The following is a 215,210-nucleotide window of genomic DNA, read 5'->3' on the forward strand; positions in this document are numbered from 1 at the left end:
CATGACCGGCCAGTCCTCGGGCCGGGGAACGTGGGTGAGCCCGAAGACGTGCCAGACGACGAGCGAGCGGCCGTCGAGGTCGCGGTCGGCGGCGGCGAAGGCGGGCAGCCCGGCGCCGCCCGGGTGCTGGTTGACCAGGAAACCGGCCGGGTAACGCTCGTCCGGGTCGTACGCGGTGACCCACAGGTGCCTGGTCGCGAAGGCGGCCCGCGCCGCGATGGAGGAGCCGGGATCGGCCAGCAGCACCGGCTTGCCCTCCGGCTGGAGCGCGTAGGCGACGGGCCTGCCCAGCGCGTTGAGCGAGGCGGGGTTGGTGATGTGCCAGGTGCGCGCGGCTGACGGGTCCGCGTCGCGCTGGGCCTGGCTCTCCCTCGTCAGCGGGGTGCGCCGGAAGGTGAAGGCGTTGCCGCGCGGATTGCCGGCCCCCATCGGGACCCGGACCGCCTCGACCTCCTCCACCCGGTTGGCCGGCCCGTCCACCGCCATGTCCAGGCGGGCGCAGAACAGGTGCTGGTGGTAGGGCGCGGCCAGGCCGGGCGCGACCTCCGTCGCGTACGCGGAGCCGCCCCGCGGGTAGGCGGAGGTGAACAGCACGCCGGTCGCCTTGACCTCGAACCCGATGGTGCCGTCGAGGTAGAGGTACCAGGAGAAGCCGTAGTCGTAGTTGCCGACCGTGGTGAAGAACGACAGCACCAGGCGGCGCTGGCGGCGGACCTCCGCCGAGCCCGTCCACAGGTCCGTGTGCTTCCACAGGATGCCGTGGTCCTCCTCGTGCAGGCAGATCGCGTTCGGCAGGGTGCGCGCGGCGCCGCGCTCGTCGGCTATGACGGCGTCGAGGTAGGTGATCTCGCCGACGCAGTCGCAGCCCCGCTCCAGGGCGTTGGCGTACTGGCCGAACAGGTACTCGCCGGCGTCGAAGTAGTTCTGCCAGGAGCGGGTGGGGGACGGGTCGGCGTAGGGCACGACCATCTCGGCGATCGAGGCCCGGTGCACGATCGGGCGCTCGCGGACGGCGTCCCGGTCGTGGAAGGCGATCTGGTGCAGGACGAGCCCCTCGCGGACGTCGAAGCCGATCCGCAGCGACCAGTTCTCCCAGCGCAGCAGGCTCCCTTCGAGGGTGAAGCTGGGCCCCTCGGGCTGGGTGATCTCGATGGGCCGCTGCGTGGTGCGCGGGGGACCCGTGACGGCGGGGTCGTCGAAGTTGCCCGAGACCGAAGGGATCGGGACGGGGCCGGAGTCGATCACCTGGTCCACGGTGCGGTTCAGCACGTCCACGTACGCGACGAGGCCGTCCACGGGGTGCGCCCAGGCGTGGTCCTTCTCGTGCTCCTGCACGAAGGCGAGCCCGCGCAGGATGCGGCGGCCCGACTCGCCGGGGTACTCGTCGGCGTACACGCCGGCGGACAGCGGCGCCACCCTGACCTTGGCGACGTCCAGCCCGCGGCTCTTGAGCGCGGCGATCCACCGCTCGTCGGTCGCCAGCACCTCCTCGACGATCCCGAACTCCGCGTCCAGCACGGGCGGCTGGCCGTCGACCGCGGGGTCCAGCGTGCGGTCGACGTCGATCGTCCCCCTGGTGAGCGAGACGATCACGTCACGGGGCGCCGCCCCGGCGAGGTCGAGCAGCAGGACCCGGACCCTGCGGTCGAGCGGGGTCCCCGGCGAGTAGGTGAGCAGCGCGTCCTTGGGCGGCTCCTCCAGCCCGGTGTACGCGAAGCGGGTGGTGTCCTTGAGCAGCCCGGCGGTGGCCAGCACGGTCCGGGCGGCGGCGATCTCGCCGGGCGTCAGCGGGTCGAGCGGGTGCGGCGTGGCGGTCATGGCTTCTCCCTCTGCGGAGGAACGTCGCCGTCAGCGAACACCACGGCGACGGTGATTTCCAGGGCGGCCACCAGTCGCGGGAGATTCCGCAACCGGTTGTCTTCACGGCTGCTCCCGCGTGGCCGTTCTCTCCTGCGTGGCCGGGTTCTCCCGCGCGGCCGGGTTCTCCTGCGCGGCCGTTCTTTCCTGCGTGGCCGGTTGCTCCCGCGGGGTCGGTTCGTCCTGCGGGGCCAGGGCGGTGACGATGCGGGACAGCAGCGCCGCCCACTCCTCGTCGCCGACCCCGTGCAGATCCGGGGTGACCAGCGCGCTGCCCATCCCGAGCAGCAGGCAGAAGTGCGCCACCGCGTCCGGCGACAGCCCGGCGTCCAGCTCGGCGTCGCCCTGCGCCACCCGTACGAGGCCGGCGATCCAGGCGGCCCGCTCGCTGACGTAGTCGCGCATCGGCCCGGCCACGTCCTCGTCCCTGCGCGCGGCGACCAGCGCCTCCACGACGAGATAACCGAGGGGGTCGCGCCGGCGGGTCAGCGTGCGCCCGATGGCGAGCAGCAGCTCCGTGACCGACCGGTCGGGGTCGGCGACGAACAGGCTCGCGAGCTGGTGCCGCCCGTGCACGCGCAGGGCGGCCACGAGCAGCTCCGCCTTCGAGCCGAAGTGCGCGTACAGGGCGCCGTTGCTCACCCCCGCGGCGGCGGCGATGTCCGCCACGCGCGTGCCGTCGTACCCGCGCTCGGCGAAGACCTCGGCGGCGGCGCGCAGCAGCCGCTCGCGCGTCTCCGCGGCGGTGACTCCCGCGATGCGTCCCATGACCGAATTTAAAATTTCGTTCAATTGTCCCGTCAAGCGCGGCTTGGGAGACCCCTCCAGGCGAAGGCATGTCCCCCTCTGATCTAGTCTGAACCCGGCGAGGGGAGTACTTCGCAAGCGCCGGCCCGGTCATTACGGACGTCCCGCACGTCCCCGGACGGCCACCCGCTGGGTGAAGGAGACCTCGAACGGTTGGAACTGTTCGAGGGAGGTATTCCCATGTCCGCGGGGACATTTTCGCATGCCGTCGAGCTGCGCACCATCGCTTCACCGGCTCTCTGGGCCGTCACGGTCGCGGTCCTGTTGCTGCTGCTGGTGGTGGACCTGCTGATCACCCGGCGACCGCGCGAGGAGAGCATGCGCGCGTCCGCCGGCTGGTCGGTCTTCTACCTGCTGCTGCCCGTGCTCTTCGGCTGCTACCTGTGGGCCGGGCACGGAGGTGGCGTGGCGGTGGAGTTCTTCACCGGGTTCGTGGTGGAGAAGTCGCTGTCGGTGGACAACCTGTTCGTGTTCATGCTGCTGCTCGCGGCCTTCGCGGTGCCGTCCGCGCTGGCCCGGCAGGTGCTGCTGTACGGCATCGTCGGGGCGCTCGTCCTGCGCGTCGTCTTCATCTGGCTCGGGGCCGCCGCGCTGCAGAGCGGCACGTGGGCGTTCCTGCTGTTCGGCGGGATTCTTATCGTGACCGCAGGCAAGATCATCAAGGATGTGCTGCGCGGCGGCGAGCAGCAGGTGGACATCTCCTCCATGCGCACGGTACGGCTCGTGCGCCGCTTCGTCCCCGTCACCGACGACTACCGCGGCTCGCGGCTGGCCGTCCGTGAAGGCGGCCGGCTCGCGCTCACCCCGCTGGCGCTGGCCGCCGTCGCGATCCTGGCCACGGACGTCGTCTTCGCCGTGGACTCCGTACCGGCCGTGTACGGGGTGACGGACGACCCGTTCCTCGTCTTCGCCACCAACGCCTTCGCGCTGCTGGGGCTGCGGGCGCTGTACTTCGTCCTCCAGGGCGTGCTGACCAAGCTCCGCCACCTCAACCACGGGCTCAGCGTCATCCTCGCCTTCATCGGGGTGAAGCTCGTCCTGCACTGGGCGCACGGCATCTGGGCGTGGGTGCCCGAGATCCCGACGCCGGCCTCGCTCGGGGTCATCGTGTCGGTCCTGGTCGTCGTCACGGTGACCAGCCTGCTCGCCAACCGCCGCGACCGCCTGCGTGCCGCCCCCGCGCAGCCCGAGCCGGTCGGGGAACCGGCGGGCGAGCGCTGACGCGACGCCAGCCACGCCCGCGGGGCCCTTCCCGAGGCCCTGCGGGCGTTCCGGCCGCCACGATGGGCCCGCCCTTCCGGACAGCTTCCCAAGTCACGGCTACGCACCCCGTCAGCGGGGAAACGTCAGTGGGGGAGATTAACCTGAGCGGTGTCGTCCCGAGGTGGGGCGGCGCCGGGCTCGGGCCCGGCTCCTTGAGGTGAGATGTCCCAGCGTGCGACCGGAGGGGGAGCGATCGTGGGGTCCTTCGAGGGCGGTGGGCTGCCCCCGGATGACATCGTCGTCAGTGCCCTGCGCGCCGGCGACGAGGCGATGTTCGCGGCGCTGCTCGACACCTGGTCCAGAGGCATGCTCCGGGTCGCCAGGTCGTACGTGTCCACCGACCACTCCGCGGAGGAGGTCGTGCAGGACACCTGGCTGGCGGTGATCGACGGGATCGACGCCTTCGAGGCGCGTTCCTCGGTCAAGACGTGGGTCTTCCGCATCCTGGTCAACACCGCGAAGAAGCGCGGCGTGCGGGAGAGCCGCACGCTGCCGTGGAGCGCGTTCGAGCAGGACGGCGGCCCGTTCCGGGGCTCGGCCCAGGGCGGCCCGGCCGAGTTCGCCGCACCCTGGCCGACGCCCGAGGGCGAGGCGCTGGCGGCGGAGGTGCGCGTGCTGATCGCCGAGGCCCTCGGCCGGCTGCCGCCCCGGCAGCGGGTCGTGATCTCCCTGCGCGACGTGGAGGGATGCACCTCCGACGAGGTCTGCGAGATCCTGGAGATCTCCGCGGCCAACCAGCGGGTCCTGCTGCATCGCGCCCGCACCGCGGTACGCGGCTGGCTGGCGGACTACTACGAGTCGGTCAAACAGCCCGAATGACATCGCGCGGCCCCACCAGGCCCGCGCAACGGCGACAATAAGTGAAACGGTTCATCCCAGAGACGAGGGCGGTCAACGTCGTGAAGCGGTTCACCTGCGACGAGCTGGCGGAACTTCTCACCGCCTACCTCGAGGACGCCCTCGACCAGCCGTCCCGCGACGGCATGCAGGCGCACCTGTCCTGCTGCGAGGGGTGCGGGCGCTACTTCGAGCAGTTCCGCGCCACCATCAACGTGCTCGGCGACCAGCCGCAGGAGAAGTTGCCGGCGCCCGTCCGCGATCGGCTCATGTCCGCCTTCCGCGAGCGCCACCGCCATCACTCGTAACACCCCTGCCCGGGCAGGCGTCCTCGCCCGTGACGCCCCGTCCCGCGAAGCTCCGCCGCAGCGCGGCCAGCACCGGCGGTGAGATGACCCCGTCGCGCAGGCAGCCCAGGGCCGCGATCGTCGCCAGCAGCTGCGCCAGCCACGCCGAGCACCCCGGGCACGCCTCCAGATGGTCCGCGACCGTCCGCTGCCGCCCCGGCGGGAGCGCCGCGTCCAGGTACTCCGTGACCAGGGCGAGCACCTCGGTGCAGCCCAGTGAACCCTCCTCCATGCCACACAGTGCCCGGCGCGCCCCATCCGTTACGCGGAAATTCGTGTGTAACGATCCCGCGCCTCCCGGCTCTGTAGTCCCGTGCGCGCCAGCACGACCTGCGGCGCCGGCGAAGGGGAGACGATGATCGGGGTAACGGCCGAGAGCACGCCGCTGCGCGATGCCACGGAGGTGGCGGAGCACGCGCGCCGGTGCTTCCGTCCCGCCGGCGACCGGGTGGGCGTGGAGCTGGAGTTCCTCGTCTTCGACCGCGCGGACCCCGGCGGGCACGTCCCGCTGGAGCGGACCCGGCGGGCCCTGCCCGCGGAGCTGCCGGGCGGCAGCCGGGTGACGTTCGAGCCGGGCGGCCAGGTCGAGCTGTCCGGGCCCGCGGGCTCGCTGCCCGACACGGTGTCCCGCCTGGCCGCCGACGTGGCCGTCGTGCGTGACGGGCTGCGCGCCGCCGGCCTGGCGCTGGGCGGCGTGGGGCTCGACCCGGTGCGTCCCCCGTGCCGCCAGCTCGGCCTGCCCCGCTACGAGGCGATGGCCGAGTTCCTGGGGGCGCCGTACGGGCCGCTGATGATGTGCTCCACCGCGTCGATCCAGGTCAACCTGGACTTCGGGCGCCGGCCGGCCGTCCGGTGGGAGCGCGCGCACGCGCTCGGGCCCGTGCTGCTCGCCGCCTTCGCCAACTCCCCGCTGAGCGGGGGCAGGCCGTACGGGTGGATGTCGGGACGCCAGGACGTCTGGAACCACCTCGACCCCACCAGGACCAGGCCGGTCCCGGTCACGGGCGACCCCGTCGCCGACTGGGCCGCGTACCTGCTGGACGCCCGGCTGATGCTGGTGCGGGAGGACGCCGAGCGCTACCGGCCGGTACGCGACGGCTCGACGTTCCGCGACTGGCTGGAGGGCGGCGGCGGGAGACGACCCACGCCGGACGACCTCGCCTACCACGCCACCACCGTCTTCCCGCCGGTCCGGCCCCGGGGGTGGCTGGAGATCCGCTACCTGGACGCGCAACATCCGGCGAGCTGGCCGGTGTGCGTGGCCGTGACCCACGCCCTCATCACCGACGACCGCGCCGCCGACGTCGCGATGGCCGCCGTCGCGTCCCGGCAGACGGCCCCGTACCAGGAGGAATGGGACAGGGCCGCGCGGTGCGGGCTGGCGGACCCGCGGCTCAGGGACGCCGCCGAGGCGTGCTTCCGCGCCGCGCTGGAGGCGCTGCCGCGGCTCGGCGCGGACGCCGCCCTGGTCGGAGCGGTGGCCGCGTTCGCCGACCGGCACGTCAGCACCGGCCGCTCGCCGGCGAGCGACCTGATGGACCCGGCGGCGCGGCACCCGTCCCCGGCGTGGCTGGACCACCACGACCCCGGCACCCCGCCCGACGATCCCAGGCACGACCACGGACACGAAGGACGCGCATGAACGACATCAAGGAACGCATCGCCAGGGAGCTCATCGCGGTGCGCGACCGTTCGCTCACCTACACGGCCGCCGAGGACGACCTCCTGGTACGCCAGCACTCCCCCCTCATGTCCCCCCTCGTCTGGGACCTGGCCCACGTCGGCAACTACGAGGAGCTCTGGGTGCTGCGCGCCGCCGCCGGCATCACCCCGCTCCGCCCCGAGATCGACGACATCTACGACGCCTTCAAGACCCCGCGCAAGGACCGCCCCAGCCTGCCGTTCCTGCGCCCCGTCGAGGCGCGCGGCTACATCGAGGGCGTACGCGGCCGCGTGCTCGACGTCCTCGACTCGATCGACCTGGAGGGCCCGTCGCCGCTGCACCGCGACGGGTTCGTGTTCGGCCTGGTGATCCAGCACGAGCACCAGCACGACGAGACCATGCTCGCCACCCTGCAGCTCTCCGGCCGGCCGGGCCTGGTCCGCGACGGCGACCTGCCGCCGGGCCGTGCCGGCGGCCCCGAGGAGGTGCACGTCCCGGCCGGGCCGTTCCTCATGGGCACCGACACGCTGCCGTGGGCCTACGACAACGAGCGCCCGGCCACCTGGGTGGACCTGCCCGGCTACTGGATCGACCGGCTGCCGGTCGGCAACCGCGCGTACCTGGCGTTCATCGAGGACGGCGGCTACGACGACCCGCGCTGGTGGACCCCCGAGGGCTGGCAGTGGCGGCAGCGCCGCGGCATCACCGCCCCGCTGTTCTGGACCAGGGACGGCGGCGCCTGGCACCGCACCCGCTTCGGCCGCGTCGAGCCCGTCCCCATGGACGAGCCCGTCCAGCACGTGAGCTGGTACGAGGCCGACGCCTACGCGCGCTGGGCCGGCAAGCGGCTGCCCACCGAGGCCGAGTGGGAGAAGGCGTGCGGCTGGGACCCCGAGGCGCATCGGTCCAGGCGCTACCCGTGGGGCGAGGCCGACCCCGGCCCCTCCCTGGCGAACCTCGGCCACCGCGCCTCCCACCCCGCCCCCCTCGGCGCGTACCCGGCGGGGGCCAGCGCCTACGGGGCCGAGCAGATGGTGGGGGACGTGTGGGAGTGGACCGGCTCCTGGTTCCACGGGTACCCGGGGTTCCGCAGCTTCCCGTACAAGGAGTACAGCGAGGTGTTCTTCGGCGAGGAGTACCGCGTGCTGCGCGGCGGCTCCTGGGCTGCCGACCCGGCGGCGGTACGCACCACGTTCAGGAACTGGGACTACCCGATCCGCAGGCAGATCTTCACCGGCTTCCGCTGCGCCCGGTCGGAGCTGGTGTGAGATGTGCAGGCACGCCGCCTGGCTGGGCGCCGAGCGCCCGCTCACCTCGCTCATCGACGAGCCCGAGTACGGGCTGCTCAAGCAGTCGTACGCGCCCCGCCGCCAGCGGCACGGGCTGATCAACGCCGACGGGTACGGCATGGGCTGGTACGCCCCCGGCCGTCCCGAGCCGGTGCGTTACCGCCGTTCCGTGCCCATCTGGACCGACGCCAACCTGGCGGGCCTGTCCGCGGTGGCCCGCTCGACGTGCCTGCTGGCCGCCGTGCGCTCGGCCACCGTCGGCATGCCGGTCGAGGAGAGCGCCACCGCGCCGTTCACCGACCGTACCTGGCTGCTCAGCCACAACGGCCGCGTCGCCCGCGACGCGGTCAAGGACCTCTGCGACGGCGCCGAGAGCACCTGCGACGCCGCCTGGGTCGCCGGTGCCGTCTTCCAGCGCGGGCGCGCCGGCGCCGGCCTGGGCGAGGCGCTGGCCGAGGTCGTCCAACGGGCCGGGGAGAAGGACCCCGCCGCCCGCCTGAACCTGCTCGCCACCGACGGCACGACCATCGCCGCGACCGTCTGGGGCGACACCCTGTTCCACCACCGACTCCACGACGGCGTGCTGGTGGCCAGCGAACCGCTCGACGACCTGGCCGGCTGGCAGGCCGTGCCCGAGCGGAGCCTGCTGACCGTCACCCGCGACGACGTGACCGTCCAGCCGTTGTGAACCCGTCTCCAGGAGGCCTCGTGCCCGTCACCCAGTCCACCGTGCACGTCATCAGCCATCTTGACCGCGACTACCTGCGCCAGGCCCTCGAACACGACGTCACCACCGGCCTGACGTCCAGCCCCAAGTGGCTGCCGCCCAAGTGGTTCTACGACGCCGCCGGCAGCGAGTTGTTCTCCCGTATCACCCGGTTGCCCGAGTACTACCCGACCCGGCGCGAGCTGGCCATCCTGCGCGCGCGGGCCGCCGACGTGGCGGCCGTCTCCCGCGCGGACACGCTGGTCGAGCTGGGCTCGGGCACCAGCGAGAAGACCGTGCTGCTGCTGGACGCCCTGGCGGCGGCGGGCACGCTGCGCGGCTACACGCCGGTGGACGTGGACGCCGTCACCCTGGAGTCCGCGGCGCACCGGCTGGCCGGGCGCTACCCGGGGCTGGCCGTACGGGCCGTGTGCGCCGACTTCGAACGCCACCTGGCGCTGCTGCCCCGCAACGGGCGGCGGATGGTGGCCTTCCTCGGCGGCACCATCGGCAACCTCGAACCGGCCGCCCGCGCGGTGTTCCTCAAGGAGCTGCGGGCCACGCTGCGGGCCGGGGACACGTTCCTGCTCGGGGCCGACCTGGTCAAGGACAGGGGACGGCTGGTGGCCGCCTACGACGATGCCGCGGGGGTGACGGCCGAGTTCAACAGGAACGTGCTGCGCGTGATCAACAGGGAGCTGGACGCGGACTTCGAGCCCGAGGCGTTCGAGCACGTGGCCCTGTACGACGAGCGGCACGACTGGATCGAGATGCGGCTGCGGGCCTCGCGGGAGATGCGGGTGCGGGTCGGCGGGCTCGGGCTGGCGGTGCCGTTCGGGGCGGGGGAGGAGATGCGTACCGAGATCAGCGCCAAGTTCCGGCCGGAGGGGTTGCGGGCGGAGCTCGCGGCGGCGGGCTTCGAGGTACGCCGCCACTACACCGACCCGTCGGAGGACTTCGCCCTGGTCCTGGCCGAGGCGTGACCACCCCCGCGCCCCCCGGCTCCGCGCCCGGTACCGGCCCCGGCTCCGCGGTCGGCGTCGGTGCCGGGCCCGAGGCCGGGTGCGGGTTCGGGGCGGAGGCCGTGTCCAGGAGGTGGCGGGCGGCGCGGGGTGTGGTGCCTCCCGGGCATCTCGACGCGGCCGGGTGCAACGTGCCGAGCGATCGGGTGCTCGACGCGATGACGGCGCACCTGCGGCTGGAACGCGAACGTGGCGGCTACGGCGCCGTCCCCGACCTCACCGCCGCCCGTTCGGCCCTGACCGCCCTCGTCGGCCCCCGACCGGACGACGGCGCCTCAGGAGACGCGCCGGTGCGGCCGGGAGGCGCGGCGGCGGGCCCGGGGCGCGTGCCGGTAGGGCCAGGAGGTGTGGCGGCGGGGCCGGCGGGCGTGGCGGCGGGGGCGGGGCACGTGGCGTTCCTGGAGAGCGGGACGGCGGCGATGGCGGCGCTGCTGGGTGGATGGCGGCTCGGCCCGGGCAGCCGCGTCGGCTGCGCGCGCACCGAGTACGGCAGCACGCTGATGCTGCTGCGCCGCCTGGCCGCCCGGCGCGGCTGGCGGCTCGTCGAGCTGCCGGTGGACGGCGACGCCCGCATCGACCCCGACGGCGTACGGGCCCGGCTGGCGTCGGGGCTGGACCTCGTGGTCGTCTCGCACCTCGGCTCCCATCACGGCGTCGTGCAACCGGCGCCGGAGATCGGGGCCCTGTGCCGGGCGGCGGGGGTGCCGTTCGTACTGGACGTCTGCCAGTCGCTGGGGCACGTGGAGGTACGAGGAGCGGGGGCCACCGCCTACGTGGGCACCTCCCGCAAGTGGCTGGCCGGCCCCCGCGGCGTCGGCTTCCTGATCGTGCCCGGCCTGACCCCGGCCATGGACGCTCCGGCCCCCACCCTCAGCGGCCACCTCTGGAGTGACCTCCCGCCGGAGCCCGGCGGCGTGTGGGACGAGCCGTGGCCGGAGGGCGGCGGCCGGGCTCGGGGAGGGGAGGCGTCGCAGTGGGCCGGCGTGGTGCCGGTTGAGGGGGCGGCGCGTTACGAGAGCTCGGAGGGTCCCATCGCCGCCAGGGTGGGGCTCGGCGTCGCGGCCCAGGAGCACCACGTGCTCGGCCCGGCCGCCGTCCACGCCCACCTGGCCGACCTGGGCCGCACGGCACGCGGCCTGCTCGACGGGGCGGGCGGCTGGCGGGTGGCCGAGCCGCTCGACGAGCCCTCGGCCCTCGTCACGCTCACCCCGCCGCCCGGCGACACGGCCGAGCGCGCCGCCGCCCGCGCCGCCGAGGCGTCCCTGCTGGTGGGCGTCGTCCCTACGGCTCGCGCCCCGCTGCACCTGCGCGAGCCCGTCCTCCGCGTCTCCCCGCCACCCGGCACCCCGCTCGACACCCTGCAAGCCCTGGCCCGCATCCTCGCCACCACCTGACCGGCCCAGGACCGCCCGGCCCGTCCAGAGCCGCCCGTCCCGCGCTGCCCGGTTCAACGGCCGGCGGGCAGCCCCAGGGAGGTGATGAGGTCGCGGATCTCCTCCCGGTACAACTTCTCCGGATGCCGGGTCTGCGTACGCAGATGCCCGTGCACCTCCAGGGCGACGAGCCCGTGCATGCGCCCCCACACCCGCAGCGCCAGCGCGACGGCGGCGGGCGGCAGCCCCGGATGTGACGCGCGGACCTCGTCGGCGAGGCCGGGCCCGAAGTCCGACCAGTCGTGCCCGCCCTCGGGCTGCCGGCCGGCGGCGTGCGGCCAGGCCGCGGCCACGAGCGTGACGAGCCCGGCGCAGGCGCGGCGCTCCGCTTCCGGGGCGGGCCCGCCGGGCGGTGGCCGGTAGTCCGGGACCGGCTCGCCGTAGACCAGCCGGAACCCTTCGGGGTTGGCGGTGGCCCAGCCGCGGAACGTCTCCGCCCACGCCAGCAGCCGCCCGGCGGCGTCCTCGGCGGGCAGGGCGCCGCAGGCCTCGTCGATCTCGTCGATGAGCCCGGTGTAGACGTCGTCGATGAGGGCGGTGAGCAGGTCGTCGCGGGTGGCGTAGTAGCCGTAGAGCGCCCCGGCCGTCATCCCCATCCGGCGCGCGATGGCCCGCAGGGTGACCGCGCCCGGCCCGCCCTCGGCCAGCAGCGCCATGGCGGTCTCCTTGATCTCCCGGACCGTCTGGGCCCGGAGCCGCTCCCGCCTGCTCCCGTCGATCACGTTGACACCCTACCGCGTTCAGTGTCTAAGCTGTGCTCACTAACTACACGGCGTTCAGTGACTGAACGCCGTACACGGAGGAGTGCGGGTTCATGCGTATCGGAGTGTTCGGAGCCACGGGCGTCATCGGGTCGCGGGTCGTCGCGGAGGCGGTGCGACGCGGGCAGCACGTCACCGCGTTCACCAGGGACGCCTCCCGCCTGCCCGCCGACGCGGGGGAGGTCGCCTGGCGCGTCGCCGACGTCCAGGACGTGCCCGGTGTGACGGCCGCCGTCGCGGGGCTGGACGTGATCGTGAACGCGCTCAACGCCGGCCGCGACATCGCTGAGACGATCGCCAACGCCCACGTGCTGCCCGCCGCCGCCCGGTCGCTGCTCCAGGCGCTGGAGTCGCACCCCGCCGCCCGATTGATCGTCGTCGGAGGAGCGGGAAGCCTCGAGGTACGCCCAGGGCTGCAGGTGGTGGACACCGAGGGCTTCGCCGAAGGACTGCCGGAGCATCTCGGCGTCCCGGAGGAGTACGTCAAGGTCGTGCTCGCCCACCGCGAGGCGCTGGCGCTCTACCGCCTGTCCAACCGCAACTGGACCTACCTCAGCCCCTCGGCGGCCCGCGTCGAGCCCGGCCGGCGTACCGGCAGGTTCCGCGTGGGCGGCGACCAGTTGCTGGTACGCGAGGACGGCACCAGCGACATCTCCGCCGAGGACCTGGCCGTCGCCGTCCTCGACGAGGCCGAGCTGCCCCGCCACGTCCAGCGGCGCTTCACCGTCGGCTACTGATCGAGGAGGTTGGCCGCGGCGCCGGCGTGGGGATCATCACTGCGAGATGGAGGCGATCATGCAGAGATTACGCACGCTGGGCGCCGCGATCGGCGCCGTCGTGGCCGTGGCGGTCACCGCCTCGCCCGCCGCGGCCGCGCAGCCGCCCACCCACACCTGGCACAAGCAGACCCTGTGGAGGCAGTACACCAGCACCGACCCGGCCACCGGAGCGACGGTCACCACCTGCTACCGGCTCCCGGCCGTCGTCAGGACCGCCAGGAACGTGCTGCTCGCCTTCGCGGAGCGGCGCAACAGGAACAACTGCGCCGACCACGGCGCGTTCGACGTCGTCATGCGCCGCTCCACCGACAACGGCGTGACCTGGGAGGCGAGCAGGACCGTCCTGGCGAGCACCGCGGGGGCGGCACTTCAGGGGAACGCGACCGTGGTGGCCGACTCCGCCGGCCCGGTGTTCCTGTTCACGACCTCCGAGCCGACCCCGACCCAGACCACGCCCCGCACCCCGAAGGTCCAGGTCAGCACCGACGACGGGCGTACGTGGTCGGCGCCCGACGACCTGTCCGACGAGATCAAGGCCCCGGCGGGGGCGGGCGACTGGTTCGCCACCGGCCCGGGGCACGGGATCCAGCTCACGCGCGGCGAGCACGCGGGCCGGCTCGTCGTGCCCGTCTACTTCGCCGTGGGGAGCCGGCAGAGCGTACGGCTGGTCTACAGCGACGACCACGGCGGCTCCTGGAAGATCGGCGCGACCGCCACGTACGACAAGGCGGTGCTCAAGCTGGGCGAGCAGACGCTGGTCGAGCGGACCGACGGCAGCATCCTCGTGATCGCGCGCAACGGCGCCGTCCCCGACGACCAGACCTCCGTGCACGGCCTGGCCCGCGGCGTCAGCAGGGACGGCGGGCTGACCTTCGACGGCGGCTTCCGCGCCGACAGCGCCATCACCGCGCCGCCCACCCACCCCGCCCTGCTCCGCCAGCGCTGGGACGGCGGCCCGTACACGCGCATCCTGCTGTCGGCGCCCGCCACCCCCAAGACGAACAACAACGCGGTGGGCATGAACGTGCGCTCCTCCTTCGACGAGGGCGCGACCTGGCGCAACTACAACGGCACGACCGACAACGCCGGCGTGCGGATCGACGCGGACCACGCCGGGTACTCGGACATGGCGCTACTCGGCAACGGCGCGATCGGCGTGCTGTACGAGGCGGGCGCGGCCCGCTTCCGTGATGAGATCCGGTGGAACTGGTTCTGGGAGAGCGCCATCGGCCTGCGCTGAGCGGTTCGCCGCCGGGCCCGGTGCGTGGTTCGCCATCGGGCCCGACGTGCGCTTCGCCCCCGTTCACCCCGCGCCCGCCGATCACCAACGGTCATCTCCGGTCATCTCCGGTCGCCCCAGGTCGCCCCACGTCACCTCAGATCGCCTTCAGGCGCCCCGGGTCGATGCGCGAGGTCGTGCCGATCGGTGAGCCGGCGCGGCTCAGCCGGGGGCGAAGAGCCGTTCGACGGCCGCCGACACCCGGCGCGCGAACGGTGACGCGCTGGCCGGCCCGTGGAAAGGCTGCGTGGCGCCGTCCGTGACGGCCTCGACGGTGGCGAGGTCCGCGCCGGGATGGCAGACCACGTCCGCGGGCGGCAGGTCGGCGAGCAGGAACTCGCCGTGGTCGGCGCGGGCGGCGGACGGGTGGGCGGCGCGGCGGACCCAGCGCGGGTGGTCGTCGCGGTCCAGCCGGTAGACGCCGGGCCCCTGGCCGGCCGCGACCCGTACGGAGGACTCGCCGCGCAGCCGGACCCGTATGGAGAACGGGCCGCCGCGCTGGGTCGCGCGCAGCAGGCTGACGTGGTTGAACTCCTGCGGGTCCGCCAGCCAGCTCACCCGCCCGCCCAGCATCACCACGAGGTGGGCCAGCACGAACGGGGGCACGCCGACGGCCTGCTGGTTGGCCGCCGACACCTCGGTGCTCTCGTCGCAGCGCCACCTGATCGCCGACAGGTAGACCCGCTCGCTCGGCGTGATCAGGCCACGCAGGCCGAACAGCCCGGCGACGCCGTACCTGCGCCATCCCCAGACCGCGATGCGCTCCGCGCACTCGACGAGCAGCGCGGCGGCCGGCACCGGCCACGGGCGCGACCAGTCGTGGCCGGCGCTGCACAGCGGGCCCACGCCCAGCTCGGGGACGCCGGTCGTCTCGTGCGAGGGCCGGTCCACGTACACGCTGACCCCGCCCGCGCCGTCCGGGACGCTGAGCACGGTGACGGCGCACGGCCAGCCCTCCACGTACGCGGCCACCCGGTACGGGCCCAGCAGCCGCGCCGCCCTGGCCATGTCGTCGTCGCCCGAGACGATCACGGTGCCACGCCCGCCGGAGACGCCGCCCGCCTGCACCACGACCCGCTCGGCGCCGACCGCGCGCCGCAGCTCCGCCAGGCTCGGCAGCCGCTCGGCCGGTACGCAGCGGATCCGCGCCACGGCCGGCACCCCCGCCGCGCGCAGCAGGTCGTCGAACAGGTGCCTGGCCTCGATCGTGGCACGCACGCCCGCGTCGATCGCCGCGACCGTGCCGCCAGGGCCCGCCAGCTCCTGGAGCTGGGCGCCCGCATGGCAGGTGGCGATGACGGGCGGGCGGTCCAGCTTGACCAGGTGCCGGGCGGCGTCGTGGCGCACGCGCCGCAGCCAGCCGCGCCGCTCGGGCACCGAACGGCTGCCCGTGTGCTCCTCCGCGGCGACGACCATGCCGGGCAGCGCCGGGTCCCACGCCGAGTAGCAGCCGATGCCCAGCGCGGGGCGCAGCGCCTCGATGGGCATCGGCCCGGTGTAACCGGTGCGCAGGGCGGTGCTGTACCGGTCGACGACGACCAGGGGTCTGCCCGCCAGCGCGCCCAGCAGTTCGGCGTGAGCCGCCTCGGCCGCCGCCCCGTCCATCCCTGCCATCCCGCCTCCTTCTCGTCCGCCGGTCACGTCACGGTCCGCTCTCTTGACGGTGCGCTGCGTACGGCGCATCGTCGAGGGCACCGCGATGTGAAGCGATGTGAAGATGAGATGCCGCCACGGCGCACCCGCCCCGTCGTGAACCGGGCCCTGGCCGCGTTGATCGAGCAGGCCGGCTGGACGCACGCGGCCACCGCGCAGCACGTGAACGCCGTCGCGGCGGAGAGCGGCGAGCGCCTGCACTACGACCGTTCGGCGGTGGGGCACTGGCTGACCGGCACCGTGCCCAGGCCCGAGGCGGTGCACGCGGCCGTGGAGGCGTTCCGCCGCCGGCTCGGCCGGCCGGACCTCTCGCCGCGGCACCTCGGCTGGCCGGACCCCGCCGTCGCCCCGCCCGCCGAGGACCCCTGGGGCGGCGACCCGGTCGCCCGGCTGGCCACGCTGGGCGAGGACGACCTGCTCAACCGCCGTACCGTGCTGACCGCGGGCACGTTCACCCTGGCCGCGCTGTCCGGCCTGGCCATCAGGCGAGGGACCCCGAACGCGCCAGGCCGCGCCTCCCGCGCGGGCGCCGGCGACGTGGCCCGCCTGCGCGCCGCCACGGCGGCCTTCGCCGACCTCGACGACCAGTACGGCGGCGGCCACGCCCGCGCCGCCGTCGCCGCCTACCTGTCGCGCGAGGTGACACCGCTGCTGCGCCGGGCGAGCGGGCGCACCCGCCCCGACCTGTTCACCGCGGCGGCCGAGCTGAGCTACCTGGCCGCGTACATGGCCATGGACGCGGGCGCGAACGTCCTGGCCCAGCGCTACTACATCAGCACCGTACGGCTCGCGGACGAGGCCGGCGACCTGGTGCTGCGCGCGACGGCCTTACGCAGCATGGCCGTGCAGGCGGCCGAGCTGGGCCACGACGGCGAGGCGCTCGCGCTGGCCGACGCCGCCGCCTCGGCCCTCGGCGGGCACGGCCCCCGGCGCATGCTGGCCTGGATCACCGGCATGCGCGCGGAGGCGCACGCGGCGGCCGGCACCCGCTGGGACGCGCTGAACCTCCTGCACCGCACCGAGTCCCAGCTCGAACGCGCCGACTCCCCGCCGGAGACCGAGTGGCTGGGCAACTACCGGCGCGAGTCCCTGGAGCACCAGATCGGCCTGACCCTCACCCAGCTCGGCGACCACGCCACCGCCGCCCGCCACTTCATGGCGTCCATGGAGGCGCGGCGGCCGGTCGAGCTGCGCACGCGGGTGCTGATCGGGCTGCGGGCGGCGCACGCCTGCCTGCGCGCCGGCGACCCGGAGCAGGCCGCGGTCACCGTCCTCGGTCTCAGCGACGACGTGCGGCTGATCGCGTCGGCCCGGGTGCACGACGAGCTGCGCCGCCTGCGGGCGGGCTGGCAGCCGTACCGCGCCAGCCCGCTCGTCGCCGAGGCGGACGGCGCCGTGTCGGGCCGGGACCACACCTGACCCGGCGCAGCCGGCTGGGACGGGGCGACCCCGAGCGCCCGGTTCAGGCCGCCCGGATCGGCCCGCCCGGATCGGCCCGGGCGGCTCGGAGCAGGTCGGCTCAGAGCAGGTCGGCGAAGCGGTCGACCTGTTCGGGGTCGCGGCCGAAGCAGTAGAGCATGACCTCGTCCGCCCCGAGATCGCCGAGTTGGGCGACGGCGTCCCGGATCGCGCCGGGGGTGGTGAGCATCCCCGAGACCATGTAGTCCGCGACGCCGGACGAGGCGTAGTAGGCGCCCATCGCCGCCCGGGCCTCGTCGATCACGGGCTCGGGCCCGATGGCGGCGCCGACCTGGGCGACGATCCGTGGCGAGCCGTCGCGCCCGTGTGCCTTCCAGGCGGTCCGCACGGTGTCGAACAGCCCGCCGGCCCAGGAGGGCGGGGCGGCGGCCAGGAAGCCGTCGCCCCAGCGGGCCACCCGTTCCAGCGCGCGGGGCTTGAAGCCGCCGATCAGCACCTCGGGGCCGCCCGGCCGGGCGGGTGCGGGCCCGACGGGGCCGGCGCCGGCCCCGTACGGCTCGCCGGACCACAGCCGCCGCATCGTGGCGAGCTGTTCGTCCATGCGGCGGCCACGGGTACGCAGGTCGGTGCCGGCGGCCACGTGGTCGTCCGCCCGGCCGCCGACGCCGACGCCCAGGACGAACCGGCCGCCGCTGAGCCGGTCGAGGGTCGCGGCCTGCTTGGCGAGCAGCGCGGTCTCCCGCAGCGGGGGCAGGAGGACTTCGGTCTGGAGCCGGATCCTGGTGGTGGCGCCGGCGAGGACGGCGAGGGTGACCAGCGGCTCGGGGTTGTCGTAGACGAGACGGTCGAGCAGGCCCAGGGTGGTGAAGGGGCCCGCTTCGGCCCTGCTGGCCCAGTCGAGCAGCGACTCGGGGTCGGTGACGGGCAGGCCGAGGCCGACGTGCATGGAATTCCTCCGAACGAAGAGACGGCAAAGGACCGTGCCGCCCCTTCGGCACCCCGTGGCGCGGGGTGTGCGCTTCCGCTCTGCGGCGTACTTCTGGAAAGCGCTGATTCGAGTGGTGATCACCCTACAGCAGCAGCGAAGGGCCCCGCACCGGTGCGGGGCCCTTCAGGCGGCCATTCGGCTCTCAGCCGGGCACTGCGCCCGTCAGGTGAGCACTGCGGCCCTTCAAGCGGTCACCGCGGCAGGATCGTCCGGGCGGCGACCAGCTCGCCGCCCTGGAACCCCTCCACCCGGATGACGTGCGCGGACCCGGCGCCCGGCGCCGGCACGGTCGTGACCTGCTGCGTCACGTCCACCGACGCCGTGGGCCTGCCGTCGAGGTAGATGTCGGCCCGGTCCACGAGCGCGGTCGTGAGCGTCACCTGCGCGGCGGAGACCTGCACGTCGAGCCGCCGCACCGGCTGCCCGGAGAGGATCTCGCCGGCCTTGGCGAGCAGGTCCTCGTTGCCCTGCAGCACGTCCTTGCGGGTCATCCGGTGGCGGAAGTCCGGCACCACCCCGAGGTCCTCGACGGGCGTGCCTGCCAGGTCGTGCACGCGCAGCGTGCGCCGGATCGACACCCGCATGCCCGCCCCGCCGGGCAGCGGCTGGTACGGGCTGCCCGAGGCGGGGGAGGGCAGTTCGAGCAGGAGCTTGAGCAGATCGTGCGTCCACACGTTGGCGCCGCCCGCGCCCGTGTTGTCGTCCGTGCCGAGGATCTTGCCGATCTGGTGGTCCTGGAAGCCGCCGGCGAAGATGTCGGTCGCCGAGTAGCAGAGCGCGTTGGTGATCAGCACGACGGGGCCGAAGTACTGCTGGCCGATCGCGTTCGCCCCGTCGGCCGGGGTGATGGAGAACGCGCCCGAGTAGACGGCGCCCGTCTCCAGCGCCTGCTCCATGGACGGGCACCAGGGGCCGAGGTCGATCTGGCCGGTCGGGTTCTCCTGGTGCTGGCGGCAGATCCGCAGGTTCAGGTTCGTCGTGATGAACTGCGTCGGCTCCGGCACGATCGGGCGTGGCGTGAGCGTCTGCAGCAGGAACTCGCTGGCGAAGATGTGCCCGCCGCCGTTGTCGCGGACGTCCAGGATCAGCCCGTTCTGCGGCAGCAGCCCGATGAGCCGGACGAACTCGCGGACGAACGCGTCGGGATCGTTGACGCTGAAGCTGAACACGCGGATGTGGCCGAAGGTGCCCGACGGCGTGACGACGCTCCTGGCGCGGAAGAAGCCGGGCATGGAGGTGGGGATGTCCGCGCCGGCCTCGGCGGGCTCGGCCGTCAGCTCGGCGCCCCCCAGGCTCTCCTGCGGGGTGACGGCCTCGGGCACGTACAGCAGCTTGAGCGCCCGGGAGATCTCGTCCGCGCCGAGGTCGAGGCCCTGGGCCGTGGCGGCGACGGACAGCTCGTCGGCGTTCACGAACGGCGGCAGGTTGTCGCTGACGCGCCAGGTCTCGCTCAGCTCGCGGCGGATCCCGTCCTGGCCGACGTAGGTGAGCACCACCCAGGACTCGTCCGGCGGCACGTGCACGCGCAGCGGCCTGATCGTCATCGACTGCAGGCCGCGCGCGTGCCGGGCCGCCGGGTTGCTGCCCGCGAACCTGCTCGCGTTGATGTCCACCGCCCGGTCGATCGGGATGCCGTTCCAGTGCGTCACCTCGACGCCGGGGCCGAAGCCGGGGGCGGAGAAGTCCTGCAGCGTCCGGGTGACCACGTAGTGGCGCCGCTCGCCGTCGTAGTGCTCCTCGATGAGGTACGGGAGGAAGGCGATCTTGCCGGAGAACGGCTGCGGCAGCAGGTAGTTGGTGTGCAGGTCGCGTACCGAGTGGAAGATCTCGGACAGGTCGGCGTGGAAGCGCCATTCCGGGTCCATGGTCTGCGGGGTCTGCCTGCTCAGGCGCACGGCGAGCAGCCGCAGCCGCTGTACCGGGTTCACGGCGTGCATCGCGGCCTTCAGCGGCAGATGCACGTAGTTCTGCTCGATGAGCACCAGCGCCTGCTGGACCAGGAGTCTCCTGTCGTCGAGTGTGAGTTTGTCCGCCGTGCGCAGGAAGTCATCGAGCTCCTGCTTCGCGACCCCGCTCGTGGGCTCGGTCATCTTCGTCCACCCGTTCCGGTCGTCCGCGCGGAAATCCTTCCCGCGCTCGAATACCGGCACGCTTTCACCGGGGGCGCGAGTGCCGCCACGGGAGGCGTCCTAGGGGTTTCCCTAGCGTGCGCGGATTTTGCCTGCCGAAGCGGCACCACCACCGCGCCGCGGGCGCAGGTGCCGAAGTCGCGCGGACGCGGTGCCGTCGATCAGCAGGCCGCCGGTGATCTGGACATCGTACGAGGCGCTCAAGCGTCTCTCCTCCGCCACGCAGGGGCTTCTCGGCTGTCGCGGCGGGTGTGGAACGTGCTATTCAAAGATCGTAATCGTGGCTCTTGGGTGGATTGGGGTGGGGATGGAAGTCGGGTTCAACGAGTTGTACGCGGCCTGCCAGCCGATCGTCTACGGGGACATGGCGCGGGGACGGCAGGCGCTGACGGCGCTGCTGCCGGAGGCGTGGCGGCGGGGGCCGCGCTGGGGGCTCGCGATGATCCACGCGATGCTCGCCGACCTCCACGGCCGGGCCGGGGACGTGCCGGGCGGGATCGAGCACTTCCGGGCCGCGGTCGACCTGGGCTGGAACGACTGCCTGTCCATCTGGTCCGATCCCGGCTTCGCCGGGCTGGCCCGCAGCCCGCACTTCGCCGGCATCTACGGTCGCGTGTGGATCTCACCCGCCGATCTGGAGGAACTGCGGTGGCTGCGCGCCGAGGCCACCGCGATCTCGCAGCAGCTCAGCTGGATCGCGGCCGAGAACATCGGCCGGGTCGACCACGGCTCCACCGACGTCTTCTACGCCCCCCTGCCCACCCGCGCCCCCGACGGCGCGGGCGTGCTCGCCGCCCGCATGTCCCTGGCCATCATGCAGCGCATCGGCCTCGACCTCGTCGCCTCCTCGGACATCACCCGCATCAGCGGCCAGATAGCCGTGGACGCCATCGGCGAGTCCGCCTACTCGCAAGGGGACATCTGGCGCTCGGCGGACCTCGCGGGATCCCGGGCCGCCGCCCGCCACGCCTCCGCCCAGGCCCGCGCCTTCCGCCCCACCCCTGGGCTGTCCACCGTGCCGGTCCCCGCCTCCACCCTCCCGCGTACCGGCTGGTGAACCACGGACCACACGGCGCGATCCCGCCTGCCCGCCCGTCGAGCCGGGTACCTGGTCCGATTGTTTTACGAGTAAAACACCCGGTAAGCTTTATGGGTGAGTGCCATCCCCTTCCACCAGTTCAGGCCCCGTGTCCGCATGCCCGTCCGAGCCGCGCTGCGCCTCGCCCCGCTCGGCGACATCTGGCACAAACCCGCCCTCAGCGGGGTGGCCGCACTCGCCGTGGTGCTGCTCGCGCTGCTCCTGGCGGGGCGGCTGGACCTGACCCTGTACGCCTCCGCCGGGGCCATGTGCGCCCTGTACGGGCACGGCCTGCCGTACGCGGCCCGGGCCAGGGCGCTGGGATGGGTCGTGCTGGGGATGCTGGCCGGCACCGCCGCCGCCCTCGTCACGGCGGCGCTCACCGACTCGGTCGCCATCCGCGTGGCGGTGGCCGCCCTGCTGGCGGGGTTGCACAAGGCGGCCTGCGACGCGACCAGGATCGGCCCGCCCGGCAACGTCGTGCTCACCTTCATCGCGGCCAGCGCCGCCTTCGTCCCCGAGCAGCGCCTCGCCGACGTCCCCGCGCACGTGGGGCTGGGGGTGCTCGGCGGGCTCGTGGCCTGGGCGGTGGGGATGGCGCCGGGCCTCCTCCGCCCTGACGGCCCGGAACGCATCGCGGTCGCCCGCGCCCTGGAGGCGACGGCCCGGCTCCTGCACGCCCGCGACGAGGACGCGTGCAGCGCGCGGGATGGCGACGCTCGGCAGGCGCGCCATGCTGCGGCGACGGCCGTCAACGCCGCGTGGCAGACGCTGCTGCGCGCCGGCGATCGGCGCGAAGGGCTGCGACGGCTGCTGGTGCGGGCCGAGTCGGTCGCCGCCGCCCGCATCGGCGACCGAGAGCCCAGCGACCGAGTAGCCGGCGACCGCCAGGCCGGCGACCGCCAGGCCGGCGACCGCGAGGCCTGTGATCGCGAGGCCTGTGACCGCGAGCCCATCGACCGCGAGCCCGGCGGCGGGGTGGACGCCGACACGCTGCTGGGGTGGGCGCGCGAGCTGCGCAAGGGCCGCCCAGTCCCCGAGCCGCCGCTCTGCGACGCGCGAACGCAGGCCGCCGAGCAGGCGGAACTGACCGGCATCGCAGCCGAGCGCGTCGAACGGACAGGACGACCCGCAAGCTCCCCGCCGGCTCTCCTGGCCCGCTGGTGGCGGGTCGTCGTGATGGTGGCCGGCGGGGCGGCGCTTGCGGGGTGGGTGTCGATGGCGCTCGGCGTGGGCAGGCCGTACTGGGCCGTCGTGACGGCGGCGGCCGTGTTCGCCGCGAACACCACCATGTCGTGGAGCCGCGCGCTCCAGCGCGTGGTGGGCAACCTGCTCGGCGTCGCCCTGTTCACCCTGATCGTCCCCGTGACCAGGTGGGGCGCGGTGGCGCTCGTCGTGGCCGTGCTGGTCCTGCAGTTCGTCACCGAGGCGGCGATCACCCGCAACTACTGGCTGGGCAGCGTGTTCGTCGCCCCCATGGCCATGCTGATGACCGAGTTCGCGGGGGCGGAGCCGGTGCCCGCGCTCGTGGCCGATCGCTGGCTGGACACCTGCCTCGGGGCCGCCGCCGGGCTGCTGGCCTGCGTTCTGCTGCCCGACCGGCGGGCCGCCGCCCGCGTACGGGATGGGCTGGAACGGCTGGAGCGGCTGGTCGAGGAGCCGCTCACCGGGGGCCGCGCAGCTCGCGACCGGTTGCGTGCCGCTCTGGTGGAGCTGCGCGAGGCGGCCGACATCGCGGCGGGCGAGTGGTGGAGCGCGGCGCTGCCGCAGGAACGGATCGCCGCCGCCGAGCGAGCCGGCCACCACCGGCTGGCCGAGCTGTCGGCGTGACCTCGGCCGTGGTCGGCGCAGGCGCCGCCGGCGCGTACGATCGTGAGCCATCGGACACCCCCGGCACAGGAAGGATCGGGCACGTGGAGGACGCCGTGGCGGTCGCGCTGCGCCAGTGGCGAAAGGTCCTCCCCGACGCCGATCTCGACACGATCGCCGTCATCGGCCGGCTCAACCGGTGCACCGCCCTCCTCCACCAGGCCACCGACGCCCCGCTCGGCCGCGCCGGGGTGAACAGGGCGGAGTTCGACCTGCTGTGCGCGCTGCTCAGGGTAGGCGGCGAGCTGACGCCGGGCCGGCTGGCCCGCGAGACGTTCGCCTCGGGGGCGGCCGTCACCAAGCGGGTGCGGCGGCTGGAGGAGATCGGCCTGGTCGCCCGTCGCGTGGACGACCGCGACCGCCGCGTGGCCCACCTGTCGCTCACCGAGCGGGGCAGGGAGTTCATCATGCGGTTGATGCCCGAGCAGCTCGAGTACGAGACCGCGCTGCTGTCGGGCCTGCCCGCCGAGAAGGAGCGGGAGCTCGCCGGCCTGCTGGCGGAGCTGCTGCTGATGCTGGAGGGCCGCCTGGGCGGCACGCTCGGGTAGCCGCCCGGCTGGCGACCGGAGGAGCGCGCCGCGCGTGAGGCGGGCGGCAGATCTGCGGGGGGTTAGCCAGGAGCGGCGCGACGCCGGAGCATGGGCACATGACGAACGACGATCCCGCCCTCATGTCCGCGCTCACCACGGAGCATTTCGTCCTGCAGACCGCCATCAGCACCGCCACCAGCGAGGAGTCGGCCCGGGCCACGCTGTACGTGATGGCGCTGTCCAGCTCGCTGGTGGCGCTGGGCTTCGCCGCCCCGCCCTCGCCGGCGTTCGTGCCGCTGGCGGCGACCCTCCTGCCCGCGCTGGCCATCCTCGGCCTGTTCACCAGCGTCCGCCTGGTCGACACGGGCCTGCAGAACATCCTGTGCCGCAGCGCGATCGCCCGCATCCGCCATTACTACCGCCACTTATCCCCGCAGGCCTCCGCCTACATCATCGCGTGGGCCGGGCCGGACGAGAACGACGCCGTCGCCGCCGCCACCGCCACCATGGGCATCGGGCGGCGGCGCGACTGGCTCGTCGGCTTCTTCACCATCGCGATGATGATCAGCACGATCAACAGCATCGTGATCGGCGCGGGCATCACGCTCCTGGCCGTCCTGGCGCTCCCGCTCGGCGCGGCGATCGTCCTCGGCCTGCTCGCCGCCGCCGCCCATCTCACTCTCTTCTCCCTCTACCAGCGCCACCGCTACCGCACCCGCCCGCGACTGCCCGAGATCTCCCCCTGACGGGAGCCCCCGCGTACCGGGCGGCATGCGGCCGAACCTCGCCGGCGGCGACGTGCTGCCGTCGAGCTGCCGTCCTGCTGCCGTCCTGCTGCCGAAATGCTCAGAAGGCGTAGTTGCGCAGCACGGCGAGGGCTTCGGCGCCGTGCGGGCCGGTGGCCTTGAGCGCCGAGTCGGCGGCGGCCAGCCGGCGCGCGCCCACGCGGCAGAAGTCGCCCGCCGGCCCGGTGATCACGGACGGCGCGTCGTGGTCGCCGAAGTGCCACAGCTCGCCGCCCGGCGCGGTGAGCTCGCAGTGCACGGGCCCGCCTGCCAGGCCCTCGACGTCGAACGCGTACGGCAGGGTGCGATGCCCCAGCCAGGCGATGTGCCGCAGCCGCGCCGTGTCGGGGTAGGGGATGCCGAGCGGGGCGGTGATGTCGAGGGCGTGCGCCCAGTGCTCGGCCAGGCGGGTGGTGGCCAGGGTGGCCGGCGACAGGCTGGCGGCGACCCAGGTCAGCCGGTTGCCCCTGGGGTGGGCGCGCAGCGCGGCGGGCATGAACGCGGTGGCCGCGCGCCAGCGGGCCAGGAGGTCGGCGGGGGCGATGTCGCGCTCGGCGGCCACGGCGCTGTCCGCCATGGCGTCCACCTCGCCGCGGGTGCGCGGGCCCGCCAGCTCGCCGCGGATCGAGGCGGCGGCGAGCTCCTCGGTCTGGGCGAGGTGGAGGACCACGTCGGAGACGGTCCAGCCGGCGGCGGCCGACGGGTGCGACCACTGCGCGGGCGTGAGGGCAGCCAGGACGGTGTCGAGTTGCTCGTACTCGGCCTGGAGGTCATCGAAGATGTCCGTCATGCCCCACCACCCTACAGAACAAAGTTCGGGTTGGCTTGGCCTCAGGTGACAAGCGGCAGCTCGCCGAACGGGTGCGAGGCCCAGATGCGCCGGGAGGCCTCCTCCGGATAGGGCACCACGGCCGGCTCGACGTCGAACAGCCTGGTCAGGCGCCCTTCCGGCGTGTACGGCTGCCAGCCGGGCCCCTCGCCCGCCGCGAAGCCGGTCCACGCGCGCCGGAACGCGGCCGACACGGCGGCGGCCTCCGGCGGGGCGCTCTCGCCGAGGAAGAACGTGCCCATCCCGCTGCCCAGGTTCCCGAACACCAGTGGCACGTCCAGCCCGTGACACGCCCCGCCCAGCGCGGGGCTGTCCCAGGTCAGCTCGTACGCGTGCACCCGCCCGCCCCCGCCGGCCTGCGCGTCGGCCAGCCGCAGGGACGGCATGCGGAACAGCCAGTCGGACTGGACCAGCTCGTCCAGCAGTTCGGGCCCCGCCGAGGGGAAGGCGTCGCGGTAGGCCTGCTCCCGCCCCGGCGCGAACACTCCCAGGAGCTCCCGCCCTTCCATCCGCCCCGTCCGCGCGAACAGCCGGTACTCGTCCCGCGTGTGCCCCACGATCAGCTCCACCTCGCGGCCCGCCCCGTCCGCCAGCGCGCTCCAGGGGTCGCGAGGCAGCACGTCACCGTCCACGACCGGCGAGAACGGCGTGACGGTGTGCGCGACGGCGCCCCAGCGATCCTCGTGCAGGCGCATCCTGGCCGTCACCGCCTCGGCCGCCGCGACGAGCCGGCCGGGCTCCGCGGCGGCCAGCGCGCCGGCGTCGGGCGGCAGGCCCAGCTCCGCGGCCAGGACGGCGGCGATGTCCGAGGCCAGCGGCGCGGAGAAGTACGTGCCGGGGACGCTCTGCGCGATCGCCCGCCCGAACAGCCCGGCGGCGCGCGGCATGGCCATGAGCGCGGCGATGCACCCGGCCCCCGCCGACTCCCCGAACACCGTCACCCGGCCGGGATCGCCCCCGAACGCGGCCACGTTGTCCTGCACCCACTCCAGCGCCGCCACCTGGTCGAGCAGCCCCCGGTTGGCCGGCGCCCCCTCGACGTGGGCGAAACCCTCCATGCCGACCCGGTAGTTGAGGGTGACGACGACCGCGTTCCCCTCCCGGGCCAGCACCGCGCCGTCGTAGACCGACTCGCCGGACTCGCCGCCCCGGTACGCGCCCCCGTAGATCCACACCATCACCGGCAGCCGCGCCGCCGCGCCGAGGGACGGCGACCAGACGTTGACCGTCAGCCAGCTGTCGCCGCTGCGCCCCGCCACGGCCGAGGCGAGCGTGGACTGCTGGGGCGGCGGCGGGCCGAACGCCACGCAGTCACGTACGCCGTCCCACGCCCCGGCGGGCCCGGGCGCGCCGAACCGCGGCGGCTCGGCGAACGGGATGCCGCGGAAGACGGCCACGCCGCCCTCGGTGCGGCCCCGCACGCGGCCCGTCGCGATCCGGACCTCGGGCTCTGTGGTCGTCCCCATGCTCAGCCGCCTTTCTCGGAACACCACTCCAAGATTACGGGGCCGTTCATCGACGAGTTTTGACCGCTCGCCGTAAAGATCTTCCGCATGCCAAATACTGCATACCGTATGTGTGGTAGCCACTGATGCGTGTCACTCAGTACGAGGTTCGCGAGTCCCACAGGTTTCCTGAGTCGTTCCCGTACCGTGGCGGCGCCCACCTGGAGCCGTTGGCTCGTGCCGCCCGCGGCGCTCTCCGTGCACCTGGCCATCGGGCAGGCGTACGCGTGGAGCGTGTTCAAACCCTCGCTCGAATCCGCACTCGGGCTCTCCGGCACCCAGAGCGCGCTGCCGTTCCAGCTCGGCATCGTCATGCTGGGCCTGTCGGCCGCCTTCGGCGGCACGCTCGTCGAGCGCAACGGGCCCCGGTGGGCCATGTTCGTCTCGATGACCTGCTTCTCCTCCGGCTTCCTGCTGTCGGCGCTGGGAGTGTTCACCCGGCAGTACTGGCTGGTCGTGCTCGGCTACGGCTTCGTGGGCGGGATCGGCCTCGGCATCGGGTACATCTCGCCGGTCTCCACGCTGATCAAGTGGTTCCCCGACCGGCCCGGCATGGCGACCGGCATCGCGATCATGGGGTTCGGCGGGGGAGCGCTCATCGCCTCGCCGTGGTCGGCGCAGATGCTGGCCTCCTTCGGCCCGACCACGACCGGGATCGCCACGACGTTCCTCGTGCACGGCGTCGTCTACGCGGTGTTCATGTCGATGGGCGTGCTGCTCGTACGGGTGCCGCCGGACGGCTGGGCCCCGAAGGGCTGGAGCCCGCCCGCGGCCCGGGCCCGCCCGCTGATCACCACGGCCGACGTCTCGGCGCGCAACGCCATCCGGACCCCGCAGTTCTACTGCCTGTGGGTCGTGCTGTGCTGCAACGTCACCGCCGGCATCGGCATCCTGGAGAAGGCCGCACCGATGATCACGGACTTCTTCACCGGCACCCCGGCCGCCGTCGCGGCTGGGGCGGCGGCCGGGTTCGTCGCGCTGCTGTCGCTGGCCAACATGGCGGGCCGCTTCGTCTGGTCCTCCACCTCCGACCTGATCGGGCGCAAGAACATGTACCGCGTCTACCTGGGAGTCGGCGCGCTGCTGTATCTCGCCATCGCCCTGGCGGGTGACGCGTCCAAGCCGCTGTTCATCGTGTGCGCGCTGGGCATCCTGTCCTTCTACGGCGGCGGCTTCGCGACCGTGCCCGCCTACCTCAAGGACCTCTTCGGCACCTACCAGGTCGGCGCCATCCACGGCCGCCTGCTCACGGCCTGGTCCACCGCGGGCGTGCTCGGCCCGCTGATCGTCAACGCCATCGCCGACGCGCAGAAGGCCGGCGGGCGCTCGGGCGCCGACCTCTACACGACCTCGCTGTTCATCATGATCGGGCTGCTCGCGGTGGGCTTCCTCGCCAACGAGCTGATCCGGCCCGTGCACGAGAGACACCACGAACGCCCCGTGCGGGCGATGGAGGAGGGGCAGGCCGCATGAGCTCCGAGGAACGGCGCACCGGGCTGATGACGCTGGCGTGGGTCTGGGTGGGGCTGCCCTTCGCGTACGGGGTGTACGAGCTGTTCCTGAAGCTCACCCAGCTCTTCTCCGGCTGAACCGGAGGGAGAACCGAGCGGCGGCAGGGGTCTGCCCGCAGCGCCGGTGGCCTCGGGCTTACCACCCCGGCTCGCGGCTCACTCCAGCCGCCGCTCCACCGTCTCGGCGATCAGGGCGAGCGCGGCGGCGCTGCCCGGCAGCACGTTCACCAGGGTGAAGAAGACGTGCATCTGCCCCTCGAACCGCCTCAGCCCGACCGGCACGCCCGCCTGCCGCAACCGCCGCGCGTACTCCTCCCCCTCGTCGCGCAGCACGTCGTGCTCGGCCGTCAGGACGAGCGCGGGCGGCAGGCCGGACAGGTCGGCGGCGCGCAGGGGAGAGGCGTCGGGGTTGGCGCGTTGCGCGCGGTCGGGCACGTAGTGGTCCCAGAACCAGGCGACGGCGTCGCGGGTGAGCATGAGCTGGTTCTCGGGGTCGAGGTAGGAGTCCCTGTCGAGGTCGCAGTCGGTGACCGGGTACACGAGCACCTGCAGCGCGATGGCCGGGCCGTTCTCGTCCCTGGCGCGCTGGGCGACCACGGCGGACAGGTTGCCGCCCGCGCTGTCGCCCGCCACGACGATCGGCAGGCCGGGCATGCGGGCGGCGACCCAGCGCAGCGTCGCGTAGGCGTCGCGGGCGGCGGTCGGGTAGCGGTGCTCGGGGGCGAGCCGGTAGGCGGGCAGGACGACGGTGCAGCCGGTGCGCGCGGCCAGCTCCCTGCCCAGCGTGTCGAACTCGTCGAGCGTGCCGAGCACCCAGCCGCCCCCGTGGAAGTAGATCAGGACGCCGCGCGGGGTGCCGGTGGGGACCAGGACGCGGGCGGGGAACGAGGCGCCGTCCTCGGCAGGGATGGTGGCCTCTTCGACGCGGGCCACGTCGGGGCCCTTGCCGTACAGCTCGCCCAGGAAGGTGCCGAGGGCTCGCGCCTCCGCCACGCTCATCTCGTGCAGCGGCTTGCCGCCCGTGTCGGCGAGCTGCTTGAGGAAATCGGTGGTCGCGTGGTCAAGTGCCATGGGACGTCACCTCGTGCGGGGGATCGTGGGACACCCCGAACGTAGGATCCGCTGCCGGAGTTGTCGAGGCCGGCGGGTGTGAAGCGGGTGAGCAGGGGCAACGCAACCAGGGTGAAGATGGTTACGGTGTCGTCCTGGAGGGAGCTGGACGACTCGGTCGGCGAGGCGGGCCGGGGCGGCGGGGGCGGGCACGCGCATTCGACGCTGGTCTTCCGCGGCCTGGCGCGCAGCGAGTACACGCACATGTCGGGGCTGGCCCGGCTGCGCGGCGACTACGCGGCCGTCGAGTCCCACCTCATCCGGAATTTCAGGAAGTATGCGCACCGGCAGGCCCCGGGGCCGACGCTCTGGGACTGGCTGGCCCTGGGCCAGCACCACGGCCTGCCCACGCGCCTGCTCGACTGGACGTTCTCCCCGCTCGTCGCGCTGCATTTCGCCACCGCCTCCTGGCCGGAGGACGACGCCGTGCTGCTCGCGGTCGACTGCGCGGGCGCGCACGAGCTGCTGCCGGAGCCGCTGAGCGAGCTGCTGGCGGCCGAGGGCGCGCTGCTGTTCACCACCGAGATGCTCGCCAAGGTCGCGGCCGACCTGCCGTGCTTCGACGAGCTGGGCGGCGAGCGGCCGTTCGTGGCCTTCTTCGAGCCGCCCTCGCTGGACGAGCGGGTGATCAACCAGTCCTCGGTGCTGTCGGTGCTCTCGGACCCCACGTTCCAGCTGGAGCAGTGGCTGGAGGAGCATCCGGAACTGGCCCGCGCGTGGCTGATCCCGCCCGAGGTCAAGGCCGAGATCAGGCAACGGCTGGACCAGGCGAACATCACCGAGCGCGTCCTCCTGCCCGGCCTGGACGGGCTGGCCGACTGGCTGCGGCGCTACTACTCGCCCGGCTCGATCGAGTACGGCGGCGCCGGCGCGTCGATGTCGGGCCAGGAGGAGCGCCACCGCCAGGACGGCCGCATGGCCGGGTGACGTCCGGCCGTCAGGACCGGCTCGTGGCAGGCCCCAGCCGGCGGACGGCGAGCAGTCCGCCGATCACCGGGATCCAGGCCAGCCACCGGGCCCCGGTCGAGGCGCTGCCGGGGACGAGCACGGTGCAGGCGATGACGGCGAGGTAGGCCCCGCCGTGCAGCGGCCCGACGAGCGACGCGACGCCCTCGACGTGCACGGTGAACAGGTTGACCAGCAGGACCGTCAGCGACAGCGTCTCGACGGCGACCGCGATGCGCAGCGCGCGCATGGGGCCCTCACGCCCCTTCCGCGGCGCCAGGGCGGACGATCATCAGCACGACGACGACCGTCCACAGCACGTTGTAGATCCCGGCGGACATGGACAGGGAACGCAGGCGGTCGCGGGTGCCGGGGGTGGCCAGGGCGTCGCGCTGGCGCGGGTAGATGTGCACGGCCAGCAGGAAACCCGCCGCCGCGGTGAGGATCATGGCCAGGGTGATCCAGATCTCGCCGGTACGGCCCTGCACGAACGCCAGGACGATGCCGGCCGCGGGCACGATCAGCCCGGCGATGCTGTAGCCGCGGGTGATGCGGTGCAGCGCCGCGGCCACGGCCCGGCTGCGCTCCTGGGACCCGTCCTCGCCGGTGACCGGCACGTACCGGGGGAAGAGGCTGGTCGCGATGGCCGAGCCGCCCACGAACAGGATGCCGGCCACCACGTGGACGGACAGCAGCAGAGGCTCCACGAAGTACTCCCTCCAAACCTTCAGGTGGGCTGAAGCCTAACACGCAACCTTCAGGGTCCCTGAAGGAGGGAAGGCGTGGCGGGACCCAGGGAGCAGCGGTCGTTGCCCCTCCGGCCGGAGAGGTCGACGCTCTAGCGGGAGAACCCGCCGAACGCGGCGCGGATCGTGTCACCCACCTGCCGCTGGATCGGGTCGGCCGCCTCCCCGAACAGGCGCTCGTCCACCGCGGCCACCGCCGCGCGCGCCCGCTCCATCAGCCGCGCGCCCTCGGGAGTGATCTCGATGGCCGACGCCGAGCCCGCGCGGGCGGTGTTGTCGCGCACCAGCCCGGCCCCGGCCAGCGCCTTCACCGCCGCGTGCACGCTCTGCACGGTGATGCCCGACATCCGCGCCAGCTCGCTGAACGACGTCCCCGGCATGGCCGCGATGTGCCCGAGCAGCCCGAGCCGGCTCACGGTGAGGTCGAGCGGCGCGAGGGCGGCGTTGAGCTCGGTCTCGACCTTGCGCGCCAGCGTGAGCACCACGATGGAGGCGCTGGTCGTCGGGGGAGCGGGGCGGTCGTTCTCGGAGCTCACCCCCCAAGTCTCCACTAGGGTCTGGCGTCATGGCGAACGACGACGGCGTGCCGGAGAAGGTGGCGTGGGTGCTGGTACGCGACCACCGGGTGCTGATGACGCGCAGCCACGGCCGTGAGGTGTTCTACTTCCCCGGCGGGATGCGCGAGCCGGGGGAGTCCGACAGCCAGACCCTCGTCAGGGAGATCGACGAGGAGCTGCTGACGGCGATCGACGCGGACTCGATGGTGCATTTCGGCACGTTCGAGGTCCCGGCCGGGCATCCGGAGCACGGGCCGTTCCGGATGATCTGCTACACCGCCGACCACAGCGGGTCGCTGACGCCGTCCATGGAGATCGCGGAGAAGGCGTGGCTCGGGTACGCCGACCGGCACCGGGTGTCGTACGTCGACTCGCTCGTCCTCCAGGCGCTCCACGAGGAAGGGCTGCTGCGCTGAAACGGGCACTTCACCCGTACCAGACTGATCGCTAGGCTGGCCGCACCTCGGTGCAGGGAGACGACGCGTGAGTGCTGTTGAGCCGGACGTGCCCGGTGTTGACCCCACGATTCCCAGCGTGGCCCGCATGTACGACTACTACCTGGGCGGGAAGGACAACTTCCCCTCGGACCGGGCCGCCGCCGAGAAGATCATCGGGATCGTCCCCGAGGTGCGCGAGACGGCCCGCGACAACCGGGCCTTCATCGGCAAGGCCGTACGGCTGATGGCCGAGCAGGGCGTGTGCCAGTTCCTCGACATCGGCGCCGGCCTGCCCACCCAGGACAACGTCCACCAGATCGCGCAGCGGGTCGTCCCGGACGCCCGGGTCGTCTACGTCGACAACGACCCGATCGTCCTGACGCACGCCCGCGCCCTGCTGGCGGAGAACCCGTACACCCTCGCGGTCTGGGGCGACGTCACCGACCCCGCCGCGATCCTGCGCGACCCCGAGGTGAGCGCGCACCTCGACTTCGGCAGGCCCGTCGGGCTGCTGATGTCGGCGGTGCTCCACTTCGTGCAGGGCGACCAGCAGACGAGCGACATCGTCAAGACGCTGCGCGCGCCGCTCGTGCCGGGCAGCCACCTGCTGATCTCCCACTTCTACTCGCCGGACGCCGACGACCCCAAGGTCAAGGCGGGCCAGCAGGTCTACAAGGCGACCAAGCCGGGCACGCTGATCGCCCGCCCGCTGCGGCAGATCGCCGGCTACTTCGACGGGCTGAGCCTGCTGGAGCCGGGCCTCGTCCCGGTCAAGTCGTGGCGGCCGGACTCCGAGCTGGACCGGCAGGCCGCCGTCGATCTCGCCGTGCCCGGGCTCGTCGGAGCGGTGGGCCGGCTGGCCTAGGGACCTCCCTAGGCCGTGCTCTGAGGACAGGGCACGGCCGGCTGCATAGTGTCGGCACCACGTTGCCCTGGTTCCTGGCGACGTACATGCCCGCGTCGCCGAAGCCGACGACGTCGGCCTCCCTGTCGCCCGTCAGGTCGGCGGGCAACGGCAACTTCGACGCGCCGCAGCTCGCGATCGCCAACTTCGGGTACGAGGCGGGCGGCTGGCGCGTGCACAAGCACCCGCGCCTCGTCGTCGGACCCCGCTGACCGGACGGCGCTTCGTGACGGGGCCGCGGGGCCCCGTCGCGACCTGCCTCACGACCCTGCCGGCGTGCGGCAGAACCGCTTGTCCAGGCCGGTCACATGCAGGAGCCGCGTGAGCCGCGGCTGCACCCCGCTCAGCCGGATCGAGCCGCCGGCGGCCTCGACGGTGTTGGCGGCCCAGATCAGGGTATTGAGCCCCGAGGAGTCGCAGAAGGCGACCTCTTGCAGATCGACGACCACGGAAGGCGGCCTGAGGCAGGACATCGCCTCGGTCAGTCCGTTGCGGAACTCCTCCTTAGAGGCCAGATCCAGGTCACCGACAGGACGCAGGACAGCCGCGTCGTCACTCTGGGTGACGACCCAGGAGAAGCCGGTGCGGTCAGCGCTTCTCATTCCACCCCTCCGCTTTGCAACGGTTCGCACATTTATCATTGCACAGTGCAATGGAACTCGGAAGTGACACTCAAGCGCCCTGGCCGAGGCCGTCACCAAGCTGAAGACCGAGCCGGCCGCGAGCTCCCGGCCTGCGGCACCGTCCCGCCGACGGGCTGAGCTGGGCCGACCGCTGCGCGGCGGCGTCGCCGGCGACCTCGACGAGGCCGCCAGGAGCCCGACGACTCCCCGCCCTGACACCCGGTCGCAGGAATCAACGCGCCCTGATGGGGTAGCCGGGCGCGGATGCGCAACAAGGGAGAGCAGCGTGGCCGGCCCGGGGCCAGCGGCCTGGGGCCGCGGCTGACCCTGGCCGGCCTCGCGGCGTGGCTCATCCTGATCCCGTTCAGCCTCCTGCTCGTCGTGGCGAAGATGCCGCTCAACGACCTGGACGCGGAAGTCGCCGCCGAGCTGCACGCGTACGCTCTCGACAACCCCGGCGTGACCGGGGTGCTCATCGTGTGGACGGACGCGTTCGGCCCGTGGCCGTGGCGGATCGCCGTCATCGCCTGCGCCGGCTGGCTGCTCTACAAGGGTGCGGCCAGAGCGGCTGTCTGGGCCGTCACCACTGTGACCGTGGGAGGCCTGCTCGGGCTGGCGATCAAGGTGATCGTCGCCAGGGCCAGGCCCCACCTGCCGGACCCGGTCGCTCTGGCCCCCGGCGACAGCTTCCCGTCCGGCCACACGGTCAACGCGACGCTCGGCGCCGGCGTGATCGTCCTGCTCCTGCTGCCCGTGCTGCCCCGCTGGGGGCGGCGCGTGGCCTGGGCCGTGGCCGCGTTCCTGGCGCTGTCGGTCGGTTACACCAGGATCGCGCTCGGCGTGCACTGGGTGAGCGACGTGGTCGCGGGGCTGGTGCTGGGGGCGGCGGTGATCGCCGCGACGGCGGCGGCGTTCGAGACGTGGCGGCGGGACCAGGGCCGCAGGCCCGCCTCGCCGGTGGCCGAGGGAGTGGAGCCCGAGTCGGTGCGGGCGCTTCGCGAGTGAAGGAGTGCTGCGTGAGCAGAACCGAGAAGCTGAGATATTACGCGCTGACGCTCTTATCGCCGATGTTGCTGATGGCGGTGGCGACGTACGGCGCGGGCCAGGCGGTCCTGGCCTGGCCCAGCGGCGAGGCGGCGCTGAGCCGCGAGCTGGCCGCGGGCCGCGACCCGGCCTGGAACGCCGCGACCGACCTCGGCAGCAGCCTGTCCGACACCCCCTACATCGTGGCGCTGACCGCGGTGGCCGCGATCGTCTTCAGGCTCTGGTTGCGGCGCTGGCGCGAGTCGGTCTTCCTCGTGGCGGCCGTGTGGAGCCAGTCGCTGATCTTCCTGGCCACCACCGAGGTCGTCGGACGGCACCGCCCGCCCGTACAACACCTGGACCCGGCGCCGCCCACCTCCAGCTTCCCGTCCGGGCACGTCAGCGCCGCCGTCGCGTTCTACTGCGGGGTCGCGGTCGTCCTGGCCGCACGCGTCCGCGGCACGGTGGCGCGGGCGGCGATCTGGACGCCCGCCGTCATCGCGCCCCTGGCCGTGGGCTTCTCCCGGCTCTATCGCGGCATGCACTTCCTCACCGACGTCGTCTGGGGCCTGCTCCTCGGCGCCGGCTGCGTCGTGATGGCCGCCTGGGCGATCCTGCGCCGCCCTCCGGCCCGCCGCTCGTCCTCTCCTAAGCCAGCAGTACGGGCAGGGCTTGGACATCGCTCCCCGTGAACGACGGCCGCGGCCGCAGCTCGCCCGGCTCCACCGCCGGCCGCATCCCCGGGAACCGGCCGAACAGTGCGGGCAGCGCCACCGCGGCCTCGAGCCGGGCCAGCGGGGCGCCGAGGCAGAAGTGCATGCCGTACCCGAAGGCGAGGTGCTGGCGGTCGTGCCGGTCGATGTCGAACCTGGCGGGGTCGGGGTTGACCAGCGGGTCGCGGCCGTGGGCGCCGAACGCGATCAGGATGAGATCGCCCTTGGCGATCGTGACGCCGTCGCCGAGGTCGATGTCCGCGGTGGCGAAACGCAGCGGCAGGTGCATGACCGGCGAGTCGCGGCGCAACGACTCCTCGATCACGTCCGCCCAGCGCGCCGGGGTGTCGAGGACCGTGGCGAGCTGGCCGGGATGGGTCAGCATGGCGATGATCGCGTGGTCGATGAGCGACACCGCGGTCTCGCTGCCCGCCCCGATCATCAGGAGCAGGGTGCTGACCACCTCGTCCAGGCGGAGCCGGTCGCCGTCGGCCTCCTGTGCGGTCAGCAGCAGCGTCGTCATGTCGTCGCCCGGCTTGGCGCGCTTGGTCTCGATGAGCCGGTGCATCGCCGCGTACATGCCCTGCTGGACCGCCGTGGCCTGCTCGGGGGTGAGCGTGTTGTCCAGGACGGAGTCGATGGCCGCCAGCATGGCCGGGCGCTGGTCGCCGGGGACGCCGAACAGGTCGCAGATGACCCCGCTGGGGATGGGGTAGGCGTAGCGGGCGCGCAGGTCCACCGGCTCGCCCGGCGGGGCGGCGGCGAGCTCGTCCAGCAGCGTCGTGGCGATCCGCTCGACGGCCGGGCGCATCGCCTCGACGCGGCGGGCCGTGAACGCCTTGCCGACCAGGCTCTTCAGCCGCTTGTGGTCGTCGCCGTCGGCGGTCAGCATGCTGACGACGTCCACCCAGGCTGTCAGCCAGGCGATCGCGAACGGGCGGTAGCCCGGCCACGACCTGCGGGCGTCCTTGGAGACGCCGGGGTGGGTCAGCAGGTGCCTGACCACGTCGCCGCGGGTGACCGACCAGGCGACGAGCCCGGCGGGCAGCCGTACGGGGACGGCGGGGCCGGCGGCGCGCAGCCGGTCGACCTGGTCGTAGAGGTGGATCCCCGAGGTGTCGAGGATCGTCGGCGCGTCGGTCACGGGGACCTCCTGCGGGCGCGGTGGGGGAGTTCCGGCGGTAGGGGTCTACCCCGCGCGGGCACGCGCTACAGCAGGTTCTCGATGAGGATCGGCGGGTGACTGCAGCAGGTTCTCGATGGCGATCGGCAGATGGCTACAGCAGGTTCTCGATGAGGATCGGGAGGCGGCGCGGCCGGCGGCCCGTGGCGTGGAAGACGGCGTTGGCGATGGCCGGGGCGACGCCCACCAGGGCCACCTCACCGAGGCTCTTCACGCCCATCGGGTTGAGCGTGAAGTCGGGCTCGTCGATGAAGTCCACCTCGATCGCGCCCACGTCGGCGTTGACCGGGATCACGTAGTCGGCCAGGTCGGCGTTGACGAAGCCGCCGTAGCGGGGATCGACCTCGCTGTGCTCGCTCAGCGCCGCGCCGATGCCCCACACCACCGCGCCGCGCACCTGGGCGTCCGCGGTGACCGGGCTGGCCACGCGGCCGCAGTCGGCCACGCTGACCACCCGCGAGACACGTACGCGCGGCGCGGCCGGCTCCACCCGCACCTCGACGAAGTGCGCGATGAAGCTGAACGCCACATGATCGGGATAATCGGGGCCCGCGGGGGCGACCAGTCCCGCGCGCATGCGGTCGATCGCCTCGGGCGGCTGGCCGGGCCCCTGGGTGACGGCCTCGGCCACCACCTCCTCCGCGCCGGTCGCCCGGACGGCGGCGGCCACGTCCACGGGGCCCTCCGGCGGCACGCCCAGGCGTTCGCGCAGCTCGCGCAGGGCGGCGTGGACCGCCAGCAGCGAGCTGTTGGTCCCCCACGCACCCGCCGTCAGGTGGTGGGGCACGGCCCGGGTGTCGCCGCAGACGGCGCGCACCGACTCCGTGCCGATCCCGAGGTCACCGGCGACGGCACGGACGAGGGCGGTCGTGATCCCCTGGCCCATCTCGTGCCCGCCCACCTCGGCCAGCACCCCGCCGTCCGCGCCGGCCCGCAGGCGGGCGAGCACGGGCACCGTCATCGCCGGGTACGCCCCGGCCGCCACCCCCCAGCCCACCAGCGTGCCGTCCGGCCCGCGCATCGACCCGGGATCCGGCGAGCGGCCCGCCCAGCCGAACAGCTCCGCGCCCCGCCGCAGGCACGCCGCCAGGTGCCGGGAGGAGAACGGCTTGCCCGTGACCGGGTCCGCGCCGGCGTCGTTGGCCAGGCGCAGCTCGACCGGGTCCCGCCCGGCGGCGTGGGCGAGCTCGTCCACCGCCGACTCCAGCGCGAACGCGGCCGGATGCTCGAACGGCGCTCGCATGTAGCCCGGGGTCTGGGCGTCGGTCCTGACGTGGCGCTGGCGGCCGCGGAACTTCCTGATGTCGTACAGGCGAGAGGTGATCTCCGTGTACGTGGCGGGCAGCAGGTCATGACGGGAGGCCTGCTGGTCCACCTCGTGGATGGCGGCCAGCAGCCGGCCCGAGCGGTCGGCGCCCAGGCGGACGCGGTGCCGGCTCACCGGGCGGAAACTGGCCGCGTGGAACGTGTGGGCGCGCGGCAGCACCAGCTTGACCGGGCGGCCGAGCCGGCGGGCGGCCACCGCCAGCGGCGCGATGTGCGGCTGCAGCGAGTTCTTCTGGCCGAACCCGCCCCCCACGTACGGGGCGATGACCTCGACGTTCTCCGGGTCGATGCCGAGCTGGCGGGCCAGGCCGCCGCGCAGCGCGCCGACGCTCTGGGATCCCTCGTGGATGACGAGCGTGTCCCCGCGCCACTCGGCCACGCCGCCGATCAGCTCCATCGGCACCTGGTGCTGCGGGCCCGCCTCGTAGACCTCGTCCACGCGCAGGGGGCTGCGCTCGTACGCGCCGTCGGCGTCGCCCACGACCACGTCCGAGAGGAACGGCAGCGGCAGGGCCTCCTGCTGGAGCACGGTCTCGGTGCCGTCCGCGTCCAGCTCCACCGCGAACGGCTCCTCCTCGTACGCGGCCCGCACCAGCCCGGCGGCCTCGGTGGCGGCGACCAGCGTGTCGGCCACGACCAGCGCGATCGGCTGTCCCCGGTAGGCGACGTGGTCGTCCAGCAGCGGCTGCAGGCTCTGGAAGGCGTAGCCGTCGGCCATGATGTAGCCGGCCGGGGAGATGTCCAGGTCGTCCAGGTGCGACAGGATGAGCAGGACGCCGGGGACGGCGGCGGCCTCGGCGGTGTCGAGGCCGGTGATGCGGCCCTTGCCGACGGTCGAGACGACCGGCATGGCGTAGGCGACGCCGGGCGGCGCGTGATCGGCGCCGTAGCGGGCCGCTCCGGTGACCTTCTCCCGCGCTCCGACGCGCGGCGTCCCCGCGTTCGTCATCGCGCGGCCCGCTCTCGGGCGTGTGGCGTGGCCGGCTCCGGCCACCGCGCGGTGCGCTCTCCGGCGTGTGGTGTCCCTCGGTTCGTCATCGCATGGCCCGCTCTCCCGCGATCCGCAGCGCCTCGGCGACGGTGCGGATGCCCAGCTCGATCCGGAACGCGTTGTGCCTGCCCGGACGCGCGCCGTCGAACGCCGACTCCCCGGCCCGCCGCGCGCTGCGCCTGTCCAGCACCGCCCCCACCAGCTCCCGCTCGGCGGAGTGGCAGCGCCAGGGCCGGGTGGCGACGCCGCCCACCGCGACGCGGCACTCCTCCACCGTCCCGCTCTCGCCCAGCGTGACGGCCACGGCCGCCGAGGCCAGCGCGAACGCGTACGACTGCCGATCCCTGACCTTGTGATACGTCGATCCGCGGCCGGCGGCGGTGACCGGCACGCGGATGCGGGTGATGATCTCGTCCCAGGCCAGCGTGTGCTCCTGGTCCGGCCTGTCACCGGGCTCGACGTGCAGGCCGGCCAGGGGCAGCGTACGCGGGCCGCGCGGCCCCGTCACGTCCAGGGCGGCGTCGAACGCGATCAGCGCGACCGCCCAGTCGCCCGGGTAGGTGGCGATGCACGCGTCGCTGCCACCGAGCAGGGCGTGCCCGCGATCCAGGCCGCCGATCGCCGCGCACCCGCTGCCCGGCTGCCGCTTGTTGCACGGGAACGCGAGGCCGCCGCGGAAGTAGCCGCAGCGGGTGCGCTGCAGCAGGTTCCCGCCCACGGTGGCCATGTTGCGCAACTGCTGGGACGCCGCCTTGGCCAGGGACTCGGCCAGCGCCGGGTAGTCGCGCCGCAGCACCGGGTCCGCCGCCACGTCGGCCATCAGCGCGCCCGCGCCGAACGACAGCTCGCTCGATCCCGCCGTGTCGATGCCGGCCAGCTCGGGCAGCGCGCGGATGTCCACGACGGCGGGCGGGGTCTCGACGTCCAGCTTCATCAGGTCGTAGAGCGTGGTGCCGCCGGCCAGCAGCTTGGTGCCGGGGCCGGACTCCGACAGGGCGTGGACGGCCTCGTCGAGCGTGGCCGGGGCCGCGTAGGCGAACGGACGCACCCCTCAGCCCTCCCGCCGCCCGGCCGCTGCGCGGATCGCCGCCAGGATGCCCGTGTACGCCCCGCACCGGCACAGGTTCCCGCTCATGTGCTCGCGGATCTCGTCGTCGTCACCGGCGTTGCCCTCGGCGATGCAGCCCAGCCCGGACATCACCTGCCCGGGCGTGCAGTAGCCGCACTGCAGCGCGTCGTGATCCACGAACGCCTGCTGCAGCGGATGCAGGCGCCCATCGGGGCCCGCCACGCCCTCGATGGTCCGTACCGACCGGTGGTTCGCCTGCACGGCGGGGAACAGGCAGGACACGACCCGGCGCCCGTCCACGTGGACCGTGCACGCGCCGCACTGCCCGTGGTCGCAGCCCTTCTTCGACCCGGTCAGGCCCAGCCGCTCGCGCAGGACGTCGAGCAGCGACTCCCGCGGGTCGAGGTCGAGGCGCACGTCCTGACCGTTGACCGTGAGTGTGGTCGCTACTTCCGAGGTCATACGCGCCACGCTAATGCCGGACGTCGCTTTTATCCCCACATGTCGGGATAAGGGCCGGTCAAGAATGGCCCCCTCCCGCCGGTGGTCAGGGCAGGACCGAGCCCGTGAGACGGCCGGTGCGGCGGTAGACGGCGCACATGATGTCGCGGTCCCCGTCCGCCCACGTCTCCGCCGTGGGCATGATCGGGTAGAAGGGCAGGTCCGCGCGGTCCCGCCCCCACAGCCCGGAGTGGCGCTCACCGCAGCTCTTCCAGGCGAACGCCGACAGCGCCGCCCGGTCGTACGGGCCGTCGGGGGCGTGGGTGAAGCCGTACGACTGGTTGTCGGCCCCGCCGTCGCACGGGGTGTAGAGCACGACCCGCTCGCCCGCCCCTGGCGAGTACGTCGGATCGCTGAAGCACTCACCGCCCTCGATCAGCAGGATCCCGGTCGTCTCCGCCGTGATGAACGCATCCGTCTTGGTCACCGGCTGCGCGGGCGGCACCACGAACAGCGTGCCGAGCGCGGCCACGGCGGGCAGCAGCCCCCAGCGGCGGGTCGCCGCCATCCCGTTCACCTCCCGCTCACGCACACGATCATCCGCGGCCGATCGTAGGCGGCGTCCGGAGAACGGCGGGCCAACGCCCGATGACGGCCACATTTCCGATCCCGAATTCATCTCGCGGACAGTCTCGGGACAGGTGAGCGTCAGCGATGCCTGGGTGAATGCGCTGGCGCCCGTCCCGCGCTCGCGGATGGGCGGACACCGCTTCTCGATGGAGTGAACAAGAAGTGAATCAGCCCACGAAGCCGCGGGCCTTCGGCTCCCGGCAGACGAAGCTCGCCGCGGTCGGCACCGGCGTGCTGCTGGTCGGCGCGTTAGCGTTCGGCCCGGCGGCCGCCGGCGCGGCGGCGCCGCCCGTCTATCCGGCTGCCGAGGTGCACAAGCCCACCCCGATCCCCGACCGCGTCATCCTCATCCCCACCACCACGCCGGCCACCAGCCAGCGCGTGTCGTGGCGAGCCGAGGCCACCGCCGACACCGCGCAGGCCCAGATCCTGGAGGCGCCGCGCGCACTCGGCCAGGTGCAGCCCGCCGCCGGCGCCGTGGCCACCGTGCGGGCGCTGGCCAGCACTCCGGTCAACACCACGCTCGGGTACGCCTCCACGTACCACACCGCCGAGTTCACCGGCCTGAAGCCGGACACCCGCTACACCTACCGCGTCGGCGACGGCACGAACTGGAGCGCGTGGACCGATTTCACCACCGCCGCCGAGGGCTTCGAGCCGTTCTCGTTCATCTACTACGGTGACGCGCAGAACTACCTCGACTCGGCCGTGCCGCGCGTGTTCCGCCAGGCGTTCGCCGACCGGCCGCAGGCCAGGGCGATCGTCAACGCCGGCGACCTCATCGACTCCGCCAACAGCGAGGAGCAGTGGGGCCAGTGGTTCAGGGCCGGCGGCTTCATCGACGGCCAGGTCAACAACATCTCGATCCCGGGCAACCACGAGTACAGCGGCGGCCTGTCGACCTTCTGGCGGCCCCAGTTCCCGTATCCGGACAACGGCCCCGGTAACGCCGAGCTCAAGCAGACGGCCTACACGCTCGACTACCAGGGCGTGCGGTTCATCGGCCTGGACACCAACCACCAGAGCAACGCCACCCTCATGGCCGCCCAGACGGCGTGGCTGGAGAACCTGCTCAAGAACAACCCGAACAAGTGGACCGTGGTGACCTTCCACCACCCCGTCTACTCGACCACGGGCACCCGCAACAACCCGAACGTCCGCGCCCAGTGGGCGCCGCTCTTCGAGAAGTACGGCGTGGACCTGGTGCTTCAGGGCCACGACCACTCGTACGGGCGCGGCAACCCGGTCTCGGCCCGCAAGTCGGCGACGGTGCACAACGGCGTCGCGTACGTCGTGTCGGTCTCGGGCGGCAAGATGTACGCGCTCAACGGCGGCGAGAACTGGACGGGCAACGGCGCCGAGGTACGCAGTACCAGCCAGAACACGCAGCTCTACCAGCTCGTCGACGTCACCCGGGACACCGTCACGTTCGAGGCCCGCTACGCCAACGGCGAGCACCACGACGGGTTCGTGATCCGCAAGGACGACAAGGGCGAGCGCACCGTCAACGACCTGCGCACCCCCGAGAACACGGTCGGCGAGCAGGTCACCGTCGACAAGACCTCGGTCCGGCGGCTGGAGACCCTGAAGGTCTCGGCCTACGGGTACGACCCGGGGGAGAAGGTCGCCATCTGGTGGCGCGAGAAGGACGACGACGTGGCGCGCCGCGGCCGCAACGGCACGCTGATCGGCTACGAGAAGGCCGATGAGCTGGGACGGGTCGAGGAGACCGTCCGGGTGCCCGCGCTGGTGAAGAGGGACGGGGTCTACGAGGTCTACCTGGACAGCCAGAACCAGAAGATCACCAGCCCCGCCATCACCGTGACCAAGTGATCCACCCTGGGCGGGGCCGCGGCCCGCGCGTGTGACGGGACGGTGTCCCGGTCATGTGCCGCCGTGTCGTCGGGCCATGCCCGGTCATGCGGCCCCACCCAGGCCTTTCTCGTTCCCACAGGAGCTTTTCCTTGACCCTTCCGCTCATCGCACGCCGCCTGTGCGTGCTGCTCATCACCGCCGCCGCGGTCCTGGTGCCCGCGCACGCGGCCGCGGCGCACCCGTTCGGGCCGCCGTCCACGGCCCGCGTCGGCGCCGACGGCAACCGGGTGAGCCTCGCCTGGTTGCCCGCCGAGGACGATTGGGTGGCGCTCGGCCGCTCCGTCGGTGCGCTCGAGGACCCGGCCGCGGGCGCCGACACCTCACTGACCGGGGAGCAGAAGCTGGCCCGCTCCGCCGCCGTCCGCGACTACCTGCTGGCCCACGTCGGCGTCACCCAGGCAGGCCGGCCCTGCGCGGCCGAGCTCGCCCCGCTGGAACGGCTGCTCGCCGAGGGTGCCCGGTTCAGCTTCGAGTGCCCGGAACGGGTCGTGGACGTGGACGTCCGGGTCGGCGCGCTGACCGACCTGCACGAGGCGTACCGCACGATGCTCACCGCCGAGACGCCGGCCGAGCCCGCCAAGGCGCTGCTCACGGCGGAGGCCGACACCCGCAGGCTGCGCTTCGACCCGTCGGCGACCGGCGGGGTGCCGCTCGTGGTGCCCGCCGTCGCGCTGGTGGCCGTGCTCGGCGTGCTGGTCGCCCTCCTCGTCCGCAGGCGGCGGCGCTCGGACGTGCGCGCATGAGCGGCATGACCGGACCGGAGAACTACCTGATCGGGTTGTTCGACGGGGCGGGCGCGTTCTGGCTGGCCCTCGTCGTCGCGCTCGGCGTGGGCGCGCTGCACGCCGTCGCACCCGGTCACGGCAAGAGCGTGACGGCCGCGTATCTGATCGGCACGCATGGGCGATACCGCGACGCGCTGCGGCTGGGCGTGGTCGTGGCGCTGATGCACACGGTCTCGGTGCTCGCACTCGCGCTGGCCTGGGTCGGGCTGAGCAGCGCGGCCGCCGTCGGCACCGAGGCCGTCACCGCCTGGCTGCAGGTGGTGGCGGGAGTGGTCGTGATCGGCGTCGGCGCCCACCTGACGTACCGCCATCTCCGCCACGGCACAGCGCCCGGCCACGGGCACGGGCACGGCCATGGGCACGGGCACGGCCATGGGCACGGTCATGGCCACGGGCATGGGGAGTTGGACGACCCGTGGTCGGCGCGCGGGCTCACCGCGCTCGCGCTGTCCGGCGGCCTGGTCCCCTCGCCGTCGGCGTTCATCGTGCTGGTCAGCGGCCTGCTCACGGGACGGTCGCTCGACGCGGTGGTGCTGGTGCTGGCGTTCGGCGTCGGGATGGCCGTCACGCTGACCGCCGTCGGGATCGTGACCGTGCGAGGAGCGGCGATGCTCAGCAGCCGTACGCCCCGCGTGCGCCTGCTGAGGACGGTGGCGGCATGGACGCCGGCGCTGGCGGGCGTCGCCGTGGCGATCGGCGGCTGCCTCTACCTGGCCACCGCCGTCACGTCCCTGGCGTCGTGACCGTGATCACCACGTTCCCCGTCTTCTGACCCGTCTCGACGTAACGATAGGCGTCGACGATCTCGTCCAGCGAGTAATGCCGGTCGATGACGGGCCGGAATTCGCCGGACTCGATCAGCTCCTTGAGATGCCGCGCTATTCCGGCGTCATTCTTGGGGTACGGGAACCTGACCCGCCTGCCGCCGAACAGGGGAGTGACGATCGTCAGGGCCAGGTTCTGCCATAACGGCCCCACGTCGGAGGCGATGAAAATGCCGCGCGGCTTCAACAGCCGCCGGCACCGTCCGAACGTGCTCTTGCCCACCGCGTCGATGACGACGTCATATCTCTGCTCGTCCGCGGTGAAATCCGTGGCCGTGTAGTCGACGACCTTGTCCGCCCCCAACCGGCTGACCAGGTCGAGATGTTTCGTGCCGCAGACCGCGGTGACCTTCGCGCCGATGTTCCTCAGCAGTTGCACCGCCGCCGAGCCGATGGCCCCGGTGGCGCCGTACACGAGCACGTCCTGCCCGGCGCCGGCCTTCGCCGAGCTGATCAGCGACAGCGCGTAGTGCGCGCCTTCCATGCCGGGAGCCGCCTCCTCGTACGACAGGCCCTGGGGGAGCGGCGCCAGCATGCCACCCTGCGGGATCACCATGTATTCCGCGTGCGCCCCGTACCGGGCGTCGTTGTAACCGAACACTTTGTCGCCTGGTTCGAACGCGGTGACGCCGCCGCCCACCTGCTCGACGTCCCCCGCGAATTCCGTGCCGAGAACGGGGACGCGCGGCCTGACGAGCCCCGTGAAGAATCGCCAGAGAAAAGGCTTGGCGGCCCGCATCGCGCAGTCCGTGCGGTTGACGGTCGTCGCCCGTATCCGGACGAGCACGTCACCGTCCTTGGCGACCGGTTTTTCGACGTCTGAAACGCTCACCACTTCCGGCGGGCCATATCTGGCGCGCACTGCGGCCTTCATGCTCGGATTCTAACCACGGATCAGCCGTCGATCGCGGCGTGCACGTGAGCGAGATCGGCCTCCATGCGCGCCGCCGTCTCCCTGAGCGCGGGCAGGACATCGCGCAGGAGCGTGGCGTTGGAGGCGCGCCCGGCGTGCGTGGCCACGTTCACCGCCGCCACCGTACGCCCCCGCCGGTCGCGGACCGGCACCGCGATGGACCGCACGCCCTCCTCCAGCTCCTGGTCGACCAGGGCGTACCCGTCCGCGGCGGCCTGGCGCACCAGGGCCCGCAGCTCGGCCGCCGAGGTGACGGTCCTGGGCGACAGGGGCCTCGGCACGATCGTGGCCAGCCGTTCGTCGGGCAGCTCGGCCAGCAGTACCCGGCCCATGGAGGTCGCGTACGCGGGAAACCTGGTGCCCACGGTGATGTTGATGCTCATCAGGCTGACCGTCTGCACCCTGGCCACGTACACCACGTCGTCGCCCGACAGCACCGCCACGGACGCCGACTCCCGTACGCGCGCCACCAGGTCGGCCAGGTGCGGCTGGACGACCTCCCCGAACGTCAGCCCGGACAGGCGGGCGTACCCGAGCTCCAGCACCCGGGGCAGCAGCACGAACCGGGCCCCGTCCGTGCTCGCGTAGCCGAGCCGCTCCAGCGTCTGTACGGCCCGCCGCACCGTCGCCCTGGGCAGGCCCGTGACCTTGGCGCAGTCGGCGAGGGTCAGGCCGCCCCGCGCCGTGCCCAGCGCGACCAGGACGGCCAGCCCGCGCGCCAGCGACTGCAGGAATCCCATCCCCAGCTCCTGCTTGGCGCTGCGCGACCGATCGACCCCAGCGACACCCGCCACCGCCGGCCCCGCCACCGCCACCGCCGCCCCCGCCACCGCCGGCCCCGGCCCCGGCCCGCCAACGGTGCTCGCCTCTCCAGCGGCGTTCGCTTCCTCCGTGGTGGACGGTTCGCCGGCGGCCAGCGTCGCTTCCATCTCGCCCGCCGTCTTGCGCAACGCGCCCATGCAGTGATCACGCAGCTCTGCCACGGTATGCCTGCTGGTGTGGCTGACCACGCTGACCGCGCAGACGGCCCGCCCTTCCCGGTCCCGCACGGGCATCGCCACCGCGATCAATCCAGGCTCGATGAGCTGATCGTCCTCCGCCCACGGTGCCGACGGGTCGAGCAGGGCCAGGCCGGCCGCGCACCGGTCCACGGGCAGCAGGTCGCCGACCCGGAAGGTGACCGACATGGTGCGCCGCCGGGTGCACTGCACGATGAACCGCACCCCGTCCCCATCGCGCACGGCCAAAGACACGGACTCGTCCAGCTCGTCCGCCAGCCGCCCCGCCAGCGGCGCGAGCGTGTCGCGCAGCCCGCCGCCCGCCAGGTACGCCTCGCCCAGCTCCATCAGGCGCGGCGCCGGCAGCACGTCGCGGCCCTCGGCCCGTACGTAGCCGAGGTGCGCGAGCGTCCCGAGCACCCGGTCCACGGTGGACCTGGCCAGGCCGGTCGCGCGCACCAGGTCCGTCGCCCGGACGGGCCACCGGGGGTTGGTGGCCAGCGCGCGCAGCACGGCGAGCCCGCGTTCCAGGGTTCCGGCCGCTTCCATCGGCTCCTCCTCCAGGCGGTGAGGCGACGGGCGGGCGCCCATGGCCTTCAAGGGGGACCTTTGACAGCCCCGCCCCCGATCCACATACTGAAAAACACATAATAGTGAACTAAAGTTCGCAGAGCGAACACGTACGAACGGAGCGTCGTGCGCAAGGACAAGGTGGTCGCCACGCCCGAAGAGGCGCTGGCCGGCGTGCGCGACGGCGCGTCGTTCGCCGTCGGCGGCTTCGGCCTCAGCGGCATCCCCAACGTGCTGATCAAGGCCCTCTACGACACCGGCGCGACCGGCCTCGGCGTCGTGTCCAACAACTGCGGCGTCGACGGCGGCGGCCTGGGCATCCTGCTGGCCGCCGGGCGCATCGCCCACGTCACCGCCTCCTACATCGGCGACAACAAGGAGTTCGCCCGCCAGTACCTGGCCGGCGAGCTGGAGGTCGAGCTGACGCCGCAGGGCAGCCTGGCCGAGCGGCTGCGCGCGGGCGGCAGCGGCATCCCCGCGTTCTACACCCCCGCCGGTGTCGGCACGCCCATCGCCGACGGCGGCCTGCCGCTGCGCCACCACCCCGACGGCTCGATCGCGGTCGCCTCGCCGCCGAAGGAGGTGCGGGAGTTCGACGGCCGCCCGTACGTGCTCGAACGCGGCATCCGTACGGACTTCGCGCTGGTCCGCGCGGCCAAGGGCGACCGCCACGGCAACCTGGTCTTCAACAAGGCCTCCAGGAACTTCAACCCGCTGGCCGCCATGGCCGGGCGCGTCACGATCGCGGAGGTCGAGGAGCTGGCCGAGCTGGACCCCGACGAGGTCCACCTGCCCGGCGTCTTCGTCCAGCGCGTGCTCGTCCTGACCCCCGAGCAGGCCGCCGACAAGGGGATAGAGAAGAGGACGATCACCGAATGAGCTGGACCCGTGACGAGATGGTCGCGCGGGCGGCGGCCGAGCTGCGCGACGGCGACTACGTCAACCTGGGCATCGGCCTGCCCACCCGCATCCCCTCCTTCCTGCCGCGGGGCGTGGACGTGGTCCTGCACTCGGAGAACGGCGTCCTCGGCGTCGGCCCGTACCCGAAGGCCGAGGACGTCGACCCCGACCTGATCAACGCCGGCAAGGAGACGGTCACCGTCCTGCCGGGCGCCTCGTTCTTCGACTCCTCGCTGTCGTTCGGCATGATCCGCGGCGGTCACATCGACGTGGCGGTGCTCGGCGCGATGCAGGTCTCGGCCCGCGGCGACCTGGCCAACTGGATGGTGCCCGGCAAGCTGGTCAAGGGCATGGGCGGCGCCATGGACCTGGTGCACGGCGCCCGCAAGGTCATCGTGATCATGGATCACAACGCCAAGGACGGCTCCCCGAAGCTCGTCGAGGTGTGCTCGCTGCCGCTGACCGGCAAGGAGTGCGTGCACCGGATCATCACCGACCTCGGCGTCTTCGACGTCACCGAGCAGGGGTTCGCGCTGGTCGAGCGCGCACCGGAAGTGAGCCTGGACGTGGTGCGCGAGCGCACCGGCGCGGAGGTGATCGCGGCATGAAGGACGTCTACATCGTCGATGCCGTACGCACCCCGTTCGGCCGCTACGGCGGAGCCCTGTCCAGGATCCGCCCCGACGACCTGGCCGCGCACGTCGTCAGGGCGCTGGCCGAGCGCAACGGCCTGGAGGCCGCCGACGAGGTCGTGCTCGGCAACGCCAACGGCGCGGGCGAGGAGAACCGCAACGTCGCCCGCATGGCCGCGATCCTCGCCGGCCTGCCCGTCACCACGCCGGGCGTCACGGTCAACCGCCTGTGCGGCTCCGGCATGGAGGCCGTCATCCACGCCTACCGCGCGATCGCCGTCGGCGACGCCTCCACCGTGATCGCGGGCGGCGTCGAGTCGATGACCCGCGCCCCCTGGGTGCTGCCCAAGCCGGAGAAGGCGTTCCCGGCGGGCGGGCAGGAGCTGGTCTCCACCACGCTCGGCTGGCGGCTGGTCAACCCGGACATGCCCGCCGAGCACACCGTCGCGCTCGGCGAAGGGGCGGAGCTGATCGCCGACAAGCACCGGATCGCGCGCGCGGAGCAGGACGCGTTCGCGCTGGCCAGCCACCAGAAGGCGGCGAAGGCGTCGTTCGAGCGCGAGATCGTGCCGATCGCCGGTGTGAGCCGGGACGAGGGCATCCGCCACGACACCTCCCTGGAGGCGCTGGCCAAGCTCAAGCCCGCCTTCCGCAAGGACGGCGGCACCGTCACCGCCGGCAACTCCTCCCCGCTGAACGACGGAGCCGCGGCCCTGCTGCTGACCGACGAGGCGGGCCTGCGCGGGCGCGAGCCCCTGGCCAGGATCGTGGCGAGCGGCGTCAGCGCGCTGGAGCCCCGCTACTTCGGGCTCGGCCCGGTCGAGGCGGCGGGCAAGGCCCTGGCCAAGGCGGGCAAGCGGTTCGAGGACCTCGACACCGCCGAGCTGAACGAGGCGTTCGCCGCCCAGGTGCTGGGCTGCCTGGCCGAGCTGCCCGGCCTCGACCCCGCGATCGTCAACCCCGACGGCGGCGCGATCGCCATCGGCCACCCGCTCGGAGCCTCGGGCGCCCGCGTCACCGGCGCGGTGGCCCACCGGCTGGCCGCCGCCGGCTCCGGCACCGGTCTCGCCTGTCTCTGCATCGGCGTCGGCCAAGGGCTGGCCGTCGTACTCGAAAGGTAGCGTGATGTCCGAACCCCTCAAGCAGGCCGACATCGATCAGGAGATCGCGGCCCGCGCCGGCGAGCAGGGCGATCATCCCGCCCGCGACTACGCCCCCTACCGCAGCACCCTGCTCCGCCACCCCAAGCAGCCGCTGGTCGCGATCAAGGATCCGGAGGCGGCGGAGCTGGCGGGGCCGGTGTTCGGCGCCAGCGACGTGACGCCGTTCGACAACGACCTCACCAAGCAGCACCTGGGGGAGCCGCTGGGCGAGCGGATCACGGTGCGCGGGCGCGTGCTCGACCGCCAGGGCCGCCCCGTGCGCGGGCAGCTCGTCGAGGTCTGGCAGGCCAACTCCTCCGGACGCTACCTGCACCAGCGTGACGACCACCCCGCGCCGCTCGACCCCAACTTCTCCGGCGTGGGCCGCTGCCTGACCGACGACGACGGCAACTACCTCTTCACCACGATCAAGCCCGGCCCGTACCCGTGGCGCAACCACCTCAACGCCTGGCGCCCGGCGCACATCCACTTCTCGCTCTTCGGTACGGCCTTCACGCAGAGGCTGGTCACCCAGATGTACTTCCCGGGCGACCCGCTGTTCCCGTACGACCCGATCATGCAGTCGGTCACGGACGAGCGCGCCAGGCAGCGGCTGGTCGCCGACTACGTGCACGACCTGTCCGAGCCGGAGTTCTCGATCGGCTACCGGTGGGACATCGTGCTCGACGGGCCCACCGCGACCTGGATGGAGGAAGGCCGTTGAACCCCACCCCTTCGCAGACCGTCGGCCCGTTCTACGGGTACGCGTTGCCGTTCCCCGGGGGCGGCGACCTGGCGTCCGGCGGGATCGCCGTCCACGGGTACGTCTACGACGGCGCCGGTGACCCCGTGCCGGACGCGCTGCTGGAGTTCTGGCAGGCCGACGAGCACGGCTCCCTGGCCGGGGCGCCCGGCACGATGCGCCGCGACCCCACGAACGGGGCGGTCCTCGGGCGCGACGGCGTGCGCTTCACCGGCTTCGGGCGCGTGGCCACCGACCTGGACGGGCACTGGGCGTTGCGCACGGTCGTGCCGGGGAACGGGTACATCAGCGTGTGCGTCTTCGCCCGGGGCCTGCTGCACCACCTGTACACGCGCATCTACCTCGGGCAGGACGCCTTCCTCGACTCGCTCCCGCCGGAGCGGCGGCAGACGCTGGTGGCGGCCGAGGAGCGCGACGGGGTTCACCGGTTCGACATCCATCTGCAGGGCGAGAAGGAGACGGTCTTCCTTGACTTCGGCTGATCCCGAGCCGCAGTCCGACAGCACGACTGCCGCGAGCGGCACGACGAACGCCGGCGGCACAGCGGCCGTGGGCGGCGCACCGGCCGCGCGCGACACGGCGGGCGGCACGGCGGACGACGGCGGCGCGCCGGGCGTGGGTGGCGTGCCGGCCGAGGGCGTGGGCGCGGGGGTTGGTGGCGGCGCGCCGGCCGCGGGTGTGGCGCCCGCCGGTGGGCCGCCGTCCCCGGAGGCCGATCTGGGGTTGTTGTCCCCGATGCGGGGCGCCGCCGAGGCCACCGGTGACGTCGCCGTGCTGCAGGCCATGCTGGACGCCGAGGCTGCCCTGACCCGCGCCCAGGCGGCCCTCGGCCTGGTCCCGGCCGAGGCGGCGGAGGCGGTGTCGGCCGCCGCCCGCGCGGACGCGTTCAGCCTGCCGGACCTCGTGGCGCGGGCCCGCTCCGGCGGGAACCCGGTCATCCCGCTGGTACGGGACCTGCGCGAGGCGGCCGGACCCCACGGCGAGCACGTCCACCGGGGCGCGACCAGCCAGGACATCGTCGACACCGCCCTCATGCTCGTCGCCCGGCGCACGCTGGGCCCGGTCCTCGCCGACCTCGGCCGGGTGATCGGCGGGCTCACCGTGCTGGCGGCGACGCACCGTGACACCCCGATGGCCGCCAGGACGCTCACGCAGCAGGCCGTGCCCACGACGTTCGGGCTCAAGGCGGCGGGCTGGCGTGAGCTGGCCGCCGCCGCCCGCACCCGCCTCGCCGCCGCCCGCGACGCGCTCCCGGCCCAGCTCGGCGGCGCGGCCGGAACCTTGGCCGCCTTCCAACCGGCCCCAGCTCGCGGCGCAGAGGAGGCAGCCCCTGCCGGCGACGCGTCGGGGCGAACCCCGGCCGGCGGCGGAACGGGGCAGGCACCTGCCGGTGTGGTGGGGGAGGTCCCTGGCGGCGGCGCGGTCGAGGAGGCGGTTGCGGTGGCGCTGCGCCTGCCCGGGCGGTTCGCCGCCGAGCTGGGGCTGGCCGAGCCGGTGCTGCCCTGGCACGTCCTGCGCACGCCCGTCGCCGACCTGGCCGGGGCGCTGGCGTTCACCGCCGGGGCGCTGGGCAAGGTGGCGGCCGACGTGCTGGTGCTGTCGCGTACCGAGATCGGGGAGTTGTCCGAGGGCGTCGGCGGCGGGTCGTCGTCGATGCCGCACAAGCACAACCCGGTCCGGGCCACGATGATCGCCGCCGCCGCCCGCCAGGTGCCGCCGCTCGCAGCCATCCTGTACGGCTCGCTCGCCGCGGAGGACGAGCGCCCGTCCGGCGCCTGGCACGCCGAATGGCAGCCGTTGCGCGAGGCCCTGCGCCTGGTGGCGGGCGCCGCCCGCGACGCCGCCGAGCTGATCACGGACCTGCGCGTGCACCCGGACCGCATGCGCGCCAACCTGTCCGTCCCCGGCGACGCCGGCCCCGCCCCGGCCCTCGTGGACCGCGCCCTCGACCGCCGCCAGGACACCGACCGGGCCCTCGACCGCCGCCAGGACGCGGACCGTCCCCTCGATCACCACCAGGACGCGGACCGCGCCCTCGGCCATCACCAAGACAAGGCACCGCACTGATGCTGCTGCACTACCGGCTGGACGGCCCCGAGCAGGGGCAGCCGCTCATCCTCGCCCCCTCACTCGGCACCTCCACCCGCCTGTGGGACCCCCAGATCCCCGCCCTGGCCCGCACGTTCAGGGTGCTCAGGTTCGACCTGCCCGGCCACGGCCACTCGCCCACGCTCCGGGCGAGCACCCTGGACGACCTGGCCGCCCTGGTCCTGGACGTGGCGAACGCCGAGGGCATGGACACCTTCCACTACGCGGGCGTCTCGATCGGCGGAGCCATCGGCGCCACGCTGGCGGCCCGCCACCCCGGACGGCTGCGTTCCCTGGCCATGATCTGCTCCAGCGCCAGGTTCGGCGACCCGGAGGCGTGGCACGAGAGGGCGAAGCTGGTCCGCGAGCAGGGCACCGCGCCGCTGCTGGAGGCCACCGCCCGCCGCTGGTTCGCGCAGACCCCCGACCAGGCGCTGCTGGACGACCTGGCCGCCACCGACCCGGCCGGGTACGCCGCCTGCTGCGACGCCCTGGCGGCCTACGACCTGCGCGCCGGCCTCGCGAACATCACCGTCCCCACCCTGGTCGTGGCCGGACGTGAGGACCCGGCGACACCTCCGGCCCACGCCAGGGAGCTGGCCGACGGCATCCCGGGCGCCACGCTCGTCGAGCTGCCCGGCGCCGCGCACCTGGCCCCCGCCGACCAGCCGGAGCGCGTCACCCAGGCCCTGCTGGCCCACCTGCCGGCCCTGCCCGGCATGCAGGTGCGGCGCGAGGTGCTCGGCGACGCCCACGTGGACCGCGCCGTGGCCCGTACCACGCCCTTCACCAGGGACTTCCAGGACCTCATCACGCGCTACGCCTGGGGCGAGATCTGGACCCGTCCCGGCCTCGACCGCCGCACCCGCAGCTGCATCACGCTCACCGCGCTCGTCGCCCGCGGGCACCTCGACGAGCTGGCCATGCACGTACGCGCCGCGCTCCGCAACGGGCTCACCCCGGACGAGATCGGCGAGGTCCTGCTGCAGAGCGCCGTCTACTGCGGGGTCCCCGCGGCCAACGCCGCGTTCGCCGTGGCCCAGCGCGTCCTCACCGAGGAGAACCACTCGTGACCATCACCCGCGGCGCGGACCTGTAGCACTCGGAGGCGTCCGGGGCGCTGTGCGCGGGGCGGTCCGGCGGGCGCTGGAGGCGTTCACCAACATCCGCTGGATCACGCTCGCCACCCAGCAGGCGCACCATCCCTTCTGAGCGCCGTCGCCGTACAGCTGGCGGGCCAGCCTATGATGAGCCAATGACCTCGCCCCCCGCCACCACCGAACGCCAGCGGGACGCCGACCGTACCAAAGCGGAGATCCTCGAGGTCGCCCAGCGCGAGTTCGCCCGCTACGGCTACGCGGGGGCGCGCGTGGACGAGATCGCGGCCCGCATGCGCACGACCAAGCGCATGATCTACTACTACTTCGGCAGCAAGGAGCGGCTCTACATCGCCGTGCTGGAGAAGGCGTACGCCGAGGTGCGCGAGGTCGAGCGGACGGTCGACGTCGAGCACCTCGCGCCGGTCGAGGCCATCCGCACGCTGGCCGAGCTGACCTTCGACCACCACGACGCGCACCGCGAGTTCATCCAGCTCGTCGCGATCGAGAACATCCACCAGGCCGAGCACATCCGCAAGTCCGAGGTCCTGGGCAATCTCGGCACGCCGGTGCTCGACCTGATCTCCCGCATCCTCGACGCGGGGCAGGAGTCGGGCGACTTCGTCACCGAGGCCGACGCCATCGACGTGCACATGATGATCAGCGCGTTCTGCTTCTTCCGGGTGGCGAACCAGCACACGTTCGGGGCGTTGTTCGGGCGCGACATGACCGCGGCCGAGCACCGGGACCGGCAGCGGCGGATGGTCGGGGAGATGATCGTCGGATACCTGTGCGGCAGGGGCGCGCCCCGCCCCTAGCCTGCCCTTCCGATCAGGCGCTTGCCCAGCCGCTGGCCCGGCAGCTCGATCAGGCGGTAGGTCAGGGCGCTGAGCGGGATCAGGGCGAGGAAGAACAGCGGCAGGTCCGGCAGCACGTGCAGCAGGATCGGGTGCAGCAGGTAGACGGAGAAGCTGATCAGCCCGAGCCACGGCAGCCAGCGCGGGAACGACCGGCCGCGCAGCGCGTACGCCAGCCCGAACGCCGCGAACGCCAGCACGATCGCCGGCGCCCAGGCGGCATCGTCCTTGGCCGGGATCCCGCAGCCCAGCACGACCGCCAGCGTGACCCACGCGGCCCGCCACGAGATCGTCCCCTGCTCGGCCCGGTACACCGCCGTCCCGGCGAACATCGTGGCCAGGATGATCATCCCCTGCCAGGTGCCGCCCCGGCTGCCCAGCACCACCAGCGCCAGGCCGAGCAGCCCGCCCGCGATCGCCGCCACCGTGCGCGCCCTCTCGGACGCCAGCACGCTCACCGCGATCGCCGCGACCACCGCCAGCCCGAGCAGCGCGGCGACCAGGTCGGCCCGGCCGCCGATCGTCGCCTTGGGCAGCAGCAGGCCCAGCGGCACGGCCGCCGGCGCCAGGCTGAGCGCGATGCCCGCCGACCTGTGCGCCTGCCGCACCGCGAACAGGGCCACGCTCATCAGGTAGAACGCCATCTCGTACGAGAGCGTCCAGGTCACGTTGATCAGCGCGGGGAGGTTGAGCAGCTCCTGGAGCATCGTCACGTTCCCGAGCGCGACCACCGGCCACGGGCGCTCGCCGAGCCCCGGCGGTAAGGGCAGCACGCCTGCCGCGGCGAGGAGCAGCGCCAGGCAGCAGGCGGTCATGAGCAGCGGGAGGAGGCGGAAGGCGCGGCCGGCCCAGAAGGCGCGCAGGTCGCCGCGCCGTTCCAGGGAGGCGGGGATGATGTAGCCGCTGACCAGGAAGAACACGAACACGCCCCACGAGCCGAGATCGATGCGGCGATCGACCTCGGCCCAGACGCCCGGGATGAACGTCCAGCCGGCGTGGTGCATGGTGACGGCCAGCGCTGCCGGTCCCCGCAGGGCGTCCAGCCAGGCCAGCCGGGCGGGGGCCGGGAACATCTGCCGCAGTCTAGGCCATAAGGGACAAAAGCCAATTCGGCCCGGCCCAACCCGAACGGCACCCGCTCACCTGCCCGCCTCGACGCCTGCCCACCCGCCCGCCCGGCCCGCTCGCCTGCCCGCCCCGCCGCCTGCCTGCCCTGACGCCTGCCTGCCCACCCGCCCGGCCGGCGCGCGTCCGTTGGAGGGGTGAGGTGGGTCAGGTGCCGGCGCAGGACGGGCGGAGGCGGGTGAAGGCCGCGTCGACGAGTCGCATGTGGTCGCCGTCCGAGCCCGTCCGGAGCCACTCGCGGGAGGCGCAGTCGACGGCGGCGCCCGCGGCGGCGGTCAGGAGATCGACGGTGAAGGGGTCCAGGCCGGTGCGGGCCGCCAGGGACTCGGCGATGCGCGAGCGTACCTCCTCGCGCTTGTGCTGGAAGCGGGCCCGCAGCGAGGGCGTGCGCTCGATCAGCCGCAGCGTGGCCCGGCTCTCGGCGTCGATGCGCGCGACCCACTCCCGCAGCACCGCGTGCAGCGAGTCCCAGGGGCGCTCGTCCGCCGGCCGGGCGGCGAGCTGCTCGGCGATGTCGTCGCCCATCACCTGGACGCCGCCGAACACGGCGTCCTCCTTCGCCGGGAAGTAACGGAAGAAGCTGCGCTTGGACACCCCGGCGGCGCGGGCGATGTCGTCGACCGTGACCTCGTCGAAGCCCCGCTCCGTGAACAGCTCCAGCGCCACCGCGGCGAGCTCGGCCTGTACGGCCCGCCGCGCCCGCTCTCTCAACCCAGCCATGCGTCCGAGTGTATCGCTAGGCATATAGTGTCGTTCATGGCATCGAATGACATGAATGGCAGAGTGGCGCTCATCACCGGCAGCACGGGCGGGATCGGCATGGAGACCGCCCGCGGCCTGGCCAGGCGCGGAGCCTCGGTGATCCTCGTCGGGCTCGACCCGGCGCGGGGCCTGCGGGCCGCGCGGGACGTCAGGAGCAGCGCCGGGCACGACCGGGTCCACGCCGTCTCCGCCGACGTCACGCGGCTCGACGGCCTGCGCCGCCTGGCCTCGGCGGTCGGCGAGCGCCACGACCGGCTCGACGTGCTGGTCAACAACGTCGGCGTGAACCTGCCCGCCCGCGAGCTGACCGCCGACGGCGTGGAGAAGATGTTCGCCGCGCACGTGCTGGCCCCGTTCACGCTCACCCACCTCCTCCTGCCGCTGCTGCGACGCGCCCCCGCCGCCCGCGTGGTCAACCTCACCGGCGGCATCCCCGGCGGCCCCATCGACCGCGGCGACCTCCAGGGCGAACGCCGCTACATCGGGTGGACGTTCAGCCACTACAACCACACCAAGACCATGACGATGGCGATGACCCACCGCCTGGCCGAGCGGCTGCGCGGCTCCGGCGTGACGGCGAACGTGGTCTACCCGGGGCACGGCTACACGCCGATGAACCGGTCCACACCGATCAGGGCGTTCCCGATCGTCTACCGGCCGATCGCGCCGGTGGTGCTGAAGGTCGTCGCGCCGCTGTTCCTGGCCGATCTCACCAGGTCCGCCCGGTCCAGCGTGTACGCGGCCACGAGCGCCGAGCTGGAAGGCGTGAGCGGCGCGTACGTCGACGACAAGTGCCGCAGGAAGCCGCTGCCCGCCTCGGCGCTCGACCCCGGCAACCAGGAGGCGGTCTGGGAGCTGTGCGTCAGGCTGAGCGCGCCCGTGCTGCAGGCGGCGGGAGAGTCGTCCTCGGCCTGACGCGCCGGCAGGACCTCCGCCAGGAGGGCCGGCGCCGCGCGGTACCCGCCGGCCGCCCGCCCGTAGCCCGGCGCATCACCAATCCGGTATCGGTTCAGAGCCTCTTTAATCTATCTTTACCGTGACCATGCGTCACGAAGGAGATGTTCTGTGAAGAGGCTTCTCGAAGGAACCGCCATGCGCACGGGTGTCGTGGCCGCGGTCGCGCTGGCGGGCGGGCTGCTGACCTCGTGCCCGGCCGGCGCCACCACCGTGACCGGTGGCAGCGTCGCCACGACGGTGACGCTCACGGCCGACTCGGCCGCGCTGGCCCGCCCGCGCAACGGCACGATCCTCTACGACCGCATCAGCGGCGGCCAGGGGAGGCTGAAGATCAAGAACGGCCTCTCGCAGGACGGCGTCGTCGCCCTGGTCAGGGGCAAGACCAAGGCGATCAGCATCTACGTGCGCGCCAAGTCCACGGCCACCATCAACGACGTCAGGGACGGCACGTACCGGATCTACTTCACCACCGGCACCCGCTTCAGCAAGTCGAAGGGCAGGTTCACGCGGAACGCCGTCTACCAGTGCTTCAACGAGAAGCTGACGTACCGGACCACCGCCACCCGGATCCCCGGCTGGTCGCTGACCCTCAACCCGGTCAGGGGCGGCAACGCCAGGACGACCTCGGTCAACCCGAAGGACTTCCCGGCCTGATCCGCTGAGGCGCCCCGGCCGGGCGGCTCCGCGCGGTCGCGGTCCTGCATCACCGTCGGCGACGGCGTCCGCGACGCCGTCGCCGCCGCGGGGCACCAGCCGGCGTTCATCGCCACGCCGCCCAGCGCGCGGCTCAGGCCCGGCGGGATGTCGCGGCGGAGGCTGCGGGGCGGGCCGGTCGTGCGGCCTGATGGCCGGTCCGGCTTGACGGACGATCTTAGATGCACCAGATTGTTCGCGTCTTTCCGGACCGTTCCCAAGGAAACCAATGAAGCGAACCATCGTCGGTGTCGCCGTGGTCGCGGGCATGGCGCAGCTCACCGCCGTGCCGGCGCAGGCCGCCTCCGCCTCCGACCCGGTCAAGGCGCTCCAGGCCGAGTTAGCGCCCGGCAGAGCCGTCAACCTGCGGGCGACCGCCAAGATCACCTACCCGGGCGGCCGGGTCGTCACCTCCACCGTGGACGGCACGGTCGGGCTCGGCTCGCGCGGCCCGGTGGCCTCCGACCTGGGCCAGACCGTCCAGTACAGCGACAAGCTGCTGCGCGAGATGAAAAGGACCAGCCCCAAGGAGACCGAGGGCCTGCAGGCGGGCCCCGTCCGGCTGATCTCCTCGGGCAGCGTGAGCTACGTCTCCGGCCCGGTGGTCGAGCAGGCGCTGATGATCGCGGACGCGAGCCACGTGCGCTACGGCGGCGTCAAGCAGCCGCCGAGCAACCTGCTCGTCGAGGTCCTCGACCCGGCCACGCTCAAGGCCCTCGTGGCCGCCCGTACCTCCTGGAAGGACGGGATACTGAAGGGCGCCATCAAGCCCGCCAAGCTCGCCGCCGCCTCCGCCCCGTTCGCCTCGCGGTACGGCACGCGGTTCAAGAGCGGCAAGATCTCCTACGCGCTGTACTTCGGTGAGAAGGGCCTGGTGCGGCGGGTCGCGGTCAAGGCGACCCTGCCCGTGTCCAAGACCACGGTCCAGGTCGAGTCGGACACCCGCTTCACCGACTGGGGCCGCGAGGTCACCGTGAACCTGCCGCTGCGGGGCGACGTGATCGACCGCGCGGAGGTCAAGGACCAGGTGCCCGCCGGCGTTCCCGGGATCTGGAACTAGCCGCCCAGCACGGCATCCCGCGCCGGCCTGATTAATCGGTGGCAGGCCGGCGCGACGCCCTCCTACACTGGGCCCCATGTCTACGCCCCGGACCTCTTAGCCAGGACACCAGCTTCCACGCCACCCTTGTGTCCTTGAGCTGTTCCGGAGCGTATTTCCATGCTTACCTTCCGTGGTGTCGAGCTGCGTGCCGGCGCCCGTCTCCTGATGTCCGGCGTCACCGCCCACGTCGCCCCCGGCGACCGCGTCGGCCTGGTCGGCCGTAACGGCGCCGGCAAGACCACCCTCATGAAGGCCCTCGCCGGCGGGCTCCAGCCCGCCGCCGGCGACATCGTGCGCAGCGGCCCCGTCGGCTACCTGCCGCAGGACCCGTCCGCCGCCGACCCCGGCCTCTCCGTCCTCGACCGCGTCCTGTCCGCCCGCGGCCTGGACCGGGCGCTGCGCGACCTGCGGGCCGCGGAGACGGCGCTCGCCGAGTCGGGTGACGAGCGGTCGATGAACCGCTACGCCAGGGCCGAGGCCGAGTTCCAGGCCCGCGGCGGGTACGCGGCCGAGGCGGAGGCCGCCCGCGTCGCCGCCGGGCTCGGCCTGCCCGACCGGGCGCTCGACCAGCCGCTCGGCACCCTGTCCGGCGGGCAGCGGCGGCGCGTCGAGCTGGCCAGGGTGCTGTTCGCCGAGCCGGGCGTCATGCTGCTCGACGAGCCGACCAACCACCTGGACGGCGACTCCGTCGCCTGGCTGCGCTCGTTCCTGCTCGGGTACTCCGGCGGCCTCGTCGTGATCAGCCATGACACCGAGCTGCTCGCGGACGTGGTCAACCGCGTCTGGCACGTGGCGGACGGCACGCTGGAGGTGCACAACACCGGCTGGCGCACCTACCTGGCCGACCGCGAGTCCGACGACCGGCGCAGGGCCCGGCTGCGCGCCGCCGCAGAGCGCAAGGCCGCCGCGCTGCACGCCCAGGCCGACCGCATGCGCTCCAGGTCCGCCACCGCCGTCCGCGCCCGGGACATGGCCCGGCGGGCCGACCGCATGCTCGCCGAGACCCGCCCGGTCCGCCGCGCGGGCAAGGTGGCGCGCATCCGGCTGCCCGAGCCGGCGCCCAGCGGGCGCACGCCGCTCGGCGCGATCAGCCTGACCAAGTCGTACGGCAGCCTGCCCGTGCTGACCGGCGTGGACCTGGCCATCGACCGGGGCAGCAGGCTCGTGGTGCTCGGGCTCAACGGCGCGGGCAAGACCACGCTGCTGCGGCTGCTGGCCGGGCACGAGCGGCCCGACTCGGGGCGTGTCGTGGCCGGGCACGGGCTGCGGCTCGGCTACTTCGCCCAGGAGCACGACACCCTCGACCCGGCCACCACCGTCGGCGGCCACCTGGCCTCAGCCGCCCCGCAGCTCACCGACGGCGAGGCCAGGGCGGTGCTCGGGTCGTTCCTGTTCGGCGGGGACGACGTGGACAAACCGGTTGCCGTGCTGTCGGGTGGGGAGAAGACCAGGCTGGCGCTGGCCGGGCTGGTCAGCTCCCGGGCCAACGTGCTGCTGCTCGACGAGCCGACCAACAACCTCGACCCCGCCTCCAAGGCGGAGGTGCTGGCGGCCGTGGAGGCGTACCAGGGGGCGATGGTCATGGTCACGCACGATCAGGAGGCCGTGGAGGCGCTGCGGCCCGAGCGGGTGCTGCTGCTGCCCGACGGGGCCGAGGACCTGTGGCACGACGGCTACGCCGACCTGGTCACCCTCGCCTGAGCGGGCTCGCCGGCGGCGCCTACTTCACGGCGCCGCCGGTGATGCCGGAGATGATCCTGCGCTGCGCGACGGCGAAGACGACCAGCAGCGGCAGGCTCATCAGGATGATGTAGGCGAAGATCAGGTGCCAGTTGTTGAGGTACAGCCCGGCGTTGGCCACCTGGAACAGGTTCAGCGGCAACGTGTCCAGCCGCCCGCCGACCACGAAGAACGCGTAGAAGACGTCGTTCCAGACGTACAGGCAGATGAGGATGGTCGCGGTGGCCAGCACCGGCCGCAGCAGCGGCAGGATCACCGAGAAGAACACCCGCACGGGCCCGGCGCCGTCCATGCGGGCCGCCTCCTCCAGCGACAGCGGCACCGTACGCACGAAGCCCGTCACGAAGAAGATCACCGTGGACAGGTAGATGCCGACGTAGACCCCGATCATGCCGGCGGGGCTGCCCGCCAGGCCGAGCTGCCGCAGCAGGAGCACGATGGTGACCACGGCGGGCGGCAGCACGATCCCGCTGATGGCCAGCGCGTACAGCACCGCGTTCAGCCGCGACGCGCGGCGGGCCAGGATCCACGACGCCATCGAGCCGAACGTGAGCACCAGCACCACCGACGGCGCGACCACCAGCAGGCTGCCCAGGAACGCCATGGGCACCTCGCCCTGCTGCCACACCTGCGCCAGGTTCTCCCACAACCGCCAGTCGGCGGGCGGCGACAGGTTCGGCGACAGGGCCTCGCCCTGCGACTTGGCGGCCGTGACGACGACCAGCCACAACGGCACCCCCATGACGGGGACGACCAGCGCGACCACCGCGAACGGGCGCAGCCGGGCGGCCAGACCCCGCGCCACCGGGGACGGGGCACGGCGGCGGGCGATGGAACCGAAGGCGGGGACCGTCACAGGATCTCCTCCCTTCTGCGCAGCACGCGGATGACGGGGAAGGCCAGCAGCGCGACCATGAGGAACAACACCAGGCTCATGGCCGTGGCCTGGGCGAACAGGCCCTGGCCGAAGGTGCGGTAGATGAAGATGTTCAGGATCTCGGTGCTGCGGGCGGGGCCGCCGCCGGTCAGCGCCTGCACGATGTCGAAGCCGTTCATCGAGCCGAGCAGCGCCGTGGCCACGTTGAAGGTGACGGCCGGGGCCAGCAGCGGGAACCGGATCGCCCAGAACGCCTGCCACGGCGTGGCGCCGTCGATGCGGGCGGCCTCGGTCACGTCCTCGGGGACCGTCTTGAGCCCCGCCAGGTAGATGAGCATCGACAGGCCCATCCACTTCCAGGCGTGGATGACCGCGGCCAGCACCAGCGTCCACGTCGTGCTGCCCAGCCAGGCGACGTCCACCTGCTGCCCGGTCAGTGCCGAGAGCAGGTCGTTGAGGCTGCCGTCCGGCTTGAGCAGGGCCTGGAAGACGTAGCCGACGGCCAGCGCCGACATCAGCACCGGGACGAGGAAGGCCAGGCGGGCGGCGCGGTTGAGCCAGGTGTCCTTCTCCAGCAGCACGGCCAGGCCGAAGCCGAACAGGTTCTGGAACAGCGCCACCAGCGCGGCGTAGATCACCGTGATGCGCAGCGCGCTGAAGAGCGTGCCGTCCGACAGCAGGTTGGCGAAGTTGTCGAAGCCCGCGGGACGGATCTCGCTCTTGAAGCTGGACCAGTCGGTGAAGGCGTAGACGAAGTTGAACACGGTCGGCAGGAAGAAGAAGACGAACAGGATCGCGAACGCCGGCAGGAGGAACCACATGGGGTGCGTCCGGCCGCGCGCGACGGTGCTTGCCGGCTTGGCCGCCGGCGCCCGCCGGGCGGCTCTGCCGGGGCGGGCGAGCGTCTGCTGCACGGGTGACTCCTCGGCGTCAGAAGCCGGTGGCGCCGGCGGCCTTGGCGAGCTGGGCGAACTGCTTCTGCGTGGCTGCCGCCACCTGCTCGGGGGTCAGGCTGCCGGTGATCATGTCGGCCAGGTTCAGGTACAGGTCGGGGTTGGCCACGGCCAGCGCCTGCATCGACCCGACCGACCCGCCGAGAGAGGCGTGCACGTCCTTCAGCGCCTGCGGCACGCCGTCCGGGGCCGGCACGTCCGTACGCAGCGACACGGTCTTGCGGTCGGCCACGAAACCGGCGTAACCCGGTCCCATCCAGTACGCCAGGAGCTGCCGCGCGGCCTGCTCCCGCTTGGCGTCGCCGGTGCGGAAGGCCACCAGCGCGTTCGACTGGTCGGGGATGAACGTGCCCACGTTCCCCGACGGCGAGATCGGGAAGAAGCCGATCTTCTCGTCCAGCTCGGCGGTGTCCGCCTTGGCCTGGAGCTGGCCGAAGAACGAGTTCACCTGCATCACCATGGCCGCCTTGCCGGACAGCAGCGCCTCGCCCTGGTCCTCGAACCTCGCGGTCTTGATGTCGGCGTTGAACAGCCCCTCGTCGATCAGCGCCCGGTACTTCTTGATCGCGTCCAGGATCGTCCTGTCCTCGAACGTCTCCTTGCCCGTGTTGACCCGCTCCCACAGGCCGTCCTTGGCGGCGTCGGCGAGCTGGACCTGCACCCACCACTGGGTGGCCCACTTGTCGCCGGCCATCTCGAAGAACGGGGTGACCCCCTTGCCCTTGAGCGCGCGCGCCACCTCGACCAGCTCGTCGAAGTTCTTCGGCGGCTGCTTGACGTGCTGCTTGTTGTAGTAGACGCCCTGGACCGCCGGGCTCGTGACGAGCGCGGCGTAGCGGGTGCCGTCCAGCAGGCCCGTGATGTCGCGCAGCTCGGGGGAGAGCGTGGACAGCCAGGGGGCGCCGTCGAGCGGCTGGAGGTTGGCGCGGGCGTTGAGCGCGGTGAGCATGGACGCCGTCGGCTGCCAGAACGCCAGGTCGGGCTTGTCCCCGGTCGCCACCTTGGTCTGCACGCCCTGCTCGTACGGGTCGGGGATGGTGACGACCTCCACCTTGGCCCCGGTCGCCTGGGTGAAGGCGTCGGTCACGGCCTTGGGCACGGTGTTGCTGTTCTGGGCGGCCCAGATGGTGAGCGTCACCCCGTCCAGGCGGGCGGTCGGCGAGGGCCAGGCGGCCGGCGAGCCGCCGGTGGCGGGGGCCGCGGCGGGACCCGCCGAGGGGTCGCTGCAGGCCGTGACGGCCAGGACGAGGGCCGACGCGGCGGCGACACGCTGTGCGAGCTTCACGGTTCGGCTTCCTTCGGTTCGGAGGGGGTGTTCGGAGGGGCGTGGGGGAGGGGGCGTTCAGAGAGGGCGTTCAGAGAAGGCGTTCAGAGAAGGCGTTCAGAGAGGGCGTTGAGAAGGGGCGTTGAGAAGGGGCGTTCAGAGGGGGCGGAGGTGCAGGATGCGGGCGGTGGGCGCGGGGACGGTGGCGGTGACGGTGAGCTCGGCGGCCCGCGGGTCCCAGGAGCAGGCCCAGCCGTCCGCCGCCGGGTAGGCGATCTCGGCGGTGAGATGGCGTCCGGCCAGGTGGGGCAGGTGCAGCACGGTGGCCGCCGGGGCTCCGGGACGGCGCCAGATGCCCAGGTGGGTCACGTCCTCGGTGCGCAGGCCGAGGGCGAGCCAGGGGTCGTCCCAGCCGGGCAGGCCGAGCGGCCAGCACGGGGTGGCGCGCAGCAGGTCGGCGCGCAGGCTCTGGTGCAGCCGCACGCCCCGCTCGACCGACTCGAACTGCTCCGGCGTCATCCGGTGCAGGTTGCCCGACAGGTAGAGGCGGCCGAGGATGCCGGTGACCATGGTGAAGGCGATCTCCTCGCCGGTCATGTCAGGCTGGGGGTAGGCCCAGTTGGCGGCCTGCTCGGGCAGCATCGACAGCGGCGCGGCGACCGCGATCGGCGGGTAGCGCAGGAAGTCCTGCTGGTCGCTGGTGGACTGCAACTGCAGGCGCGAGAGCATCGCGTAGTCCATGCGCATCGCGCCCGAGCCGCAGTTCTCCAGCACCAGGTGGGGATGGCGGTCCAGCACGCCCTCCAGCCAGGCCAGGTGGGCCCGGTTGTGGGCGAGCAGTCCCGCGCCGACGCTGGTGGCGTCCCTGTCGGTGCCGGCGCCCGGGTCGATGTTGTAGTCGAGCTTGAAGTAGCCGACACCCAGCTCCTCGACCAGGCGGTCCACCACCTGGTCCAGGTGCGCGACCGCGGCGGGGTGGCGCAGGTCGAGGTGGTGGCGGCCGTGCTCGGCCAGCCGCACGCCGCCGCGCTGCAGGAACGCCTCCGCGGGCAGCTTGCCGGCCATCGGGCTGCGCACGCCGATCACCTCGGGCTCCAGCCACAGGCCGGGTGTCATGCCGTGGCCGGCGATGCGGGCCAGGACCTCCTCCAGGCCGCGGGGGAAGCGGGTCTGGGAGGGCTGCCACTCGCCGACGCTGTCCCACCAGTCGCCGCCGTCGTCGTACCAGCCGGCGTCCACGCAGAACACCTGCGCGCCCGCCGCGGCGGCGGCGTCGATCAGGGGAAGGAGCTTGTCCGTCGTGGGGTCGCCCATCAGCGTGTTCATGTAGTCGTTGAACACGACGGGGAGCGCGGCCCGGTCGGGGTGCGGGCGCACCAGCGCGCGGCGATAGGCCGTCAGCGCCGCCGCCGCTCCCTCCACCCCGTCGCCGGAGGCGGCGATCGCGACCGGCACGGTGGTGAACGACTCGCCCGGGGCGAGCAGCTCGCTCCACTGGTGGTCGAGGTCGGTCGGGCCGGACAGGGCGACGTACGCGCCGTCCAGCCGCTCGCCCGTCTCCCAGCGCCACGGGCCGTTGTGCTCGATCTGCCACAGCCACGTACGGCCGGTGCCGCGGTCGGTCAGGCCGCCCATGGGCACGTGCCGGCCGCTCGACCAGGTGCCCTGGCTGGTCAGGGCGAACGTGCCCTTGCCGTGCTGGCCGTGCTCGGGCAGGCCGAGGCCGGGGACGTGCTCGGTGAGCGGGCGCCTGGTCCAGCGGTTCTCGCCGAGCCACTCGCTGTCGGCGTACAGGACGTCGAGGCCGTTCATCCCGCTCGCGGGGAAGACCGCGGCGAACGAGGTGACCGCCAGCAGGGGCACCGGGCCCTGGCCGGTGTTGGTCACCCGGACCCGCGCCTGCACCGCGGGCACGCCGTCGGGTGAACGCATGATCAGCTCGGCGGCCAGGCCCGAGACCTCGTCCCGCATCCGGATCCGCAGCTCGTGCCAGCCGCCGTCGCTCGACTGCTCGGCGCCCGCGTACCGCAGCCGGCAGCCCACCGACGTCTCCGAGAGCCGCTGGGACGCCCTGGCCCGGCCCTCGCCGGGCACCAGCACCTCCACCAGCGGCTGGGACGCGCGGGCCGCCGTGGCGGGTGGCGCTCCGGCCGACAGCTCGCGCAGCGCGACCGGGCGATCCGGGTGGATCTCCACGACGGCGGTGAGGCCGGTGTGCCCCCAGCGCACGGTCTCGACGACGTCAGCAGGCATCAATGAACTCGCTTTCCCGAGGCATGTGACCGGTCACATGCTTGAGCCTCAGTGTGAGCGGTCACATGCCGGCGGGGGAACCCTCTTTGCTGGATCGTTACACGCGCGTTTCAGGAGATCGCGTGCCTGCCGCGCCCCTGCTGAGCGAGGGCCGGCCCCGGGCGGAACACCGCCTGCCGCGCAGCCGGATCAGCGGCGCTGGGGCGGCGGGGCGGTGGACTCGCGCAGCACGAGCGCCGGCGGGGTGAGCGCGGGCTCCGGCTGCGGGCCGCCGGTCAGCTCGGCCACCGCCGCGTGGAAGCAGGCCCGGCCCAGGCCCGCGAAGTCCATGCGCACGGTGGTCAGCGCCGGCGTCCAGTACGCCGACCCCGGGATGTCGTCGAAGCCCACGATGCTGACGTCACCCGGCACGTCCTTGCCCGCGTCGTACAGAGCCCTGCGCACCCCCTGGGCGATGTCGTCGTTGCCGCACAGGATCGCGGTGACGTCCGGCGAGGCGGCCAGCCGCTGCCCGGCCGCGTACGCCGAGCGGATGTCCCACCCGCACCCGATCAGCTCGGGGATCCCGGCCCCCGCCGCCCGCAACGCGTCCCGCCACCCGGCCAGCCGCCCGCCGGGCACGGCGCCCTCCCCCTCGGACGGGATGGCGACGTGGTGGACGGTGCGATGGCCGAGGTCCAGCAGGTGCTGGGTGGCGTCGGCGGCGGCGCGGCGCTCGTCGAGCGCGATGGCGACGCGCCCCCGGTCGGGCGCGGCCGGCTCGGCGGCGGCCACGGCCGGGACGTGCTCGGGCAGCGCCTCCAGGACCGCGACGCCGAGCGGGTCGAACGCGATCACCACCACCCCGCCCGCGCTGGCGTCGGCGACGTGGTCGACGGTCTGCTTCACCTCGGCGGGCTCGGCCGACTCCACGACCCTGATGCCCATGGCCATGCCCTCGGCCCTGGCGGCCTCCTCCAGGCCCTGCAGCGTGGCCGCGTAGCCGTACAGGATGGTGTTGGAGGTGACCACGGTGATGCCGCGGGCGCGGCCCAGGCTCAGGGCGCGCGCCGTCCGGCTGGGGCGGAAGCCGAGGCTCTCGATCGCCGCCAGCACCGCCGTGCGGGTCTCCGGCCGCACGCGCGGCGACTCGTTCAGCACGCGCGAGACGGTCTGGTACGACACTCCCGCGGCGGCGGCGACATCCCGGATGCTGGGGGCGGCTGCGCCGCGAGCGGCGGTGCGGGGCGCGCGTCGAGGAGTCGGAGTCACGATCACATCGTAGGGCGGGCGGCGGGCCGCGCCGGTCCTCACCGGCCGGCTACGCCCGTCGGCGAGCTGCGGGCCGGCGCCGCGTACGTGCTCGCTAGCGGGCCGCCCGGGCGCGCAGCTCCGGTTTGCGGATCTTGCCGGAGCCGGTGCGCGGCAGATCGTCCACCACGTCGAAGTAGCGGGGGATCTTGTACTTGGCCAGCCGGTCGAGCAGGAAGCCGCGCAGCCCGTCGGCGGTGACGCGCGCGCCGGGCCGGGGGATGACGAAGGCGTGCCCGACCTCGCCCCAGGTGCCGTCCGGCACGCCGACCACGGCCGCCTCCGCCACGCCGGGATGCTCGGCCAGCACACCCTCGACCTCGGCCGGGTACACGTTCTCGCCGCCGGAGATGAACATGTCCTTGGCCCGGTCCACGATGTGGAGGTGGCCGTCGTCGTCCCGGGTGGCGATGTCGCCGGAGCGGAACCAGCCGCCGTCGGCGAACGCGGCCCGGGTGGCGGAGGGGTTGTTCCAGTAGCCGGGGGTGACGTTCGGACCCTGGACGAGGACCTCGCCCGGCTCGCCGGGAGCGGTGTCGGTGAGGTCGGGGCGGACCACGCGCACGTTGGCGAAGAAGACCGGCACGCCCGCCGAGCCGGCCTTGCGGGCGCTCTGGCTCGGCTCCAGGAACGTGGCGCCCGGAGCGGTCTCGGTGAGGCCGTACCCCTGGCAGAACACCAGCCCGCGCTCCTGGTACGTGCGGATCAGCGCCGGCGGCACGGGCGCGCCCCCGGCCATCAGCGTGCGCACCGAGGACAGGTCGGCGCCGGCCCAGCGCGGCGAGCGGGCGAGCGCCGCGAACATCGTGGTGACGCCGAACATCCAGGTGACGCGGTGCTCGGCGATGAGGTCGTAGCAGCGGTCCACGTCCCACGACGGCATGATCACCGAGCGGCCGCCCTTGAGGAACGTCGGCAGCAGCGTCTGGTTCAGCGCGGCCACGTGGAAGAGCGGGGCGCTGACCAGCGTCACCTCGTCGCTGCGCAGGTCCACGCCGACGAGCATGTTGTAGCAGTTCCAGACCAGGTTGCCGTGGGTGAGGACGGCGCCCTTGGGCCGCCCGGTGGTGCCGGAGGTGTAGAGGATCAGGGCCGGGTCGTCGAGGGTCACCGGCACGTCGATCGAGGCGTCCGGATCGCCCTGCGCGAGCCAGTCCTCGTACGCGTGCTCGCCCGGCCCGGGATCGGCGAGCGCCACCACGGTGGCGGGGGTGTCCCGGAGCGCGCGGACGGCGGCGGCGCACTCGGGGGCGTGGAAGAGGGCGGTCGCGCCCGAGTCCGCCAGCATGTACGCGATCTCGGGCGCGGCCAGGCGGAAGTTGAGCGGGACGAACACGGCGCCGAGCACGTGCGCGGCGAACAGGGTCTCGGCGAAGGCGACGTGGTTGGGGCCCAGGTAGGCGACCCGGTCCCCGGCTGCCACCCCGGCCCGCCGCAGCCGGGCGGCGAGCCGCGTCGTGCGCTCGTGGAAGCCGGCGAAGGTGACACGGCGCTCGCCGAGGACGAACGCCGTGCGGTCCGGGGTCATCAGGGCGCGGCGGGCGGGCCAGCCGCCCAGTCCGGCGTTGCGCATGGGGGTTGCTCCTAGCGGGAGACGCCGCTGTGGTCGGCGGCGGACACCAGGTCGGTACGGCTCGTCTCCCGCAGCGCCGCCGTGCACACCACGGTCAGCAGGCAGAACCCGGCGATGACGGCGGAGATCAGCCCGGTGCCGCCGCCCCCGGTCGTGGCCTGGATCTGGGCGAACAGCAGCGGGGCCAGCCCTGCGCCGAGGCCGGCGATCTGGTAGCCGAGCGAGGCGCCGGTGTAGCGGCTGCGGGTGGCGAACAACTCGGCGTACAGCGCGGCGAGCGGCCCGTACATCATGGGATGGATGATCGACTGCCCGAGCACGAGCGCGAGCGTGAGCAGCCCGACGCTGCCGGAGTCGGCCAGCGGGAAGATCGCGAACGCGAACGCGGCGGCGGCCACCGCGCCGGCCAGCACGATCGGGCGGCGGCCCACCCGGTCCGACAGCGCGGACCAGCCGATGATGCCGAGGACCGCGAGCCCCGACGTCAGGGTGAGCCCGCTGAGCACCTGCTGCCTGGCGAACCCGGCCTGCACCCCGTACGAGACGAGGAACGTGGTCAGCGTGCCCTGCAGCACGAACGGCGACAGCCCGACCCCGATGCCGAGCAGCAACGCCCTGGGGTGGTGGCGCAGCACGTCCAGCAGCGGCGCCGAGCGCCGCGCCGGGCCCGACGACGCGGCCGAGGCGAAGACGGGCGTCTCCGCCACCCTGGCCCGCACGAACAGGCCGATCGCCAGCAGCACGATGCTCAGCAGGAACGGGATGCGCCAGCCCCAGCTCAGGAACGCCTGCTCGTCCATCATCGCGGCGCTGCCGTTGAGCGCCGCCGTGGACAGCAGCATGCCGAACGGCGCTCCGGCGTTGGTGAAGCTGGCCCACAGGCCGCGGCGGCCGGTCGCGTGCTCGGCCGACATGAGCACCGCGCCGCCCCACTCGCCGCCGACCGCGACGCCCTGCGCCACGCGCAGCAGCACGAGCGCGACGGGAGCGAGGGTGCCGATCTGCTCGTACGTCGGCAGCACGCCGATGAGGGTGCTGGCCACGCCCATGAGCGTCATGGTCAGCACCAGCATGCGCTTGCGGCCGAGCCGGTCGCCGAAGTGGCCGAAGATGACGCCGCCGAGCGGCCGCGCCAGGTAGCCGGTCGCGAACGTGCCGAGGCTGGCGACCGTGGCGGCCAGCGGGCTCAGGTCGGAGAAGAAGACCTTGCCGAACACCAGGGCGGAGGCGGTGGCGTAGAGGAGGAAGTCGTAGTACTCGATGACGCTGCCGAGGAAGCTGGAGGCCACGGCGCGGCGTAGCTGGGTGGGGTCGGACATGCGTGATCCCGTTCGTGGGGGGCGTGGCGGGAAGTCAGGCGTAGTGGCGGTAGATGGCGCGGGCGACGCAGGCGGGCTTGGGCTCGCCGTCGATCTCGATGGTGAAGTCCACGTGCATCTGGACGCCGTCGCCGGGCACGTCCTCGACCTCGGCGACCCGGCCGGCCAGGCGGATCCTGGCGCCGACCTTGACCGGGGCGGGGAAACGCACCTTGTCCAGGCCGTAGTTGATGCTCATCTTGACGCCCCTGATCTCCAGCAGCTCGGTGAAGAGCGGGATGACCAGGGCGAGCGTGAGGTAGCCGTGCGCGATCGTGCCGCCGAACGGGCCGGCCTTCGCCCTCTCCTGGTCGGTGTGGATCCACTGGTGGTCGTCGGTGGCGTCGGCGAAGGTGTTCACCCGGTCCTGGCCGATCTCCAGCCAGCCGGTGTGGCCGAGGTCCTTGCCGGCCAGGGCCTTGATCTCTGCCAGGCCGTCGGCGGTGGTGGTCATCCCTGGGTCTCCTTCGATGCGAGGCCGAGCAGGCGGGCGGCGTTGTCCTTGAGGATCTTGGGTCGGACCTCGGGCTTGATGTCGAGGGCGGCGAAGTCCCTGAGCCAGCGGTCCGGGGTGATGACGGGGTAGTCGGAGCCGAACAGCACCTTGTCCTTGAGCAGGGTGTTGGCGTAGCGGACGAGCTGGGGCGGGAAGTACTTGGGCGACCAGCCGGACAGGTCGATGTGCACGCCCGGTTTGTGGGTGGCGACGGCCAGGGCCTCGTCCTGCCAGGGGAACGACGGATGGGCCAGGATGATCTTCAGGTGGGGGAAGTCCACGGCCACGTCGTCGACCAGCATCGGGTTGGAGTGCCTGAGCCGCACCCCGGCCCCGCCGGGCACGCCCGCGCCGATGCCGGTCTGGCCGGTGTGGAACAGCGCGATCGCGCCCAGCTCCTCGATGACCTCGTACAGCGGGTAGGCGAGCCGGTCGTTCGGGTCGAAGCCCTGGATGCTGGGGTGGAACTTGAACCCGCGCACCCCGTGCTGCTCGACGAGCCGGCGGGCCTCGCGGGCGCCCGCCCGGCCCTTGTGCGGGTCGACGCTGGCGAACGGGATCAGCACGTCGGCGTGCGCGGCGCAGCTCTCGGCGATCTCCTCGTTGGAGATGCGCGGGTGACCGGTGGCGTGCTCGGCGTCCACGGTGAACACCACCGCCGCCATCCGCCGTTCCCGGTAGTAGGCGGCCATCTGGTCGATCGTCGGCCGCTCGTGCGAGCCGAAGTACTCCGCGGAGGCGCCGAACAGCTCGGGGCTGAGCGAGGTGTGGCCGTCCCTGGAGATCTCGGCGTGGGTGTGCACGTCGATGGCGGTGAGCTCGTCGAGGTTCATGGGGCCGGCACCTTGGGCGCGGGGATGCCGTACGTCTCGGGCTCGAAGTCGCCCCAGGCGGCCGCGATCGCGTCGGCGCTCCAGCCGCCGTCGGCGTAGGCCACCGCCTTCTCGGCCGGGTGCGACCAGAGGGCGAGCCTGTCGCCGCCGATCCCGATCGCCTGCCCGGTCACCTCCCCGGACGCGTCGGAGGCGAGGTAGACGATCAGCCCGGCCACGTCCTGGACCGTGCCCATGCCCTCGTCCCTGCGCAGCCAGGCGGGCAGCGGCGCGCCGGTGCGCTCGGCCTCCTCCAGGTGGGGGGCGAAGGCGGGGATGGTCTTGGTCATCTCGGTGGCGGCCACCGGCACCACCGCGTTGACCGTGATGTTCGCCCTGGCCAGCTCCATCGCCCAGGTGCGGGCCATGGCGACGATGCCGGCCTTGGCCGCGGCGTAGTTCGTCTGGCCGAAGTTGCCGCGCTGCCCGGCGGGGGAGGAGATGAGGATCAGCCGCCCGCCCTCGCCCTGCTCGCGCATCCTGGTGGCCGCCGCCCTGGCGCAGCTGAACGTGCCGCGCAGGTGGACGTCGATGACGGTGTCGAAGTCGTCGTCGGACATCTTCCACAACACCCGGTCGCGCAGCACGCCGGCGTTGGTCACCAGCACGTCCAGCCGGCCGAACTCCGCCACCGCCGTGGCCACCAGGCTCTCGGCCACCTCCGTGCCGCCGACCGCTCCGGGCGCGGCCACCGCCCGGCCGCCCGCCTCCCGGATCGCCGCGGCCGCCTCGCCGGCGGTTCCCGCGTCCACGTCGTTGACCACCACGGCCGCACCGGCTGCGGCCAGCGCCTCGGCGTACGCGAGGCCGAGCCCCCGGCCGGCGCCCGTGACCACAGCCACTTTCCCTGACAAATCCATACACGTCACCTCGTGTCTGCAAACGTGGGGCAAACTTGCGACCTGCGTCAAAGTTTTGCCCAATATCTCGAATCCGTCTACCCTCGGCTTGTGACTTTTCGCGAGGGAGACGACCTGCCTCACGCCCCGTCCACGCGCCCCCAGTCGCTGATGTTCAGCTTCCTCGGCGTCTACGTGCTGGGCCGCGACGTCGCGGTCTACTCCGGCAGCGTCATCGACGTGTTCGCCCGCCTCGGCGTGACGGAGGAGGCGGTGCGCTCGACGCTCACCCGCATGGTCAAGCGGGGGCTGCTGGCGCGGCACCGTTCGGGGCGCAAGACGTACTTCGGGCTCACCGCGCACGCCACGGCCGTCCTGGAGGACGGGCGGCGCCGCATGTGGGAGACCGGCGCGGTCAACCGCGGCTGGGACGGGGCCTGGACCCTGGTCGGCTTCTCGCTGCCCGACGACCGCCGCGCCACCCGCCACGACCTGCGCTCCCAGCTCATCTGGGCGGGGTTCGGGCTGCTGCAGAGCGGCATGTGGATCGCTCCCGGCGTCAAGGACGTCCGCGCCATCGTGGCCGGCCTCGGCCTGCGCGACCACGTCACCGTGCTGACCGCCAGCGCCGCCGAGCCGACGGAGTCGGCCGACCTCGTGCGCAAGGCGTTCGACACCGGGCAGATCGCCGCCCGCTACCACGCCTTCCTCGACCGCTGGGACACCCCCGACCCCCAGCCCGCGCTGCCCGACGACCTGGCGCGCCAGCTTCTGCTGCACACCGACTGGCTGCAACTCGTCCGCCAGGACCCGCACCTGCCCGCCGAGCACCTGCCGCCCGACTGGCCCGCCATCCGGGCCGAGCAGGTCACCCGCAGCCTCGCCCGCGCCTACGAGCAGCCCGCCCGCGAGCTGGCCGCCAAGGTCCTGGACGAGCTGCCACTGCGGGCCTGATCGCGTGCCGGAGGGCGTGAGCAGCGCGAACGTGGGCAGGGTGCGTCATGACCGCGCTTTCGAGCGATCCGCGACCTCTCAGGACGCCGACATGACACCACCAACCGGCCCGCACCCGCCGGACGGGCCCGCGCCGTACGGGGCCTCGGGTCCGCGCCCCACGTACGGGCCTTCCGGCCCGCGCTCATCGGACGCGCGTTCCTCGGCCGGTCCGCCGGGACCGCGCTCGCCGGACGGCGCCGCGCGCCCGCCCGACGGGCTGCCCGGCGACGGCGGCCCGTCCGCGGAGTCGGCCGCGGAGGTCGAGATCGGACGGGTCAAGGAACCCGCCCGGCTGCTGCGCGTGAGCACCATGGCGCGGTCGCTGCTCGACGAGGCCCGCGGGCTGACCCTGGACGAGCACGCCCGCGACACGTTGCAGCACATCCACACGCGGGTCGTCGAGGAGATCGGGGACTCCGTGGCGCCCGAGCTGCGCGACGAGCTGCGGCGGTTGCTGCCCGCCTCCTCCGAGACGCTCACCCAGTCCGAGATCCGGATCGCGCAGAGCCAGCTCGTCGGGTGGCTGGAAGGCGTCTTCCAAGGCATCAGGGTCGGGCTCACCCTCCAGCAGGCCGCCCGCCCCGACCTCCCCCGCCCGCCCGGCCCCGCACCCGGCCCGGGCGCCGGTCCCTACCTCTGACCGGCCTGATCCGGGCGGTCAGGGGGCGGTCAGGCGCAGGCGGAGCGGTGGGTGGCCTCGATGAGGGGCCTGACCCGGTCGTCACCGCCCTCGATGAGCTCGGTCATGCGGTTGGGCACGTAGGCGAAGCCGAGCTCGTGATCCGGGTCGGCGTAGGCGAAGACGCCCGTGACGCCCGGGTGGCCGAAGGCCGTGGGGGAGCAGTCGCCCGGCCACATCGGCCCGCCGGGGAGCAGGAAGCCCCGCCCGTACGAGGTGTGGCAGCGCAGCACCAGATCCATGCCGCACGCCTCGACGGTGCGGGCCCGGTCGGCGGTCTCCGGGCGTAGCAGGCGGATGCCGTCGACCTCGCCGACGAGGGCGGCGTACATGCGGGCGAGCCCCGAGGCGTTGCCCGCACCGCCGCAGGACGGGATCTCGGCCTGGGGCACGCCGGCGGCGGCCAGGGGGTTGCCCGCCAGCGAGATGCTGCCGAACGTCGAGCGGTGGAACAGGGACGCGGGGTCGCAGATGGCCCGGTTCAGCCCCGCGAGTTCGGGGTTGGCACGCCCCTGGAGGAGCTGCTCCCCGGTGGGCGGCACGAGGCCGGCCAGCCGCCGTCCCCACGCGCCGGACAGGCCGACGTGCAGGTCGAGGTCCAGCGGGCCGGCGATCTCCTGGGCGAAGAAGCGCTGCACCGACAGCCCCGTGACCCGCCGGATGACCTCGCCGACCAGCCATCCCATGGTCAGGCAGTGATACCCGTGCGCCCGGCCCGGCTGCCACGCGGGTACGGCTGCCGCCAGGGCCTCGCCCACCGCCGTGCCCCCTTCGAGGTCCACCATGGTCAGCGGCGGATCGACGGTCACCACCCCCGACCGGTGCCCCAGCACCCACCGCAGCGGGATGTCCGCCTTGCCCCCCGCCGCGAACTCCGGCCAGTACTCCGCGATCGGCGTGTCGAGGTCGAGCAGGCCGCGATCGACCAGCAGCATCGCGGCCGTGGCGACCAGCCCCTTGGTGGCCGAGGCCAGGAGCGTGATCGTGTCCTGCCGCCAGGCCTCGTCCCGGCCCGCCTGCCCGCCCCACAGGTCGACGACGGCCCGCCCGCGCTGGTAGACGGCCACCGAGGCGCCCAGCTCCCGCCCCTCGGCGAAGTTGCGCGCGAACGCCTCCCGCACCGCGCGGAACCTGGGCTCGCACATGCCGTGGATCTCGCTCAATGCCCCCTCCTCACGACCCTCGCCGGCTGCTCCGGGCGCCGGGGGTCGCCGAGGGGTTGGTGGCACGGGGCCGCCGATGTGTGCGCCTCCCGACTACCCGGCTGACCAGGCACGAAACAGGAGGCCGAGCCTTCGCCCGGCTACGCGGCAGGGCGGCAGGGCAGGCCCTCGCCGCCCGCCCGGCTACGCGGCAGGGCGCCAGGGCAGGACCTCGCCGGCGTTCCGGCCGCCCGGCACCGAGACGCCGGCGCCGGAGCTGCGGACCCTCACCGAGCGCGGCCTGCGCGTGGCCCTGCCCGCCGGCGATCCGCTCGCCCGCGGCGACTGCATCGACGTCGCCGGCCTGCACGGGCAGCGCTGGATCGCCGGCCCGGGCAGCGCGGCGGCCGGGGGAGCGGGCGCCAGCACCGGGCCGGGCGTGCGCGTCCTCCCGGTACGCGGCGGGCCCCAGGAGCAGCGACGCCTCCTAGCGGCCAGGACGCCGGACCGGCCGCAGGAGCAGCGACGCCTCCTGCCGGCCAGGACGCCGGGCCCGACGACCGAGGCCGCCGCCCGCCCGGCACCGGCGCTGCGCGAGGCCGCGCCGGCACCGGGACAGCAGGTCACGCCGGATTGAGCGTCGGCGCCGGTCACACCCCCTTGACCGCGTACGTGACGAGCGTGGTGAGCACTTCCTTCACCGACACGCGCCGCCGCACGTCGCACAGCACGATCGGGATGTGGTTGCCCAGCCCGAGCGCCCGCCGCACCTTCTCCGGCTCGTACCGGCGGGCGCCGTCGAAGCAGTTCACCCCCACCACGAACGGGATCCCGCGCTGCTCGAAGTAGTCCACCGCTGGGAAACAGTCCTGCAGGCGCCGCGTGTCGGCGAGCACGACGGCCCCGAGCGCGCCCAGGGCCAGCTCGTCCCACATGAACCAGAACCGGTCCTGCCCGGGCGTGCCGAACAGGTACAGCCACAACCCGTCGCGGATGGTGATGCGGCCGAAGTCCAGCGCCACGGTCGTGGTGGTCTTGGACTCCACGCCCGAGGTGTCGTCCACCCCGATGCCCCGATCGCTCAGCAGCTCCTCGGTGTGCAGCGGCCGGATCTCGCTGATCGTGCCGACCATGGTCGTCTTGCCGACCCCGAAGCCGCCCGCGATGAGAATCTTGATGGCCAGGGCCGAGGGAGCCCTGGTCGTACCAGGGTCAGAGACTGCGTAGCCCATCCAGCACTTCCCTGTAGATACGTTCGTCGATCGTCTGCGCGACGGGGCGCGGGCGCTCGATGCTGACCAGGCCGTCCCGCCGCAGATCGCCGAGGATCACGCGGGTGATGTTGATCGGCAGCCTGAGGTGGGCCGCGACGTCCGCCACGGGGGTGGGCCTGCGGCACAGCGAGAGCACGGCGCGATGCTCGGGGATCAGGTCCCCGGGCTGGGGGGAGTCGCCGACCGTGATGACGATGGCCATCAGGTCGAACGACTCACCCTGCGGACGCGCCCGGCCGCCGGTCAGCCCGTACAGCCGGATCAGCGGGCCGGGATCCTCCCCTGTCACGGTCTCGCGCCGTTCCAGGCGGGTGCCGGTGCCGCTCCCCTCGGATGCGCGGACAGGTGCTCGCCGACCCGCTTGACCATCAGCGCCATCTCGTACGTGACCATGCCCAGCTCGGCGTCGGCCGTGGCCAGCACGGCGAGCCGCGCCCCCTGCCCCGCGGCGGTGACGAAGAGGAAGCCCTCCTCCATCTCGATGATCGTCTGCCGTACGCCGCCCAGTCCGAAGTGCCGGCCCGCTCCCATGGCGAGGCTGTGGCTGCCGGCGGAGATGGCGGACAGGTGCTCGGCGTCCTCCCTGGTCAAGCCGCGGGAGCTGCCCATGGACAGCCCGTCGGCGGACAGCACGATGGCATGCCGGATGCCGGGCACGCGCTGGATGAGGTCGTCGAGCAGCCAGCTCAGTTCGCTTCTGGGGTCAGGCATCGGGTTGGTCGTCCTTTCGATTCCACATGCCGGGCTCCTGCTCCGCGTGCTGGCGACCTTCCTGCCAGCCGCGTTGCATGGACGACATGAGCTTTGCGAGCTCTTCGGGCGAGCGCCCGCCTGGCCCGCGCCGCTCCGGCCGCGCGTCGACGCGCAGCTGGGGAGCGAGGCTGGCCTGCGGGATCCGCATCGGCAGCCCGTCGAGGTCCTCGTCCGCCTCCTGGGGCGGCACGGTGACGCTCCAGCCCGCGGGCGGGCCGGAGGTCGTGGCGGGGCCGGGCACGGCCCCACCGGCGAGATCGTTCCCGAACCCGATCAGCTGCTCGAGGTCCGGGTGACCGCTCAGCGGCGATCCGGACACCGGCGCCGGGCCGCCTTCCTGCGGCAGCGCCCGCGGGGGCTCGGGCGCGGGATCGGTCCTGTTCTGCATGGGGCCGGGCTCGAACCAGGTGCCGCGTACGGGCCGGGTCGCGCGGCCGTTGACGGCATCGTGGCCGGCGGTCCGGCCAGGGGCGTTCCCGGAGGTGTGAGCGGCGGTGGCCGGCCCCGCGGTGAGGGCCAGCGGCTCGGCCTCGGCGAGCAGCCCGGCGGGCAGCAGCACGATCGCGGTGGTCCCGTCGTACGGCGACCGCCGCAGCACGATCTTGATCCCGTGCCGCGCCGCGAGCCGCGCCACCACGAACAGCCCGAGCCGGTCGCTGTCGGCCAGGTCGAACTCGGGCACGTCGGACAGCCGGTCGTTGAGGTCGCGCAGGGTGGCGTCGTTCAGGCCAAGACCGCGGTCCTCGACCTCCAGCGCCATCCCGTTGGCTGCCGTCACGCCGCGTACCTGCACGGTCGTGTTGGGCGGGGAGAACACGGTGGCGTTCTCCACCAGCTCGGCGACCAGGTGGATCACGTCGGTGACCGCGGCGCCGACCAGCAGCGGGGCGTCGGGCATCGGCGCGACCGTCACGCGGGTGTAGTCCTCGACCTCCAGCACCGCCGCCCGTACCACGTCGAACAGCGGCACGGGGTCGCGCCAGCGGCGCGCGGGGGAGGAACCGGACAGGATGATCAGGTTCTCGGCGTGCCGGCGCATGCGGGTGGTCAGGTGGTCGAGCTTGAACAGGTCCTCCAGGACCTCGGGCTCGTCCACGCGCCGCTCCATGGTGTCCAGCAGCGCGAGCTGGCGGTGCAGCAGCGCCTGGTTGCGCCGGGCCAGGTTGAGGAAGACCTGGCCGACGCCCTTGCGCAGGGCCGCCTGGCCGACGGCGGCCTCGACCGCGGTGCGGCGTACCGCGGAGAAGGCGTGCACCACGCGGTCGACCTCGGCGGTCTCGGCCGGGTCGAGGCCGGGCGCCTCGGTGGCCGGGTCCACGTCGTCGCCGCGGCGCAGCCGCTCGACCAGCCGGGGCAGCCGCTGCTCGGCCAGCTCCACCGCCGAGCCCTGCAGCCGCCGCAGCTCGACGACCAGCGACCGGCCGAACCGGTACGACAGCCACACCGAAAGGATCACCATGGCCAGGCCGAGCAGCAGCACGACGCCGATCCGCCAGTACGCCGCGGTTTTCTGCGCCTCGCCCGACGCCGCCGCGCGGATCAGCTCGGCCTGCGTGTCACGGTTGATCTGGGCCAGCACGGCCTCGGCGTCGCCGCGCCACTCGCCGGCCGACACCGGGGGCGGCCCGCCGGTGTCGTACGAGAACAGCTCGTCCTCGACCGACACCACCCGCTTGTAGGGGGCGCTGCCCACGAGCTGGTCGTAGGCCGCGCGCAGCTCCGGCGAAGCGTCACGCTCGGCGTTGGCCAGGGCCAGCCGCCGGGCGGTCATGGCGGCGACGAACGCCGCGCGGTCGGTCGGGGTCATGTTGCGGCGCACCAGCGTGGTGGTGAGCACGGCGTGCTCCCGCCACAGGTACTCCGCCGAGGTGCTGTAGGCCGTCATGCCGCGCACCGACTGGTAGGCCGAGGCGTCGCTCATCGCGTCGCGGTCGGTGAACTGCTGGTTGGCGACGGCGATCAGGTTGTTGTACGCCTCGATGATCGTCAGCGTGGGCGCCAGCACGCCGCCGTCGGCGGAGGCGCGCAGCGACTGCAGCCCGTCGAGGGCCTGCACCATCGCCTGCACCTGGGCCGGGGTCTCGCCGACCGCGTCGGCGTCGAGGGTCGCGATGACCTCCCGCAGCCGCTTGACCTGGTTGTCGGTGACCTTCCGCTGCTCGGTCAGCGGCTTGTACGCCGCGGTGCTGCCCGGCGCCTCCGCCGAGAGCTGCCGCTCCTTCTGCAACTCCACGATGAGCTGGAGCACCGGCGCGCCGATGGACTCCCACCGGCTCTGGATCTGCGAGACCGTCGCGATCTCGGCCACGCTCGAGTAGGCGATGAACCCCCAGAGGGCCACCATGGAGACCAGCGGAAGCAGGAGGATCCTGAGCAGCTTGCTGCGAAGAGGCGGGGGCGAGCTCATCCGTCAATGTCCAATTCCGCGCGTGGGGGCGTGCGCCGGGCAGTCGTGACCTTGCTACCGCCCCCGAGGTTGCCCGCCACGACTGGGTGCGCCTGTGGTCCGTCCACTATGCCGATGGGGCAGATGGACTTCAAGGTACGGATGCGAAGAAACCTCCCGAAAGTAATGTTGACTCTTTGTCAGCACACGGTTCGTGACCGTGATCGCGGGGAGTTCACGGTGGGTAGTCAGACAAAGGCACTCATCCCGGTCACCGCGCGGCCGACGATGAGCGTGTTGATCTCCCGGGTGCCCTCGTAGGAGTAGATCGCCTCGGCGTCGGCGACGAACCGGGCGATGTCGTAGTCGAGGATGATCCCGTTCCCGGCGAGCAGCTCGCGGGCCCAGCCGACGACCTCCCGCATCCGGCTCGTGCAGTACGCCTTGGCCAGCGCCGAGTGCTCGTCGCGGAAGACGTCGTCGTCCTGCAACTGCGCCAGGCGCACCACCATGCCCAGGCAGGCGGTGGCGTTCCCGAGCATCCTGACCAGCAGGTCCTGCACGAGCTGGAACGTGGCGATGGGCCGGCCGAACTGCTCGCGCTCCTTGGCGTAGCGCAGCGCGATCTCGTACGCGGCGAGCATGATGCCGACCGCCTGCCAGGCCACCCCGCTGCGGGTCCTGCGCAGGATCCTGGCCGTGTCGCGGAACGAGCCCGCGTTCCGCAGCCGGTTCTCCTCGGGGACGCGGCAGCCGGACAGCGTGATGTCGGCGTTCTGCACCGTGCGCAGCGCCATCTTGTTCTCGATCTTCGTCGCGGTGAAGCCAGGCGTGCCCTGCTCCACCACGAACCCCTTGACGTGCCCGTCCTCCACGTCCCTGGCCCAGACGACGATCAGGTCGGCGAACGTGCCGTTGCCGATCCAGCGCTTGGCCCCGTCGAGCACCCACTCCCCGCCCTCGCGCCTGGCCGTGGTCCGCATCCCGCCCGAGACGTCGGAACCGCCGGCCGGCTCGGTGAGCGCGAACGCCCCGATCTGCTCCATCCTGCTCATCCCCGGCAACCACCGCTCCCGCTGCTCCGCCGACCCGCAGGCGGCGATGCTGCCCATGGCCAGGCCGGTGTGCACGCCGAAGAACGTGGCCATCGACGGGTCGGCGCGGGCCATCTCCAGCGCCAGGAAGCCGCTGAGCAGGCCGCTCGGCTTGGGCCCGGGGCACTCGGGGTAGGCCAGGCCGGCGATGCCCAGCTCGGCGTACTCCTTCACCAGGTCAACGGGGAACTCCGCGCGCGCCCAGCACTCGTTCGCGATGGGCACGACCTTCTCCGCGAGGAACTCGCGCACGCGCAGCAACGTCGCGCGCTCCTCGCCGGCGAGCAGGCTCTCGAACGCGTACAGGTCCCCGGTCAGCAGCTCGGACATGGCGGGACAGCTACCCGTGGCGGATGCGATGACACGAAGCGCGGTACGGACCGCACCGGTCACGGCAGACTTTCGCCTCACACGTCGCCTCCGAGAAGGGCAGTGAAACGCCGATGCTCGACGCGTTCGACAGATGCCGCCTCCACGACGACTTCCAGCCGGTGACCGAGCTGGGCGCCTACCCCTACTACCGCCCGGTCGAGGAGCGGCTGGCCACCGGCGAGGTGGTCGTCGGCGGGCGCGTGCTGGTGGCGGCCGGCTCCAACGACTACCTCGGCCTGTCGGCGGACCCGCGGCTGAAGGAGGCGGCCTGCCGGGCCATCCGGGCGCTGGGCACCGGCACCTCAGGATCGCGCCTGGTCAACGGGTCGCTCGCGCTGCACGAAAGGCTCGAAGGCCGGCTCGCCGCGTTCCTCGGCCAGGAGGCGGCCATGGTGACGCCTACGGGCTTCCTCGCCAACCTCGCGCTCAGCGCCCTGGTGGGGCCGCGCGACACCGTGCTGGCCGACCAGCTCATCCACGCCTCCCTCATCGACGCGGTCCGCCTCTCGCGCGCCCGCCTGCGCCGGTACCGCCACAACGACCTCGGCCACCTGGAGCGGCTGCTGGCCGGGTGCGACCCCGCCGGGGCCGGGCTGATCATCACCGAGGGCATGTTCTCCACCACCGGCACGCTCTGCGACCTGCCGGGCACCGCCGCCCTGGCCCGCCGCCACGGCGCCCGCCTGGTCCTGGACGGCGCCCACGACATCGGCCTGCTCGGGCCGGGCGGCCGCGGGGCCGCCGAGCACCACGGGCTGTTGCCGGCGGTGGACCTGCACACGATGGCCTTCTCCAAGTGCTTCGGCACGACCGGCGGCGCCGTGGCCGGACCCGAGCAGATCATGGTCTACCTGCGGCATCACGCCCGGTCGATGGTGTTCTCCGCGGCGCTGTCGCCGTCGAGCACCGCGGCGGCGCTGGCCGCGCTGGACATCGTCGAGACCGAGCCGGAGCGCCGTCACCGGGCGCTGGCCGCCGCCGCCCGGCTCCGGGCCGACCTGGCGGGGCTGGGGTTCGGCACGGGCGCCTCGCAGACCACGATCATCCCCGTGCACGTGGGGGACGTCGTGCTGTGCTGCCGGCTGTGGCGGGAGCTGTTCGAGGAGGGGGTCTTCGCCACCGCGATGGTGCCGCCCAGCGTGCCGGACGGGCAGGCGCTGATCCGCGTCAGCACCACGGCCCTGCACACCGACGCGCAGCTCGACCGCATCGCCTCCGCCTTCGCCGCCGCGGGCCGCCGGCTCGGGCTGATCCCTCGGACCAGAAGGAGCTGATCCCTCAGACCAGGACGAACAGGGTCACGGCCACGAGGATCACCAGGAGGGCCAGCATCGCGACGATGACGAGCCACTTGGGGTCGAGCCAGTTCGGCCTCGGCGCGTGGGCCTGGGCGTCCGGGTCGAGGAGGCCGCGCAGGACCGGGTTGATCCGGCCCTCCGGCAGGCGCCGCTCCAGGACGGGGATCAGGCGTGGCAGGCGCGAGCGCACCTCGGCCGGTTGCCGCCTGGCCGCCCAGGCGCGCATCTCCTGCAGGATGGTGGTGACCTCCTTGGCGGAGGCCGCCTGGAGCAGGTCGGTGCAGAGCATCTCGAACGCGTCCTGCTCCGCATACTGCTGCACGACCGCCGGACCGCCCGGCACACCCCCGGCCTGCGCGTCCGGTCCGGGGCGCGGCTCGGCGGTGTGCGCGTCCGGTCCGGGGCGCGGCTCGGCGGTGTGCGCGTCCTGTGCGGGGCGCGGCTCGGCGGTGTGCGCGTCCTGTGCGGGGCGCGGCTCGGGGGCGTGCGCCTCGCGCGCCATCCCGGCGTCGGCGTGCCGCTGGCCCGCCGTCCGCGGACGCTGCGACTCCGCGGTCTGTCCCGCTGCTTGCGAGGACGGATCGTGTGCGAGCGGCGCCTGCGCGAGCGGTGCCTGCTGATGCGGCGCCTGTGCGGGCGGTGCCTGCTGGTGCGGCGCCTGTGCGGGCGGTGCTTGCGGGGGTGGTGCCTGTGCGGGGGGTGCCTGCGGGTGCGGTGCCTGCGGGGGCGGCGCGGCCTGGTACGGCGGCTCGCCCTGGGTCGAGGCCCGCGCGGCGGGCTGGGAGCGCGCGGGAGGCTGCGGCGACCAGACCAGCTCGTCCCCGCTCTCCTCCACCGCCGCGGGCCGGGCCACGAGCGCGGTCGAGTCGCCCGTGACGGACGCGAGCCGTCGCAGCCGCTCCTCCAGCGGCGTCTTGTCGCTGATCCGCAGCCGCTTGACCAGCCCCACGAGCTGATCCCGCGCGTACGCGTCCACCAGCATCGAGGCGATCTCGGCGCACCTGTCCCCCTGATCGGGAGAGCGCGGGTCCACCCGCGTCCGGTACGAGCTCTGCGACGACGGCCCCGGCCACTGCCGCAGGAAGATGATCTCGGCCCCCTGCTTGAGATCATCGCTCTCGTAGGTGGAGAACGTCTCCGGATAGTGCCCCAGCGCCAGGTCCAGGATGTCCACCAGCCCCCAGAGCTGCACGATCGGGTTCCCGCCCGAGGCGACCGACAGCGGCGCCCCCGGCCTCCGCAGGCACTCGGAGACGACCGGCGCGAGCGCCGCCGCCACCGCCCGCGACTCCCGGTCCAGCGCGGCCCGCGCGCCGTCGTACGAGCTGATCAGCTTGCCCAGGTCGAGCGGCTCGTTGCCGTCGGGCAGCCGGGCGGCCCAGCCGGCGGCCAGGGCGAGCGTCTGCCGCACGTTCGGCATGGCCATCGGCTGGGAGGCGGAGCCGCCCAGGTACGCCTGGACCCGGATGGTGCGCCGGCTGTCGGCGCCGCCGGTCCGCATCCTGGCGAGCACCACCACCCGCCCCTCCACCAGCAACCGGCAGAGGCTGACCCCCGGCTCGGGCCCCGGATCCAGCCAGGGCCCGAGCTGGTGGTACCAGCCGCCGGTCCGCTCCAGCGAGGTACGCACGGGACCGAGACCGGTGCGCTGCTCGTCCCATTCGAACTGGATCCAGTCGACGCTGGCGTAACGTCCCATCAGAGCCCCACCTCCGGGTAGCCGCGCAGGACGCCGGTCATGGCGAAGAGCGAGATCAGGGGTTCGAGGACGCGCCGGGGCCGGACGCCCCGCCGGTAGCGCCCCTCGGTGGCGGCGGCGCCGGTCGCCGAGACGAAGTGCAGGGTGCACTTGCGGCACTTGTCGTACGGGCTCAGCCACGCCTGCGCCCCGCGCCGGTGCAGGTAGGCGTAGACGTCGCGGCTCTCCCGCAGGACCGCCGCCGGGTCCAGCCCGTCAGGCTCGGCGTACAGCCACGTGTCGATCGGCGCCTGGAAGCGCACCGCGTCGCTCTTGGTGACCGCGATGGCGGCCGGGATGTCCAGCCGCCCGCCGGTCTTGGGCAGCCGGTCCAGCACGGCACGGAACGACTCGTCGCCCATCCTGGCCGACCTGGTGGCGGCGTCGATCACGAACAGCAGCCCGCCGATGGCCGGCACGAACCTGGTGGCCTCATGGGTGGCGCTGCGCAGCAGCTCGCCGGCGATGTCGAAGAAGGCCACCGCGGTGGTGTGCCGGCCGTCGTTGACGAGCAGCGCGTCCACGGGCTCGGCGGTGGCCCGGTGCGTGGTGCGGTTCAGCGCGGCCCGCTCGACCAGCAGCGGACGCACGTACGAGTTGACGTACTCGGCGTGCCGCTCGATGTCCACCGCGTCGGTGGTCAGCCCGTACGGCCGCAGCCCGCCCTGCTCGATGGCGCCGATCATGGCGGCCAGCAGGTGCGTCTTGCCCGTCTCCGGCCCGCCGACCAGGCCGATCACCAGGGGGCGGCCGTGCCGCACGTAGGTGTAGGGCAGGTGGTGCTCGAGGCCGGGGTCCGACACCGGGGCGGGACAGCGGACGTGTGCGGCCCGCAGGAGGTCCTCGCGGCGCGGCCCGGTCACGTGCCCCAGGGACAGCGGCTGGTACTGGCCGGCGGGGGTGCGCTCGAAGAGCTCGTCCTCGCTCCAGGCGAACTCGTGCAGGCAGATGGGGCAGAGGATCACCGGGTCACCACCCAGAGGACGATCAGCAGGGCGAGCAGGACGGCCAGCGGCAGCCACCGGGCCCACCAGGGCAGCTGCCTGCCCTCCTCCTCTTCGGGAACGGGCTGGATCCGGGTGACGTGCTCCTCGGCGGCCACCGGGTCGCGCCTGGCCTCGCGGGCCCGGTCGAAGGCGGCACGGCCCTCCTCCAGCCCCAGGTCCTGCTCGACGGCGACGCTCTGCATCGGGTCGGGCATGCGCAGCCGGGCCAGCACCTCCTGCGCCGACGGGGGCGAGCCGGAGAAGACGTCCTTGAGCGGTTGCAGGGCGGGGGTGGCCGACAGGTCGGGCAGGTCGGCGATCTCGCGGCCGGTGACCGTACGGCAGATCACCATGCCCGCGCTCCAGAGGTCGTCGGCCGTGGCGGCCAGGCCCTCGCCGGCGCGCTGGGCGGGGGAGGCGTAGGGCGCCTCGCCGATCCGCAGCCGTCGGGTGCCGATCAGCGTGGCGTGGCTGAGGTCGGTGAGCTGCACGGTGGCGCCGTCCCAGCGCACGGTGGCGGGCTCGATGCACCGGTGCACGATGTCGCAGGCCGACAGGATGCGCACGGCGCGGAAGAGGCTCGCCTGCAGGGTGCGCTGCTCGCTGATCAGCAGCGCGCCGAAGTAGCGGCTGACGGGCTCGCCCCGGTAGTCGTAGAGCAGCACGAACGGCTCCTCCTCGTCGAGGCTGTAGCCGATCAGCCGGGGCAGCTCGGGCGGGTAGGCGCGGCGCAGCCGGGAGAGCAGCCTGGCGCCCATGCGGGCCTCGTTCTCCAGCAGGTCGTAGAGGTACTCGCGGTCGCGGCCCTCCGCGCGCGGCACCCGCCGCTGCACGAGCTTGGTGCCCGAGGCGAGGTGGGTGACCCGGCGCTCGAACGGGTTCTGCCACGGCTCCGCCTCCACCTCCCAGCTCACCGGGTCGCCTTCCGGGGAGTCGAAGTCCAGCGGCTCAGGCTCCATCACCACTCCAGTTCTCCTCCACCGTCCCCGGACGCAGCGGCACCAGGCGAAGGGTGCCGGCGTACTGGCCCGACCGGGTCCACACGACTCCGGGCGGGTTGCCCTGGCCCCGTACGGCCCTGGGCGCGAACCGCACCGCGTACGCCTGCCGCAGCAGCAGCGACAGGTCACGATCACCGCAGAGCTGCAACATCTGCCCGCCGGGCGGGGCCTGCAGGGCCCGTACGACCTGCTGCGACTGCCGCCACACCGCGTCCACCAGCTCCTGGCGGCCCGCGTCGGCGGTGCCGAAGTCGGGTTTCTCCTGCACGCCCCGGTGCGCCAGGTGGTAGCGGTACTGCCGGAGCGTCTCGTCGACCCGCCGATCGAGGCCCGTCCGGACGTCGCGGAAGTCGCCGTGCTCCAGCGCCGGCCAGCCGGGCTCCAGCCAGCCCGTCACCGCGTCGAGCAGGTCGCCGGTGATGACCTCGCGGAGCTGGCCGCCGCGGTCGCGCAGGCGGACGGTGACCTCCTCGTCCAGGGCCTCGCCGGCGGTGGCCTGCCCGGCCTCGGCCATGCTCCAGTCGGACAGCGTCGCCGACACCTGCGCGCAGATCTCGGCCAGCACCGCCGCGATCGTGCGGGCCGCGTCGGAGGTGTGCATGCGGGCCTCGCCGAGCGTCCACTCGCTGGCGGCGACCCGTTCGAGCAGCGAGCGCAGCTCGTCGAGCGCGGTCCTGGCCGGGCCGAGCGCGAGCTGCTCGCGCCACCAGTCGCGCGAGTGCCGCCAGAGCACGAAGCGGTTCACCAGCCCCCGGGGGAACTCGGCGGGCGCGTGCAGGACGTTGAGCAGCTCGTCGGGGCACCTGCGCCGGCAGCCGGGGACGAAGGCGGCGCTGCCGATGGGCGCGCTCTGGTCGGCCAGCGCGCGCAGCCGCGAGACCAGCCGCATCAGGCTCCTGCGCTCGGCCAGGGCCGACTCCACGTCGGCGCGCAGCTCGGCGACGATCTCGGCGTGCCCCATGCCGGCCGGGGTGGCGAACTTGACGCCGTTGGCGGCCAGCACGTCGGGAGCGTCCTCGTCGCCGTGGTCGACCTCGGCGAACAGCCGCTCCACCGCGTCGCGGAACTCGGCCAGCGCCCGCCCGGCGGCGATCACCTCGTCCACGATCGCCGCCCTGGCCGGGGCGATGCTGAAGTAGCCGAGGTCGTCCAGGGCCCGGGTGGCGCGGTCGAGCCGGTCGCGGGCCTGCCGGTGGAGCCGGTCCATCCGGCCGTCGGGGACGAGCGCGTCGAGGAGGTCGGCGGGCAGGTCCGCGGTGCCGCTGAGCACCGGCAGGGCGGTGGCCAGCGGCGAGCCGAAGACGCCGGTGTCCTGCTGCACCGGCCCGGCGAACCGGTCCGCCACGTCGGTGAAGGCCTGCGCGAGCACCTCGGGGTCGATGCGGCCCGCCACGATGCGCCAGCCGGGCGAGGCGGTGCCGTACGGGATCTCGCCCAGCTCGCCGACCACCTGGTCGAACACCTCGGGCTGGGACAGCAGGTCGATCAGGATGGCCTCCGAGCTGACCTCCGGCCCGTGCGCCGCCTCGCCGGTGTCGGCGTTCCAGAGGATGCCGCAGGGGTCGCCCACCCACAGCACCCTGCGGCTCTCGCCGCTCAGCGCGGGAGGCAGGCGCGGCTCCGGCCCCAGCGCCACCACCAGCACCGACCTGACCAGGCGCGAGCTGAACACCTCCTGCAGCGCCTGCTGCCCGGCGGCCAGCCGCTCGGTGTCGGTCACCACCAGGACCCGGGAGCCGAGCCTGGCCACCTCCTCCTTGCGGAGGTCGAGCACCACGACCATGCTCACTCCCCGGCGAGCGCGTCCAGGTCGCGCAGGTTGTAGGCGACGGCCTCGGCGACCCGTTCGAACGGCAGGTCCAGCGCGGCGGGCAGGGTGTTCGCCCAGAACGCGACGAGCTGGTCGGCCCGGTTGCGGGCGCCGGACGGCAGCTTCGGCATCATGATCTCCAGCAGGCCGAGCTGGTCGGCGGCCATGCCGATGACCTGCTGGTAGAGCGGGTGGGGGACGCTGAGCGTGCCCGCCAGGCCCTTCGGCAGGGCGTTCATGAGCTGCTCGCTCACCAGCCCGCGGAACTCCTCGTCGCCGCCGATCACCCACTGCTCGTAGGCCCGCAGGATGCTCGGCCACGAGGACGCCTTGCCGTAGCCGGTCAGCGGCAGCGTCATCGAGCCGCCCTCGACGTCGATCCTGATCCGCGACGGCGAGTGCGGCTCGCCCTCGACCACGCTGACCTGCCCGTTCCAGAGCAGGCAGAGCAGCCGGTGCAGGATGCGGACCCGGTGCTCCTCGGTGGTGGCCAGGTAGCCGAAGTCGTAGCCGAGCCGCTGGCGCCACTTCAGGTGGTCCTGCGGCCGCTCGTGCTGCAGGGCGTCGGCCCAGCTGTGCAGCACCTCGCGCAGCTCGCGCACCTGGGTGACGCTCATCGAGGTACGGACCTGCACGACCGTCACCGAGTCGGCGTCGATGTTGCGGAAGTCGGGCACGCCGGGCAAATCGATCCGCTCCTTCAGGAAGCGTTCGAGCTCGGTGTCCTTGGCCGGAGCCGGGTAGGAGACGAGCACCTTCAGGTCGCCGGTGCCGTCGGGGGTGAAGCCGCCCGGCACCAGGTCGGCCAGCTTGAGCTGGAACTGCCGCACGTGCGGGTCGTCGCCGCCGCCCTTCGCGGCCTGGGCGAGGATGTCGGCCAGGGAGGGCAGCAGCGGCTGCTCGCCCAGCATGGCGGCCTCGTCGCGGTCCTTGAAGAGCTTCTTGACCTCCAGCTTGAGCCGCTCCCGCACCCAGGCCAGCGCGTCGGCCGGCTTGCCCGTGCGCCAGGCCATGTCGTAGGCGTGCCGCCAGCCCTCCGGCCCGATCAGCGCGTTGACCACGCCGGCCTCGCCGTCGGTGGGCCGCAGGAGCTGCCGGGCCACGAAGACGTCCACGAAGCGGCGCACGACCGCGTCGTAGAAGGACTCGGCGCCCGCGGGCGGCAGCAGGTGGTAGACGCCGACGCGGTTCTCGTACAGCTCGCCGGCGCGGCGCGCGAACCGCTCGGGGTCGGCGTCGGCGTGCTCGGCGAACACCTCGGTGAAGTCGCGGACCTCGCGGATGAGCTGCTTGCGCAGCGGCTCCCAGCGCGGCATCTGGTCGGCCCACGCCCGGTGCCACAGCGCCTGGCTGCGCCACAGGTACCAGGCGTCCTGGTCGTGCAGCGACGCCTGCACCTCGGGGTCGCTCCACTGCACCTTGCGCAGCAGCCGGTCACGCATCGGCCGCGGCTGCGGCGGCGCCTCCGTCATGTTCTCGTACGGCTTGCGCGGCTGCGCCCTGCGCTGGTCGAGCAGCCCGGCGAAGCCCAGCTTGTCGGCCTCGTGCACGTCGCCGGGCAGGCCCGTGACCACCCGCCGCAGCCGGAACGGATCGACGTGGCCGAGCCCCTCGATGGCGCCGCGCCGCACGTCCATGTCCTTGGCCATGGCCGGCACGGCGCGGCTGAGCTGCCGCTCCAGCGAGGCCAGGTTGTCCTCCATCGCGCGCATCCGGTTGGCCAGCGACTTCTGGATCTCCGCCGCGCCGGTAGCGGTGCGGGCCTCGGGCAGCGGCAGCGGCTCGCGGGTGTTGAGCGGCTCCAGGTTGGTGGTGGTGAACAGGCGCCGGATCTCCTCCACGTTGCTCTCGGCCGCGCCCGGTGGCACGGCTTCGAGCTGCGTCACCGCGCGGGCCAGCAGCCGCGAGCTGACCAGGTCGGCCAGCTCCTCCACCGGCACGGTCATCGAGGAGACGAACGCCGTGGACACGCCCCTGTTGCCGATGCCGGAGGCGGCCGGGACCTCGCGCTCCACGGCCCGGTTGATGAAGTCGTCGGCGAAGGTGGACTCGCCGCGGTCCTCCATGCCGCCGGCGGCCTCGCCCGCGGTGCTCGGCCGGGTGCCGGCCAGGGACACGATCAGCGAGGCGATCGAGCGGTGCAGGTCGTCGCGCGCGACGCCGGGCGGCATGGTGAACAGGAACGCCGTCTGCACCGTGCCGGTGGCCAGGCGCACCTCACCCTTGGCCGGGTAGCGCACGCCGAGCTCGCCGACGATGCCCTGCTCGTCCACCTGCGTGCCCGCGTGCGGCGCGTTCTGGTCGTCGACCAGCCGGAACAGGTCGAGCAGGCTCGCCCCGGCGTTCAGCCGCGCCCTGCGCCCGCCGCCCTTGCCCTCGACGAACGCCGACGGCATGACGACCAGCGGGTGGATCCGCGCCCTGATGTGGTTGCGGGCGAAGGCGTCGCCGATCAGGTGCAGGTAGTCGTAGAAGATGCCGCTGCCGGTGCCGCCCGCCACCGAGAAGGCCACGAACACGTCGCAGGTGCGCCGCAGCCGGCCGCCCAGCGCGGCCAGCTCGCTGCCGGAGTTGCTGATCGCGCCGATGGCGTCCTCGATGCCCTGCACGACCGGCCCCGTGCCGTGGCGCATGCGCTCGAACAGGGCCGCCCTGGCCACGGTCGGGAGCTGCCCGGCGCCCCGCATCAGCGGCGCGACCAGCGGCTCCTGCTCGCGTGGCGGCAGCCAGTCCTTGACGTGGTCGCCCAGCGTGGCCCGCAGGCTGCGGGCCACCTCCGGGTAGGAGTCGAACTTGGGCACCACGTCGTGGACCAGGTGCGCGGTACGGCCCGCCGCGGGCAGCTCCCGCTCGGTCGGCACCACCCGGCGGCGGGTGCGGTTCAGCTCGTCCTCGTTGAGGTCCACGTAGACGAACTGCAGGCAGGAGGGCAGCTCGTAGGGCTGGTAGTTCTGCCAGCTGAAGTTCCTGATCAAATCCATGCCGTCAGGACCGCACAGCTCGTCACGCAGCCAGCGCTCCAGCTCCACCCCGACCCGGCAGCCGGTGCCGCCGAGCCCCACGAACATCATCGGATCGAAGATCCTCATGCATCCCTCACAACAGGTCGTCGCCTGGCATCGGTCGGTGGGTCCTGCTCTGGTACGGCTCGGCGGAGCCGTAGGCGGGCTGCTCGGCGCCGCCGCCCCTGGCCCGGCCGTCGTCCACGCCGAGGAACATGCCGTTCGGCAGGGCGATCGGCGGGCCGGGGAGAAGCGGGTCCAGCTCCCGCCCCGACGGGTCGCGGACCAGCACGGTACGGCCCTGGCCCCGGCGTACGGAGTAGCCGGTCCCGTACGTACGGACCAGCCGCCCGTCGCTGACCTCGAACGTGAACTCGGGGCCCTCGCCCAGCGGCGCCTGGAGCCGGCTGATGTACGGCTCGCCCGGCCGGTCGAACAGGTGCAGCGTCAGCTCGCTCGGATCGGCCGCCCGCCGCCGCGCCCGCCGCCTGGCCAGCAGGAACGGCAGCGCCACCGCGAGGATCGCGAGGAGGATCAGCAGCGCCTGCAGCGCCCGCTGCCACAGCGGCGTCGGCGGTTGCACGTTCACGTCCACGAACTCCTCGGCCACGACCTGCCCGGCCGGGTCCAGCACCTGGAGCACGCCGCTCACCGCGCCCTCGCCGGCGTCGGCGCTGACGCGCAGCTCGAAGCCCTGCTCGGAGCTGCCCGTGGGCGCCTGGAGCCGCTGGGCGGACAGGCTCACGGTGCCGGGGACGTCCACGAGCCGCAGGCCGAGCTGGACGGGCTCGGCCTCGTTGGTGACGCGGACGGTGCCGGCGAGCGTGCCGCCCGGCTCGACGGTGGCCGAGCCGAGCTCCACCTGGGCGCGCAGCCGGTCGGCCGGCCCGGCGATGCGGGTCGCGTACGGCCGCTCGTCGCCGGCCACGCCGGGCCCGCTCACCTTGCCGACGAACGACAGCGCGCCGGTGGCCGTGGCCGGGATGACGATCTGGCCGGAGTACTCGCCGTCGCCCTGGGCCCGGTCGGCCCCCTCACCCGTGTCGCCCAGCTCGACCGGGGCCTCCTGGAAGCCCTCGCCGGACATCCGCGCGCTGAAGCGCAGGCCCTCCAGCGCCGCCGCGTCGGTGATCGTGCCCGTCCTGGTCTGCAGGCGCAGCCGCACGTTCACCTGCTCGCCGGGGCGCGGCCGGGGGTTGCTCAGCGAGATCGAGGCCCGCAGCGCGCCCTGCCAGACGACGGTGGCGCTGACCTCCTGGCGGCTGACGCCGGGCGGCGACTTGAGCTGGATGCGCCACTGGCCGGGCAGCGGGTTGCGGATGCGCAGCGACTCCACCGGGCCGGCCTCGCCGGCGGCCTGGAAGGTGGACTCCTTCAGCTCGCCCTGCTTGGGCACCTGTGTGCCCTCGGGGTCGAAGTAGGTGACCTGGATGCGCTTGTCGCGCTTGACCACCACGATCGAGCCGTCGGTGGCGATGATCGGGATGTTGACGTTCAGATCGATGGTGGCGCCCGCGTCGAGCGAGTCGGTCACGGACTTCTCGATGCCGGCGCACCTGGCGTAGGCGAACGCCTCCAGCAGCGAGCGCTCCACGTCGGCCGAGGTGGCGACGACGCGGGCCCTCGGGGTGGCGGTCTGCTGCTCGCCGCAGGGCTGGACCCAGCCGCCGGCCGCGAAGGCGTCGAGCGCGGACTTGTCGGCGGCGCCGAAGCCGAGCGGCCAGATCTGCACCTGCCCCTGCTTGGCGTCGTCGAGGCTGCGGGTGATCTGCGCCTGGGCGTTGGCGTTGCGGGCCTGGGCGTCGGCGCCGTACTGGGGGCTGTTGCGCACGTCGAGCACGCCGTCGGTCAGCAGGAACACGATCTTCGCGCGCTGCTGGTCGTCGGGCCGGCCCATGATGTCCAGCGCCTGTTCGAGGGCGGCGGCGTGGTCGGTGTCGTTGCCCTCCTGCGCGGTGCGCAGGCGCAGCTTCTCCACGCACCGGCTCAGCGACTCGCGGTCCTGCGCGGTCTGCACTCCCGTGAGCGGGCAGACGATGTCGACCGCGGACTGGCCGGGACCGTTGGAGCTGCCGAAGCCCACCACGGCCACCTGTGACTGCTCCGACAGTTCGCTGAGCGCGATGAGCTGGGCGGCGGCCCGCTCGCGCGTGACGTCCTGGTCCTTGAGGCTGCCTGACTCGTCGACCAGGATGACGACGCGGACGGGCTTGACGTCGGAAGGTGGAGCGGCTTGCGTAGCCGTCGGGAAGAGCGCCACGGCAGCGGTCACGGTCAGCGCGAAAAGAAACCTGAGGGATGAAGTGACGGGCACATTTCCTCACAGTTGCCGTTTTTCTTATCCGCAGAACGGAGAGAGGCTCCGATAAGTTTCAGCCCCGGTTCTGGTCACGACGTCTGTCGGATTGTGCATGTCCGTAATCGCCGGTGTCTACCCCGCATACAGGGATTCTATGGGAAAGGTCACGAGCGTGGGGCTGGTGAGTCAAGAGTTCAGTAAATACGGTTTTATGCGCATTTATCGGTTTTGAACGGCCTCCGCCCCAGTTTGGGAGGGTGGGGCGGAGGGAATCCGAATCGCGCTAGAAATCGGTGGCGGACAGGCGGCCATAGACGATCATGAGCACCGCCACCAGCGACGTCCACCCCGTCTGGTGTGCCGCGCCCAGCCCCGCGCCGTTGTCGCCGTGGAAGTACTCGTGGAACTGGATCAGGTCCCGCCAGTGCGGGTCCTCCTGGAAGACGCGCTGCCCGCCGTACACCGGCCGCCGCCCGTCCTGGCCGCGCAGGAACGTGCGGACGAGCCGGTCCGAGATCTCCTTGCTCACCTCGAACAGCGTCATCCGGTGGCCCGAGCCCGTCGGGCACTCCACGGTGAAGTCGTCGCCGTAGAAGGCGTACAGGTGCAGCAGCGCCCGGATGAGCAGCACGTTGATCGGGAACCACACCGGCCCCCGCCAGTTGGAGTTGCCGCCGAACACGCGGCTGTCGGACTCGGCCGGCAGGTACGCCACCTTGTACTCGCGGCCCTGCACGTGGAACGTGTACGGGTGCTCGGCGTGGTGCCGCGACAACGACCGGATCCCATACGGGCCGAGGAACTCGTCCTCGTCGAGCATGCGCGCCAGCAGCCGCCGCAGCTTGCGCTCGTCCAGCAGCGACAACAGCCGGCGGCCCGCCACGCCGGGCCGGTCGGCCGCCGACATGCCCTCGGCCAGGTCGGGATGGCGGCTCGCGAACTCCCTGACCCGGTTGAACAGCCGCGCCTCCGACTCGCCGGCGCGCGGGGTGAAGACGGTGGTGGCGCACAGCGGCAGCAGGCCGACCAGGGAGCGCACCCGCAGCCGGGTGGCCTCGCCGTCCGGCAGTCGCAGCACGTCGTAGAAGAACCCGTCAGCCTCGTCCCACATCTCCTCCTTCAGGTCGCCGATCCGGTCGGTCGAGGCGGAGATGCGCAGGAAGGCCTGGGCGAAGCGCACGGCCAGATCCTCGTACGCGGGCGCCCGGTCCGACAGCTCCGCGGCCATCTGCACCATCGTCTGCGTGTAGAACGCCATCCACGCCGTGCCGTCGGCCTGGTCGAGCGTGCCGCCGGTCGGCAGCGTGGCGCTGCGGTCGAAGACGCCGATGTTGTCCAGGCCGAGGAAGCCGCCCTGGAACACGTTGCGCCCGTCGGGGTCCTTGCGGTTGACCCACCAGGTGAAGTTCACCAGCAGCTTCTGGAAGACCCGCTCGAGGAAGTCCAGGTCGCTGTGGCCGTCGAGCCGCCTGTCCAGGCTGTTGACGAAGCGCGCCGCCCACGCCTGCACCGGCGGGTTGACGTCGCCGAACGCCCACTCGTACGCCGGCACCTGGCCGTTGGCGTGCAGGTACCGCTCGCCCAGCAGCACCTCGATCTGATGCTTGGCCAGGTCGAGGTCCACCACGGACAGCGCGACCGCGTGGAAGGCCAGGTCCCAGGCGGCGAACCAGGGGTACTCCCACTTGTCCGGCATGAGCAGCACGTCGTCGGCGGTCATGTCGAACCAGCCGTGGTTGCGCTGCCCGGTGCGGGTCCACGGGTCGGCGCCGTGCTCGGCCAGCCAGGTCTCGACGTCGAAGGAGTAGTACTGCTTGCTCCACAGCAGGCCCGACAGCGCCTGGCGGAGCACCAGCGACTCGTCCCGGCCCAGGTCCGGCGGGGCCAGCGCGGCGTAGAAGGCGTCCGCCTCGGCCCTGCGCCGCCGCAGCACCTCGTCGAAGCCGGGCCCGAGCGGGTCGGGGCCCACCTCGCCCGCGGCCAGCCGGACGCGTACGGTCACCTCGCCGCCGGCCGGCACGGTCAGCGTGTGGTGCACGGCGGCCTTGGTGCCCGCCCGCTCCGGGTTCACCGCCCCGCTCTCCCCGCGCACGACGTGGCGGCCGATGCCGTCCTTGACGTACGGGGAGGCGTTCCTGCCGCCGGACAGGCGCTCGTGGTTCGTCTCGTTCTCGGTGAACAGCAGCGGCGCGTCCGCCGCGCAGTACAGCCGGTACGTCCCCAGCCCGGGATGGTCGGCCCGGATCACCCCCGGCTCCGCGGCCCGCAGCGCGGGCTTGGCCGTGCCGGCCCCCCACGACCAGGTGTTGCGGAACCACAGCGTCGGCAGCACGTGCAGAGTGGCCGCCTCGGGGCCCCGGTTGGCCACGGTGACGAGCATCAGCAGGTCGTCGGGGGCGGCCTTGGCGTACTCGGCGAACACGTCGAAGTACCGGCCGTCCTCGAAGACGCCCGTGTCGAGCAGCTCGTACTCGAAGGCGCGCGCGTCCCTGGCCGCGTTCGTGGTGACCAGGTCGTGGTAGGGGAAGGGGGCCTGCGGGTACTTGTACAGGTACCGCATGTAGGAGTGGGTGGGCGTGCTGTCGAGGTAGAAGTAGTACTCCTTGACGTCCTCGCCGTGGTTGCCCTCGCCGTTCGTGAGCCCGAACGGCCGCTCCTTCAGGATCGGGTCCTTGCCGTTCCACAGCGCCATCGACAGGCACAGCCGCTGCTTGTCGTCGCTGACGCCGCCGAGCCCGTCCTCGCCCCATCGGTAGGCGCGGGAGCGGGCGTGGTCGTGCGGGAAGTGGTTCCACGCGTCGCCGGTCGCGCTGTAGTCCTCGCGGACCGTGCCCCACTGCCGTTCGCTCAGGTACGGCCCCCACCGCCGCCACGGGGCGTCAGGGGCGGCCGACTGCGCCAGTCGTTCTCGTTCGGCATCCATGGGCGCAGCATCCTCCGATGCCCGCCCGCTGCCTCCTGCCCCGGAAGTGAGGTTTGCCAGCCGCGAGCCGGCCGGGCCGCCTCGTTCCGCCACTTCGCGACCTGGGCGGGCTGCCGCTCGGCCTCCCCGGCCGCCTCCGCAGCTCCTTCACCCAGGAGCGGGCCGCGTGGTGACGGGGGCCTGCCAGAGCCCGGCCAGCGCGTCGACGAGGCCGGCGGCGGTGGCCTCCCAGCCCGTGCCGGCGTCGATGAGGCCGGCGGCGGTGGCCTCCCAGCCCGTGCCCGCCGCCGGCCCGCCTTCGTGCAGCGCCCGCTCGCGCTCGGCCAGCGTGTGCACCACGAGCAGGCGGCTCATGTCGCCGCGCTCCGCACGCACCGCCTCCGGCAGGCCGGGCAGCAGCCGGAACATGCCTTCCAGGGCGCGCCCCATCGACGGCGTCGCCACGGACTCGTCCACGACGATCTGGCGCAGGGCGGGCACGGTGTCGAACTGGGCCAGGCAGCGGGCCCGCCAGCTCGGCACGCCCAGCGCGTCGAGCTGGCCGGTGGCGGGCCGGACCAGGCAGGAGATCCACGCGCGCAGGTCGCCCGGCTCGGCGATCTCCGCCAGCATGCCCAGGCGGCGCTCCTCCGTCACGGCGGTGTGGCGGCGCACGATCGCCCGCACCAGGTCGGCCTTGGTGCCGAAGTGGTAACCGACGGCGAAGTTGTTCGCCTGCCCGGCCGCCTGGCCGATCTGCCGGTTGGAGACCTCGCCCACGCCGCGCTCGGCGAACAGCCGCTCGGCGGCGTCGAGGATCGCCTCGCGGGTGTCGTGGGCCCGCCCGGCCTTGCCGGCGGCCCTACCGGGAACCCTTCCGGAGGCGCTGTCGGAGACGCTTCCAGAGGCGCTGCCGGGGACCCTTCCGGAGGCGCTTCCGGACGCTCGCCGCGTGGCCCTGCCGGACCCCGCGCGCACGGTTTCGGTGGAGGACATGCTCACCACCGTACGGCGACCCGCTCCGGCCCGCCTGCGATCAGGGCCTCGCGGCGCCGTGAAGGCCGTGAGCGCGGGAGGCCGGCCGCGCTCACGGCCCGAGGGGCGGTCAGATGGAGATGCGGCCCGCACCGGCGCCCGCCGTCACGATCGACTTGACGCTGGAGGCGCTGTCGAGCGAGTACGAGTACGGGATCGACCGGACGCTGCCGCCGCTCTGGCCGCTGCCGGAGTTGACGAAGTGGTTGTTACGGGCCACCAGGCTGCCGGCGGGCGAGCTGCCCTCACCCAGGTGGAACGGGTCGTCGGTGTTCTCGAAGTAGTTGCCTTCGACGAGCACGCCGGCCTCCTGGGTGGAGGCGACGCCGTAGCTGCCGACGTTGCCGTAGTAGTTGTTGAAGACGTGCACCGGGTTGCCGAAGCGGACGCGCGGGTGACGCTGGTTGGTGCCGTCGAACCAGTTGTGGTGGTAGGTCACCCGCAGGCGGCCCCGGTCCTCGGCGCCGTTGCTGTCGCTGTGGCCCAGCAGCATGGTCTTGTCGTGGTCGAAGAACCGGTTCCAGGACACCGTGATGTAGTCGCTGGAGCGCTTGATGTCCAGGGCGCCGTCGCCGCCGTTGCTGAAGGAGTTGTGGTCGATGTAGACGCGGGTCGAGTACTGGACGTTGATGCCGTCGTCGCCCCAGTTCCTGAAGTTGAGGTTGCGGATGATGACGTTCGAGGCCTGCGACACGTTGAAGCCGCACCCGGAGATGGTCGCGCCCGAGTTGCCGATGACGGTCTTGTTGGAGGTCACGCGGAGCATGCCGGAGCAGGAGATCGTGCCGGAGACCCTGATCACGGCGGCGGAGCCGGACGACAGGGCGCTCGTCAGCGCCGAGGCGGAGGAGACGGTCGTGGCCGGCACGCTGCCGCCGCCGGTGGTGCCGCCGCCCTGCGTGGCCCAGCCGACCAGCGGGGTGTCGGCCGCGGCCGGAGCCGAGGTCGCCGCCGTCAGCCCGGCGGCCGCGGCGGCCAGGCTGGTGAGGAGGGTGAGGACACGTCGTGATGTGCGCATGAGTGCTCCTACCTACTGCGGTTGTCTGTAGGTGCTGTCTGTTGCCTGTCGTCCACATATGTGAACGCCAAGCACGGGAGTGAATGACAGTGAATCTAGGAAAGCGCTTTCCGGTCGTCAATGAAGCGCCGGAGATCCTTTGGGCGTGGTCGGCGTCGTGGCCGGTCAGGGCATAACAACCCGGATTGACCATGGTGAAACTTTCATGTCCGGCCTGACTGCCGCATCTGACGAAGATCCACCAGGCCGGTCCGACGGACACGACCGTTCACGCGGCGATCAGGAGCGGCCCGCCGGCTCGGCTCGCGCCGCTCTCACCCGCCCGGCCTTCAGGCCGGCCGTCAGCGCGGCCTGCGGGTGCGGTGCACGCTGGCGATGGCCGCCACGTCCGGGTGCGGTGACAGGGGCGGCACCGCCTTCGCCAGCTCGGCCAGCTCGTGCTTGGCGCGGGAGGCGATGCCCGGGCCGAGCGCGTACCGGGTGGGTGAGGCGGCCCGGCGGGCGCCCGCCACCAGCGCGAGCGCGCCCCTGCTGGTGACGCCCGTGTCGCGGAGGATCAGGTGCGCGAGGCGGTGGGGGGCGGAGGACAGGATGTCCGCGATGGCCGCCGTGGCGGGCTCGTCGAGCCGGTTGCCGGTCGCGCCGAGCGCTCCCGCCGCGCGTACCCGGCCGAGGTCGAGCAGGGTGACACCGGCCGCCGCGGCGGCGGCGACCAGCTCCACCAGGGGCTCCGGGCCGATGCCGTTGCTGGCCAGCGACAGGTGGGTGAGCCCAGGCGGCGCCGCGCGCAGCGCCCGCGCGAGGAGGCGGGCCCCCGCGTCGCCCAGGCCGGCCGCCGAGACGTACAGCTCGTCCACCGCTCCGGTACGGACGATGCGCGCCACCTGCACCGCGCCGAGGGGGTTGCCGCCGAGGTACAGCCGGCCGATGCGGTCACCGCGCGCCGCCACCGACTCCACCCCCTCCGCCAGGGCCGCCGTCGCCGCCGCGTCGAGGCCGGTCTGCACCAGGTCGAGCGTGGCCAGACCGCTGCCCCGCGCCATCAGCCGCCCGGCCACCCGGCCGCCCTCCCCGCCGAGCGGGTTGCGCTTGAGCCACAGGCCGCGTACGACTCCGGGGGAGGCGATGAGCTGGTCGGCGATCCGGCAGGCGCCCGCCGCGCCGATACCGTTGCAGCCCAGGTACACGGTCTCCACCCCGGCGCCGATCGCGCCCTCCGTGGCGTCGGCCGCGCCCGCGTCGCCGAGGCCGTCCGTGCCGAGCAGCAGGTGCCTGACGGGGCCGTGCGGGCGCAGGGCGGACACGACCGCCCGCACGCCGTCCGGGCCCAGCGCCTGCTTGCACAGGTCGAGCCGGCCGTCGGGCATGGCCGTGCCCGCGGGGAAGTCGGTGCGCTCCCCGACCTGGCGGCCGGTGCGCAGCCACTCCAGCAGGGGCGCCAGGTCGTCCATGGGGCGAGGGGCGACAGGGCCGATGCCCGCCCACTCGGTCACCACGGCACCTCCCGGTAGTCCTTGAGCAGTACGCCGTGCACGGGATCGCCCGCCTCCCCTCGTACGATCGGGTCGTACACGCGGGCGGCGCCGTCCACCACGTCGAGGGGCGTGCGCCAGCCCGTGCCCGCGCGCCGCTCGCGGTCCGGCAGCGGTTTCTCGTCGGTGATCCAGCCCGTGTCCACGCTGCACATGTAGACGTGCCGCGCCGCCAGCTCGCCGGCGCTGGTCCTGGTGAGCATGTTGAGCGCCGCCTTGGCCATGTTGGTGTGCGGGTGGCCGCCGGTCTTGTTCGCGGTGGCGAACTGGCCCTCCACGGCGGAGACGTTCACGACGTAGCGGCGGGGGTGCGGGGAGGCGAGCATCAGCGGGAGGAGGCGGTCGGCCAGCAGGAACGGGGCGACCGCGTTGACGAGCTGCGCCTCCAGCAGGTCCACCGGCTCCACCCCGCCCAGCCGGGCCGACCACGAGTTGGTGGCGGAGGGGTCGGGAAGCAGCCCGGCCACGTCCGGGAGCAGCCCGGCCGTGTCCGGCAGGAGTCCGGTCGTGTCGGGGAGCAGCCCGGCCGTGTCGGGCAGGAGTCCGGTTGCGTCGGGGAGCGGCCCGGCCGTGTCCGGGAGCGGTCCGGCAGGTGCGGGGGTCCGGTGGGATCCTGCGTGCGTCTGCATGCGTGCGTGCCCTCGCGGGGCCTCGTGGCCGTCCGCGCCGGGGGCGGCGCGCAGTGCCGGGCGGGGCACGCCGGTGCCGGGCGGCGTGAACCCCGGCGCCGTCCAGACCGGCAGGTCGGTGTCGTGGGGCGTCGCCTCGGCGGCGGCCAGCGCGGCGTAGGAGAAGGCGGGCCGGCGCAGGGTCTGGGCGGCGTTGTTGACGAGGATGTCGATCGGCGCCCCCTCCGCGAGCAGCCGGTCGGTGAGCGCCACCACCTGCCGCGGATCCCGGAGGTCCAGCGCGGCCACGCTGAGCCGCCCCCACCACCGCCCGGCGTCCGGCGCGGCCGCGAACCGCCGCGCGGCGTCAGCCGGGAAGCGGGTGGTCACCATGACCTCGGCGCCGTCCCGCAGCGACATCAGCGCCAGCTCATGCCCGATCTTGACCCGCCCGCCGGTCAGCAGCATCCTGCGCCCCGCCAGGTCCGCGCGGGCCGTGCGCCGGGCGAGGTTGTCCACCGCGCAGTCCGGGCAGAGCCGGTGGTAGAAGTGGTGCACCCGGCTGTAGAGCCGCTTGCACACGTAGCAGTGACGAGGCCGTCGCAGGCTGCCCGGCAGGAAGGCGGCGGCAGGCGCGGGCGTCGGCGTCGGGGCGTCCATCTGGCGCTCGGCGGCCCCCATGGCGGTCGCCGCCAGCAACTCGCCGTCCAGGCGCGTGGCCTCCGCGCGGGCGGCGGCGCGGCGCTCGTGCCGCCCGTCCCTGATCAGCCCGGTGGCCGCATGCTCGATCCTGCGCCGGTCGGGATGGTCGGCCGGTAACCGCTTGGCCAGCCCGAGGAGACGCAGGCACGCCTCCACCTGCTCCGCCTCCATCGCCGCTCCTCACCCCGCCCCGGCAGTGGACCCGACCGGACTCGAACCGGCATCCTCCAGCAATTGAGTTGCGGCGCATCACCACTGTGCTACGGGCCCGTCCGCGCACAGCCAGTGACCTTGCCGCCCGCGTCCAGCAGCATACGGGACGGAAACGGGCAAGATCGCGACATTTTCGGCTACGGCCGGATGGCGACGGACGGCACCAGCCGCCGGTTGCGCACCAGCCAGATGGCGCGCTCCAGGTCGGGCGTCTGGTAGCGGTCGTCGCCGAGCGGCGCGACGTACCGCCTGAGCTCCGCCAGCAGGCTCCCCGTGGCGGCGCCCAGCGGCAGGCCCGCCATCTTCCCGGCGATGAGGTCGATGCCCTGGGCCGCCATCAGGTACTGCACGGCCAGGACGATCTCCAGCCGGTCGAGGTTCTCGTGCAGGTGGCGGGCCGAGGCCATGGCCATCGTGTTGTGATCCTCCTGCCCGTCCTTGACCGGGCGCGACAGGGTGCCCGCCGGGGTGGCCCTGGCCTGCATCTCGGGGATCAGCGCGGCGGCCACCGTCTGCACCTGCACCAGGCCGGAGTTCAGGCCCACCGGCGGGCCGGCCAGGTTCGCCGGCAGGCCGTAGCTCCACCTGGGGGACAGCAGCCGGCCCGACAGCTCCTGCGACAGCACGCCGACGTCGGCGATCTCCGCGTTCAGGGTGTCGGCGAGGTGTCCCATGACGGAGCCGTCCCAGTTGCCGCCCATCACGAACTCGTACCCCCGGCCCCGGTCACGCCTGAAGACCAGCGGGTTGGAGGTGGAGGAGTTGGCCTCCCGCGTCAGGGCGCGGCGGGCGTCGGCGAGCGCCTGCCGCAGCCCGGCCAGGATGTGCGGCGCCGCCCGTACCGACACCGCGTCCTGGACCCGCGGCTCGGGGCTGAGGCGACGGCGGCCCTCGTCCGTCATCCAGCGCGAGCCCGCCACCATCGCGCGCAGCCGCGCGGCGACCGCGTTCTGCTCGGGGATGTGCCGTTCGGCGTGGGTACGGGCGTCCAGCGAGCTCCGCTCGGCCCTGGTCGCCTCCATGAACAGGGCGAACGCCCCCTCCGCCTGGTCGGCCAGCGCGGTGGCGCGGTGCACGGCGTGCGCCAGCGTGGCGGCCAGCACGGTGCTGCCGCTGACGATCGGCAGCGCCTCCCCGGCCTGGAGGGTGAAGTCCCTGGCCAGCCCGGCCCGGGGCAGGAGCTCGGAGGCGGGGCCCTCCTGGCCGCGGAATCGCACCGGCGCGTCCTCGCCGATCGCCGCCAGGCCGGCCGCGGCCTGGGGCTGCAGGTCTCCGGTGCCCAGCGAGCCGATCTGCGGCATCCGCGGCACGACGCCCGCGTTCACCAGGTCCAGCAGCCGCTGGGGCACCTCGGGGCGGACGCCGGAGCGGCCCCTGGCGAGCTGGTTCGCCTTGAGGATCAGGGCCAGCCTGGCCACGTCGTCGGGCAGCGGGTCGCCGACGCCCGCGGCGTGGGAGCGCAGGATGTTGCGCTGGAACCGCACCTGCTGATCGAGCGAGAGCGGCCGGTCCTTGAGCGGCCCGAGCGCCTGGTTCCAGCCGTACACCCGCTGGTCGTCCAGGGCGGCCATCGCGCCCGCGCGGGCCCTGGCCATGGTGGCGCGGGCGGACGGCGCGAGCGTGGCGGAGACGGGACGGCCGTCGAGGATCGCGAACGCGTCCCTGAGCGAGAACGAGTCGCCGTCCAGCACCAGGCTCAGCGGGCGCGGCGCGGGCGGAGGAGCAGGTTCCGCGACCGCCTGTCCCGGCACGCACAGGGCGGTGACCAGGCCGAGGCCGGTGGCGATGCGTCGGGTCACGGAACCTCCCTCGGTGAAGATCGATGCCGTTTCGTTCTAGCCAGGAGGCGGCGTGCGCGGATGGCGACCCGGCCTCGGCGGGAAGAGTGCTGACCCGATCTCGACCCTTTCCATGACAACTTCCTGGGAAAGCTCCCGTCGAGGTAGGACGGTGGGCGAAGGGCCCGATACGGTCGTCTGCCATGGAGATCTGGATCAACCCCGCGTGCTCGAAGTGCCACTCCGCGCTGTCCGTCCTGGACGCCGAGTCCGCGAAGTACAAGGTGCGCCACTATCTGGAGGATCCGCCGAGCGAGCCCGAGCTGCGCGAGGTGCTGGCCAGGCTCGGCCTGGAGCCGTGGGACATCACGCGGACCGGGGAGGCGCGGGCGGCCGAGCTGGGGCTGGACGGGTGGCCGCGGGACGCGTTCGCGCGTGACCGGTGGATCAGGGCCCTGGCGCAGAACCCGATCCTGATCCAGCGCCCGATCATCACGGCCGACGACGGGTCGGCGGTCATCGGCCGGTCCGAGGACGCGGTGCGGTCCGTTCTGTGAGTGCCCCGGAGCCGGCCGGGCAGGAGGAAGGCCGCGTCCCCGCGGGCGATACGGGAACGCGGCCTTCCTGGTCGGGGGTCACGCGCCGGTGACGGCCTCCTCCTTGGCCGGCGGCGCCGGCAGGTCCAGGCTGTCGCGGAGCCTGGCGGGCTTGAGGAAGGCGGCGGCGACGAGGCCGACGGCGGCGATGGCCGTCGAGACGAGGAAGATGTGGCCGGTGGCGTCGCCGTACGCGGACCTGACGATCTCCTTGATCGGGCCGGGCAGCGCGGCGATGTTCAGGCTGCCACCGGCCGCGGCGGCGTCACCGCCGGTCGGGATCCCGGCCTTGGCCAGCCCCTCCGAGATGCTGGTCGCGACGCGGTTGGCCAGCACCGCGCCGAGCACCGACACGCCGACGGTGCCGCCGAGCGAGCGGAAGAACGTGACCGCGCCGCTGGCGGCGCCGATCTCGCTGAGCGGGACGGTGTTCTGGATGACCAGGACGAGGTTCTGCATGGACATGCCGACGCCGATGCCGACGGCGAGCATGTAGACGGAGATCAGCACCAGCGAGGTCTCGTGGTCGATGGTGGCCAGGCCGCCGAAGCCCGCCAGCAGGACGACCAGGCCGACGAGGATGTACGGCTTCGTCCGCCCGGTGTTGGAGACCATCCGCCCGCTGATCGTGGACGACAGCAGCACGCCCGCCATCATGGGGATGGTCAGCAGGCCCGCTTCGGTGGGGCTGAACCCGCGGCCGATCTGGAAGTACTGGCCGAGGAAGACGGAGCCGCCGAACATGGCCATGCCGACCGCGAGGCTGGCCAGGATGGCCAGCGCGGGGGTGCGCCGCCGGATGACGTGCAGCGGCACGACCGGCTCCCTGACGACCGACTCGACCCACGTGGCCAGGGCGAGCAGCACCACGCCGCCGCCGGCCAGCGCCGCGGTCTGCCAGGACAGCCAGTCGAAGTCGTTGCCGACGAAGGTGACCCAGATGAGCAGGATGCTGACGCCGGCGGCGATGAGGGTGGCGCCCCAGTAGTCGATGCTCACGTTCGCCCGCCGCACGGTCGGCAGGTGCAGGGTCTTGGCCAGCAGCGCGAAGGCGGCGATGGTGAACGGCACGGCGATGAAGAAGCACCAGCGCCAGCCGAGCCAGGAGGTGTCGGCGATGAGGCCGCCGAGCAGCGGGCCGCCGACCGTCGCCACGGCCATGACGGCGCCGAGGTAGCCGTTGTAGCGGCCGCGCTCCTTGGGCGAGATCATGGCGGCGATGATCACCTGCGCGAGGATCTGCAGCGCGCCCATGCCCAGGCCCTGCACCGCGCGGAAGGCGATGAGCTGGCCGGTGTTCTGCGCGAACCCGCAGGCCAGCGAGCTGACCATGAAGATCACGATGGAGATCTGGAGCAGCAGCTTCTTGTTGAACAGGTCGGCGAGCTTGCCCCAGATGGGGGTGGAGGCGGTCGAGGCCAGCAGGGATGCCGTGACGACCCAGGTGTACTGCGACTGGTTGCCGTCCAGCGCGCCGATGATCTGGGGCAGCGCCACCGAGACGATGGTGCCGCTGATCATGGCGACGAACAGGACCAGCAGCAGGCCGCTGAGGGCTTCGAGGATTTGGCGGTGGGTCATCGGCTCCGCCGCGGACGGCGCTGCCGGCTGTGCACTCACGCGCAATCTCCATTTCTAGAAAGAAGGGATCAACCCGGACACCTTACATGCACGGGGGGCAACTTTGCGCACTGGGCATTTATTCCCGTTGGGTAAGCTGTGGGTCATCATGGGCAGCACAGCAGGTTTGCGGGAGCGCAAGAAGGCCGAGACCCGGCAGGCGGTGCACGAGGCCGCGCTGCGGCTCACCATCGAGCACGGCCTCGACAACGTCACCGTCGAAGCCATCGCCGACGCCGCCAACATCTCGCGGCGCACGTTCTCCAACTACTTCGACGGCAAGGAGGACGCGCTGCTGTACGGCGAGGAAGCGCGCCTGGACAGCCTGGTGCTGCGCGTACGCGAGCAACCGGCCGAGCGGACCGCCTGGCAGGCGCTGCGCGCAGCGCTGCAGGGCCTCTACGCCGAGACCGGCGGGCCCGACCGCGAGTGGCACCTGCGCGCCCGCCTGGCCACGCGGCACCCGTCGCTGCTGGCCAGGCAGCTCGCGGGGCGGGTACGGCTGGAGCACGAGCTGAGCCAGGCGGTGGCCGGGCGCGGGCGGCCGGGGGACGTCGGTCCAGAGGTGATCACGGTCGCGTTCCTGGCCGCGATGCGGATCGCCACGCAGTGGTGGTGCGCCGATTCGGAGACGCGGTCGCTGTACGAGCTGACGGTGCTGGCGCTGGACGAGATCGCCCGGCCCTTCTCCTGAAGACCGGGGGCGCTGCGCGCGCCTGAACGCCAAGGGCGATCAGGCGCGCGCCCGCCACAGCAGGTAGACGAAGTACGGCGTGCCGATCAGCGCCGTCACCAGCCCCGCCGGCACCTGCGCCGGCGCGATCACGGTCCGCCCCAGCGTGTCGGCGAGGCTGACCAGCAGCGCCCCGAGCAGCGCCGCGACCGGCAGCACCCGGGTGTGGTGGGCGCCGACCAGGGCGCGGGCGGCGTGCGGGGCGACCAGGCCGACGAAGGCGACGACCCCGACCGCCGAGACCGCCGTGGAGGTGAGCAGCACGGCCCCGGCGAGCGCGCCCAGCCGTACCGGCTCCAGGGGGACGCCCAGGATGCGCGGCGTGTCCTCGTCCAGGGCCAGCAGGTCGAGGTCGCGGCGCAGCCAGACCAGCAGCGGGGTGACGATCGCGAGGGCGAGCACGACGGGGATGAGCTGCTCGGGGACCCGTCCGTACGTGGAGCCGGACAGCCAGGTGAGGGCCTTGGCGGTGTTCCACGGGTCGGACAGCACGATGATCAGCACGGTGATGGCGGTGCAGGCGTTCTGCATGGCGACGCCGATGAGGACCAGCCGGTCGGAGCTCAGCCCGCCGCGCCACGCCAGCCCGTACACCACGGCGAACGCGATCAGCGCGCCCGCGCCCGCCGCGGCGGACATCGACCAGATGCCGGCCATCGGCGCCAGCGTGAGCAGCGAGATCGCGCCGACGCCCGCGCCGGTGGTGACGCCGAGCATGCCGGGCTCGGCCAGCGGGTTGCGGCACACGGCCTGCACGGCCGCGCCGGCCACGGCCAGCGCCGCGCCGGCCAGCAGCGCGGCGGCCACCCGGGGCCAGCGCTGGTCGAGCACGAACGTCAGGGCCCGCCCGCTGCGGCCCTGCAGCCAGTTGGCCACGTCGCCGGTGAGCAGCCACCGGTCACCGCCCAGCATGCCGAGCACGGCCGCGCCCACCACCAGGACGGCGCAGAGGGCGACCACGGTGAGGAAGGCGGTGCGCGAGCGGGCCCCGCCCGTGCGCACGGCGGGCGGCTTGCGGGTCGGGCCGGCGTCGCGGTAGCGGCGGGCCAGCCAGATCATCACCGCCGCGCCGATCACGGTGGTCACCACGCCGGGCGGCACCTCCACCCCGGCCTGCGCGCCCAGCACGGCACGCAGCACGATGTCGGAGCCCAGCATGATCAGCACGCCCGCCACCCCGGACAGGGGCAGCAGCATGCGGTGCCGGTGCAGCCCGGGGATGGACTTGGGCAGCAGCCGTACGACGACCGGCGCGCACAGCCCGACGAACCCGATGGGCCCCGCGATCGTCACCGCCGCTGCCGACAGCAGCACGGCCAGCAGGGTCAGCCACAGGCGCAGCCGCCGCACGTTCACGCCGAGGACCGTGGCGGTGTCGTCGCCCAGGCCGAGGATGTCCAGCCGGGGCCCGGCCAGCACCGCGCCGGCCAGCGCGAGCGCGACGAGCGGGCCGAGCTGGGTGACGGCGTCCAGGTCGCTCTGCACGAGCGAGCCGCTGCCCCAGGCGAACAGCCCGGTGGTCTCCTGCTCGAACAGGATCATGACGAGGTTCGTCAGCGAGCTGAGCGCCAGCGACGTGGCCGTACCGGCGAGGATCAGCCGGGTGGTGCCGGTGCGCCCGCCCGCCGACAGCGCCAGCACCAGCGCGGCGGCGGCCAGGCCGCCGATCAGCGCGAGCCCGCCCGACATGGACACGGGCAGTGCCAGCCCGAACGCGGCCGCGGTGGCGACCGCCAGGTACGCGCCCGAGCTGACGGCCAGCGTGTCCGGCGAGGCCATCGCGTTGCGGGCGACGGACTGCAGCAGCGCGCCCGCCACGCCCAGCGCGACGCCCACGCAGACGCCGGCCAGCAGCCGGGGCAGCCGCGAGGCCAGCAGCACGCGCGCGGCCTCGTCGGCGTTGCCGGAGCCGCCGAACGGCAGCGCCAGCAGGTCGAGCGCGCCGATCGACGAGGTGCCCTGGGTGACGTGCACGGCCGCCACCAGGACGGTGGCGGCCAGCGCGAGGAGGAAGACCCCGGCGGTGCCCAGCCGCCGCAGCGGCGTGGTGGGCGGCGCCGGGGTCAGGACGTCCGTGCTCAACCGGTGTACGCCTTCACCAGAGCGTCGGCGAACTGCCGGCAGGACAGGGGCCCGCCGAAGGTCCAGATGCCGTCCTGCAGCTTGGTGACCTGCTGCTTCTCGACGAACGGCAGCGACTTCCAGATGGCGTTGTCCTTGAGCCCGTCGGCGAAGACGTCGTCGCCGTCGGAGGCGTTGTAGAAGAAGCGGATCTCCGGGTCCTTGAGCACGTTCAGGCCCTCGACGTCGGTGGTGCCCAGGCCCCACTGGTCGTCGACCTTGCCCGTCCAGGCGTTCTTGAGGCCGAGCTGGGTGGCCACCTCGGAGACCAGCGAGCCCTTGCCGAACAGGCGGACGGAGATCGTGCTGCCCTGCTTCCACCCGTCGGCCATGACGAACGGCTTGCCGGCGCCGCCCGCGGCGGCGATCTTCGCCTTGCCGTCGGCCAGCGCCGCGTCGAAGTCGGACATCAGCTTGGTGGCGGCCTCGGTCTTGCCGACGGCCTTGGCGATCATGTCGAGGTCGTCGCGCATGCGCTTGAGGTTGTCGGTGGCGTCGCTGCCCTTGGCCACGATCACCGGCACGAACTTCTCGAGCTGCGCGGCCAGCTCCTCGTCGTCGGACTCCATGACGACCAGGTCGGGCGACAGGGCGCTGATGGAGTCGATGCTCGGCTCCTGCCGCATGCCGACGTCCTTGACCGAGGAGTCGAGCTTGACGGCGGTGTCCCAGGTGGCGTACCCCTTCACGTCGGCCGCGCCCACCGGCATGACACCCAGGCCGGCCAGCATCTCGGTCTCGGCCCACTCCAGGCTCACGACCCTGGTGGCCGGGCGGTCGAGCTTGACCTCCTTGCCGCGGGCGTCGGTCACGGTGATGGGTCCGGCGCTGGCCGAGGCCGTGGTGCCGGCCGCGGGGGACTGCTCGGTCACGGGGGCCTCGGTCGTGCCGCAGGCGGCGAGGGCGATGATGGCGGCGATGGCGGTCAGGGGGGCCGTCAGGGCACTGCGCATGGTTGTTCCTGTCATGTGGTTGCTGGGACGGTTCTGCTGTGGCGGCCGATGGGCCGGGTGGTCACGGTGCCCGTCCTCGGGTCGTGGCTGACCTCGATGCGGATGCCGTACGTTTCGGTGAGCAGGTCCTCGGTGAGGACCTCGGCGGGCGGGCCGTCCGCCCGGATGCGCCCCTTGTGCAGCAGCACGACGTGGTCGGCGATCTCGGCGGCCTGGTTGAGGTCGTGCAGGACCACGCCGATCGCCACCCCGTGCTCGTCGGCCAGGTCGCGGACGAGGTCCAGCAGCTCCACCTGGTAGCGCAGGTCGAGGAACGTGGTGGGCTCGTCCAGCAGCAGGACGCCGGTGTCCTGGGCCAGGCAGGTGGCCAGCCAGACGCGCTGCAGCTCGCCGCCGGACAGCTCGTCCACCGGCCGCTCGGCCATCCCCGTCACGCCGGTGAGCCGCATCGCCCGCTCGACGTGGGTGGTGCCGTCGGGATCCGCGGCCCGCCAGCGCCGCCGGTAGGGGTGGCGGCCGTAGCCGACGACGTCGCGCACGCACACGCCGCCCGGGGTGGGGCGGCTCTGCGCGAGCAGCGTCACCCGGCAGGCGAAGTCGCGCGCGGACAGGGCGAGGGCGTCGGCGCCGTCGCCGAGCGTCACGACGCCGCTGTCGGGGCGGTGCAGCCTGGACAGCGCGCGCAGCAGCGTCGACTTGCCGCTGCCGTTGGGGCCCACCAGAGCGGTCACGTGGCCCGGCCGCAGGGTGATGCGACCGTCCTCGACCACGGGGGTGCCGTGGTAGCTGAGGCAAAGCTCCGCGCCGCGGAGAGAGATCTCCTCGGTCATGGGCCTAAGGTTAGGCTAACCTTGCTATAGACGCCATGCCGGGGTGCTTTACCGGCTGTGATCAGGTCTTGTACAGCAGCGACAGCGGCTCCGGCGAGGCCCTGCCGGCCAGCTGGGTCGCGGTCCGCCCGACGTAGCGGGACAACGACCGCGCCAGGTGCGGCTGGTCGAAGTAGCCGAGCCGGTGGACCACGTCGGGCGCCGGCACGCCCTCCTGGATCAGCACCGCCGCCTGCCGCGCGCGGCCGATCTGGCGGACCGCGCCCTGGGTGAGCCCGGTCGCCGCCACGAAGCGCCGCTGAACCGTACGCGCCGACACGCCCGCCGGCCTGCCGCCGAGCACTGCGGCCACGACCGGGTCGAGGACCAGGATCTCCTCGCGCACGAGCCGCCGCACGAACCACTCGGCGTCGTCGTAGCCGGGCAACCGCCAGGTGGAGCCCTTGAGCTGGAACGACCTGCGCGTCGTGCCCGGGATCGGCACGTTGCCGTCGACCAGCCGCTCCATCGGGAAGTGCGGCATCGAGGCGCCGGTGGCGAAGCTGATGCCGAAGAACGTGGCGTACTCGGGGACCGGCGCCGGGCTCGCCCTCGTCTCCGGCCCCTGCACGGCCGCGCTGACCTGCCCGCCGTGCTCCCAGAAGACCAGGTCCCAGGTCGCCGACGCGATCGACGTCATGCGGCCGACGTCGTCGCTGCGGCTGCGCCACACCCGCTCGACGTACGGCGAGTCGGACGGCCGGCTCTCGACCTCCAAGCCCATCGGAATCCCTCACCGGAAGCCGGGATCACTGCTGCACGTCCACAGCATCGCATGGTTGACGGGCCGTGCGGTCCCCGCATACCGTGCCGGGGCGCCGGCCGGCGGCGACGGACACGGAGGAGCCCAGGCATGCCCGCACCGGTCCGGGCCCGCGTGGCCGTCTCCCTGCTCTACGTGATCATGAGCATGCCCATCGGCGGCTGGGCCGCCAGGGTCCCCGAGATCCGCCGGCAGGTGGGCGCGGACGACGCCCTCTGGGGCCTGGCGAACACCGTGCCGAGCATCGGCAACCTCGCCGGCCTCTGCGCGATCGTGCTGCTGGCGGGCCGGGTCTCCAACCGGCTGCTCGGTGTCGCCGGGGCCGCGCTCGTCCTGCTCACCGTGCCCCCGCTCGCCGCCTCGGGCAGCTTCGCCGCGGTGGTGCTCGGCCTGACGACGTGGGCGCTGGTCTCCCTCGTCATGGCCGTCCCCATGGGCGCGCTGGCGCTGGAGGTCCAGCGCCGCTACGGCAGGCCCCTCATGGGCGGCTTCGACGCCTGCTTCGGCGCGGGCACGCTGGCCGGCGGGCTGACCGGCACCCTGGCGGCGGCGCTGGACGTGCGGCCGTGGGCGCAGTTCGCGCTGACGAGCGCGCTGCTCGGGCTCTGCCTGGCGGCGACGGCCCGGTGGCTGCCGCACGAGGCGGGCGGGGGAGCGGGGAGGCCGCGCGGGCGCTTCACCCGCAGGGTGCTCCCGCTGACCGCCATGGCGTTCCTGTCCGGGTACGTCTCGGAGGCGGCGGTCCTCTGGAACGCCGTCTACGTCTCCGACACCATGGGCGCCGGCCCGGTCGCCGGCGGCGTCGCCTACACCGTCGCCACCACGGCCGGAACGGTGACGCTGCTGGCCGTGGACCGGGTCACCGCCCGCCTGGGCATCGTCCGCATGGTGCGGGCGTGCACCCTGTTCGCGGCCGGCGGGTTCGGCCTCTGCCTGCTGCTCGGCACCCCGATGGCGGCGGTGGCCGGGTTCGTCCTGCTCGCGGTCGGCATGGCAGGCGTCAACCCCGCCCTCTACACGCTGGCGGGCCACCAGGAGGGGCTGTCGCCGAGCGAGGGCGTGTCGATGGTCGAGCTGGGCCAGCTGCCGGGAGCGTCGATCGCCGCACCGGCCCTGATCGGCGCGCTGAGCGGGCCGGCCGGCCTCCGCCTCGCCCTGACGTCCATCGTCGTCGCGGTGCTGCTGCTCGGCGTGCTGGCCGGCCGGCTGCGCCCGGCCGGAGACCGGGTGTGGTGAGCACCTTGACACGGGCATGTGTATCGATAAAGTTGCCTCGCATTTATCGATACACATCCCGTGCGAGAAATGGTTCTCTCCCCATGAGCGACAACGTCGTGCCCGCTGTCATCAACCTCGACGTGACCGGCCCGGTGATCAGCCGGCACCTGTACGGCCACTTCGCCGAGCACCTGGGCCGGTGCATCTACGGCGGCTTCTACGTGGGCGAGGACAGCGACCTGCCGAACGAGGGCGGCATCCGCCTCGACGTGGTGGAGGCGCTGCGCGCGCTGGACATCCCGAACCTGCGCTGGCCGGGCGGCTGCTTCGCCGACGAGTACCACTGGATGGACGGCATCGGGCCCAAGCAGGAGCGCCCGGCGATGGTCAACACCCACTGGGGCAACGTCGAAGAGAACAACCACTTCGGCACCCACGAGTTCATGGCGCTGTGCGAGCTGCTCGGCGCGGAGCCGTACATCAGCGGCAACGTCGGCTCCGGCACGGTCAAGGAGATGAGCGACTGGGTCGAGTACCTCACCCGCGAGGGCGACTCCCCGATGGTCAGGCTGCGCAAGGCCAACGGCCGCGAGGAGCCGTGGAAGATCCGCTTCTGGGGGCTCGGCAACGAGGCGTGGGGCTGCGGCGGCCACATGAGCGCCCAGCAGTACGCCGCCGAGGCCCGCCGGTTCGGCACCTACTGCCGCGACCACGGCGGCAACAAGCTCTACCGCATCGCCGCCGGCGCCAACTCCGCCGACTACGCCTGGACCGAGACGCTGATGAAGCAGCTCGGCGAGCTGGGCTGCGCCTACCGGCCCGCGCCCTTCATGCAGGCGCTGTCGTTCCACTACTACACGATCCCCGGCACCTGGCAGGACAAGGGCGACGCCACGGCGTTCGACACCGACGACTACTACCGCACGATGGTCCAGGCCGCCCGCGTGGACGAGCTGATCACCGGCCACTCCAACGTCATGGACTGCTACGACCCCGGCAGGAACGTGGGCCTGGTGCTGGACGAGTGGGGCACCTGGTGGAACGTCGAGCCGGGCACCAACCCGGGCTTCCTCTACCAGCAGAACACGCTCAGGGACGCCCTGGTCGCCAGCCTGCACTTCGACATCTTCCACCGCCACGCCGACCGCCTGATCATGGCCAACATCGCCCAGACGGTGAACGTGCTCCAGGCCATGATCCTCACCGACCCCGACACCAAGGCCCTCGTGCTCACCCCCACCTACCACGTGTTCGAGATGAACAAGGGCCACCAGGACGCCGCCTCGCTGCGCGTCGACCTCAAGGCCGCGCTCCCGGCGCGCGAGGTCGGCGGGACGAGCCTGGCGACCGTCTCCGTGTCGGCCAGCCGCAAGGACGGCCGGGTGCTGATCTCGCTGTCCAACCTGGACGCGGCGGACGCGGCCGACGTCGAGCTGGACCTGCGCGGCGGCACGGTGGCCGAGTTCGGCGCCCGCATCCTGACCGCAGGCAGCCTCCAGGCCCACAACACCCCTGACGCGCCGGACACCATCGCCCCGCGCGCCCACGAGCAGGTCACGGCCACGGCGACCGGCCTGCGCGTGCACCTGCCCGCCCACTCCTTCGTCACGGTCGAGGGCCGGCTGGGCTGACCGGGCGCGCAGGTGGGGCGCGATAAGCTCGACGAGGAGGGCGGGGAGAGCGGAGCGTGGGGCACGGCATGGTGACCATGGGAGACGTCGCCCGGCTGGCCGGGGTGTCGAAGATGACCGTCTCCAACGTGGTCAACAACCGTGCCGGGGTCAGCGACCCGGTCCGCAGGCGCGTGCTGGAGGCCATCCGGCAGTCGGGTTACCGCGTCAACGTCTCCGCCCGCACGCTCAAGTCCGGGCGCACCGGCGTGATCGGCCTCGCCGTGCCCGACATCGAGGCCGCCTACTTCGGCCATCTCGCCTCCCACGTGATCGGCGAGGCCCGGCGGCGCGGCTTCCACGTCGCGGTCGAGGAGTCGGGCGCCGACGCCGGCGGTGAGGCCGACGCCATCGCCCGCTCCCGCACCCTGCAGTTCGACGGGCTGATCCTCAGCGCCGTCGAGCTCGACCGGCTGGAGGAGCCCGCCGACGCCCACTATCCCGTCGTCATGCTGGGCGAGCAGGACTTCGGCGGCCGCTTCGACCACGTCGCCATGCCCAACGAGGAGGGCACCCACGCCGCCACCGCGCACCTGGCCGACCAGGGCTGCCGCCGGATCGCCATCGTCACCGGCGGTAGCCTCGAAGGCGTGAACGTGGTGACGCGCCGCTACCGGGGCTACCGTGCCGCGCTCGCCGAGCGCGGCCTCGACGTGGACCCGCCGCTGCTGTTCGCCCTCGACGACATGAGCATGGAGGCGGGCCGCGCCGCGGCGCACCGCCTGGTCGACTCCGGCCGCGAGGTGGACGGCGTGGTGGCGGTGACCGACACCGTCTGCCTGGGCATCCTGCGCGGCCTGGCCGACCGCGGCCTGCGCGTCCCCGGCGACGTGCGGGTCGCCGGCTTCGACGACATCCCGGCGGCGGCGTACGCGGTGCCGTCGCTGACCACGGTGGCGCCCGACCACCGGTGGATGGCCGCCAAGGCCGTCGAGCTGGTGACCCAGCGCATCGCCGCGCCGCTGCGCCCGACCGGCCAGTACGTCGCCCCGTTCGAGCTCGTCATCAGGGAATCGAGCCGCTGAGCAACCGGGAGGTAACGGTGGATCTCGGAGAGCTGGGCGCGTTCCTCAAGTCGCGCAGGGACCGGCTCGCCCCGCAGGCCGTCGGCCTGCCGCCGGGCACCCGGCGGCGGGTGCCCGGCCTGCGCAGGGACGAGGTGGCGGAGCTGGCGAGCATGTCCGCCGACTACTACACCGAGCTGGAGCAGGGCCGCGGCCAGTGCCCGTCGGAGCCGGTGCTGCACGCGCTGGCCCGCGCCCTGCGCCTCGATCCGGACGAGACCGCGCACCTGTTCCACCTGGCCGGCCATCCGGCGCCGCTCGGCGCCGAGCCCGTGCGCATGCAGGAGGCGCTGCGCCAGCTCATGGACCGGCTCCAGGACACCCCCGCCATGGTGATCACCGACCTGCACGAGGTGGTGGTGCAGAACCATGCCGCGCAGGTGCTCGTCGGGCCGCAGGCGGGGCTGACCGGCGTCCGGGCCGGCTTCCTGTTCCACTGGTTCACCGTCCCGGCAACCCGCGACCTCTACCCGCCCGACGACCACGACTACCACTCCCGGCTGCTCGTCAGCGATCTGCGGGCCGCCGTCGCCCGCCGCGGCCCCGCCGACGCGGCCTCCCGCGCTCTGGTCGACCACCTGCTGGGCGCGAGCGCCGAGTTCGCCGGGCTGTGGCAGGCGCGCGAGGTCAAGGTGCGCCACGAGGAGTACAAGCGGGTCGTCAACCCGGCGCTCGGCACCCTCAAGGTCACCTGCAACAGCATCGTCACCGCCGACGCCGCCCAGCGGCTGCTCTGGTTCGTCCCCGACGACGCCGGCGCCGTGCCGAAGCTGCACACGCTCGACCCCGCCGAGGTCTGGCGCGACACCCCCGGCCCGGCGTTCGGGCTGTTCAGAAGCTGGGGTTGAGCACCCCAGGCTGTTCAGGAGCAGGTGGGGCAGTCTGGTGACAGCGGTACGGGGGCGTCACCCGGGCCGCGGGAGGAACCGTCATGCGAGCAGCACTCGCCACCGGGGTCGAGACCCCGCTGTCCCTGATCGAACGCGAGATCCCGGAGCCGGGCCCCGGCGAGGTCCTGGTCAAGGTCACCGCCTGCGGCCTGTGCTTCACGGACCTCAACCTGCTGCGCGGGCACTACCCCTTCGCCCGCTTCCCCGTCGTCCCCGGCCACGAGATCACCGGCACGGTCGCCGCGCTCGGCAGCGGCGTCACCGGCCTGTCCGTGGGTGACGCGGTCGGCGCCCAGTTCCTGTACGACTCGTGCGGCCACTGCGACTACTGCGTGTCCGGCGACCAGATCCTCTGCCCGGCCAAGCGCGTCACCGGCATCGTCGCCGACGGCGGCTACGCCGAGTACACCCTGCTCAAGGGCGGGTACGTGACCCCGCTCCCGGCCGGGCTCGACCCGGTGGCCGCGGCGCCGCTCATGTGCGCGGGCCTGACCGCGTTCAACGGCCTGCGGCGGGCAGGTGCCGGGCCCGGCTCCCGGGTGGCGGTCATCGGCAGCGGCGGCATCGGCGCGCTGGCCATCAGGTACGCCGCCGCGATGGGCGCCAGGGTCGCCGTGATCGGCCGCTCGGCCACCGGCGAGGCGACCGCCAAGGAGCTCGGCGCGGAGCTGTACGTGGCCACCCGCGACACCGACCCCGCCGCCGCGCTCAAGGCCTGGGACGGCGGCGCGAACGTCATCCTGAACGCCGCCCCCTCCAACGAGGCGGCCTCCGCCGTCCTGACCGGGCTCGCCCCCGACGGCACGCTCGTGCTCTGCGGCTACGACAACACGCCGCTCACCCTCGCCGCCCAGCCGATGGTGCTCAACCGGCTGCACGTCATGGCCTCGCCGTCGGGCTCGCCGCACGACCTGCGCGACGCGCTGGCCTTCTCCGCGCAGCACGGCATCCTGCCCCAGGTCACGCCGATCGCCCTCGACGAGGCTCCGGCCGCGCTGGAGGCCATGGGCGGCGGCTCCGCGGGCGGCCGTCGCGTCATCACGTTCTGACGAGGAGATCTCCCATGAGCAAGACCATCCTGATCACGGGCGCCGGTTCCGGCTTCGGCGCGCTGTCGGCCCGCGCGCTGGCACGCGCCGGCCACACCGTGTACGCGGCCATGCGCGCCACCGCCGGCCGCAACGCCGCCCGCGTCGCCGAGGCCGCGCGGTACTCCGGCGAGCACGGCGTGGACCTGCGCACCGTCGAGCTGGACGTGCTCTCGCAGGAGTCCGTGGCCGCGGCGGTCGGGACCGTGCTGGCCGAGGCGGGCGCCATCGACGTGGTCGTGCACAACGCGGGCCACATGGTGCTCGGCCCCGCCGAGGCGTTCACCCCCGAGGAACTGGCCGCCGTCTACGACACGAACGTGCTGGGCAGCCAGCGGCTCAACCGGGCGGTCCTGCCGCACCTGCGCGAGCGGGGCCAGGGCCTGCTGCTGTGGATCGGCTCCAGCTCCACCAGGGGCGGCACCCCGCCGTACCTCGCGCCGTACTTCGCCGCCAAGGCGGCGGCCGACGCGCTCGCGGTGTCGTACGCGGCCGAGGTGGCCCGCTTCGGCATCGAGACCACGCTCGTCATCCCCGGCGCGTTCACCTCGGGCACCGACCACTTCGCCAACGCCGGCCACCCGGCCGACCAGCGCGTCGTCCCGGCCTACGACGAGCGGTACGGCGGGCTGATGGAGCAGGTGGGGGAGCGGCTGGCCGCGTTGCAGCCGCCCGGCGCCGACGTGTCCCTGGTCGCCGACGCCGTCGTCCAGGTCGTGGACGCCCCGCACGGCAAGCGGCCGTTCCGGGTGCACGTCGATCCGATCGACGACGGGTCGGCGGAGGTGAGCGAGGTCGCCGACCGCGTACGGGCGCGCTTCCTGGCCCGCATCGGCCTGGAGGACCTGCTCACGCCGAGCCCCGCCGCGTAACGTACGGGGGTATGACCCACACTCACGATGAGGACCCGGCGTGTGAGGTGGCCCACAGCGACGCTCCCGCCGCGGAGGGCGGGCGGACGCTGGTCGCCGTCTTCGCTTCCCCGGTGGCAGGCTGCCTGCTGAGGTTCGGGGCCGAGCTGGGCTATCGCCCGGTCCTGTACGAGCCCGACCCCGAGCGGCACCTGGCCGGATTCGCGCCGGCGCAGCGGCTCGCCGACCATCTCGACGGCACGGCGGACGTGGTGCTCACCGACCACCACCGCGACGAGATCGGCCCGATCCTGCGTGACGTGCTCAAGTTCCCCGTCCGCTGGGTCGGGATCATGGGCAGCGCCCGCCACAGCGCGCCGCACGTACGGGCGCTGGCCGAGCTCGGGGTGCCGCCGGAGGAGGTCGCCCGGGTACACCGGCCGATCGGGCTCAACATCGGCTCGCGCACCCCGCCCGAGATCGCCGTCGCCACCCTGGCCGGCCTGATCGCCGACCGCAACGGCCGCCCGGGCGGCTTCGCGTTCTGACGCGTCCCGGCTCGGGCCGGGGAGTGGCGGGGTGCGCCGCACGAGGTTCCGCGGCGCACCCCGCACCGCCTCAGCTCTGGACGAGCGAGAGCCGCCGCACGCCGGTCAGGGTCGGCGTCGGGATGAACTGCACCGGGTCATCAGGATCCGTACGGAGCCCATCGAACCGGTCGAGCAGGATGTTCAGCGCGACCCGCCCCTCCAGCCGGGCCAGGGGAGCGCCCAGGCAGAAGTGGATGCCGCGCCCGAAGGCGAGATGCGGGTTGGGATCGCGATGCGGGTCGAAGGCGTCGGGGTCGGGGAACTGCCGGGGGTCCCGGTTGGCCGCACCCAGCCAGCACATGACCATCTGATCGGCCGGGATGGTCACGCCGCCGAGCTCGACCTCGCGGGTGGTGGCGCGGCCGAGCGCCGCGAACGGCGTGAACAGCCGCAGCGACTCCTCGATGACGGCCGGGATCGAGGCCCGGTCGGCGCGCGCCCGGTCCTGCTGCTCGGGGTAGGCGTCCAGGCACAACACCGTGTTGCCGAGCAGCATCGTCGTGGTGATGTGCCCCGCGAGCAGCAGCACGATCGCGAAGTTGACCACCTGCTCGTCGGGCAGGCGCTCGCCGTCCACCTCGGCCTCGACCAGCCTGGTGAGCAGGTCGGCGCGCGGCTGCCGGCGGCGTTCCACGGCGTGCCCCCCGAGGTAGTCGGACATCTCCTTCCACGGCTTCATCACCGCCTGGAGCTCCGCCTCCCGCTCGTCCGCCGGCTGGTTGACCGAGACCTTGGCGTCGCGCTGGAACAGCGCGTCGGCCCACCGCTTGAACAGGGCGCGGTCGCTGCCGGGGATCCCCAGCAGCTCGGCGATGACGATCACCGGCAGGGGATAGGCCAGGTCCGTCACGAGCTCGAACCGCTCCCGATCGCGCGCCGCGTCGAGCAGTTCGTGGGTGAGCGCGGCGATCCTGGGCTCGAGATCCGCGACGACCTTGCGGGTGAAGGCGCTGCTGACCAGCTTGCGCAGCTTGCCGTGCTCGGGCGGGTCGATCTGGGTGATGAAGCCGTCCAGCGAGAAGTCGTCCTTGGACGGCAGCATGGACTCGGGAACCACCCGCATGGTGTCGGAGGAGAACGCCGCCGGGTCACCGAGCACGTCGTGCAGCTCCTGGTAACCGTAGACGTTCCACATTCCGGCGTCGGCCGCGAACTCGACCGCCGGGCCCGATCGGGGCCCGTGCAGCCAGAAGTGTTGTACGGGGATGTCGTACCGTTCGACGATGTCGGCCATCGCCTCTCCTTGTTGTAGATCCCTCGATGGAGACGTACGTCAGGATGACGTGTCGCGGTACTCCTGCCAGCGGTGGAGCATCTCGTCCCCGTCCTGCACGGTGAAGGCGAAGAAGTCCCGGGTCTCCTCCAGCCGGTCGCGCTGGCCGGTGCGGTCCTCGTCGAGGATCGACAGCCCGTACTCCAGCGTCTCCAGGCTCTGCTTGACCAGGTCCAGCTGGACCCGCAGGATCTGCGCCCACCCGCCGTTGACCGCGCGGTAGCGGTGCTCGCGGGTGGCCGCGGGGACACGTTCGATGATGCCTCCCGCCTCCAGTTGCCTGGCGACCGTGCTGACGGCGGTCTTGCTCAAGCTGAGCTCCGCCGCCAGGTCGGTGAGCGAGGGGTCGGGAGGGTCGCAGATCATGAGCCACGCCCACAGGCGGCCCATGGTGCGCGTGCCGCCCAGGCGCTCCATGACCAGCCCCATCCGGTCGACGAACTCGCTCTCCGAAGGCTTCACGGGCGTCAACTCCGCAACGATCGTCAAGTACGTACTTTACGAAGTGTACGTCGCGGGCCGGAGGGCGGGAAGAGCAGGGATACGGCGGGATCAGCCTGCCTGGCCCGCGACCTGGTCGATGCGGACGAACGTGGCGCCCTGGGCGGCGGCGCGGGCGCCGAGGACGTGCCCGTCGCACATCCGCGTGACCGTCCCTGCCAGGTCGATCACCTTCCACGTGGCCGGCTCCTCGCACGGCCGGCCGAGCCGGTCGTAGCTCCAGGTGCGCCGGCACACCCGGCACTCCGAGACGCCCGCCCGGGAGGAGAGCGTGTTGCCGTGCTCCTGGCACACGCCCCACGGCAGGCCGCACGGCCGCACCTGCAGCCTGGCCAGCTCGGCCGCCGCGCGCTGCAGGTCCTCGGCGGCCCTGGCCAGCCAGCCCGCGGCCTGGCGCGCCTCCACGAGCGGGTCAGGCTCGGGCGAGCCGTCGGCGGAGCCGCCGCACAGTGCCCAGACCTCGGCGGTGAGCGCCTCGGCCCGGGTCGCGAGGGCACGCAACTGCTCGGGAGTGACGGTCATGCGGGCTTCCCTCTCGCGAGGGCCGTCGCCGGTACGGCCGGGGAACTGGTCGCTGGGATGGACCCTACGTCCTGCCGGCCGCCACCGCGTCCAGGGCCGCGTCTAGGGCATGGCCGCGGCCTGGAGGATGCTGTAGCGTCCCGAGGTCGAGGTGACCTCCTCCGGCTCCCACCCGCCCGCGCCCAGCAGGTCGCCGTACTGCGACCGGGTACGCTCGCGGCCACCCAGCAGCACCAGCATGGCCAGGTCGGACAGGTGCACGGGCGACGGCGCCCACGGCTCGGGCAGCAGCATCTCCACCAGCAGCAGCCGGGCGCCCGGAGCGGCGGCGCGGCGGCAGGTGGCCAGGATGCGGACCGCGTGCTCGTCGTCCCAGTCGTGCAGGATCCACTTCAGCAGGTACAGGTCGCCCTTCGGGACCTCCTCCAGGAAGTCGCCGCCGACGAGGTCGATCCGGCCCGCGAGAGGGGAGCCCTGGAGCCGCTGCCGGGCCGCCTCGATCACCGGCGGCCGGTCGAGCAGCACGCCGGTCGCCGCCGGGGCCTTCTCCAGCAGCGCGGCGAGCAGCACGCCGTAGGCGCCGCCGACGTCCACGAGGCGTTGGTGCGCAGAGGGGTCCACGGCGGCCGCGACGTCGGCGGCGACCTGCGCCGACTGCTCTCCCATGCCCAGGGCGAAGTGCTCCGCCTCCTCGGGATGGGTGGCCAGGTGCTCCCAGAACGAGTGGCCGAGAACCGCGGGCGCGACCGGCCCGCCGGTGCGGACCGACTGCTCGAAGTCCCCGACGAGCCGCCACACCGTCGGGGAGCCGTAGGCGACGGCCAGCTCGCGGATGGCCGTGGGGGAGTCGGAGCGCAGGCATTCGCCCGCCTCCGTCAGCCGGTAGCGGTCGGGCCCGGTCTCCGTCATCAGGCCGACCGTGGCGGCGGCCCGCAGCAGGCGCAGCAGGGCGCCGGGATGGGCGCCGACGGCCGCCGCCAGGTCCTGCGCCGGGCGCGGCCCGGCGGCCAGCTCGTCGGCGACGCGCAGCCGGGCCAGGACGAAGATGATCTGGGAGTGCCAGAAGCCGCTCAGCAGCCGCTGGACGTGTTCCGCGGGTGTCTCGCGCCCGCCGCGATCCTGGTTCCCGGTGCCGGCGTACGACATGGCCTCACTATGGCACCCGGGGTGATCGGTGTCATCGGGCCGTTTCAGGGGAGATCATCCCGGCCCTGGTCAGCGAGGCGATTTCGTGAGACGAACACTGCGGACACCACAGACCATCACCGACCACTGTCAGGAGCCTCGCCATGCCCCTCACGCGCCTCCCGATCACGATCCGGCCCTTATCCTTCGCGTCGCGGGCGCTGGCGGTCGCCGCCGTGATCGTCCTGGCCCTTCCCGGCGTCGCGTACGCGGCCCCTCCCCAGGCGCTCGACGGTGCCGCGCCGCCGGCCGACCGCACGTACCAGCCGGCCTTCGACTACGACGGCGACGGCTGCTACCCGACGCCCGCCATCGGCCGTGACGGCACCCTCGCCCCCGGCCTGGCGCTCGGCGGAGCCGTCAACGGCCAGTGCCACGACCTGTCCGACCTCGACAACACCAACTCCTACTCGCGCTCGAAGTGCAACAACGGGTGGTGCGCCTACCTGTACGGGCTCTACTTCGAGAAGGACCAGGCGCTGCCCGGCTGCTGCGGGCACCGGCACGACTGGGAGCACGTCGTGGTCTGGGTCCAGAACGGCACCGCCCAGTACGTGGCGGCGTCCGAGCACGGCGCCTACAACGTCCGCGCGCGCTCGCAGCTGCCCTGGGAGGGCACCCACCCGAAGATCATCTATCACAAGGACGGGCTCTCCACCCACGCGTTCCGCTTCGCGAACTCCGGGGAGCAGCCGGAGAACCACAAGGGCACGTGGCAGTTCCCGCCGCTCGTCGGCTGGGACCACTACCCCGCGGGGCTCCGCGACCGCCTGGTGGCGCACGACTTCGGCTCGGCCAGTTTCGGGCTCAAGGACGCCTCGTTCGGCACGGAGCTGGCCAAGGCCAAGCCGGCCGGGATCCCCTTCGACCCGTACGCCTGACGCGCCCGGCGCGGAGCTTACACGATTGTCAAAAACCGTAACGAGCGGTGTACTGCCTTCCGGAAAGCTGATCTTCAGGATCGAGCACGAGGGAGGACCGGTGGACTTCGGGATCTTGGGCACCATCCGCCTCAACGGCCCCGCGGGCCGGCTCCGTCTCAGCCGCAAGCAGCGGGCGGTCATCGCGGCTCTCCTGCTCCATCCGAACGCGACCGTCTCCACGGAGCGGCTGATCTCCGCCCTCTGGGACGATCCGCCGCGCTCGGCCGTGGCCAACGTCCAGACGTACGTCCATCAGCTCCGCCGCCTGCTGGAGGGCAGCGGCCTGGAGGTGCGTACCGAGGGGTCGGGGTACGTCTGCGAGGTGCCGCCGGGACGGCTGGACCTGCAGGTGTTCGAGGAGGGGCTGCGGCGGGCGCGCGCGGAGCGGGCGGGCGGCGACCTGGCGGCGGCGGAGCGGGAGTACGCGGCGGCGATCGCGCTGTGGCGGGGCGCGCCCGCCGAGGACGTGCCGCTCAGCGGGGCGATGGCGCCGCGGATCACCGAGCTGGAGGAACGCCTGGCGGTCGCCAGGTCGGAGTGGATCGACGTACGGCTCGCGCTCGGCCGCGAGGACCTCGTCGCCGAGCTGCGCGCCCTCGTCGCCGCGCACCCGCTGCGCGAGCGCCTGTGGGAGCAACTGGTGGTCGCCCTGCACCGCGGCGGCCGGCGCGACGAGGCCCTCGACGCCTTCCGGCAGGCCCGCGCGCTCCTGGTCGCCGAGCTGGGCATCGAACCGGGACCGGAGCTGCGCCGCCTGCACACCGCACTGCTGGCCGGCGACGACGACCTCGGCACCCGGCCGGAACTGCGCCGCCTGCGTGCCGCCTCCTCGGGCGCGAACAACGATCCCGACGCGCGGGCGGAGCTGCGCCGCCTGCGTGCCGCCTCGGCGGGCGCGGACGGTGATCTCGACGCGCGGCCGGAACCGCGCCGCCCGCCTGCCGCGGCACGGGGTGGTGATGCCGGCGCGCGAACGGAACCGGAATCGCGGGGCCGGCGTGCCGTTCCGCCGCCCGATGACGGCGATCCCGGCGCGCCGCCGGAGCCGCACCGGTGGCCGGGCGGTGAGGAGGAGGCCGGGTCCCGGCCCGCGGTGCCCGTATCGTTCCGGCGGTTGTGCCAGCTTCCCGCCGACACCGCGGACTTCGTCGGGCGCGAGGCGGAGATCGCCGAGCTGACGGCGTTGCTGCGGGCGGGGGAGGAGCGGCTCAGCCCGCCCATCGTGATCGTGTCCGGGTTGCCCGGCATCGGCAAGACGACGCTCGCCGTGCACCTGGCGCACCTGCTGCGCTCCGACTACCCCGACGGGCAGCTCTTCGTCCGGCTCGGTCAGGACGAACGCGGCCCCCGCGAGCCCGGCGAGCTTCTCGACGTGCTGCTGCGCTCGCTCGGCCTGGACGGCGCGGCCATCCCCGCCTCGGCCGAGGAACGCGCCCGCCTGCTGCGCCAGCGGCTGGCCGACCGGGCGGTGCTCGTCGTGCTGGACGAGGCGGTCGAGGAGGCGCAGCTGCGCCACCTCCTGCCCGGCACGCCGCGCGGCGCCGTCCTGGTGACCTCCCGCTCGCGGCTGCCCGCCCTGGAGGGCGCCGTACGCCTCACGCTCGACCTGCCCGGCGAGAAGGACGCCCGGATGTTGCTCGAACGCGTGGCGGGGCCCGACCGCATCGGCACGGCGCCCGGCGCGGCCGAGCAGATCCTGCGTTCCTGCGGACGCCTGCCGCTGGCCATCCGGGTCGCGGGCGCCCGCCTGGCCACCCGTCCCGTCTGGCCGGTCAGCGAGTTCGCCACCCGCCTGGCCGGGCGCGGCCTGGACGAGCTGGTCGTCGGCGGGCTGGACGTGCGGGCAACCTTCGAGCCGAGCTACGCGGCGCTGCCGGAATCGGCCCGCCACGCGTTCCGGCTGCTGGGCCTGGCGGGGCTGGACAGCGTGGCCGAGTGGTCGGTCGCGGCCCTGCTCGGACCGCCCGGACCGGAGGCGGGCGCGGCACCGGGCGGACCGGGGCCGGATGCGGCGCCGCACGGGCGCGGGGCGGATGTGGCGCTGTACGGGCAAGGGACGGGCTCGGCGGCGTACGGGCTGGAGGCGGATGCGGCGCTGGAGACGCTGGTCGCGCGGGGGATGCTCACCTCGACCGAGGTGGACGGTGCCGGGCAGCCCCGCTACCGGTTGCACGACCTGCTCAGGGTGTACGCGCGGGAGCGGGCCGAGGCGGAGGAGTCCCCGGCGCGCCGGCGCGAGGCACTGACCAGGCACGTGCTGGAGTGCCTGCGCCGTACCAGGGCCGCGACGCGCCGCATGCCGATCCCGCTGTCCCCGCCGTACCCGCGCGAGCCGGAGCCGGCACCGGCCGCCGGGGTACGGACCGGAGGGGCGTGGTCGGCGGCCTGCACGCATGCGGGTGAGGCGTGGCCGGTGGCCGGGGCGAGTGCGGATGAACTGTGGTCGGCGGCCGACGTGCGGGTGGGTGAGGTGTGGCCGGCGGCAGGCGTGCGGGCGAGCGCGGCGTGGCTGGCGGCCGAGCGGCGCACGCTGATGCTAGCCCTCACCACGGCGGCCGAGCTGGGCCTGGTCGCCGCCGCCACGGAGCTGGCCCACCACCTCACCGGCTACCTGCTCATGGACCGCTTCCTGGACGACGCCGAGCAGGTGCAGCGGATCGTGATCGGGATGGGCGACGCGTGCGCCACGCTGCGGGCCCGGCTCCTGCTGGCCGCGGTGCACATCGAGCGGGGCCGCTTCGAGCGGGGCGACGCGGAGTGCACGGCGCTGCTGGCGGACCTCGGCCACGCCGGCGACCTGCACGGCGCCGCGTACGCGCTGATCAGCAGGGCCGCGGCCCGCCACGGGATGGGCCGGCTCGACGAGGCGCTGGCCGACGCGTACGCCTCGCTCGACCTGCTGGCCGCCCACGACGACACCGCCGGGCTGGCGTACGCGTGGACCTGGCCCGTCTGGATCCACATCGAACGGGGCGAGCACGCCCGCGCCGTGGAGATCGCCAGGGCGCGGGTGGAGGTGACCCGCGACGAGGACCACACCATCCGCGGCAACCTGCTGCGTGCCCTCGGCACCGCTCTCTACCAGCAGGGCGAGACGGCCGAGGCCGTCGAGTGCTACCGGGAGAGCCTGCTGACCGCGCAGGCGACCGGCGACCGGGGCGAGATGAGCAAGGTGCTGCGCCGCCTCGGCGAGGCGCTGGGCGCGCTGGGCCGCTTCGACGAGGCGGCCGAGACGCTGGCGGCGAGCCTGCGGCTGTTCGTGGAGTGCGGAGACGCGCTCGGCGAGGCGCTGGCCGGGCACGCCCTGGGCGTCGTCCGCCTGCGCCAGGGCGACGCGGGCCAGGCTCTCGCGCACCTGCGTGCCGCGCTGGAACGGCTCGGCGGCGACGGCCCCCAGGTGTGGCGGGCCCGCACGCTCAGGGAGCTCGGCCGGGCCCATGCCCTGCTGGGCCACCCCGAGGAGTCGGCGGCGGCGTGGCGCGGCTCGCTCGCCCTGTTCGGCGACGCGGCGGAGGCCAGGCAGGTGGCGCAGTTCCTGGCGGAGTGACCGCACTGGGGGTGCCTGGCGGAGTGACCGCGCTGGGGGTGCCTGGCGGAGTGACCGCACTGGGAGTGCCTGGCCGAGTGACCGCACTGGGAGTGCCCGGCGGAGTGCCCGGCGGGGTGACTGTGCTGGCGGGATCATTCGTGGAGGCGCCAGACGACGGGCGAGCCCTGCGCCCCGGCCAGCCGAGCCTCCCGCCGCGCCAGCCCCGGGGTGGCGCCCTCGGCGACCGGCGCGCCCGCCGGTGACAGCGCGACCCACACCCCGGCGGGCGCGTCCGCGAGCTCCAGCGCCCGGTTCACCTCGGGCCGGGTCGGCGCCGGCGTCCTGCGCGCCTGCCGGCGCCGCCAGTACAGCCACTGGACGAAGATCAGCGGCCCGAGCACGGTCAGCAGCGGCATCGGCCGGCCGCCGGTGAGGACGAAGGCGATGGACACGGCCAGCAGCACGGCCTCCAGCCCGGCCGCCGACCACGCGGCCACCTTCCCGTACGCCCGCAGCGCCACCACCGGCCAGATCGACAACATCAGGCAGTCGCCGAGCCCGATCAGCGACGGATTGGCGCCGTAGGAGGTGGCCAGCACGGGCGCGAACGGCAGCCCCTGCATGCGCTGGACGAAGTCGACGGTGAGCGAGGTGAGCCCGGTGGCCAGGGTGTCGTACACGGTGAGCGCCGCGGCCAGGGCGGCTATCTGCGCGGGCGTGACGGCCGCCTGCGCCCACAGGTTCACCACGCCGACCACCAGCAGGATCAGCAGCGCGTCGTTGACCACGAGCAGCGCGAGCGGCAGGCCCGCGGCGTACGCGGCGACGTCGGCCGCGCACAACACCAGCGCCGCGATCATCGCCCATCGGCCGCCCAGCACGGGCGCGAGCATGAGCTGCGTCAGCGTCAGGACCACCAGCCCGAAGATGGACACCACGACCCCGACGGGCACGTGCAGGTACGCGAACGGCATCACGACGAGCGCGGTCACCATGACCGCGATGTCCGCCCCGACCATCCGGCCGACCGGCGGGCGGGGTATGACGTAACGGCCCAGGTAGCCGACGGCGAGCGCCACGGTCAGGGCGACGAGCGCGTACAGCGCCAGCACGTTCGGGATCATCACAGTCCTCGCTCGAAGCTGAGCTCCAGCAGGTCGGCGCGGAGCCGGCAGGGCGCGGGCAGGTCCTCGGCGGTCTCGACCAGGACGATGCCGGTCAGCGGCAGCCCGTGCGCGCGCTCCTCCAGCCGCCCGAGCAGGCCGGGGTCGTGCTTGCCCGCCACCACGTAGAGCAGGCCGCCCTCCAGCGCGTACCGGGTGGGCAGCGGCAACGCGTGCTCGGCCTGCAGCAGGTCGAGCACGTCCCGCGTGGTGAGCCCGCCGGGCGACACGCGGCCGAGCACGCGGGAGGCGGCGGGCAGCGCGGCGAGCGCGCAGGAGGGGGTCTCGCCCTCGGGCAGGGTCCTGACCAGGTCGCCGGTGACGTACCTGAGCAGGAGCGTGGTGTCGCGGAAGGTCGAGTACGGCGTCACCACGATCGTGCCGATCTCCCCGGGAGCGGCGGGGGCCAGCGTGACGGGGTCGAGTATCTCGATCAGACCCTGGTCGGGCGGCAGGTGCAGGTGACCGTCGGGGCAGACGCGGCCGGAGACGGGCGCGATCTCGGTCATGGAGTAGCCGTCGTGGATCTCCGCGCCGAACGCCTGCTCGGCCCGCTCGCGCAGCGCGTCGGTGAGCACCTCGCCGCCCGACCAGATCGTGGTGAGGGCGAAGTCGCCGGCCTTCCAGCCGCCGCGGTCCGCCTCCTGCACGAGCGCCGCCAGGTAGGAGGCGGTCAGGTTGAGGTGGGTGATCTGCGCGCGTTTGCCGGGGACGTGCAGCGGCGTCGCCAGCCGGTCGAGCGTCGCCGCCGGGTCGATGGCGCCCAGGTGGGCGAAGGCCGCCCCGGTACGGGTGACGGCCCGCTCGGTCAGGATCTGCGCGATGGAGCGGGAGCTGATCGCGTTGGCCCACACGTCGTCGGAGCGCAGGTTCCCCGCCATCATGAGCGCGAGCGCCGACAGTGACGACATGAGCTCGATCTCGTAGGCGGAGAACCAGACGAGCGTCGGCGTCCCCGTCGTGCCGGTCGTGTGCGCCAGCACGGCCGGTTTGGCCCGGTCGGAGACGAAGGCCGCCGGCCGGCCGCGCAGGTCGGCCTTGGTGGTGGGGGCGATCGAGGACAGGGTGCCGGGCGTGATCGAGGCGGGGTCCACCCCGTTCGCCGCGAACCAGTGGCGGTAGTAGGGGCTCTCGGCCGCCGCGTGCCGCACCGTGAGCCGCAGCCGCCGCCGGGTGAGGTCCTCCTGGAGCTCCGGGTCGTTGCCCGCGAGCATGTCGTCCGCCCCCTCACCGGGCGAGCCGAACGTCTCCAGGGTCTCGCGCATGTCGTCGACCAGCGCGTTCACGTCCCGCAAGCGGAACCTGCGCCCCGACATCATCGACCAGGCGTAGCCAAGCTGGCGTACCGCGGTCCCGAACACGGCTCGTCCCTCCGGTCGTGGGTGTCCCCCGGGAGACACCCTCCCGGGGGTTCACTCGTCCTCGTCAGCCGTTCAGCACGAAGATGGCGGTGGAGAGGGTGCTGATGGCGTACTTCGCGTAGCGACGGGCCGTCTTGACCATAGGGATCTCCCTGGTTCTTCCGGGGGCGCACCGGTGGCGCCCGCTGCGATCAAGGATGTGAGCGGCCGCCAGAGACTTCCTACACAACCGCTACAAAGGGCAAGATCTCAGCAGCGATCGCACCTCGAAGGCGCGGACCGGACACGATTCGGCGGTCACGGGACGGACAGCCTGTCTCCCTGCTTCCTGTAGCGCTGTGGACCTTGACCCACGGCCGTGCCTCGCCGATATTCGCGGTATCGAGCCGGGATGAGGGGTGCGCATGAGGATCGTGGAGCTCGTCTCCGTGGACGGTTACGTCGCCTTCGACCTCGACTGCCCGACGAGCGCGGGCGGCACGCGACTGGCCCCGGACGTCACCCCCGGCGAGGCCGGGCTGCTGGCGCGGGCGATGACGTACAAGCTGGCCGTGCTGGGGGAGCGGATCGGCGGCGCCAAGGCGGTGCTGCGGGCCACGGACGAGCAGCGGGAGGCCACCCTGGCCCGCTACTGCCAGGAGATCACCCCGCTGATCGAGAAGGGCGAGTTCCTCACCGCCTCGGACCTGGGCACCCGCACGCAGGACTTCGCCTCGCTGCCCGACTACCGTCCCGACTCGCTGATGCACCAGGAGATCGGCGGCGAGCTGGTGGACACGATGGTGACCGGACTGGGCGTGGTGGTCGCGGCGGAGACCGCGCTCGGCGGGCTGGCGGGGCGGACGCTGGCGGTGGAGGGGTTCGGCAAGGTGGGCGGCGCCGTCGTCCGCGAGGCCGTGCTGCGCGGCGGGCGCGTCGTCGCGCTGTCCACCCTGTACGGCTGCGTCGCCGACCCGGCGGGGCTCGACGTGGCCGCCCTGACACGGCTGCGTGCCCAGCACGGCGACGCCTGCGTGGGCCGGCTCGGGCTGCCCGTGCTCCCGCCGGAAGCGCTGTACGAGGTGGCCGCGGACGTGCTCGTGCCCGGCGCGCGCACCGGGACGCTGACCGCCGGGCGTGCCGCCCGGGTGCGCGCCGGCCTGATCGCCCCGGCGGCGAACGTGCCCTACACGGAGGCGGGGCTGCGTACGCTGCGGGAGCGCGGCGTGGTCACGCTGGCGGACTTCGTCTGCAGCGCCGGCGCCACCATCGGGTATCTCGCCGACCGCACCGGCAGTGTCCGCGACGCCGACTCGGCGCGTGCCGTGGTGGAGGAGCGGATCGCCCGGCTCACCGCAGAGGCGCTGGAGCATCCGGACGGGCCGTTCGCCGGGTCGTGCGCGCTGGCCGAGCGGTTCCTGGCCACCTGGCGCGACCCCGGCGCCCTGCCCGGCGGCCCGCCCCTCGCCCCCGACCAGGAGTCATGACCCGCCGCGCCCGCCTGCCGCCAGGAGCTCACGGCCCCCGGGTGCCGAACGCGGCCACGAGCGCGAACGCGCCGACCCCGATGAGCGCCGCGGTCGCGCCCGCGGGCCCCAGGTCGAACAGCTGCCCGACCACGATCTCGCACGCGAAGGAGAACATGCCGGCGCAGAACGCCAGCACCCCGTAGTACGACCCGAACCGCTCGGGCGGCGCGTGCCGGGTGACGCGCTGGAAGATCGACGGCTGGATCAGCCCGTTGGCCACGCCGTTCAGCACGGCCGCGACCATCAGCGGGCCCAGCTCGGTGCCGTCCAGCGGCGCGAGCACGAAGAACGCCCCAGCCGCGCACAGCAGCCCGGCGCGCAGCACCCAGGGCCGCTCGCCCCGCCGCCCGGCGGCGACGAACGGCTGGGCCGCCGCGGCGATCGCGGCCAGGACGCAGAAGCAGAGCGTGGCCGCGCCGGGCGCGAAGCCGAGCAGCGGCACGGCCGTCATGATGTGGTTGGCCAGCAGTGTCGTGGGCGCGGTCATCAGCGCGAAGAGCAGGAACGAGCGGTCGCCGAGCACGGCGCGCACGCCGGGCAGCACCCCGCCGAAGGGCACCGGCCGGCGCTCGGTCCTGGGCAGCAGGAGGAACAGCGCGCCGGAGACCGCCCACATGGCGGCGGCCGCCCCGGTCAGCAGCGCGAACCCGGGCTCCAGGGAGATCAGGACCAGCCCCACGGGCGGCCCCGCGACGGTCGCGACGTGCTGCGCGGTGACGTAGGCGGCGAAGCCCCCGGCCTGGTGGGGCCCGGCGCCGGCCAGCAGGCTCTGGGCGGCGGGGTTGTAGAGCGCGCCGCCCACGGCGATCACCACGGCCGCGCAGAGCAGCGCGCCGACGCTCTCGGCGGTCCCGAGCAGGGCGAAGCCCGCCGCGCGCAGGACGCAGGCGATCACCCCGGTACGGCGCGCGCCGATCAGGTCGGTGAGCGCCCCCACCGGCAGCAGCAGCGCGAACTGCAGGCCGGTCCGCGCCCCGAGGATCAGCCCCGCCGTGCCCGCCATCAGGCCGAGGTCGTGCCGCAGGTGCGCGACCAGGTGCGCCATCACCGAGAAGAAGCCCAGGCAGCAGGCGAGCTGGATCGCGACCACCGTGACGACGACCCGGCGACCGGTGGGGTCCGCGGAGGGCGGAGGGGAGACGGGAGCGGCGACAGTCACGGGAACCGAGCACACCAGAGCCATGACCGGCGGGTCCAATATCGAGGTGCGGCCGGACCGATATCCGAATCCTTATCCCGCCTCCTTCACGTAAACCGCTTGCAGGCGATGATGGCCCACGCACCGTAGCCCGTCAAACCCTCTGGGCCAGGCATGACACAAACCTTGACTTCACTCCCCGTTCATGGTCCTATCCCGTCTATGTAAACGCTTCAACCCTCTTGGGTTTCGACCGGGTTACGCGACCGCACCGGACGCGCGCCCGGCACCCCCCTCGTGACCAAGGAGGTCATCATGAAGTCCACGAACCGGTTACGGGCCGCCGCCGCCACGGCGCTGCTCCTCCTCGGCGCCGCGCCGCTCGCCACCCCGCCGCCCGCAGCCGCAGCAGCAGCCGCCGCCCGCCCGATGGAGAACCTGGACCGCGGGGTGGTGGCCGTGCGCAGGAGCAGCACCGAGGTCCTGGTGACCTGGCGGCTGCTGGGCCTGGACCCCGACGGGATCGGCTTCAACGTCTACCGGTCGACCGCCGGCGGCGCGGCCGTCAAGCTCAACACCGACCCGCTGACCGGCGGCACCAACTTCGTGGACTCCACGGCCGACCTCACGCGGCGCAACAGCTACTACGTACGGTCGATCATCGACGGCGTCTGGCAGCCCGCGAGCAGGTCCTTCACGCTGACCGCCGGCCACGCCGTCGAGCCGGTGGTACGCGTGCCGCTGCGGCCCGGCGGCCCGATCAAGTTCGCCTGGGTCGGCGACCTCGACGGCGACGGCGCCTACGACTACGTGGTGGACCGGCAGACCAGCCCCCAGACGATCGAGGCCTACCGCGGCGACGGCACCTTCCTGTGGTCGGCGAACATGGGCCCGAACAGCACCGACCAGGACAACATCGAGGGCGGCTCGTCGGTCATCGACGTGGGCCACTGGGACGGCGTGACCGTCTACGACCTCGACAGCGACGGCCGCGCCGAGGTCGCGGTGCGCGTGGCCGACGGCGTCACGTTCGGCGACGGCACCAGGTACACCGCCCCCGACGACACCCGTCAGGCCATCGCCATCCTCGACGGCCGGACCGGCGCGCCCCGCGCCACCGCCCCGGTGCCCACGGACTACCTGGCGGACGGCCCGATGCCGGCCCGCTTCGGCGTCGGCTACCTCGACGGGGTCACGCCCAGCCTGGTCGCGTACATGAAGAACCGGGTCGGCGACGGCGGCTTCAACCTCATGTTCACCGCCTGGAGGTTCGACGGGAGCAGGCTGACCAACCAGTGGAAGTGGCTGCGCGGCGGCGCCGACCACGCCGACGGGCACAACACCCGGATCATCGACGTGGACGGCGACGGCAGGGACGAGGTCGCCGAGATCGGGTTCGTGCTCAACGGCGACGGGACCCTGCGGTACTCGCTGGCCGACGAGGGCGTCGTGCACGGCGACCGCTTCCACATCGCGGACCTGGACCCGTCCCGGCCGGGCCTGGAGGGGTACGGCGTGCAGCAGGACAACCCCAGCGGCCTGCGCGAGTACTACTACGGCGCGCAGCAAGGCACGATGCTCTGGCGGCACGTCGAGGCCGGCGTCGGCGACGTCGGGCGCGGCATGGCGGGCGACATCGACCCGCGCTTCTCCGGCATGGAGGTCTGGTCCTTCTCCGGCGTCTACAACGCCCGCGGCAACACGCTCACCCAGGCGACGGGGCCGTGGCCGCACCTGGGCGTGTTCTGGGACGGCGATCTGAGCATGGAGCTGTTCAACGACGGCAAGATCGAGAAGTGGGACCCGGCCACCGGCGGCGTGTCGCGGCAGGTGACCACCTGGAACCACGGCGCGGTCAACGTCGGCACCCAGTATCCCGCGCTGATCGGCGACATCCTCGGCGACTGGCGCGAGGAGGTCGTGATGCCCTCCTCCGACCACGACGAGCTGGTCGTCTTCACCACGGACCGGCCGACGGCCACCCGGCTCTACACGCCGGCCCACAATCCGGCCTACCGCAACGACATGACCGTCAAGGGTTACCTTCAGGACCACCACGTGGACTACTACCTCGGCACCGGCATGGCCAGGCCGCCCCGGCCGAACATCACCTACGCCGGTAGCTGACCCCCTCATTCCAGGAACAGCCGGGCCCGGGCGCGCGATGGGAAAGCGCTTACCGGGCTTGGCCCGCGCAAGGAGAAGACCCTGTGGTTGACATCAGCCGACGCACCATGCTCACCACGACCGCCGCGGGTGCCGCGGCGGCGCTGGCCTTACGCGGCGCGAGCCCGGCCGCCGCGCAGGCCGTCCCGACGCCGGCCGAGGTGAGCGGCCATGACCCGATCTCGCTGAAGTGGCTGGAAGGCGGCGCCCCGGCCGAGGTGACCGGCGGCACGACGTGGGGCGTGCCGTGGCCGCGCGGCGCGTTCGCGCCCGGCCAGCAGTTCACGCTGACCACCGAGGCGGGCGCGCAGGTGCCGGTGCAGTCGTGGCCGATCGGCTACTGGCCGGACGGCTCGGTGAAGTGGACCGCCCACGCGATCAGCGGGGCAGAGCCGCGGGCCGAGAGCTACCGGCTCGGCGCCGGCACGGCCGCCCAGCCGGCCGAGCCGGTGGTGGTGAAGACCGACGGCGGGCAGGTCACCGTGGACACCGGCGTGATCACCGTGGCGTTCGCGCGCTCCGGCGAGCACGTCGTCAAGTCGATCACGCGAGGCGGGACGGTCATCGCCAAGGACGGCCGCCTGGTCGCCTCCCGCCAGGACAAGCCCGAGGAGCCGGGCAGGAGCGAGTCGTTCACCAGCCATGTCTCCTCGGTGCACGTCGAGCAGAACGGTCCCGTGCGGGCGGTGGTCAGGGTGGAGGGCAGGCACAAGAAGGGGCGGCGCGAGTGGCTGCCGTTCACGGTGCGCTGCTACCTGTACGCGGGCTCGGACGCCGTCCGCGTCGTGCACACCTTCGTCTACGACGGCAACGAGAACAAGGACTTCATCAACGGCCTCGGCGTGCGCTTCGCCGTGCCGATGCGCGGCGAGCCGCACGACCGGCACATCCGCTTCGCCGGCGAGGGCGACGGCGTGCTCGCCGAGGCCGTACGCGGCATCACCGGCCTGCGCCGCGACCCCGGCCAGGCGGTCCGGCAGGCCCAGTACCAGGGCAAGGCCACCCCCGACCCGGCCACCTGGGACCAGCGCGTCACCACCCGCCTGCAGTGGATCCCGGCCTGGGGCGACTACCGGCTGAGCCAGCTCACCGCGCACGGCTTCGAGATCCACAAGCGCACCGGGCCGGGCCACTCGTGGATCCGCGTGGACGGGGGCCGCCGCGCCTCCGGCCTGGCCTACGTGGGCGGCCCGACCGGCGGGCTGGCGTTCGGCATGCGGAACTTCTGGCAGCTCCACCCGACCGAGCTGGAGATCACCGGGGCCGCCACCGACGAGGCGCAGGCCACCGTCTGGATGTGGTCGCCCCGCGCCGGCGCCATGGACCTGCGCTTCTACCACGACGGCATGGGCCAGGACACCTACCCCGAGCAGCTCGACGCCCTGGAGATCACCTACGAGGACTACGAGCCCGGCTTCGGCACCCCGTACGGGGTGGCCCGCACCACGGAGCTGACGTTCTGGGCGCTGGCGGCCACCCCGCCCGCGGAGCGCTTCGCCCAGCTCGCCGCCGCCAACGCCACCCCGCCCCTGCTGATCAGCCCGCCGCGGCACAACCACGCGGCCGGCGTGTTCGGCTCCTGGTCGCCCGCCGACCGCTCGGTCCCGGCCAAGGCCGCGCTGGAGGACAAGCTCGACCTGATGCACAAGTACCACCGCGAGCAGGTGGACCAGCGCTCCTGGTACGGCTTCTGGGACTACGGCGACATCATGCACAGCTACGACGGCGACCGGCACGTGTGGCGCTACGACGTGGGCGGCTACGCCTGGGACAACTCGGAGCTGTCCACGGACCTGTGGCTGTGGTACCACTACCTGCGCACGGGGGACGCCAAGGCGTTCCGCTTCGCCGAGGCGATGACCCGCCACACCAGCGAGGTGGACATGTACCACCTCGGCAAGTGGCGCGGCCTGGGCACCCGGCACGGCATCCTGCACTGGGCCGACAGCGCCAAGCAGGTGCGCATCAGCAACGCCGGCTACAAGCGCTTCTACTACTTCCTGACCGCCGACGAGCGCATCGGCGACGTCATGCACGATCTGATCGACTCCGACCGCAGCTTCCTCGTCCTCGACCCCGGCCGCAAGCTGGGCGACGGCACGTTCGACCCCGACCCCAAGGCGCTCGGCGTCGGGCAGACCACCGACTGGGGCTCCCTGGCCATGGCCTGGCTGGCCGAGTGGGAACGGGGCGGCGACCCGATCGCCCGCACCAAGCTGATCAACGGCGCCACCACGATCGCCGCGCTGCCCAACGGCTGGGTGCAGGGCGGCGTCACGTACAACCTCGCCGACGGCCGCTTCAACCCGATGACGGAGAAGTCGGTGAGCGTCGGCAGCCTCAGCTCGGTCTTCGGCCTCATCGAGGTCATGACGGAGCTGATCGGCCTGATCGACGACCAGGCCGTGAAGGCCAAGTGGCTGGAGTTCTGCCGGCTCTACAACGCCACCAAGGCCGAGCAGAAGGAGGTCACGGGGGCCGACTGGGGCAACCTCAACCTGCGCCAGGCCTACTCGCGGGCCACCGCCTACGCGGCCAGGCAACTGGGCGACCAGGCCCTGGCCAAGCGGGCCTGGCAGGAGCTGCGCACCGGCCACGCCGGCTACCCGGACAGCCACCCGTTCGGCGCCAGGCGCATCGAGGGGCCCGCCGTGCTGAACCCGGTCGACGAGGCGGACCTGAGCACGAACGCCAGCGCGCAGTTCGGCCTGGCCGCCTTCCAGTGCCTCGCGCTCGTCGGTGAGCACATCTGACAATCGCGCGGCGGGAGTACGGTGATCGCCGGACCCGTCTCCCGCCGCCGCGGAGGCCGGCTGTCGTTTCTGTACAAGACCGCGGCGGCCGCTCCCGCCTAGCCTCCCAGCCAGCGAACTGAAGAGAGCAGGGCGGCAATGGCTAAGATCGTTTCAAGTTTCTTCATCTCCGTGGACGGCGTGGTGGAGTCGCCGGACCAGTGGCACTTCCCGTACTGGAACGACGAGATGGGCGCCATGGTCCAGTCGGGCATGGAGAGCGCGGCGGGCTTCCTCATGGGCCGCAAGCTGTACGACGAGTGGTCGTCGTACTGGACGGCGACGGACGCCGACCCGGAGATCGCCGCGAGGTTCAACGAGGCCCCCAAGTACGTCGTGACGAGCTCGCTGGAGCGCGCCGACTGGGCCAACACCACGATCGTCTCCGGTGACGTCGCGGCCCGGCTGCGCGAGATCAAGGAGCGGGTGGAGGGCGACATCCAGATCTCCGGTTCCGCGACGACCGTGCGGTGGCTGCTGGCCAACGGGCTGCTCGACGAGCTGAACCTGCTGGTCCACCCGATCGTCGTCGGCCGCGGGCAGCGCTTGTTCGAGGACACCCCGTCCCACCCGCTGAAGCTGGTCAGGAACGAGACGTGGAAGACCGGCGTGCTCCACCTGACCTACGCCCCCGAGGCCTGAGGGGGTCAGGCGGTGTAGGGGAGCTGCTCGGGCAGCACCTGCCCGCGCAGGGGGTCGCCGGCCAGGAGCCGTTCGAGCTCGGTGACGGCGAACTCGCCGAGGCGGCGCAGCTCGCGGCCCTGCGCCCCGGCCAGGTGCGGGGTGATGAGCACGTTGGGCAGCTCGAAGAGCGGATGGCCGGGCGGCAGCGGCTCGGGGTCGGTGACGTCGAGCACGGCCGAGACGCGGCCGGACGCGCACGCGTCGGTGAGCGCCTGCGTGTCCACCAGCGAGCCGCGCGCGGTGTTGACCAGCACTGCGCCGTCCGGCAGCAGGGCGAGCCTGCGCCGGTCGAGCAGGTGGTGGGTCTCCGGCAGCGCGGGCGCGTGCACCGTGACCAGGTCGCTGCGCCGGCACAGGTCGTCGAGGTCCACCTTCTCGGCGCCCAGCAGCGCCGCCTCGGCGGGGGTGACCGTGGGGTCCGACAGCAGGACGCGTACGTCGAAGGCGCGCAGCCGCTGCAGGACGAGGCGGCCGATGCGGGAGGCGCCGATCACCCCGACCGTGCAGTCGTACAGCCCGGTGCCGTCGCCCGGCTGCCAGAGCGCCCGGTCCCGCCCGCCCGCGTAGTGGCGGGCGCGGCTGAAGGCGAGCTTGGCGCCCAGGACGAGCGCGGCGACGGTGTAGTCGGCGACGGGCACGGCGTTGGCCTGCGCCGCGGAGGACACGGTGATCCCGAGGTCGAAGACGGCGGGGTCCACCAGGGTCTTGACGCTGCCGGCCGCGTGCAGGACGGCCCGCAGCCGGGGCGCGGCGGCGACGGTCCGGGCGTCGATACGCGGGCAGCCCCAGCCGGTGAGCAGCACCTCCACCCCGGCCAGCGCCTCGGCCGCGGCGGAGCCGTCGAAGGAGGTGAGCCGCACCGCGTCGGTCACGTCCGCGGAGTGGCGCAGCCGGGCGATGACGTCGGGCGGGAAGACGCCGGGAAAGGCCCAGGGCGCGATTGCGAAGACCGCGACGGGTCGCCGTGGCACGGAGTGGTCTCCTTCTGGTTGACGCGGGAGGCGATGTAAACGCTTCCGCACATTCTGCCATGCCACGGTCCAAGGCATCAGGGGAGCATGCAGGGTTTATGTAGAGACGCTCTTGGTGGGGTTGCAACTCCTGATCGCTCGCATGTAACCGTTTTATGTCCCGGCCGCGCGATCGCCGCTGACCTGCACTATCGTGGGAGCCGAGTCCGGCACACTGATCCTGTGCCGGACTCGGCCCTCCCGCGCGATGCCGGCTAGCTCCTGCTCCAGACCGACGCGATGACGCCGTCCTCGGCGCTCAGGATCTGCGGCCGGTAACCCAGCGTCTTGAGCTGCGCCGCCTTGACCGCGTACGTCACCTTCGACAGGCTCAGGTACTCCTTGACGCCGGTCGTGGCGCCCTTGCCCCACACCGTGGAGTACTGCTTGCCGGGCCCGACGGCCATGAGCACCGGGCGCAGGCCCTGCTTCGCCTTCGCCAGCAGCTCCTGGCCGCGCTGCTCCACGGTCTGGCCGAGCGTCACCTGCAGGGTGCCCGTGGCCGCGCCCGCCACCCAGACGGCGGCGTAGAGCGGCTTCTCCGCCGTGCCGTACACGTCCAGCGAGGCGAGGCTGTAGCCGGCGGCGCCCAGCTCGGCGTTGACCTTGAGCAGGGTCTCCTTCGTCAGCGCCAGCTCGGACTTGACGAGCTGCGCGGTCTTCTCGAAGACCACCGCGAAGACCGCGCTCGCGCCCGTGCCCGTGCCGGTGACCAGCTTGGGCTGGAAGCCCAGCTTCGCCTGCTCGGCGATGCGCTGCGGCAGCTCCGTGGCGGACAACCCCTGCAGCACGTTCACCTTGCGGGCGGTGTCCTTGACCCACAGGGACGTGTACTGCGGGTTGGCCGCGTTGGTCACGCTCAGCGCCTGGGGCACGTACCCCTTGCCCAGCAGCTCCTTGACCCGCTGCACCAGCTTCGAGCCGCTGAGCGCGTCGAGGGAGAGCCAGTCGAGCGCCTGGTTCCGGACGGTCTGCGTGGCCGCGCTCTCGGCCGTCGCCGGGGCGGCGACGCCCAGCAGGGGAGCGGCGGCGAGCGCCACGGCCGCGGTCAGGGCGGTCGCTCTGTTCTTGCCCCTCATGTTCCTCCTATGTAGGTAAAGGTCATCCCAATTGCGGACAAGAGGGGACCATAACAGAGCATGAGGGGAAGGCGACCTACCGTTACGGCGATCGTGACAAGGCTGTGTCAAAGCCCCTTACGAATGAGCGTCACTCATGTTCTACGAGGTCACGCAGCAGGGTCTCGTACGCCCAGCGCTCGAACCGCTCGGGCGCCCAGCCGCGCTCGCGGACGAACAGCAGGTAGAGATCGGGACTCAGCACCCCGTAGAGCAGGTCGGCGGCGTCCTCCACCGGCACCTCCCGGCGCGCGCCCGGCTTGGCCATGAGGCTGCGCGCTGCGGCCGTCGCCACGACGTGCCGCGGGTCCTCCGCCTCCGGCCACATCTGCGGCACCTCGGGGTCGGTGGCCGCGGCCACCTCCAGCACCTTGGTCATCGGCGCCACCCGCTCCAGCACGGCCCGCGTGCCCGCCACGTGACGCAGCAGGTGCTCCCCGGCGGTGGCGGCGGCCATGGCCTCGCGGAACCAGGGCCGGTCGAGGGTCGCCACCGGCTCGTCGTCGCCCGCGATCGTGACGTCCACGAGCTCCTTGAGCAGCCGGCGCTTGTTGCCGAACACGAAGTAGACCGTCTGCACGGCCACGCCCGCCCGGTCGGCGACCTCCTGCAACGTGGTCGCGCCGTACCCCTGCGCGACGAACAGGTCTCCGGCGGCGCTCAGCACCCGCCGCCGGGTCTCCGCGGACTTCTGCGCCTTCTTGCCGGGCCTCTTGCCGTCGCTCACGCGGGCAAGGTTAGTGCAACTCTAGAGCCGGACTACGATCCGGGCGCCTCGCGGAACCGGACGAGGCGGCCGCAGGCCGAATATCGACGGGCCTTCCGCGGGAAGGATGCTGCTGCCGTGTTCATGCGCCACGGAACCGCCGAACGAGGAGACTCATGTCACGCATCCTGATCACCGGGTCCGCCGACGGGCTCGGCCTGATGGCCGCGCAACTGCTCATCAGCGAGGGGCACGAGGTCGTGCTGCATGCCAGGAACGCGCAGCGGGCGGCCGACGCCAGGGCCGCCGCGCCCGGCGCCGCCGGTGCGCTCACCGGCGACCTGTCCGGCATCGAGGAGATGCGGTCGGTGGCGCGGCAGGCGAACGAGTCGGGGCCGTTCGACGCGGTGATCCACAATGCGGCGGTCGGGTACCGCGAGCACCGCAGGATCGCGACGGCCGACGGGCTCAGCCACGTGTTCGCGATCAACGTGCTGGCGCCGTACCTGCTGACCGCGCTGATCACGCCGCCGCGGCGGCTGGTGTACCTCAGCTCGGGCATGCATCGCAGCGGCGACCCCGACCTGTCCGACCTGCAGTGGGAGAAGCGGGCCTGGATCCCGGCGCAGGCGTACGCGGACTCCAAGCTGTACGACGTCCTCCTGGCCTTCACGGTCGCCCGGCACTGGCCGCAGGTGCTCTCCAACGCGGTGACGCCGGGCTGGGTCGCGACGAAGATGGGCGGGCCCGGCGCGCCCGACGACCTGAGCCAGGCGCACCTGACCCAGGCCTGGCTGGCCGTGAGCGGCGAGCCGGCCGCGGCGGTGAGCGGCGCGTACTTCTACCACAAGGCGCAGGCCGACACGCATCCCGCGGCCCACGACCCGGACCTCCAGGACGGCCTGCTCGCGGCGTGCGCCGAGCTGACCGGGACACCGCTGCCGGGAACGCGCCCGGCCCGTTGAATGGGACAACGCTGCCGGGAACGCGCCCGGCCCGTTGATAGGTCAACGCTGCCGGGAGCGGGCCCGGCCCGTTGACCGGGTCAGGCGAGCTGCCCGGCCGCCGTGCGCGCCGCCATCCGCCGCTCGAACCACAGCGAGGTGAACGGCGGCACCGCGCAGGCCAGCCCGAGCACCACCGCGCCCCGGCTCCAGCCCGCCTCCCGGGCCGAGAGGATCACCCCGGCCGCGTACAGGACGAACAGCGCCCCGTGGATCGGCCCGAAGATCTTCACGCCGAGCTCGCCCGTCTCGGTCACGTACTTGAAGAACATCCCGACGAGCAGCCCCGCCCACGAGCACGCCTCGGCCACCGCCAGGACCCGGAACCAACGCAGCACGATCCACCCTTTCACCCGGTATCGCGCTTACTCTACAAGCTGTAGAGGGCCGCGGTGACTACTCCGTGCCCGCGCCGACGCGCCCGAGTACGCTGCTGCCGAAGCGTTCCGGCTCCCGAGGAGGTCTGGCACTCATGACCACGACGTTCGGCGCGATCGGCAGCGGGCGGCGGACCCGCTTCTTCCTGCGGCTGGCCGCGGCGATGCCCGACCGGCTGCGCGTCAGCGGCGTCGTGACCCGCGGCGAGGAGCGGGGCAGGCAGATCACCGACGAGTGGGGCGTGCCGGCCTTCCGCTCGGTCGGCGAGCTGCTGCGGCACGAGCGGCCCGACTACGTCACCGCGGCGGTGCCGTGGCCCGCGATGCCGGACGCGATCCGCGCGGTGGTCGAGCACGGGACGCCGGTCCTGGCCGAGACGCCGCCCGCGCCGGACCTGGCCGGGCTGCGCGAGCTGTGGCGCGACGTGGGCGCCACCGGTCTGGTGCAGGTGGCCGAGCAGTACCTGCTGATGCCCGGGCACGCGGCCCGGCTGGCGCTCGTGCGAGAGGGCGTGATCGGCGAGCCGACCTCCGTCCAGGTCTCCTCGACCCACCTCTACCACGCGGTGTCCATGATCCGCGGCCTGCTGGGCATCGGGTTCGAGGCCGCCGAGGTGCGCGCGGGCGCGTTCGAGGCGCCGCTGGCCGATCCGCTGGGGCCCGGCGGATGGACGGGCGACGGCACGCCGCGACGGCTCACCACCACCATCGCCACCCTCGACTTCGGCGGCCGGATGGGCCTGTACGACTTCACCGACAACCAGTGGTGGAACCCGTTGCGGATGCGCCGCATCGTGGTGCGCGGCTCGATCGGCGAGCTGGTGGACGACCGGGTGGTCCGGCTGCTCGACCCGGTGACGCCGGTGGAGTCGCCCCTGGTGCGGCGCGACACCGGCGTGGACCTCAGCCTGGAGTTCCGCGACCTCAAGCACATCAGCTTCGACGGCCGGGTGGTCTACCGCAACCCGTTCGACGGCGCGGGGCTGTCCGACGACGACATCGCGGTGGCCGACATCCTGGAGCGCACCGGCGCCTGGGCCCGGCAGGAGGGCCCGGCCCCGTACCCGCTCGCCGAGGCCTGCCAGGACCACCTGATCAGCCTGGCCATCGGCGAGGCGGCCAGGACCGGCGGCCCGGTCACCACCGGCAAGGAGGCGTGGGCGGCGTGAGCGAGCGGGTCTTCGGAACGGCGGAGGGACAGCCGGAGGGCCCGGTACGCTGCAACGGCTGACCTGATCATGGAGGACATCGGTGAAGAGGCTGATCGCCCGGCTCTGGCTCGGCATCCGCGGGTCGATGCAATGGCGGCTGCTCTACCTGTCCCAGGCCAAGTTCATGGTCGGCGTCACCGGTGTCGTCCGCGACCGCAGCGGCAACGTGCTGCTGCTGCGGCACCGCTTCTGGCCCGAGCACCGGCAGTGGGGGTTGCCGACGGGTGGGGCGAAGCGGGGGGAGACCTTCGAGCAGACGGTCGTGCGCGAGGTGCGCGAGGAGACCGGCCTGGAGGTGAGCGTGGGGGAGATGGTGCACCTCAGGAGCGGTTTCCGGCTCAGGGTCGAGATCGCGTACGCGGCCGAGTACGCCGGCGGCGGCACGATGCGGCTGAACCCGATGGAGATCCTGGAGGCCCGCTGGTGCTCCCCCGACGACCTCCCGGACGGCCTGCTGGAGCCGCACCGCCTGCTGATCGCGTCGTCAGGTGGGCAGCGCGGCCGTGGTGGAGAAGGCCCCGTCGAGGTGCGCGGTGTCGTTGAAGCGGCGCAGGATCCAGCGGACCCCGGTCAGCACCAGGTGTGACACCGACGCGTTGTCGGCGCCGAGGAACGCGAACGGCCGCGACCCGGTGGCCGCGGCCAGCGCCTCGGCGATCACTCCGCCGTGGGTGACCACGACGATCCGCCGGTCGGGATGGGCGGCCGCGAGCCTGCCGAGCGCCTTGCGCACCCGCTCGGCGAACGCCTCGGCCGGTTCGGCACCGGGGATCACGTCCCAGCGCTCCTCGGCGGACATGCGCTTGGCGATCGGGTGCCCCTCCGCGACCATGCGCCGGAACAGCCCGCCCTCCCACTCGCCGAGGTGCACCTCGCGCAGCTCGGGGTCGATCACCGGCGTCAGGCCCAGCCGGGCGGCGAGCGGCGCGGCCGTCTGGGACGTGCGCCGCAGCGAGCTCACGTAGATCGCGTCGATGCGCTCCGCGGCGAGCCGCAGGGCCACCCGCTCCGCCTGCTCGTGCCCCTCGGGCGCGAGCCCCGGGTCGCCCTGGCCGTCGACCAGGGGGAACGGCCGGTCGGGGCGCGCGGGCTCCGACTCGCCGTGCCTGACCAGCAGGATCTCGGTGGCCCCTGGCGGCGTACGGAACCGGCTCTGCCGGTACTCGACCGGCCTGCTGTTCTCAGCTCCCACAATCACCGAACATTACTCTACTGCTGCCGGGCCGCTCGTTCCCGGCCCGGCCGGTCAGCCGCCGCTCGCCTCGCGGGCGTGGTCCCAGAGGCGGTCGGCGGCGGCCGGGTCCACCGACCAGGCGGCGACGCCGGTCATCACGTCCGGGCCGCCCGGCACCACCTCGGCCTCCTGGTTGTCGTGCGAGAAGAAGCGGCCGGTCACCCCGTCCATCAGGGGGGAGGCGGCGAGCAGCACCGCGGTGGCCGCGCCCTGCTCCGGGGTGGTGAAGTAGCCGGGGGTCAGCAGGTTCCCCTCGTCGTCCATCATGCCCATCGCCCGCTTGGCGTCGTCGTCGATGTGGCGCTGCAGGTTGGTATGCACGTAGCCGGGTTCGAAGGAGTTGGCGGTGATGCCGTCGGCGGCCCAGCGCCGGGCGATGGCGACCGCGAGCAGCACGTCGGCCGTCTTCGACTGCGCGTAGGCGGCCCACGGGTCGTAAGGGCGGCGCTCGAAGTGCGGGTCGTCGAAGTCGAACGGCTCGCGCAACTGGGCGCCCGAGCTGACCGTGACCACCCGCGCGCCGCCGGCCTGCCGGAGGTTGTCGTGCAGCCCGGCGATCAGCGCGAAGTGCCCGAGGAAGTTCGTCGCCAGCTGCAGCTCCCAGCCGTTGGCGGCGACCTGGCGGGTGGGCAGGGCCATGATCCCGGCGTTCGCCACGATCGCGTGCACCGGCCCGCTCCACCCGGCCACGAACGAGCGCACCGACGCCAGATCGCCGAGGTCCAGCGCCCGCCCGCCGCCGCCGGCGGGGTTGCGGGTGGCGACCGTGACCTCGGCCCCGGCGCCCCGCAGCGCCCGGACGGTCTCGAGGCCGATCCCGGAGGCGCCGCCGGTGACGATGATCCTGCGTCCGGACAGGTCGATGCCGGTGAGGATCTCGGCAGCGGTGGTCTTGGCGTTGAAAGGGGTGGTGATGCGCGTCATGACCACCACCGTAAGGACGACGATTTGGACTTGAAATACTTGTGAGTCCACCATAGTTGCGTGAACGTCCAGCAGACCGACCCGCTCGAAGACGTCCTCACGCTCATCGGCACGACCAGCCACCTGTCGGTCGGGCTGGTCGCCGGTGGCCGGTGGGCCCTGTCGTTCGGGCCGCCCGCGGGGGTGAAGTTCAACGCGGTGCGCCGCGGCCACTGCGTGCTCACCGTGGACGGCGTGCCCGAGCCGATCCCGCTGGCCGAGGGCGACTGTTTCCTGCTCGTCCAGCCGCGCGCCTTCACCCTGGCCAGCGAGCAGGGGCTGCGCCCGCTCCCCGCGGGCCCGGTCTTCGCCGCGGCGACCGGCGGCGTGGCCCGCGTGGGGGAGGGCGAGGACGTGGTCTTCGTCGGCGGCCGGTTCGGCTTCGGCGAGCGCGCCCAGGAGCTGCTGCTGGACGTGCTGCCGCCGGTGATCCACGTGCCCGGCGCCACCGCCGAGGCCGCGACCGTGCGCTGGGCGCTCGAACTGATCGACGCCGAGCTGCGCGAGCGCCCGCTGGCCGCCACCCTGGTCACCGAGCACCTCGCCCTGGTCATGCTGATCCACCTGCTGCGCCTGCACCTGATCACCGCCGGGCCGGGGGAGACGTCCGGCTGGCTGGCGGGGCTCGCCGACCCGGTCGTGGCTCCGGCGCTGCGCGCCATGCACGCCCGGCCCGCCCACGCCTGGACGGTCTCCGAGCTGGCCGGGGCGGCGGCGGTGTCCCGCTCGACGCTGGCCGCCCGGTTCAAGCAGGTCGTCGGGCGGGGGCCGCTGGAGTACCTGACCGGCTGGCGGATCGAGCTGGCCGCCGACCGCCTGCGCCGCGGCGACGAGACGGTGGCGGCGATCGCCCATCAGGTGGGTTACGGCTCGGTGAGCGCGCTGAGCAACGCGTTCAAGCGGGTCGCCGGCGTGTCGCCGCGCGATTACCGCCTCTGGAAGCGCGAGAACGCAGCGGTGTCCCCGGGACGGCCGTGACCTTCGGGTGTCCGATATGTTCTTTTTGGCGTTGTCTTTACTCGGTCTTGGGGGTCGGTGCCGGTGCGCGGCTCGTTGCTGATCGCGGCCTGTGTCGTGGGCCTGTCCGGCTGCGGCATGGTTCCGGGGCCGCCTGGCTGGCCCGTCCGCGTGGCCGCCCCCTCACCCAGCCCCTCGCTCAGCCCTTCGCTCAGCCCTTCGCCGGCGGCCACGTCGCCGTCCCCCGCGCCGTCCGCCACGGCCACCACCCCGGCCAGGGCGGCACTCACCATCCCCCAGGCCAAGCAGGCCATGCGGGAGTGGGTGAGCAGGTACAACGCGACGATCAAGCAGCGCAAGTGGTGGCGCAAGAACGCGACGCTCGACGCGCTGTTCGTGGAGGGCGCGCTGCACGAGGGTGTGCTCGAACGCAACCACGAGGACTTCGGCTGGAAGCCGGAGCACAAGCCGATCAACCCGGCCGGCACCCCGGTGGTCTACCTGCCCAGGCCGGAGCGGCAGCCGCGGATCGGCGACTGGTTCATCGCGCAGGCGACCTACAAGGACACCAAGGGCCATGCCCGCCCGCACGTGCTCGCGTTCCTCCGCACCCCCGGCCAGCCCTTCAGGCTGGCCGTCGCGACCCCGATCCACTGGGGTCAGCGCATGCCCGAGCCCCGGCTCGACGCCGACGGCTACATCACCGACACGGACGACACCATGGCGCGCGCCGTGACCAAGGAGTACCAGAACTTCTGGAACAACGAGAAGAAGGAGGGCGCCTCCGGCTACCGCCTGGCCAAGGACAGCTACAGCCGCAAGGCGTTCCCCGAGGTCTACAAGGGGCTGTACGTCTCGTTCGCCGGCCACGGCTCGGTCTTCGGCTTCCGCACGGCGGACGGCGGCTCCTTCTTCCTGTTCGCCATGGTCAACGCCCCCAAGAGCGTCAACCAGGTGCTGAGCGAGGCGCTGCTGGTGCCCAAGGGGAGCAGGACCATCCACGAGCTGGGCGCCAACTGGTTCTCCTAGCCCGCTCCTAGCCCTCCAGCTCGGCGGCGTGGTCGGCGCGGGCCGGCAGGAGCAGGGCGGTGATCACCACGGCCACGGACAGCACCGCGCCGATGATGAAGGCCAGCCGCATGCCTCCGAGGCTGGCGAGCGCCTCGGTGACGCCCGAGGACCTCAGGGCGTCGGCCCGCGCGCTCATCACGGTGACCACGAGCGCGGTGCCGAAGGCCGCCGACACCTGCTGCAACGTGCTCAGGATCGAGCTGCCGTGGGAGTAGAGGCGCGGCGGCACCGCCCCGAGCCCGAGGGTGAACACCGGGGTGAAGGTCGCCGCCAGGCTCACCATCAGCAGCGCGTGCATGCCGAGGAGCTGCCAGAACGGCGTCGTCACCGAGACCTGGGTGAAGCCGGCCAGGGCCAGCATGATCCCGACCGCGCCGGGGATGACCAGCACCCGCCCGCCGAACTTGTCGAACAGCCGCCCGACGGTCGGGCCGAGCAGCCCCATCGCCAGGCCGCCCGGCATCACCAGCAGCCCGGTCTCCAGGGCGCTGAGCTCGCGCACGTTCTGCAGGTACAGCGGCAGCAGGATCATCGAGCCGAGCATCGCCATGAAGGCCACCGACATCAGGATCAGCGCGACCGTGTAGGTGCGGTGGAGCAGGGTGCGCAGGTCCAGCAGCGGCACGCCGCGCTTCTGCAACGACAGCTGCCGCACCACGAAGACCGCGATGGTGACCAGGCCGGCCGCCACGATCGCCGCGGCCACCCGTACGTCGCCGCCCTCGAACCGGCTCAGGCCGTAGATCAGGCCGCCGAACCCGGTCGCCGCGGTCACCACGCTGAACCAGTCGATGGTGCCGGTCCGCGGCTCCCCGACGTTCCTGAGCCGCCGCAGGCCGCCCCAGGTGATCAGGGCGGCGATGGGCAGCACCACGGCGAACAGCAGGCGCCACGACCCGAAGTGGAGGATCACCCCCGAGACCGTCGGCCCCATCGCGGGCGCGACCGAGATCGCCAGGGTGACGTTGCCCATCACCCGGCCCCGGTCCGACTCGGGCACCACCTGCATCAACGTGGTCATCAGCAGCGGCATCATCACGGCCGTCCCCGACGCCTGGATGATGCGGGCGCCGAGCAGCACCTCGAACGTGGGCGCCACGATGGCCAGGGCCGTGCCGAGCAGGAACAGGCCCATGGCGGTGACGTACGCGCCGCGGGTGGAGACCCGCTGCAGGAACCAGCCGGTGATCGGGATGACCGCGGCCATCGTCAGCATGAAGGCGGTCGACAGCCACTGCGCGGTCTGCTCACCGATGTGCAGCGCGCTCATCAGCCGCGGGATCGCGTTGATCATGATCGTCTCGTTGAGGATGACCACGAACGTGGCCAGCACCAGCAGCCGGATCACGGCCGGGGTGCGACCTGGGACGGCGGCCGCGGGGTCGGCGGTGGAGTCGAGCTGTGAGCGGGACACGGCACCTCGATGCGGGCTGTCGGACACTGTGCGGTCACGGCCGGCCTCGGGGCCTTCGGTCTCATATGAAGTCGTAGTCATACCCATACTGACCGGCGCCGCTGACGAATCTCATCGACGACTCCCAGCATCGCGGCAAGTACTGCGATATGTCACCTCCTTTTCACCCACAGTGAAAGACGATCTCTGGGCGCCCCGGCCGCACGATGTCGTCGCCCGAGACGTCCTGGTGATACCTCGTCAGATGAGGTCCGAGGAGAGGTAGCCGTTCTGGAGGAATCGGGCCTGCCCTTGGGCCAGCGCGGATTCTTCGGGGGTGAGCCAGCGACGCAGGATGTGGTCGAAAAGGTCGATGTCAATGGAGCTCGGGCGATATCCGCCGGGGTCGTCCACGCGCCGGTAGTACACCTGGGGAAGCGCTGAACTCACGGTCTGGGTGATCTGGGTGATCAGGCACCGCGCGGGCCGGTCGCCATGCTCTGGACTCGATTCCCATTCCAGTGCGTGCTCGAACCATTTGCCTTTTTCGGGGGGTGTACTTGTCACGCGTTCAGTATCTCCGCAAGGCGCATGTGACGGAGGGTAAACGGTCCATTCCTCCATGTCCGCGGCTCGGTCAGTCGTCCGATGGTGCAGATCTGCAAATTTTCTTGCACATGGGGAATGGCGATGGTGATGCTGTCGGGACATCACCGGCGTCGCGGGCGCGGATCTTGCCGCACGCGCGGCACGCCGGCCGTACGGAAGGCAACGCAGATGGACTCCACCCGACGACCCGGCACCGGCCCCGACACCGCCGGCACCGGCCCCGACACCGCCGGCACCGGCCCCGGCACCGCCGGCACCGGCCCCGGCACCGCCGGCACCGGCACCGTAGGCGACCAGGACGCCGCGCGGTTCTGGGAGCGGCACTACCGTGCCCGGCGGGACTGGAACGCCCGCGTCAACCCGCTGCTCGCCGAGACCGCCGCGCCGCTGCGCCCCGGCGCCGCCCTCGACCTGGGGTGCGGCGCGGGTGGCGACGCACTCTGGCTGGCCGGGCGGGGTTGGCACGTCACCGCCGTGGACATCTCCGCCACCGCCGTCCAGCGGGTCGGCGAACGCGCCCGCGAACTCGGCCTCGCCGATCGGGTCACGACCGAGCGGCACGACCTGACCGGCAGCTTCCCCGCCGGCGAGTTCGACCTCGTCTCCGCCCAGTACTTCCACGCCGTTCGCGTTGCCGCGCAGCCGCGTCCTGCGTACCGCCGCGCGGGCCCTGCGCCCCGGCGGGCTGCTGCTGATCGTCGACCACGGCTCGACCGCGCCCTGGTCCTGGAACCAGGACCCCGGCATCCACTACCCGGCGCCTGCCGGGGTCGCCGCCGAGCTCGATCTCGACCCCGCGCGCTGGTCCGTCCTGCGCGCCGACACGCCGCGCCGCCAGGCCACCGGGCCCGCCGGCCGGACCGCCACCGTCGTCGATCACGTCCTGCTCGTCCAGCGCGGCGCCCGATGACCACCGTGACCGGAGGGAGCGCTTCGACGCCGGGACGCGGTGCACGGCGACGCCCCAAGGACACCACGCCGCCACGGACAGGCGCCGGCGAGAAGGCCACGCTGCGCGGTTTCCTCGACCACCTGCGCGAGGCGGTCGCGGCCAAGGTCACCGGAGTGCCGGAACCGCAGGTACGGACGGCCGCGGTGCCGTCGGGCACCAGCCTTCTCGGGCTGCTCAAGCATCTGGCGTCCGTCGAGCGGTTCTACTTCCTCGGTGAGGACGCCGGTGACTGGCACGCGACCATGCGGCCGTCCGCGCAGGACACCGTGGACGGCCTGCTCGCCGGCTCCACCGGCCGCTGACAGCATGATCAGCCGCCGGCCGCGCGCGCTTGCCCGCAGGCATGACCACCTCGCTGCCCGGCCCGGCGCCGACGCCCTACGCCGGTAGTAAGACAGCCTTGACAGGGCGTGTCAGGCGCAAGAGACTCGCGCCAAATATTGAGCACCTCACGGTAAGTCCGGAGAATCGGTCGAACGCGCAGGACAGGGTAGAAAGCGCCCGCCGCAAGGGTCTACGGTGACCGGCGAAGGAGGCACCATGGCCACCCCCACCACACCGGCGACGACCGGCACCGCCAAGCGAGCGCGAGACGACACGCGGCTGGCGCTCCTGTTCATCCTTCCCGCGCTGATCGGCTTCCTGGTCTTCCTGCTCTGGCCGACGCTGCGGGGAATCTACCTGAGCTTCACCAGGTTCAACCTGCTCACCCCGGCCCGCTGGAACGGGCTCGACAACTACGTGCGCATGGTCCAGGACCCGGTGTTCTGGAACGCGCTGGGCGTGACCGTGTACTACGTGGTCGTCAACATCGCCGTCCAGACGGCGCTGGCGCTGGTCATCGCGGTGATGATGCAGCGGCTGACGCGCCGGACCTGGCTGCGCGGCATGGTGCTGACGCCGTACCTGGTCTCGAACGTCGTCGCGGCGCTGGTCTTCCTGTGGATCCTCGACTACCAGCTCGGCATCGGCAACAAGGTGCTGGAGCTGATCGGGATGGACCGGATCGGCTTCCTGGCCGACTCCGCCTGGGTCATCCCGACCATCGCGCTGATCAACGTCTGGCGGCACGTCGGCTACACCGCGCTGCTGATCTTCGCCGGCCTGCAGACGATCCCGGAGACCCTGTACGAGGCCGGCCGCATGGACGGCGCGAGCGAGCTGCGCATGCTCCGCAGCATCACGCTGCCGCTGCTGCGGCCCGTCATGGCGGTGGTGCTGATCATCAGCGTGGTGGGCTCGTTCCAGGTGTTCGACACCGTCGCGATCGCGACCAGGGGCGGGCCGGTCGACTCCTCCAGGGTGCTCCAGTACTACATCTACGAGGTCGCGTTCAGCCGCTTCCAGTTCGGTTACGCCTCGGCGATGTCCGTGGCGCTGCTGGTCGTCCTGATGGTCATCACGTTCGTGCAGTACCGGCTGACCCGGGCCGGCACCTCCGACCTGGCAGGAGGGTGACATGGCGACCGCGACCGCCCCAGCCGGGAGCGCCGCCCGGAAGCCGCCGAAGCCGCCGTTCGGCATCCGCCGCGCCCTCGCCTGGGTGTTCATGATCCTGGTGATGCTCGCCAGCCTGTTCCCGTTCTACTGGATGTTGCGGACCGCGCTGTCCGACAACAACGCGCTCTACGCGGGCGGCGACAGCCTGCTGCCCGTGCAGTTCTCGTGGGGCGGCTTCGAGCGCGTCTTCGGCATCCAGACCGGGCAGGAGGCGATCGACGCGGGCGGCGCGGGGCAGCCGATCGCGTTCTGGCGCTACCTGCTCAACTCGGTACTGGTCGCGACGATGGTCACCGCCGGGCAGGTGTTCTTCTCCGCCATGGCCGCCTACGCCTTCGCCCGGCTGCGCTGGCGGCACCGCGAGAAGGTCTTCGCCGTCTTCCTGGCCGGCCTGATGATCCCCGCGATCTTCACACTGCTGCCGAACTTCGTGCTCATCAAGGAGCTCGGCCTGGTCGACACCGTGCTCGGCATCGCGCTGCCCAGCATGCTGATGACGCCGTTCGCGGTGTTCTTCCTGCGCCAGTTCTTCCTCGGCATCTCGCGCGAGGTCGAGGAGGCCGCGCTGGTCGAGGGCGCCTCGAAGACGCGGATCTTCTTCCGGCTCATCCTGCCGATCTCGGCGGCGCCGATCTCCACGCTGTCGATCCTGACCTACATCACCTCCTGGAACGAGTACTTCTGGCCGCTCATGGTCAGCTACACCGACAACTCGCGCGTGCTCACCGTGGCCCTCGGCGTGTTCAAGTCGCAGAAGCCGCAGGCAGGGCCCGACTGGGCGGGCCTGATGGCGGCCACCCTGGTGGCGGCGCTGCCGATGTTGCTGCTGTTCCTCGTCTTCGCGCGCCGCATCGTCAACTCCATCGGCTTCAGCGGGATCAAGTGATGCTCAGACGACTCCTCCTGACCGCCCTCCTGCTGACCACCGCCTGCGGCGGGGGCGGGAGCGGCGGCGCGCCCGGCACCATCGAGTACTGGCTCTGGGACTCCGCCCAGCAGCCCGGCTACCAGAAGTGCGCGGACGCCTTCCAGCAGCAGAACCCCGGCCTGCGCATCCACATCTCCCAGTACGGCTGGGACGACTACTGGTCCAAGCTGACCGCCAGCTTCATCGCCGACACCGCCCCCGACGTCTTCACCGACCAACTCGCCAAGTTCCCCCAGTTCGTCGACCTGCAGGTGCTGCGCCCGCTCGACGACCTCGGCCCCACCAGCGACATCAAGGACTCCGACTACCAGGAGGGCCTGGCCGAGCTGTGGAAGGGCAAGGACGGCAAGCGCTACGGCGCCCCGAAGGACTGGGACACCATCGCGATCTTCTACGACGCCAACGCGCTCAGGGCCGCCGGCATCGACCCGGCCACGCTGGACGAGCTGACCTGGAACCCGCGCGACGGCGGCACCTTCGAGAAGACGATCGCGCGCCTGACCATCGACCAGAACGGCGTGCGCGGCGACGAGCCCGGCTTCGACAGGACGAGAGTCAAGACGTACGGGCTGGCGGCGAACGGCAGCGGCGGCGACAACTGGGGGCAGACGCAGTGGTCGGCCTTCACCGGCAGCGCCGGCTGGCAGGCCACGGACCGGAACCCCTGGGGCACCCGCTTCAACCTGGACGACCCGGTCGTGCAGGACACCCTGGGCTGGTACTTCGGCCTGGTGCGGAAGGGCTACATGGCCAGCTTCGCCGCGATCGGCGGCAACAACGCGGTCACCGCCGACACGCAGATCCAGTCTGGCATCGCCGCGATGGGCCTGAGCGGCTCGTGGACGATCTCGTCGTTCACCAAGCTCACCGACGCGAGCGGCAAGAAGCTCGACATCGGCGTGGCGCCGACCCCGATCGGGCCGACGGGGAAGCGCGCCTCCATGTTCAACGGCCTGGCCGACTCCATCACGACGTTCTCCAAGCAGCCGGAGAACGCCGCCAAGTGGGTGAAGTTCCTGTCAGGGGAGCAGTGCCAGAACATCATCGGCCGGACCGGCGTGGTGTTCCCGGCCCGGCCCGCGGGCACCGAGCTGGCCATCCAGTACAACAGGGACGAGCGGAACCTGGACGTGTCGGCCTTCACCGACCACATCAGGAACCGCACCACGTTCCCCCTGCCGGTGACCTCGAACGCGGCCGACATCACCGCCCTGATGCGGCCCGCCCTGGACGCCCTCTTCCTCGGCGAGGCCCCGGCCTCCTCGCTCACGCAGCTCAACCAGCAGCTCAACGCGCTGTTCGAGGTGGCCGGATGAGCCGGTCGGCTAGGGGGAGGCCGGGCCGAGGGTCCATGCGGTGATGTTGCCACCGCGGTCGCCGGCGGCCAGCCAGGTCTCACCGTCGTCCTCGGCGATCGCCACCGAGTAGACGCGCCCGCCCGGAGCCTTCAGCGGGTCGCCGAGCTGCTCGCCGCTGCGCAGGTCCCAGACGCGGATCGTCCCGTCGAACCCGCCGGAGGCGACCACCGCGCGGCCCTTCACCCTGCCCACCGCCAGGCAGGCGACCTCGGCGGTGTGGCCGGAGAACGAGGTGATCTCCCGGCCGTCGCGCAGGTCCCAGACGCGGACCTGGCGGTCGGCGCCGCCGCTGATCCCCACCGGCCCGCCGTCCATCACGGCGGTCGCCACGGCGAAGACGTCGTTGCCGTGCCCGCGGAAGGTGGCGCCCATGGCGCCGGTCTCCAGGTCCCACACTCGCGCGGTGTCGTCGGCCGCCGCGACCACCGCGAACGGATGCCCGTCCATCGTGCCGGTCGCGACACCGAACACCGGGTCGCCACCGGCCGCCTTGGGCTGGGGCCCGGAGTCCTTGCCCGTCTTCGGGTCCCATACACGGATTTTTCCGGCTTCGTCGCCACTGACCACCACCGTCTTGCCCGCCACCTGCACCGGCGCGAGCGCGTAGACGATCCTCTGGTGGCCCTGGTAGGTGGGGCCGAGCGGCTCGTCGCCCTCCGCGCCGGAGACGACCACCCCGCCGTTCTGCAACCGCCTGAACGTGGCCGCCTTCCCGTCCACCTCGCCCACGTCGATGGCGGCGCCCGTCTCCTCGCCGCCGGAGTTCTGCACCGTGGCGAGCTCGCTGGCGCGCGTGTCGAACCTCCACACCTTGGCCACACCCTTGGTGCTGCCGGCCAGCACGGCGCGCTGCCCGTCGTACGTGCTCACCGCCACCGTGTTGACCTCGCCGCCGAGCGTGGCCCTGCCGAACCTCCTGCCGTACGGCCGGGCGGTGACGCCGGGCGTCGCCGGCGGCGCGGCGGACGTCGTGCTCGCCGTCGCCGAGGGCCTGGACGCCGTCGGAGAGGGGCCCTCTCCCCATCGCAGGGCCACCACGATCACGCTCACGAGCACCGCCACGGAGGCCGCCGCGCCGACCACCACGAGCTTGGACCTCTTGCGGGGGGCGCCGGGCGGCGCCTCACCCGCGGGCGGCGTTCCCGGCGGAGGTGTCCCGGTGGGACCGGTGTAAGGAGGCCCGGCGTAAGGGGGGTCGGCCGGCGTCACGGCGGTGGGACTCCACGCCTGCGCCGCTCCGGCCGGCGGGGCGCCCGCCGGCGGGGCGGCGGCGGGCGGTGACGGGGCGGCGGCGGCCAGCGGGGCCGCGGCCGGGTGGGGCGCCGACGGCCCGGTGACGGGCCTGGTCACGGTCTGGTCGTGGCCGAGGAGGAGATGCAGGGCCTCCGCCGCCGTCGGACGCTCCTGCGGCGCCTTGGCCAGGCAGCGGGCGAGCAGGGCACGCAGCGGCTCGGGCACGCCGTCCAGGTCCGGCGGGGCGTTGAGGATGCGGTACATCACCGCGGGCACCGTGTCCCGGCCGAAGGACGGGCGCCCGGTCGCGGCGAAGCCCACGGTCACCGCCCAGCTGAACACGTCGGACGCGGGCTGCGCCGGCTCCCCGGCGATCACCTCGGGAGCCATGTACGTCGGGGTGCCCACCGAGCCGCCGGTGAGGGTCATGTCGATCGCGCGCGCGATGCCGAAGTCGATCACGCGGGGGCCGTCGGAGCCCAGCAGGACGTTCGACGGCTTGAGGTCGCGGTGGACGACCCCGGCCCGGTGGATGGCCGCCAGCGCGGTGGCCGTGCTGACCGCGATGCGGTCGAGCGCACCCCCCGACCTGGGCCCGTGCTCGCGGACGGAGTCCTCCAGCGACGGGCCGTTGACGAACTCCGACACGATGTACGGCCTGTCGCCGTCGACCGCCACGTCCAGCACGCGGGCCGTGCAGAACGCCGCCACCCGCATGGCCGCGTCGACCTCGCGTAAGAAACGTTCCCGCGCCTCGCTGTCGCCCGCCAGCCTGGCGTGCAGCACCTTGATCGCCACCTGCTCGCCGGAGGTGCCCTCGCCCAGGTAGACGACGCCCTGACCGCCCTCGCCGAGACCTGCGATGATGCGGTAGTCACCCAGCCGGTTCGGCTCGCCGGCACGCAGGGGGCGGAACATGGTTCCCGACGATACACGTTCGGCGATTCCACGGCGATCCCGCACGTACCGGGCCCGACGGGCCTCCCCGGCCCGCCCTAAGACAGCCGTGCGAACCAGCGGTCGTGCGCGCTCCAGCAGTCGGCCCCGGCGAACCCGCCCGCCAGCGCGACGCGCCGGATGTCGTCCGCCGAGACGGTCGCCCAGCCGAACCACGGCCCGGCCAGCGGTCCCCGGCGCAGCCGGAGCCGGTCGACCCGGCTCCGGGTGCCGGGCGGCGCCACCTCGGCCAGGACGGCGCCGCCCGGCCGGAGCAGATGCCTGACCCGGTGCAGCAGGGCCGCGGGGTTGCCGCCGATGCCGATGTTGCCGTCGGCGAGCAGCGCGGTGGCCCAGCGGCCGCTGTGCGGGATGTCGTCGAAGACGTCCCTGAGCAGGGCGAAGCCTCCGGCGCGGCGGGTCAGGGCGACGGCGCGCGGGGTGATGTCGATGCCGAGCGAGCGGATCCCGCGCCGGGTCAGCGCCACCGTGAGCCGTCCAGGGCCGGAGCCGACGTCCAGCGTGGGGCTGGAGCAGCGGCTCAGGAACTCCTCGTCGCCCTCGATCGGCTCGAACCAGCGGGCGGCCTCCAGCGGCGCGCGGGTCCCGTCGACGTACTCGATCTCGACGCTCTCGCCGGCCAGGGCGTCGGCGTAGATCTCGCCGATCACCGGCCCAGCTCCCGCAGCGCGGCGGCGAAGCAGGAGGCGGGCGCCTCGGCGGCCACGGCGGCGGCGTCCGCCGCGGTGTCGACGTCGGTCAGCTCGGGCAGGTGGCGCACGTCCAGCCCGGCCCGCTGGAGCCGGTCGAGCTGGTGCTTGCCGGTCTCCGGATGCGACATCGGCACCCCCAGCAGCAGCGCCGGGTCCGGCCGGCGCAGGCCGAGCAGCCAGAAGCCGCCGTCGGCCGCCGGGCCGTACACCGCGTCGTGCCGCTCCAGCGCCCGGCCCGCCTCGCCCAGCAGCGCGGGCGTGACCTGCGGGGTGTCCATGCCGATCAGCACGACGGGGTCCGGGCGCAGCCGGTGGGCGTCGGCGAAGGCCGCCGCCAGGCGCTCGTCCAGGCCCGCCCCGCGCTGCGGGACCACCACGAATCCCGGCGGCAGCCAGCGGCCGGGCAGCCCGTCCAGGGCGAGCACCCGCTGGGTCGCCGGCGCCGCGGCCACGGCGCGCACGCTGTCACGCAGCGCCGCCTCGGCGAGCCCGGCGGCCTCGGCCGGGCTGTACGGCGGGGTCAGCCGGGTCTTGACCTTCCCGGGCAGCGGCTCCTTGGCGATGATCACGATCTGGGGGCTCAGTGTGCTCAGTCCTCACGGGATGCGGGGGCAGGTGGCCGGACGGCCCGGTGGCGCGCTCGGGCGGCCCAGCCGATCAGCACGGCCACGGCGGCGGCCGCGTAGAACAGGGATCCGGGGCCGGCGGTGTAGGCGACCGCGCCCGCCAGGGCCGCGCCCAGCCACTCCCACCGGCCGTCCATGGCGACCAGCGCGACGACCAGCAGCGCGTACCAGGAGTAGCCCGGGGTGAACAGCAGCAGGAGCGAGCCGCTGACCAGCAGCGCGCCCTGCCAGGGCCGGTCGGGGTCGCCGTGGCGCAGGACGAGGAGGGCGACCAGGCCGAGCGACGCGATCGCCGCGTACGGGGCCCACGAGTCCGGCAGGACCAGCCGCAGGACCGCGTACCGGTCGCCGCCGCCGTCGTAGCGCTCCTCCTCCAGATAGCCCGGCAGGTAGCCCACCACGGAGGCGCCCGAGGCCAGGACGTACGGCAGGTAGGACAGTGCCACCACGAGCGCGGCGGGCGCCACCGTGACGGCGGCGCGGCGCCACCCCCCGCGGCTCGCGAGCACCCCGGACAGGGCGCCGGGCAGCGCCGTCGCGGGCAGCAGCTTGGCGGCCACGGCCGCGCCGAGCAGCGCCCCGCGGGCGTGGCCGGCGCGGACGGCGCAGAAGGCCAGCACCACCAGCAGCACGCCCAGCATGTCCACGTGCGCGTTGTTGACGGCCTCGACCGGCACCGCCGGGCACCACGCCCAGTACGCCGCCCGCCGGGCGCCCGCCACCCGGTACAGCGCCATCAGCGCCAGCACGGCCATCACCCAGCCGCCGAGCTGCAGCGCCTTGTGCCGTGCCCCCTGCGGCGACAGCCAGTGGACCAGCAGGAAATAGCCCTGCGCCACCGGCGGGTAGATGGTCGGCTCCGTGGGGCGGTTGATCCGCGTGCAGCCGCCGTCCGGCAGGGGATGGCGGGCGGCGCAGCCGGCCGGGAAGAGCCAGCCGTCACGCAGCGCCGCGAGCTCGGGAGCGGACGGCGGGTGATCGTAGGGGGAGAGGCCCGCGGCCTGTACCCGGCCGTCCCAGGCGTACCGGAAGGAGTCGGTGCTGGTGCTCGGCGGCGCCGCCAGCCCGGTCGCGGCCAGTACGATGCCCCCGGCCACGACCAGCGCGCCGAGCCGGTGCCCGGGAACCCGCCGCGCCAGCCACACGGCGCACGCGAACAGCGCCCAGGCCGCCAGGTACCAGCCCAGCCCGGAAGGCCCGGCCACCATCCTGATCAGGACGGCTGCCAGGGCCGCGAGAACCCCGCCGGTGGCGAGCAGGTACCGGCTCACAGGCGGCAGCCTCGCACGCCGGAGCCCGGCCGGGACCGCCGCACCGGCCGCCGTTCGAGGTCCGTAAGAACCCTTACGAACCGCGAACGTCGCTTCAGGCCGCCCGAGGCGCCGGGTTAGCGTCGGCGGCGTGAGAGTGATGGTCACCGGCTCGGCCGGTTTCATCGGTGGGCACGTGACCGAGACCCTGCGTGCCGCGGGGCTCGACGTCGTCGGCCTGGACCTGCGGCACGGCGCCGACGTACGCGACGCGGGCCTGCTGGACACGCTGCTGCCGGGCGTCGGCGCCGTCGTGCACCAGGCCGCCAAGGTGGGGCTCGGCGTGCACGTCGCCGACCTGCCCGACTACGCCTCCGTCAACGTGTACGGCACCGCCGTCCTGCTGGCCGCCATGGCCAGGCACGGGATCGCCCGCCTGGTCCTGGCCTCCTCGATGGTCGTCTACGGCGAGGGCCGCTACACCTGCGCCACGCACGGCCAGGTCAGGCCCGGGCCCCGGGCCGCGCACGACCTGGAGCGGGGCCGGTTCGAGCCCGCCTGCCCGCGGTGCGGCGAGCCCCTGCGCTGCGCGGCGATCGAGGAGGACGAGCCCACCGACCCGCGCAACGCCTACGCCACCAGCAAGCTCGCGCAGGAACACCTGGCCGCCAACTGGGCCAGGGAGACCGGCGGCAGGGTGGCGGCGCTGCGCTACCACAACGTGTACGGCCCGCGCATGCCCCGCGACACCCCCTACGCGGGAGTGGCCGCGATCTTCCGCTCCGAGCTGGAGGCGGGCAGGGCGCCGAAGGTGTTCGAGGACGGCCGCCAGCTCCGCGACTTCGTCCACGTGCGCGACGTGGCCCGGGCGAACCTCGCCGCCGTGTCGGCGCCCGTCCGGCCCGGCGAGCTGCGGGCCTGGAACATCGCCTCCGGCACCCCCCGGACCGTGGGCGAGATGGCCCGCGCGCTGGCCGCGGAACGGGGCGGACCCGGCCCACGGATCACCCGCGAGTACCGGCTGGGCGACGTCCGGCACATCGTGGCCTCGCCCGGACGGGCCGCGGCCGAGCTCGGCTTCCGCGCCGAGATCGGCTTCGAGGCGGGCATGAAGGAGTTCGCCCGGTCATGACGATCGACGTGATCCTGCCCTGCCTGAACGAGGAGGCCGCGCTCGGCCGGGTGCTCGGCCGCATGCCCGCCGGCTACCGCCCCATCGTGGTCGACAACGGCTCCACCGACCGCTCCGCGGCGGTCGCCCGCGACCACGGGGCCGAGGTGGTCCACGAGCCCAGGCGCGGCTTCGGCGCCGCCTGCCACGCCGGACTGCTGGCCTCCTCGGCCGAGCTGGTCTGCTTCATGGACGCCGACGCCTCGCTCGACCCCGCCCAGCTGCCCCGGGTGGCCGCGGCGGTGCTCGACGGGCGCGATGACCTCGTGCTCGGCCGGCGCGTCCCGAAGGCCGCCGGGGCCTGGCCGCCGCACGCCCGGCTGGGCAACGCCGTCCTGGCCGCGATCCTGCGCCGCCGTACGGGTGCGCCGCTGCGCGACCTGGGCCCCATGCGGGCGGCCAGGCGCTCCGCGCTGCTGGGGCTGGAGCTGACCGACCGCCGCTTCGGCTACCCGCTGGAGATGGTGCTGCGCGCCGCCGCGGCCGGGTGGCGGATCGCCGAGGTCGACGTGGACTACCTGGCCAGGACGGGACGCTCCAAGGTGACCGGCACCGTGCGCGGGACGCTGCGCGCTGTCGCCGACATGCGACGCGTCATGGGCTCGTAAGATCCGGACCCGGCGCCCGTGTCTATGCTCCCGGCATGACGAGGATTCGTGCAGTGGCCGCCGTGGTCGCGGCGGGATTGTTGACGGCCGCGTGCGGCGCGGCCGGGGATGCGGGCGGCGGCGCCGCGCCGGCCCCGGCCGCCGTGACACCGGCCACCTCCGCCCCGCCCACCTCCGCCCCGCCCACCTCCGCCCCGGCCACGTCTGAGCCCGCGACGGCGGCCTCCAGGGGGCAGGCGAACGTTCCGGAGACCCTGCGGTTCACCGCCACCACCCTGGACGGGCAGCCCTTCGACGGCTCCAGCCTGGCGGGCAAGCCCGTCGTGTTCTGGTTCTGGGCCCCGTGGTGCCCGAAGTGCCAGTCGGAGGCCCCGGCCGTCAAGGCGGCCGCCGCCAAGTACGCCGACGTCGCGTTCGTGGGCGTCGCAGGGCTGGACGGCGAAGCCGCCATGAAGGACTTCGTGCGGCGCACCGGGACCGGCGGCTTCGTGCAGCTCTCGGACGAGAAGGGCGCGGTGTGGACCCGGCTCGGCGTCAGCCAGCAGTCCACGTTCGTGTTCATGAAACCGGACGGATCCACCGGGAAGGCCTCGGGGCCGCTCGGCTCCGACGACCTCGACCGCCATGTCGCCGAACTGCGCGCCGCGTAGCGCACGCCGCCGGGGGCGGGAATGACCGGTGAGCTGCCGCTGGCGCTGGCCCTGACGGCGGGGCTGGTGGCGGCGTTCAACCCGTGCGGGTTCGCGCTGCTGCCTGCGTACCTCACGATGCTGGTCGCCGACGATCAGCCCGGCGCCGGCGGCGCCTTCGCGCGCGGGCCGGTGGCGCGGGCGCTGCTGCTCGGGGCGGCCATGACCGCGGGGTTCGTCACGGTGTTCGGGCTGTTCGGGCTGGTGGTGACGCCGCTGGCGGTATCGGTCGGCCGGTACCTGCCGTGGGTGACGATCCTGATCGGCGTCGCCCTGTGCGGGCTGGGGGTGTGGCTGCTGGCCGGCCGCGAGCTGCTGGTCCGCACACCCCGGCTGGCCACCGGGAGGCCCGTCGCCTCGCTCCCCTCGCTGTACGGGTACGGCCTCAGCTACGCGGTGGCCTCGCTGTCGTGCACCATCGGCCCGTTCCTCGCCGTGACCTCCGCCTCGCTGGCCGCCGGCGGGATCCTGGGCGGGCTGCTGGTCTTCGTCGCGTACGGGCTCGGCATGGGGCTGGTCGTGGCCGTGCTGTCGCTGGTGGTGGCGCTGGCCCGGTCGGCGGCGGTGGCCAGGGCACGGTCGATGTTGCCGTACGTGTCGCGGATCAGCGGCGGGCTGCTGGTGCCGGCGGGCCTGTACGTCGCCTACTACGGCTGGTACGAGCTGCGCGTCTACGCGGGCGGCACGCCCGATGACCTGATCGTCGGCGCGGCGACCGCCGTGCAGGGCGCCATCGCGGGATGGCTGGAATCCCTCGGCCCCGGCCGGGTCGCCCTCGCGTTGGCCGTGCTCGTCGCGATCGTCGTGGCGGCCCGCCTCGTACGGCGCCGCGCGCGCTCCGGTCCCGGGACGCGCGTGGACCCGTGAATCCGCCCGTCAGGAGCCGGTCAGCACCCCGCGGAGCTTGCTCCGCGAGTCCACGTCCAGCTTGGCGAACACCTTGCGCAGGTGCCACTCGACGGTGCGCGGGCTGATGAACAGCTCGGCGCCGATCTCGGAGTTCGTCTTCCCGCCGGCGGCCAGCCGGGCGATCTGGGCCTCCTGCGCCGTGAGGACCTGACGTTCCTCGGCCGCGTGCCGGCGTACCGACTCGCCGAGGGCCACGAGCTCGCGGCGGGCGCGGTCGGCGAAGGCCCTGGCGCCGAAACCCTGCAACATCTCGTGGGCGGTGTGCAGGTGCTCGCGCGCGTCGGCGCGCCGGTTCTCGCGGCGCAGCCACTCGCCGTACACCAGGTGGGTGCGCGCGAGGTGCACGGCGACCCGGGTGCGCTGGAGGTGCTCGATGGCCTCGCGGTACAGCTCATCGGCGGTCCGGCCGCCGGACAGCAGCGCCCTCGACCGGGCCAGCAGGCCGAGCGCCCAGTCCGTGCCGCTGGCGACGGCTCGTTCCTCGAGCCGGCGCAGCGCGGTCGCGGCCGCCGCGGGGGCGTTGCCGCGGGCTCCGGCCTCGACCAGCTCGATGAGGGAGAACCCGAAGAGCCCCAGATCGTCGTACTCGTACGCCTGCTCCGCGCTGGCCAGGGCGTCCTGGTAGCGGCCGAAACCGTTGTAGACGAGGGCGTGCAGGTAGGGGCGGGCGCCTATCGCGCGTCCCTCGCCCCAGGTGCGCGCCCAGTCGGCGCCGGCGTCGACCACGCCGACCGGCTCGGTGTTCGCGCCACGCCACGAGAGCAGCAGCACCGAGGCGTAACCGAGGTGCGAGTTGCCGGTGACCTTCAGCAGCGCGTCGGACTCCTCGATCAGGGTGGAGGCCGCGTCGAACTCGCCGGCGTGCACGTGCACGGCGGCGCGGTAGGTCAGGGCCAGGGGCAGGAAGTTGAGCGCGCCGGCCTCGCGGGCCGTACGGACCGCGTGCGTGGTCAGCTCGTGCCACGTCACGTCGTCGTACATGTCGCCGGCGGCCGGCCAGGCCAGCCAGAGCCAGCGCATGATGTCGTCCCCGTTGCGGCCGGCGTCCTGCCTGAACGCCCGCAGCGCGTGCTTCAACTGCGGCGCGCCCGCGACGTAGCCGTCGGCGAACCGCGTCGCCAGGCCGTCGAGCAGCATGTCCGCGAGCCGGGACGGTTCCGGTCCCCGCGGTGCGGTGCGGGCGGCCTCGGCCACCCGCCGCAGCCCGTCGGGCTCGCCGAGGCGGCCGGCGAACACCGCCGATCCGATCGCCTCGAGGTACGCCTCGCGCGCCTGGCCCTCGTCGGCCCGTTCCAGCTGGCCGGCCGCGTCGAGCAGCAACGGCGCGGCCTCACCGCCGCGCCTGCGGGCGAAGAGGATCTGGGCGCGGAGCCGGGCCAGCCGCCCGCGCCTGAGCTCGTCCAGCGGGCTCATCTCCGCGGCGGAGAGCAGCTCGAGCGCCGCGTCCGGAGCCCCGGCCTCGAAGGTGGCCTGCGCCGCGGCCACCGCCCGCGCCCCGCGCCTGGCCGGATCGGGTGTCAGCTCGGTCGCGCGCTTCAGGAACGCGGCCGCCGCCGCCAGGCCGCCGCGCGCCTGGGCCCGGTCGGCGGAGCGCTCCAGCTCGCCGGCCACGGCCTCGTCGGGTTCGACCGCCGCGTGGGCGCGATGCCAGGCACGCCGGTCCGGGTCGGACTCCGGATCGGTCGCCTCGGCCAGCGTGCGATGCACGTCCTGGCGTTCTTCGAGGTCCGCCGCCCGGTAGGCCGCCGAGCGCACCAGCGGATGGCGGAACCGGGCCCGCGTACCGAACTCGATCAGCCCCGCCGCCTCGGCGGCCGCCGTGGCGTCCGCGCTGATGCCGAGCCGCTGGGCCACCCGTCTCAGCAGCGAGACGTCCCCCACCGGCTCGGCGGCCGCCACCAGCAGCAGCCGTTGCGTCGCGGCCGGCAGCTCCTCGATGCGCCGCAGGAAGCTCTGCTCGATCTTGCTCGCCAGCGGCCGGGCGTCGGGACGGCCGAACCCACCGGCCAGCTCGGCCACCGTGAGCCCGTGCGGCAGCTCCAGCAGCGCCAGCGGGTTGCCGCGGGTCTCGGCGACGATCCGGTCCCTGACCCGCTCATCCAGCCGCCCGGGCACCACCGAGTCGAGCAGCGCGCGCGCGTCGTCGTAGCCCAGGCCCCTGATCGCCAGCTCCGGCAGCCCCCGCAACGGGTCGTCGCCAGGATCGGACGCCGAGGTGCGCACCGCGAACACCAGCGCCACCTGCTCGGCGAGCAGCCGGCGCGCGACGAAGGCCAGCGTCTGCGCGGAGACCTGGTCGAGCCACTGGGCGTCGTCCACGACGCAGACGAGCGGCTGCTTCTCCGCCACCTCGGCCAGCAGGCTGAGCACCGCCAGCCCGACCAGGAAACGGTCCGGCACGCTGCCCGCGCTGAGGCCGAACGCGACGGCCAGGGCCTCCCGCTGCGGGCCCGGAAGCCGATCGATCTGTCCCATCATCGGCAGGCACAACTGGTGCAGCCCGGCGAACGCCAGCTCCATCTCGGACTCGACGCCGGCCGCCCGCAGGGTCTGGCATCCCGTCGCGTTCGCCACCAGGTGGTCCATCAGCGCGGACTTGCCGACCCCCGCCTCGCCGCGCAGCACCAGCACCTGGCTCCGGCCCGCCTTGGCCTCGGCGAGCAGCCGATCCAGCGCCTCGCACTCGCCGCGTCTGCCACGCAGGTTGAGCCGGGGAGCGCCGCTCGACATTCACCACCCCGCGCAGGTCAAGTGAGCCAGACCTGGGTAATTCGGCTCGACCCAATTATGCACCGGGAGGGTACGGTTCGGATGATTCGGGCCGCCCCGTCTGGAAGGCGCCGTCCTGGCCGGCGTTCCCTCGTGGTGGCTAGCGTTCGTCGGCGGGGTAGTCGGCCGAGCGGCTCACGTCGGCCCATTTCTCGGTTTCCGCGGCGCGGATCTCGGCCGCCTGCTGAGCGCTGGCGACGGCGTCGCTGCCGAGGAGGAGCCGCCGGGGCGGGTCGTCGTCGCGGACGACGTCGATGATGATCCTGGCGGCGCGGGCCGGGTCGCCGGGCTGGGTGCCGTCGGTCTCGCGCCGGTAGCGGTGGATGGCTCCCACGGTCTGCTCGTAGTCCGGGCCGACGGGGTGGATCTCCATGGAGGAGCCCTGCCAGTCGGTGCGGAACGCGCCCGGCTCGACGATGACGACCTTGATCCCGAAGGGCGCGACCTCGTTGGCGAGGACCTCGGAGAAGCCCTCCACGGCGAACTTCGCGCTCTGGTAGGCGCCCATGCCGGGGGTGCCGCCCACGCGGCCCCCGATGGAGGAGAACTGGACGAACACGCCCGATCGCTGGGCGCGCAGGACGGGCAGGGCGGCCCGGGTGACGTTCACGACGCCGAAGAAGTTGGTCTCGATCTGGGCGCGGAAGTCGTCCTCGGCCATCTCCTCGATCGGCGCGCTGTTGCCGTAGCCGGCGTTGTTGACGACCACGTCGAGGCTGCCGAAGGCGCCGGTGGCCTCCTCGACCGCCCGGGAGGCCGCGGCGGCGTCGGTGACGTCGAGCGCGACCGCCCGCACCCGGTCGCCGTGGCGGGTCACCAGGTCGTCGAGCGGCTTGGGGCTGCGTGCGGTGGCGACGACCCGGTCGCCCGCTTCGAGGACGGCTTCGGCGAGGCGACGTCCGAAGCCGCGCGACGCTCCGGTGATGAGCCATGTCCTGGCCATGGGGATTCCTCCGTCATCAGAAGTAACTGCCTCATCAATGTAGCACTTATATGGCAAATCTCTTCGTTACTGTGACGGGAATCTCTCCATGTGCTACAGACGTGCGTCCTGGCCCCGGTACTTCTCGAGCAGCCGCAGCCACACCTCGCTGATGGTGGGGAAGTGCGGCACGGCGGGCCAGAGCCGCTCGATCGGGATCTCGCCGGTGATCGCGAGGGTGGCGGAGTGCGGGAGCTCGGCGACGCCCGCCCCGGCGAAGTGGCAGCCGACGACCGTGCGGCGATCGGGGTCGATGAGCACGCGCGCCCTGCCGCGGTAGCCCGGGCCGTGCTGGACGGCGCCGATCACGACCACGTCATGGGTACGGGTGTCTTTGGCGGTCACTGATCCTCCATGGTGTGGCCGCCGGGTCCACGGGAACGCCGCTGGTCAGCGGCCGGGCAGCCGTACGGTGATCTCCTGGAGGAACCAGCGGTTGCCGTCCGGGTCGGCGAACGAGGCGAAGGAGCCGTAGCTGGCACGCTCCGGGTGCAGGCCCATGACGCGGCCCGCCTCGCCGGCCTGGTGGAAGGCGCCGGTGGCGTCGTGGAACGGGCCGGTGACCTCGACCCCGCGGCCCGACAGCTCCTTCTGGGCCTGCTCGATGTCGGACACGATCAGGTGCAGCCCCTGCACCGTGCCGGGCTCGGCGTCGGTGAGACCGTCGCCGAAGATGATCGAGCAGGCCGAACCCGGGGGAGTGACCTGGATGATGCGGTAGCCGTCGTGGATGGGGAAGTCCGCGTCGAGGCGGAAACCCAGCTGCCGGGTGTAGAAGTCCCTGGCGCGGTCGGCGTCGGAGACGGGCACGACGACGACTTCGAGCTTCATGTCCATGGTGTGATCCTTCTTTCGCGTGGTGCGCACGGGTGCGCGGGTTTCCGTACGCGGGCCCGGCGACCTGGGCCCGGGGTGGCTCGCAGGGGCAGGCTCAGAGGTGGTCCACGTCCACGACGGCCTGGGCGAAGGCCGTGGGCGCCTCCTGCGGCAGGTTGTGGCCGATGCCCTTCAGGAGGCGGTGCTCGTAGGGGCCGGTGAACATCTCCCGGTAGGTCGAGCCGTCGCCCGGCGGCGTCGTGAAGGGGTCACGCTCGGCGTCCAGGGTGATCGTCGGCACCTTGATGCGCGGGCGCGCCTGGAGCCGCCGCTCGACGGCGTCGTAGCGGCGTTCGCCCTCGGCCAGGCTCAGCCGCCAGCGGTAGTTGTGGATCACGATGGCGGCGTAGTCGGGGTTGTCGAAGGCGGCGGCCGTGCGCTCGAACGTGGCGTCGTCGAAGTCCCACGTCGGGGAGACGGTGTCCCAGACGAGCCGGTTCAGGTCGTGCCGCTTGTCCTTGTCCTCCATGGCCTTGCGGCCCCGCTCGGTGGCGAAGTAGTACTGGTACCACCAGGCGTACTCGGCCTTCGGCGGCAGTGGGGAGAGGTTGGCCTCGAGGTTCGTGATGAGGTAGCCGCTCACCGACACCAGGGCCTTGCAGCGCTCGGGCCAGAGGGCCGCGATGATGTCGGCGGTCCTCGATCCCCAGTCGAAGCCGGCGAGCACGGCCTTGTCGATCTTGAGGGCGTCCATCAGCGCGATGATGTCCAGGGCGATCGCCGACTGCTGGGCGTTGCGGAACGTCTTCGACGACAGGAACCGCGTCGTGCCGTGGCCGCGCAGGTAGGGCACGATCACCCGGTACCCCTGCGCCGCCAGCAAGGGGGCGACGTCCACGAAGCTGTGGATGTCGTACGGCCAGCCGTGCAGGCAGATCACCACCGGCCCTCCGGCCGGGCCCGCCTCGGCGTATCCGACGTCCAGCAGCCCGGCTTTGACCTGCTTCAACGGGGCGAAGGAGGTGTGCGTGCCGGGCGTGAGCGCCGGCAACCTCGGGGGCGTGCCGCGCGTGGTGGCGGAGGCGGCCGGGAGCGCCTGCAAGCCGGCCAGCGAGGCGATGGTCGCGCCGGTGGCCAGGCCGACGACCTTGCCGAAGGTTCGCCTATCGATCATGAGGAGTCCTCCGTGTCGTGTCACAGGTAATGCGGCGTTTCTTACTGTTTCGGGAAGCGGAATCCGGCACATCAGTCAGATGACGGTGAAACGCGGCGGGCGGTGGCCGTGCCGCCCAGGCGAAACCTCCCTGGTGACAGGCCCCACGGCCGGCGGCGTCGGGCCGGCGACGCGACGCGGAAGGGAACGTTGAGTCATTCGACTGCTCCCCGTCCTCGCGCTTCAGCCGCCCGACTGCCCATGCCGCGCGGGCGGTAGCGCCGGCGGCATAAGTGCAGCATCCGAGTAGCGTTTGAAGGAGCAAATTTCGCATCGGCGTGGCAGTAAATTGCTCCATGTGCTACGGAGCGGAGTATCTTTGGGCAGGTGAGAGCAGACGCGACGCGCAATCTGGAACGCGTCCTGAGCACGGGCGCCCGCATGCTCGCCGACGACCCCTCGGCGACCATCGCCGCCATCGCCGCTGCGGCAGGAGTCGACCGGCGCACCGTCTACCGCCGCTTCGCCTCCCGTGAAGACCTCATGGCCGCCGTCTACGGGGCACGTTACGACGCGGTCGAGGAGGCCATCGAGGCCGCCCGGCTGCGCGAGGCCCCGGTCGCGGTCGCGCTGCACCGTTACGCCGAAGGCATCATCGCCGTCAACCGCAGGTGGCCCGTGGAGACCAGCCGCATGCTCCGCGAGGAGACGATCCGCGAGCGCCGCCGCCGGCTGGTCGACGAGGTGGACGCCTTCCTGCGCCGCGCCACCGACGAGGGCCTGCTGCGCTCCGACCTGCCGCCCGGCTGGGTGGCCACGGTCCTGCCGCCGCTGTTGGAACATGCGGCCGAGAACCTGTCCGAGCTGAGCGCCGCACAGGCCGCCGACGTCGTGGTGGAGACCCTGCTGCGCGGCGTCGGCGCTCAGCAGGCGCGCTGACCCCACGGCGCGGGGATCCCGCAGGCGTGCCGGAGCGGCCGTACCCCGGCCGCCGGGTCCGTCACGTGGCCGGGTCCGTCACGTGGCCGGGTGTGTCGCGTGGCCGGGTCTGTCACGCGGCCTCGCCTGTCACGCGGCCGTGGCCGCCACGAAGGCCGTCATGGCCCGGGCGAAGGCGTCCGGCTCTTCGACGTGACCGAGATGGCCGCTGTTCTCCAGCAGGACCAGCTCGGCACCGGGGATCCCGCCGGCCAGTTCCTTCGCCCAGCGCGGGCCGCAGATGACGTCGTGGCGGCCGGCGATGACGAGGGCGGGCGCCTTGATCGAGCCGAGCAGGTCCCGGTCGTCGACGAGGTCCGGGGCGAGCCGGTCGTCCAGGCCGGAGATGTAGGTGCCGGTGACGGAGAACAGGGGCGCGTACTCCTCCCGGCGATCCCAGTAGTCGGCGAGGTAGGCGGGCAGTATGCCGCGGGCGGCCCGGGTGGTGCCCTCGTCGTCCGCGAGCGCGCCCAGCGACTCCCACGTGTCGAGGACGTCACGCAACCCCGGCCTGCCCGCGTTGCGCCGGGCGAACGCCTCCATGTTGCGGGCCGCCTCGGCGTGGTGCTCGGGGCCTGTCACCGGGGCGCTGCCGTACAGGATGACGCCGGCGAGCCGGTCGGGACGGGTCAGGGCGTAGTGCTGGGCGACGAAGCCGCCGTGGGAGTGGCCGAGCAGGTGCACGCGGCCCGCGCCGAGGTGCTCGATCAGCCCGTCCAGGGCCCGCGCGTAGCGTTCACGGGTGTAGCCGTGCGGGTGCGCGGGCAGCCGGCCGGAGGCGCCCGTGCCGATCGGCTCGACGTACACCATGGTGAGGTGGCTCTCCGCGGCCGGCATCCGCAGGTAGTCCCACGACAGGCCTGGCCCGCCCGGGTGGGCCAGCACGACGGGCCCGGTACCGGCGACGTGGTAGCGCTGGGCGACGCCCCCGACGTCCACCACGTGCGTGCCGGGCGACAGCGGGGCCGTCCGGGCGGTGGTTTCGGGTGATTCGCGAGATGTCTGGTGGTTCGACATGGCGCACACCCTAGGCGTCGCCCGCATGCGAAACGTTGAGGACGCGTATACGCGGCGGTGCAGGAAAACGGGCCGCCGCGTGTACGCCGGCGAGGCCCGTCGAGCGCTTCGCCCGCGCCATGCGTCGATCCCGGCCGCTGCTAGGGTGAAGGGCGATCGAGAGGCAGGAGAGGACCAGGCATGGCAGGTGACGACGACATCTCCGGGTGATACCGGAGGTTGACCGGCCCCGGCAGGCGCACGTGACCGCCGCCGACGTGGCCTCGGTCGTCGTTCCACCATCCCCTGCCCCTTTCGGCGGGCGGCTTCGGCGCGCCCGTGCTCCCCTGCGAGGTCTTCTCACATGTCCGAGGCGTTCGTCGACTGTTGTCATCCATCCTTTCCCGGCCGCCAGCTGGAGACGGGAGGGCCCGCCGATGAGTGAGGCGCTGCTCGCCCGCGATCTCGTACGGACGCTGGGCGCGCGGCGCGTGCTCGACGGCGTCTCGCTCACCGCCGCACCCGGGCACCGGATCGGGCTGATCGGCGAGAACGGCGCGGGCAAGTCCACCCTGCTGCGGTTGCTGGCCGGGGTGGACGAGCCGGACTCCGGCTCTGTCGTGCGGCCCGCCGACCTGGGCTTCCTGCACCAGGAAACGCCGTTCCCCGATGACACCACGGTCGGCGGCGTGCTCGACGACGCCCTGCGGGAGGCCCGTACGGACCTGGCCGAGCTCGACCGGCTCACCCGGGCGCTGGCCGAGGCCCCGGACGACGCCGCGCTGCTGGAAGCCTACGGGGCCCGGCTCGACCAGGCGCAACAGCGCGACTCCTGGGACGCCGACCGCCGCGCGGAGATCGTTCTCGACCGGCTCGGGCTGGGCGGCGTGCCGCACGGGCGCGTCCTCGCGTCGTTGTCCGGCGGGCAGCGCGGGCGGCTCGCCCTGGCGGCGCTCCTGATCAGGCAGCCCGCCGCGCTGTTGCTGGACGAGCCCACCAACCACCTGGACGACACCGCCGCGGCGTTCGTGGAGGAGCGGCTGCGCGCGATGACGGGGGTGGTGGTCGTGGCGAGCCACGACCGGGCGTTCCTGGACGCCGTCTGCACGGACCTGGTCGATCTCGACCCGGCGGTGGACGGGCCCGTCCGGTACGGAGGCGGATACGGCGCCTACCTGGCCGAGAAGCGCGCCGAACGCGAGCGCTGGGAGCGGCGCCACGCCGAGGAGCAGGAGGAGCTCGGCGAGCTGCGCCGCGCCGTCGCGGTGACGTCACGGCAGGTGGCGTTGGACGGGTTGCGGCGCGACAACGAGAAGATGGGGTACGGGCACCGCGCGGGACGGGTGCAGCACCAGATCTCGCGGCGGGTGCGCAACGCGGCCCGCCGGCTCGCCGAGCTGGAACGCGAGCAGGTCCCCGCGCCACCACCCCCGCTCCGCTTCCGGCCCCGCCCCCTGGTCACCGCCGCCACCGCCACCCCCGAGGCCGCCACCTCCGAGGCCGCCACCTCCGAAGTCGCCGCCTTCGAAGTCGCCACCCCCGACGCTGCTACCTCCGATGCCGCCGATGCCGGGGACGACGAGGCCTTGCTGCTGTCACTCCGGCACGTGCGGGTTCCCGGACGGCTCTCGATCCCCCGGCTCGACGTGGCGCCGGGGGAGCGGCTGCTGGTCACCGGGCCGAACGGTGCGGGCAAGTCCACGCTCCTGGCGGTGCTGGCCGGACGGCTGGACGCGGAAGGAACGGTGCGGCGGCGGCCCGGGCTGACCGTCGGGCTGCTGGCTCAGGACTCCGTGTTCGAGCGGCCGGACCGCACGGTGCGGGAGACGTACGAGCGGGCCCTCGGCCAGGAGCGCGCCGAGTCCGTGCCGCTGCTCTCGCTCGGCCTGATCAGCCGGCGTGACGTGGACCTGCGAGTGGGGGAGCTGTCGGTCGGCCAGCGCCGCCGGCTCGCGCTGGCGCTGCTGGTGGCCGACCCACCCGGGGTGCTCCTGCTCGACGAACCCACCAACCACCTGTCTCCCCGGCTCGCGGACGAGCTGGAGGAAGCCCTGGGCGCCGGCGGGCCGGGCGCGATCGTGGTGGCGAGCCACGACCGATGGCTCCGCTCCCGCTGGCACGGCCGCCGCGTCCACCTGCCATGAGACGTCCCTGTTCGTCACCGCCTTGACAGGTGACGCTCGCCTTGTCATCATCACCATATGAACCGGTGACGCGATCCGCGTCACCGGTTTCCCCACCTGCCCAGAACGGAAGATCATGCCTGTCGACCACACCGGCGCGCGGCGTGCCCGCTTCGGCCGGCTGCCCGAGCGGGTCCGGCTGGAGGACACGGTCGAAGAACGCCCGGCCATCGCGCCGGACCCCGCGCAGTGGGCCTACGACGCGGACGAATGGCTCGTCCGGTACTGCTCGTGAAACTGGAGGGACATCATGGTGCGCATCCCCGAACCGATGAGAGTGCTGCTGGTGGCCGCGATGGTGGTGGCCCGTCGCGCTGGGGTGCCTGGCTCAGGTGTTCTGAGCCCGCTCCAGGCGTTCAGGCGCAGTCCGCCACGCGGCCCCCGCTGAGGGCCATCTCGGGCCAGAACTCCCGGTAGCGGCCGGAGTGGAAGACGAGCGGCTCCCCTTCGGCCCGCTGGTAGCGCTCCACCGCGCCGACGAAGATGTGGTGGTCGCCGCCGTCGTGGACGCGCTCCGTCCGGCAGACGAAGCTGGCCAGCGTCCCGGCGAGGATCGGCAGGGGAGCGGCGAGCAGCTCCACCCCGGCGAACTTGTCGGCGGACGGCGTGGCGAAGCGCCTGGACAGGTGGTCCTGACCGGCGGCGAGGACGTTGACGGCGAACCGCCCGGCCCGCAGGAAGAGCGGCGCGCTGGGCGCCCGGCTCGACAGGCACCAGAGCACCAGCGGCGGATCGAGCGAGACCGAGGTGAAGGAGTTGACGGTCACGCCGGCCCGCTCCCCGCCGGCGGTCGCCGTCGTGATCACCGCCACCCCGGTCGCGAACTGCCCGAAGGCGTCACGCAGCGATCTCATGCCGCGGCCCTGCTCAGGTAGGCCTCGGCCCGGCCGGCGTCCATGAACCACTCGGCGTAGTCGGCCGGGTCGTCGAAGCCGTTGACGAACCGGGAGGCGATCTCCGGACGTTGCCCGGCGGCGCCCAGGAGGGCCAGGTGGTGGGGCTCGGCCGGCGCCAGCAGGGCGTTGGTCCAGTTCGTGACGTGCTGGGCCTGCGCCCAGAAGAGGTCGAAGGTGCGGCGCATCCAGTCCGCGTCGAACGGCTGCCCGCCCCGTTCCACGATGGCCCGCAGGTACGTGGCCGCGCACTTGGCGGCGTTGTTGCTGCCCTGCCCGGTGATCGGGTCGTTGAGCACCACCACGTCGGCGACGCCGAGCACCGGCGCGCCGGAGGGCAGGACGGCGACGGGACGGCGGACCGTGGGGGCGAACCGGCCGGTCAGGACCGCGTTGGCGTCGGTCAGCTCGATCCCGGCGCAGCGCTCGGCCTCCCACGGGAAGAAGGTCTCCAGGATCTGCCGGCTGCGCGCCAGATGCTCGGCGGGGCCGCGCACGTCGCCCCAGCAGTCCATGGGGCCGCCCGGCACGCCCTCGAACACCATGATCTCGCAGGGGCCGGTGTGCGTGAGCGCGGGGAAGACGAAGTACTCGCCCACGCCGGGAAGCAGGTTGAAGCAGACCGCCGAGTGGCCGGGGCGGGGGGCCAGGCCGTTGACGTAGGTGACCGCCAGCGCGCGCTGCGGGGCCGCGTACGGGGAACGCGCGGGGTCCCGCTCGAAGAGCGAGGCGATCTGCCCCTTCCCCGCGGCGACCAGGACCAGGTCGTACCGGGCCGCGTAGCCTTCCAGGTCCTCGGGGGTGGCGTCGTGCAGGACGAGCCTGCCGCCGAGCCGTTCGAACTCGCCCAGCCAGGCCGGCATCTTCAGCCGCTGGTCGACCGAGCGGGCCGGGACGTGCAGCCGCGCCGCCCAGTCGAGGGCCTTGCCGCCCTCCCGGCTCGGAACCGTGAGCGCGATGCCGTCGATGGGCGGGCAGACGCCGGCCCACCAGTCCAGGCCGAGCTCCCGCTCGTGGGCCTGCGCGGTGCCGAACATGGCCTGGCCGGACATCACCCGGCCGTCGCGGATGGACCCGGGGGTGCGGTTGGAGACCACGGTGACGTCGTAGCCGTGCTGGAGCAGGCCGATCGCCAGGTGGAGGCCGGCCTGGCCGGCGCCGACGATGAGGATGTCGCGCATGGTGAGAGGTCCCTTCGGAGTCGTGAGTGGAGGTTCTGATCGGCGCCTGAGAAGAAGGTACGGCCGGCGCGTCCGCCCGGGCCATCCGCTGAGCGCGGATCTCATCCACCTGACGCGGAGCCCCTGCGCAACGTCTCCGACGGCGGCTGCCCGTACCGCTCGCGGTACTGGGCGGCGAAGCGTCCCTGGTGCAGGAAGCCCCATCGGGCGGCCACCGCGGTCACCGTGGCCCTGGCGGGATCGGCCGTCCTGAGCTCGTCGTGCACCCGCGCCAGCCGTACCTGCCTGAGGTGGGCCATGGGGGTCAGCCCGAGATGCGCGCGGAAGCCCTCCTGGAGGGAGCGGCTGCTGACCGCGACGGCGCCGGCGATGTCGGTGGTGGTGAGCGGGAGGTGCGCGTGCCCTTCGATGAACTCCATCGCCCGCCGCACGACCTTCGGCAGGGCGGGCGGTCTGGGCGTCGTCAGCCGTTCCCGGTAGTTGGAGGGCTGCATGGTCAGCAGCAGGGTGATCAGGGCGTTCTCCAGGTGCGCGACGGCCAGCGGATGGCCGGCCAGCCCGTCGTCGCGCTCGGCCTCCTTGACGAGCAGGTCGGCCATGTCCCGCCAGGACCGGGTCCAGCCCGTCGTCAGGTCCATGCCGAGGTCGAAGACGACCGGACCGTCGAGCTGCTCGCCGAGCATCTGCTCCAGCGAGCGCTCGATCGAGGTGCGCTCGAACTTGACCAGCAGCTGGGGGCAGCCTGCGGCCCAGCGCATGTCGAGGTGGCGGGTCGGCGAGGGCAGCGAGGCCAGCGACGGGGTGGAGACGATCTCCTCGCGGCCGGCGCGGATCAGGCTGTGGCCGGCGAGCGGGATCATGACCAGGAAGAACGTGTCGAGGTCGCCCGGTTCGATGTGCACGTCGGCCCCGTAGTCGAGGTAACTGACGCGGACCGAGCCGAGCTGGACGGAGTTGAACCGGGCCGACAGCAGGTCCGCGTCCCCGGCCAGGTCCAGCCGGTGCGGGCAGAACACCTTGGCGACCTCGCCGCGGACCTCGTCGAGGTCGGAGCTGGCGAAGACGGCACGATTGCTGAGGAGCACACCAGATGATCCTTGGCCTCGCTCCCGGCCTTCCAGGTAAAAGGACGCACATCCGGAGCGGCCCCCGCGGCCACGCCCCCGGCCGGCAGGTTCATGCCCGCGACCCCCGCACCCGGCAGATCTTCGCCTCGGGCATCGTCACGATCCTCCGCCCGGAACGGTACAACGGCCGGGCGAACTGGTACGTCGTGCGAGACGCGGAGCCGCACGAGGCCGCACGCGTCCTGTGCTCGGAGGCGACGTGGCTCGATCCGGACACCCCGCAGTGATCGACGCTGCGTGAAGTGCACGGACAAGAGTTGAAGGCGGACCTGGACCCGCCCGGCTTCGACCCCCGCACTTCCCGGAAAGTACCCCTCGTCCTGCCGCTTGAGCAAGATCTTGACCGGCTGTCGATCATCATGAGATATTGCCGATCATCATTCTGGTGGTGCCCGGCAAGGCGCCCGGCACGCATGCACCCTCCTCGTAGCTCAACGCCCATGTGGACGCTGTTTCGGCGTGCCCGTTTCCCCTCGCGGAAGGCAACACCATGCACGTGCGTGCACCGAACGGACAAAGTCTCGTCGTCGAAGGGAACTCCCAGCCGTTCATCGGCGGCTGGGCCTATCTCATCTGGGCACACGGCCCCACCGAGGGCATCCGTTTCCAGGTCACACCGGCGGGATCCGCCGAGATCGTCTCCAAGCAGATGGGCGCCTGGTCGCGCTACGCCGTGCGCGAGGCCCAGTGGAACGGCGGCCGGCTGCTGTCGATGGAGGACCCGGAGAGCGGCACCAACATGGTGTGGGTGGGACCGCATCACGAGGTCTCCACCTTCTTCACCGGCACGGGTGTCCCGTTCGAGACCTTCATGGACATCCTCGCCAGGTTCGACATCCAGGACACGCCGGAAGGCCTGACCATGCTGCCGCGGGCGGGATCGGGCATGACGCTCGGCAACCTGCTGGCGGTCAACACCATCGACCAGGTCTGCAACGTCCAGGTCAAGCCGCTCGCGGACGCCTCGGAGTCGGTCCCGCGCTCCAAGGGCAAGCGCGTGCGCGGCGGCTCGATGTGGCGGGTGGACGAGCGGGACGCGGCGGGCGCCGTACAGACCCGCTCGGCCTTCGTGGTCAACGACACCACCGCGACGACCGTCGTCGCCGCCCGCCCGGACGACGTGCGCTTCATCGACGTCGTGGAGTCCATCTCGTGCAGGCTGAGCTAGCTCGATGAGAGCGTTCCTCGACTCGCTGGCGGTTCTGTCCTTCCTGGGGACGGTGCTGCTGCTCTTCGCCTTCGCCGCGCTGCTGAACATGGTTCGTGAGCTGCAGGGCAAGCTGCTCCAGGCGCAGGCGGCCGTTCCGGCGGCGCCCGCCGTCAGATCGGTGGACAGGTTCGGCTCCGACGACGGCCGGCCGACTTTCGTCCTGGTCGTGTCCGAGCACTGCCCCAACTGCCGGGAACGGGCCCACCGCCTCGCCGCCGTGGCCGGGCCGGACCTGCCCGGGCACGCCGTGCTGCTGGCCGCCGCCGAGCGTTGCGCCGAGTGGGTGGCTGACAGCCAGGTCCTGTCCCTCATCGACTCCGCCCTGCTGGGCAAGGTCGCCGTCGGCGCGACTCCGACGCTGGTCAAGTACTCCGCCGACGGGACAGAGGAATGGCGCAGGGTCGTCGGCTCCGACGACGACCTCGACGCCTTTCTCGCCGTCAGCCACTCAGAGAGGTCAAGCGCATGACAGTCGATGTCGACCGTTACTGGGCCGACGTGCCCTCCGTGGACGACGAGCCCGACCCCGGCGGGCGCCGCCGTCCGAACTGGTCGGCGCCCTCCCGCCGCACCGTCTTCAAGACCATGGGCGCGCTGGGCGGCGCCCTGGCCCTGAACGTGCTGTCGGCCCTGCCGGGCAGGAACAACAGCGCCCATGCGGCGGTGGGCACCGAGTACACCAACTGCGCCAACTACGGCAGCCACTCCGGCTACAACAACAACACCAAGGTCTGCGTCGGCGGCACCTACTCCAGGAGCTACTGCGGCTCCGACGGCTGGTTCCTGCGCTCCTCCGGCACCTGCTACAACAGCTACGCCATCAAGGCGTGCGGTGCGGGCGGCCTGGCCGCCAGGAACGCCTGGCGGTGGACGCACAGCGGCAGGAGTTACCGCTGCGCCGACGGAAACGTCGCCACCTGCGGCGGGACCTACTTCTACATCTGCTCCTGGGCCCTGTAGCCCAGGGTGAGCAACGCCTACGCCGCCACCCGGGTCGCGCTCGGCATCGCGCTGAGCACGGCCTTGGTGGCGGCCGCCCACCAGCTCTGGACCCCGTCGTTCACCCCGCTCGCCTGGGCGCTGATGGGAGTGACGGCCGGGTTCTCGCTGTCCGGCTCCGTTTGAAGCCTGAACTCAGCGGACCTGCTGACCTCGTCGGTCTGGCGAGGCAAGTTGCCGGTGTTCAGCACCGGACTCATGCTCGGCGCGCTGCTGGCCGGGCTCATCACTGGAGCGCTCGGCGGGCTGGCCTCGGTCATCCCGGAAACGGCGCGGTTGTGGCTGCTCGCGCCGGTCGTCGCCGTCATCATGCTCTTCGAACTGGCCGGGCGGCCGCTGTCGCTGCCGCAGAACCGCCGGCTCGTGCCGCAGGACGTCATCCCGCGCGCCGACTTCTCCGGGCCGCTGCAGTTCGGCTTCGAGATGGGCACGGGGGTGCGCACCTTCACCCCGACGGCGCTGCCCCAGCTGCTCGTCCTGGTGATCGTGCTGGCCGGAGGGCTGGGGCCGGGCCTGCTGGCCGGGCTGGGCTTCGGCGTGGGCAGGACGCTCATGCCGCTCTCCCGCGCGCTCAGCGGCGACCCGCGCCGGTGGGACACGAAGCTGCTGGCCTCGACGGCATGGGTGGGGCGCCTGTGCGCCACGGGGTTCCTGCTGGCACTCGCGCTCCTGTGGACGTAGATGACGATCTCTGACACGTTGCCTGCCTGCTTCGCCCTGGCGGGCGCCGTGCTGCTGGTCGCCGCGGCGGTCCGCCGCCGCGGCGACCTGACCCGGGTGATCAAGGCGCACGGCCTGCTTCCTCCGTTCCTGATGCGGCTCACGCCGCTGATCGGCCCCGCCGAGGGCCTGGCGGGCGCCGCCGTACTGGCCGGGTGGGTGACCGGGGAGGCCCGGCTGCTGCGGCTCGCCGCCGCGGCCGTGGCGCTGTGGTATCTGGCGCTGACCGTGTACCTGGCCGTACTGCTGCGGCGCAGGGGCGGGGTGCCGTGCGGATGCCTGGACGGGACCAGCCCGGTGTCGGCCGCGAAAGTCGGCCGCGCCGCGCTGCTGGCTCTGGCGACGGCGCCGCTCGTGGCAGGATGGCCGCCGGTACCGGCTGAGCTGAGCGCGCGGCTGCTCGCCTGCGGGCTGGCCGCCTTCACGGCCGGGTTCGTGGTCGTCGCAGGAAAGGTCGCCGATCTGCACGGAACCTCCGCGACCCCCGGGCGGTAATCATGGTGACGAACCCCGGGGAGGACCAGACATGAACCGCACGATCGCCATCGTCATCGCGCTGCTCTGCACGGCCTGCGGCACGGCGGGCACGGCGGGCACGGCGGGCACGGTGACGGCGCAGACGGCCGAGCCCGCCCCGCTCCTCCTGGAACCGGGCCGGCTCGAGGACGGCCGCACGTGGACGGTCGCGGGCACTTCGGCGGGGACGTGGCAGGACCTGGACGCTGACCTGGTGCCCTGCGGGAAACCGGGCATCGTGCCGGCGGAGGCGGTGACCCGCTGGCGATCCTTCAAGGCGACGGACGGGGCCACGGTGACGCAGGTCGTGGTGAGCGGGGTGGACGCCATGGACGCGTTCAAGTCCTTCCACGCGGAATGCGGCGCGGTCGGCAGCGTCGAGTCGGTGGCAGGCCCCAAGAACGTCGCGCGCCACGACGGCGAGGTGGAGGTGGCGGCGATGTCGAAGGACAGGTTCATCCTGCTCGGCGGCACCGTGCCCGACACGCAGCTCCAACGGTTCGCGGAGACCGCGCGCACCCATCTGGACACCGTGCCGTCCTAGAGCGTCACGGATGAGCCCGCCCGGAGCTCACTCTCCGGGGCCGCGCGGCGCCGTGGGGCGGGCGGGGCGGACCGTCGGCAGGCCGGCCTCCACCCAGGCGTCGAACCCGCCCACGACATCGGTGGCGTTGTGCAACCCGAGCTCGCGCAGCGCCGCCGCGGCCAGCGAGGACGAGTACCCCTCGGCGCAGATCACGATCCACTGGATGTGCCGGGAGCTCGCCTCGGGGATGCGGGACTCGCACGTGGGGTCGAGCCGCCACTCCAGGTGGTTGCGTTCGATCACGATGGCTCCGGGGACCTCGCCCGCGGCCCTGCGCTGGTGCTCGGGCCGGGTATCGACGATCTTCGCGCCGCGGCCCGCGGCGGCCCACGCCTCCGCGGGCCGCAGGCGCTGGAACCCCGAGCGAGCCTGCGCCAGCAGCCGGTCCACCTCAGTCGCGCGGGCGGAAGGCTCGCCGGTCGTTGTCGACGCGCTTGGTGATTCCACGGGCATCGAGACACTCCAGGAGAGGCAGGGCGACGCGGCGGCTGGTGGCCAGGGCCGTCCGCGCGTCGCTGACGGTGAAGGGAGAGGGAAGCGCCGCGAGCGTGGCCGCGGCCCTGTCCAGCGCGTCGGGCATGAGCACGACGTTCTTGCCGATCGACAGCACCGCGCCCGCGTGGATCGCGGCCGCCAGCGCCTTGCCCGTGAGGCCGAGCTCGTCCAGGCGTTCGGCGGTGGGGGCGGCGAAGGGGTGCTCAGCGAGTTCGGCGGCCAGCTTCGCGACCGCCCGGGCGATCGCGGGAGGCAGCGCCCTGTCGGCGGGCAGGACGCGCCCGCCCTCGACCACCAGCGGCGGTGCGACGAGTGCCTCGGCGAGCCGCCGATCGGGCAGCCCGAGGAGCTGGGCCGCGGCTTCCACGGTGATCCCCGGATCGTGCGCGGGCCGTCGCGAGACGTGCTCGGCGAGACGGCGTGCCAGTGACGACCAGTGCCCCGGGTCGGCGTACCAGTCGCCGGCCACCGGCGTCCCGGCGGGAGGGCAGCCCATCGCCCTGAGCTCGCCGCCCGTCAGCAGGCCGTGCCAGCGCAGCAGCGCCGCCGCGTCGGGCAGCGGCACCTCGTCGAGCGCGGCCGCCCTGGCCGCCGCGGCGCCCCGGCGCCGCAACGCGGGCGGGCGGACGTCCAGCACGTGGACCCCGGCGACGATCTCCCGCCTGCCGGGGTCGCGGAGCAGGCCCCGGTCCCCGGTCCTGAGCGGCAGCGGACGGCCGAGGGTCAGCCTGGCGGTGCCGGAGCCCAGGCGGCGGATCCTGACGGGAACGGCGGCCGATCCGAGGTGGAGAACCGCCTCCTCGGCCCGATGGCCCATCGCGGGATTCAGCCGCACGTCGATGACCCGGGCCGGCAGCCACGCCTCCGGTGTCACCAGCGCCATGCCGCGGGTCAGGTCGTCACGGTCGACGCCGCGGAGGTTGACGGCGACGCGGGCGGTCGCGGAGACCTGCTCCGCCTTCTCGCCGAGTGTCTGGAGGCCCCGGATCCTGACCCGGGTCCCGCCCGTCTCCAGCTCGTCGCCGACGCGGAGCGTTCCCCTGGTCAGGGTGCCGGTGACGACGGTCCCCGACCCGGTGATGGTGAACACCCGGTCGATCCACAACCGGACGGCGTCCCCGGTGTCCGGCTCGGGAAGCGCGGCGGCGAGCCGGGCCAGGGCGGCCTCCAGCTCGTCGAGCCCCTGCCGGGTCCGCCCGCTGACGACGACGCTGTCGATCCCCGCCAGTCCGGTCTTACGGAGGTGGTCGTGAACCTGCCTCAGGGCAGGCTCGGGATCCGCCAGATCGGCCCGGGTGACGACCGCGAGGCCGTGCCGTACGCCCAGGGCCTCCAGCGCCGCCAGGTGCTCGGCCGACTGGGCCTGCCAGCCCTGGTCGGCGGCCACGACGAGCATCACCGCGGGGCAGGGCCCCACTCCGGCCAGCATGTTGGTGACGAACCGCTCGTGCCCGGGGACGTCGACGAACGCGATCCGCTCACCCGATCCGAGTGTGGTCCAGGCGAACCCGAGATCGATGGTCATGCCGCGGCGGCGTTCCTCGGCCCAGCGGTCGGGCTCCATGCCGGTCAGCGCCCGGACCAGCGTCGACTTGCCGTGGTCCACGTGCCCGGCCGTCGCGATCACGTGCATGCGCGCTCTTCGGCGTAGGTCCGCGGCGCGGAACCGCGTCGATCCACTCGCAAACCATTCCCCGATTCGCTGATCAGCGGAGGCGGACGGGAATCGAACCCGCCGCGCCGAGATGCTCGGCGCCACTGGTTTTGAAGACCAGGAGGGTCACCAGACTCCTGAACGCCTCCGAAGCTGATCATAGACCCGCGAACGACCTCGAACTCCCGTAATTCACCCCAAGAACCAAGCCCGTTCAGGGACGGACGATGACGGTGTGCCCGGTGTGCTCGATCAGCTCGCCGATCACGGGGGCGCCGGGAATCTCCCCGGCGACGAGCAGTCCCCCCGAGGTCTGGGCGTCGGCGAGGAGCACCAGGGTCTCCTCCGGAACGCCTTCGTGGTCGAGGTGCGGAGCCACCCAGGCGAGGTTGCGCTGCGAACCACCGGGGACGAACCCGTCCCGTACGGCCCGCGCCGCCCCGTCCAGCACGGGAACGGCCGAGGCGCGGATCACGGCGGTGACGCCGGAGGCACGGGCGAGCTTGTGGAGGTGGCCCAGCAGGCCGAAGCCGGTGACGTCGGTGGCGCACCGGATCCCGGCGTCCAGGGCCGCGCGGGAGGCGTCGGCGTTGAGCCGGGTCATGGTCTCCACGGCGTGCGGGAACACCTCGCCGGTGTTCTTGTGCCGGTTGTTGAGCACGCCCAGGCCGAGCGGCTTGGTGAGGGACAGCGGCAGGCCGGGGCGGCCGGTGTTGTTGTGGAGCAGCCGGTCGGGGTCGGCGATGCCGGTGACGGCCAGGCCGTACTTGGGCTCGCCGTCGACGACGCTGTGCCCGCCGGCCAGATGGCAGCCGGCCTGCGCGGCAACCTCCGCGCCGCCCCGCAGCACCTCGGCGGCCAGGTCGTAGGGTAAGCGGTCAGGGGGCCAGCACAGGAGGTTGAGCGCGACCACCGGGCGCCCGCCCATGGCGTAGACGTCGGAGAGCGCGTTGGCCGCGGCGATGCGGCCCCAGTCGTAGGGGTCGTCGACCACCGGGGTGAAGAAGTCGGCCGTGCTGATGATCACGGTGCCGTCCTGGACGCGGACCACGGCGGCGTCGTCGCCGGATTCCAGGCCCACCAGGAGCTCTGCTTCGGGCTGCCGCGGGAACGGCATCTCCGAACTGCTCAGCAGCAGTTCCAGATCCGCCGCGGGGATCTTGCAGGCGCAGCCGCCGCCTTGGGCGTACTGTGTGAGCCTCGTCATGATCGTACTCTAGGGGGATGGCAGACCATCGTCGCTCCATCCCGCGGACGGACGCGCTGCTCGCCGACCCCCGGCTGGTCGAGGCGCGGCGGCGGCTGGGCCACGACCGGGTCAAGGCCGCGATCGTCGCGGCGCAGCGGCGCGCCAGAGAGGGAGAGCTCGCGCCTGGAGAGGTCCTGAGCGCCGTGCTGGCGGCGCTGCCCGCCTCCGCCTCCGGCCTGCGGCCGGTGATCAACGCCACCGGCGTGCTGCTGCACACCAACCTGGGCCGAGCTCCGCTGTCGGCCGCCGCCCGCCAGGCGGTGGAGCTGGCGGCCGGGGTCACCGACGTCGAGCTCGACCTCGGCACGGGCGGCCGTGGCAGGCGGGGACGCACCGCGCTGGCCGCGCTGGCCGCCGCCGTTCCCGCGGCCGAGGCGGTTCACGTGGTGAACAACAACGCCGCCGCGCTCGTGCTGGCGGCCACCGCGCTGGCGGCGGGAGCCGAGATCGTGATCAGCCGGGGGGAGCTGATCGAGATCGGCGACGGTTTCCGCCTGCCCGACCTGCTCGTCTCCACAGGGGCGCGGCTGCGGGAGGTCGGCATGACCAACCGCACCGCGCTCGCGGACTACGCCGACGCGATGGGGCCGCAGACGGGCATGGTGCTGAAGGTGCACCCGTCCAACTACCGGATCGAGGGCTTCACGGCCGACGTGCCGGTGGCGCGGCTGTCGGCGCTGTGCCGTGAGCGTGGCATCCCGCTCGTCGGCGACGCCGGGTCCGGGCTGCTGGCTCCCGAGCCGCTGCTGCCCCGCGAGCCCGACGTCACGAGCTGGCTGAACGAGGGCGCGGACCTCGTCACCACCAGCGGCGACAAACTGCTCGGCGGCCCCCAGTGCGGGCTGCTGCTCGGCCGCGCCGACCTCGTGGAGCGGTTGCGCCGCCATCCCCTCGCACGCGCGCTCCGGGTGGACAAGATCACGCTGGCGGCCCTGGAGGCCACGGTCGCCGGCCCGCCCACCCCGACCTGGGAGGGCCTGCACGCCGATCAGGCCACGCTGAGGTCCCGCGCCGGGAGCCTGGCGGCCGTGCTGCGGGACAAGGGGATCGACGCCGAGGCGGTCGACAGCCTGAGCGTGATCGGCGGCGGCGGGGCGCCCGGGGTGTCCCTGCCGAGCGCCGCCGTCGCGCTGGACGGGCGGGCGGCCGCCGCGTTACGCCAGGTGGAGCCGCCCGTCCTCGCCCGCGTGGAGAACGGCCGATGCCTGCTCGACCTGCGCGCGGTGCCGGCCGAGCACGACGACACGCTGCTGGCCGGGGTCCTCGCCGCGCTGGAAGGGGAGTGACGCGCAGGCCATCGCGACGGTCCCGGCGGTGCGCGGGCCGGTCAGTTGGTGCGGGTGAAGTGCAGCAACCAGGGGCCCTCGTGCTCGATGTCGGCCACCTGACGGACCTGCCTGCCGTTCAGGTCCAGGACGCCGGCGTGGCCCTCCCGGTAGACGAGCAGGTGGTCCTCGTTCCACCAGCCCCATAACACGCTCTTGCCCGGCAGCGCCACGCGAGCCTGCCGCGCGCCGGTGCCGGCGTCCAGGACGCACGCCGCCGTGGCCTTGCCGGGGCACACGGTGATGAGCCGCCGGCCGGAAGGGCTGAACCACTGGTCGCTGCTGTCGTTGGCGATCACGTCACGGTAGCTGCGCAGCACGGTGCCGCCGAGGTCGTACGCACGCACGCCGGTCTTGCCGGAACGCCGGATGACGCCGGAGCCGTCCGGCAGCCAGAGGTAGGCCGCCGTGCCGGTGCCGGGCGCCGCCACGCGGACCAGGCGGCTGCTGCGCGCCGCGAGGTCCACGACGACGAACCCGACGGCCTCCTCGGCCCCGTCCTCGTCGAGCACGGCGGTGAGCAGCAGCCGCCGCCCGTCCGGGGACCATTGCGGCGTCCTCACCACGAGGGGCAGGTCCACGGTCGGGATGGTGTGCCGGGCGCCGGTCCCGCGGTGGGTGATCTCCACGTCGTTGTGGTTCTCGGACGCGAATTTCGGGACGTTGTAGACGGAGGCGATCGTGGTGCCGTCGGGCGACACGATGGGGTCGCGGTACTCGGTCAGCCGGCGGAAGGTGCCGGTCCCGGGCTCCCGGACGTACGCCGGCCTGTTGACCTTCCCCTTCTCCTCCACGTGGAAGGAGGTCAGGCGGTACGGGTCGGACGGATGTTCATGGAAGACGGCGTTCAATCCCGGAACGGACACGGCGGCGGCCGGGGCGGCCGGGGCGCCGCTGAGCCGGGGCGGCGCGGGCGTGGTGGCCGCGGGCCGCGGGCCCGCGCCGGGTCCGGCCGGCGCGTACACCTGGACGACCGTGATGGTCACGATCAGCGCGACGGCCAGCGCGCCGGCGCCTGCGGCCGCCCGCCGCCAGGCACGTGCTCCGAACAGCGCGGACGGCCGCGTCGGGGAACGCTCAGGCGGATGCGTCGCCGCCCGCTGAGGCGCCGAGTCCGCTCCGGCCTTGGCGGCGCCCTCGGCGAGCAGCCGGTCGGAGGGGAGCGGCCCGGCGTCCGCCCCTGACAGGAGCGGACTGGCGTCCGCCCCGGACAGGAGCGGCCCGGGGGCCCGGCCGGGCAGCCGATCGGAAGGGGGCGGCCCGCCGGGCCGGCCGAGCAGCCGCAGCAGCACCTCGCTGGCGCGCGGCCGCCGGGCCGGGTCCTTGTCCAGGCACTCGGTGACGAGGCCGCGCAGGTCGCCGTCCAGCGTGCCCAGGTCGGGGTCCTCGCTGAGGATGCGGCGCACGACGGCGGCGACGGCGTCCGCGCCGAACGGCGGGTGGCCGTTGGCGGCGAAGGCCATGGTGGCGCCCCAGGAGAACAGGTCGGCCGAGGGCCCGGCGGCACCGTCGTCGAACTGCTCGGGCGCCATGTACGCCGGCGTGCCGACCGGCCCGCCGCCCGTGGCCTCGCCGCCCACGGCGCGGGCGATGCCGAAGTCGATGACGCGGGGGCCGTCCGCGCCGAGCAGGACGTTGCCCGGCTTGAAGTCGCGGTGCACCACCCCCGCGCGGTGGATCGCGGCCAGGGCGGTGATCGTGCCGATGGCGAGCCGGCGCAGCTCACGCCCGCGCAGCGGCCCCCGCTCGCGCACCGCCTGCTGGAGCGAGGGCCCCTCGATGTACTCGCTGACGATGTACGGGCGCCCGCCCGCCGTCCCGGTGGCCAGCACCTGGGCCGTGCAGAAGGACGCGACCCGGGGCAGCACCTCGGCCTCGCGCCGGAAGCGGGCCGCGTCCACCTCGTCGGGCAGGCCGTGCAGCGTCTTGACCGCGACGAGGTCACCCGCCCCGGTCTCGGCCAGGTACACCACTCCCTGCCCGCCTTCGCCGAGCCTGCCGACGATCCGGTGCCCGCCGATGGACTCGGGGTCGCCGTCGCGCGGCGGCATGATGGAGGGCGGCATCGCGCGTCGCCTCCCGGCGAACGTCAGGTTGACGATGTGCCTGTCGTGGCTCCTCATCTCGGCGAGCAGGCGGACCTCCTTGCCGGCGAAGTCGTGCACGGTGATGCGGAAGGTGTCCTTGCCCGCCCAGGTCGCCCGGATGAGGTGCCGGTCGTCGTACCAGCCGACGGCGTACGCGGTCCGGCCCGCCGGCAGTGTCGCCCGCCGGTCGCCGGTGGCCGTGTCCCAGATGCACGTCGTGTACGACCCGCAGCCGGTCGTCGTGAACAGTTTCCCGGAGGGGGAGAACCACTCCTCCCCGATCGGCCGGCCCACCCAGTGCATGGTGCGCGTCTCCCTGCCGGTCAGGTCGTGGAAACGCGCGCCGAGGGTCCCTTCGGGAGTCGTGTAGCCCGACATGACCCCCGTCCCGTCCGGGAGCCAGTGGTAGACGGGGGCGGACGCGTCGGCGTCCGACGCGTCCAGCGCGTCCGTGGTGGGGACGAACGTGGAGGTCCTGGCGGTGACGTCGAGGATCACGTAGCCGGCGGTGAGGCGCCGCTGCTTGCCGTCCTCGCCGACCAGGTCGTTGAAGATGGTCAGGAGGGCGCGGCGGCTGTCGCGTGACCAGTCGAGGAACTGCCCGACCTGCGGCGCGTCCGCGGTGGGCAGGGAGAACCGCTCGCCGGTGGCACGCTCGATGATCGTCACCTCCTGCCGCTCGGTCACCGCGACCGACAGCTCGTTGACCACCGCGAGCCATCGCCCGTCGGGCGAGACCACGGCGTCGGTGTTGTCACCGGCCACGCGCTGGAAGGTGTCGGTGCCGGGCGTGCGCGCGTAGCCGGCGGTCTGGCCGCCCTCCACGCCCGTACGGTAGGAGGCCAGCCGCACCGGGTCGCCGGGGTGCTCGTACAGGGTGCCGCCGCTGGGCAGGGCGATGCGTTTCGTGGGCTGCGGCGGCGACGCCGGCGGGCTCGCGGCGGGGGTCGCCCTCGCCTGCGCGGCCGGTGTCGCGTCCTGCGCGGCCGGTGCCGCGGGGGGCGTGGACGCGGCGGGCTCGCGATCCCCGGTCAGGACGTAGGTGACGCCGCCGGACAGCAGCGCCACGGCCACGGCCACCGCCGTCAGGATCAGGACGCGGGAGCGCCGGCGCGCGGGCGTCGGCGGCGGGGGCCCGGCCGCCGGAGGCGGGTCGGTGGGGATGGCGGTGTCCAGGGCGCCGGAGTAGCCGAGCAGGCGTAACAGCGCGTCCTCGGCGGCGGGCCGGTCGCCCGGCTCGGCGGACAGGCAGTCGGCGGCCAGCGTGCGCAGCTCGCCGTCCAGGGGCCCCAGGTCGGCCGCGCCGTGCAGCAGCCGGTGCACCGTGTCGGTCACCGTGCCCCCGCCGAACGGCGACCGCCCCGTCGCGGCGTAGACCATGGTGGCGGCCCAGGCGAACAGGTCGGAAGCGGGAGCCGGGGGCAGGCCGTCGACCTGCTCAGGGGTGCTCCAGACGAGGGCGCCTGCCTCGACGGTCTCCTCATCGGGGGCGGGCGCCTCGGGAACGGGGTGGCGCAGCCTCGCACCCTGCGGCCCGAGCAGCACCGTCTCCGGACTGACCGCCCCGTGCACGACGCCGGCGCGGTGCAGGGCCGTCAGGCCGGTCATGGTGGTGATGGCCAGGCGGTGAAGGGCGGCGCCGCCGACCGGGCCGCGCCCCTGGACCTCCTGCTCCAGGGTGGGCCAGTCGGCTTCCTGGCCCACGACGTACCCGAGGCCGGCCGGCTCCTCAGCCATCGCGGTCACCTCTCGGCCAGCGTGAAGGAGAAGTCGTCGAAGTCCTTGCCGGGCAGGGTCAGCACGATCCGGCGCTCCCGGCTGCGCAGGTCCATGGCGACCAGTCTGTCGGGTTCCTGGCTGGGGTTGTAGATCAGCAGGTGGTTCTCGTCGTACCAGCCCCAGAACTCGGCGCCGTCGAAGAAGATCGCGACACTGGCGCGGCGCACGCCCTCGGCGGTGTCCCAGACGCACACCGTGCCGCCGCTGGGGCAGTGGGTGAGGAACAGCTTCCCGGAGGGTGAGAACATCCGGACGCCCCCGGTGTACCCGACCCAGTTCATCGTGCGCGTCTCGCGCCCGGCCAGGTCGAAGATCCGCATGCCGTAGTCGTCGCCGGACCTGTGGGAGAGGGTGACGCCGGTGCCGTCCGGCAGCCAGGCGTAGGAGCCGCGCCCCTGGCGGGTCTCGGCGTCGGTGTCCACGGGGGTGACGGACTTGGCGGCGACGTCGACGATGGCGAACCCGCCGGGCACCGGGGTGCCGTCCTCGTCCTTGCCGGTGCCCTTGGTGGTGGTCAGGAGCAGGCGCTTGCCGTCGCGGGACCAGGTGGGCCGCCGTGCCGGGCCGACCTCGACCTCGAAGCGGCCGCCGCCCGTCCGGCTCACGAAGGTCAGCTTGCCGTCGGTGAACAGGGCCAGCCAGGCGCCGTCAGGGGAGGCGGCGACCTCCTGCGCCCGCTTCTCCTGGCTCCTGGTGAATCGGGTGGTGCCGGGGGCGCGTACGTACAGGTCGTCGCCCGTCTGGTAGGCGGCGACCCGGAGCCTGTCGGCGGGGTGCTCGTGCAGGGCCAGTCCCAGGCCGGGAACCGTGATCCGCGCGGTGGGCGTGGGCGGCGGTGACGGCGGGGCCTGGGCGGCCAGCGTGCTGATGGCGGTCGCGGAGGCGGACGGGGTGGGCGTCGCGACGGCGGCCGGGGTGCCCTGCCCGGACTGGAGGGTGTAGACCGCGCCGGCGGAGGCGAGCGCGATGAGCAGCCCGCCCGACACGGCGAGCGCCACGAACCGCCCGGTACGCCTCGGCGCGGCGGCGGGCTCCTCCGGGCCGGCGGGCGGCGGCACGACGGCCGTGAGGTCGCCCGTGCGGGCGGTGAGCAGAGAGTGGCCGACCAGCTTGAGCAGCGCGTCCCCCGCCGTGGGCCGGGCCCGCGGGTCCTTGGCCAGGCAGTCGGCGATGACGCCGCGCAGGTGGTCGTCGAAGGCGGACAGGTCGGGCTCGTGGCGCAGCACGCGGTTCATGGTCGCCGAGGTGGAGCCGCCGTCGAAGGGGGACTCGCCGGTCGCCGCGAACACCATCGTGGCCGCCCAGGCGAACACGTCCGCCGGGGCGCCGGCGGGTTCACCGCCCTCCTCCCGCCGCGGAGCGTCGCCGCCGAAGTGCTCCGGGGCGGTGTAGGCCAGGCCGCCGACGCGCTGGGTCGCGGTCGCGCTGGTCGCCTCCAGGGCGGGCGCGACGCCGACGTTGATCAGGCGGGGCCCGTCGGGGCCGAGCAGCACGTCGCCGGGGCCGAACGAGCCGTGCACCGCGCCCGCCTGGTGCACGGCCACCAGGGCGGCCATCGTGGCGATGGCCAGGCGGTGCAGCGCGGCGCCCTGTAGCGGCCCTCCGTTGGCCACGGCCGCTTCCAGCGGCTCGCCGTCGACGTACTCGGTGACGAGGTAGGGCAGCCCGTCGTCGGTCTCGCCGGAGTCGAGGACCTGAGCGGTGTAGTACGCGTCCTGGGCGCGCACCGCACGCATGGCCTGCAGGAAGCGCGCGGCGTCGGACGCGTAGACCTTGATCACGACCGGGTCGCCCGAGTCGTCGCGTGCCAGGTAGACACCGCTGCCGGCCAGCAACCCCTCGACGGTGTAGCCCCCGAGCCGCCGCGGATCATCCGTGGATAACGGTGAGATGTCGGGCATCGGCGAGACCTCCACTCGGCACCACGATAGATCACCCGGCCCCTCCTCGGGTCCCTTCCCGGAGTCAAACTCCCGATAACACTTATGTGTTAGCGGCTATTGACTCGTAACGCCGATAACGCGACACTGCTATCACAGCTAGCGCCAGCCTTACGAGGAAAGGGGCGAGATGATCCATCACGGCAGCCGGTTCACCTTCAGGCTGGACGCGACCCCGGAGCAGCGGGCGGAGGCTCTCGAAAGCCTGCGCGAGCAGGGCAGGGCCATCCCATCGGTCAGATCCTTCTTCGTCGGCCGCGACCACGGCGGCGACTACGAGTGGGGCGCCGTCTTCGTGATCGAAGACCTGGACGGCTACCGCGAGTTCCTGACGCATCCCGCGCGCCGCCACGCCGACCGGACCGCGTCGCCCCTGCTCGCGGACATCGTCTCGTACGACCTGACCGACGACCCGGATCCGGAGACGGGCGCGCGCATCGCCGAATGGCGGCGACACCCTCCCTTGCCGGACGGACCCGTGCGCACCCGCCGTACGGTGCTCAAGGCCATGGCGGTGACCGCGGCCGGAACGGCCGCGGCCGGAACGGGCATCACCGCCGCCCCCGCGCCCGCCGCTGCACGGACGGCCGCCGCTCAGGCGTACGCCGTCGCCCCCGGGGCGTCGGTGGAGGTCGCCATGACGGTCAACGGGCAACTGCGCAAGGTCGTCCTGGAGCCGAGGGTGACGCTGCTGGACGCGTTGCGCGAGCGGCTCGGCCTGACCGGCACCAAGAAGGGCTGCGACCGGGGTGAGTGCGGGGCGTGCACGGTGCTGGCCGACGGCGAGCGGGTCAAGTCGTGCCTGACGCTGGCGGTGATGCGGCAGGGGGCCGAGATCACCACGGTGGAGGGGCTGGCGCGGGGCGAGGAGCTGCACCCGGTGCAGGAGGCGTTCATCCGGCACGACGCGTTCCAGTGCGGGGCGTGCACTCCCGGCCAGATCATGTCCGCCGTGGCCTGCATCGACGAGGGGCATGCGGGCTCCGAGGCGGAGATCCGCGAGTGGATGAGCGGGAACCTGTGCCGGTGCGCGGCGTACCAGAACATCGTCGCCGCCGTCGCCGACGCCGCGAAGGAGGTGCGGCGGTGAGAGCCTTCGGTTACACGGTCGCCGGCAGCCCGGCGGACGCGGTGCGGATCGCCGCGAGCACCCCCGGGTCGGCCTTCGTGGCGGGCGGCACCGATCTGCTGAACCTGATGCGGGACGGCGCGCAGGCCCACGACCACCTCATCGACGTCAACCACCTCGACCTCGGCGAGGTCGCCGTCGGCTCCAGGCGGCTGCGCGTCGGCGCGGCGGCCCGGATGCGGCAGGTCGCCGAGCACCCCGGGGTGCGGCGGGAGTTCCCCGTGTTGTCGGAGGCGCTGCTGGCCTCCGCCTCCCCGCAGGTCCGCAACATGGCCTCGATCGGCGGGAACCTGTTGCAGCGCACCAGATGCGGGTACTTCCGCGACCCGGCCTCGCCGTGCAACAAACGATCCCCGGGCAGCGGTTGCCCGGCGGTCAGCGGGCACAACCGGGGACACGCGATCCTCGGCGGCAGCGACCACTGCCTCGCCACGCACCCCTCGGACCTGGCGGTGGCGCTGACGGCCCTGGACGCGACCGTGCACCTGCTCGGCCCGGGCGGCGAGCGCGCCGTCCCCGTCGCCGACTTCTACCTCCTGCCCGGGGCCACCCCGGACCGGGAGACCGCGATGCGCCCGGGCGAGCTGATCACCTGGGTGGACGTGCCGCGCACCGCCCTCGCCGGGCAGTCGCGCTACCTGAAGCTGCGCGACAGGGCCACGTTCGAGTTCGCGGTGGTGTCGGTGGCGGCAGCGCTGCGGACGAGGGGCCGCGTGGTGCAGGACGTGCGGCTGGCGTTCGGCGGCGTGGGCACCCGCCCGTGGCGTGACGCCGGGGTCGAGGCCGCGCTGCGGGGCCGGCCGCTGACCGCGCAGGCGATCGCCGGGGCGGGCCGGCTCCTGGTCCGAGGCGCCGAGCCGCGCGAGGGGAACAGGTTCAAGGTCGAGCTCGTCCAGCGGGCGCTGGTGAGCATCCTCAGCGATCTGGGAGGGCTTCGATGAGCGCGCTGGTGGGGCAGGGCGTGGCGCGGGTGGACGGCCGGGCGAAGGTCACCGGCGCGGCCCGCTACGCGGCGGACCACGAGGTGGCCGGCGCGCTGCACGGTTTCCTGGTGATGAGCACGATCGCCCGCGGCGAGGTCGTGGAGATCGACGCCAGGGCGGCGCTGGCGCATCCCGGTGTCGTCGCGGTCTACACCCACGCCGACATGGCGAGGCTGGGGCTGAGGCTGCCGGGATTCCCGTACAACAGGCCGTTCATCCCCATGCAGGACACGCGGGTGCACCACAACGGGCAGCCGGTGGCCTACGTCGTGGCCCAGACCCTGGAGCAGGCGCAGGAGGCCGCCGGTCTGGTGAAGGTCAGCTACCGGGCGGAGGAGCCCGTCGCGCGGCTGGCGGACGCGCTCGACGAGGCGTTCCTGCCGAAGAAGTTTCGCGAAAAGGACAACGAGTTCGCCCGCGGCGACGCCGCCGCCGCGCTCGAACAGGCCGAGGTGCGCATCGACCAGACCTACGGCAGCCCGATGCAGCACCACAACCCGATCGAGCCGCACACCACCACCGCCGTCTGGGCGGGCGATGAGCTGACCCTGTACGAGAGCACCCAGGGCGTGATGTTCACCCGCAACGTCGTGGCGACGGCGTTCGGCAGGGCGCCGGAGCAGGTCAGGGTCATCTCGCCCTACCTGGGCGGCGGTTTCGGCGCCAAGGGCCCCACCTATCCGCACACGCTGCTCACCGCGGCGGCGGCCCGCCTGGCCGGCCGGCCGGTGAAACTGGTGCTGTCCCGCGCGCAGATGTACACCTCCAACGGCCACCGCGCCGAGTACCGCCATCACCTCCGGCTCGGCGCCACCCGCCAGGGCGTGCTGACCGCGATCGCCGACACCTCGACGGCGCAGGTGACCCGCCTGGACGAGGCCGTCTACAACGGCAGCGACTCCACGGTCCACCTGTACGCCTGCCCGAACGTCCACGTGCGGCAACTGGGCGTGCGGCTGGACCTGCCGACGTCGAGCTACATGCGCTCACCGGAGACGACCGCGCACTTCGGCCTGGAGACCGCCATGGACGAGCTGAGCCACGAGCTCGGCATCGACCCGGTGGAGCTGCGCATCCGCAACCACAACCCGATCGACCCGCGGACCGACGGCCCCTACACGAGCAAGCACCTGCTGGAGTGCTACCGGGTGGCGGCCGAGGCGTTCGGCTGGGCCCGGCGCAGCCCCAGGCCGGGGACGACCAGGGACGGCGACGAGTACGTGGGCTGGGGCATGGCCACCGAGACCCACACCTACGGCTGGATCCGGTCCGAAGCCGGCCTGACCATCGGGCCGGACGGGCGGGCGACCCTGCGGGCCGCCACCCAGGAGATCGGCACCGGTACGTACACCGTGCTCAGCCAGGTCGTCGCCGACGGGCTCGGCATGCCGCTCGGCCACGTCACGACGCTGCTCGGCGACACCACCTACCCCACCGCGTCGCTGTCGGCTGGGTCGTCCACGATGCCCAGCGTGGTCGGCCCGGTGTCCGAGGCGGCGCGGAGCGCGCGCAAGGCCGTGATCGCGCTCGCCGTCGCCGACCCGCGCTCCCCGCTGCACGGCGTGCCCGCCGAGGAGGTCGTGGCCGAGGCCGGCCGCCTGTTCGCCCGCGGCGACGGCGGGCGCGTGGACAGCTACCGCGACGTCATGGCCCGCCACGGCCGCTCCGTCGAGGTCATCGGGCGCCAGGACAACGCGCCCGGGTACTCGTTCGGCGCGGTGTTCGTGGAGGTCAGGATCCAGCCGAGGCTGGGCAGGGTGCGCGTGACCCGGGTCGTGACCGCGCACGACCCGGGACGGGTGCTCAACCGCCGGACCGCGCGCGGGCAGGTCATCGGCGGCGTGACCTGGGGGATCGGCTTCGCGCTGATGGAGCACACGATGGTGGACCCGAACACGGCGCGGGTCGTCAACCCGAACCTGTCCACCTACCTGGTCCCGGTCTGCGCGGACACGCCATCGGTGGAGGCGTTGTTCGTGGACCGGCCGGACCCGGGCAGCCCCGCGCTCGGCGCCCGCGGCTTCGGCGAGACCCCCGGGACGGGCGTGCCCGCGGCCATCGGCAACGCGATCCACCACGCCATCGGCCGCCGCCTGCGCGACGTCCCCTTCACGCGGGACAAGCTGCTCTGACGCGAGGCGCGCGTCCGTGCGCCGCGGGCTGCTCCGGCCCGAGGTGCGCGTCCGTGCGCGGCCTCAGCGGGCCGGGACGTGGTTCGCGGCGCGGTCCAGGAGCTCGTCGAGGAGGGCCCGCTCGCCCGGTGTGTAGAGGCCCGGCGCCTCGTCGAGCACGGCCTTCAGGCCCACGGCCCGCTGGGCCACGCCAGGCGCCCCGGCCACGTCCGGCGCCCCGGTCACGTCCGGGGCGTCGGGCGGGGCCGCCGGGGTGATCGCCGAGAGGATGGCCTCGCGCAGCCGGTCGGGCAGGGCGGCGTCGCGCTCCTCGGGCGGGGTGCCGATGAGGTTGAGCGTGAGGCCGACGCCCGCGGCGTGCACCATGACGACGGCCGCCTCGACGCCGACGCGGAGCCGGCCCGCGATGGCGATGCGTTCGACCAGCATGCGAAGCCGCTCCAGCGCCTGCTCGGTGACGAGCCTGCGGGAGCCGGGAGTGGGCCGGCCGTACATGAGCAGGTAGTGCGCCGGGTTCTCCAGGCCGAAGCCGACATGCGTGTCCCAGCCGCGGCGCAGGTCCTCCACGGGGTCGTCGGAGAGCACCTGGCTGTGCTTCCGCGCGAGGTAGCGCGCGAACCCGTCGGCCGCCACCGCTTCGAGCAGCCCGTCCATGTCGGTGAACAGGCGGTAGAGCGTGGGGGCCTGAACACCGGCCGCCGCGCCGACGGTGCGTGTCGTCACTCCTTCGCGGCCTTTGTCGTGGAGCAGCCTGGTCGCGGCGTCGATGATGCGCCGGCGGACCTCTTCCCGATCACCCATGAATCAACGATAACAGAATATTGATAACAAGAGTTGCGTGCTGCTGCGCAGGTCGAGGGGGAGGTCGGCCGAGCCGGGTCAGGAGGCCATGGCCAGGCCGGAGGAGGCGGCGCCGGTGAATTCGTCGTTCACCAGCACGACCTGCCGCCCGGCCCCGGCCAGCAGCGAGGCCGCCGCGGTGGCCCGGTAGCCGCTGCCGCAGTGCACCCAGACGGCCCCGGCGGGCACGTCGCCGGCGCGCGCCGCGAGCTCGGGCAGCGGCACGTGCACGGCGCCGTCGATGTGGGAGGCCTGCCATTCGTTGCCGAGCCTGACGTCGAGGATCACGTCAGGGGCGGGCAGCCCGGCCGGCACGTCACCGGCCAGCGCGGCGGCCAGCCCGGCGAACGTCGCCGTGGGCAGCGACCGCACCTGAGCCGGATCGGTGGCGAGCCTGTGAGGCGTGCCGGACGCCGCGGCGGCGACGTGGTCGACGCCGATGCGCACGAGCTCCCGCTGCGCCTGCGCGACCTGCTCGGGCGTCTCGCCGATCAGGGTGAGCGGCGCGCCCCGGTCGATCAGCCAGCCGAGCCAGGTGGCCATCGGCCCGTCCAGGCCCAGACTGACGGTGCCGGCCAGGTGGGCGTCGGCGTAAGCGGTGCGGTGACGCAGGTCGACCACCCACTCCCCGGACTCCAGCCGCCCGCGCAGCTCGTCCGGGGTGACGGGGGCGGGCGGGCGCAGGTCGACCGGCGCGGGGCCGCGCAGGTTGATCGCGCCCATGTGCGCGTAGTAGGCGGGGTAGGCGTCGAGCCCGGCCAGGGCCTGCGTGACGAACGCGTCCGCGGCCAGCCGCAGCGCCGGGTTGACCTGCCGCTCGCGCTCGATGGTGGAGTCGTCGCCGGAGGCCTGGGCGGCTGAGCAGAAGCTGCCGAAGCCGTGCGTCGGCCAGATCGCGGCGCCGTCGGGCAGCAGGTCGGACAGCCTGCGTACGGAGGCGTGCTGCTCGCGCGCCAGCGTGGCGGCGTGCTCGGCGCCCAGCAGGTCGGTACGGCCGGTCGTGCCGAACAGCAGCGAGCCGCCGGTGAAGACGCCCTCGGCCGCTTCGCCGCTCTCCAGCGCGTACGACAGGTGGTGGAAGGTGTGGCCGGGCGTGGCCAGGGCGCGCAGCCGCAGCGTGGGCGAGACCTCGACGACGTCCCCGTCGGACAGTGGCAGGTGCCGGAACGGCGCCTGGTCGGCGGCCGCCAGGCCGTAGCGCGCCCCGGTCAGCCTGGCCAGCTCGAGCCCGCCCGAGACGTAGTCGTTGTGCAGGTGCGTCTCGACGACGTGCGTGATGCGGACACCGAGGCGCCCGGCCAGGGAGAGCACGCGATCGACGTCCCGCTGGGGGTCGACCACGGCGGCCACCTGCCCGTCGGTGGCCAGATAGCTGCGGTCACCCAGCGACGAGGTCGCGATGACATGGACGTCAGCACTCATGATTTCCCCTACATCCCCCGGGGGTGTACGACGGCGAGACTGCACCCATCGACTTCCCGCCTGGCGCGCAGTCAGACCAGCGCCAGGAAGATCTCGGAGGTCGGCCAGGCGATCAGCTCGATCACGTTGCCGCCGGCGCGGTCACCCTCAGTGTTCCAGGGGTCATCCGGCGGGCGCCGGCGGGCCCGGCCGCCCCTCACCCGCGAGCCGGGCGTCCAGCGTTCGCACGCCGTCCTCGTAGGAGATCCCGCGGCACAGTTCGCGGGCCTCTTCCCAGACGGCCCTGGCCGTCCGGTGGCCGCCGGCGGCGTCGTGGGCGTCGCCGAGGGCAAGAAGCGTCCGCGCCAGGTAGGGGATCGAGCCCCGGGTGCGCCACACCCGGACCGAGCGTTCGAGGGTGGCGATGGCGGCGGGCAGGTTGCCTTCGGCCAGGTCCAGCTGCCCGAGCACGCTGAGCGAGTCGGCGAGGTAGTGGCCGAAGTTGCCGGCCTCGCTGTGGGCCAGCGTCAGCTCGGCGGTCGCCCTGGCGCGTTCGTCCCCGACCATGGCGAACAACTTCGACAGGTAGAGCAGCGAGAACGTCTCCAGATAGCGGTAGTTCAGCCGCCGTGCCATGCCCAGGGACCTCTCCAGCAGTTCCCGGCCGCCCTCGACGTCACCGCAGAACGCCTTCGCCGCGCCGAGGAACTGGGTGACCGTCGTGGTGTAGTGGGCGTTGCCGAGCGCCTCGGCCACCTTCGTCGCCTGCTCCAGGACCTCGTGCGCCGCCTGCGGGTCGTCCTCGCCGTGGATGATCGCCATCACGTGGTAGGCCCGCGCCTGGCCGCCGAGGTAGCCCGCGTCGGCGGCCGTCCGCAGAGCCTGCTCCGCCAGGGCGAGCGCCTGCTCGCCGCCGTTCCCGTCGGCCGTCAGGCTCCAGGCCAGGGTGGCCAGGGCGTCGGCCATGCCGACCGGGTCGTTCAGCGTGGTGAACAGGTCGAGGAGCTGCGAGGCGCCGGCCCGCATCCGGGTCATCGCCGGTCCGGGGCCCGGCGGTGAGTTCCAGGTGGTGACCTCCAGGAGGCCGCGCATCAGCACGGCCTCGCCGCGCTTGTCGCCGGTCTCACGGCAGAGCGCGAGCGCCTGCTCGTGCATGCGCTGCCAGCCGTCGTACAGGCCGCGCACGTTCAGGTACGTCTCGGTGGACCCGGCGAGGTCCCAGGCGAGCTGGGTCAGTCGTGTCTCGCACGCCTGGGCGACCCCCGCCATCAGCGCGGCGTGCTCCGCGCCGAACCAGGCCATCGGGTCGGCCAGCAGCGGTCCGGAGACCGCCGCGGGCAGCCGCCAGCGCGGCGCGGGGCTGTGCATGAGCGCGTAGCAGGGGCCGGGGACGCGCTCCGCCGCGACCTCCGCCAGCGCCAGCCACGCACCCAGGGCCCGCTGGAGCGCGGCCTGGCGTTCGGGTTCGCAATCCTCGCGCTGCGCCCGCTCCCGCGCGTACAGCCGGATCAGGTCGTGGAAGCGATACCTGAGCCGGCCTGTCTCGTCCGTCCCGGTGAGGTGCAGCAGATGAGCGTCGACCAGGGTTTCGATCTCACGTTCCGCCTGCCGCACCGGCACGTCCAGGAGGGCCGCCACCGCCCAGGACGCGAAATCGGGCGCGTCGAGCAGCCCGGCCAGCCGGAAGGCCCGCTGCGCGCCCGCGGGCAGCATCCGGTAGCTCATCTCGAACCCGGCGCGGACGTCGAGATCACCCGCCACCAGCTCGTCCAGCCGGTGCCGTTCCTCCCCGAGGACGCCGGCGAGGTGGGCCAGACTCCACTGCCTTCTGCCGAGGAGCCTGGCCGCCGAGATGCGGACCGCCAGCGGGACCCGGCCGCACAGCCGGGTGATCTCCAGAGCCGCGTCCGGGTCGTCCTGGACGCGTTCGTCGCCGACGATCCTTCTCAGCAGGTCCATGGCCTGGCCCGACGGCAGGACGTCGAGTTCCAGCAGGCTCGCGCCCTCCAGCCCGACCAGCCGGACACGTCCGGTCAGGAGCACGGCCGTGCCCGAGGCGCCGGGCAGGAGCGGCCGTACCTGCTTCTCCCCGGCGACGTTGTCGAGCAGGACGAGCATTCTGCGTCCGGCCAGGCAGCTCCGGTAGAGCGCCACGCGCTCCTCCAGGGATTCGGGTATGCCGGTGGGGCTGACGCCCAGCGCGAACAGGAACCGGCTGAGCACGTCCTCCGGGCGGGCGGGGTCCGCGGAGGCGCCGCGCAGGTCCGCATAGAGCTGGCCGTCGGGAAAGCGATCCGCGATCCGATGCGCGACGTGCACGGCGAGCGTCGTCTTGCCCAGGCCCCCCAGCCCCGCGATGCTGGCCATGGCGACGGTGCCCGGCCGCGGTTGGGCGAGGACCTCGGCCAGGTGGGCCACCTCGTCGTCCCTGCCCGTGAAATCCGCGATGTCCGGCGGCAACTCGGCGGGGGTGGGAGCCGCCTGAGGCTCCGGCATCGGGGCCGTGACCTGGGCGGGACGGTCGTCGGACAGGGCACGCAGGTGCGCGTGCCGCACCTTCTCGCCCGGCGCGATGCCCAGTTCGTCCGGCAGGCGCGCGGCACGTTCGAGGCCGGCGAGTGAGGCCTGCGCGGGGGACCCCGTGATCGTCACCTTGACGCGAGGGACGAGGTCGAGTGAGGGGTCCTGGGTGAGGATCCTCTGATGCATGTCGTGCAGCTCTTCGGCCGGGTCCAGGCCGGTCTCCTCGATCAGGGTCTTGCGGGCACGCGCGTATTCGGCGAGCGCGTCCGCCCGCCGGCCACAGCGGTACAGCGCCAGCATCAGCTGCGCGCGCAGCCGCTCCCGTAGCGGGTACTCGCCGGTGAGCGCGGTCAGCTCGCCCAGCAGCCCGGCGTGGCGTCCCAGCCTCAGGTCCACGGCGATCCGCGACTGCAGGACCGACAGGCGCACCTCGTCCAGCCGCGCGGCCTCCGCGGCCAGCATCGGGACGTCGGTCATGCCGACGAACGCGGGCCCGCGCCAGAGGCTCAGCGCCTCGTGCAGGCGGTGGGTCGCCTCCTCCGGCTCACCGGCGGCCTCCATCGCCTGCCCTGAGGCGGCCAGGCTCTCGAACCTCGCCGCGTCCAGCTCGTCCCCGGCCACCGGAACCAGGTAGCCGGAGCCCTGCCGCACCACGAGAGCCGGGTCGCCCAGGTGCCGCCGGAGCCGGTGGACGTAGGTCTGCACGTTCTTGGTGGCGCTTTTCGGAGGGGTGTTCCCCCAGAGCGCCATGACGAGTTGATCTTCCGAAACAGGGTGACCCGCCTGGCACAGCAGAACCGCCAGGAGCACCTGCGCCTTGGGCGTGCCCAGATCGAGCTGCTCACCCTCTCGCCATACCGTCAGCGGACCCAGTATCCCGAACTCCATCGCGCCCCCTCGGCTGGAGGCACTGTAAACCCGGACGGCCTGTTCCGCTGGCCCACTGGGTGAAGAAACGATTGCGAATCTTTCTCGCTCAGCCCTCGATCTCCTTACGGCATCGGCGCCGAACGCGCCGGCCTTCATTCGGTAAACGTTTTCGGTCGGAGCGGTCATCAGTGTCATTCGCCGAATGGCCAGGCATATTCCCCTCGTATTCCACGGTGCTGCCGGCGGGTGCGACGATCAGTGGGCCTCGGCCCGGGGATCGCTCGCGCCGGAGGGCTGACTCCCGTCCGGAGAAGGAGGAACGATGAACCCGCTCAGAACGATCACCGCCGGCGTCGCCGTCGCGGTGGCGAGCGTCATTCTCGCCCAGCCCGCCTTGGCCGCGAGCTTCCAACGGGACGTCGGAGACGGGATCGTCCGCTACGCCGACCCCACCAACGAGGTGTGCGTCCGGGCGGACGACACCACAGGGACGGCCTGGGTCGAGGTGACCCTGACCCGCCCCGGTGTGATCGGAAGGCCCATCGTCATCAGGGACGACAACATCAGGCACCCGGGCGCCACCTGTGAAGTACTCACCGCCTTCGAGAACGCCACTTACCAGGCCGATTACGAAAGCTACTGGAGCGGGCGAGGCACCGTCCTGCGCGGGACGTTCCGCTTCACGACCTGACCCTCGGACAGGACCCCCACGCCATTCATCGCGGTTCTCGTTCTGACCCGCCAAAGGCGATATCCCGCACGGTCCCCGCTCGCGAAGGATTTCATGAACGCATGCATGAGGGTCGCCCTCGTGGCAACGGTCGCCGCGCCCACCGCGACGGCTGAGGGTCCGGTTCGGCGTCGCAGGCTGGTCAGGAAGAAGTCGGCCTACCCCGCCAGGACGGGCTTCCCGGTGGACGCATCGCGCTGATGAGGGTGTCGAGCGGCACCCGGGCGAAACCGATGCGGGTGTCGCTCGCCCCATAGGGCAGCCACACGGCGTCGTCGTGAAGCAGGCCACCGCAGGAGTACACGACATTGGGCACGTAGCCTTCGCGTTCGGTGCCGTCGGCGGTGAGGAGCGTTCCGGGGAGTTCGGCGATGACACGGTGCGGCTCGTGCAGGTCGAGCAGCAGGGCGCCGATGGAGTAGTCGCGCATGGGGCCGACGCCGTGGGTCAGGACGAGCCAGCCGAAGCCGGTCTCGATGGGGGACCCGCAGTTGCCCACCTGGATGAGCTCCCAGTCCCAGCGGGGGGTGTGCAGCGGCGCCGATGGTTGCCAGCTGTTGTGCCGGTCGAGGGTCGTGAGGCCGATGGTCTCGCCGTCGGAGCGGCACAGCGCCAGCGTCCGTCCGCCGACCGGTCGTGGGAAGAGCGCCATGCCCTTGTTGACGGCGGCCGAGCCGCGCATGGGAGTGATCGAGAAGCGGCGCAGGTCGTCGCTGGCGATCAGGTGTGAGCGGATGTGCTTGCCGTTGTAGGCGGTGTAGGTGGCCCGGTACGAAGGTGTGCCGTCCTGGTCGACGATCCGTACGAACCGGGCGTCCTCCATGCCGTTGGACTCGGCCGCGGTCGACGGCCAGAGCACTCGCCGGTGCAGGGGGAGATCGGCGGGGAAGGCGACGGCGTAGTCGGAGTGCGTCGCGCGGCGCATCTCTTCCAGAGTCGGCTGCGTGGAGGCGCGGGTGAGCAGGTCGGCGGGGAGCCGGGCGATCGCGCGCTCGAAGTCGTTGTCGTCGAAGCGTTCCGGCAGGGATCGCAGGACGGCGGCCGTCACCTCGTTGTCCCAGGCGCCGTCGCAGAGCCCGGCGGCGAGCAGGTCGCGCCGATGACGGGTCCGGAGCCGGCACCCGACGGACAGCGTTCCCGAGCGGTCGGCGATCGCCAGGTCGGAGCCGGGGCCGAGCACCGCCGTGGCGAAGCCGATCGACGACAGGTGTCCCTCGCCTATCTGCCGCAGGCTGATCGCCACGCGGAGCTGCCCGGGGCGCAGGCCGGACTGGTCGGGATGGGGGACCATGGAGGGGTTGCACACCGCCGCGCCCTCCACGGCGTACTCGTGGCTGAAGTAGGCGCCCACGAGGAGGCGGGCCGGCAGGGACAGGTCGACGTCGCGCGGGACGCGATGGCGGACCAGGTCGTGGTGATGGGCGAAGGTCGTTTCGAGGTCGTGGTGGCGGTTGCCGAATCGTCGCAGCGTCTCCTGGAGCATTTCGGTGGTCTGGTCCTCGCCCAGCAGCACGATGCGGTCGATCAGCGCGGCGGCCCTGGTACGGGTGAGCGCGGCGTCCTCGCCGGGCACGAAGAGCTTGATGATCACTCTCCGCGGATCGGGAGTGAGGGCCGGGCCGAGCCGCGTGGCCAGATCCCTGATGGTCATGAGAGCCGCCTGGCATGCTGCATGGTGGAGATCAGCGCGATGGTCGACTCCGCTCCCTGGTTGAGGTTGGGGCCGTGCTCGGTCAGGCCGTCGTAGCCGCCGCCGGTCGCCGGGTCCCACATCGGAAGGCCGGAGTCGTTGGCTCCCCGGAACCACGCCACCGAGCGTCCTACCCGCTCGTGCCACGCGTCGTCGCCGGTCACGTGGGCCGCGGTGGCGCAGGCGTCGGCGAGCGCGGCCACCTCGATCGGCTGCTGGTCGTAGCGGGTCCGGGGCGCGTCCCGTCGCCAGCCGGTGGCGGGCACGACCGCGAGCAGGCCGTCCCTGGTCTGGATGTCCGACAGCCAGGCCAGCATGCGCAGGCCGGTGGTGAGCAGCTGCCGGTCATCGCTCAGGTCCCCGGCGGAGATGACCACTTCGGCGAGAGCGGCGTTGGCGTAGGTCAGGTGCGGTTGCGGCCATGGCCAGGAGGGGTCCTCCGAGGGTGTGCCGATCGCCTCCACGGCGTCCATCAGCAGGGAGGCGGCCACGGTGCTGTCCGGGGTGGTGCGCAGGACCTCCGCCGCGCCGAGCCCGGCGAAGGCCATGGCGCGCGGATGCGGGGAGCGCTGTTCGGCGCCGCGAACGAAGGCGTGCAGCGCTTCGTCGCGGATCCAGGGGATGGCGTTGCGGGCCGCGGCGGTGCCCAGGCCCCACATCGCCCGTCCCCACCAGTCGCCGACGCCCGGCAGGTCGCTCCAGCGGCGGTCGAAGGTGAGCCGGTTGCGGAACGCGCCGGAACGATCCTGCGCGTGCGTGAGGAAGGCCAGGTAGCACTCGGTCAGCCGGGTCAGCTGATGGGCGGGGCGCGGTTCGCGGCTGACGACGATGAGGCCGCGGGCGACGTCGTCGGTGCAGTAGCCGTGCTCGCGGCGGACGACGGCGTGCCGGGCATGCTCGAACAGGCCGGTGTCGTCGCTCATCCGGAGCAGGTGCTTGAAACCGGGGTCGGTGGCGCTCATGGCAGCATCGCGGCCGGCCGCGCGGCGACGAGCGACCGGCCGAGGCCGTCGTACCGGGCCGCGACCGCCGGCCACAGCAGGGTCGGGATCAGGGCGCGGGTCCGCCCGGTGAGCTCGTCGGCCAGCCCGGGCTGCGTGAGGACACGGCGGACGGCGGAGGCGAGCGCGGCGGGGTCGCCGTGCGGAACGAGCAGCCCCGGGCCGCCGGTGAGCAGTTCCACGGCGTGCGGGAAGGCGGTGGCGACGACCGGCACGCCGGCGGCCACGGCCTCGATGAGGACACCGGAGGTGACCTGCTCCGCCGAGTCATAGGGCAGGATGACGACGTCCGCCGAGCGGACCAGCCGGCTCAGCGAGTCCTGATCCCGGTAGACGGGGTCGTGTCGTACAGCCGTCGACACGCCCAGCCGGGCGGCGAGATCGTGCAGTCCGTCGCGATACGCCTCGCCCTGGAGCTCCAGCACCTTCGGGTGGGTCCTGCCGGCGATCGTGTAGATCGGCGAGGGGTCGAGGCCCGCCAGGAGCGCGAGGGCGCGCACCGCCCATTCGATCCCCTTGCCGGGTCCGAGCAGTCCCCACGTGAGCAGGTGCGGACGGGGGCGGCGCCGAGCCGGGACCCGCATGTGGTCGGCGGCCCCGTGCGGGATGACGGACACCTTGCCGGCGTCCACCCGGTAGCCGGCCCTCAACCGGTCGCGAGCGGTGCCGGTCATGGTCACGATCGCGTCGGCGGCGTCCACGATCTCCTCGAGCAGGGCCTTCTGCGGGGGAGTGGGCCTGGCCAGGACGGTGTGTAGGACCACGATGCTCGGCACGGTGAGGCACCGCAGCAACGGCAGGACGTCCTGGCCGTCCGGGCCGGGGAAGATGCCGTACTCGTGCTGCACGATGGCCACGTCGAAGTCCTCGAGAGCGGAGGCCGCGGCCTGCCAGCCGCCGGGCCCGCCGGGAGTCCAGGTGTGCACGACCCCGGGCTGCGGCCGTTCGTCGTCACCTTCCGCGGTGACCCGGACGATCCCGCCGAACATGCCGCCCTGGGCCAGATGGGCGGCCAGGGCGGAGTTGAAGGTCGCCAGCCCGCACTGGGTGGGCGGGTGGGTGCTGAGAAATCCGTATGTGAGGACCAACTGCCTCGCCTTTCGGTCATCAGGCCGCACCATGGTGCGTTCGGGTGCTGCCCGCTCGGTGAAGACGGCTGTCCGTCCGCCTGTGCGTGTGCGGTGGAACCTGGAGACTTCACCGGGGGCCCGTCCTCAGGCGGGGGCCCGGCCGACGCGACCGATCAGCTGATGGCGTGGTCCGCGTACCATGACACTAGCAGGGGCTAACTTTGTCCTAACATTTCGCGGTAGATCGTCAGATAGCTGGCCACCATTCGATCCGCGCTGAACCTGCGTTCCGCCTGCGCGCGGCAACTCTCGCGGTCGATCGTCGCGATGCGTGCCACCGCGGTGACCGCCTCGTCGAGGGAGTCCACCAGGAAGCCCGTCACGCCCGGGTCCACGACTTCGGCCATGGATCCGCGCCGGTAGGCGACGACGGGCGTCCCGCAGGCCATCGCCTCGACCACCGACAGGCCGAAAGGCTCGTCGAACGCGATGGGATGCAGCAGCGCGGCGGCGCCGCCGAGGACCTGGCCGCGCCGCTCCGGCCCGACCGGGCCGAGGAAGCTGACCTGCTCGCCGTCGATCTCCGGCACGATCTCCTCTTCGAAGTACCGCTCGTCCTGGACGATGCCGCAGATGGTCAGCGGCATCCCCGCCCGGCGGGCGATCTCGATGGCCGTGTGCGTCCCCTTGTCGGGATGGACGCGGCCGAACGCGATCAGCCGCCGGCCGCCCACCGGGTCGAAGGGGAAGGCGTCCAGATCGATGCCGTGGTGCACGGTGGCGACGTAGTCCAGCTCCGGGGCGCGGTCCGCGTCCGAGATGGACACGTAGGCCGACCGGGCACGGGCGTAGGCGGGCAGGATGCCCGTGCCGGAGAATCCATGGATCGTGGTGAGCAAGGGCGCCCGGCAGTGGCCGGCGAAGGCCAGCGGCAGCCAGTCGAGGTGGCTGTGGACGACGTCGAACTCGCCGGAACGGCTCAACGCGTGCGCGACATGCATCGCCTCCCACACCCGCCCGTCGAGCGCCGGATCGTCGGCGTACCCGCGCGGGCACACGCCGTCCAGCGCTCCGGAGGTGACCGAGTCCAGCGTGGCGAACAGCGTCACCTCGGCCCCGGCGGCGCAGAGCCCCTCGGCGAGCAGGCTCGTCACCTGTTCCCACGGGCCGTAATGGCGTGGAGGCGTGCGCCAGGCGACCGGTCCCAGCAGCGCGATCCTCACGTGAGGCAGGCTTCGCTCCGGCGTACGTCCGGCATCGGTGCCATGGTTGACCTCCCTGTCCTGTCCAGCCGAGTCAACGCCACGGCGGACCGGCCGGAAACAGCTGATGCCGCAAGCGGTCATCACCACAACTGATGACGAGGCGGCAGCGTGACGGGCTCCTCGACGCCGTGGCGCGAAGTTCCGCGGCCGTCGGAGGCGGCCGGGATGCGCACGGCCAGGAGGGCGATGTCGTCGGCGGTGCCAGGAGGCATGCGGGCGAGGACCTGGTCGCAGAAGTCGTCCAGGGGATGGCAGGCCAGGGCGGCGGCGTGGCGGCGGAGCCGTCCCATGCCGGTGTCCAGATCGGTGCCGGGGACCTCGACCAGGCCGTCGGTGTAGAGCAGAAGGGTGGAGCGAGGAGGCAGGGGGACGGTGGCGTCCGCCCGGCTGACGTCGTTCAGGCCGGTGCCCAGCAGCAGGCCCTGTCCCTGTTCGAGGTATTCGGCGCGTCCGTCGGGGGTGACCAGCAGCGGTGGTGGATGGCCGGCGTTGGTCCATCGCAGTTGCCAGGGACCCTCGTCCGGGCCCTCGATGCGAGCCAGGATGACGGTGGCCAGAGGGACCTTCGTGATGACGGGGACGGCCTGGTCGAGGCGGTCGATGATGGCGCTGGGCGGTTCCGTCCGGTCCCAGGCCAGAGCGCGCAGCATGCCTTCCAGCTGGGCCATGCCCGCGGCGGCGGCCAGGTCGTGGCCGATGACGTCGCCGATGACCAGCGCGGTGGCGCCGTCACGCAGGAGGAACGCGTCGTACCAGTCGCCGCCGACCTGGGAGCCGGCCGGGGCGGGCTGGTAGCGGGCCGCCAGGCGCAGCCGGCCGGGTTGAGGCAGGGCGGCGAGCAGGTTGCGCTGCATTGCCTCGGCGATCTGGCGCTGGCGGCCGAACCGCAGGGTGTTGTCGATGGCCAGGCCGACGCGGCGGCCGATGTCGCCGATCAGGGCCACCTCGGCGGTGTCGAAGGGCCGAGCGGCGCCGGTGCGGGCCAGGGTGAGGGCGCCTGTGACCCGCCGGACGGTACCCAAGGGCACGATGACCGCGGAGGTGGCGCCCAGCGCCTGGAGGAATCCGGTCTGGACGGCGGCCAGGGGCGAATCGGGCGGGGGAGCGATGTCCCCTGGCCCCATCAGGACGGGTTCGCCGCCGTGCAGCACCCGTACCAGAGAGGAACGTGAGTGCTCGTCCAGCGCCGGGAGGGGGCCTTGCCACGCTTCCTGCTCGGCGTCGCGGCCTTCGGGCCCGATCACCGCCACCCTCTGGACGCCCTCCTCCGTTCGCAGGTCGATGGCGACCCAGTCGGCCAGGCGGGGCACCAGCAGGCGGCCGAGCCGGGCGAGGGCCTCCTCGGTGTCCAGGGTCTGCGCCAGCGCTGTGGCGATCTCCGTGGCCAGGGCCAGCCGGTCGGTGAGACCTTCCAGGGCGGTCACATGCGCCGCGAGGCCGACCGCGGCGTCCCGGTCGGTCGTGTCGCCGGTGAACAGCACGGTCATGCCGACCACCTCGCCGTTTCTGGTCACCGGATCGCTGATCCAGGTGACCGGGACGAGATACCCGTCGCCGCCCAGGAAGCTGTCCACCTCGCGGGCGCGGACGTGCAGGGTCAGGGCCGTGAGCAGCCGGCACGGCTCATCCGGAAGGGCGGCATCGCCGGCGTGGCGGTGCAGCAGATCGTGGAAGTCCTGTCCGATCATCGCCGCCGCGGTACGCTTCAGCAGCTCCTCGGCAGCCGGGTTGACCGCGATGATCCGCTCGGAGGAGTCCAGCACAGCCACGCCGGCGCCCAGATGGTCGAAGACCTCCCGCCAGAACGCCGGCTGCGTCGCCCACCACCGGCCCTGACCATCGGACGTGCTCTGGGTCACGCCGCTTCCTCCCACGGTAGACGTACCGCTCCCGGCCGGGGACAGCCGGCGGGCCTCGGTCAACTATCAGGGATGATTCCCGATGAGGAGCCGTTGTGCCCGGCGACGCGCTGGCTCGAGATCGCCCATGATCACGTGCGCAGTGCGATCTGTGCCATACCCTGTGTGCAAGGCTGAGAATGCTTCTTGTCTCGGAGCAACAGCCATCATCAGAGAGCGAGACGCGACATGAGCAGTGCTCGCAAAATCGAAGGGTATGCCGCAGAGGCCCCCGCCCCTCCGAAAGAGGACGGCGAGCAGCCCGATCACGCGGCCAACGCGCAGTGGCTCAAGGACAATCCCGACGCCATGCCGCAAGTGGGCGCCGGCCGGTGGGCCGTCCACGACCGTGCCGGCCGGCTGCGCGGCTACCTCGTCGGTGACGGCCCGACCCGCGACACCCGCTTCAAGGCGATCAGCGCGACACAGGAAGGGGCGCCTCCGGACCACGCGCTGGGCCACGGCATCACCCTGCACGACGCCGGGGCGCATCTCCTCGACGCCGGTGCGGGTGGCAGGCAGCCCGAGGACAACACGGGCGATTGAGCACCATGTGCTCCCCGCACAGCGCGCACGGCCCCGGCTCGTCGCCGTAGGAGGAGCGCGGGCCCGGGGCCGGCGCGTTCGGCCGGGCCCGGCGGCAGCTTTCGCGGGCGCGGATGTCCCAGCGGATCCGAGCCGGGCGGTTCCGCGCCGACGGTCACCTGCGGCAGGTGCTATCGCCGTAGCTGATGATGCCAGCTGGGATTACCTGTTTCCCCCGGCTCGCTGATCACTTGGACTGGTGGTGAGCACGCCGCCCGTACCCGCGACGACCGGCGATATGCCAGCAAGTCCCCTGAAACGGCTGCTGAAAGGCGACACGACATGAACCTGTACATCGACGACAAACACCTCGACGAAACCGCTGACCGGCCGCCGCTCTCGCCTGAGCCCGTGTCCAGACGCGGAAACGACGGCAAGAGCAGGCGGCCGCCGCCGTCGGACAAGCTGGTCTACGGCAGGGTGATCCAGCCCGGCGTACCCCCGGCGCCGCCCGAGCCGCTGCTCAACCCCGAGCCCGCCGACTGACCCAGCCCGATGGCCGCCGGCTCAGGTTGCACGTCGCCGGCCAAGGCGCTGTCATGGCCGCACCACCGCGACGGAGTTGCGTGCGCCGTGCAAGGTCCCGAGGGCGACGGATCCGAGCATCACGGTGCCGATCGCCCCTCTGCCCTGAGAGCCCACGACGACCAGATCCGCCTGGGCGGAAGCGCTGACGAGAGCCTCGACGGGGTGAGCGCGACAGACGTCCTCGATCACCGGAACCTGCGGATATCGCTGCTGCCATCCCCGAAGGATGACGGCCGCGGTCCGGCACTGGGTAGCGTGGATCTCGTCCAGGTCATAGGCGCTTTCGGGGATGTGAGCGTGCGCCGGCGGTTGCCACGCGTAGACCGCGCGCAGCGTGCTCGCGCGCAGCATCGCCTGCTCGAAGGCGTAGGCGAGGGCGGGTTCGCAGGCGTGATAGTCCTCGAGCCCGACGACGACCTCCCCGTGGGCAGTGTCGGGGCCGGATCGGACGACGACCACCGGGCCGTGCGCGTACCCGGCCACGTGGGTGCTCACCGAGCCCAGCACGGCCCCGGGGAACCCGCCGAGCCCGCTGCCGCCGATCACGATCTCGGCGGAGTCGCCGGCCTGGTTGCGCAATGCCGCGGCGGCGGGGCCCTGAAGCAGCTCGCAGCCGACATCGATGCCGGGCTGTCGCTTGCGCGCGACCGCCTCGGCGTCGCTCAGCACGCTCTGCGCGCTGAGCACGATGACATCACCCTCGCCTGGGACGGAGAACTTCGCGATCTCGTACGGCGTGCGGTCCACGGCGTGGACGATGCGGAGCCGGGCCCCCGCGCGAGCGGCGTCGTCGGCCGCCCACTCGACGGCCGCGGTCGCGGCCTCCGAACCGTCTGCGCCCACGACAATGACATGATTCATGGCTACTCCAGATTCGTGCCGGCAATTCACTGATCGCTCATGCGAGAACACGCTGGACCGGGCCGGTATGTTTCGGTGTCGCTGACGGCCGCCGCCGTCAGCGCTTGAACATTCTCCCGATTTTCCCGCTACGCTGTACCGGATCATTTCCGGTGCGGCTGGCCATGCCTTTCGACTCCAGGTGCTGGTTTCCGGTGGCGCGGCCGAAGTAGAGCATGACCCAACCCTGAACAGCCCGCATCCTGGACCTGATCTTCCTTGTCGGGCTCATGGCGCTTCCCTTCGACTGCTCTCGGACGCAACGCGGCCTGGTCCCAGGCTGCTCTTCCTGGCGAGAACAGGAAACAGGCAATCGCCGACCTGATTATCACCGCGAACGATGACAGCGCCGATTCCCCTGATGACGACTTGATGTCTCTCCTCGCCTCACGAAACGAGGTGCAGGAGAAATACCGAGGGAATTTCGAGCGCCCGCCCGGCAGGGCCGCCCTGTGCGTGGGCCTGCACCTGAACGCCTGGGATCACATCCCGCCCCCTACCGCGGCCTCGTCCTGGTGAGACGGCTCCTGGCCGGCAGCCCGAGCCGGATCAAGCACTGGAGGCGCACCTGCCGGCGACCCGCCGAGTGTGATCTGGATCTGGGCTAGTAACGGTGGGGTCCGACATGCCCCTCGAACAGCAGGCACGGCGCCGGCTCGTCGGCGTAGGGGGAGCGCGGGTCGGGGTCGGGATCGGCGCGTTCGGCCGGGCAGGGGGGCAGCGTAACCAGTTCGCGGGCGCGGATGTCCCAGCGGATCCAGATGAACCGATCCGGCCCGGGCAGCAGCTGGACGTGTGCCGCGTGGGCGCCCGCGTGGCCGGGCTGCAGCTCACACCCGTAGACGGCCTTGCGCCCGTGCCGGCCTCCCTCGGCCAGCGGAGCCCATTCCGCGTCGGTGAGCACGTTGTAGTGAGGGCAGTCCTGCTCACCGGTGTGCCGTTGCAGCCCGGTGGCGAGCGCGCCCGCCAGCCCCGCTGCGGTGAAAACTTGATGGACGGCGTTGTGGACCCGCTCGACGTCGTCGTCGCTGAGCTCCACCGCACCGAGCTGGTCGGCCAGCAGCCGTACGTGGGTGGCGAAGTGCCGGCAGGCGTCGACGAGCGCGCTCACCGGAGCCACCGCGTCATGCGGCGGGTCGGTCGGCACGTCTTGATGCGTCACAACACCCACACTACGCCGCCCATCAGCCCGGCACGGCGGCGGCACCTGCTCCTCTCCGCGACCGCCGTGCTGTTCGGCCTCCACACCCGACTCTCCTGTGCCGTCGGATCTGCCGGCCATCCTTAGCCGGTGGAAGCCGACCGTCATGCCCAGCCCGGTCACGCCCTGATCGGGAAGCGGCGGTCCAGGCCGGTGATGCACAGCAGCCGGGCCACGCGCGGGGGAAGGCCGGTCAGGGCCAGCGTGATGCCCAGGGCCCGGGCGCGGCCTTGCACGCCGATCAGCACGCCGATCCCGCCTGCCCCGCAGAAGGTGACCTGGGACAGATCCAGGATGAGCAGGTCGGTGCTGTGGTCGAGGGTGTTGAGCAGCCTTCGGCGCAGGCGGGCTGTGGTGAAGATGTCGATGTCCCCCGACAGGTGTACGAGGGTCGGCGCCGATGCGCTCGCCCCGAGCGGGGCGGTGTCGATGACGGTCATGGAAGTTCTCCTCGCAGGAGAAGCTGTGGGGTCATGGGATGCCTGCCGGCCGAAGATCGGTCCGCCGCCAGTACGGGCGGTGCCAGGACCGCTCGATCCGGCCGGCAGGCGGCACAGGGGTCGTTCCGACGTCGTCGGCCGTGGCACGCGGAGCGGGGTCGGCCGACAGGTGCGCAAGGGTGAGGACGGCGTCAGGCGTTAGGCCGGCGGTGTCCTGGGCGGTGAGCTCGAGTGTGGCCTCGGCGGCTGCCCCGAAGAGGCCGGTGGTGGTTCGCCGGGGGCGACGCAGGCCTGAATGCCGACGCTCGACGTTGTTTATATCGCTGTGGCCAGAATTATGCGCTAACTGGGCCGGCCTGTGCCCATGTGTGCCGCACCCTGTCGCGTACACGCGAGCAACCATGCATTCTTGACCCTAGACGTCATGCCACTCTTGTACCTCACTTGGGCGCGGCAGCGTGGACCAGGATCTCTTGCTGAGGCCTCGAGTTCCACGGCGGGTCTGCCGGCCTCGGCGTTCCCTTGCCGGCATGGGGCGGGGTTTAGCGGGTCGCCTGCTCGTCGGCGAGTGGCAGCAGCCGGTGCATGACGTCGCGGTAGAAGCGCAAGGCCAGTCTCAGCTGCTCGGTGTCGTGGTCGCCGGTGCCGGCGTTGCGGGTGCGGATGGGGGCTGATCCGTCTGGTCGAAGACGCGCTGGTCGGACGGTGTCGCCGACTGGTCGTCGTTGTGGTGTTCCTGAACGGGGACGGTTACGGGCTGGGGTGACGGTACCTCGGCGAATTCGTCGAGTCGCTCATCAGGGCCTCCGGGGTTGCTGCGGTTGTCCATGTCGAGTCACCTCTTGCTGTGAGTCGTCGGCGAGTGCTGGTTGGCCACGATGGCCGCGGCGACGGGCATCACCCATCACCCCGCCGCGTCAAGCGCGTGAGCTCTGGGGTGCGTTGCCGGGCGAGCCGGGCGAGGTCATCGGCGGCCGGTCCGGTGGCCAGTCCGAGGATGATCCAAGCGATGATGCCCATGGCCGAACTCCCTGTGGCTGTGCATCGATGTCTGCGCGGGATCGTCCTTCCGGACCGGTCGAAGCAGGGAGCCGGTCACCGACCGTTTGCCGGCGCCGACGATCACACTTGTTCCTCTCCAGCCGACACCCGCGGGGGCCGTACCGAAACAGGCGATCAGGGAAGGATCCATCTCCAGAACCGATCACCGGTGTCCCGCGGCGCGCACAGCGGTCAGAGCGCGTGCATCGCACAGCCTCGTCGTGTGGGCGGCGGCTGCCGGAGCGACTTCGCCGGGTGCCGGCTCGGGGGGTGAAGCGTTGCGGCCCAGACCCAGGCAGATCCGCATTGGTCGGGACGAGTTCCCTGCGAGCCCGGCTGTAGATCGCCGGTGGTGATAATCCTTGCTCGAATCGGTGATTTCCGCTCCGGCCAGACGGCTAGATGATCAAAGCACTGTACGCACGAAAACGCTCACGCCGGCGCCCTCGCAACGTGTTCACGCCGCCGCCTCGAACCGGCCGCCCTCTTGTCTCCCGCACCCCCGTAGGAGCCCGGCATGAACACCACGCACACCGCGAGCGCCTCCGCACTCGTGATCGCCGCCCTGATCGAACGGCTCGTGATCGCGCTCACCCCGATCAACGCCGCCACCGACCGCCTCCTGCGCATCACCCCGCTCGCCGAGCGCGCGGGCCTGCGGATCGAGGGCGAGCTCGACCGCTCCACCCTGCCCGCTCTGAGGCGCGCGCTGGCCTCGCCGGCGAGCGGAGACGGCGGCTTCTTCGTGGATCTGAGTGGCCTGGAGTTCATCGACGTCGGCTGCCTGCGCGCCCTCGTCGGCGCCGCCGCCGCAATCCACGACGACGGCTGCGGTGACCATGTTCTGACGCTGTATTCGGTGCCTCCACAGGTGCGACGCCTGCTCGAGCTCACCGGCTGGCACCGGACGCCCGGTCTCCACTTGCAGGCGTCGGCGCGGCCCGGCTGACCCACGCCCGGCCCGGCCCACCCATGAGTCCACCGGCTCCGGGGCTGGGCGCCCTCGGCGGGGGTACCGCCGACCACCTGCGCAGCACCATCACCGCCCTCATCCGGCCCGATCGCGGAGCCTTCGTCCACCGCGAGGCCCGGATCACGGCGCTGTCCCCCGATCGGAGCACCTCATGACCACCCTCCACCTCCGTCCCCGGGCAGGTCTGTGGCTCGTCCCCGCCGCCGCCACTGTCGTGCGCCTGCGCGGTGAGCTCGACCTCGGCACCCGCGAGACGGTACGCGAACGCCTGCAGCACGCCTTGCTCCGCGGCACCAGCCTGCTCATCCTCGATCTGTCCGGGGTGTCGTACTGCGACGCCGCCGGGCTGGGCGTCGTGGTGGACGTCCAGCACCACGCCACCATCGTCGTGGCCAAGGTGTTCCACCAGGCCAACGGCGATCCCCAGCGGTTCCGCACCTTCCTGGTCGCAGGCGGTCTATCTCATCTCGCCCCTCTACCAGCCGGGCAGCCTCAACCTCCACCTCCAACAGCGGCCAGGCGCCGGCGTCTCGTTGACGTGGGGCCTGTGGGTCCTGGATCAGGTGCTGGCCGGACTGCAGGCCGCCGCCGCGAGCGACATCATCCACCTGGACATCAAGCCGCAGAACATCGTGCTGGACGGCCTCACCAACATCAGGATCATCGACTGGGGAATGTCCCAGCCGCACCAGGCGGGCAAGAGTGTCTCCACCGTGGTTCCCGGCGGCACGAAGTGGTTCACCAGCCCCGAGCAACTTGGCGCCGCCGACGCCGCCCCCAGCACTCTGTCCGACCTGTACGGCGTCGGCGCCCTGGCCTGCTGGCTGCTGACCGGCCTGGCGCCGCTGCGGCGCGAGCTCGAAACCGCTGTCGGCGCGGATGCCGGCCTGCTGCAGGTGCGCCACCTGATGCGATCCGGCATCCGGCCTGAACGCGCCGGCCATCTCGCCCTGGACGTGCCCGTACAACTGGGCCGGCTCATCGACCAGTGGCTCAGCTACAACCCTGCCGACCGCACCCCGCCCGGGATGGACCCCACCGCCGCGCTCGGCTGGGCGCGCACGGCCCTGGGCTGACAACCTCCGTAACCGCATCCCGGTGAGAGGCGTTGACCAGAAGTGCCCCGGCCACCTGGCCGAATGGCTGCGGGCGAAGGCTCTGGCCGACCGTGCCTTCGGTTCGGCCACCGCCAGGTGTTCACGTTCGTGGTGGGGTGGCCGGTGCCTGCCGGCGCAGGTCGATGATCGGCTGCAGGAGCCACAGCCAGCAGGTGGCCAGCGCCGCCGCGGCGCCGAACACGATGGCGAGCCAGTTGCCGAGCACGACCTCGGCCACCAGAGCCATCGCGGCGGTGACCGCGACCGCCAGGGAAACGGCACCGGCCAGCCCCAGTTCGTTGGCGCGATGCACGATCTTCTCCTTCAGCCCGGTACGAAACAGCAGCCGGTGCTGAACAGCGGGCGTGATGAAACAGAGCGAGGCTGTCGCCGACCCCGTCAACGCGATGAAGAACAGCCAGAGGCCCGAGGTGTCCACCTTGGCGAAGCCGCTCTGAAACGGCATCGCCAGCAAGAAGGCGAACAGCACCTGCACCCCTGTCACCATGACCCGCAGGCCCTGCAGGAGCTCGGACAATTCACGGTCGATGCGTTCCTTGTGGCTTTCGTCGGCACTGCTCTCCTCGGCCGTCCCGGCAGCCGGTTCGCCATCGGTGAGAAGACGGCTCTGGCTCTCTTGCCCAGGCAACGCCATAGGCCTGACACCTCCGTGAGTTTTCCCGTGGCGCACCACGGGGTGGATCCATCCATCGCGTGTTCCCGGCTCGCGGCCTCCTGAGCGCCCTGCGGCCTACCGGCGGGGACCCACCGTTCCGCGCGGGCGTGTCAGGGGTGATCGAGCGGCAGCCCGAGCACGGACAGGCCGCTGGTCGCCGCCGAGGAGGGCGTCGAACAAGGCGTGATAGTGCGTCATGGCCTGCCGCAGTTCCCGGATGGACACCCCACTGCGGGCAGCGCGCCCGCTGATCTCATGGGCTTGGCGGTAGTGCTCCAGGGTACGGCTGTGCCCCAGCGACAATTCGGAGGCCTGCTGCGCGAAGTCCTCGGTGGCATATCCGCGCTTGGCCATGACGGCCCGTACCAGGAGATCGGCCTCGCTGACCGCAGGGCTCGGCTCGTTCACGAAACGCTCCTGAACCGCGGCCCATCTGTCGGCATAGCCGCGGCGTGCGTCGGGATCGAGCGGTCGTATGTCGAGTGGCCCTGATCGCTCTCGACGGGCCCGCAGCTCACGCTCGGCCGCCCTGCGGTCACCCGCCTCGGCGACGGTGCGTTCGTACTTGGGGCCGAATCGCTCTCGCAGACGATCTCGACGCCTGCGCAACAACAAGGAACCGACAGCCGGCACCACTGCCATCACCCCGACGATGACGGCCACCCACATCACGGTCTCGGCGGACATGACCGCCTCCGCTCCGGTATCGCCGGCGTATCCTGCCCGAAGCCAGGTAACCGGACACTGTCAGTCAACGCCACCCGCCCGGAGACGGATATGGGCGTTCTGAGCAAAGCCCATCGCCGGAGCTGATCGCAGCTCACCCCTCGACGGGCTGAACGGTGCAGCGCCCGGCGGGACCGCCGTCCTCCGTCGAGTGGGCAGCACACCTCGAGGTCACGGCGGATCTGGCCGAGGGTCTTGAGGATCTCCAGGCCGATCGTGATGACGAGTGCCGGCCCGATCACGCGGCGCGGCGGTAAGTGCAGCCGTGGTGGCGCGGTGAGCAGGGCCATGGCCAGCAAGGTGTTGACCCCGAATCCCAGCAC

General features: G+C 73.0%; 193 protein-coding genes, 1 tRNA gene and 2 pseudogenes (1 of these 196 only partly in view). 90 read left to right on the plus strand and 106 right to left on the minus strand.

Features of this window, described 5'->3' with window-relative positions; genetic code table 11:
• Together AB0I79_RS30350 and AB0I79_RS30355 are read right to left on the minus strand one after the other, a co-directional pair.
• A protein-coding gene (locus AB0I79_RS30350) for a primary-amine oxidase (RefSeq protein WP_357879894.1) crosses the window boundary here: on the minus strand, positions 1 to 1,818 show its 5' portion. 96 nt of this gene lie to the left of the window's left edge; 1,818 of the gene's 1,914 nt are visible here — the first part of the coding sequence; it begins with the start codon at positions 1,816 to 1,818; its stop codon lies beyond the left edge, outside the window.
• A gap of 102 nt (positions 1,819 to 1,920) precedes the next feature.
• Positions 1,921 to 2,625 (minus strand): helix-turn-helix domain-containing protein, encoded by a 705-nt coding sequence (locus AB0I79_RS30355; RefSeq protein ID WP_357879897.1) that lies wholly within the window; start codon positions 2,623 to 2,625, stop codon positions 1,921 to 1,923.
• A gap of 219 nt (positions 2,626 to 2,844) precedes the next feature.
• Here AB0I79_RS30355 and AB0I79_RS30360 point away from each other — a divergent pair, with 219 nt between their 5' ends.
• The 3 genes from AB0I79_RS30360 (at position 2,845) to AB0I79_RS30370 (ending at position 5,072) form a co-directional block, all read left to right on the plus strand.
• Positions 2,845 to 3,885 (plus strand): TerC/Alx family metal homeostasis membrane protein, encoded by a 1,041-nt coding sequence (locus tag AB0I79_RS30360; RefSeq protein WP_357879899.1) that lies wholly within the window; start codon positions 2,845 to 2,847, stop codon positions 3,883 to 3,885.
• Between the two features lie 237 nt (positions 3,886 to 4,122).
• Positions 4,123 to 4,746, plus strand: a complete 624-nt coding sequence (locus tag AB0I79_RS30365; protein WP_357879902.1) for an RNA polymerase sigma factor — start codon at positions 4,123 to 4,125, stop codon at positions 4,744 to 4,746.
• A gap of 80 nt (positions 4,747 to 4,826) precedes the next feature.
• Positions 4,827 to 5,072, plus strand: coding sequence for a zf-HC2 domain-containing protein (locus AB0I79_RS30370; RefSeq protein WP_357879905.1), 246 nt, complete (start codon positions 4,827 to 4,829; stop codon positions 5,070 to 5,072).
• On the opposite strand, the gene AB0I79_RS30375 is transcribed toward AB0I79_RS30370, so the two are convergent.
• On the minus strand, positions 5,032 to 5,343 hold the full coding sequence (locus AB0I79_RS30375) for a zf-HC2 domain-containing protein (RefSeq protein ID WP_357879908.1): 312 nt from the start codon (positions 5,341 to 5,343) through the stop codon (positions 5,032 to 5,034). The genes AB0I79_RS30370 and AB0I79_RS30375 overlap by 41 nt on opposite strands.
• Before the next feature lie 123 nt (positions 5,344 to 5,466).
• Between AB0I79_RS30375 and egtA the strand changes: the two genes are divergently transcribed.
• Genes egtA through AB0I79_RS30400 form a run of 5 tightly spaced genes read left to right on the plus strand, consistent with a single transcriptional unit; the run spans position 5,467 to position 11,185 of the window.
• Positions 5,467 to 6,753: an ergothioneine biosynthesis glutamate--cysteine ligase EgtA gene (gene egtA, locus AB0I79_RS30380; RefSeq protein ID WP_357879911.1), complete on the plus strand. Its 1,287-nt coding sequence runs from the start codon at positions 5,467 to 5,469 to the stop codon at positions 6,751 to 6,753.
• Positions 6,750 to 8,042: an ergothioneine biosynthesis protein EgtB gene (gene egtB / locus AB0I79_RS30385; RefSeq protein WP_357879914.1), complete on the plus strand. Its 1,293-nt coding sequence runs from the start codon at positions 6,750 to 6,752 to the stop codon at positions 8,040 to 8,042. Before egtA ends, egtB begins: the two co-directional genes overlap by 4 nt.
• Before the next feature lies 1 nt (position 8,043).
• A complete protein-coding gene (egtC, locus tag AB0I79_RS30390; protein ID WP_357879917.1) occupies positions 8,044 to 8,751 on the plus strand; it encodes an ergothioneine biosynthesis protein EgtC in 708 nt (235 codons plus the stop codon).
• Positions 8,752 to 8,771: 20 nt separating this feature from the next.
• Positions 8,772 to 9,752: an L-histidine N(alpha)-methyltransferase gene (gene egtD / locus AB0I79_RS30395; protein WP_357879920.1), complete on the plus strand. Its 981-nt coding sequence runs from the start codon at positions 8,772 to 8,774 to the stop codon at positions 9,750 to 9,752.
• The gene (locus tag AB0I79_RS30400; protein WP_357879923.1) at positions 9,749 to 11,185 is read left to right on the plus strand and encodes an aminotransferase class V-fold PLP-dependent enzyme; all 1,437 of its coding nucleotides are present in this window, start codon (positions 9,749 to 9,751) and stop codon (positions 11,183 to 11,185) included. Before egtD ends, AB0I79_RS30400 begins: the two co-directional genes overlap by 4 nt.
• Positions 11,186 to 11,238: 53 nt before the next feature.
• On the opposite strand, the gene AB0I79_RS30405 is transcribed toward AB0I79_RS30400, so the two are convergent.
• Entirely contained in the window at positions 11,239 to 11,946 is a 708-nt protein-coding gene (locus AB0I79_RS30405; protein WP_357879927.1) for a TetR/AcrR family transcriptional regulator, read from the minus strand.
• 92 nt (positions 11,947 to 12,038) lie between these two features.
• Here AB0I79_RS30405 and AB0I79_RS30410 point away from each other — a divergent pair, with 92 nt between their 5' ends.
• A complete protein-coding gene (locus AB0I79_RS30410; RefSeq protein ID WP_357879930.1) occupies positions 12,039 to 12,722 on the plus strand; it encodes an NAD(P)H-binding protein in 684 nt (227 codons plus the stop codon).
• Between the two features lie 58 nt (positions 12,723 to 12,780).
• The gene (locus AB0I79_RS30415; protein WP_357879933.1) at positions 12,781 to 14,004 is read left to right on the plus strand and encodes a sialidase family protein; all 1,224 of its coding nucleotides are present in this window, start codon (positions 12,781 to 12,783) and stop codon (positions 14,002 to 14,004) included.
• 201 nt (positions 14,005 to 14,205) lie between these two features.
• On the opposite strand, the gene AB0I79_RS30420 is transcribed toward AB0I79_RS30415, so the two are convergent.
• A complete protein-coding gene (locus AB0I79_RS30420; protein ID WP_357879936.1) occupies positions 14,206 to 15,657 on the minus strand; it encodes a hypothetical protein in 1,452 nt (483 codons plus the stop codon).
• Positions 15,658 to 15,765: 108 nt separating this feature from the next.
• On the opposite strand from AB0I79_RS30420, the gene AB0I79_RS30425 reads away from it, so the two are divergent.
• On the plus strand, positions 15,766 to 17,115 hold the full coding sequence (locus tag AB0I79_RS30425) for a hypothetical protein (RefSeq protein ID WP_357879938.1): 1,350 nt from the start codon (positions 15,766 to 15,768) through the stop codon (positions 17,113 to 17,115).
• Positions 17,116 to 17,215: 100 nt separating this feature from the next.
• Here the strand turns inward: AB0I79_RS30425 and AB0I79_RS30430 are convergent, their stop codons facing one another.
• The 3 genes from AB0I79_RS30430 to AB0I79_RS30440 all read right to left on the minus strand — a co-directional run bounded on the left by AB0I79_RS30430 (position 17,216) and on the right by AB0I79_RS30440 (position 20,436).
• Positions 17,216 to 18,061, minus strand: coding sequence for an LLM class flavin-dependent oxidoreductase (locus AB0I79_RS30430; protein WP_357879941.1), 846 nt, complete (start codon positions 18,059 to 18,061; stop codon positions 17,216 to 17,218).
• 233 nt (positions 18,062 to 18,294) lie between these two features.
• A complete protein-coding gene (locus tag AB0I79_RS30435; RefSeq protein ID WP_357879944.1) occupies positions 18,295 to 20,193 on the minus strand; it encodes a S41 family peptidase in 1,899 nt (632 codons plus the stop codon).
• Between the two features lie 111 nt (positions 20,194 to 20,304).
• Entirely contained in the window at positions 20,305 to 20,436 is a 132-nt protein-coding gene (locus tag AB0I79_RS30440) for a hypothetical protein (protein ID WP_357879947.1), read from the minus strand.
• A 103-nt stretch (positions 20,437 to 20,539) separates the two neighbouring features.
• Between AB0I79_RS30440 and AB0I79_RS30445 the strand changes: the two genes are divergently transcribed.
• The 4 genes from AB0I79_RS30445 to AB0I79_RS30460 all read left to right on the plus strand — a co-directional run bounded on the left by AB0I79_RS30445 (position 20,540) and on the right by AB0I79_RS30460 (position 24,455).
• Positions 20,540 to 21,289 carry a hypothetical protein gene (locus AB0I79_RS30445; RefSeq protein WP_357879950.1) on the plus strand — a complete coding sequence of 250 codons (750 nt, stop codon included), beginning with the start codon at positions 20,540 to 20,542 and terminating at the stop codon, positions 21,287 to 21,289.
• 96 nt (positions 21,290 to 21,385) lie between these two features.
• A complete protein-coding gene (locus tag AB0I79_RS30450) occupies positions 21,386 to 23,140 on the plus strand; it encodes an FUSC family protein (RefSeq protein ID WP_357879953.1) in 1,755 nt (584 codons plus the stop codon).
• Between the two features lie 83 nt (positions 23,141 to 23,223).
• Entirely contained in the window at positions 23,224 to 23,727 is a 504-nt protein-coding gene (locus AB0I79_RS30455; protein ID WP_357879957.1) for a MarR family transcriptional regulator, read from the plus strand.
• Positions 23,728 to 23,825: 98 nt separating this feature from the next.
• Complete coding sequence (locus AB0I79_RS30460) at positions 23,826 to 24,455, plus strand: hypothetical protein (protein ID WP_357879960.1); 630 nt, start codon at positions 23,826 to 23,828, stop codon at positions 24,453 to 24,455.
• A 100-nt stretch (positions 24,456 to 24,555) separates the two neighbouring features.
• Here AB0I79_RS30460 and AB0I79_RS30465 read toward each other — a convergent pair whose 3' ends face one another.
• Positions 24,556 to 25,284: a maleylpyruvate isomerase family mycothiol-dependent enzyme gene (locus AB0I79_RS30465; protein WP_357879963.1), complete on the minus strand. Its 729-nt coding sequence runs from the start codon at positions 25,282 to 25,284 to the stop codon at positions 24,556 to 24,558.
• A 41-nt stretch (positions 25,285 to 25,325) separates the two neighbouring features.
• Entirely contained in the window at positions 25,326 to 26,789 is a 1,464-nt protein-coding gene (locus tag AB0I79_RS30470; RefSeq protein WP_357879966.1) for a carboxylesterase family protein, read from the minus strand.
• Positions 26,790 to 27,005: 216 nt separating this feature from the next.
• On the opposite strand from AB0I79_RS30470, the gene AB0I79_RS30475 reads away from it, so the two are divergent.
• A complete protein-coding gene (locus AB0I79_RS30475) occupies positions 27,006 to 28,301 on the plus strand; it encodes an OFA family MFS transporter (RefSeq protein WP_357879969.1) in 1,296 nt (431 codons plus the stop codon).
• A 194-nt stretch (positions 28,302 to 28,495) separates the two neighbouring features.
• Here the strand turns inward: AB0I79_RS30475 and AB0I79_RS30480 are convergent, their stop codons facing one another.
• Complete coding sequence (locus AB0I79_RS30480; protein WP_357879972.1) at positions 28,496 to 29,410, minus strand: alpha/beta hydrolase; 915 nt, start codon at positions 29,408 to 29,410, stop codon at positions 28,496 to 28,498.
• A gap of 126 nt (positions 29,411 to 29,536) precedes the next feature.
• On the opposite strand from AB0I79_RS30480, the gene AB0I79_RS30485 reads away from it, so the two are divergent.
• Positions 29,537 to 30,376: an FRG domain-containing protein gene (locus AB0I79_RS30485; RefSeq protein WP_357879976.1), complete on the plus strand. Its 840-nt coding sequence runs from the start codon at positions 29,537 to 29,539 to the stop codon at positions 30,374 to 30,376.
• Between the two features lie 10 nt (positions 30,377 to 30,386).
• Here the strand turns inward: AB0I79_RS30485 and AB0I79_RS30490 are convergent, their stop codons facing one another.
• From AB0I79_RS30490 to AB0I79_RS30500, 3 genes are all read right to left on the minus strand, one after another.
• Positions 30,387 to 30,644: a hypothetical protein gene (locus AB0I79_RS30490; protein WP_357879979.1), complete on the minus strand. Its 258-nt coding sequence runs from the start codon at positions 30,642 to 30,644 to the stop codon at positions 30,387 to 30,389.
• 7 nt (positions 30,645 to 30,651) lie between these two features.
• On the minus strand, positions 30,652 to 31,101 hold the full coding sequence (locus AB0I79_RS30495; protein ID WP_357879982.1) for a hypothetical protein: 450 nt from the start codon (positions 31,099 to 31,101) through the stop codon (positions 30,652 to 30,654).
• 131 nt (positions 31,102 to 31,232) lie between these two features.
• Positions 31,233 to 31,676: a MarR family winged helix-turn-helix transcriptional regulator gene (locus AB0I79_RS30500; RefSeq protein ID WP_357879985.1), complete on the minus strand. Its 444-nt coding sequence runs from the start codon at positions 31,674 to 31,676 to the stop codon at positions 31,233 to 31,235.
• Positions 31,677 to 31,705: 29 nt separating this feature from the next.
• On the opposite strand from AB0I79_RS30500, the gene AB0I79_RS30505 reads away from it, so the two are divergent.
• From AB0I79_RS30505 to AB0I79_RS30515, 3 genes are all read left to right on the plus strand, one after another.
• Complete coding sequence (locus AB0I79_RS30505; RefSeq protein ID WP_357879989.1) at positions 31,706 to 32,113, plus strand: NUDIX domain-containing protein; 408 nt, start codon at positions 31,706 to 31,708, stop codon at positions 32,111 to 32,113.
• Positions 32,114 to 32,180: 67 nt separating this feature from the next.
• The gene (locus AB0I79_RS30510; protein ID WP_357879992.1) at positions 32,181 to 32,999 is read left to right on the plus strand and encodes an SAM-dependent methyltransferase; all 819 of its coding nucleotides are present in this window, start codon (positions 32,181 to 32,183) and stop codon (positions 32,997 to 32,999) included.
• Between the two features lie 62 nt (positions 33,000 to 33,061).
• Complete coding sequence (locus tag AB0I79_RS30515; RefSeq protein WP_357879995.1) at positions 33,062 to 33,250, plus strand: hypothetical protein; 189 nt, start codon at positions 33,062 to 33,064, stop codon at positions 33,248 to 33,250.
• A 48-nt stretch (positions 33,251 to 33,298) separates the two neighbouring features.
• Here the strand turns inward: AB0I79_RS30515 and AB0I79_RS30520 are convergent, their stop codons facing one another.
• Positions 33,299 to 33,640, minus strand: a complete 342-nt coding sequence (locus tag AB0I79_RS30520) for an STAS domain-containing protein (protein ID WP_357879997.1) — start codon at positions 33,638 to 33,640, stop codon at positions 33,299 to 33,301.
• A 285-nt stretch (positions 33,641 to 33,925) separates the two neighbouring features.
• Here AB0I79_RS30520 and AB0I79_RS30525 point away from each other — a divergent pair, with 285 nt between their 5' ends.
• Both AB0I79_RS30525 and AB0I79_RS30530 read left to right on the plus strand, forming a co-directional pair.
• Positions 33,926 to 34,666: a phosphatase PAP2 family protein gene (locus tag AB0I79_RS30525; protein ID WP_357880000.1), complete on the plus strand. Its 741-nt coding sequence runs from the start codon at positions 33,926 to 33,928 to the stop codon at positions 34,664 to 34,666.
• 11 nt (positions 34,667 to 34,677) lie between these two features.
• Positions 34,678 to 35,376: a phosphatase PAP2 family protein gene (locus tag AB0I79_RS30530; RefSeq protein ID WP_357880003.1), complete on the plus strand. Its 699-nt coding sequence runs from the start codon at positions 34,678 to 34,680 to the stop codon at positions 35,374 to 35,376.
• Here the strand turns inward: AB0I79_RS30530 and AB0I79_RS30535 are convergent.
• The 5 genes from AB0I79_RS30535 to AB0I79_RS30555 all read right to left on the minus strand — a co-directional run bounded on the left by AB0I79_RS30535 (position 35,333) and on the right by AB0I79_RS30555 (position 40,999).
• Positions 35,333 to 36,541, minus strand: coding sequence for a cytochrome P450 (locus tag AB0I79_RS30535; RefSeq protein ID WP_357880006.1), 1,209 nt, complete (start codon positions 36,539 to 36,541; stop codon positions 35,333 to 35,335). The genes AB0I79_RS30530 and AB0I79_RS30535 overlap by 44 nt on opposite strands.
• A 133-nt stretch (positions 36,542 to 36,674) precedes the next feature.
• Positions 36,675 to 38,855 carry a xanthine dehydrogenase family protein molybdopterin-binding subunit gene (locus AB0I79_RS30540; protein ID WP_357880008.1) on the minus strand — a complete coding sequence of 727 codons (2,181 nt, stop codon included), beginning with the start codon at positions 38,853 to 38,855 and terminating at the stop codon, positions 36,675 to 36,677.
• A gap of 85 nt (positions 38,856 to 38,940) precedes the next feature.
• Positions 38,941 to 39,945, minus strand: coding sequence for a xanthine dehydrogenase family protein subunit M (locus AB0I79_RS30545; protein WP_357880011.1), 1,005 nt, complete (start codon positions 39,943 to 39,945; stop codon positions 38,941 to 38,943).
• A gap of 3 nt (positions 39,946 to 39,948) precedes the next feature.
• A complete protein-coding gene (locus AB0I79_RS30550) occupies positions 39,949 to 40,428 on the minus strand; it encodes a (2Fe-2S)-binding protein (RefSeq protein ID WP_357880014.1) in 480 nt (159 codons plus the stop codon).
• 85 nt (positions 40,429 to 40,513) lie between these two features.
• Positions 40,514 to 40,999 carry a hypothetical protein gene (locus tag AB0I79_RS30555; RefSeq protein ID WP_357880017.1) on the minus strand — a complete coding sequence of 162 codons (486 nt, stop codon included), beginning with the start codon at positions 40,997 to 40,999 and terminating at the stop codon, positions 40,514 to 40,516.
• Positions 41,000 to 41,199: 200 nt separating this feature from the next.
• On the opposite strand from AB0I79_RS30555, the gene AB0I79_RS30560 reads away from it, so the two are divergent.
• From AB0I79_RS30560 to AB0I79_RS30570, 3 genes are all read left to right on the plus strand, one after another.
• Positions 41,200 to 42,870, plus strand: coding sequence for a metallophosphoesterase family protein (locus AB0I79_RS30560; protein WP_357880019.1), 1,671 nt, complete (start codon positions 41,200 to 41,202; stop codon positions 42,868 to 42,870).
• Positions 42,871 to 43,001: 131 nt separating this feature from the next.
• The gene (locus tag AB0I79_RS30565) at positions 43,002 to 43,655 is read left to right on the plus strand and encodes a hypothetical protein (protein WP_357880022.1); all 654 of its coding nucleotides are present in this window, start codon (positions 43,002 to 43,004) and stop codon (positions 43,653 to 43,655) included.
• Positions 43,652 to 44,440: a hypothetical protein gene (locus tag AB0I79_RS30570; protein ID WP_357880025.1), complete on the plus strand. Its 789-nt coding sequence runs from the start codon at positions 43,652 to 43,654 to the stop codon at positions 44,438 to 44,440. Before AB0I79_RS30565 ends, AB0I79_RS30570 begins: the two co-directional genes overlap by 4 nt.
• Here AB0I79_RS30570 and AB0I79_RS30575 read toward each other — a convergent pair.
• Positions 44,421 to 45,395 carry an NAD(P)-dependent alcohol dehydrogenase gene (locus AB0I79_RS30575; RefSeq protein WP_357880028.1) on the minus strand — a complete coding sequence of 325 codons (975 nt, stop codon included), beginning with the start codon at positions 45,393 to 45,395 and terminating at the stop codon, positions 44,421 to 44,423. The genes AB0I79_RS30570 and AB0I79_RS30575 overlap by 20 nt on opposite strands.
• Before the next feature lie 20 nt (positions 45,396 to 45,415).
• The gene (locus AB0I79_RS30580) at positions 45,416 to 46,981 is read right to left on the minus strand and encodes an IclR family transcriptional regulator C-terminal domain-containing protein (protein WP_357880031.1); all 1,566 of its coding nucleotides are present in this window, start codon (positions 46,979 to 46,981) and stop codon (positions 45,416 to 45,418) included.
• 147 nt (positions 46,982 to 47,128) lie between these two features.
• On the opposite strand from AB0I79_RS30580, the gene AB0I79_RS30585 reads away from it, so the two are divergent.
• The 8 genes from AB0I79_RS30585 (at position 47,129) to AB0I79_RS30620 (ending at position 54,442) form a co-directional block, all read left to right on the plus strand.
• On the plus strand, positions 47,129 to 47,881 hold the full coding sequence (locus tag AB0I79_RS30585) for a CoA transferase subunit A (RefSeq protein ID WP_357880034.1): 753 nt from the start codon (positions 47,129 to 47,131) through the stop codon (positions 47,879 to 47,881).
• Entirely contained in the window at positions 47,878 to 48,510 is a 633-nt protein-coding gene (locus AB0I79_RS30590) for a CoA transferase subunit B (RefSeq protein ID WP_357880037.1), read from the plus strand. Before AB0I79_RS30585 ends, AB0I79_RS30590 begins: the two co-directional genes overlap by 4 nt.
• The gene (locus AB0I79_RS30595) at positions 48,507 to 49,655 is read left to right on the plus strand and encodes a thiolase family protein (RefSeq protein ID WP_357880040.1); all 1,149 of its coding nucleotides are present in this window, start codon (positions 48,507 to 48,509) and stop codon (positions 49,653 to 49,655) included. The genes AB0I79_RS30590 and AB0I79_RS30595 overlap by 4 nt, the downstream gene beginning before the upstream one ends.
• A gap of 4 nt (positions 49,656 to 49,659) precedes the next feature.
• Positions 49,660 to 50,400, plus strand: a complete 741-nt coding sequence (gene pcaH, locus AB0I79_RS30600; protein WP_357880043.1) for a protocatechuate 3,4-dioxygenase subunit beta — start codon at positions 49,660 to 49,662, stop codon at positions 50,398 to 50,400.
• Positions 50,397 to 50,921 carry a protocatechuate 3,4-dioxygenase subunit alpha gene (gene pcaG, locus AB0I79_RS30605; RefSeq protein ID WP_357880046.1) on the plus strand — a complete coding sequence of 175 codons (525 nt, stop codon included), beginning with the start codon at positions 50,397 to 50,399 and terminating at the stop codon, positions 50,919 to 50,921. The genes pcaH and pcaG overlap by 4 nt, the downstream gene beginning before the upstream one ends.
• The gene (locus AB0I79_RS30610; RefSeq protein ID WP_357880049.1) at positions 50,908 to 52,506 is read left to right on the plus strand and encodes a lyase family protein; all 1,599 of its coding nucleotides are present in this window, start codon (positions 50,908 to 50,910) and stop codon (positions 52,504 to 52,506) included. The genes pcaG and AB0I79_RS30610 overlap by 14 nt, the downstream gene beginning before the upstream one ends.
• Positions 52,506 to 53,600, plus strand: coding sequence for a 3-oxoadipate enol-lactonase (gene pcaD / locus AB0I79_RS30615; protein ID WP_357880052.1), 1,095 nt, complete (start codon positions 52,506 to 52,508; stop codon positions 53,598 to 53,600). The genes AB0I79_RS30610 and pcaD overlap by 1 nt, the downstream gene beginning before the upstream one ends.
• A gap of 182 nt (positions 53,601 to 53,782) precedes the next feature.
• Positions 53,783 to 54,442 (plus strand): TetR/AcrR family transcriptional regulator, encoded by a 660-nt coding sequence (locus tag AB0I79_RS30620; RefSeq protein WP_357880055.1) that lies wholly within the window; start codon positions 53,783 to 53,785, stop codon positions 54,440 to 54,442.
• On the opposite strand, the gene AB0I79_RS30625 is transcribed toward AB0I79_RS30620, so the two are convergent.
• Together AB0I79_RS30625 and AB0I79_RS30630 are read right to left on the minus strand one after the other, a co-directional pair.
• Entirely contained in the window at positions 54,439 to 55,554 is a 1,116-nt protein-coding gene (locus AB0I79_RS30625; RefSeq protein WP_357880058.1) for an acyltransferase, read from the minus strand. The two genes, AB0I79_RS30620 and AB0I79_RS30625, sit on opposite strands and share 4 nt — an antisense overlap.
• A gap of 199 nt (positions 55,555 to 55,753) precedes the next feature.
• Complete coding sequence (locus AB0I79_RS30630) at positions 55,754 to 56,326, minus strand: TetR family transcriptional regulator (protein ID WP_357880061.1); 573 nt, start codon at positions 56,324 to 56,326, stop codon at positions 55,754 to 55,756.
• Between the two features lie 36 nt (positions 56,327 to 56,362).
• Between AB0I79_RS30630 and AB0I79_RS30635 the strand changes: the two genes are divergently transcribed.
• The 4 genes from AB0I79_RS30635 (at position 56,363) to AB0I79_RS30650 (ending at position 60,821) form a co-directional block, all read left to right on the plus strand.
• Entirely contained in the window at positions 56,363 to 57,283 is a 921-nt protein-coding gene (locus tag AB0I79_RS30635) for an SDR family NAD(P)-dependent oxidoreductase (protein ID WP_357880064.1), read from the plus strand.
• A 150-nt stretch (positions 57,284 to 57,433) separates the two neighbouring features.
• Positions 57,434 to 57,979 (plus strand): hypothetical protein, encoded by a 546-nt coding sequence (locus AB0I79_RS30640; RefSeq protein WP_357880068.1) that lies wholly within the window; start codon positions 57,434 to 57,436, stop codon positions 57,977 to 57,979.
• Between the two features lie 268 nt (positions 57,980 to 58,247).
• Positions 58,248 to 59,078 carry a hypothetical protein gene (locus tag AB0I79_RS30645; RefSeq protein WP_357880071.1) on the plus strand — a complete coding sequence of 277 codons (831 nt, stop codon included), beginning with the start codon at positions 58,248 to 58,250 and terminating at the stop codon, positions 59,076 to 59,078.
• Positions 59,079 to 59,237: 159 nt separating this feature from the next.
• The gene (locus AB0I79_RS30650) at positions 59,238 to 60,821 is read left to right on the plus strand and encodes an ABC-F family ATP-binding cassette domain-containing protein (RefSeq protein ID WP_357880074.1); all 1,584 of its coding nucleotides are present in this window, start codon (positions 59,238 to 59,240) and stop codon (positions 60,819 to 60,821) included.
• Between the two features lie 19 nt (positions 60,822 to 60,840).
• On the opposite strand, the gene AB0I79_RS30655 is transcribed toward AB0I79_RS30650, so the two are convergent.
• The 10 genes from AB0I79_RS30655 to AB0I79_RS30700 all read right to left on the minus strand — a co-directional run bounded on the left by AB0I79_RS30655 (position 60,841) and on the right by AB0I79_RS30700 (position 72,638).
• Complete coding sequence (locus AB0I79_RS30655; RefSeq protein ID WP_357880077.1) at positions 60,841 to 61,716, minus strand: carbohydrate ABC transporter permease; 876 nt, start codon at positions 61,714 to 61,716, stop codon at positions 60,841 to 60,843.
• Positions 61,713 to 62,651, minus strand: a complete 939-nt coding sequence (locus AB0I79_RS30660; RefSeq protein ID WP_357880080.1) for a sugar ABC transporter permease — start codon at positions 62,649 to 62,651, stop codon at positions 61,713 to 61,715. Before AB0I79_RS30660 ends, AB0I79_RS30655 begins: the two co-directional genes overlap by 4 nt.
• 16 nt (positions 62,652 to 62,667) lie before the next feature.
• Positions 62,668 to 63,975, minus strand: coding sequence for an ABC transporter substrate-binding protein (locus tag AB0I79_RS30665; RefSeq protein WP_357880083.1), 1,308 nt, complete (start codon positions 63,973 to 63,975; stop codon positions 62,668 to 62,670).
• Between the two features lie 135 nt (positions 63,976 to 64,110).
• On the minus strand, positions 64,111 to 66,207 hold the full coding sequence (locus AB0I79_RS30670) for a glycoside hydrolase family 36 protein (RefSeq protein ID WP_357880086.1): 2,097 nt from the start codon (positions 66,205 to 66,207) through the stop codon (positions 64,111 to 64,113).
• Positions 66,208 to 66,396: 189 nt separating this feature from the next.
• On the minus strand, positions 66,397 to 67,458 hold the full coding sequence (locus AB0I79_RS30675) for a LacI family DNA-binding transcriptional regulator (protein WP_357880089.1): 1,062 nt from the start codon (positions 67,456 to 67,458) through the stop codon (positions 66,397 to 66,399).
• 94 nt (positions 67,459 to 67,552) lie between these two features.
• Complete coding sequence (locus AB0I79_RS30680) at positions 67,553 to 69,070, minus strand: long-chain fatty acid--CoA ligase (RefSeq protein WP_357880091.1); 1,518 nt, start codon at positions 69,068 to 69,070, stop codon at positions 67,553 to 67,555.
• Between the two features lie 11 nt (positions 69,071 to 69,081).
• On the minus strand, positions 69,082 to 70,389 hold the full coding sequence (locus AB0I79_RS30685; protein WP_357880094.1) for an MFS transporter: 1,308 nt from the start codon (positions 70,387 to 70,389) through the stop codon (positions 69,082 to 69,084).
• Between the two features lie 34 nt (positions 70,390 to 70,423).
• On the minus strand, positions 70,424 to 70,882 hold the full coding sequence (locus tag AB0I79_RS30690) for a MaoC family dehydratase (RefSeq protein WP_357880097.1): 459 nt from the start codon (positions 70,880 to 70,882) through the stop codon (positions 70,424 to 70,426).
• Entirely contained in the window at positions 70,879 to 71,757 is an 879-nt protein-coding gene (locus AB0I79_RS30695) for an amidohydrolase family protein (protein ID WP_357880100.1), read from the minus strand. The genes AB0I79_RS30690 and AB0I79_RS30695 overlap by 4 nt, the downstream gene beginning before the upstream one ends.
• Entirely contained in the window at positions 71,754 to 72,638 is an 885-nt protein-coding gene (locus AB0I79_RS30700; protein WP_357880103.1) for an SDR family oxidoreductase, read from the minus strand. Before AB0I79_RS30700 ends, AB0I79_RS30695 begins: the two co-directional genes overlap by 4 nt.
• 108 nt (positions 72,639 to 72,746) lie before the next feature.
• On the opposite strand from AB0I79_RS30700, the gene AB0I79_RS30705 reads away from it, so the two are divergent.
• Positions 72,747 to 73,589, plus strand: a complete 843-nt coding sequence (locus tag AB0I79_RS30705) for a PaaX family transcriptional regulator C-terminal domain-containing protein (RefSeq protein ID WP_357880107.1) — start codon at positions 72,747 to 72,749, stop codon at positions 73,587 to 73,589.
• A gap of 91 nt (positions 73,590 to 73,680) precedes the next feature.
• A complete protein-coding gene (locus AB0I79_RS30710; RefSeq protein WP_357880110.1) occupies positions 73,681 to 74,271 on the plus strand; it encodes a proteasome activator in 591 nt (196 codons plus the stop codon).
• Positions 74,272 to 74,300: 29 nt separating this feature from the next.
• On the opposite strand, the gene AB0I79_RS30715 is transcribed toward AB0I79_RS30710, so the two are convergent.
• Complete coding sequence (locus AB0I79_RS30715; protein WP_357880113.1) at positions 74,301 to 75,473, minus strand: serine hydrolase domain-containing protein; 1,173 nt, start codon at positions 75,471 to 75,473, stop codon at positions 74,301 to 74,303.
• 76 nt (positions 75,474 to 75,549) lie between these two features.
• Here AB0I79_RS30715 and AB0I79_RS30720 point away from each other — a divergent pair, with 76 nt between their 5' ends.
• Entirely contained in the window at positions 75,550 to 76,089 is a 540-nt protein-coding gene (locus AB0I79_RS30720) for a hypothetical protein (RefSeq protein WP_357880116.1), read from the plus strand.
• A gap of 13 nt (positions 76,090 to 76,102) precedes the next feature.
• Here AB0I79_RS30720 and AB0I79_RS30725 read toward each other — a convergent pair whose 3' ends face one another.
• From AB0I79_RS30725 to AB0I79_RS30745, 5 genes are all read right to left on the minus strand, one after another.
• Complete coding sequence (locus tag AB0I79_RS30725) at positions 76,103 to 76,684, minus strand: ATP/GTP-binding protein (RefSeq protein ID WP_357880119.1); 582 nt, start codon at positions 76,682 to 76,684, stop codon at positions 76,103 to 76,105.
• Positions 76,665 to 77,015, minus strand: coding sequence for a DUF742 domain-containing protein (locus AB0I79_RS30730; RefSeq protein WP_357880122.1), 351 nt, complete (start codon positions 77,013 to 77,015; stop codon positions 76,665 to 76,667). The genes AB0I79_RS30725 and AB0I79_RS30730 overlap by 20 nt, the downstream gene beginning before the upstream one ends.
• On the minus strand, positions 77,012 to 77,437 hold the full coding sequence (locus AB0I79_RS30735; protein ID WP_080041457.1) for a roadblock/LC7 domain-containing protein: 426 nt from the start codon (positions 77,435 to 77,437) through the stop codon (positions 77,012 to 77,014). The genes AB0I79_RS30730 and AB0I79_RS30735 overlap by 4 nt, the downstream gene beginning before the upstream one ends.
• Complete coding sequence (locus AB0I79_RS30740) at positions 77,430 to 79,886, minus strand: nitrate- and nitrite sensing domain-containing protein (RefSeq protein ID WP_357880125.1); 2,457 nt, start codon at positions 79,884 to 79,886, stop codon at positions 77,430 to 77,432. The genes AB0I79_RS30735 and AB0I79_RS30740 overlap by 8 nt, the downstream gene beginning before the upstream one ends.
• A 227-nt stretch (positions 79,887 to 80,113) precedes the next feature.
• A complete protein-coding gene (locus AB0I79_RS30745; protein ID WP_357880128.1) occupies positions 80,114 to 81,289 on the minus strand; it encodes an acyl-CoA dehydrogenase family protein in 1,176 nt (391 codons plus the stop codon).
• A 113-nt stretch (positions 81,290 to 81,402) separates the two neighbouring features.
• On the opposite strand from AB0I79_RS30745, the gene AB0I79_RS30750 reads away from it, so the two are divergent.
• Entirely contained in the window at positions 81,403 to 82,605 is a 1,203-nt protein-coding gene (locus AB0I79_RS30750; RefSeq protein ID WP_357880131.1) for an aminotransferase class I/II-fold pyridoxal phosphate-dependent enzyme, read from the plus strand.
• 4 nt (positions 82,606 to 82,609) lie between these two features.
• Here the strand turns inward: AB0I79_RS30750 and AB0I79_RS30755 are convergent, their stop codons facing one another.
• The 12 genes from AB0I79_RS30755 to AB0I79_RS30810 all read right to left on the minus strand — a co-directional run bounded on the left by AB0I79_RS30755 (position 82,610) and on the right by AB0I79_RS30810 (position 103,274).
• Positions 82,610 to 84,328 (minus strand): hypothetical protein, encoded by a 1,719-nt coding sequence (locus AB0I79_RS30755; RefSeq protein WP_357880134.1) that lies wholly within the window; start codon positions 84,326 to 84,328, stop codon positions 82,610 to 82,612.
• A complete protein-coding gene (locus AB0I79_RS30760; RefSeq protein WP_357880136.1) occupies positions 84,328 to 85,332 on the minus strand; it encodes a hypothetical protein in 1,005 nt (334 codons plus the stop codon). Before AB0I79_RS30760 ends, AB0I79_RS30755 begins: the two co-directional genes overlap by 1 nt.
• On the minus strand, positions 85,329 to 86,318 hold the full coding sequence (locus AB0I79_RS30765; protein WP_357880138.1) for a hypothetical protein: 990 nt from the start codon (positions 86,316 to 86,318) through the stop codon (positions 85,329 to 85,331). Before AB0I79_RS30765 ends, AB0I79_RS30760 begins: the two co-directional genes overlap by 4 nt.
• Complete coding sequence (locus AB0I79_RS30770) at positions 86,302 to 88,137, minus strand: hypothetical protein (RefSeq protein ID WP_357880141.1); 1,836 nt, start codon at positions 88,135 to 88,137, stop codon at positions 86,302 to 86,304. The genes AB0I79_RS30765 and AB0I79_RS30770 overlap by 17 nt, the downstream gene beginning before the upstream one ends.
• A 2-nt stretch (positions 88,138 to 88,139) precedes the next feature.
• Positions 88,140 to 91,253: a tubulin-like doman-containing protein gene (locus tag AB0I79_RS30775; protein ID WP_357880145.1), complete on the minus strand. Its 3,114-nt coding sequence runs from the start codon at positions 91,251 to 91,253 to the stop codon at positions 88,140 to 88,142.
• A 7-nt stretch (positions 91,254 to 91,260) separates the two neighbouring features.
• Positions 91,261 to 93,438: a vWA domain-containing protein gene (locus tag AB0I79_RS30780; RefSeq protein WP_357880148.1), complete on the minus strand. Its 2,178-nt coding sequence runs from the start codon at positions 93,436 to 93,438 to the stop codon at positions 91,261 to 91,263.
• Between the two features lie 310 nt (positions 93,439 to 93,748).
• Entirely contained in the window at positions 93,749 to 96,388 is a 2,640-nt protein-coding gene (locus AB0I79_RS30785; protein WP_357880151.1) for a hypothetical protein, read from the minus strand.
• 147 nt (positions 96,389 to 96,535) lie between these two features.
• The gene (locus AB0I79_RS30790; protein ID WP_357880153.1) at positions 96,536 to 97,363 is read right to left on the minus strand and encodes a TetR family transcriptional regulator; all 828 of its coding nucleotides are present in this window, start codon (positions 97,361 to 97,363) and stop codon (positions 96,536 to 96,538) included.
• A gap of 109 nt (positions 97,364 to 97,472) precedes the next feature.
• Complete coding sequence (locus AB0I79_RS30795) at positions 97,473 to 98,420, minus strand: right-handed parallel beta-helix repeat-containing protein (RefSeq protein ID WP_357880156.1); 948 nt, start codon at positions 98,418 to 98,420, stop codon at positions 97,473 to 97,475.
• 341 nt (positions 98,421 to 98,761) lie between these two features.
• The gene (locus AB0I79_RS30800; protein WP_357880159.1) at positions 98,762 to 99,913 is read right to left on the minus strand and encodes a ribonuclease inhibitor; all 1,152 of its coding nucleotides are present in this window, start codon (positions 99,911 to 99,913) and stop codon (positions 98,762 to 98,764) included.
• Positions 99,910 to 101,433 (minus strand): SDR family NAD(P)-dependent oxidoreductase, encoded by a 1,524-nt coding sequence (locus AB0I79_RS30805; RefSeq protein ID WP_357880162.1) that lies wholly within the window; start codon positions 101,431 to 101,433, stop codon positions 99,910 to 99,912. The genes AB0I79_RS30800 and AB0I79_RS30805 overlap by 4 nt, the downstream gene beginning before the upstream one ends.
• Positions 101,434 to 101,612: 179 nt before the next feature.
• Positions 101,613 to 103,274, minus strand: coding sequence for an aromatic amino acid ammonia-lyase (locus AB0I79_RS30810; RefSeq protein WP_357880165.1), 1,662 nt, complete (start codon positions 103,272 to 103,274; stop codon positions 101,613 to 101,615).
• Between the two features lie 182 nt (positions 103,275 to 103,456).
• Here AB0I79_RS30810 and AB0I79_RS30815 point away from each other — a divergent pair, with 182 nt between their 5' ends.
• Entirely contained in the window at positions 103,457 to 103,810 is a 354-nt protein-coding gene (locus AB0I79_RS30815) for an arsenate reductase family protein (protein WP_357880169.1), read from the plus strand.
• A 78-nt stretch (positions 103,811 to 103,888) separates the two neighbouring features.
• Here AB0I79_RS30815 and AB0I79_RS30820 read toward each other — a convergent pair whose 3' ends face one another.
• Entirely contained in the window at positions 103,889 to 105,430 is a 1,542-nt protein-coding gene (locus AB0I79_RS30820) for an MDR family MFS transporter (protein WP_357880452.1), read from the minus strand.
• Positions 105,431 to 105,578: 148 nt separating this feature from the next.
• Here AB0I79_RS30820 and AB0I79_RS30825 point away from each other — a divergent pair, with 148 nt between their 5' ends.
• The gene (locus AB0I79_RS30825) at positions 105,579 to 106,163 is read left to right on the plus strand and encodes a TetR/AcrR family transcriptional regulator (RefSeq protein ID WP_357880173.1); all 585 of its coding nucleotides are present in this window, start codon (positions 105,579 to 105,581) and stop codon (positions 106,161 to 106,163) included.
• Between the two features lie 39 nt (positions 106,164 to 106,202).
• On the opposite strand, the gene AB0I79_RS30830 is transcribed toward AB0I79_RS30825, so the two are convergent.
• The 4 genes from AB0I79_RS30830 to AB0I79_RS30845 all read right to left on the minus strand — a co-directional run bounded on the left by AB0I79_RS30830 (position 106,203) and on the right by AB0I79_RS30845 (position 110,869).
• On the minus strand, positions 106,203 to 108,284 hold the full coding sequence (locus AB0I79_RS30830) for an iron ABC transporter permease (RefSeq protein ID WP_357880176.1): 2,082 nt from the start codon (positions 108,282 to 108,284) through the stop codon (positions 106,203 to 106,205).
• On the minus strand, positions 108,281 to 109,276 hold the full coding sequence (locus AB0I79_RS30835; protein WP_357880178.1) for an iron-siderophore ABC transporter substrate-binding protein: 996 nt from the start codon (positions 109,274 to 109,276) through the stop codon (positions 108,281 to 108,283). The genes AB0I79_RS30830 and AB0I79_RS30835 overlap by 4 nt, the downstream gene beginning before the upstream one ends.
• A gap of 11 nt (positions 109,277 to 109,287) precedes the next feature.
• The gene (locus AB0I79_RS30840) at positions 109,288 to 110,106 is read right to left on the minus strand and encodes an ABC transporter ATP-binding protein (RefSeq protein WP_357880181.1); all 819 of its coding nucleotides are present in this window, start codon (positions 110,104 to 110,106) and stop codon (positions 109,288 to 109,290) included.
• A 61-nt stretch (positions 110,107 to 110,167) separates the two neighbouring features.
• On the minus strand, positions 110,168 to 110,869 hold the full coding sequence (locus AB0I79_RS30845; RefSeq protein ID WP_357880184.1) for a helix-turn-helix domain-containing protein: 702 nt from the start codon (positions 110,867 to 110,869) through the stop codon (positions 110,168 to 110,170).
• Positions 110,870 to 110,998: 129 nt separating this feature from the next.
• On the opposite strand from AB0I79_RS30845, the gene AB0I79_RS30850 reads away from it, so the two are divergent.
• The 7 genes from AB0I79_RS30850 (at position 110,999) to AB0I79_RS30880 (ending at position 118,237) form a co-directional block, all read left to right on the plus strand.
• Positions 110,999 to 112,144 (plus strand): MFS transporter, encoded by a 1,146-nt coding sequence (locus tag AB0I79_RS30850; protein ID WP_357880186.1) that lies wholly within the window; start codon positions 110,999 to 111,001, stop codon positions 112,142 to 112,144.
• Positions 112,145 to 112,227: 83 nt separating this feature from the next.
• Positions 112,228 to 113,757, plus strand: coding sequence for an alpha-L-arabinofuranosidase C-terminal domain-containing protein (locus AB0I79_RS30855; RefSeq protein WP_357880189.1), 1,530 nt, complete (start codon positions 112,228 to 112,230; stop codon positions 113,755 to 113,757).
• 68 nt (positions 113,758 to 113,825) lie between these two features.
• Positions 113,826 to 114,821, plus strand: coding sequence for a LacI family DNA-binding transcriptional regulator (locus AB0I79_RS30860; RefSeq protein ID WP_357880192.1), 996 nt, complete (start codon positions 113,826 to 113,828; stop codon positions 114,819 to 114,821).
• A gap of 17 nt (positions 114,822 to 114,838) precedes the next feature.
• Positions 114,839 to 115,708: a helix-turn-helix transcriptional regulator gene (locus AB0I79_RS30865; RefSeq protein ID WP_357880195.1), complete on the plus strand. Its 870-nt coding sequence runs from the start codon at positions 114,839 to 114,841 to the stop codon at positions 115,706 to 115,708.
• A gap of 83 nt (positions 115,709 to 115,791) precedes the next feature.
• Entirely contained in the window at positions 115,792 to 116,799 is a 1,008-nt protein-coding gene (locus AB0I79_RS30870; protein ID WP_357880198.1) for an alcohol dehydrogenase catalytic domain-containing protein, read from the plus strand.
• 14 nt (positions 116,800 to 116,813) lie between these two features.
• Positions 116,814 to 117,710, plus strand: coding sequence for an SDR family NAD(P)-dependent oxidoreductase (locus tag AB0I79_RS30875; protein ID WP_357880200.1), 897 nt, complete (start codon positions 116,814 to 116,816; stop codon positions 117,708 to 117,710).
• An 11-nt stretch (positions 117,711 to 117,721) separates the two neighbouring features.
• Positions 117,722 to 118,237, plus strand: coding sequence for an XdhC family protein (locus AB0I79_RS30880; RefSeq protein ID WP_357880203.1), 516 nt, complete (start codon positions 117,722 to 117,724; stop codon positions 118,235 to 118,237).
• Between the two features lie 70 nt (positions 118,238 to 118,307).
• Here the strand turns inward: AB0I79_RS30880 and AB0I79_RS30885 are convergent, their stop codons facing one another.
• The 4 genes from AB0I79_RS30885 to AB0I79_RS30900 form a co-directional block, all read right to left on the minus strand.
• Positions 118,308 to 119,513: a cytochrome P450 gene (locus AB0I79_RS30885; protein WP_357880205.1), complete on the minus strand. Its 1,206-nt coding sequence runs from the start codon at positions 119,511 to 119,513 to the stop codon at positions 118,308 to 118,310.
• Between the two features lie 39 nt (positions 119,514 to 119,552).
• Positions 119,553 to 120,041 (minus strand): hypothetical protein, encoded by a 489-nt coding sequence (locus tag AB0I79_RS30890; RefSeq protein WP_357880208.1) that lies wholly within the window; start codon positions 120,039 to 120,041, stop codon positions 119,553 to 119,555.
• Between the two features lie 63 nt (positions 120,042 to 120,104).
• A complete protein-coding gene (locus AB0I79_RS30895; protein ID WP_357880211.1) occupies positions 120,105 to 120,575 on the minus strand; it encodes a hypothetical protein in 471 nt (156 codons plus the stop codon).
• Between the two features lie 102 nt (positions 120,576 to 120,677).
• Positions 120,678 to 121,721 (minus strand): methyltransferase, encoded by a 1,044-nt coding sequence (locus AB0I79_RS30900; protein ID WP_357880214.1) that lies wholly within the window; start codon positions 121,719 to 121,721, stop codon positions 120,678 to 120,680.
• A 143-nt stretch (positions 121,722 to 121,864) separates the two neighbouring features.
• Between AB0I79_RS30900 and AB0I79_RS30905 the strand changes: the two genes are divergently transcribed.
• Together AB0I79_RS30905 and AB0I79_RS30910 are read left to right on the plus strand one after the other, a co-directional pair.
• Positions 121,865 to 122,641, plus strand: coding sequence for an NPP1 family protein (locus AB0I79_RS30905; RefSeq protein ID WP_357880217.1), 777 nt, complete (start codon positions 121,865 to 121,867; stop codon positions 122,639 to 122,641).
• 100 nt (positions 122,642 to 122,741) lie between these two features.
• Entirely contained in the window at positions 122,742 to 126,230 is a 3,489-nt protein-coding gene (locus tag AB0I79_RS30910; protein ID WP_357880219.1) for a BTAD domain-containing putative transcriptional regulator, read from the plus strand.
• Between the two features lie 134 nt (positions 126,231 to 126,364).
• Here the strand turns inward: AB0I79_RS30910 and AB0I79_RS30915 are convergent, their stop codons facing one another.
• Positions 126,365 to 127,336 (minus strand): hypothetical protein, encoded by a 972-nt coding sequence (locus AB0I79_RS30915; protein WP_357880221.1) that lies wholly within the window; start codon positions 127,334 to 127,336, stop codon positions 126,365 to 126,367.
• Positions 127,336 to 128,736 (minus strand): AMP-binding protein, encoded by a 1,401-nt coding sequence (locus AB0I79_RS30920; protein ID WP_357880223.1) that lies wholly within the window; start codon positions 128,734 to 128,736, stop codon positions 127,336 to 127,338. The genes AB0I79_RS30915 and AB0I79_RS30920 overlap by 1 nt, the downstream gene beginning before the upstream one ends.
• Before the next feature lie 404 nt (positions 128,737 to 129,140).
• On the opposite strand from AB0I79_RS30920, the gene AB0I79_RS30925 reads away from it, so the two are divergent.
• Complete coding sequence (locus tag AB0I79_RS30925) at positions 129,141 to 130,202, plus strand: Glu/Leu/Phe/Val dehydrogenase dimerization domain-containing protein (RefSeq protein WP_357880225.1); 1,062 nt, start codon at positions 129,141 to 129,143, stop codon at positions 130,200 to 130,202.
• A gap of 28 nt (positions 130,203 to 130,230) precedes the next feature.
• Here AB0I79_RS30925 and AB0I79_RS30930 read toward each other — a convergent pair whose 3' ends face one another.
• The gene (locus AB0I79_RS30930) at positions 130,231 to 131,403 is read right to left on the minus strand and encodes an MFS transporter (protein WP_357880227.1); all 1,173 of its coding nucleotides are present in this window, start codon (positions 131,401 to 131,403) and stop codon (positions 130,231 to 130,233) included.
• A 294-nt stretch (positions 131,404 to 131,697) separates the two neighbouring features.
• On the opposite strand from AB0I79_RS30930, the gene AB0I79_RS30935 reads away from it, so the two are divergent.
• The 3 genes from AB0I79_RS30935 to AB0I79_RS30945 all read left to right on the plus strand — a co-directional run bounded on the left by AB0I79_RS30935 (position 131,698) and on the right by AB0I79_RS30945 (position 136,982).
• Complete coding sequence (locus tag AB0I79_RS30935) at positions 131,698 to 133,509, plus strand: hypothetical protein (protein ID WP_357880230.1); 1,812 nt, start codon at positions 131,698 to 131,700, stop codon at positions 133,507 to 133,509.
• A gap of 83 nt (positions 133,510 to 133,592) precedes the next feature.
• The gene (locus AB0I79_RS30940; RefSeq protein WP_357880232.1) at positions 133,593 to 136,301 is read left to right on the plus strand and encodes a Tat pathway signal sequence domain protein; all 2,709 of its coding nucleotides are present in this window, start codon (positions 133,593 to 133,595) and stop codon (positions 136,299 to 136,301) included.
• A 138-nt stretch (positions 136,302 to 136,439) separates the two neighbouring features.
• On the plus strand, positions 136,440 to 136,982 hold the full coding sequence (locus AB0I79_RS30945) for a dihydrofolate reductase family protein (protein ID WP_357880235.1): 543 nt from the start codon (positions 136,440 to 136,442) through the stop codon (positions 136,980 to 136,982).
• A gap of 5 nt (positions 136,983 to 136,987) precedes the next feature.
• Here AB0I79_RS30945 and AB0I79_RS30950 read toward each other — a convergent pair whose 3' ends face one another.
• The 3 genes from AB0I79_RS30950 to AB0I79_RS30960 all read right to left on the minus strand — a co-directional run bounded on the left by AB0I79_RS30950 (position 136,988) and on the right by AB0I79_RS30960 (position 139,879).
• A complete protein-coding gene (locus AB0I79_RS30950) occupies positions 136,988 to 137,995 on the minus strand; it encodes a hydroxyacid dehydrogenase (protein ID WP_357880238.1) in 1,008 nt (335 codons plus the stop codon).
• Positions 137,996 to 138,249: 254 nt separating this feature from the next.
• Positions 138,250 to 139,113 carry a hypothetical protein gene (locus tag AB0I79_RS30955; protein ID WP_357880241.1) on the minus strand — a complete coding sequence of 288 codons (864 nt, stop codon included), beginning with the start codon at positions 139,111 to 139,113 and terminating at the stop codon, positions 138,250 to 138,252.
• 130 nt (positions 139,114 to 139,243) lie between these two features.
• On the minus strand, positions 139,244 to 139,879 hold the full coding sequence (locus tag AB0I79_RS30960) for a helix-turn-helix domain-containing protein (protein WP_357880244.1): 636 nt from the start codon (positions 139,877 to 139,879) through the stop codon (positions 139,244 to 139,246).
• A 155-nt stretch (positions 139,880 to 140,034) separates the two neighbouring features.
• Here AB0I79_RS30960 and AB0I79_RS30965 point away from each other — a divergent pair, with 155 nt between their 5' ends.
• A complete protein-coding gene (locus AB0I79_RS30965; protein WP_357880247.1) occupies positions 140,035 to 140,823 on the plus strand; it encodes an SDR family NAD(P)-dependent oxidoreductase in 789 nt (262 codons plus the stop codon).
• A gap of 80 nt (positions 140,824 to 140,903) precedes the next feature.
• Here AB0I79_RS30965 and AB0I79_RS30970 read toward each other — a convergent pair whose 3' ends face one another.
• Positions 140,904 to 141,200 (minus strand): DUF3817 domain-containing protein, encoded by a 297-nt coding sequence (locus AB0I79_RS30970; RefSeq protein WP_357880250.1) that lies wholly within the window; start codon positions 141,198 to 141,200, stop codon positions 140,904 to 140,906.
• A gap of 134 nt (positions 141,201 to 141,334) precedes the next feature.
• Here AB0I79_RS30970 and AB0I79_RS30975 point away from each other — a divergent pair, with 134 nt between their 5' ends.
• Both AB0I79_RS30975 and AB0I79_RS30980 read left to right on the plus strand, forming a co-directional pair.
• Positions 141,335 to 142,408, plus strand: a complete 1,074-nt coding sequence (locus AB0I79_RS30975) for a Gfo/Idh/MocA family oxidoreductase (protein WP_357880253.1) — start codon at positions 141,335 to 141,337, stop codon at positions 142,406 to 142,408.
• Positions 142,409 to 142,490: 82 nt separating this feature from the next.
• Entirely contained in the window at positions 142,491 to 143,036 is a 546-nt protein-coding gene (locus AB0I79_RS30980; RefSeq protein WP_357880256.1) for an NUDIX domain-containing protein, read from the plus strand.
• On the opposite strand, the gene AB0I79_RS30985 is transcribed toward AB0I79_RS30980, so the two are convergent.
• Complete coding sequence (locus AB0I79_RS30985) at positions 142,935 to 143,648, minus strand: histidine phosphatase family protein (protein ID WP_357880259.1); 714 nt, start codon at positions 143,646 to 143,648, stop codon at positions 142,935 to 142,937. The two genes, AB0I79_RS30980 and AB0I79_RS30985, sit on opposite strands and share 102 nt — an antisense overlap.
• Positions 143,649 to 143,696: 48 nt before the next feature.
• Positions 143,697 to 144,608: an SDR family NAD(P)-dependent oxidoreductase gene (locus tag AB0I79_RS30990; RefSeq protein ID WP_357880262.1), complete on the minus strand. Its 912-nt coding sequence runs from the start codon at positions 144,606 to 144,608 to the stop codon at positions 143,697 to 143,699.
• Positions 144,609 to 144,668: 60 nt separating this feature from the next.
• Here AB0I79_RS30990 and AB0I79_RS30995 point away from each other — a divergent pair, with 60 nt between their 5' ends.
• Both AB0I79_RS30995 and AB0I79_RS31000 read left to right on the plus strand, forming a co-directional pair.
• Positions 144,669 to 145,625 (plus strand): AraC family transcriptional regulator, encoded by a 957-nt coding sequence (locus AB0I79_RS30995; RefSeq protein ID WP_357880265.1) that lies wholly within the window; start codon positions 144,669 to 144,671, stop codon positions 145,623 to 145,625.
• A gap of 63 nt (positions 145,626 to 145,688) precedes the next feature.
• Positions 145,689 to 146,633, plus strand: a complete 945-nt coding sequence (locus AB0I79_RS31000; RefSeq protein ID WP_357880268.1) for a hypothetical protein — start codon at positions 145,689 to 145,691, stop codon at positions 146,631 to 146,633.
• A gap of 7 nt (positions 146,634 to 146,640) precedes the next feature.
• Here AB0I79_RS31000 and AB0I79_RS31005 read toward each other — a convergent pair whose 3' ends face one another.
• Entirely contained in the window at positions 146,641 to 148,089 is a 1,449-nt protein-coding gene (locus AB0I79_RS31005) for an MDR family MFS transporter (protein ID WP_357880271.1), read from the minus strand.
• 240 nt (positions 148,090 to 148,329) lie between these two features.
• Positions 148,330 to 148,635, minus strand: coding sequence for a hypothetical protein (locus AB0I79_RS31010; RefSeq protein WP_357880275.1), 306 nt, complete (start codon positions 148,633 to 148,635; stop codon positions 148,330 to 148,332).
• A 210-nt stretch (positions 148,636 to 148,845) separates the two neighbouring features.
• Here AB0I79_RS31010 and AB0I79_RS31015 point away from each other — a divergent pair, with 210 nt between their 5' ends.
• The 4 genes from AB0I79_RS31015 to AB0I79_RS31030 all read left to right on the plus strand — a co-directional run bounded on the left by AB0I79_RS31015 (position 148,846) and on the right by AB0I79_RS31030 (position 153,373).
• Positions 148,846 to 149,931 carry a DUF664 domain-containing protein gene (locus tag AB0I79_RS31015; protein WP_357880278.1) on the plus strand — a complete coding sequence of 362 codons (1,086 nt, stop codon included), beginning with the start codon at positions 148,846 to 148,848 and terminating at the stop codon, positions 149,929 to 149,931.
• A gap of 238 nt (positions 149,932 to 150,169) precedes the next feature.
• The gene (locus AB0I79_RS31020) at positions 150,170 to 151,087 is read left to right on the plus strand and encodes a sugar ABC transporter permease (protein ID WP_357880281.1); all 918 of its coding nucleotides are present in this window, start codon (positions 150,170 to 150,172) and stop codon (positions 151,085 to 151,087) included.
• Position 151,088: 1 nt separating this feature from the next.
• Positions 151,089 to 152,015 carry a carbohydrate ABC transporter permease gene (locus AB0I79_RS31025; RefSeq protein ID WP_357880283.1) on the plus strand — a complete coding sequence of 309 codons (927 nt, stop codon included), beginning with the start codon at positions 151,089 to 151,091 and terminating at the stop codon, positions 152,013 to 152,015.
• On the plus strand, positions 152,015 to 153,373 hold the full coding sequence (locus tag AB0I79_RS31030; RefSeq protein ID WP_357880286.1) for a sugar ABC transporter substrate-binding protein: 1,359 nt from the start codon (positions 152,015 to 152,017) through the stop codon (positions 153,371 to 153,373). Before AB0I79_RS31025 ends, AB0I79_RS31030 begins: the two co-directional genes overlap by 1 nt.
• Positions 153,374 to 153,382: 9 nt before the next feature.
• Here the strand turns inward: AB0I79_RS31030 and AB0I79_RS31035 are convergent, their stop codons facing one another.
• The 4 genes from AB0I79_RS31035 to AB0I79_RS31050 all read right to left on the minus strand — a co-directional run bounded on the left by AB0I79_RS31035 (position 153,383) and on the right by AB0I79_RS31050 (position 158,194).
• The gene (locus AB0I79_RS31035) at positions 153,383 to 155,566 is read right to left on the minus strand and encodes a serine/threonine-protein kinase (protein WP_357880289.1); all 2,184 of its coding nucleotides are present in this window, start codon (positions 155,564 to 155,566) and stop codon (positions 153,383 to 153,385) included.
• Positions 155,567 to 155,643: 77 nt separating this feature from the next.
• Positions 155,644 to 156,255, minus strand: a complete 612-nt coding sequence (locus AB0I79_RS31040; protein WP_357880293.1) for a class I SAM-dependent methyltransferase — start codon at positions 156,253 to 156,255, stop codon at positions 155,644 to 155,646.
• On the minus strand, positions 156,252 to 156,866 hold the full coding sequence (locus AB0I79_RS31045) for a TIGR04282 family arsenosugar biosynthesis glycosyltransferase (RefSeq protein WP_357880296.1): 615 nt from the start codon (positions 156,864 to 156,866) through the stop codon (positions 156,252 to 156,254). The genes AB0I79_RS31040 and AB0I79_RS31045 overlap by 4 nt, the downstream gene beginning before the upstream one ends.
• Before the next feature lie 20 nt (positions 156,867 to 156,886).
• Complete coding sequence (locus AB0I79_RS31050; RefSeq protein ID WP_357880299.1) at positions 156,887 to 158,194, minus strand: glycosyltransferase 87 family protein; 1,308 nt, start codon at positions 158,192 to 158,194, stop codon at positions 156,887 to 156,889.
• A 139-nt stretch (positions 158,195 to 158,333) separates the two neighbouring features.
• Between AB0I79_RS31050 and AB0I79_RS31055 the strand changes: the two genes are divergently transcribed.
• The 4 genes from AB0I79_RS31055 to AB0I79_RS31070 are packed head-to-tail and all read left to right on the plus strand — an operon-like array spanning position 158,334 to position 161,508.
• On the plus strand, positions 158,334 to 159,305 hold the full coding sequence (locus AB0I79_RS31055; protein ID WP_357880455.1) for an NAD-dependent epimerase/dehydratase family protein: 972 nt from the start codon (positions 158,334 to 158,336) through the stop codon (positions 159,303 to 159,305).
• Positions 159,302 to 159,952, plus strand: a complete 651-nt coding sequence (locus AB0I79_RS31060) for a glycosyltransferase family 2 protein (protein ID WP_357880302.1) — start codon at positions 159,302 to 159,304, stop codon at positions 159,950 to 159,952. The genes AB0I79_RS31055 and AB0I79_RS31060 overlap by 4 nt, the downstream gene beginning before the upstream one ends.
• A gap of 35 nt (positions 159,953 to 159,987) precedes the next feature.
• Positions 159,988 to 160,602, plus strand: coding sequence for a redoxin domain-containing protein (locus tag AB0I79_RS31065; protein WP_357880305.1), 615 nt, complete (start codon positions 159,988 to 159,990; stop codon positions 160,600 to 160,602).
• Between the two features lie 21 nt (positions 160,603 to 160,623).
• Positions 160,624 to 161,508 carry a cytochrome c biogenesis protein CcdA gene (locus tag AB0I79_RS31070; protein WP_357880308.1) on the plus strand — a complete coding sequence of 295 codons (885 nt, stop codon included), beginning with the start codon at positions 160,624 to 160,626 and terminating at the stop codon, positions 161,506 to 161,508.
• Between the two features lie 9 nt (positions 161,509 to 161,517).
• Here the strand turns inward: AB0I79_RS31070 and AB0I79_RS31075 are convergent, their stop codons facing one another.
• From AB0I79_RS31075 to AB0I79_RS31095, 5 genes are all read right to left on the minus strand, one after another.
• On the minus strand, positions 161,518 to 164,280 hold the full coding sequence (locus tag AB0I79_RS31075) for an AAA family ATPase (RefSeq protein WP_357880311.1): 2,763 nt from the start codon (positions 164,278 to 164,280) through the stop codon (positions 161,518 to 161,520).
• Between the two features lie 139 nt (positions 164,281 to 164,419).
• Positions 164,420 to 165,262, minus strand: a complete 843-nt coding sequence (locus AB0I79_RS31080) for an oxidoreductase (RefSeq protein WP_357880314.1) — start codon at positions 165,260 to 165,262, stop codon at positions 164,420 to 164,422.
• Between the two features lie 93 nt (positions 165,263 to 165,355).
• Positions 165,356 to 165,646 carry a hypothetical protein gene (locus AB0I79_RS31085; protein WP_357880317.1) on the minus strand — a complete coding sequence of 97 codons (291 nt, stop codon included), beginning with the start codon at positions 165,644 to 165,646 and terminating at the stop codon, positions 165,356 to 165,358.
• A gap of 45 nt (positions 165,647 to 165,691) precedes the next feature.
• A complete protein-coding gene (locus tag AB0I79_RS31090) occupies positions 165,692 to 166,138 on the minus strand; it encodes a VOC family protein (RefSeq protein ID WP_357880320.1) in 447 nt (148 codons plus the stop codon).
• 94 nt (positions 166,139 to 166,232) lie between these two features.
• Positions 166,233 to 167,291, minus strand: coding sequence for an alpha/beta hydrolase (locus AB0I79_RS31095; protein WP_357880323.1), 1,059 nt, complete (start codon positions 167,289 to 167,291; stop codon positions 166,233 to 166,235).
• Between the two features lie 366 nt (positions 167,292 to 167,657).
• Between AB0I79_RS31095 and AB0I79_RS31100 the strand changes: the two genes are divergently transcribed.
• Positions 167,658 to 168,209, plus strand: a complete 552-nt coding sequence (locus AB0I79_RS31100; protein ID WP_357880326.1) for a TetR family transcriptional regulator — start codon at positions 167,658 to 167,660, stop codon at positions 168,207 to 168,209.
• A 129-nt stretch (positions 168,210 to 168,338) separates the two neighbouring features.
• Here AB0I79_RS31100 and AB0I79_RS31105 read toward each other — a convergent pair whose 3' ends face one another.
• Positions 168,339 to 169,265, minus strand: coding sequence for an alpha/beta hydrolase (locus tag AB0I79_RS31105; protein WP_357880329.1), 927 nt, complete (start codon positions 169,263 to 169,265; stop codon positions 168,339 to 168,341).
• 416 nt (positions 169,266 to 169,681) lie between these two features.
• Here AB0I79_RS31105 and AB0I79_RS31110 point away from each other — a divergent pair, with 416 nt between their 5' ends.
• Together AB0I79_RS31110 and AB0I79_RS31115 are read left to right on the plus strand one after the other, a co-directional pair.
• Positions 169,682 to 171,388, plus strand: a complete 1,707-nt coding sequence (locus AB0I79_RS31110; protein WP_357880332.1) for an ABC-F family ATP-binding cassette domain-containing protein — start codon at positions 169,682 to 169,684, stop codon at positions 171,386 to 171,388.
• A 115-nt stretch (positions 171,389 to 171,503) separates the two neighbouring features.
• Positions 171,504 to 171,662, plus strand: a complete 159-nt coding sequence (locus tag AB0I79_RS31115) for a hypothetical protein (protein ID WP_357880335.1) — start codon at positions 171,504 to 171,506, stop codon at positions 171,660 to 171,662.
• Between the two features lie 121 nt (positions 171,663 to 171,783).
• Here AB0I79_RS31115 and AB0I79_RS31120 read toward each other — a convergent pair whose 3' ends face one another.
• The 3 genes from AB0I79_RS31120 to AB0I79_RS31130 form a co-directional block, all read right to left on the minus strand.
• A complete protein-coding gene (locus tag AB0I79_RS31120; RefSeq protein ID WP_357880338.1) occupies positions 171,784 to 172,281 on the minus strand; it encodes a flavin reductase family protein in 498 nt (165 codons plus the stop codon).
• Positions 172,278 to 173,501: a styrene monooxygenase/indole monooxygenase family protein gene (locus AB0I79_RS31125; RefSeq protein ID WP_357880341.1), complete on the minus strand. Its 1,224-nt coding sequence runs from the start codon at positions 173,499 to 173,501 to the stop codon at positions 172,278 to 172,280. Before AB0I79_RS31125 ends, AB0I79_RS31120 begins: the two co-directional genes overlap by 4 nt.
• Positions 173,502 to 173,602: 101 nt before the next feature.
• Positions 173,603 to 174,586: an AraC family transcriptional regulator gene (locus tag AB0I79_RS31130; protein ID WP_357880344.1), complete on the minus strand. Its 984-nt coding sequence runs from the start codon at positions 174,584 to 174,586 to the stop codon at positions 173,603 to 173,605.
• 5 nt (positions 174,587 to 174,591) lie between these two features.
• On the opposite strand from AB0I79_RS31130, the gene AB0I79_RS31135 reads away from it, so the two are divergent.
• From AB0I79_RS31135 to AB0I79_RS31170, 8 genes are all read left to right on the plus strand, one after another.
• Positions 174,592 to 174,855, plus strand: coding sequence for a hypothetical protein (locus tag AB0I79_RS31135; protein WP_357880347.1), 264 nt, complete (start codon positions 174,592 to 174,594; stop codon positions 174,853 to 174,855).
• Between the two features lie 269 nt (positions 174,856 to 175,124).
• A complete protein-coding gene (locus AB0I79_RS31140; protein ID WP_357880350.1) occupies positions 175,125 to 175,796 on the plus strand; it encodes a hypothetical protein in 672 nt (223 codons plus the stop codon).
• A gap of 4 nt (positions 175,797 to 175,800) precedes the next feature.
• Complete coding sequence (locus AB0I79_RS31145; RefSeq protein WP_357880352.1) at positions 175,801 to 176,307, plus strand: hypothetical protein; 507 nt, start codon at positions 175,801 to 175,803, stop codon at positions 176,305 to 176,307.
• Positions 176,304 to 176,798: a hypothetical protein gene (locus AB0I79_RS31150; RefSeq protein ID WP_357880355.1), complete on the plus strand. Its 495-nt coding sequence runs from the start codon at positions 176,304 to 176,306 to the stop codon at positions 176,796 to 176,798. Before AB0I79_RS31145 ends, AB0I79_RS31150 begins: the two co-directional genes overlap by 4 nt.
• Positions 176,799 to 176,804: 6 nt before the next feature.
• Entirely contained in the window at positions 176,805 to 176,963 is a 159-nt protein-coding gene (locus tag AB0I79_RS31155) for a hypothetical protein (RefSeq protein ID WP_357880358.1), read from the plus strand.
• 54 nt (positions 176,964 to 177,017) lie between these two features.
• The gene (locus AB0I79_RS31160; protein ID WP_357880361.1) at positions 177,018 to 177,518 is read left to right on the plus strand and encodes a hypothetical protein; all 501 of its coding nucleotides are present in this window, start codon (positions 177,018 to 177,020) and stop codon (positions 177,516 to 177,518) included.
• Positions 177,519 to 178,052: a MauE/DoxX family redox-associated membrane protein gene (locus tag AB0I79_RS31165; protein WP_357880364.1), complete on the plus strand. Its 534-nt coding sequence runs from the start codon at positions 177,519 to 177,521 to the stop codon at positions 178,050 to 178,052.
• A gap of 31 nt (positions 178,053 to 178,083) precedes the next feature.
• Positions 178,084 to 178,617, plus strand: a complete 534-nt coding sequence (locus AB0I79_RS31170) for a hypothetical protein (RefSeq protein WP_357880367.1) — start codon at positions 178,084 to 178,086, stop codon at positions 178,615 to 178,617.
• Between the two features lie 27 nt (positions 178,618 to 178,644).
• Here the strand turns inward: AB0I79_RS31170 and AB0I79_RS31175 are convergent, their stop codons facing one another.
• The 4 genes from AB0I79_RS31175 to selD form a co-directional block, all read right to left on the minus strand.
• Positions 178,645 to 179,049 (minus strand): rhodanese-like domain-containing protein, encoded by a 405-nt coding sequence (locus AB0I79_RS31175; RefSeq protein ID WP_357880370.1) that lies wholly within the window; start codon positions 179,047 to 179,049, stop codon positions 178,645 to 178,647.
• Between the two features lies 1 nt (position 179,050).
• On the minus strand, positions 179,051 to 180,787 hold the full coding sequence (gene selB, locus AB0I79_RS31180) for a selenocysteine-specific translation elongation factor (protein WP_357880373.1): 1,737 nt from the start codon (positions 180,785 to 180,787) through the stop codon (positions 179,051 to 179,053).
• Between the two features lie 76 nt (positions 180,788 to 180,863).
• A tRNA-Sec gene (locus AB0I79_RS31185) sits at positions 180,864 to 180,957 on the minus strand.
• A gap of 65 nt (positions 180,958 to 181,022) precedes the next feature.
• Positions 181,023 to 182,015, minus strand: a complete 993-nt coding sequence (gene selD / locus AB0I79_RS31190) for a selenide, water dikinase SelD (protein ID WP_357880376.1) — start codon at positions 182,013 to 182,015, stop codon at positions 181,023 to 181,025.
• Between the two features lie 17 nt (positions 182,016 to 182,032).
• On the opposite strand from selD, the gene selA reads away from it, so the two are divergent.
• Positions 182,033 to 183,343 carry an L-seryl-tRNA(Sec) selenium transferase gene (selA, locus tag AB0I79_RS31195; protein ID WP_357880379.1) on the plus strand — a complete coding sequence of 437 codons (1,311 nt, stop codon included), beginning with the start codon at positions 182,033 to 182,035 and terminating at the stop codon, positions 183,341 to 183,343.
• Between the two features lie 41 nt (positions 183,344 to 183,384).
• Here selA and AB0I79_RS31200 read toward each other — a convergent pair whose 3' ends face one another.
• Both AB0I79_RS31200 and AB0I79_RS31205 read right to left on the minus strand, forming a co-directional pair.
• Positions 183,385 to 187,206, minus strand: coding sequence for a protein kinase (locus AB0I79_RS31200; protein WP_357880382.1), 3,822 nt, complete (start codon positions 187,204 to 187,206; stop codon positions 183,385 to 183,387).
• A 5-nt stretch (positions 187,207 to 187,211) separates the two neighbouring features.
• On the minus strand, positions 187,212 to 189,149 hold the full coding sequence (locus AB0I79_RS31205) for a serine/threonine-protein kinase (protein WP_357880385.1): 1,938 nt from the start codon (positions 189,147 to 189,149) through the stop codon (positions 187,212 to 187,214).
• 169 nt (positions 189,150 to 189,318) lie between these two features.
• Between AB0I79_RS31205 and AB0I79_RS31210 the strand changes: the two genes are divergently transcribed.
• Genes AB0I79_RS31210 through AB0I79_RS31220 form a run of 3 tightly spaced genes read left to right on the plus strand, consistent with a single transcriptional unit; the run spans position 189,319 to position 193,432 of the window.
• Positions 189,319 to 190,278 (plus strand): 2Fe-2S iron-sulfur cluster-binding protein, encoded by a 960-nt coding sequence (locus AB0I79_RS31210; protein ID WP_357880388.1) that lies wholly within the window; start codon positions 189,319 to 189,321, stop codon positions 190,276 to 190,278.
• Complete coding sequence (locus AB0I79_RS31215; protein WP_357880391.1) at positions 190,275 to 191,258, plus strand: xanthine dehydrogenase family protein subunit M; 984 nt, start codon at positions 190,275 to 190,277, stop codon at positions 191,256 to 191,258. Before AB0I79_RS31210 ends, AB0I79_RS31215 begins: the two co-directional genes overlap by 4 nt.
• On the plus strand, positions 191,255 to 193,432 hold the full coding sequence (locus tag AB0I79_RS31220; RefSeq protein ID WP_357880394.1) for a xanthine dehydrogenase family protein molybdopterin-binding subunit: 2,178 nt from the start codon (positions 191,255 to 191,257) through the stop codon (positions 193,430 to 193,432). Before AB0I79_RS31215 ends, AB0I79_RS31220 begins: the two co-directional genes overlap by 4 nt.
• 63 nt (positions 193,433 to 193,495) lie before the next feature.
• Here the strand turns inward: AB0I79_RS31220 and AB0I79_RS31225 are convergent, their stop codons facing one another.
• From AB0I79_RS31225 to AB0I79_RS31235, 3 genes are all read right to left on the minus strand, one after another.
• Entirely contained in the window at positions 193,496 to 194,233 is a 738-nt protein-coding gene (locus tag AB0I79_RS31225; RefSeq protein WP_357880397.1) for a TetR/AcrR family transcriptional regulator, read from the minus strand.
• Positions 194,234 to 194,311: 78 nt separating this feature from the next.
• A complete protein-coding gene (locus tag AB0I79_RS31230; protein ID WP_357880399.1) occupies positions 194,312 to 195,694 on the minus strand; it encodes an MBL fold metallo-hydrolase in 1,383 nt (460 codons plus the stop codon).
• 162 nt (positions 195,695 to 195,856) lie between these two features.
• Positions 195,857 to 199,084, minus strand: coding sequence for a BTAD domain-containing putative transcriptional regulator (locus tag AB0I79_RS31235; RefSeq protein WP_357880402.1), 3,228 nt, complete (start codon positions 199,082 to 199,084; stop codon positions 195,857 to 195,859).
• Between the two features lie 304 nt (positions 199,085 to 199,388).
• Here AB0I79_RS31235 and AB0I79_RS31240 point away from each other — a divergent pair, with 304 nt between their 5' ends.
• Complete coding sequence (locus AB0I79_RS31240) at positions 199,389 to 199,757, plus strand: hypothetical protein (protein ID WP_357880405.1); 369 nt, start codon at positions 199,389 to 199,391, stop codon at positions 199,755 to 199,757.
• A gap of 181 nt (positions 199,758 to 199,938) precedes the next feature.
• Here AB0I79_RS31240 and AB0I79_RS31245 read toward each other — a convergent pair whose 3' ends face one another.
• From AB0I79_RS31245 to AB0I79_RS31265, 5 genes are all read right to left on the minus strand, one after another.
• Positions 199,939 to 201,447 carry a glycoside hydrolase family 130 protein gene (locus AB0I79_RS31245; RefSeq protein ID WP_357880408.1) on the minus strand — a complete coding sequence of 503 codons (1,509 nt, stop codon included), beginning with the start codon at positions 201,445 to 201,447 and terminating at the stop codon, positions 199,939 to 199,941.
• Positions 201,444 to 202,448, minus strand: a complete 1,005-nt coding sequence (locus tag AB0I79_RS31250) for a glycosyltransferase (protein WP_357880411.1) — start codon at positions 202,446 to 202,448, stop codon at positions 201,444 to 201,446. Before AB0I79_RS31250 ends, AB0I79_RS31245 begins: the two co-directional genes overlap by 4 nt.
• The gene (locus AB0I79_RS31255) at positions 202,445 to 203,575 is read right to left on the minus strand and encodes a glycosyltransferase (RefSeq protein ID WP_357880414.1); all 1,131 of its coding nucleotides are present in this window, start codon (positions 203,573 to 203,575) and stop codon (positions 202,445 to 202,447) included. Before AB0I79_RS31255 ends, AB0I79_RS31250 begins: the two co-directional genes overlap by 4 nt.
• Positions 203,576 to 203,772: 197 nt before the next feature.
• A complete protein-coding gene (locus AB0I79_RS31260; RefSeq protein WP_357880418.1) occupies positions 203,773 to 204,780 on the minus strand; it encodes a glycosyltransferase family 4 protein in 1,008 nt (335 codons plus the stop codon).
• Between the two features lie 122 nt (positions 204,781 to 204,902).
• Entirely contained in the window at positions 204,903 to 206,681 is a 1,779-nt protein-coding gene (locus AB0I79_RS31265) for a SpoIIE family protein phosphatase (protein WP_357880421.1), read from the minus strand.
• 228 nt (positions 206,682 to 206,909) lie between these two features.
• Between AB0I79_RS31265 and AB0I79_RS31270 the strand changes: the two genes are divergently transcribed.
• Both AB0I79_RS31270 and AB0I79_RS31275 read left to right on the plus strand, forming a co-directional pair.
• Positions 206,910 to 207,266: a hypothetical protein gene (locus AB0I79_RS31270; RefSeq protein ID WP_357880424.1), complete on the plus strand. Its 357-nt coding sequence runs from the start codon at positions 206,910 to 206,912 to the stop codon at positions 207,264 to 207,266.
• 321 nt (positions 207,267 to 207,587) lie between these two features.
• Positions 207,588 to 207,791, plus strand: a complete 204-nt coding sequence (locus tag AB0I79_RS31275; RefSeq protein WP_357880427.1) for a hypothetical protein — start codon at positions 207,588 to 207,590, stop codon at positions 207,789 to 207,791.
• Between the two features lie 51 nt (positions 207,792 to 207,842).
• On the opposite strand, the gene AB0I79_RS31280 is transcribed toward AB0I79_RS31275, so the two are convergent.
• From AB0I79_RS31280 to AB0I79_RS31295, 4 genes are all read right to left on the minus strand, one after another.
• A complete protein-coding gene (locus tag AB0I79_RS31280) occupies positions 207,843 to 208,694 on the minus strand; it encodes a universal stress protein (RefSeq protein ID WP_357880430.1) in 852 nt (283 codons plus the stop codon).
• Positions 208,695 to 209,337: 643 nt separating this feature from the next.
• Complete coding sequence (locus tag AB0I79_RS31285) at positions 209,338 to 209,895, minus strand: hypothetical protein (RefSeq protein WP_357880433.1); 558 nt, start codon at positions 209,893 to 209,895, stop codon at positions 209,338 to 209,340.
• A 158-nt stretch (positions 209,896 to 210,053) separates the two neighbouring features.
• Entirely contained in the window at positions 210,054 to 210,374 is a 321-nt protein-coding gene (locus tag AB0I79_RS31290) for an STAS domain-containing protein (RefSeq protein WP_357880436.1), read from the minus strand.
• Positions 210,375 to 211,271: 897 nt separating this feature from the next.
• Entirely contained in the window at positions 211,272 to 211,394 is a 123-nt protein-coding gene (locus AB0I79_RS31295) for a hypothetical protein (RefSeq protein ID WP_357880440.1), read from the minus strand.
• Positions 211,395 to 211,932: 538 nt separating this feature from the next.
• On the opposite strand from AB0I79_RS31295, the gene AB0I79_RS31300 reads away from it, so the two are divergent.
• The 3 genes and pseudogenes from AB0I79_RS31300 to AB0I79_RS31310 all read left to right on the plus strand — a co-directional run bounded on the left by AB0I79_RS31300 (position 211,933) and on the right by AB0I79_RS31310 (position 213,464).
• Complete coding sequence (locus tag AB0I79_RS31300; protein WP_357880443.1) at positions 211,933 to 212,364, plus strand: STAS domain-containing protein; 432 nt, start codon at positions 211,933 to 211,935, stop codon at positions 212,362 to 212,364.
• A gap of 175 nt (positions 212,365 to 212,539) precedes the next feature.
• Positions 212,540 to 212,776 (plus strand): annotated as a pseudogene (locus tag AB0I79_RS31305) (STAS domain-containing protein); the annotation flags it as partial.
• 31 nt (positions 212,777 to 212,807) lie between these two features.
• Positions 212,808 to 213,464, plus strand: a complete 657-nt coding sequence (locus AB0I79_RS31310) for a protein kinase (protein ID WP_357880459.1) — start codon at positions 212,808 to 212,810, stop codon at positions 213,462 to 213,464.
• Positions 213,465 to 213,585: 121 nt separating this feature from the next.
• On the opposite strand, the gene AB0I79_RS31315 is transcribed toward AB0I79_RS31310, so the two are convergent.
• The 3 genes and pseudogenes from AB0I79_RS31315 to AB0I79_RS31325 all read right to left on the minus strand — a co-directional run.
• A complete protein-coding gene (locus AB0I79_RS31315) occupies positions 213,586 to 214,140 on the minus strand; it encodes a DUF6328 family protein (protein ID WP_357880446.1) in 555 nt (184 codons plus the stop codon).
• Positions 214,141 to 214,236: 96 nt separating this feature from the next.
• Entirely contained in the window at positions 214,237 to 214,848 is a 612-nt protein-coding gene (locus AB0I79_RS31320) for a hypothetical protein (protein WP_357880449.1), read from the minus strand.
• Positions 214,830 to 215,210: pseudogene (locus tag AB0I79_RS31325) on the minus strand (hypothetical protein); the annotation flags it as partial. The pseudogene AB0I79_RS31325 and the gene AB0I79_RS31320, both read right to left, overlap by 19 nt.

The organism is Nonomuraea sp. NPDC050202 (assembly GCF_040656115.1).
GTDB lineage: Bacteria > Actinomycetota > Actinomycetes > Streptosporangiales > Streptosporangiaceae > Nonomuraea.

Excerpts from the sequence above, each read along its gene's own strand:
- AB0I79_RS30355 (WP_357879897.1), bottom strand. The coding sequence starts at position 2,625 with ATGGGACGCATCGCGGGAGTCACCGCCGCGGAGACGCGCGAGCGGCTG.
- AB0I79_RS30360 (WP_357879899.1), top strand. The coding sequence starts at position 2,845 with ATGTCCGCGGGGACATTTTCGCATGCCGTCGAGCTGCGCACCATCGCT.
- AB0I79_RS30375 (WP_357879908.1), bottom strand. The coding sequence starts at position 5,343 with ATGGAGGAGGGTTCACTGGGCTGCACCGAGGTGCTCGCCCTGGTCACG.
- egtA (WP_357879911.1), top strand. The coding sequence starts at position 5,467 with ATGATCGGGGTAACGGCCGAGAGCACGCCGCTGCGCGATGCCACGGAG.
- egtB (WP_357879914.1), top strand. The coding sequence starts at position 6,750 with ATGAACGACATCAAGGAACGCATCGCCAGGGAGCTCATCGCGGTGCGC.
- egtC (WP_357879917.1), top strand. The coding sequence starts at position 8,044 with ATGTGCAGGCACGCCGCCTGGCTGGGCGCCGAGCGCCCGCTCACCTCG.
- AB0I79_RS30410 (WP_357879930.1), top strand. The coding sequence starts at position 12,039 with ATGCGTATCGGAGTGTTCGGAGCCACGGGCGTCATCGGGTCGCGGGTC.
- AB0I79_RS30415 (WP_357879933.1), top strand. The coding sequence starts at position 12,781 with ATGCAGAGATTACGCACGCTGGGCGCCGCGATCGGCGCCGTCGTGGCC.
- AB0I79_RS30420 (WP_357879936.1), bottom strand. The coding sequence starts at position 15,657 with ATGGCAGGGATGGACGGGGCGGCGGCCGAGGCGGCTCACGCCGAACTG.
- AB0I79_RS30425 (WP_357879938.1), top strand. The coding sequence starts at position 15,766 with ATGCCGCCACGGCGCACCCGCCCCGTCGTGAACCGGGCCCTGGCCGCG.
- AB0I79_RS30430 (WP_357879941.1), bottom strand. The coding sequence starts at position 18,061 with ATGCACGTCGGCCTCGGCCTGCCCGTCACCGACCCCGAGTCGCTGCTC.
- AB0I79_RS30435 (WP_357879944.1), bottom strand. The coding sequence starts at position 20,193 with ATGACCGAGCCCACGAGCGGGGTCGCGAAGCAGGAGCTCGATGACTTC.
- AB0I79_RS30445 (WP_357879950.1), top strand. The coding sequence starts at position 20,540 with ATGGAAGTCGGGTTCAACGAGTTGTACGCGGCCTGCCAGCCGATCGTC.
- AB0I79_RS30460 (WP_357879960.1), top strand. The coding sequence starts at position 23,826 with ATGACGAACGACGATCCCGCCCTCATGTCCGCGCTCACCACGGAGCAT.
- AB0I79_RS30465 (WP_357879963.1), bottom strand. The coding sequence starts at position 25,284 with ATGACGGACATCTTCGATGACCTCCAGGCCGAGTACGAGCAACTCGAC.
- AB0I79_RS30470 (WP_357879966.1), bottom strand. The coding sequence starts at position 26,789 with ATGGGGACGACCACAGAGCCCGAGGTCCGGATCGCGACGGGCCGCGTG.
- AB0I79_RS30480 (WP_357879972.1), bottom strand. The coding sequence starts at position 29,410 with ATGGCACTTGACCACGCGACCACCGATTTCCTCAAGCAGCTCGCCGAC.
- AB0I79_RS30490 (WP_357879979.1), bottom strand. The coding sequence starts at position 30,644 with ATGCGCGCGCTGCGCATCGCGGTCGCCGTCGAGACGCTGTCGCTGACG.
- AB0I79_RS30505 (WP_357879989.1), top strand. The coding sequence starts at position 31,706 with ATGGCGAACGACGACGGCGTGCCGGAGAAGGTGGCGTGGGTGCTGGTA.
- AB0I79_RS30520 (WP_357879997.1), bottom strand. The coding sequence starts at position 33,640 with ATGAGAAGCGCTGACCGCACCGGCTTCTCCTGGGTCGTCACCCAGAGT.
- AB0I79_RS30525 (WP_357880000.1), top strand. The coding sequence starts at position 33,926 with ATGCGCAACAAGGGAGAGCAGCGTGGCCGGCCCGGGGCCAGCGGCCTG.
- AB0I79_RS30540 (WP_357880008.1), bottom strand. The coding sequence starts at position 38,855 with ATGACGAACGCGGGGACGCCGCGCGTCGGAGCGCGGGAGAAGGTCACC.
- AB0I79_RS30550 (WP_357880014.1), bottom strand. The coding sequence starts at position 40,428 with ATGACCTCGGAAGTAGCGACCACACTCACGGTCAACGGTCAGGACGTG.
- AB0I79_RS30570 (WP_357880025.1), top strand. The coding sequence starts at position 43,652 with ATGAGCGGCATGACCGGACCGGAGAACTACCTGATCGGGTTGTTCGAC.
- AB0I79_RS30575 (WP_357880028.1), bottom strand. The coding sequence starts at position 45,395 with ATGAAGGCCGCAGTGCGCGCCAGATATGGCCCGCCGGAAGTGGTGAGC.
- AB0I79_RS30580 (WP_357880031.1), bottom strand. The coding sequence starts at position 46,981 with ATGGAAGCGGCCGGAACCCTGGAACGCGGGCTCGCCGTGCTGCGCGCG.
- AB0I79_RS30590 (WP_357880037.1), top strand. The coding sequence starts at position 47,878 with ATGAGCTGGACCCGTGACGAGATGGTCGCGCGGGCGGCGGCCGAGCTG.
- AB0I79_RS30595 (WP_357880040.1), top strand. The coding sequence starts at position 48,507 with ATGAAGGACGTCTACATCGTCGATGCCGTACGCACCCCGTTCGGCCGC.
- pcaH (WP_357880043.1), top strand. The coding sequence starts at position 49,660 with ATGTCCGAACCCCTCAAGCAGGCCGACATCGATCAGGAGATCGCGGCC.
- pcaD (WP_357880052.1), top strand. The coding sequence starts at position 52,506 with ATGCTGCTGCACTACCGGCTGGACGGCCCCGAGCAGGGGCAGCCGCTC.
- AB0I79_RS30620 (WP_357880055.1), top strand. The coding sequence starts at position 53,783 with ATGACCTCGCCCCCCGCCACCACCGAACGCCAGCGGGACGCCGACCGT.
- AB0I79_RS30625 (WP_357880058.1), bottom strand. The coding sequence starts at position 55,554 with ATGTTCCCGGCCCCCGCCCGGCTGGCCTGGCTGGACGCCCTGCGGGGA.
- AB0I79_RS30630 (WP_357880061.1), bottom strand. The coding sequence starts at position 56,326 with ATGGCTGGGTTGAGAGAGCGGGCGCGGCGGGCCGTACAGGCCGAGCTC.
- AB0I79_RS30635 (WP_357880064.1), top strand. The coding sequence starts at position 56,363 with ATGGCATCGAATGACATGAATGGCAGAGTGGCGCTCATCACCGGCAGC.
- AB0I79_RS30645 (WP_357880071.1), top strand. The coding sequence starts at position 58,248 with ATGAAGCGAACCATCGTCGGTGTCGCCGTGGTCGCGGGCATGGCGCAG.
- AB0I79_RS30650 (WP_357880074.1), top strand. The coding sequence starts at position 59,238 with ATGCTTACCTTCCGTGGTGTCGAGCTGCGTGCCGGCGCCCGTCTCCTG.
- AB0I79_RS30670 (WP_357880086.1), bottom strand. The coding sequence starts at position 66,207 with ATGCCTGCTGACGTCGTCGAGACCGTGCGCTGGGGGCACACCGGCCTC.
- AB0I79_RS30680 (WP_357880091.1), bottom strand. The coding sequence starts at position 69,070 with ATGCGCAACGCCGGACTGGGCGGCTGGCCCGCCCGCCGCGCCCTGATG.
- AB0I79_RS30685 (WP_357880094.1), bottom strand. The coding sequence starts at position 70,389 with ATGTCCGACCCCACCCAGCTACGCCGCGCCGTGGCCTCCAGCTTCCTC.
- AB0I79_RS30690 (WP_357880097.1), bottom strand. The coding sequence starts at position 70,882 with ATGACCACCACCGCCGACGGCCTGGCAGAGATCAAGGCCCTGGCCGGC.
- AB0I79_RS30695 (WP_357880100.1), bottom strand. The coding sequence starts at position 71,757 with ATGAACCTCGACGAGCTCACCGCCATCGACGTGCACACCCACGCCGAG.
- AB0I79_RS30710 (WP_357880110.1), top strand. The coding sequence starts at position 73,681 with ATGACACCACCAACCGGCCCGCACCCGCCGGACGGGCCCGCGCCGTAC.
- AB0I79_RS30720 (WP_357880116.1), top strand. The coding sequence starts at position 75,550 with ATGTGTGCGCCTCCCGACTACCCGGCTGACCAGGCACGAAACAGGAGG.
- AB0I79_RS30725 (WP_357880119.1), bottom strand. The coding sequence starts at position 76,684 with ATGGGCTACGCAGTCTCTGACCCTGGTACGACCAGGGCTCCCTCGGCC.
- AB0I79_RS30735 (WP_080041457.1), bottom strand. The coding sequence starts at position 77,437 with ATGCCTGACCCCAGAAGCGAACTGAGCTGGCTGCTCGACGACCTCATC.
- AB0I79_RS30740 (WP_357880125.1), bottom strand. The coding sequence starts at position 79,886 with ATGAGCTCGCCCCCGCCTCTTCGCAGCAAGCTGCTCAGGATCCTCCTG.
- AB0I79_RS30745 (WP_357880128.1), bottom strand. The coding sequence starts at position 81,289 with ATGTCCGAGCTGCTGACCGGGGACCTGTACGCGTTCGAGAGCCTGCTC.
- AB0I79_RS30750 (WP_357880131.1), top strand. The coding sequence starts at position 81,403 with ATGCTCGACGCGTTCGACAGATGCCGCCTCCACGACGACTTCCAGCCG.
- AB0I79_RS30755 (WP_357880134.1), bottom strand. The coding sequence starts at position 84,328 with ATGGGACGTTACGCCAGCGTCGACTGGATCCAGTTCGAATGGGACGAG.
- AB0I79_RS30770 (WP_357880141.1), bottom strand. The coding sequence starts at position 88,137 with ATGGTCGTGGTGCTCGACCTCCGCAAGGAGGAGGTGGCCAGGCTCGGC.
- AB0I79_RS30775 (WP_357880145.1), bottom strand. The coding sequence starts at position 91,253 with ATGAGGATCTTCGATCCGATGATGTTCGTGGGGCTCGGCGGCACCGGC.
- AB0I79_RS30785 (WP_357880151.1), bottom strand. The coding sequence starts at position 96,388 with ATGGATGCCGAACGAGAACGACTGGCGCAGTCGGCCGCCCCTGACGCC.
- AB0I79_RS30790 (WP_357880153.1), bottom strand. The coding sequence starts at position 97,363 with ATGTCCTCCACCGAAACCGTGCGCGCGGGGTCCGGCAGGGCCACGCGG.
- AB0I79_RS30795 (WP_357880156.1), bottom strand. The coding sequence starts at position 98,420 with ATGCGCACATCACGACGTGTCCTCACCCTCCTCACCAGCCTGGCCGCC.
- AB0I79_RS30805 (WP_357880162.1), bottom strand. The coding sequence starts at position 101,433 with ATGGAGGCGGAGCAGGTGGAGGCGTGCCTGCGTCTCCTCGGGCTGGCC.
- AB0I79_RS30815 (WP_357880169.1), top strand. The coding sequence starts at position 103,457 with ATGGAGATCTGGATCAACCCCGCGTGCTCGAAGTGCCACTCCGCGCTG.
- AB0I79_RS30820 (WP_357880452.1), bottom strand. The coding sequence starts at position 105,430 with ATGACCCACCGCCAAATCCTCGAAGCCCTCAGCGGCCTGCTGCTGGTC.
- AB0I79_RS30825 (WP_357880173.1), top strand. The coding sequence starts at position 105,579 with ATGGGCAGCACAGCAGGTTTGCGGGAGCGCAAGAAGGCCGAGACCCGG.
- AB0I79_RS30835 (WP_357880178.1), bottom strand. The coding sequence starts at position 109,276 with ATGCGCAGTGCCCTGACGGCCCCCCTGACCGCCATCGCCGCCATCATC.
- AB0I79_RS30840 (WP_357880181.1), bottom strand. The coding sequence starts at position 110,106 with ATGACCGAGGAGATCTCTCTCCGCGGCGCGGAGCTTTGCCTCAGCTAC.
- AB0I79_RS30845 (WP_357880184.1), bottom strand. The coding sequence starts at position 110,869 with ATGGGCTTGGAGGTCGAGAGCCGGCCGTCCGACTCGCCGTACGTCGAG.
- AB0I79_RS30850 (WP_357880186.1), top strand. The coding sequence starts at position 110,999 with ATGCCCGCACCGGTCCGGGCCCGCGTGGCCGTCTCCCTGCTCTACGTG.
- AB0I79_RS30855 (WP_357880189.1), top strand. The coding sequence starts at position 112,228 with ATGAGCGACAACGTCGTGCCCGCTGTCATCAACCTCGACGTGACCGGC.
- AB0I79_RS30860 (WP_357880192.1), top strand. The coding sequence starts at position 113,826 with ATGGTGACCATGGGAGACGTCGCCCGGCTGGCCGGGGTGTCGAAGATG.
- AB0I79_RS30870 (WP_357880198.1), top strand. The coding sequence starts at position 115,792 with ATGCGAGCAGCACTCGCCACCGGGGTCGAGACCCCGCTGTCCCTGATC.
- AB0I79_RS30875 (WP_357880200.1), top strand. The coding sequence starts at position 116,814 with ATGAGCAAGACCATCCTGATCACGGGCGCCGGTTCCGGCTTCGGCGCG.
- AB0I79_RS30880 (WP_357880203.1), top strand. The coding sequence starts at position 117,722 with ATGACCCACACTCACGATGAGGACCCGGCGTGTGAGGTGGCCCACAGC.
- AB0I79_RS30885 (WP_357880205.1), bottom strand. The coding sequence starts at position 119,513 with ATGGCCGACATCGTCGAACGGTACGACATCCCCGTACAACACTTCTGG.
- AB0I79_RS30895 (WP_357880211.1), bottom strand. The coding sequence starts at position 120,575 with ATGACCGTCACTCCCGAGCAGTTGCGTGCCCTCGCGACCCGGGCCGAG.
- AB0I79_RS30900 (WP_357880214.1), bottom strand. The coding sequence starts at position 121,721 with ATGTCGTACGCCGGCACCGGGAACCAGGATCGCGGCGGGCGCGAGACA.
- AB0I79_RS30905 (WP_357880217.1), top strand. The coding sequence starts at position 121,865 with ATGCCCCTCACGCGCCTCCCGATCACGATCCGGCCCTTATCCTTCGCG.
- AB0I79_RS30915 (WP_357880221.1), bottom strand. The coding sequence starts at position 127,336 with ATGATCCCGAACGTGCTGGCGCTGTACGCGCTCGTCGCCCTGACCGTG.
- AB0I79_RS30925 (WP_357880225.1), top strand. The coding sequence starts at position 129,141 with ATGAGGATCGTGGAGCTCGTCTCCGTGGACGGTTACGTCGCCTTCGAC.
- AB0I79_RS30935 (WP_357880230.1), top strand. The coding sequence starts at position 131,698 with ATGAAGTCCACGAACCGGTTACGGGCCGCCGCCGCCACGGCGCTGCTC.
- AB0I79_RS30945 (WP_357880235.1), top strand. The coding sequence starts at position 136,440 with ATGGCTAAGATCGTTTCAAGTTTCTTCATCTCCGTGGACGGCGTGGTG.
- AB0I79_RS30955 (WP_357880241.1), bottom strand. The coding sequence starts at position 139,113 with ATGAGGGGCAAGAACAGAGCGACCGCCCTGACCGCGGCCGTGGCGCTC.
- AB0I79_RS30965 (WP_357880247.1), top strand. The coding sequence starts at position 140,035 with ATGTCACGCATCCTGATCACCGGGTCCGCCGACGGGCTCGGCCTGATG.
- AB0I79_RS30975 (WP_357880253.1), top strand. The coding sequence starts at position 141,335 with ATGACCACGACGTTCGGCGCGATCGGCAGCGGGCGGCGGACCCGCTTC.
- AB0I79_RS30990 (WP_357880262.1), bottom strand. The coding sequence starts at position 144,608 with ATGACGCGCATCACCACCCCTTTCAACGCCAAGACCACCGCTGCCGAG.
- AB0I79_RS31015 (WP_357880278.1), top strand. The coding sequence starts at position 148,846 with ATGGACTCCACCCGACGACCCGGCACCGGCCCCGACACCGCCGGCACC.
- AB0I79_RS31020 (WP_357880281.1), top strand. The coding sequence starts at position 150,170 with ATGGCCACCCCCACCACACCGGCGACGACCGGCACCGCCAAGCGAGCG.
- AB0I79_RS31025 (WP_357880283.1), top strand. The coding sequence starts at position 151,089 with ATGGCGACCGCGACCGCCCCAGCCGGGAGCGCCGCCCGGAAGCCGCCG.
- AB0I79_RS31030 (WP_357880286.1), top strand. The coding sequence starts at position 152,015 with ATGCTCAGACGACTCCTCCTGACCGCCCTCCTGCTGACCACCGCCTGC.
- AB0I79_RS31035 (WP_357880289.1), bottom strand. The coding sequence starts at position 155,566 with ATGTTCCGCCCCCTGCGTGCCGGCGAGCCGAACCGGCTGGGTGACTAC.
- AB0I79_RS31055 (WP_357880455.1), top strand. The coding sequence starts at position 158,334 with ATGGTCACCGGCTCGGCCGGTTTCATCGGTGGGCACGTGACCGAGACC.
- AB0I79_RS31060 (WP_357880302.1), top strand. The coding sequence starts at position 159,302 with ATGACGATCGACGTGATCCTGCCCTGCCTGAACGAGGAGGCCGCGCTC.
- AB0I79_RS31065 (WP_357880305.1), top strand. The coding sequence starts at position 159,988 with ATGACGAGGATTCGTGCAGTGGCCGCCGTGGTCGCGGCGGGATTGTTG.
- AB0I79_RS31070 (WP_357880308.1), top strand. The coding sequence starts at position 160,624 with ATGACCGGTGAGCTGCCGCTGGCGCTGGCCCTGACGGCGGGGCTGGTG.
- AB0I79_RS31075 (WP_357880311.1), bottom strand. The coding sequence starts at position 164,280 with ATGTCGAGCGGCGCTCCCCGGCTCAACCTGCGTGGCAGACGCGGCGAG.
- AB0I79_RS31080 (WP_357880314.1), bottom strand. The coding sequence starts at position 165,262 with ATGGCCAGGACATGGCTCATCACCGGAGCGTCGCGCGGCTTCGGACGT.
- AB0I79_RS31090 (WP_357880320.1), bottom strand. The coding sequence starts at position 166,138 with ATGGACATGAAGCTCGAAGTCGTCGTCGTGCCCGTCTCCGACGCCGAC.
- AB0I79_RS31095 (WP_357880323.1), bottom strand. The coding sequence starts at position 167,291 with ATGATCGATAGGCGAACCTTCGGCAAGGTCGTCGGCCTGGCCACCGGC.
- AB0I79_RS31105 (WP_357880329.1), bottom strand. The coding sequence starts at position 169,265 with ATGTCGAACCACCAGACATCTCGCGAATCACCCGAAACCACCGCCCGG.
- AB0I79_RS31110 (WP_357880332.1), top strand. The coding sequence starts at position 169,682 with ATGAGTGAGGCGCTGCTCGCCCGCGATCTCGTACGGACGCTGGGCGCG.
- AB0I79_RS31115 (WP_357880335.1), top strand. The coding sequence starts at position 171,504 with ATGCCTGTCGACCACACCGGCGCGCGGCGTGCCCGCTTCGGCCGGCTG.
- AB0I79_RS31120 (WP_357880338.1), bottom strand. The coding sequence starts at position 172,281 with ATGAGATCGCTGCGTGACGCCTTCGGGCAGTTCGCGACCGGGGTGGCG.
- AB0I79_RS31125 (WP_357880341.1), bottom strand. The coding sequence starts at position 173,501 with ATGCGCGACATCCTCATCGTCGGCGCCGGCCAGGCCGGCCTCCACCTG.
- AB0I79_RS31135 (WP_357880347.1), top strand. The coding sequence starts at position 174,592 with ATGATCCTTGGCCTCGCTCCCGGCCTTCCAGGTAAAAGGACGCACATC.
- AB0I79_RS31145 (WP_357880352.1), top strand. The coding sequence starts at position 175,801 with ATGAGAGCGTTCCTCGACTCGCTGGCGGTTCTGTCCTTCCTGGGGACG.
- AB0I79_RS31150 (WP_357880355.1), top strand. The coding sequence starts at position 176,304 with ATGACAGTCGATGTCGACCGTTACTGGGCCGACGTGCCCTCCGTGGAC.
- AB0I79_RS31165 (WP_357880364.1), top strand. The coding sequence starts at position 177,519 with ATGACGATCTCTGACACGTTGCCTGCCTGCTTCGCCCTGGCGGGCGCC.
- AB0I79_RS31170 (WP_357880367.1), top strand. The coding sequence starts at position 178,084 with ATGAACCGCACGATCGCCATCGTCATCGCGCTGCTCTGCACGGCCTGC.
- selB (WP_357880373.1), bottom strand. The coding sequence starts at position 180,787 with ATGCACGTGATCGCGACGGCCGGGCACGTGGACCACGGCAAGTCGACG.
- selD (WP_357880376.1), bottom strand. The coding sequence starts at position 182,015 with ATGACGAGGCTCACACAGTACGCCCAAGGCGGCGGCTGCGCCTGCAAG.
- selA (WP_357880379.1), top strand. The coding sequence starts at position 182,033 with ATGGCAGACCATCGTCGCTCCATCCCGCGGACGGACGCGCTGCTCGCC.
- AB0I79_RS31200 (WP_357880382.1), bottom strand. The coding sequence starts at position 187,206 with ATGGCTGAGGAGCCGGCCGGCCTCGGGTACGTCGTGGGCCAGGAAGCC.
- AB0I79_RS31205 (WP_357880385.1), bottom strand. The coding sequence starts at position 189,149 with ATGCCCGACATCTCACCGTTATCCACGGATGATCCGCGGCGGCTCGGG.
- AB0I79_RS31210 (WP_357880388.1), top strand. The coding sequence starts at position 189,319 with ATGATCCATCACGGCAGCCGGTTCACCTTCAGGCTGGACGCGACCCCG.
- AB0I79_RS31220 (WP_357880394.1), top strand. The coding sequence starts at position 191,255 with ATGAGCGCGCTGGTGGGGCAGGGCGTGGCGCGGGTGGACGGCCGGGCG.
- AB0I79_RS31225 (WP_357880397.1), bottom strand. The coding sequence starts at position 194,233 with ATGGGTGATCGGGAAGAGGTCCGCCGGCGCATCATCGACGCCGCGACC.
- AB0I79_RS31230 (WP_357880399.1), bottom strand. The coding sequence starts at position 195,694 with ATGAGTGCTGACGTCCATGTCATCGCGACCTCGTCGCTGGGTGACCGC.
- AB0I79_RS31235 (WP_357880402.1), bottom strand. The coding sequence starts at position 199,084 with ATGGAGTTCGGGATACTGGGTCCGCTGACGGTATGGCGAGAGGGTGAG.
- AB0I79_RS31240 (WP_357880405.1), top strand. The coding sequence starts at position 199,389 with ATGAACCCGCTCAGAACGATCACCGCCGGCGTCGCCGTCGCGGTGGCG.
- AB0I79_RS31245 (WP_357880408.1), bottom strand. The coding sequence starts at position 201,447 with ATGACCATCAGGGATCTGGCCACGCGGCTCGGCCCGGCCCTCACTCCC.
- AB0I79_RS31250 (WP_357880411.1), bottom strand. The coding sequence starts at position 202,448 with ATGAGCGCCACCGACCCCGGTTTCAAGCACCTGCTCCGGATGAGCGAC.
- AB0I79_RS31270 (WP_357880424.1), top strand. The coding sequence starts at position 206,910 with ATGAGCAGTGCTCGCAAAATCGAAGGGTATGCCGCAGAGGCCCCCGCC.
- AB0I79_RS31275 (WP_357880427.1), top strand. The coding sequence starts at position 207,588 with ATGAACCTGTACATCGACGACAAACACCTCGACGAAACCGCTGACCGG.
- AB0I79_RS31280 (WP_357880430.1), bottom strand. The coding sequence starts at position 208,694 with ATGAATCATGTCATTGTCGTGGGCGCAGACGGTTCGGAGGCCGCGACC.
- AB0I79_RS31290 (WP_357880436.1), bottom strand. The coding sequence starts at position 210,374 with ATGACCGTCATCGACACCGCCCCGCTCGGGGCGAGCGCATCGGCGCCG.
- AB0I79_RS31295 (WP_357880440.1), bottom strand. The coding sequence starts at position 211,394 with ATGGGCATCATCGCTTGGATCATCCTCGGACTGGCCACCGGACCGGCC.
- AB0I79_RS31300 (WP_357880443.1), top strand. The coding sequence starts at position 211,933 with ATGAACACCACGCACACCGCGAGCGCCTCCGCACTCGTGATCGCCGCC.
- AB0I79_RS31315 (WP_357880446.1), bottom strand. The coding sequence starts at position 214,140 with ATGGCGTTGCCTGGGCAAGAGAGCCAGAGCCGTCTTCTCACCGATGGC.
- AB0I79_RS31320 (WP_357880449.1), bottom strand. The coding sequence starts at position 214,848 with ATGTCCGCCGAGACCGTGATGTGGGTGGCCGTCATCGTCGGGGTGATG.